The organism is Streptomyces sp. NPDC057253 (assembly GCF_042669125.1).
Lineage (GTDB): Bacteria > Actinomycetota > Actinomycetes > Streptomycetales > Streptomycetaceae > Streptomyces.
Map to the genome: position 1 here is coordinate 1 of NZ_JBHUXV010000005.1, position 173,578 is coordinate 173,578.

The window sequence follows — 173,578 nt, forward strand, 5'->3', positions numbered from 1 at the left end:
GTGAACGTACTGCTCTGATCGTCGAGGACCATCATCCCGGGGGAGTCCGCGTCCCGTCCCGCCGCACCTGGCGGGGCGGGACGCGGGCGTTCGCTCAGGTGCCCGGCTTGCGGCCGTACACGAAGACGTCGTCGCCCTTCTTCAGGAGCGACCAGTACTTCTTGGCGTCCTTCGGGGTCATGTTGGTGCAGCCGTGGGAGCCGGGCGGGTTCCACATGCTGAGGTTCACCGAGTGGAAGGCCTGGCCGCCGTCGAAGAACTGGCTGTAGGGCATCGGCACGTTGTAGATCGACGAGACGTGGTTCTTGTCGCGCCAGTAGATCTTCTTCAGGCCGGTGCGGGTCTCGTAGCCGTTGCGGCCGGTGCGGACCGGGACGGGGCCGTAGACGAGCCGGTCGCCGTCCTGGATCCAGCTCAGCTGGAGGGTGAGGTTCACGCAGGCGATGCGGCCCTTGTTCGTCGGGCACTTGCCGTCCCGGTTGGGGTGGTTGCCGACGGCCTTCTGCTTGGTCATCAGGTCCATCACGCCCCAGGTGACGGATCCGGCGTAGCCGATGTTCGGGGTGATGCCGTGCTTCGTCTGGAAGGCCTTGATCGCCTTGCAGTCGGCGGTGGACTGCCTGCCGTCGACCGGTCGGCCGAGGAACTTCTCCACCTGCTTCTGGTACGGGCCCGCCTGCGTGGTGCAGCTCGCCGCCTGCGCGGGCGCGGCGCCCAGCGCGATCGTCAGCGGTGCGACGAGTCCGGTGATCCCGAGTGCGACGGCACCGCGTCTGCGTATGTCCCCCATGGCCTGTCCCCTGTCCCCTGCCCTTGTGTACGTGTGTGCGATCTCTACCAGGTAGACGGGTCCGAGCACCAGCCCGTTGTACGGCCGGGCTGCCTGCGACGAAACGGTGACAAAGCCCGGGATCGGTCAGGCGCCCCGGTCGGGATGGACCGTCGCGTGGAAGCCGGTGTTGACCGCGGTGAGGCCGCCGTCGACGACCAGGGTGGTGCCGGTGATCCAGGCCGCGTCGCGGGAGGCGAGGAAGGCGACGGCGGCGGCGATGTCCTCGGGCGCTCCGACCCGGCCGAGGGGGTACAGGCCTCGCATCTCGGCGAGCTCGTCCTCGCGCCCCTCCCAGGCGGAGGTGCGGACCGTGCCCGGGGCGACCAGGTTGACGCGGACCCCGCGGGCGGCCGCGTGCCCGGCGAGGGTGCGGGTCAGGGAGCCGAGGCCTGCCTTCGCCGCGCTGTAGGCGTGGTTGCCGAAGTCCTGGAGGCCGTTGACGGAACCGATGGTGACGATCGCGCCGCGCCCGGAGGCGACCAGGTGCGGGAGGGCGGCGCGCGAGCAGCGGTAGGGGCCGCCCAGGGTGATGTCGAGGTCCCGGGCCCACTCGTCGTCGGAGTCGTCCTCGAAGAGCGCGGTGTCCGGGGTGCAGCGCGCGGCGCAGTTGACGAGGACGTCGAGCGAGCCGAACGTGTCGACGGCGTGGGCGACGGCCGCCTCGACCGCCGAGCGGTCGGCCACGTCGCACGCCAGGGCCCGTGCGTCCAGGCCCTGTTCCCGCAGTCCGGCGGCCGTCTCCGCCACGACCGTCCCGTCCCGGTCGGTCAGCAGGACCTGTGCGCCCTCCTGGGCCAGCCGACGGGCCGTGGCCGCGCCGATGCCGCGGGCGGCGCCCGTGACGAGAACTCCGTGTCCTTCGAAGCGCTGTGTGTGGGTCATGGGGCGACGGTAGTCCCTCGGTGATCAACTGGGCGGATACCGTTCCTCCATGTCCGCGTTCGTGCAGCAACTCCCCGCGCTCATAGGCGTCGTCATCGGCGCGCTCGGTTCCTATGCGGCGGTCGTGCGCAGCGACCGCGCGCGCTTCCGGCGGGAGCAGGTGGCCCGTTGGGAGGAGCGGCGGCTGGCCGTGTACTCCGACTACGCGCGGACGCTGAAGAAGACGATCACGCTGGCGTGCCGGGTGGCCGCCCACTTCGGCAACGACCCCCATCCGCATCCGCTCTCCCCGCAGGAGGCCGCCCCGCTGCTGGCGGAGTCCACGCTGGCCCGGGATCCGGACGGGGAGGCGCTGCTTCTGCTGGGGAGCCCCGAGGTGGTGGAGAAGGCGCGGGTCTGGGTCATGGTGGTGCTGGAGATGGAGCGGTTCCTGCGCGCCGGGACACGTGATCCGCAGGCTTGGCAAGCGCTGCTGGAGCGCCATCGCAACGGCCGGGACGGCTACTACGCCGCCGTACGCGACGATCTGGCGCTGCCACCGGGCCTTGCGGTGCGGTGGCAGCTGCCGCCCGTGGGGCCCTCCTGATCTAGCGGTAACCCGACACGTCCGCCGGCTTGCCCGCGTCCTGCACCTCGACCAGGTACCGCCAGGCGTCCGGGCGGCTGCCGTCCAGGTCGGTGAAGCCGTAGGTCCGGGCGAGCGAGCCGCTGTCCAGGGACTGGCCGTTCCAGCGGGACACGTCGGGGTCGGCGGCGAGCGCGGCCACGGCGCGGCCCACGTAGCGCGGGGTCTCCGAGATGGCGAAGTGGGGCACCTGGTCGAGGGCGTCGCGCCAGTTCTCCTCCCGCACCCCGAAGTGGTCGAGCATCATCTCGGAGCGCAGCCAGCCCGGGGTGAGCGCGAGGGCGGTGGCGCCGCGCGGACCCAGTTCGTGGCCGAGGGCGAAGGCCATGCGGATGACGGAGGTCTTGGCGAGGTCGTAGAAGAAGGTGTTGCGGTAGTTCTCGCGGTTGTAGGCGTCGGTGCCGTCGGTCATCTCGACGACCAGGCCGCCGGGCCGGCGCAGCAGCAGGGGCAGGGCGTGGTGGCTGGTGATCGCATGGGGGTCGATCGCGAGCCGGAGCAGCCTCAGGCCGTTGTCGAGGTCGTGCTCCCAGAGCGGGCTGTCCCATGCGAAGAGCTTCTCGCCGCCCCAGATGTCGTTGACGAGGACGTCGAGGCGGTCCTGTTCGTCGGCGATGCGGTCGACGAGCGCGCGGACCCGCACCGGGTCCAGGTGGTCGGTGGGGACCGCGATGCCGTGGCCGCCGGCCGCGGTGACGAGGTCGGCGGTGTCCTCGACGGTCTCGGGGCGGTCGTACTCGGAGCGGTGGTTCCTGGTGCTGCGTCCGGTGACGTAGACGGTGGCGCCCGCCGCTCCGAGTTCCACGGCGATCCCGCGCCCGGCTCCCCGGGTCGCTCCGGCGACCAGTGCGACCTTGCCCCGCAACGGCTGTGACATGTCCGACCTCCCGTTGTGCCCGATGTCTCTTCGAGCATGGCGGGGAAGCCGGACAACCTCTGTCGTGATTTACGGGCGGGTCACCCGGTCACCCCGTCACCCGGCCGCGCGGAGTTTCTCGTCCAGGGTGGCCAGATCCGGCAGGAACCAGATGTGGCCGCCCTGGTTCGTCTCGTGGACGAAGTCGCGCAGGGCGGTGCTGTCGTCGGTGTGGCGGGTGACGTCGCCGACGACCGCGAGCCGGACCTGGTAGGTCACGAACTTCTGTATGACCGCGCCGGCGACGCCCGACCGCAGCCGGAAGAAGTCCTCGGCGACCCGTGCCACGGGTACGGCGACCACCTGGGCGTCGCGGCCCATCGCGTCGCCGATCAGGTCGAGGGCGGCCCGCTCGCCGTCCAGCGGCGGTCCGTCGGGGGCGCAGTGCAGGACGTTCACTCCGCTCAGGGGAACGACGTCGTCAGTGGCCACGGTCGATCCACTCCTGCAGGTGCGGGGCCTCGGCGCCGATCGTCGTCGAGTCGCCGTGGCCGGTGAGGACCTTCGTCTCGGGCGGCAGGGCCAGCAGGCGGTCGCGGATCGAGTCGATGATGGTCGGGAAGTGGGAGAAGGAGCGGCCGGTGGCGCCCGGGCCGCCCTGGAAGAGGGTGTCCCCGGTGAAGACGGTGCCGAGGCCGGGGTCGTAGAGGCAGACCGCGCCGGGCGCGTGTCCCGGGGTGTGCAGGACCTGGAGGTCGGCACCCGCGGCCTCGATGACCTGGCCGTCGCGCAGATGGGCGTCGGGGTCGCGGTCGGGGTGGGTCTGCTTCCACAGCGGCAGGTCGTCGGGGTGCAGCCAGATCGTGGCGCCGGTGCGCTCGGCGAGGGCGGGCGCGGCGTCGATGTGGTCGTTGTGGGCGTGGGTGCAGACGATCGCGGTCAGCCTGCGGTCCCCCACGGCCGTGAGGATGGCGTCGGCGTCGTGGGCGGCGTCGATGACGATCACCTCGTGGTCGTCGCCGACGATCCAGACGTTGTTGTCGACGTCCCAGGTGCCGCCGTCCAGGCTGAACTGCCCGGAGGTGACGAGGCGTTCGATGCGGGCGGCCATCAGAGCACCACCACCGAGCGCAGGACGTCGCCGTGGTGCATGCGCTCGAACGCCTTCTCCACCTCGTCGAGTTGGATGGTCTCCGTCACGAACGCCTCCAGGTCCAGGCGGCCTTGCAGATGCAGGTCGATCAGCATGGGGAAGTCACGGGAGGGCAGGCAGTCGCCGTACCAGGAGGACTTGAGCGCGCCGCCGCGCCCGAAGACGTCCAGCAGCGGCAGCTCCAGCTTCATCTCGGGGGTGGGCACGCCGACGAGGACGACGGTGCCGGCGAGGTCGCGGGCGTAGAAGGCCTGCTTGTACGTCTCCGGGCGGCCGACCGCCTCGATGACGACGTCGGCGCCGAAGCCGCCGGTCAGGTCGCGGATCGCCTCGACGGGGTCGCTCTCGCGGGAGTTGACGGTGTGGGTGGCGCCCATGGTGCGGGCCTTCTCCAGCTTCCGGTCGTCGATGTCCACGGCGATGATCCGCGCCGCGCCCGCGAGGTTCGACCCGGCGATCGCCGCGTCGCCGACGCCACCGCAGCCGATGACGGCGACGGTGTCGCCCCGCCCGACGTTGCCCGTGTTGATCGCGGCGCCGATGCCGGCCATCACCCCGCAGCCCAGCAGTCCGGCGACCGCGGCGGAGACCGAGGGGTCGACCTTGGTGCACTGTCCGGCGGCCACCAGGGTCTTCTCGGCGAACGCGCCGATGCCGAGGGCGGGCGAGAGCTCGGTGCCGTCGGTGAGGGTCATCTTCTGCCGGGCGTTGTGGGTGTTGAAGCAGTACCAGGGCCGTCCACGCAGACAGGCCCGGCAATTGCCGCACACGGCACGCCAGTTGAGGATCACGAAGTCGCCGGGCGCGACGTCGGTCACCCCCTCGCCGACCGACTCGACGACGCCGGCCGCCTCATGGCCGAGCAGGAAGGGGAAGTCGTCGTTGATCCCGCCCTGCTTGTAGTGCAGGTCGGTGTGACAGACCCCGCAGGCCTGCACCTGTACGACGGCCTCCCCGGGTCCCGGATCCGGCACCACGATCGTCTCCACCCGCACCGGCTCGTCCTTGCCGGGTGCGATCACTCCGCGTACCTCCTGCGCCATGGCCTGACCCCTTCCGTCGCCCGGTGTACGTCCCTCCGACCCTACGCGTGACTGATCAGTAACGGCACCGATTCCCGCAGGCCGGGGGCTTGGGGCAGGAGGCGAGGCGGTCGGCGGGGACGATCGGTGGACGGGGTCGGGCACCGCTGGAGCACCGAGGTGCGCGCCCAGGAACGGTCAGGGATGGCCGAGCTTCGCGGACACCGCGTCCAGGACCCAGTCCAGGCCGGTCGTGAAGGAGGTCTCGGCGTCCACGTGGGTGCCGTCGTACACGGCCTTGCTCAGCGCCGGGAAGCGGCCTGTGGCCAGCATCTTCGTCAGGTGGGGGCCGGAGGCGCGCTGCCAGTCGCTCTTGGTCAGGCCCGTGGCCCGCTCGGCCCGCAGGTTGGCGATCTCGCGCCTGATCGCGCCGGTGAAGTAGGAACTGACCGTCTCGACAGCGCGCATGACGGTGTCGATGTCGGCGAGTCCGTCGAGGGAGGCCAGGGTGGACTCGGCCACGGCGAGGCCGTTCGGGCCCAGGCTCGGGCGGCCGCCGAGCAGGTCGGCCAGCCATTCGTGACGGAGTGCGGCTCGCCTCGTGCGGTGGGCGAGACCGCTCAGCGCCGCACGCCAGTCGGCGGGCTCCTCCACGGGGAGGATCTCGGCCTGGACCTCGTCCACCATCAGGTCGAACAGCTCTTCCTTGGTGGAGATGAAGCCGTACAGCCGCATCGGGCCGGCGTTCAGCCGGGCGGCGACCTTGCGCAGCGACACCGCCTCCAGGCCGCCCTCGTCGGCGAGCGCCACGGCGGCGGCGACGATCCGCTCCCGGTCGAGCGGCACGGGGCGAGTCGGCGGCTCCGGTCGGTCCCAGACAGTCATGGCCACATCGTACTGTTGCGATACAGCGTAGAGCTTCAATACAGTGTATCGACATGAGACATCGCATCGCCGTGGTCGGGAGCGGTCCCGGCGGCCTCACCTTCGCCCGTGTCCTGCACCGCCACGGTCACTCCGTGGCCCTCTTCGAACGCGACCCCTCCCCCGACGCACGCCCCCCGGGCGGCTCCCTGGACCTGCACGAAGGGATGGGCCAACTCGCCCTGGACAAGGCCGGGTTGCTGGCGGAGTTCCGGCAGCTGTCCCGCCCCGAGGGACAGGCCATGCGCATCCTGGACACCGACGGGACCGTCCTGCGCGACTGGCGGCCCCGTCCGGACGAGCGGGCCCATCCCGAGATCGACCGGCGGCAGCTCCGTGACCTGCTGCTCGGCCCGGTCGAGGTCCAGTGGGGGCGGGCCGTGACAAAGGTGGTGCCGGGGACGGGGGACGGCGTACTCGTCGAGTGCACGGACGGTCGGCAGGACACGTTCGATCTCGTGGTCGGCGCGGACGGCGCCTGGTCCCGGGTCCGCCCGGCCGTCTCACCGGCGACGCCGCACTACACCGGCGTCACGACGGTCGAGACCTCCCTCGACGACATCGACACCCGCCACCCCGACCTCGCCCGGCTGATCGGCGACGGTTCGGTGGCGGTGTACGGCGTGAACCGAAGCCTCACCGCCCAGCGCAACAGCGGCGGCCATGTGAAGGTGTACGCCAAGTTCCGCGCGCCGCTGGACTGGCACGCCCACCTGGACCTGGCCGACGTCGAGGCCGTGCGCGCGAGCCTGCTCGCTCTGTTCGACGGCTGGGCCGCGCCGGTCCTGGACCTCCTCCGCCGCGGCACGGCTTTCGTCCACCGCCCGCTCCACACCCTGCCGGTGTCCCACACCTGGCCCCATGTCCCCGGGGTGACGCTGCTGGGCGACGCCGCCCATCTGATGCCTCCGCTGGGAGCGGGCGCCAACCTCGCGATGCTGGAGGGCGCCGAACTCGCCGAGTCCGTCGCCGCCGCCCCCGAGGACCTGGACGCCGCCGTCCGCGCCTTCGAGGAACGGATGTGGGAGCGGGCCGGCACATGGGCGAAGAGGACCACCGCCGGTCTGGAACGCCTCGTGAGCCAGGACCCCGCCGAGGCCCTCGCCCTCTTCGACCGACTCCAGCCCTCCTGACCGCCGGCACGAGAACACCCGCAACGGCGGCCGAAGGGCGGCCGGCCCAACGGCAGCCGAAGGGAACCCGGCCCGCCGACGTAGCCTTGAGGCCTTGGCCGCCGAGCCTCAAGGAGCGCCGTGAGCACCACCGAGACCACGCCCGGCCCACCCACCTGGCGCCTGCTCCTCGGCTACGTACGACCGCACCGCTGGACCCTGCTGGCCGGTGCCGCGCTCTCGCTTCTGACGGGGGTCACCGGTCTCCTGCTGCCCCTGGTGGCACGGGAGTTGATCGAGGACCTCTCCCACGACCGCACGATCACCTGGGCGTTGCTCGCCATGAGCGGGCTGGTGATCGCCAACGCGGCGGTCGGCGGGCTGGGTTCGTACGTGCTGCGGCGCACCGCGGAGTCCGTGGTCCTCGGCGCGCGGCGCGCCCTGTCGTCGTATCTGCTGCGGCTGCGCATCACCGCCGTGGACCGCACCGAACCCGGCGACCTCATGGCCAGGATCACCTCCGACACCACGCTGCTGCGCGAGGTCACCACCGACTCCCTCGTGGGCCTGGGCACCGGCGGGCTCACGCTGGTGGCGACCGTGGTGATGATGGCGCTGGTCGACCCGGTGCTGCTGGGGGTCACGCTGGCGGTGATCCTGGCCGCGGGCACCGTCCTCGGTGTCATCGTGCCGCGCATCAACCGGGCCAGCCGGCAGGCGCAGGACGCGGTCGGCCTGATGGGCGCCTCACTGGAGCGGATCCTCGGCGCGCTGCGCACGGTGAAGGCGTCGGGCGCCGAGCACCGCGAGGAGCAGACCCTGCACGCGGCCGCCGAGGAGTCCTGGCGGCAGAGCGTCAGGGCCGCCAAGTGGGCGGCGGCCGCGGGCAACACGGCGGGACTCGCGATGCAGATCGCGTTCATCACGGTGCTCGCGGTGGGCGGGGCGCGGGTGGCCACCGGCGCGATCGGCGTCGGCACACTGGTGGCGTTCCTGCTGTACGTCTTCTACCTGATGTCGCCGATCCAGCAGGTCGTCGGGGCGATCACGCAGTACCAGACGGGAGCCGCGGCCCTCGCCCGGATCCAGGAGGCGCTCCACCTGCCCGCCGAACCGGCCGCGCCCGCGGCGCCGTTGCCCACCGAGGGCGCGGAGCCCGCCGCGGTCGCCTTCTCGGACGTCCGGTTCCGGTACGCCGACGATCTCCCCTATGTCCACCACGGAGTCACGTTCGAGGTGCCCGCGCAGGGAATGACGGCGTTCGTCGGGCCGTCCGGAGCCGGGAAGACGACGGTGTTCTCGCTGATCGAGCGGTTCTACGATCCCGAGTCCGGGGTGGTGACGCTGGACGGGCGGGATCTCGCGGAGTGGGAACTGCCGCACCTGCGGGCCGCGATCGGGTACGTGGAGCAGGACGCGCCCGTGCTGTCGGGGTCGCTGCGGGAGAACCTGCTGCTGGGCAATCCCGACGCGGACGAGGACGCGATCGCCCGCGTGGTGAAGACGACCCGGCTGGACGGACTGGTGTCCCGGCTGCCTGCCGGACTGGAGACACTGGTCGGACATCGGGGGACCAAGCTGTCCGGCGGGGAGCGGCAACGGGTGGCGATCGCGCGGGCGTTGCTGCGCCGGCCCCGGCTGCTGTTGCTGGACGAGGCCACGTCCCAGCTGGACGCGGTGAACGAGGCGGCGCTGCGGGACACGGTGGCCGATGTCGCGCGCACGACGACCGTCCTGGTGGTCGCGCATCGGCTGTCCACGGTCACCATGGCCGACCGGATCGTCGTGATGGACGCCGGGCGGGTGCGCGCGGTGGGGACGCACCGGGAACTGGTCGCCGGGGATCCGTTGTACGCGGAGCTGGCCGCGACACAGTTCCTCGCCACGGCCGGCTGAGCCGGGTCTCCGCGGCCGGCTGAGTCAGGTCGCTGTGACAGGACGCGTCGAGGGCCGCCCGGTGATCCGGGCGGCCCTCGAACAGTGTGTGCGGGAGCGGTCACTCGATCGCGGGGACCAGCCCGGTGACGGGAGCGGCGAGGTCGGTGACCTGGTGCAGTTCGTTGAGCCGGTACAGGTCGTTGGCCTTGCTGAGCTGCTGGGAGACCTTCGGCATCTGAGCCCTGTGCTCCGCGGGGATGTCGCTCATCGCGAGCGAGTCGAGCATGGCGATCGGGCTGAGCGGGCTCGCGTCCGGGGCGGCCGCGTCGGCCGCGTTCGCGAGGGGAGCGGCGAGACCGGTGACGCCGACGGCGAGACCGACGGCGGCGACGATACGTCGAGTTGAGATCATGTTGTCAGCAACGCGCACCGGCCGCTTGCGGACACGGCCGCCCGGCGCCGCTCACCCGTCAGGCGGAGCGTCCGGACTGCGCTTGCCGTGACCGCCGGGGCGGAGGAGTCTCATAGGAAGAGGCCCCTGAGCGGTCCGTTCCTCGTCGGGCCGCGGCCCTCGAAGGAGGTCACCATGGGCACTGCCGCAAACACCGGCTTCACCAGCGAGACCCTGCGCCGTGGCGTCGAGGGGAACTCGGCGGCGAATCTGCTGTCGCTCTACGCGGACGACGCCGAGATACGCATCGTCGACCGCAACACGCAACCCAGCCACCCCAAGGTGGTGCACGGCAAGGACGAGATCGGCGCGATGCTCGACGACGTCTACAGCCGCGACATGACGCACAAGATGGAAGGGTGTGTCATGGAGGGCGATCACGTCGCCTTCAGCGAGTCCTGTCTGTACTCCGACGGGGTGCGCGTCCTGTCGGAGTCGATGCTGACCCTCAAGGACGGCAAGATCACCGAACAGACCATGATCCAGGCATGGGACGAGTAGCGAGAAAGGTGCCGGGAAGGTCCGGATCACGACCCGGCTGATCCGGACCCTCTCCGCGCGGGCGGTGCCGAGCCGCCCGGCTTCGCCTCGGCGGCCACGACGAGTTTCCGCAGCAGGTCCGCGAGCGTCCGCCGCTCCGCCGGGGTCAGCGCCGCGAGCAGCGCGAGCTCGTCCTCCTCCTCCGCGGTGACCTGCTGTGCGAAGGCGGCGTGCCCGGCGTCGGTGAGCCGGACCCGCACCCGTCGCCGGTCGGGGTCCTCGTGGGTCCGGGTGATCAGACCGGCCTCCTCCAGCGGCCCGAGCCGGGCCGAGAGGGCGCCCCGGGTCAGTCCCAGCTGCTCGGCGAGGAGCGAGGGGCTCGCGGTGTACGGCGGGCCCTGCCGGCGCAGAGTGAGCAGCACCTTGTACTGCCAGTGCCGCAGCCCGTCCGAGTCGAGGGTGGTGCGCCGGGCCTGGGAGGCGTGCCGGGCAAGGAGGGCCAGCCGGGCGAAGATCGCCTCCTTGACGGGGTCCATCCAGTCCAGTTCCCGCGCCCACACCTCGACGTGCCGGTCGACCGAGTCCCGCATTACCCGCTCCCTGCAATAGTTTTCTTGTGGATGGTTTTTTGTCTGACTACCTTCCCCTGTCATGACGCACACCGCGAGCACCACCGTGGATCTCGACCAACTCCTCGCCGCCGCACATGAGTTGGCTCTGGCCGGCCGATGGGAGCGGGCGCTGGGCCTGCTGGACACGACGGACTGCGCCATCCCCGACGACCGCGCCCGGCTCGCCCTGGCCGCCGCCGAAGTCGCCCTGCTGAGCGACTGGTTCGCCGGCACGGAGCTCACGGCCGCCCGCGCGGACCGGGCCGAGAAGGAGGCGCCGGACGCGGACTGGGACCTGGGCTTCATCCGGCTACGGCACGACTACCGCTGCCAGTCGGTCCGTGCGGGCGTGTTCCGCCCCGGCCCCGAGGGCAAGGATCCCGAGGCCCTGGCCGCGATCCGCCGTACCGCGCACCAGCTGCGGGACAGCGCCCCCGACGAGGTGCGGCGGGGCTGGGCCTCGATGTACCTCGGGCTGACCATCGAGAACCTCTTCGCCGAGCGCTCCGCCGCGTCCGCGCACTACGAGGACGCCCTGCACGCGGGCAGCGGGGGCAGCGGGGGCGATACGGGCGACGCGAACGGCGACGACCTCCTGTCCCGCGAGGCCCTGCGCCACCTCGGCGACCACGCTCACGACGCCGGCGACCACGAGCGTGCCGTGGAGTGCTGGGAGCGGGCCACCGTCCTCGGGGCGCGGGCGGGCCTGGTCCCCGGCGTCCTCTCCCAGCAGCTGCTGCTGGCGGTCCTGGCCCGGGACACCGGCGACGAGGCCGGGGCGCGGGCGCTGGCCCGGGAGGTCGCCCGCTGGGCCGGGGCGATCGGCGCGGACCGGCTGCACGCCCAGACGACGGGGTTCCTGGACGGGGTGGATCCGACGGCGGCGCCTCCCGCACAGAACGGCGCCTGACCGCCGTACGCCCCCCTCGGTTACCCTGGTGGCGGGCCGTGACTGGCGCTGAGGTGGAGCACCACCGGGGAGCGGTCCGCACTCCTGATGCCGTGCGCCTGGGCGATTCCCACGATCGACCCAGGAGTGGATCATGTCTCAGGCCCGCATCATGGACGGCACCGCGCTCGCCCGGCGCATCGTCGAGGACACCGCCAAGAAGGCGGCCGACCTCACCGAGCGCACGGGACAGGCACCCTGTCTCGCGACGGTTCTGGTCGGCGCGGACCCGGCCTCCGTCACCTACGTCCGGATGAAGCAGAACCGCTGCCGCACGGCCGGTATCGCATCCCGCCACGTGGAGCTGCCCGCGGCGACCACCACCGAGGAACTCGTCGGCACCCTGCGGGAGTTGTCGGCCGACCCGAGCGTGCACGGCATCCTGCTCCAGCATCCGATGGGCGCGCACATCGACGAGCGGGCCGCGTTCGAGGCGATCGCTCCGGAGAAGGACGTCGACGGGGTCACCTTCGCCTCCTTCGCGACGATGAGCTTCGGCCTGCCGGGCTTCGTGTCGTGCACGCCCGGCGGGATCATGCGGCTGCTCGACGAGTACGACGTCGACCCGGCCGGCAAGCGGGCCGTGGTCGTGGGCCGCAGCGCCATCCTCGGCAAGCCGGCCGGCATGCTGCTGCTGGCCCGGGACGCCACGGTGACCTACTGCCACTCCCGCACGGCCGATCTGTCGGCGGCCGTGCGGGAGGCGGACATCGTGGTCGCCGCGGTGGGCCGGCCCCGGCTGATCCGGGGCCAGGACATCAAGCCGGGCGCGGTGGTGATCGACGCCGGGTACAACGCGGGGAACGTGGGTGACGTCGACTTCGACTCCGCGGTGGAGCGGGCCTCGCTGATCACGCCGGTGCCGGGCGGCGTCGGTCCGATGACCATCGCCACGCTGCTGGAGCAGACCGTCCGAGCCGCCGCCCGGCAGGGCTAGTTCAGTTCAGCGTCCACTTCTGGTTGGACTGGCCGTTGCACGTCCACAGCACCGTCCTGGTGCCGTTGGACGTGCCCGCGCCGTAGGCGTCCAGGCAGAGACCGGCGTTGACGTTGGTCAGGCTGCCGTCGCTGTTCACGTTCCACTTCTGGTTGTTCTGGCCGTTGCAGTCCCAGATGACGACCTTGGTGCCGTTGGTGGTGCCGAGGTTGTAGGCGTCCAGGCACTTGTTGCCGTACACCACGAGTTCCTTGCGGGAGGTGTACGTCCACTGCTGGTTCTGGCCGCCGTTGCAGTCCCAGAGTTCGGCTTGGGTGCCGTTGGTGATCGTGTTGTCGTAGAGGTCGAGGCAGCGGCCGGAGCCGGTGCCGACGGCGAGGGTGCTGTTGGCGCCGGGCAGCGGGCGGACCGTGATGTCGGCGAGCGTGGGCGCGTTCGTGAAGGTCAGCGTGTTCGCGGAGCCCTTGGACAGGCCGACCTGGACCGAGACGGTGCCCTGGGAGGAGCCGGTCGGCGGGAAGGAGACCGCCGTGGAGTTCTGGCCGTTGACCCTCAGCGTCCCGGTGACCGCGCCGGTGGTGTTGTTGGTGTACGCCACGTCGATGGTCTTGATGCCGGTGCTTGCGGCGGCCACTCCCGAGAAGGCCGCCGTGCCGGTGTAGGTCGTGGCCGACTGCTCGGTCCCGCCGGTCACCGTGAGCAGCACCGAACCGCCCGCCGGGACACTGGTGGTGTAACCCGTGCCGTAGGAGCCGAGGTCGGAGCGCGCCCACATGTCGCGGACGGTCGCGCCGGCGTTGGTCAGGCCCAGGTCGGACCAGCGGACGGTGATGTTCTGGGCGGCGGAGGTGCGGTTGAGGAGGACGACGGCACGGTTGCCGCTGCCGGACAGGACCTTGCCGTAGACCTGGAGTCCTGTGATGTCCTCGGCGACCTTGACGCCCTGGAGGCCGCGCGGGTCCTGGTCGACGGCGATGACCTCGGGGTTCTTGAGGATGTTCGCCGTCTCGGTGCTCATGCCGGCCAGGTTGTTCCCGGCCAGCAGCGGGGCGCCGGAGATCGCCCAGAGGTTCATGTGGGTGCGGTTCTGGGCGGCGGTGAAGCCGGTCATGCCTACCATCAGCATGTCGGGGTCGTTGTGGAAGCCGGTGTGCTGGGCGAGCGGGTGCAGGCCCTGGTCGAAGTTGGACAGCATGTTCGCCGTCGAGGGGTTGTTGCCCCAGTAGATGATGTCGGTGCTGGTCCGGTACATCGGCGCGAGGCCGGGAGCCCAGTTCCAGGTGTTCTGGTAGCCCCAGTTGCAGATCGACAGGGTCAGCGGACGCCCGGTGGTGGCCGTCGCCCTGGCCACCGCGTCGCTGATCGACCTGTACGTCGTCGCCGCGTCGAGTCCCTCCGCGTCACCGCCGCACCAGTCGACCTTCACGAAGTCGAAGCCCCACTGGGAGAACTGGAGCATGTCCTGGTCGTAGTGGCCCTCGCTGCCGGAGCCGGGGGCGGCGGGGCGGCCCGTCGGGTAGTAGTAGCCGCAGCCGTCCTTGCCCGCGTCGGTGTAGATGCCGGCCTTGAGGCCCTTGCTGTGGATGTAGTCCGCGATGGCCTTCATCCCGCCGGGCCACTCGGACTCGTCGACGGTGATGTTCCCCGCGCTGTCCCGGGTGCCCTGCCACCAGCCCTCGTCGATGTTGATGTACTGGTAGCCGGCCGCCGGCAGACCCGCCGCCACGAACGCGTCGACCTGCGCCTTGATGACGTCGTAGTCGATCGCGGCGGCGAAGCTGTTCCAGGACGCCCAGCCCATGGGGGCGGCGGGCACCGGTATCTGACGGCTCGTCGCGGCCTCGGCCGGGGTCGGCCGGACGAAGAGCAGCGCGGCGGCGGCGGCCAGCGCGAGGACGAGGGCGCGGACGGCGCCGGCCCGGAGACGTCTGCGGGCACTGCGGGGCGGGGGGATCATGCGGCTCCTTCCAGTGGTGGGGGAACACCAGAATCCGACCGGTATATCGAACGCAGACCGGTTTCTCGAACGTGGTGCGCGCCGAAGCTAGAGCCACGGGAGGGTGAAGTCAACGGCTGCGACAGGGGTGAACTGGCTTGTATGCACGCGTCGTTCGGGCCCGGAGCCGGGGTGCGGCGCCATACTGTCCGGCGTGCGGGTAGCGATCATGACAGCGGGTTCCCGGGGTGACGTGGCCCCCTTCACCGGCCTGGGGCACGGTCTGGCGCGGGCCGGACACGAGGTCACCCTGGTCACCCACAGCCGCTTCGAGCCACTGGCGGCCCGGGCCGGTCTGAGGTTCCACGCCCTGCCGGTCGACCCGCGGGCGGAGCTGGAGTCCTCGCGAGGACGGGCCCTGCACCGCAGTACGACCGGCGTGGGCAAGCTGGTGCGGGTGGTCGCGATGGCCCGGACGCTGGCCGTGGAGATGACCGACGATCTGGTGGCCGCCGCCCGGTCGAGCGACGCGCTGCTGCTGTCCGGGTCGGTGACCCCGCTGGGGCACGCCGTCGCCGAGGGCCTCGGACTGCCCAGCCTGGGTCTCAATCTCCAACCCCTCGCCGCCCCCCGGGAGTTCGCGCCGCCCATGCTGGGCATCGGCTCCTGGGGCGCGCTCGGCAACCGGGTCGCCGGGCTGGGCCTGAACCTCGCCGTGGAGCAGGTCTTCTCCGCGGCCCTCCCCCCGGTGCGCAGCCGCCTGGGCCTGCCGGCGGTGGGCACGGCCGCGGCACTGCGGGCCCGGGACCGGCAGGGCTGGCCGGTCCTGCACGGATTCAGCCCACGCGTGGTCGCCCGGCCCCGGGACTGGCGGCGCGGGCTCGATGTGGCGGGCTACTGGTGGCCGTACGACGGAGAAGTGCCGCTCCCCGACGCGCTGCGGGAGTTCCTCGACGCCGGGCCGCCGCCGGTGTTCGTCGGGCTCGGCAGCGCGACGGTGCCCGATCCCGCGAGGGTCAGCGCGGAGATCGTGCGGGCGCTGCGGCTGGCCGGGCTGCGCGGAGTCGTCCAGCGCGGGTGGGCGGGGCTGGCGGCGACGGGGGACGACATGCTGACGATCGACGAGGTGCCGCACTCGGCACTCTTCCCGCGGATGGCGGCGGTGGTCCACCACGCGGGCGCGGGCACGACGGCGGCGGGCCTGCGCGCCGGGGTACCGGCCGTACCGGTCCCGATCCAGTTCGACGAGAGCTTCTGGGCGGCGAGGCTGGTCGAACTGGGCGTGGCACCGCGCGCGGTGCCCCTGCGGCGCCTGACCGGCGACACCCTGGGGGCGGCCCTGACCGAGGCGACTCGAGACCCCGCCCGTCGGGAGCGGGCACGGTCACTGGGGGCGCACATCCGGGAGGAGGACGGGGTGACACCTGTGGTCAAGGCGGTGAACAGCCTGAGGCGGTGAAGGAGGCCCGCGCCCCGCCGACTGCCGCGCTCACCGCTCACCACCGGCCGCCCCGCTCACCAGCGACGGCTGCTCCTGCCGCCCACCGCCGACGGGCCGCGCCCACCACCAAAGCCGCGCTCACCCCCGCCCCGTATCCCACCCCGGCGGCTGAAGGATCCCCACCAGCTGCCGGACCAGTTCCTCCACCACCTCGTCCAGCGTCGCGCCCACCCACCCCGCGTTCCAGTCGTGCAGGAGGCCGTTCACGCTGCCGATGAACGCCGTCGCCGCGAGGCGGAAGTCACGCGGCGCCGCCTCACCCCGGGCCACCGCCCGCTCCGCCTCGGCGCACACCAGGTCGACCCAGTGCGCCCGGCGGGCCAGCCGCTGCTCCTCCATGCGCTCGCTGACCCCGATGATCTCCACGAACGTGATCCGCACCCGCCGCGGGTCGGAGGTGACGTTGGCGGCGTAGGCGCGGAAGATGGCCGCCGCCCGCTCGGCCAGCGGCAGCTGGTCCGCGTCGGCCACCGCGGCCAGCACGGCCGCCGTCGCCCAGTCGTTGACCTCCAGGTGGAGCGCGGCCAGGACGTCCTCAAGGGTGTGGAACTCCTCGTAGAACTGGCGGGTGGACAGGCCCGCGGCCTCGCTGAGGGCGGCGACGGTCGTGGCGCGGTAGCCCGGAGCGTCCCCGAAGAGCTGGAGCGCCGCGTCCAGGAAACGGCGGCGACGCTCGGCCTGCCGCTCCGCGGCGGTCTTGCCGCCGTAGCGACCGGTCGGGGCCCTGAGCCTGCCCGTCACCGCACCTCCCGTTCGGGCCGGAACGTCCGGCCTCCAGTATGAGCGCCAATTTTGTCGTGTACGCAGTCTTGTGGAGAAGGCCGCCCCTTCCTTACTTTGCAGTAAGTTCACTCTGAATCCGCACATCTTCAGATTCATCACATTGGCATGCCCACGTCACGAGCCGCCCAGAGGGAGACCCGTCATGCCCGCAATCCGCCCCAGGCACCTGTGTGCCCTGGCCGCCGCCGTCGTCCTGACCGTCACCGCCCCCGCGACCGCCGCCTCCGCCGCGGACACCGCCGCCCTGCGCGAGGTGCTCTTCGTGGGCAACAACTGGGACGGCACGGCCGACGTCATCAAGTCCTCCGGCGACCTGGCGAAGATCGGCCGGATCAACGTCATCCCCGACAAGGCCGCCCGGATGGCGGAGATCAACGCCGACCCGATCAAGTGGATCTACTTCATGGCGATCCGCAACAGCGTCGGCGAGGGCCACGACCAGTTCGTCGACGACATGTACTCCACCCCGGACGGCAAGTCGGTGGTCGTCTCGCGGCCCAGCTTCGCGGACGTGGTCTCCATCGACCTGGCCACCGGGAACATCAACTGGCGCTTCAAGGTCTCGGGTTACCGCGCGGACCACATGGCGGTCTCCCCCGACGGCACCCGGGTCGCGGTGTCGGCCTCGACCGCGAACACCGTGCACGTGCTGAACATCAACACCGGCCAGCAGCTCGGCTCCTTCGCCACCGGCGACAAGCCGCACGAGAACATCTTCACCAAGGACGGCAAGTACATCTGGAACATGGCGATCGGTGACGTCAACACCGACTCCGACGCCCCCTGGTTGGACTGGACGAAGGGCGACCGGCACATCACGGTGGTGGACGCGACCACCTACAAGCAGGTCAAGATCATCGACATGCGGGACAAGCTGAACGCGATCGGTCTCACGGACTACTCGGACGCGGTCCGGCCCGCCGTGTTCTCGCCCGACGAGTCCAAGCTGTACTTCCAGGTGTCGTTCTTCAACGGCTTCTTCGAGTACGACGTGGCCACCGACAGGATCACCCGTACCAAGACCCTGCCCAAGAACCCGGCGACCAGCGACGACCGCACCACCATGGTCAACGACTCGCGCCACCACGGCATTTCCATGAGCCCGGACGGCAGCAAGCTGTGTGTCGCGGGCACGATGGACGACTACGCGACGGTGGTCAACCGCACGACCCTCCAGGAGGGCCCGCTCGTCCCGGCGTCGAAGCCCTACTGGGCCACCGTCAGCGGGGACGGCAAGAGCTGTGTGGTCTCCGAGAGCGGCGCCGACCAGGTCACCGCGATCGACTTCGCCACCGGACAGAAGACCGCGTCGGTGGCGGTGGGCGACCACCCGCAGCGGGTACGGCTCGGACACGTGGCCGCGGACTGGACGAGCCCGGCGTCCTGAGTTCCGCCGCTCGCCCGGACGCCTTCGACCGCTCCGTTCCCGTTCGCCGGGGCGGAGCGGTCAGTCGTGGTCGAGGCGTTGGAGGATGCACTCGAAGTCGCCGGTGTCGAGCAGGCCGACGAGCACGCGGGTCATGCTGTCGACACCGGGATCGCGGACGATCAGGCCGTCGGAGCACCAGAAGAAGCGGCCGTCCAGGTCCTCGCCGGTTCGTGCCCCCTTCTCCATGATCCGCTCGACCTCGGCGAGCGTGAACACCGTCGCGCTCCAGCGGGAGCCGTCCGCCGTCAGCCGTACCTCCACATCGACGTTGCAGACGTCCTCCAGGGCCTCGTCCACGTTCGGCAGGAACGAGGCCACGAACCGATCCGTCCGCACGCGATACCAGGGCTCGTCCCAACTTCCTTCCATCACAGCGGAGTCGGTCACCCGGCGAGTATGCCGACCCGTCTCGGCACACTCAACCGGGTTCCTCCAAGCGCGGCCGGGGTCAGCCGATCTTCGACGCCGCCCAGGACGCCAGCTCGGACTTGGCCGCGTTGAGCGCGGACGCGGACGGTGAGGTCGCCCCGTTGGTCACCAGCGCGTAGTGCAGGACGCCCGAGTCCGCGTCGGTGAGCAGGAGCCGTCGGCTGCCCGTGCCGCCCGGTTCGACAGCCGCCCCGATCGGGGTCGAGGAGGTGTACGCCGGAGGGCCGTAGACCGTGCCCAGGTCGGAGACGACCGTGGTCGACGCGGTCGGGAAGGAGGCGGGGAGATGGAGTTCGGTGGGTGCCGAAGCGCTGCCCGAGCGCCACACCAGCAGCGCGTACTGGCCGGAGCCGACCAGCGACGACACGTTGGGCAGACTGCTCGGCACCGGATTCCAGGTCAGGGTCGTGGAGCCGTCGCGTGAGCGGTCCTCGTAGGTGAAGGCGACCGTGGAGCCGGAGGTGGCGCTCGGGTAGATCCGGTCCAGCAGCCGGGCGTCCTGGCGGAGCACCGCCGTACCGGAGTCGTCGAGTTTCACGGCCGACAGGTCCTCGTCGTTCCAGGCGTCGCCCGAGGTCATGACCTTGTCGGGGTTGTCGTTCATCAGCTCGTGGTGACGGCCGTTGTAGATGTCCCACTGCCATTGCGTCCCGGACAGGACCGGGCCCGAACTCGCGGGCGTGGACCACCAGTTGGCGCCCTTCACCCGGGAGTCGAGGGCCTGGTACATGGCCTTGAGGACGGTCGGCGCCTTGCCTGCGGTGGCGCCGTTCAGCGGGTGCCCGAACTCGCTGACGATCGCCGTGGTCCCGGTCGCCGAGGCGCGGTCCCGGACGGTGCCGAAGTCGCTCACGTACTGGCCGTCGGAGGCGTTGCCCCACATCAGGATGCCGGAGATGGCCTTCTGGTCGTAGAAGTGGGTGTTGAAGACGTACCGGGAGCCGAGCGTGCCGACGTCGAGGAGCCCGCCCTCCTCCTTGCTGACGTTGCCGTTCCAGAAGAGGTTCGGCTCGACCATGGCGGGCTTGTCCGTCCAGCCGGCCGCGTCCATCCGGGCCCGGAACTTCACGTAGAAGGGCCACAGCACGTCCCGTTCCCAGGTGCGGCTGTTCTGACCGGAGTCGTAGGTGCCGGCGTAGGGCTCGTTGTACGGGTCGAAGCCGACCACGCCCGCGAACTCCTCGGCGGAGAGGTTGGCCTTGATGTACGCCATCGTCTTCTGGGCGGTGGCCAGGAAGTAGTCCTGGAGGCCGTACCGGTTGTGCCAGAAGTCGTACTGGCCGGCCTTCACCGCGCCGTTCTGGGTGATGTTCTGGCCCCATGTGAAGCAGATCCCGCAGGACTCGGCCGAGTAGGTGCCGAGTGCCACCGCCCAGGCGGGGGCGCCGTCGCCGGTGTACCAGCTGCCCGAGTTGAACAGCCAGCGCGAGTACAGGTCCTGGTGGAAGTCGGGGTAGACCCGGATGCCGGCGTCGAGGAACGCGCGCATCTGTGCGGTGGCGTCGGCAAGGTACGTGGTGTCGACCTGGCCCTTCACCGGTTCCGCGTAGGCCCAGGACAGCAGGAAGCGGACGGAGTTGCCGCCGCCGAGGGCTCTGAGGGCACTCGCCGACTTCTTGGCGTCGGCGACCGAGGCGAAGGGCAGGCCCTTGTTCTCGGCGAGCTTGGTCTCGCCGGAGACGTTGTAGCCGCGCAGCACGACCTCGCGGCCGGCTGCGTCGACGAAGCGGCCGTTCGCCACGGTGAGGGCGGTGCCGTCGAAGGACAGGGAGTCGGCGATGGTGGCGGCGGAGGCGGACGGGGTTCCCGCGACCGTCAGGAATCCACAGAGGACAACCAGAACAACGAGCAGACGCGCACGCATATTCGGCATGTCCATAACAGTCCGACTCATCCGGCACACCGTCAACACTTATGACTGATGAGTAAGTTTCAGCTTTTTCGGGTAGGGGTCGCCCGATACGGGACCGGCCCGTGGGTGACCGCCGCGTAGTGCCCGAAGGCGCTCTCCATCTCGCCCTCGCCGCGGGTCAGTCCGGGCAGCCGCTGCTCCAGCTCGTGCAGCCGGGCCGCCGGAATCAACCCCTCCACACAGCAGGTGTCGCCACGGATCCCGGTGCTCTCCGGTACGGCCCGCAGCGCGGCCAGCACCGGGAGCAGGGCCCCCAGGGTGTCGGCCGGGGCCTCGACGCGGAACCGGTCGAGGGGCTCGTGGACCCGGGTCCCCGCCCTGCGCAGCGCCTGGTCGAGGACCAGCGGGGTGACGCCCCGGAAGTCGGCGCCGGTGCTGGACATGCTCTTGTTGAAGCCCTGGTGGGCGTGGCTCTGCCGGGGCGAGTACCCGCAGTGGGTCATGGTGACCGTGCAGTCGGGCACGGGCCAGCCGTACAGGCCGTGTCCGAGGGTCTCGCGCACGGTGTCCTCGACGGCCCGGAAGAAGGCGTACGGCATGGCACCGAGCTCCACCTCAAGGCGGAACTCGACTCCGGAGCCCACCGGGGCCGGCTCGACGCGCAGGCCGACGGTGGCGAGGAAGGGGTTGCCGCCCTGCTTGTTGAACTCGACCGCCGAGCCGGTGCCGACCAGCCGCTCGACGCACAGCGGGGTGGTCTCGCGGAAGGTGACGTCGAGCCCGAACTCCTCGGCGAGGGTGGCCTGGACGACCTCCTTCTGGACCTCGCCGTACAGCGAGACGGAGGTCTCCTGGCGGACCTCGTCGTGCCGCAGGTCGATCAGCGGGTCCTGCTCGGCGAGCTGGGTGAGGGCGAGGTGGAGGGACCTGGTGTCGGTGTCCGGACCCGGTACGACGACCGTCTCGAGGGTGGGCGGCGCGAAGAAGTGGCCGTGCGCCTTGCGGGGTTCGCCGAGGGCGTCGCCGATACGGACGCCGGTCAGCCCCCACAGCTTGGCGATCCGGCCCGCGGGGACGGTGTCCCGGCGCTGCTCGGTGCCGCCGTCGAAGACGCCGATCGCGGTGACGAGGCCTTCGGTGCGGGCCTCGCCGAACGGCACCCGGTCTCGGGTGCGGAGCGTGCCGGAGAACATCCGCGTGTACGCGACCTTCTCCCCCGCCGGTCCCCGCTCGACCTTGAACACCGTGCCGCTGACGGGCCCCTCGGGGTCCCCGCCGGCGGCGGGCAGCAACTCCTTGATGCCGGTGATCAGTTCGGGCACGCCCGCGCCGGTGACCGCGGACCCGAAGTACACCGGGTGCACCAGGGCCTGCCGGGTCTGTGCCACGAGTGCCCGGCGCAGCCGACCCGCGTCGACCCGCTCCTCCACCCAGGCCGACAGCAGGTCGTCGTCATGGTCCGCGAGGACGTCACAGGGTCCGATCCCGGGGTGGAAACGGGCCTCGCGGGTGCCGAGTGCGGACACCGTGCCCATCGGGACGATCGCCGGGGTGAGCCGCTCGGTGAGGGACCGCAGGAGGCCGTCCTGGCGCGCTCCCCGTCGGTCGATCTTGTTGACGAACACGAGGGTGGGGATGCGCAGTCGCTGGAGGGTCCGCATCAGGACCCGGGTCTGCGCCTGGACGCCCTCGACGGCCGAGACCACCAGGACCACTCCGTCGAGGACCCCGAGGACGCGCTCCACTTCGGCGATGAAGTCGGGGTGGCCGGGGGTGTCGATGAGGTTGACGGTGACGTCGTCGACCGTGAAGGAGACGACGGCGGACTTGATGGTGATGCCGCGCCGGCGCTCCAGCGCGAGGGTGTCGGTCCGGGTGCTGCCGGCGTCGACACTGCCGAGCTCGTCGATGACTCCGACCGAGTGCAGCAGCCGCTCGGTCAGGCTGGTCTTACCGGCGTCGACATGGGCGAGGATCCCGAGGTTGAGCAGGTGCACGAAGCGTCATGTCCTTTGGAGAGAGGGAGATTCCTTCCGGGCTGGACATGGACGCAGTGCGCATTGCGGCTCCTGGATCGTGCGACGGCTTGGACACCCCGAAGTGCAGCAGGCAACGGTCCGCGGCGGCAACGGATTAACGCTCAACCATTCGCGTCCCGGCTCTCGCCCCCTCCCCGCGACAGTCCTAGAGTGACGCACATCACGTCCGTGGTCCTGGGAGGGCACATGACCCGTATCTCGGTGAAGGTGGACGGCACGGTGTATCAGGACGAGGTGGAGCCTCGTCTTCTGCTGATCCACTACCTGCGTGACCGGCTCGGTCTGACCGGCACCCCGATCGGCTGCGACACCTCCAACTGCGGGGCGTGCACGGTCGATCTGGACGGGGTGAGCGTCAAGAGCTGCTCGGTGCTCGCCGTCCAGGCCGACGGCAGCGAAGTGACCACGGTCGAGGGGCTGGCCACCGACGGCGAGTGGACGGGCCTCCAACGCGCCTTCCACGAGCGGCACGCGCTCCAGTGCGGCTACTGCACCCCCGGCATGCTCATGGCCGCGCGCGACCTGCTGCGCGAGCACCCGCATCCGACCCCGGACGAGGTGCGCCACGCCCTGGAGGGCAACCTGTGCCGCTGCACGGGCTACCAGAACATCGTGCGGGCCGTGCTGGCCGCGGCCGACGAGGGGGTGACGACATGAGCGAGGTCGGCACCGCCCGGCTCCGCAAGGAGGACGCCCGGCTCGTCACCGGGCAGACCCGCTGGACCGACAACATCGACACCGCCGGCCTGCTCCACCTGGCCGTCCTGCGCAGCCCGATGGCTCACGCGCGCGTGGACCGCGTCGACGTCTCCCCCGCGCTCGAACGACCCGGTGTGGTCGCCGCGTTCAGCGGCGCCGACCTCGCGGACGGCATGGGCTCGCTGCCCTGCGCCTGGCCGGTGACCGAGGACATCGTGCTGCCGGACCATCCGCCCGTCGCGGTGGACGAGGTGCGCTACGCCGGTGACCCGGTGGCCGTGGTGGTGGCCCGCGACCGGTACGCGGCCGCCGACGCCCTGGAGGCGATCGAGGTCGACTACACCCCACTGCCCCCGGTCCTGGACCTGGAGGCCGCGCTGGCCGAGGGCGCCGCGCTGGTCCACTCCGACAAGGGCACCAACCGCTGCTACGACTGGCCGCTGCGCACCGGCGAGGACTTCGAGGCGGTACGGCGGCGCGCCGAGGTCACCCTCAAGCGCCGCTACCACCAGCAGCGGCTCATCCCCAACGCGATGGAGCCGCGCGCGGTCGTCGTCACCCCGGTCGCCGCCGCGGACGAGTACACCGTGTACTCCTCCACCCAGATCCCGCACGTCCTCAGGGTCATGCTCGCCGTCGTCACCGGCGTCCCCGAGCACAAGCTGCGGGTGGTCGCCCCCGACGTGGGCGGCGGCTTCGGCTCCAAGCTCCAGGTGTACGGCGAGGAGGCGATCGCCCTCACGGTCGCGCGCCGCCTCGGACGAGCCGTGAAGTGGACCGAGTCCCGCTCGGAGGGCTACCTGGCGACCCATCACGGCCGGGGCATGATCCAGGACATCGAGATCGCCGCGAACCGCGACGGCCGGCTGCTGGGCCTCAAGGTGGACCTGCTCGCCGACATGGGCGCCTACCTGATGCTGGTCACCCCGGGCATCCCGGTCCTGGGCGCCTTCATGTACCCGGGCATCTACAAGATGGACTCCTACGAGCTGAACATCACCGGCGTCTTCACGACCAGGACACCGACCGACGCCTACCGCGGCGCCGGGCGCCCGGAGGCGACGTACGCCATCGAGCGGATCATGGACGAGCTCGCGGTCGAACTCGGCCTGGACCCGGTGGAGTTGCGGCGCCGGAACTGGATACGGCACGAGGAGTTCCCGTACACCACGATCGCCGGGCTGACCTACGACAGCGGCAACTACGAGGCGGCGACCGACAAGGCGCTCGCGCTGTTCGACTACGACAAGCTCCGTGCCGAGCAGGCGGACCGGAGCCGGCGGGGCGACACCGTGCGGCTCGGGATCGGGGTGTCGACGTACACCGAGATGTGCGGGCTGGCCCCGAGCCGGGTGCTGAGGGACCTCAGGTACGCGGCCGGCGGCTGGGAGGCGGCGAGCGTGCGCATGCTGCCGACCGGGAAGGTCGAGGTGGTCACCGGGACCAGTCCGCACGGGCAGGGGCATGTGACCAGCTGGAGCCAGATCGCGGCCGATGTGCTCGGGGTGCCCTTCGAGGACGTGCAGGTCGTGCACGGGGACACCAGGTCGGCCCCGCAGGGCATGGACACCTACGGCTCGCGCTCGCTGGTGGTCGGCGGCACGGCCGTGCATCGGGCGGCCACGAAGGTGGTGGACAAGGCCCGCAGGGTCGCGGCCCATCTGCTCGAAGCCAGCGAGCGGGACCTGGAGTTCGCGGACGGCGTCTTCTCCGTGAAGGGCTCGCCCGACGCGCGCAGGACGATCCAGGAGGTCGCCTTCGAGACGTTCACCTCGCACGACCTGCCCGACGGGGTGGAACCGACCATCAACGCGGGCCAGGTGACCGACCCGGACAACTTCTCCTACCCGCACGGCACCCACCTGTGCGCGGTGGAGGTCGACACCGAGACCGGGCAGACCCGGATCAGGTCGTACGTCGCCGTCGACGACGTCGGCCGGGTCGTCAACCCGATGATCGTCGAGGGCCAGGTGCACGGCGGACTCGCGCAGGGCATCGCGCAGGCCCTGTACGAGGAGGCGGTCTACGACGACGAGGGCAACCTGGTCTCCGGCACGATGGCCGACTACCTGGTGCCGTCGGCCCCGGACCTGCCCGAGTTCGTGACGGACCGGACGGAGACGCCCGCGACCTCGAATCCCCTGGGCGTCAAGGGAGTCGGCGAGGCCGGCACCATCGCGTCCACCCCGGCCGTCGTCGGCGCGATCGTGGACGCGCTGCGTCCGCTCGGCGTACGGGACGTGCGGATGCCCTGCACGCCCGAACGGGTCTGGCAGGCACTGAAGGAGGCCTCGGCATGATTCCCCCGACCTTCGACTACGCCCGCCCGAGCAGCGTCGAGGACGCGGTCCGGGTCCTCGCGGAGGGCGGCGAGGACGCCAAGGTGCTGGCCGGCGGACAGAGCCTGCTGCCGTTGCTGAGGCTGCGGCTGGCCTTTCCCGAACTGGTCGTGGACGTGGGCCGGGTCCCCGGGCTGACCGGGGTCCGCGAGGAGGGCGACACGCTGGTCGTCGGCGCGCTCACCACCCACCACGACGTGGTCCGCGACCCGCTGGTCCGCCGCCACGCGGGCCTCCTCGCCGCCGCCACGGCCGGCGTCGGCGATCCCGCCGTACGGCACCGGGGCACCCTCGGCGGTTCGCTGGCGCACGCCGACCCGGCCGGTGACCTGCCCGCCGTCGCGCTCGCCCTGGACGCCGAGCTGGTGGCCGTGGGTCCGGGCGGCCGGCGCGCGATCCCCGCGCGGGAGTTCTTCGTCGACTATCTGCAGACCGCGCTGGATCCGGACGAGCTGCTGGTGGAGATCCGGATCCCGAAGGCCGACGGCTGGGGCTTCCACTACGAGAAGTTCCATCGCGTGGCGCAGGCCTGGGCGGTCGTCGGGGTCGCCGTGCTGGTGCGGCGGGACGACGGGCACATCGCCGAGGCCCGGATCGGGCTCACCAACATGGGCTCCACTCCCCTGCGGGCCACGGCCACCGAGGAGGCGCTGACCGGCGGCGGGGACGCCCCGGCCGTGGCCCGGGCCGCGGAGTCGGCGGCGGAGGGGACCCGGCCGCCGCGGGACCTGTCGGGGTCGCCCGAGTACCGGGCGCAGCTCGCGCGGGTGCTGACCCGGCGGGCGGTGCTGGCCGCCGCCGGGATGGGGTGAGCGAGGGCGTGGACGGCCCGGAGGAGGTGCGGGCCCGCCTGGCGGAGACGGGGTACCTCGTCGACGACGGGCTGGCCGTCGCCTGCTTCCTGGCCCTCAGGCTGCACCGGCCGCTGTTCTGCGAGGGCGACGCGGGCGTGGGCAAGACCGCGCTCGCCGCCGCCCTCGCCGAGGCGCTCGGCGCTCCGCTGATCCGGCTCCAGTGCCACGAGGGCATCGACGCCTCGCAGGCCCTGTACGACTGGGACTTCCCCCGTCAGCTGCTGCATCTGCGGGCCGCCGAGGCGGCCGGTGCCGTGGACGCCGAGCGGATGGAGCGCGAGCTGTACGACCGCCGGTTCCTGGTGGCCCGGCCGCTGCTGCGGGCCCTGGAGACCGGGCCGTCGGTCCTGCTGATCGACGAGATCGACCGCGCCGACGACGAGTTCGAGGCGTTTCTGCTGGAGCTGCTGTCGGAGTTCTCGGTGACTGTTCCGGAGCTGGGAACCCTGCGGGCCGAGGTGCCGCCGGTGGTCGTGCTGACGTCGAACCGGACGCGTGAGGTGCACGACGCGCTGAAGCGGCGGTGCCTGTACCACTGGTTCGAGCATCCCGGCTTCGACCGTGAACTCGCCATCGTGCGGCGGCGGTTGCCTGGTGTGTCGAAGCGGCTGGCCGAGCAGGTGACGGGACTGGTGCAGACCCTGCGGGCCGAGGACCTGCTCAAGCCGCCGGGCGTGGCCGAGACGATCGACTGGGCCGAGGCGCTGGACGCGCTGGGGGCGAGCGAGGTGGACGCGGAGCTGGCGCTGGCGACCCTGGGGTCGGTGCTGAAGTACCGGGAGGACGCGGAGCGGGCGCGGGGCCCGCTGCTGACGGCCCTGCGGGACGGGTGATCGCGGTGACCGGGCGGGCCGACGCCGTCTTCCTCGCCTTCGTGCGCGCCCTGCGCCGGGCGGGTGTCGACGCGAGTGCCGAGCGGGTGCACGCCTTCCTGCGCGCGGTGGCGGAACTGGGACCGGCGCGGGTGTACTGGGCGGGGCGGCTGACCCTGTGCGCGAGCCACGAGGACCTGGAGCGCTACGACCAGGTGTTCGCGGACTGCTTCCGGGGCGCTCCGGCCGAGCGCCGGGTGGCCGCTCCCGCGCTGCGGCTCACGGTACGGGACGCCGGGGCCGGCCCCCGTCGCCGTACGGGCGAAGGACCCGAGGGACCGCGGGCCGCGGCGCTCGCCGGCTCCGCCGAGGTGCTCCGGCACCGCGACATCGCCGGCCTCGACCCCGCCGAACGGGCCGCCCTGCGCCGCCTCCTCGCCGCGTTCGCGCTGCCGGGGCAGACCCGGCGGACGGCGCGTCGGCGCCCGGCGGGGCGCGGGGCCGTCGATCCGCACCGGAGTGTGCGGGAGCTGCTGCGGCACGGCGGGGAGCCGGCCCGGCTGCGGCACCACGAGCGGTCGAAGCGGCCCCGCCGGGTCGTCCTGCTCGTCGACGTCAGCGGCTCGATGGCGCCGTACGCCGACGCGCTGCTGCGCTTCGCGCACGCGGCCGCCCGGGGCGGCCCCACGGAGGTGTTCACGATCGCCACCCGCCTCACCCGTGTCACCCGCGAGCTCTCGCACCGCGATCCGGACCTGGCGATGGCCGCGCTCGCCGCCGCGGTGCCGGACTGGCGCGGGGGTACCCGGCTGGGTGAGCTGGTGCGGGAGTTCCTCGACCGGTGGGGGCAGCGGGGCATGGCCCGGGGCGCGGTCCTCGTGCTGCTCTCGGACGGCTGGGAGCGTGGCGATCCGGAGCTGCTCGCCGCCCAGATGCGACGCTTGCGGCGGCTGGCGCACCGGGTGATCTGGGCCAATCCGCTGAAGGCGCGCCCGGGTTACGCACCCCTGGCCGCCGGGATGGCGGCGGCCCTGCCGAGCGTGGACGCGTTCGTCGAGGGGCACAGCCTGGCCGCGCTGGAGCGTCTGGCGGCGGTGGTGAAAGGAGCCGACGATGCGTGACATCCTCCCGGTGCTGAACCGCTGGTACACGGCAGGGGTGCCGTTCGGACTGGCCACGGTCGTCGCGACCAGCCGCAGCGCGCCGCGCGATCCCGGCGCGGCCATGGCCGTGGGCCCGGACGACGAGGTCGTCGGCAGCGTGTCCGGCGGCTGTGTCGAGGGGGCCGTCTTCGAGCTGGCCCAGGAGGTCGTGGCGAGCGGCGAGGCCCGTCTGGAGACCTTCGGGTACAGCGACGAGGACGCGTTCGCGGTGGGGCTGACCTGCGGCGGGGAGATCACCCTGCTGGTACGGCCCGTGACGGCCGCCCTCGACCCCGTGTTCGGCGAGGTCGCGGAGTCCGTCGCGGCAGGGCGCCCGGTGACCCTGGCGACGGTGACCGAGGGCCCCGCACCGCGCGGTGCCACGCTCGCTGTGTGGCCGGACCGGGTCGCGGGCACCCTGGGCACGACCGGTCTGGACGTGGCGGTCACCGCCGACGCGCGCGGTGAACTCGCCCAGGGGGCGACGGGGTCGCGGCACTACGGCCCGCGCGGCGAGCGGCGCGAGGACGCGGTCGGCGTCTTCCTGCACTCCTTCGCCCCGCCGCCGCGCATGCTGGTCTTCGGCGCGATCGACTACGCGGCCGCCGTCGCCCGGATCGGCGCCTTCCTCGGCTACCGGGTCACCGTGTGCGACGCCCGCCCGGTCTTCGCCACGCCGAAGCGCTTCCCGGAGGGCGTCGAGGTCGTCGTGGACTGGCCGCACCGCTATCTGCGGAGCACCGACACCGACGAGCGGACCGTGATCTGCGTGCTGACCCACGACCCGAAGTTCGACGTGCCGCTGCTGGAGGAGGCGCTGCGCCGGCCGGCGGCGTACATCGGGGCGATGGGCAGCCGCCGCACCCACGACGACCGGATGAAGCGGCTCACCGAATCGGGGCTGGCCGAGGCCGAGCTGTCCCGGCTGCGCTCGCCGGTCGGCCTGGACCTCGGGGCCCGTACGCCGGAGGAGGTCGCGGTGTCCGTGGCCGCCGAGATCGTCGCGCTGCGCTGGGGCGGCAGCGGTGCCCCGCTGACGGCGACGGCGGGGGCGATCCATCCGCCCTCATGAGGCTCAGCTGGAGGAGTCATGGAACTGCACCACGCGTTCACCGTGCCCGTGCCGGTCGACGAGGCCTGGCGGGCGCTGCTGGACATCGAGCGGGTCGCGCCCTGCATGCCCGGGGCCAGCGTCGAGGACTACGACGGCAAGACCGTGACCGGCTCGGTGAAGGTCAAGGTCGGGCCGGTCACGGTGACGTACAGGGGGACCGCCGTCTTCGAGGAGCAGGACGAGGGCGCGCACCGCATGGTGCTGATCGCGAGCGGCCGGGAGACCCGCGGCCAGGGCACCGCACGGGCCACCGTGACCGGCACGCTCACCGGGGCGGACGGCGGCGGTACGGCCGTCTCGGTGCGCACGGACCTCGCGGTGACCGGTCGCCCCGCGCAGTTCGGGCGGGGCGTGCTGGCGGAGGTCGGAGACCGGCTGGTCGGCCAGTTCGCCGGGTGTCTGGCAGAGCGGCTCGCCGAGCCGGAGACGGCGCCGGAGACCTCGCCGGAGGCGGGCCCGGTGGCCGCGGAGCCCGCCGACGAGCCGCTCGACCTGCTGCGCGCGATCGGCGTGCCGGTCGCGAAACGGGCGGGGGCCGCGGTGGCGGCGGCGGTCGTCGTGGGACTGGCGATCACCCGGCTGCGACGCCAGGGGAAACGGAGGGTGTGAGGCGCGTCCGCAGGGGTACGCGCCGAGCTACGGGTGAGGAGTCCGAAGCCCTCACCGCACCTCCGATCGGGAAGGAGGTCCGTGACAGAGTCCCAAGACAGCACCCGGGCCGCTCCCCTGCATGCGGAGCGGCCCGGACCTCGTGAGGGCGGGCGGCGCGCGTTCTCAGCGTGAGACCGGCCGGGGCGGCAGGCGGTGCAGCCGTACGTCCGTGAGGCGGCCGTCGGCCGCGGTCGCCGTCATGTAGGTGCAGTGCGGCTGGCGGCGGCGGTCGGTCGGTGAGCCGGGGTTGAGCAGCCGCAGTCCGCCGGGGGCGGTGGTGTCCCAGGGAATGTGGCTGTGGCCGAAGACCAGGACGTCGGTGTCGGGGTAGCGGACGGCACAGCGGGCCTCGCGGCCCTGGGCGGCACCGGTCTCGTGGACGACGGCGAAACGCAGGCCCCCGAGCTCGACGTACGCCACCTCGGGCAGCCGTGCGCGCAGTTCGGGCCCGTCGTTGTTGCCGTACACCCCGACGAGCCGGGCGCTGCGGCTCTCCAGCAGGTCGAGGGTGGCGGTGTCGACCCAGTCACCGGCGTGGAACACCACGTCGGCGCGCGGGAGTTCGTCGAGCAGCGGCGCCGGGAGCTCCTTGGCGCGCTTGGGCAGGTGGGTGTCGGACATCAGCAGCAGGCGCACGGCATCACCCTAGAGCGGTGGGAGGCCGGCCCCCGTCATATGAGGGGCGCGCCCGTGCCTGCCTCGAAGTACATGTCCCTGGCGCGGAACCGGCGAGGCCCCTCTGCCATCTATATCCACGCGGTACCACGATCGCGGCGTCCGCGCCCCGTGTGCCGCCGGTCAAAGCGGCCTGCTGCCACGGCACTTGCTCGGCGGCGTTAACATCGGCGCACAACGCGTCAATCCGTGACGCAAGCCACAAGCCACCCAAGGAGTCCGGACACCGATGCCGGTCAAGGTCAGCGTCGTCATCCCCGTCTACAACCCGGGGAACTACATCGAGGACTGCATCGCCTCGCTGCGCAGGCAGTCCCTGCCCCCGGACGAGTTCGAGGCGATCTTCGTCGACGACGGTTCGACCGACGACACGCCGGCCCGGCTGGACGCGGTGGCCGCCGAGGTCGAGAACATCAAGGTCATCCACCAGGAGGCCTCGGGCTGGTCCGGCAAGCCCCGCAACGTCGGGATCGCCGCCTCCGAGGGCGAGTTCGTCATGTTCGTCGACAACGACGACTACCTCGGCGACGAGGCCCTGGAGCGGATGTACGACTACGCGGTCGCCAACGGCGCCGACGTGGTCGTGGGCAAGATGGCGGGCAAGGGCCGGGGCGTGCCGGTGGAGCTGTTCCGCCGCAACCACCCGCGCGCCACCGTCGACAACGCCCCGCTGATCGACAGTCTCACGCCCCACAAGATGTTCCGCCGGGCCTTCCTCGACCGGATCGGTCTGCGCTTCCCGGAGGGGCGGCGCCGGCTGGAGGACCACGTTTTCGTCACGGAGGCGTATCTGCGCGCGGACAACGTCTCCGTGCTCAGCGACTACGTCTGCTACTACCACCTCAAGCGCGACGACGCCTCCAACGCGGGCTTCCAGCGCTTCGACCCGGTGGGCTACTTCGCGAACCTGCGCGAGGCGCTCGACGTCGTCGAGAAGTACACCGAGCCGGGGAAGACCCGCGACCGGCTGTTCCGCCGCTGGCTGCGCAACGAGATGGTCGAGCGGATGCGCGGCCGGCGGTTGCTCGCCGCTCCCGAGGACTACCGCCAGGAGCTCTTCCAGGAGATCCGCTCCGTGGTCGTCGAGCGCTTCGGGCCCGGTGTCGCGGCCGGCCTCCAGCCCACCCAGCAGGTCGTCGCCGCGCTGATCGCCGACGGCCGGCTCGACGACCTGGTCGCGTTCGCCGAGTGGGAGGTGTCCGTCACCGCGACGACCACCCCGGACGGCGTCGAGTGGGACGGCGGGCTGCTGCGGATCGGGCTGGCCGCCGAGCTCGCGTCGGGCGGCACGCCGATGACGTTCCCCGCGAAGGGCAGCAAGGAGCCGCTGGCCGGACCGCCGGCCTCCGTGCGGGAGGCGGTCGACTGGGTCGGCGCCCACAGCGTCGCCGGGTTCGGCCGGGCCACCGTCGAACTGCTGCTGACCGAGCGCACCAGCTCCGCCCAGTTCTTCCAGCCGGTGGAGTTCACCCGGGAGACGGTGCCGGCGGAGGGGGACGACCGGGTGCGTCTCGTCCTGCGCGGCACCGCGACCCTGGACCCGGCCACCGCGGCGGACGGCGGTCCGCTCGACGCCGGGCTGTACGACCTGTTCGTGCGGGTCAAGCTCGGCGGCTGGACCAAGCAGAGCCGGCTGGGGCCGGTCGCGCTCAAGGGACGTACGGCCGCGGACGCCGGGGTCGCCGGCGGCCGGGTGGTACTGCCGTACTGGACCGCGAAGCAGGGCACGCTCGCCCTGGACGTGGACACCGCGGGCAAGCGTCTGGAGCTCGGCCGTCTGACGCCCGGCGAGGTCACCGTCGCCGGCGACCGGGTCGAGGTGCCGGTGCCGTTCCACGTGCCCGGTGACACGCCGGTGCTGCTCAAGCTCACCGGGGGCTCCGGCACCGCGCCCCGGCAGGTGCCCGGCACGCTGCGTCCGCAGGGGGCCGCGGCCGTCCTGGAGGCCGTGCTGCCGCTCGGCGAGCTGGGAGGTGCGCCCTGGCAGGTCGCGCTGAGCCCGGCGCCCGAGGCCTCCGAACCGCGCTTCCACCCGCTGCCGTTCACCCTGCGGGTGAAGGCGGGCCGGGTCCAGGTCGCGGCCGTGCGTCCGCCCCGGCCCGGGGTCGGACAGCGCCTTGCGCGCCGGGCGAGACCGCTCGCCCGCAAGGTGCTCACCCGGATCCGGGCACGCGGCAAGTAGCGGCTGCGGGCAGGACACAGCGGTACGGGCAGGACAGCAGTACGAGCAGGACAGCAGTACGGGGAGGACGCCGGACGCGTCCTCCCCGTACTCACGTCGTGGGGTTCAGCCCGCGTTGTTGAGCTGCTCCAGGCTCTTGCGCAGATGCTCCCAGCTGCGGTCCCGCTTGCTGCCCCGGTTGCGGGCGTTGACCAGCGCCTTCCAGAAGGCACCCTCGATCAGCGCCTCCGGCTTGATCGCCGAGGTCCGCTCCAGGACCGTCTCGGGCACCTTCTGCGGGTCGGGAACCACGTACTCCGCGATGATCTCGTCGTACTTGTCCTTGAGGACGGTGTTCGTCGGGTCCGCGCCGAAGACCACCAGCTGGCCGGTGGGCTCGGTGTCGACCAGGACCGTCACCAGGTCGGGCCGGTAGCGGTTCAGGACCTCGATCACCTTGTAGACGTCGCCGGTCCAGGCGTTGGTGTGGCGGTCGCGGGCCGCCTCGTCCACGTTGCGCGGCAGCATGTCGTCGAAGACGATCACGCTGGCCCAGTCCGCGTACTTCTCCACGTTGATGAAGTCGCGCAGCGCGTACTCGAACAGGTGCATGCCGTCGATGAACGCCAGGTCGAGCGTGACGTCCTTCCAGTAGCCGAAGGGGCTGCGGTTGCGGACGATGTTGCGCAGCGGGTGGCGGCCGCCCTTGAGGTGCTGGAGCGGGTTCTCGCGCGCGAAGAAGTCGTCGCTGGTGGCCTTCGCCAGGTGGACGTCGCAGCGGATCTCGGAGACCACCTTGAACGCCGGGTCGATCGCGATGCTCGGTACCCGGGAGAACGTCAGGCTGCGGCCGTCGTTGACGCCGATCTCCAGGTAGTTGCGGTTCGCGCTGGCTTTGTGGAGCCCCCGCAGGAACTCGTGACGTTTCACTGGGAAATCTCCTTGCGGATGTGTGGCAGTGCTTCGTGCAGGGCGGACCACCGGTCCCGGTGCGAGTCCGGCGCGGCCCCCGCCCACCGGTCGCGCCCGGGGGCGCCGGCGGCGGGGCGTGGTGCGGGCCCGATGAGGGCTTCGCTGCTGGTGGGGCGGGCCCGCGACGGGCCGGCCGAGGTTCCGGAACGCTCCCCGCACCGGTCCGTACCGGCTGCCCCGGCCAAAACCGGTTCCGTGGAACATACCTGCTGTGAGCTTCCCATGACAGGACTTCGCGGCGAGGAGCGTGATCCGGTGGGAAAGGGCTTGCAAAGTGCGGGAAGCCGGAAGGTGGCCCTCCGGGGGCAGAACGCGGCGCCGGGTCCGCCGGAGCAGGCGCCGGCTGCGGCGGGAGAGCTCATGAACCGATCCGCACCTTGCCGTGATCGGCGATGGCCGTGCGACGGACGTCGGCGTGGACGTCGGCGTCGAGCAGGTGCGGGAGGGCACGCGGCGCGGGCGGAGAGCCTCGGGTGATCGTCGGCTCGTCGGGCCGGGCGCGGGTGATCGTCGGCTCCTCGCGCCGGGAAGGCCCCACGGTGCGGGAAACGGCCTTGTCGGCGACGGACAGCGAGGGGTCGGCCGACGTGGGCATGCTCGGACGTGACCGGATGCCGGCCCCGCCGGACGGCACGAGAGCCTTCATCTGCGTCACCCTAGCCCGGATCCGGGGGAACCCGCCGGGGTGGGGTGGGTGAAGCTGCCGCGTCAGCTGAAGCGGGGCCAGGATGCCTCGGGGGCGTTCAGTCCTCGCCGCGGAAGATGTTGTCCTCCGCGGTGTGCGCGGTGGTGGGTCCGACCCGTTCCTCGACCGCGGGCAGGCAGGTCCGCAGGTCTCCCTTGCCGCGCAGACGGCGGGACCTGGACCAGCCCGTCTCGGGCCGGCGGACGACGGGTTTCTGGGCGGTCTGGGGGGTCACGGCGGTTCACCGTCCTTCCATGCTGCTCCTCCGGGTCCCCGGTGCCGGCCGGGCCAAACGGGCCGGGCCGGCCGGCAAACCATGGGTGCCGCACATCCGTTCACCGGTGAGCCGCCACCCCGCCGCTTGACGGCGGGGTCGAACTCCGTTTCCCGGCTCAGGTGTTGGGGCGGGCCACGCTGATGTCGCCCAGGGCCGACTCCGGGTCGCGTTCCATGGCGGCGTCGCCGAGGGCGACGATGCCGACGGGGTGGCCGTCCTCGACCACCGGGATCCGGCGTACGGCGTGCTCGCGCATGAGCCTGATGGCGTGGTCCAGGTCGTCCTCGGGGGCGACGGTCACCAGGTCGTCGCTGCACGCGCCGGCCACGGTGGTCCGCTCCGGGTCGCCGCCCTCGGCGAGGGAGCCCACGACGAGGTCTCGGTCGGTGACCAGGCCGCGCAGTTCGTCGCCGTCGGCGACGAGGACGGCGCCGAGGTCCTGGTCGCGCATGATCCGGGCGACGGCGGTCACGGAGGTCTGCGGTTCCACGGTGACCGGGGCGCTGGTCATGATGTCGCTGACGTGCTGGGTCATGGCGTACCTCTCTGCTCGCAGGATGCTGCGCCCCGGGTACCCCGCCTCAGACGTCCACCGCGATCTCGCTCCACACCTGTTTGCCGCCGCTGACCGGGACCGTGCCCCAGGAGGCCGACACGGCCTCGACGAGCAGGATGCCGCGGCCTCCGGTGGCCTCCCAGCCGATGCTGGTGGGCTTGGCGGGCGTGCGGGGCGAGGCGTCGGCCACGGAGACGCGCAGCCGGTGGCCGAGCAGGGTGAGGTCGAGGCGGACCCGGCCGTCGGTGTGCACAAGAGCGTTGGTGACGAGCTCGGAGACGACGAGCAGGGCGGTGTCCAGGGCGTCGCCGCGCACCCCCCAGCCGCGCAGGACGCGCCGGGTGAAGCGGCGGGCGTGTCCGGCGGCCTGCGGGACCCGCCACACCGTCCAGCCGTCCCGGAGCGGGTGGGTGGCCATGCCGTCGTAGCGCAGCAGGAGCAGGGCGACGTCGTCGCTGCGGCGGGCACCGCCGAGCAGGGCGTCGGCGACCAGGCCGAGGTGGGCGGGGTCGGCGAGGGCCAGCTCGCGGGCGAGGCGGTCCATGCCCTCGTCGATGTCGGCCTCGGTGGACTCCACCAGGCCGTCGGTGGCCAACGCGACCAGGGTGCCCGGCCGCAGCCTCAGCGGCGTCATCGGGAAGTCGGCCTGGGGCGTCACGCCGAGCGGGGGGCCACCGTCGGACTCCGCGATGTCGGTGGTGGCGTCGGGGTGGCGCAGGACCGGCGGGAGGTGGCCGGCGCGGACGCACCAGGCGGTGCCCTCCTCCATGTCGAGGTCGACGTAGGTGCAGGTGACGAAGAGCTCGCTCTCCAGGTCCATCAGGAGCCGGTTGGCGTGGGCGACCACGACGTCCGGCGGGTGGCCCTCGACGGCGTAGGCGCGCAGGGCCGTGCGCATCTGGCCCATGAGGGTGGCCGCGGCGGCGCTGTGGCCCTGGACGTCCCCGATGACCAGGGCGACGTGGTTGTCGGGCAGCGGGATCACGTCGTACCAGTCGCCGCCCAGCTCCAGGCCCGCGGTGCTGGGCAGGTAGCGGGCGACGGCGGTCGCGCCGGGCAGTTTCGGCAGCCGGCGGGGCAGCAGCTGGCGCTGGAGCGTGCCGACCAGTTCGTGCTCGGCGTCCAGGGCGTGGGCGCGCATCAGGGCCTGTCCGGCGAGGCCGGCGGAGGCGGTCAGCAGGGCGCGCTCGTCGGGGCCGAAGTGGTGGGGGGTGTCCCAGCCGATGAGGCAGGCGCCGGCCATGCGGCCCGCGGCGGGCAGCGGCAGGACGGCGAGGCCGCCGGGGCCGACGTCGGCGAGGGCGGGTTCGAGGACGGTGCCGGCGGGCCAGATCTGCGCGCGGCCCTCGCGCAGGGCGCCGGCCAGGGTGGGCATGGCCCGCACGGGCGCCTCGGGCCATTCGCTGCGCCACTCCAGGCGCCACAGCTCGGGCCAGGACTCCGGTTCGGGCGGGTCGAGGACGGTGACGACGAGCCGGTCGTTCTCCAGCTCGGCCAGGGCGATGCGGTCGGCCCTGAGCGGGGCCCGCAGGGCGGAGACGACGGCCTGGCTGACGTCCCGCACGGTGCCCGCGGTGGCGAGGGTGGCGGCCAGCCGCTGGACCCGGGCCACGTCGGTGACGTCGGAGCGCAGCGTGGAGGCGTCGGCGACGGTGCCCACGAGCAGGGCGGGCCGGCCCTCGCCGCCGGGCAGCATGCGGCCGCGCAGCCTGAGCCACTTGGGTGGTCCGGAGGGCTGGAGGACGCGGAACTCCAGCTCGCGGTCGCCGAGGGACATGTGGCCGGCCTCGAACAGGGACATCAGGGACGGCAGGTCCTCGGGGACGGTCCGCCCGAGCAGGGTCTCGACCTTGCCGTCGAAGTCGGCCCGGCTCATGCCGAAGAGGTCCAGGATGGCGTCGCCGACCTCGACGCGGCCGGTGTCCATGGCGAGGCTGAACGTGTCGGAGGGCAGTTCCCCGCCCTCGGGGACCGCGGCGGTGGGCGGGCAGACGATGGCGTCGGCGATCAGTTCGAGGCACTTGCGGTCCTCGTCGTCGAAGCCGCGCGGGTTCTCGCTGACGGCGAGCAGACAGGCCCGGCCGTCGTCGCCGTGCGCGGGCAGCACGGCCAGATGGCAGTCGCGTGGCGGGACCCTGCGGGACTCGGCGCGGGCGGCGAGCTCCCGGGGGCCGAGGAAGACCGGCCGCCCCGACCGGTACGCCTCGGCGGGCGGGGAGCCGCCCGAGCCGGGATAGCTGTCGCGCAGCCCGTAGACCGTCCGGGGGACGCCCGCCGACTCGACGAGGCACAGCAGGTCCCCGTCGTCGCCGGGCGTGTAGACGGCGGCCAGGGTCGCCCCGGCGAAGACCAGCGCCTGTTCGAGGACCTGGCGCAGGCGTTCGGGACCCTCCGTGAGCGCGGCCAGGGCCGTCTCGGCACGCAGCGTTCTCGCTCCGCGTCCCGCAGCGCCCTGACTCACCACGTTCGCCATTACAGCGCTTAAACGGCACCTGCGCAGCCCCTGTGAGCGTTCCGTGGAGCATCCGCAGGGGTCCGAGGCCATACCCCACAGGCCACTTCCAAACCCATGCGTTCCGCACGGTGGTCTCGTGACAGCCGTGACTGTCCGTGGCCACCGCCCGGCTGGAAGGCTCTGTGGCGGGCCAAGGAGGGGGACGCATGGACAAGCGCTACGAGGTGTACGCGCTCGCCGACAGACACTTCTACGAGACGCCCGACCGGATCTCGGCGGGCGAGGCGCCCGTCTACGGGACGGCGCGCCGGGCGGTGCCGGACGGCTGGGACGCGGCGCGCATCGGCGACTGGCTGACGCTGACGCCGCTCGGTCCGGACGGGAGGCCGGAGCCGGGTCCCGCACAGGGCTGGAAGATCCACGCCTCGGCGACCCGGGAGAACGCGGACCGGATCGCCGCGATCGTGTGGGACTACTGCGTGCCCCGGCGCATCTCGTTCAAGTTCGTCCCCGCCCCGCACCTGCTGCACCTGCGCAACACCAAGTACGCGGCCCGCGACACCAGCGGCAAGTTCGTGACGATCTACCCGGCCGACGAGGAGCAGCTGCACGAGGTGCTCCGTGAGCTGGGCACGCTCCTGGAGGGCTTCGAGGGGCCGTACATCCTCACCGATCTGCGCTGGCACGAGGGCCCGCTCTACGTCCGCTACGGCGCGTTCGCGCGCACCTTCGTCGTCGACGAGCGGGGCTCGCTGGTGCCGGCGGTGCGGGACGGCGCGGGCACGCTGGTGCCGGACCGGCGGGCGCCGTCCTTCCAGGTGCCGGACTGGGTGACGCTCCCGGACTTCCTCGCGCCCCATCTGGAGGCCCGCAACACCACGACGGTCGGCGAGCTGCCGTACCGGATCGAGAAGGCGCTGCACTTCTCCAACGGCGGCGGGGTCTACACCGGCACCGACACCCGTGACGGCCGCAAGGTCGTCCTCAAGGAGGGCCGGCCGCACGCCGGGCTCGCCGCGGACGGGGCGGACGCAATCGCCCGGCTGGAGCGGGAGAAGGACGCCCTGGAGCGGGTGGCGGGCACCGGCGTAGTGCCCGAGGTGCGGGACTGGTTCACTCTCGGCGACCACCGCTTCCTCGTCATGGACTTCCTGGAGGGGCGCCCGCTGAACTCGTTCTTCGCCGAGCGGCACCCGCTGCTCGGCCCGGACCCGGACCCGAAGGCCGTGGCCGACTACACGGAGTGGGCGGTGCGCGTCCACGGGGCGGTGGAGCGGGCCGTGGAGGCGGTGCACGCGCGCGGGATCGTCTTCAACGACCTGCACGTCTTCAACATCATGGTCGGCCCCGACGAGGAGTCGGTGTCCCTGCTCGACTTCGAGGCGGCGGCGCCGGTCGAGGAGAACGGCCGCCAGGTCGTCGCCCACCCCGGCTTCTTCGCCCCGCCGGACCGCAAGGGCGTGGACGTGGACCGCTACGCCCTGGCCTGTCTCAGGATCGCCCTGTTCCTGCCGGTCACCACACTGTTCGTGGTGGACCGGGGCAAGGCGGCCCATCTGGCCGAGGTGATCCTGCGTCAGTTCCCGGACGTGCCGAAGGAGTTCCTCGACGAGGCGGTCGCGGAGATCACCCGGGACACCGGGCCGGCGGACGGGCCCACGGCCCACCGGGCGGCCACGCCTGCCTTCGTCGAACCGGGCGACTGGCCCCACGGCCGCGACTCCATGGTCAAGGCGATCCTCGCCTCGGCCACCCCGGAGCGCCGGGACCGGCTCTTCCCCGGCGACATCACCCAGTTCAACGACGGCGGCGGCCTCGGCCTCGCGCACGGCGCGGCCGGTGTGCTGTACACGCTGGACGCGATCGGTGCCGAACGGTACGAGGAGGGCGAGCGCTGGCTCCTGGAGCGCACCGCACCCCCGCCGACGGGCACACCGCTCGGGCTCTACGACGGTCTCGCGGGCGTCGCCCATGTCCTGGACCGGCTCGGCCACCGGCAGCGCGCCCTCGATCTCGTCGGGCGTGTCCTCGCGGAGCGCTGGCAGAACCTCTCCGCCGACCTGCACGGCGGCCTCGCCGGACTCGGCCTGGTCCTCGGTGAACTGGCCGACAGGACCGGCGAGTCGGAGCTTCGGGACCGTGCCGCCGAGGCCGCCGACGTCCTCGTACGACGACTCGCGCAGCCCCTGCCGGAGTCCTCCACGAAGCGCCGGGCCGGGCTGCTGCGCGGGTGGACCGGGCCCGCGCTGTTCCTGCTGCGGCAGTACGAACGCACCGGTGAGCCGCTGCTGCTCAGGGCGGCCGAGGTGGCGCTGCGCAGGGACCTGGAGTGCTGTGTGACGCATCCGAGCGGCTCGCTGGAGGTCGACGAGGGCTGGCGCACGCTGCCCTACCTCGGTGAGGGAAGCGCGGGCATCGGGATGGTGCTGGACGACTTCCTCGCTCACGGCGCCGACACCGAGGGGGAGTTCGAGCGGGCGCGGGCCGGGATCCTGACCGCCGCCACCAGCCGCTTCTACGTACAGCCCGGTCTCTTCCAGGGCCGCGCCGGGATGATCCTGCACCTCGCGCGCACGGACACGCCGGGCGCGGGCCGGGAGCGGCTCGCCGAACAGATCGACGGTCTCGGCTGGCTCGCCATGGACTACCAGGGCCAACTGGCCTTCCCCGGCCACCAGATGATGCGTCTGTCGATGGACCTGGGCACCGGAACGGCAGGGTGCCTGCTCGCGCTCGGCGCGGCCCACACGGCCCCCGGCGAACCGGTCACCGCGCACCTGCCGTTCCTGCCGCCGCTCCGGCGGCCCCCGATACGCGGTTCCGCGACCTGACGGAGCCGTGACCCAACCCCGTCCCCACGGGTGGACGACACCGAAGGAAGGAAAACGAGATGGCACTTCTCGACCTGCAGACGATGGAGTCCGACGAGCACACCGGCGGCGGCGCCAACAGCACGCTGAGCCTGCTGTCCTGCGTCAGCGCCGCGAGCGTCACGCTCTGTCTCTGACAGACGTCGTGCGCCCATGACTCCGGGCGGTCACTCCCGCGAGGGAGGGGCCGCCCGGGGTCCTGCCCCCCTCGGGAAGGCCGCCGTATGACGACTCGCACCGCGCCACCGGCCGCTTTCGGCCCGCTGGGTCCGGCCCCCGCCCGCTGCCTCGTCCTGTGCCTGGTGAGCACCGCCTCGACCGGCGCCGCGCTGCTGCTGCCCGCCGCCCTCGGCCGCGCCCTGGACCTGCTGCTCGCACGGGAACCCGCGGCCCGCTGGGTGCTGTACTGCGCCGCACTGGTCCTGCTGCTCGCCCTGCTCGACGCCACGGAGACCGTCCTCGGCGGCACCGTCGACGCCCGCACCACCGCCTGGCTGCGCCGCCGGCTCACCGGCCACGTCCTGGCCGTCGGCCCGCGCGCCACCGCCCGTTTCGGGCCCGGGGACCTCGTCGCGCGGCTCGTCGGCAACGCCGCCCAGGCCGGCACGGCGCCGACCGCGCGCGCCGCCCTGTTCGCCGCGCTCGCCGGTCCGGTCGGTGCCGTGGTGGCCCTCGGCCTCATCTCCCCCTGGCTCGCGGCCGTGTTCCTGGCCGGCGCGCCGGTCCTCGCCCTGCTGCTGCGCGCCTTCGCCCGGGACACCCGGGAGTGCGTTTCCCGCTACCAGGAGGTGCAGGGACGGATCGCGCAGGCCCTCTCCGAGGCCGTCGGCGGCCACCGCACCATCCGGGCCGCGGGGACCCAGGACCGCGAGACGGCCCGGATCCTGCGCCCGCTGCCCGAGCTGTCCGCGGCCGGTCACCGCATGTGGCGGATCCAGGGCCGGGCCTCGGGCCGGTCCGTGGCGATCGCCCCGCTGCTCCAGCTCGCTGTGGTGGCCGTCGCCGGGGTCCTGCTCACCCGGCACCGGGTCACGGTGGGAGAGGTGCTGGCCGCGTCCCGGTACGCGGTGCTCGCCACCGGCGTCGGCGTCCTGGTGGGACAGCTCGCGGGCCTCGCCCGGGCCCGGGCGGCGACCGGGCGCCTGGAGGAGGTCCTCGCGCAGCCCGCCGTCGAGTACGGCACGCGCCGGCTGCCGCCCGGGCCGGGGTGCCTCGAACTGCGGGGCGTCACCGCCGGGCGCGGCGGACGGGCCGTGCTGGACGGCGTCGACCTCGTGGTGCCGGGCGGCACGACACTCGCGGTGGTGGGCCGGTCCGGGGCGGGCAAGTCCCTGCTCGCCGCGGTCGCCGGGCGGCTCACCGAACCGGATGCCGGCGAGGTCCTGCTCGACGGCGTGCCGTTGCGCGAGCTGACCCATGACAACCTGCGCCGTTCGATCGGCTACGCCTTCGAGCGGCCCGCCCTGCTCGGCGGCACCCTGGAGGAGGAGATCGGGCTCGGTCTGCCGTCCCCCTCCCCCACCCGGGTCCGGCGGGCGGCCCGCACGGCCCACGCGGACGACTTCGTCCGCCGCCTGCCCGACGGCTACGACACCCTCGTCGCCGACGCCCCGCGCTCCGGCGGCGAGTCCCAGCGGCTCGGTCTCGCCCGGGCGTTCGCCCACGGCGGGCGCCTCCTCGTCCTCGACGACGCCCTCTCCAGCCTCGACACGGTCACCGAGGCCCGGATCACCGAGGCCCTGGTGAACGGCGGCGCCCCCGGCACCCGCCTCCTGGTCGCCCACCGCCCCACGACGGCGGCCGGCGCGGACGCGGTGGCCTGGCTGGACGGGGGGCGGGTGCGGGCGGTGGGGCGACACAAGGAGTTGTGGCGGGTGGCGGAGTACCGGGAGGTGTTCGCGGAGGGGGTGGGCGGGGGCCCTGCGGACACCCTGGTGCCGTGCACCGGGGCTCCGGACGGGGGCCCTGCGGACACCCGGGTTGCCGGCACCGGGGCTCCCGACAGCTCCCGTGCCGACACGGACGCTCGGGGCGCGGGCGCGTCGGACGGGAGGCCCGCGGAGACGGGCACTTCGGACGAGGGCGCGTCGGGCAGGGGCGCTCCGGACGCGGACGCTCCGGGCCGTGGCGCACCTGGCGGGGGGCCGTGATGGCCCCGGGCCGGCGTGGTGCCGGGTCCGGCGGGGTCTACGCCCGCGGGCTGCGGTACCTGCGGGCCCGGTGGCGGGTTCTCGGGCGGCTCGGTGGGTGGTCGGTGCTGGAGACCGCGCAGACCTTCCTCACCGGGTACGCGCCCGCCCACGCCCTGGACGAGGGGTTCCTCGCCGGTCGGCCCGGCACGGGACTGGTGTGGCTCGGGGTGGCCGGGCTCGGCGTGCTCGTCGGGGCGTACGGGACGGTCCGGGTGTACGCCGCCGTCGCCGCCTTGGTCGAGCCGCTGCGGGACGCCCTGGTCAGGCGGGTCGTCGGACGCGGGGTGCGGGAGGCGGACGCGGGGGCGCTGTCCGGGCTGACCCAGCAGGTCGAGATCGCGCGGGACACCTTCGCCGGGCTGGTCATGGTCTCGCGTTCGTTCGTGTTCACCGCGGTCGGGGCCGTCGTCGGACTGGCCTCGCTCGACCCGCTGCTCCTGCTGGTGGTGGGACCGCCGCTGGCCGCCGGACTGGGCCTGTTCGCGGCCACGCTGCGGCCGCTGGCCCGGCGCCAGGGGGAGTTCCTGGTCGCCGACGAGGCGCTGGCCGACGGTCTCGGCAGGGTCTGCCCGGGGCTGCGGGACATCACGGCGGCCGGTGCGGAGGAGCGGGTCGCCGCCGACGCGGGCCGACTTGTCGACAGGGAACAGCGGGCCGCGTACGCCCTCGCCCACTGGTCCGTCCTGCGCGTGGCCTCCCTCGCCCTCGGCGGCCAGCTCCCGATCGTGCTCCTCCTGGTCTGCGCGCCCTGGCTCCTGTCCCGCGGCGTCACCGCGGGCGCCCTGGTCGGCGCCCTCGCCTACGTCACCCAGTCCCTGCTCCCCGCCCTGCACAACCTGGTCCACGGCCTGGGCACCAGCGGGTCACGCCTGGTGGTGGTACTGCGCCGACTGGTCCGCGAGCCGACGCCGGAAAGCGAGCCGAGCCCGGTCGCCCACGCCGACACCGACGAGCCGAACGCTCACCCGGAGCACGCCTCAAGCACCCCGCCGTCCCGCGGCACGGACGGCTGCCGCCCCGCGGAACCCCCCGCCGTCCCCGCCCTCCGCCTCACCTCCCTCACCTTCGCCTACGGCCCCGCCGCCACCCCCGTCGTCGACCAGCTGGACCTCACCCTCGCGGACGGGGCCCACCTGGCCGTCGTAGGTCCCAGTGGGATCGGGAAGTCCACGCTCACCGCACTGGTCGCCGGGCTGCTGCGGCCCACCGCAGGGGAGATCCGGCTGTGCGGGTACCCCGTGCCCTCGCCCGGGGCCGCCGCGCGGCGGGTGCTGATTCCGCAGGAGGCGTACGTCCACACCGGCACCCTCGCCGAGAACCTCGCCCATCTGCGGTCCGGGCCGGTGCCCGAGAAGGAGCTGCTCGCGGCGGCCGAGGCGGTCGGGCTGACCCCGCTGCTCGAAGCGCTCGGCGGACCGGAGGCGAGCGTGGACCCGGCCGCCCTGTCCGCGGGTGAGCGGCAGCTCGTCGCGCTGGCCAGGGCCTATCTGTCCCCCGCTCCCCTGGTCCTGCTCGACGAGGCGACCTGCCATCTCGACCCACGGGCCGAGGAGCGTGCCGAGCGGGCCTTCGCCGAGCGGCCGGGGACGACGCTGGTCGTCGTCGCCCACCGCATCAGCTCGGCCCGCCGCGCCGGGCACGTGCTGCTGATGGACGGCCCGCGCACGGCGTACGGCACACATGACGAGCTGGTGCGCGAGTCACCGGCGTACCAACAACTCGTGGGCGGCTGGACGGCCGTACCGCCGAAAACCCTCGTGAGCGGGTCAGAGCCAGCCCTGCCCCTGCGAGATCCGGATCGCGTCGATGCGGTTGCGGGCCCCGGTCTTGCGGGTGATCGCGGCCATGTAGTTGCGCACGGTCCCGTGGGACAGGTGCAGGCTTCCCGCGATCTCCGCGATGGAGGCCCCCTCGGCCGCGAGGGATAACACGCTCAGCTCCCGTCGGGTCAGCGGCATCTCGGCGGCCTGGAGGAATCCGAAGCCGAGCGAGTCATCGACGAAACGTTGCCCCTCTGCGACCCGGCGGATCCCCCGCACCAGCCGTTCCGGCGCCGCCCCCTCCTTGTCCACGTATCCGAGCGCCCCCGCGTCGACGGCCCGCTTGAGCAGCCCCGGCCGGTTGGCGCTGGCCATCACGAGCAGGCGCGGCGGACTCCGGTCCGGCTCGCGCAGGGATAACTCCCCCAGAGGCGGGATGCCGTACGCGTCGGAGCATTCGAGGTCGGCCGCGCAGACGTCCGGCCGCACGGATCGCAGGCGGCTCGGCGCGGTGTGCCACGGGGTGTCGAACACCCCGAGGTCCGGCTCCCGGCGGAGCCACTCCGCCAGCACCGATCTCTCCAGACACGCGTCGTGCACCAGAAGCACCCGGATCACTGCTAGTCCCCCTCGACTCGCCGGCTCGGTTCCGTGGCCATGAACGCGTGCCCCATTGTTCGGGTCCCGGACCGCCGTCGGGCGCGAAGAATTGGCCATCAGGGTGCGCGGGGGCGCACACAGGGCGCCCGTGTGCCGTCGCGCGCTTCGACTGTGGGGGCATGGCCGGGGGCGAAACGGGTACCCGCGGGTCCTCGCCGTCGCCGGGGCACCCGTGTGCCCGCACAGGTGAGGGTTCGCCGTGCGGGACGTGGCGGGAGGGTGGAGATTTGATCCTTGGGGGACCCGGCCCGCGACAGCGGCCCGCGTCCCCTCGGGACGCGCCCGTGCGAGGAGGTGGTCGGCGTGTCCGACGGGCATACGTCCGCCCCGGCGCCGGCGAGCGCCCGGACCCGCGTGGGACGCCCCCTGCTCTCCCTGGCGCTCGCGTCGATGATGGACGAGGTCCACGCCCACTCCGGCGCGGTCTATCTGCTGGCCGCCGAGGAACCGGTGCTGGAGATGGCGGTGATGGCGGGCCTGCCCCGGGCGTTCGCGGCGCCCTGGGAGCGGGTGGGGCTGAGCGCGCCGATCCCGGTGGCGGAGGCGGTGCGGGAGCGGCGGCTGGTGTGGGTCGGCGGCGAGCAGGAGATGGCCCGCCGCTACCCGCGGATCGCGGTGGTGCTGCCGTACCCGTTCGCGCTGGCCGCGGTGCCGGTGGCGACCTCCTCCAAGGTGTACGGCGCGGTCTTCGTGACCTGGCCCGGCGCGCACCCGCCGGATCTCTCCGACCGGGAGCGGGATCATCTGGTCGCGGCCTGCGGGCGGCTCGCGGTGCGGCTGGAGCGGGCGGTGGAGGACAGTGTGCCGCCGCACGCCGAGCCGGATCTGCTGGGCGCGGCCCCGGTCGGCGGCGCGGCCGGGACGCTGGGCACGGTGGAGGCCGCGCGGATGGTGTCCCGGCTGCCGTACGGGCTGTGCTCGCTCGATCTGCACGGGCGGATCTCCTTCGCCAACGCCGCGGCGGCCGAGCTGATCGGGGTCCCGGTCTCCCAGCTGCTGGGCTCGCAGCTGTGGGCGGCGGTGCCCTGGCTCAACGACCCGGTCTACGAGGACCGTTACCGGGCCGCGCTGCTCAGCCAGGACAGCACGTCCTTCGTGGCGCTGCGGCCGCCCGGCGACTGGCTGTCGTTCCGGCTGTACCCGAGCACCACCGGGCTGAGCGTCCGGGTCAGCCGGGCCCGGGCGGTGGCGGAGATGAACCGGGCCGGTCCGCGTCCCGGGCACTCGCCGTCCCGGCTGGTGACGATCTCCCAGGTGCTGAGTCTGGCCGGGGCGCTGACCGAGGCGGTGGGCGTGCAGGACGTGGTGCAGCTGGTGGCGGACGAGATCGCCCCGGCGGTGGGCAGCCGGGCGCTGGTGGTGCTCGGCTCCCGGGGCGGGCGCCTGCATGTGCTCGGCCACCGCGGCTACCCCGACGCGCGGATCGTGGAGCGCTTCGACGGGCTGCCGCTGACCGAACCGACGCCGGGCACCCATGCCCTGACCACCGGCGTGCCCGCGTTCTTCGACTCCCGTGAGCAGTTGGAGCACCTGTACCCCGGGCGGCTGGCCACCCCGGACGGGTTCGCCGCCTGGGCCTATCTGCCGCTGATCGCCTCCGGACGCCCCGTCGGCACCTGTGTGCTGGCGTACGCCGAGCGGCATCCCTTCCCCGCGGACGAGCGGGCGGTGCTGACCAGTCTGGGCGGGCTGATCGCCCAGGCCCTGGAGCGGGCCGTGCTGTACGACGCCAAGCACCAGTTGGCGCACGGCCTCCAGGCGGCCCTGCTGCCGCACACGCTGCCCGTGCTGCCCGGCATCGAGGCGGCGGCCCGCTATCTGCCGGCCACTCAGGGCATGGACATCGGAGGCGACTTCTACGACCTGGTGCCGGTGGACGGCATGGCGGCCGCGGTGATCGGGGACGTGCAGGGGCACAACGTGACGGCGGCCGGGCTGATGGGGCAGATCCGGACGGCGGTACGGGCGTACACGACCGTCGGCCAGTCGCCGGAGGAGGTCATGCGCTCCACCAACCGGCTGCTGATCGACCTCGGCGCGGAGCTGTTCGCCAGCTGCCTTTACCTGGGGCTCGACCCGGGGCGGGGGCGGGCGGTCATGGCGCGGGCCGGACATCCGCCGCCGCTGCTGAGGCGGCCGGACGGCCGGGTGCGGGTCCTGGACCTGGCCGGCGGACCGCTGCTGGGCATCGACAGCTCGGCCGGCTATCCGACGACGGAGGTGGAGCTGACGCCGGGCTGCGTCCTCGCGCTCTACACCGACGGTCTGATCGAGTCCCCCGGCGTCGACATCGAGGACGCGCTGGCGGAGTTGGGGCGGCAGCTGGCCGAGACCGGTGACCGCCCGCTCGACGAGCTCGCCGACGAACTGGTCCGCCGCAGCGCGGCCGCGCGGGAGCGGATCGACGACGTGGCGCTGCTGTTGCTGCGGGCGGAGGGCTGACGAGCCGTTCCCGGGGAGCCGCCCTCTGATTGGCGCCCCCGCGGAGGCACGCCCGAGTTGGCGCCCCCGGGGAGCCGCGCCCGGCTTGACGGCCCCGCGAACACGCCGGTCCGGCCCTCCCGCCGGAGGGCCGGACCGTTGCACCTCCCGGGCCGGAACCGCGGTGTGGCCGGGAGGTGGTCGTGCGGGCCGGCGTCGGCAGCGGGGGGCGGGGGTGGGGGGCCGCTGCCGACGCGGCCGGTTCGTGGTGCGGTGCCGAACCGAGGGGGTGTCAGTTGTGCGACTGGTCAGCGGCGTCGCCCGCCGCGTCGCCCGCACCGTTGCCGGCGTCCTGGCCGTTGCCGGCCTCCTCGCCGCCGATCACGTCACCGCCGGCCTCCTCGCCGCCGACTTCCTGACCCGCGCCGGCCTCGTCACCGGGGCTCGCACTGGCGTCGCCACCGGCACCGGCCTCCTGGCCCGCGCCCGCCTCGTCGCCCGCACCGGCCCCGGCGTCGCCACCGGCGCCCGCCTCGTCACCGGCGCCGGCCTCCTCGCCGCCCGCCTGGTCGCCGCCGGCCGCGTCACCCGCGCCGAGCGTGGCGCCGACCGCCTGGAGGGCGGTGGTCACCGGCTGGAAGAAGGTCTCGCCGCCGACCGTGCAGTCACCGCTGCCGCCGGAGGTCAGACCGATCGCGGAGCCGTCCTGGGTGAACAGCGAGCCGCCGCTGTCGCCGGGCTCGGCGCAGACGTCGGTCTGGATCAGGCCGGTGACGGTGCCCTCGGGGTAGTTGACGGTGGCGTCGAGTCCGAGGACCTGGCCGTCGGCGAGCCCCGTGGTGGAGCCCATCCGGAAGACCTGGGCGCCCACCTCGGCGTCCGCGGCCTGGTTGATCGCGACGGTCTGGCCGCCACCGACGTTGACCTCGCTGGGCGCCTGGGTCGCCGGGTCGTCGTACTTGACGAGCGCGAAGTCGCCGTCGCCGGGGAAGGTCGCCTGGTCGACCGTGGCGATGGGCTGGCCGCCGTCGGTGTCCGCCCACTGTTCGGCCGCGACCCCGCAGTGACCGGCCGTCAGGAAGGCCGGGCTGCCGTCGGCCGCGGTGACGTTGAAGCCGAGCGAGCACCGGGCGCCGCCGGCGAAGATGGCGTCACCGCCGGACACGAAGGTCTTGAAGGTGCCGGCCGACTTCTTCACGGTCGCCATGTCGGAGCCGAGGCTCTTCACGGTCGACTCGAGGGTGTTCCACTTGGCGCCGGTGACCGTGCTGTCCGCGGTCACGAGGATCTTGTTGGTGCGCGGGTCGACGGCCCAGGCGGTGCCCGGGATGGTCGCCTCCTCCTTCAGCGTCTTCGCGCCGGCCGCCAGTTCGGTGAGGCTGTTCTCGACCTCGCGGACCTTGGCCCCGGCCTTCTTCGCCTGCACGATGACGTTGTTGTTGTCACCGGATATGACGTTCACGACGAGTTGCTGGCTGTCGGAGTCGTAGTAGGACCCGGCGAAGGCGTCGCCCAGCAGTTGCTCGAGTTGCGAGGCGAGGTCCGAGGCGTCCGTCGCCTTCAGAGTCTTCGGCGCGATGGCCGCCGCGTCGTTCGACGAGCCGTCCTGGGACGCGTTGGCGTTGGGCAGCAGAATCGCGGCCGCTCCGAGCGCGACGACGGTGCCTGCCGCGAACGCGGCCTTGCGCTTCGGAATTCGCTTGTGACTCAAACTTCTCGACCTCCTGGGGGACCGGAGTGTGTACCGCCGTACGGCAGTTGTTCTGTTCGGGGCGCCTGGATGGCCATGGGTACGGGCGGTGCGCTCGGTGCGTTCAATGCCGTTTCTTTGCACCTGGATTGCCATGCCGATTCGGCCACGGGCGGTGCCGGGCCGACCGTGGGCGGGAAGAATCCCCCATATGACGATGACGCCCGCCGAAGCCGACAAGATCCTCGCCGACAACTTCGCCCCTTGGGTGCTCGATCTCGGCCTGACGGTCGAGTCGCTCGGCGACGACCACGCGTTGCTGCGACTTCCCTGGTCACAGCGGCTGGCCAGGGAGGGCGGCGCGCTCTCGGGGCAGGCGCTGATGGCCGCCGCCGACACCGCGACCGTGATCGCCGTCTCCGCGGCCCGGGGCGCCTTCGTGCCGATGACGACGGTCCAGCAGTCCACGAGCTTCCAGCGGGCGGTGACCGGTTCGGATGTCCTGATCAGGGCGGTCCTCACCAAACTGGGCCGCCGCATGGCGTTCGCCGACATCACGATGACGGACTCCGCGTCCGGTGATCTCGCGGCCCGGGCGAGCACGGTCTACGCACTTCTGGGCTGACACGCTCAGCAAGCGTTCGGCGACGGTCGGTTGTGAACACCGACCCGAATCCTCTCTTCAGCGAATCTGCACAGCGAATGCGCAACCGGGTCACCGGAAGCGAAAGTTCTGCACAAGCACGGACCGGCGGCCATGACATTGGCGAGGAGTGTCGCATTCGCCTCGGAGGCGACAAGGACCCACCGGCTCCGCCGTGACATCACCTGTGAAGAAGTCGGCACCAAGGCGTGCGCAATTCTGCACGGATGAAGGTTTCTGTGACTCAAGTTCCCTGCTGAGGCGGGTGGTTGATTGGAAGGGCGGAGCGGCGGCGTGCTTTGATCCATCGCACCGCAGGGCCGTCGGGTCTCCCGGAAACGGAATCCGGTGCCATGCGATTGCGGCCGTCATCTGTCCCCCAGAGGGGGCCGCTCCCCCCTTGTGAAATACCCATACGAAGGGAAGTTCCATCATGAACTCCACCCCCCAGGTTGAGACCGTCGAGATCTCGGACGCCGACCTCGACACCGTCTCCGGCGGTCTGCAGCTGAACGCCCTCGGCACCGTCACCGACCTGGTGGACGGCGTCGCCCCGGTTTCCGGCCTGGTCAACACGGCCGTCGGTACCGTCGAGGGTGTGACCGGCCTGAACACCGCCCCGGTCACCGGCCTGGTCGCCGGCCTCTGATCGCCTCCTTTGCGATCTGATCACCTACGTGTGGTCGACCCGTCCCGGACCGCAAACCGGCGGTTCCGGGACTTTCGGGTCCCCTGATTTCATCTCCAGGTGAGGGAAAAGTCCCGTGCAGTTCCGCCAACAGGCCCTCGCCAAGCTCCAGTCGCCGGAGGAACTCGACCTTCCGGTGCGCTTCGCCCGTCCGCAGGGCTGGCTCGTGATGTCCGTGACGGTCGTGGTGATGGCCGCAGCCTCCGTGTGGGCGGTGACCGGCTCGGTCGCCTCCACGGTGAGCGCGCCCGCCATCCTCACGCACGGGCAGGGCAGTTACATCCTCCAGAGCCCGGTCGCGGGCCAGGTCACCCAGGTGATCGCCAAGGAGGGCACGCAGCTGCCGGCCGACTCGCCCGTGCTGAAGGTCCGTACGGCCGACGGCGACACCGTCGTCCGTACCGTCGCCGCCGGCCGGGTCACCGCACTCGCGGCCACCATCGGGCAGATCATCTCGACCGGCGCGAACGTCGCCGCCGTGGAGAAGGTCGCCCACGCCTCCGACCCGCTGTACGCCACGGTCTACGTGCCCGCCGGGAACGCGGCCTCCATACCCGAGGACGCCCCCGTGGACCTCACCGTCTCCTCGGTGCCGACCCAGGAGTACGGCGTGCTGCGCGGCCATGTGAAGTCGGTGGACCGCTCGGCCCAGTCGGCGCAGCAGATCGCCGCGTTCCTCGGGGACAGCCAGCTCGGTGAGCAGTTCACCAAGGACGGCCGTCCGGTCGCCGTCCTGGTGAAGCTGGACAGGTCGAAGGGCACGAAGAGCGGTTTCAAGTGGTCGTCCGCGGAGGGACCGCCCTTCGCCCTCACCTCGATGACCGTGGCCTCGGGCTCGATCCGGCTGGCCGACCAGCGCCCCGTCGATTGGCTGCTGCCGTGAGCACCGCACAGGACACCCGCGGCAGACGCCGCTCCGCCCCGCCCAAGCGCCCGGTCCCGAAGGGGAAGGCGAAGACGGTCCGCACGCCCACCGTCCTCCAGATGGAGGCCGTGGAGTGCGGCGCCGCGTCCCTCGCGATGGTTCTCGGCCACTACGGCAAGCACGTCCCGCTGGAGGAGCTGCGGATCGCCTGCGGTGTCTCCCGGGACGGCTCGCGGGCCAGCAACCTGCTGAAGGCGGCCCGCAGTTACGGTCTGACGGCCAAGGGCATGCAGATGGACACGGCCGCCCTCGCCGAGGTGAGGGCCCCGGCCGTGCTGTTCTGGGAGTTCAACCACTACGTCGTCTACGACGGCATGGGCCGCCGCCTCGGCCGCCGCGGGGTGTACATCAACGACCCGGGCAAGGGCCGCCGTTTCGTCCCGATGGAGGACTTCGACGGCAGCTTCACCGGTGTCGTGCTGGTGATGGAGCCCGGCGAGGGATTCACCAAGGGGGGCCGCAAGCCCGGTGTGCTGGGCGCGATGCCGGCCCGGCTGCGCGGCACCGCGGGCACCATGCCGACGGCGGTCCTGGCCAGCCTTCTCCTGGTGCTGGTGGGCGCGGCCACCCCCGCGCTCTCCCGCACCTACATCGACATGTTCCTGATCGGCGGCCAGACCTCCCTGCTCGGCGTGCTGTTCGCGTCGATGGGCGCCTGCGTGGCCCTCACCCTCGCCCTGACCTGGCTCCAGCAGGCCAACCTCCTGCACGGCCGGATCATCTCCTCGACCCTGTCCAGCGCCCGCTTCCTGCGCCATCTGCTGCGCCTGCCGGTGACGTTCTTCTCGCAGCGCAGCCCGGCCGACCTCGTGCAGCGCCTCCAGTCCAACGACCAGGTCGCCGAGACCCTGGCCCGCGACCTCGCGGCGGCGGGCGTGGACGCGGTGGTCGTCGTCCTCTACGCGATCCTCCTCTACACCTACGACCCGCAGCTCACCTACGTCGGCATCGGCGTGGCCCTGCTGAACGTGGTCGCCATGCGGATCGTGATCAGGCTGCGCGCCACCCGTACCGCGAAGCTGCGCGCCGACAGCGCCCGGCTCACCAACACCGCCTACACCGGCCTCCAGTTGATCGAGACGATGAAGGCGACCGGCGGCGAGGACGGCTACTTCCGCAAGTGGGCCGGACAGCACGCCACCACCCTGGAGGAGCAGCAGAAGCTCGGGGTGCCGAGCGCCTGGCTGGGCGTGGTCGCCCCGATGCTCGCCACCTTCAACAGCGCGCTCATCCTGTGGATCGGCGGCATGCGGGCCATCGAGGGCGGTATCTCGGTGGGCCTCCTGGTCGCCTTCCAGGCCCTGGTGACCCGCTTCACCGCGCCGATCACCCGCCTCAACGGCGTGGCCGGGCGGATCCAGGACTTCGCGGCGGACGTGGCCCGTCTGAAGGACGTGGAGAACTTCAAGGCCGACCCGCTCTACGGCCGCCCCGGCGCCGGTGACTCGACGCGCCGCCTGCACGGCCATGTCGAGCTCCAGAACATCACCTTCGGCTACAACCCGCTCGACAAGCCCCTGCTCACCGGCTTCGACCTGACCGTCGGACCGGGCCAGCAGGTGGCGCTGGTCGGCGGATCGGGCAGCGGCAAGTCGACCGTCTCCCGGCTGATCTCGGGCCTGTACACGCCCTGGGAGGGAGTGATCCGCATCGACGGCCGGCGCCTGGACGACATCCCGCGCGGCGCGCTCGCCTCCTCGGTGTCCTTCGTCGACCAGGACGTCTTCCTCTTCGAGGGCTCGGTCCGGGACAACGTGGCGCTGTGGGACCCGTCGATCCCGGACGACGCCGTGGTGGACGCGCTGAGGGACGCGGCCCTGTACGACGTCGTCGTGCGCCGGCCCGGCGGCATCCACAGCAGGGTCGAGCAGGACGGCCGCAACTTCTCCGGAGGCCAGCGCCAACGCCTGGAGATCGCACGGGCGTTGGTGCGCAGGCCGAGCATCCTGGTCCTGGACGAGGTGACCAGCGCGCTGGACGCGGAGACCGAGCTGGTCGTCATGGACAACCTGCGCAAGCGCGGCTGCGCCTGTGTGGTGATCGCGCACCGGCTCAGCACCGTGCGCGACAGCGACGAGATCGTCGTCCTGCAACACGGCACCATCGTGGAGCGCGGGCGGCACGAGGAGCTGGTGGCGCGCGGCGGCGCGTACGCGGCGCTGGTCAAGGAACGGTGAGATGACGACCGCACACGAAGGAGACGTGGTCCTCCAAGCCCTCGGCCCGATGGGCACGCGCGTCGACTGCGCCGGGTTCAGCCGCATCGACCTCGAGGGCCCCCAGGTGCTGTGGCTGGTCGTGTCGGGCGCGGTGGACCTGTTCGCGGTGGACGCCGGACAGCAGGGCCACTGGCACCACCTGGGCCGCCTGGAGCCGGGCGCGCTGCTGCTGGGACCCGTGGCCGGTCCTCAACACACCCTGGTCGCACGCCCCTTGAGGGACTGCGTGGTCCACCGCATCGGCCTGCGCGAGCTGTACGAGCCCGCGAACACCCAGACGTGGTCGTACGACGCGTACGGCAACCCCCAGTACGTGCCGCCGACGACGAGCCCGCTGGAGTACGCCCTCGCGCTGGGCGTCGGCCGCAGCCTCTCCATCCTCTTCCAGGCGCCGATGGCCGACGAGCGGGCCGCCGCACCGACCGACGACGACGTGTTCTGGATGCAGGTGCCGCCGGGCAGCGTCCAGTACGGCTCGCTCTACGGCGCGGAGGCGGCCGCCGACCTGCTGATGGACCCGGCGGTCTGGCAGTCCATGGTCGACCAGCAGTACCGGCTGCTGACCACGCTCGACCGCTGGATCGAGCAGCTGGAGCGCACCCACGAGACCCGGACGGCCGCCGGTATCAAGGCCGGTGAGGCGGTCAGGGCGCAGGCCGACCGCACGCTGCTCGCGTCGATCGGCAAGTCCAAGCAGCGGGCGACGGCCGCCGACGCGGACGCGAGTTACGCGGCCTGCCGGCTGGTCGCCGACGTGGCCGGGATCCAGCTCGCCGAGAACGCGCAGGGCGGCACCGAGAGCGACCGCCTCGACCCGGTCGAGCGGATCGCCCTCGCCTCCCGTGTCCGCATCAGATCCGTTCGCCTGGACGGCAGTTGGTGGCGGGACAACGTCGGTCCGATGGTGGGGCACCGGGCTCTGTCGGGGGCACCGGTCGCGCTGCTGTGGCGGCGCGGCGGCTATGTGGCCGTGCATCCGGCGACCGGCCGTGAGACGCCGATCGAGAAGGACAACGCGGAGGAGTTCGAGCCGCGCGCGGTGATGTTCTACCGCCCGCTGCCCGACCGGAAGCTGAGTCCGCTCGGGCTGGTGCGGTTCAGCATGCGCGGCACCGGCGGCGATGTGACGAACCTGCTGCTCAGCGGTCTGGTCACGGTGGCGATCGGCGCGCTGGTGCCCATCGCCACCGGCAAGGTGCTGGGCGAGTTCGTGCCGAAGGCGCAGACCGGTCCGATCGTGCAGGTCTGTCTGGCCGTGATGGTCAGCGGTGTGGTGACGGCGGCCTTCATGCTGCTCCAGAACCTCACGATGCTCCGCCTGGAGGGCCGTATCGAGGCGACTCTCCAGCCGGCGGTGTGGGACCGGCTGCTCCGGCTGCCCACGAAGTTCTTCACCGAGCGTTCGACCGGTGAGCTGGCCAGTCAGGCCATGGGCATCTCCTCGATTCGCCGGATGATGGCGGGCATCGGCCCGACGGTCGCCCAGTCGGTGACGATCGGCGCGATGAACCTGGGCCTGCTGTTCTGGTACAGCGTCCCGATGGCGATGGCGGCGATCGGCATGCTCGTCGTCATCGCCGCCGGATTCCTCGGTCTCGGGCTGTGGCAGGTGCGCTGGCAGCGGCGGCTGGTGGTGCTGAGCAACCGGCTGAACAACCAGGCCTTCCAGACCCTGCGGGGTCTGCCCAAGCTCCGGGTCGCGGCGGCCGAGAACTACGCCTACGCCGCCTGGGCCTCGGAGTTCGCCCGCAGCCGTGAGCTCCAGCAGAAGGTCGGCCGGATCAAGAACCTCACCACGGTGCTGGGTTCGGTCTATCTTCCGCTGTGCACCCTGCTGATGTTCATGCTGCTGGCGGGTCCGGCGCGCGGCTCGATGTCGGCGGCCGCGTTCCTCACCTTCAACACCTCGGTGACCATGCTGCTGACCGCGGTGACCTCGCTCACCGGTGCCTTCGTCTCGGCGGTCGCCGCGCTCCCCCTGTTCGAGGAGATCAAGCCGGTCCTGGAGGCGCAGCCGGAGGTGCGTACCGCGAGCACCCGGCCGGGTCCGCTCACCGGCGCGATCGAGGCCCGCAGACTCTCCTTCCGCTACTCCGACGACGGCCCCCTGATCCTCGACGACGTGTCCTTCGAGATCCGCCCCGGGGAGTTCGTGGCGATCGTCGGCCCGAGCGGCTGCGGCAAGTCCACCCTGCTGAGGCTGCTGATCGGCTTCGACCGCCCGGTCTCCGGGAGTGTCCTCTACGACGGCCAGGACCTCGCCGCCCTCGACCAGTCGGCGGTGCGCAGGCAGTGCGGTGTGGTGCTCCAGCACGCCCAGCCGTTCACCGGCTCCATCCTGGACGTCATCTGCGGCACCGAGCCTTACACGCCCGAGGAGGCGATGGCGGCGGCCGCGATGGCGGGGCTTGCGGAGGACATCCAGCGGATGCCGATGGGGCTGCACACCATCGTCTCGGGCAGCGGGGCGATCTCCGGCGGCCAGCGTCAACGGCTGATGATCGCCCAGGCGTTGATCCGGCGGCCGCGGATCCTCTTCTTCGACGAGGCGACCAGCGCGCTGGACAACGACACCCAGCGCACGGTCATCGAGTCCACCAAGGCCCTCAACGCCACCCGGATCGTCATCGCCCACCGCCTGTCGACGGTCCTGGACGCCGACCGCGTGATCGTGATGGAGAACGGCAAGGTCGCCCAGCAGGGGCCGCCCGCCCAACTCCTCGCGGACACGGGCGGGCGGCTGCACGAGCTGGTGCGGCGCCAGATGGCCTGAGCGCTCAGTCCGTCCCCGGGACCGGCGCTCCGGAGGGGACCCCGGCGTCGACGTAGGCCTGGTAGAGCTCCTTCCAGTGCGGACCTTCGAGGTGCTCGCCGCGGGCTCGTGCGTCGAGGGAGGTCAGGCACACCTCCCAGCCGGCGCCGTTGCGGGCCGCGGTGTCGGCCGCGGTCAGCACATTGGTGAGCGTGAAGCGGGTCCGCTTCCCGTCCAGTGCCTCCAGGTCGAAGTGCACCTCGTCGCCGCCCCACTCGAAGGACAGGTGGCGGGGTTCGTCCACGGCGATGACACGGCCCGTGGAGTCCTCCATGTGGGGGTCGCCGCTGAACCTGATCGCGCCGCCGGGGCGCAGCTCGATCTCGGCGCGGGACGGGAACCAGTGGGCGAGTTCGTCGGTGTCGGTGACGAAGTGCCAGACGCGCTCGACGGGGTGGTCGTAGGTGCGGGTGAAGCGGACCGCGGGGCGGCCGTCGTCCAGGGTCAGATAGGTGCCGGTGAGGTCTGCGGCCATGTGGATCAGTCCTTCGGGACAGGTTCCTCTGGGGTGTCGTCGGGGGGCGGTGCCGCCGTCTCGTCGAGGCGGCTGCCGAGTGCGTCCAGGCCGGTGTTCCAGAGCTTGCGGTACGGGGCCAGCCAGGCGTCCAGCTCGGCGATCGGTGCCGGGTCCAGGGCGTGGAGACGCCGCTGCGCGTCCTGCCGCACCCGGACCAGACCGGCTTCCCTGAGCACCTTCAGATGCTTCGAGGCGCTCGGCTGACTCAGCCCGCACGCCCGCGCGACCTCTCCGACGGACCGCGGCCGCTCCAGGAGCAGCGCGACGATGGCCCGGCGGTGGGGGTCGGCGAGGGCGGCCCAGAGCGCGGAGTCGGACATGAACCCAATATGCCTCGGCGGTTATATTCCAGTCAAGGAATACACGGGTCCACCCTCTCCCCCATCGAAACGTTGCCGTTTCGCTGGAAGTGGTCTAGCCTCGACGTGTACGAAACCGTTTCGTTTATGAGCGGGTCCCCAGTCCACTTTCCCTGGAGTGCTGAGCCATGTCCGAGAAGACCCTGACCGAGAGCGACCGGGACAGCGCCGTCGCAGCGCAGCCCGAGGCCTCGGCCAAGCGGTGGTGGATTCTCGCCGTCGTCGCCCTCGCCCAGCTGATGGTGGTGCTGGACGCCACCATCGTGAACATCGCACTGCCCTCGGCCCAGGCCGACCTCGGCTTCTCCGACGGGAACCGGCAGTGGATCGTCACCGCCTACGCCCTGGCCTTTGCCTCCCTCCTGCTGCTCGGCGGCCGGATCGCCGACCTGTTCGGCCGCAAGACGGCCTTCCTCATAGGTGTCGTCGGCTTCGCCGCCGTCTCCGCGCTCGGCGGTGCCGCCACCAACTTCGAGATGCTCGTCACCGCCCGTGCCCTCCAGGGCGCCTTCGGCGCACTCCTCGCGCCCGCCGCGCTCTCCCTGCTCAACACGACGTTCACCGACGCCCGCGAGAAGGCCAGGGCCTTCAGCGTCTACGGCGCCATCGCCGGCGCCGGCGGTGCGGTCGGCCTGCTGCTCGGCGGCGTCCTGACCGACGCCCTGGACTGGCGCTGGACGCTCTACGTCAACGTCGTCATCGCCGTCGTCGCCTTCGCGGGCGGCTGGCTCCTGCTCCACAACCACCGTGACGCCGCGAACTCCAAGCTGGACGTCCCCGGCACCGTGCTCGTCGCCGCCGGTCTGTTCTCCCTGGTCTACGGCTTCTCCAACGCCGAGACCCACGACTGGGGCTCCCCCGAGACCTGGGGCTTCCTGATCGTCGGCGGATTGCTGCTGGTCGCCTTCACCTGGTGGCAGACCCGCGCCGCGCACCCGCTGCTGCCGCTGCGCATCCTGCTGGACCGCAACCGCGCCGCCTCCTTCCTGGCCGTGCTGATCTCCGGCGGCGGCATGTTCGGTGTCTTCCTCTTCCTCACCTACTACCTCCAGCTGAACCTGGGCTTCAGCCCGACCAAGACGGGTGTGGCCTTCCTGCCGATGGTCGCCGCGCTGATGGTCGCGGCCCAGGTCAGCACCACGACACTGGTCCCCCGGATCGGCCCCAAGGTGGTCATCCCGGTGGGCTTCGCGGTCGCCGCGGTCGGCATGGCCTGGCTCACCGGCATCGGCGTCGGCTCCAGCTACCTGTCCGCCGTACTGCCGCAGCTGATCGTGACCGGCTTCGGCCTCGGACTGGTCATGCCCCCGGCCATGCAGCTGGCCACCGGCGGGGTCGCGGCCGAGGACGCGGGAGTCGCCTCCGCCACCGTCAACGCCATGCAGCAGGTGGGCGGTTCGATCGGTACGGCGCTGCTGAACACGCTGGCCGCGAGCGCCGCCACCGACTACCTGGCCGGCAAGGACCCGACGAACAAGCTGGTCCAGGCCCGGGCGACGATCGAGAGCTACACCACCGCCTTCTGGTGGTCGGCGGGTCTGTTCGCCGTCGGCGCGCTGATCGCCTTCCTGCTCTTCCGGCGCGGGGTGCCGGAGCAGGACGCGAACGCCGCTCCCGTCGTACACATGTAAGCGCCCCCGCGGGAGAGTCGTGCGCACGTAGACGCCCCGAAGAGAGCCGCAGGTCCCGAGGGCCGCCGTCAGCAGGGAGACGGCGGCCCTTCTCGCTGCCGTAGGGGCTGACCGGCCACTGCTGTACGGACAGTACGGTAGATGTGGCTCAGAGCGACGCCCCGAAGTCACGCCCCGCGTTGGAGCGGGCCTGACGTGGGTACCCACAGGTCCATGCGAATAAGCGTGGTGGATGTGGGCTCGAACACGGTCCGTCTGGTGGTGGCGGACGCGCAGGACGGGGTGCCGCTGCCGGTGCACACGGCGAAGTGGCGGCTGCGGCTGTCCGACGACGTGCGGCCGGGCGGGCCGGTGCCCGAGGAGGCCGTGGAGCGGCTGGTGGAGGCGGTCGAGGGGGCGAACCGGACCGCGGCGAGGTGGGGCGCGGCCGGACCGCTGGCCTTCGCGACCGCCGTCGTGCGGGCGGCACCCAACCGTCAGGAGGTGCTGCGTACCGTCCGGCAGCGGACCGGCGTCGGGCTGTACACCCTGCCCGGCGAGGTGGAGGCCGAGCTCACGTTCCTCGGGGCGCGCCGCTGGATGGGCTGGCGGTCCGGGCCGCTCGCCCTGATGGACATCGGCGGCGGCTCGTTCGAGGTCGCCTTCGGTCGCGGGCGGCTGCCGGACTTCGTGGCCTCACTGCCGCTCGGCGCGGGCCGGCTGACCCATGAGTTCTTCGAGGGCCAGGACCCGCCGCCCGCGGAGCTGGTCCGGGAACTGCGCCGCAAGGTCCGCCACCAACTGCGGGACGTGGCGGCCCGGATCCGCTGGGAGGGCCCGCGCACCGCGGTGGCCACCTCGCGCACCTTCCAGCAGCTGGGACGGCTGTGCGGGGCGCCGGCGGGACGCCACGGTCCCTTCATGGAACGGCAGTTGCGCCGCGCCGACCTGCGTGAGGCCATCTCCTGCCTGGCCGCGCTGCCGTCCGCACAGCGGGCCGAACTGCCCGGCATCTCCGCCCCGCGCGCCCTGCAGAGCCTGGCGGGAGCGGTGATCGGGCACACGGCGATGAAGCTCACCGGCCTGGAGACCGTCACGATCTGCCCCTGGGCGATCCGTGAGGGAGTGCTGCTGCGGCACATCGAGGACGGCCCCGCCTGGTGGGCGGAGATCGCCCGCCGCAACGAGGAGACCACCGCCCCGGACCCGGTGCCGCTGCGCCTCGCGGCCGCCACCCGCTGAACGGGACGAACAGGAAGGAGACGTCCGTGTCCGAGAAGAGGCAGCACAAGGACAGCGCCCTGGACGAGGTCGTGGGCGAGGTCGAGAAGGCCGAGAAGCGCACCCGCGAGACCGACGAGGAGCGTGCGCACCGGGGTGAGGCCGGCGACGCCGTCACCCCCAACACCCGCGCCCAGGAGGAGTCCGAGGGCGAGTGATCTACTCGGGCGGCGCGCCCAGCGGCCGCGCCGCCAGCGCGCTCGCCACTCCGTGCAGGTTGGCGGCCATGGCCCGGCCCGTCCGGTGCGACCAGGCGCGGCCGCGTTCGTCGTCCAGGTAGTCGGGGCCGGGCCCCGGACCCAGGTGCCAGTACGTCCATGCCTGGCCGGGCACGGTGTAGCCGATGTCGGCGAGCGCCCCCGAGATCTCGCTGATCACGTGGTGCGCGCCGTCCTCGTTGCCGGTGACGACCACGCCCGCGACCCGGTTGTAGGCGACCGGCCGGCCGTCGTCGTCCGTCTCCGAGAGCATCGCGTCCATCCGCTCCAGCACCCGCTGGGCCACGGAGGAGGGCCGGCCGAGCCAGGTCGGCGAGGCGACGACCAGGATCTCGGCGTCCAGCAGCTTGGCGTGCACGTCCGGCCAGGCGTCGCCCTCCCGCACGGGTTCGCTGACCACGCCCGGCTCGATGGCAAGGTCGACGGCGCGTACGACCTCCACGTCCACGCCGTCCTTCTCCAGCTGTTCCACGACCACGCCCGCCAGCGCCTCGGTGTTGGACGGGTCGGGCGACCTCTTCAGGGTGCAGTTGAGCACGAGTGCCTTCATGCCGCCCCGGAGTACCCCTCGGGGGCGGATCCAGGCGCGCGGGTGACCCACCCCGCCCCGGGTACTCGGGGCCCATGCCACACGAACGTCATCAGGAACCGTCGCTGCCGTCCGCCCGGGGACCCGTCTCCGCGGCCGTGCGGGAGTACCTGCTCGGCACCGGAGCGCTGCCCCGCCACGAGTCCGTCGCGGGCGCGGACGTGTACGGCGTCGACCTCCAGCTCGCCCTGTATCTCTGCTACGAACTGCACTACCGCGGTTTCGCGGACGTGCCCGCCGACCGGGAGTGGGACCCCGGCCTGCTGCGCACCCGCGCGGCGCTGGAGCACCGCTTCCTGTCCGCCCTGCGCACGGACACCCAGGCCCACGACAGCGTGGAGGACGCGCTCGCCGACCTGCTCGTGGAGCCCGTCGACGGCACCGGAGTAAGTCACTTCCTGAGCAAGGAGGGCGAGCTGTGGCAGGTCCGCGAGTACGCGGCCCAGCGCTCGCTGTACCACCTCAAGGAGGCCGACCCGCACGCGTGGGTGCTGCCCCGGCTGTGGGGCCGGGCCAAGGCGGGGATGGCCGCGGTGGAGTTCGACGAGTTCGGCGGCGGCCGCCCCGAGCGGGTCCACGCCCGGCTCTTCGCCGAGCTGATGACCGACCTGGGCCTGGACACGACGTACGGCCACTACCTGGAGGCGGCCTGCGCGGAGATGCTCGCCACGGTGAACCTCATGTCGCTGCTGGGTCTGCACCGCAGCCTGCGCGGGGCGCTGGTGGGGCACTTCGCGGCGGTCGAGATCACCTCCTCGCCCGGCTCCCGGCGGCTCGCCGACGCGATGCGCCGCACCGGCGCGGGACCGGCCGCCGAGCACTTCTACGACGAGCATGTCGAGGCGGACGCCGTCCACGAGCAGGTCGTACGGCATGACGTCATCGGCGGCCTGCTGGCCGAGGAGCCGCATCTCGCCCCGGACGTCGCCTTCGGCATCGACGCCACCGGATTCGTCGAGGACCGCCTCGCCGACCGTCTGCTCGGCGACTGGCGTGCGGGGCGCTCGTCCCTGCGGTCACTCCAGCCATCCGAAACCTCCCATATTTCCTGAATGCCGGGGTACTTGGCGGGCGTGAGATCACTGATACCGCCTCTGTCCCTCCCCGGCGTCTACGCCCCGCAGGAGGACACCGCGCTCCTGGCCGGAGCCCTGTCCGAAGAACCGCTGCCCCCGGGTGCCCATGTCCTGGACGTGGGCACCGGCACCGGTGCGCTGGCACTCCAGGCGGCCCGCCGGGGCAGCCGGGTGACCGCGGTGGACGTGTCCTGGCGTGCCGTGTGCACGGCCCGGGCGAACGCCTGGCTGACCGGTGCGTCGGTCCGGGTCCACCGCGGGAACCTCTTCACGCCCGTGCGGGACCAGTCGTTCGACCTCATCCTGACCAACCCGCCCTACGTCCCCGCTCCCACCCGGAACGGCCGGCCACCGCGCGGACGGGCGCGGGCCTGGGACGCGGGGCACGACGGGCGGGCCGTGCTGGACCGGGTCTGCCGGGAGGCTCCCGGTCTGCTGCGGCCGGGGGGTGTGCTGCTGATCGTGCACTCCGCGCTGAGCGATCCCGGGCGGACCGTGGGGCATCTGCGCGGGGCGGGACTCAAGGCGGCCGTGACGCGCCGTCACAGGATCCCTTTCGGACCGGTGCTGCAGGGGCGGGTGGACTGGCTGCGTCAGCGCGGCCTGCTGTCCGCCGACGCCTGTGACGCCTCCGATGCCGCCGACGAGAAGGAAGAGCTGGTGGTCGTCCGTGCCGAACTCCCCGTCTGACGCCGACCGTCCGTGCCGCGTCCGGATCCAGCACCGGGGCCCGCTGCTGGTGGAGGGCCCCGTGGAAGTGGAGCTGGAGGACGGCAGCACGGTCGCCTCCGACCGCTTCCGGGTGGCCCTGTGCACCTGCCGGCGCAGTCGCCGCTATCCCTGGTGCGACACCAGCCACCGCGAGCGGACACGCTCCTAGACAAGCGGTCGGAGACCGAATGGGTCCGACCTGCGGACGGGCCGGTGGCCCCCGCTCCCCCCGCTGTCGGCGCTCCCCCGGCAGGGGTGAGCCGAGGGGCCGGCGGACGGCCCCACTCCGTCCGCCGGCCCTCGGTACGGGATCGCCGGGTGCCGTGAGAGGGGCGGCACTCCCCAACTGCGGGCCCCTGGGCAGGTCACGGCACCACACGATCCCGGTCCCTCAGAACGTGAAGACGCTGGTCCCGTAGGAGTTCTTCACGCACTCGTTGGCGAAGGTCCGCTCGTAGGAGACGCGCTTGCCCCGCCAGACGCCGTCGACCGTGACCACCACGGGGTCGTACTCCCGGGTGCACCGGACGTCGCTTCTGCCCGCCAGGGCGTCGAAGTCCCCGTCGACGGCGCGCAGTTCGGCGCAGGCCGGGCTCGCGGCCGGATGGGTACCCGAGGGCCTCGGGGCACAGGTCAGGGTGACGGCGCGTTCCGGGGTGACGGTGGCGGCGCTGTCGCCGTGGCCGAGGGTGAGCACGAGAGCCGAGGGGGCGTAGAGGCTCTGGGGGGCGGCGGCCGGCTCGGCGAGCGCGGCCCCGGTCAGAGGTCCGCAGACGGCGGTGGCCGTGAGGCCGAGGGTCGCTGCCCAGCGCGCGGTGTTCCGCATTGTGTGCATCCTTCCGCTGGATTCGAGGGTGTCGCCGTCCGACTCGGTCGGTGCCGGAGCGGCGAGCGCGAGTCTGCCGAGTCCTGGCCCGAACTTCACATCGACCCCACAGCTTTCAGTAACCTTGCGTGTTGAATCAGTGGCTCGAAGTCACATCATCCGAACAGTAGAGCCCCTCAACTGCACGGTTCTCGATCATCCGTTCCGGCCGGATGGCCTGTTTACCCCGCCTCTGCAATAGGCCTGAAACATTCCGCTTCAGCTCTCGGCGCACCCCGCCGCGACCCCTTGTGTTCATGAAGCAGTGGAGTAATCGTCATTACATGATTACTCAGGAGCAGAGAGACAAGCTGCGCGGCTGGTTCACCGGCCGGCTGCCCGACGACCTCTTCGAGTCGCTGGTGGAGGTGGTCGTCGACCGCGAGGAGATCACCGTGATCGGCCGCATCCCCGGGCCGCGGCTCGCCGAGGGCGTCTCGGCCGCCGAGCGGGGGGCCGCCGTGAAGGGGCGCATCCAGGAGTTCCGGGAGCGCACCCGCGAGGAGCGGATGGAGGTCGCCCGCGAGGCCGAGCACACCTTCCGCCGCAAGGTGTCGTGGGGGGTGGAGTGCGACGGCGAGCGCGCCCTGTTCACACATGTGGCGGCGCCCGTCATGACCCGGCTGCGGCAGCCCGAACGCCAGGTCCTGGACACCCTCATCGCCGGCGGGGTGGCCCGCAGCCGCAGCGACGCGCTCGCCTGGTGCGTCCGGCTGGTCCAGCGGCACACCGACGACTGGCTCGCCGAGCTGCGGGAGTCCCTGGAGCACGTGCAGCGGGTGCGGGCCCAGGGGCCGGACACCGAGGAGGTGGCCGATTCCTCCACCGAGGACGCCGAAGATGGATGAAACGTCCACTGGCCGGGGTGCCGCGACGGGCCGTAGCGTCGGCACACCCCAGCAGGACGGCAGCCGCGTGCGCCGCACACCCCGTGGCGGACGCGGGCCGTCCTCCGCCGCCGCGCCACCCCGCGCTCCACCGCCGTTCTCCCCGCTGGAGCCCCCTTGTCCCCGCAGCCCGACACCGCCAGGCAGTCCCTCACCGAGGTCGAGACCCACGGAGTGGACCGCATTCCCGACGCGGACCGCACCGCGCGTCCGCTGGACCTGTTCCGGCTGGCCTTCGGCGGCGCGAACACCTTCTCCACGTGTGTCCTCGGCGCCTTCCCGATCCTCTTCGGCCTCTCCTTCTGGCAGGGCCTCGCCGCCACCCTCCTCGGCGTCCTGGTCGGCGCGCTGATCCTGTCTCCGATGGCCGTGTTCGGCCCGGTCAACGGCACCAACAACGCCGTCTCCTCGTCCGCGCACCTCGGCGTGCACGGCCGCGTGGTCGGCTCCTTCCTGTCCCTGCTGACGGCGATCGCGTTCTTCTCCATCTCGGTGTGGAGCTCCGGCGACGCTCTGGTCGGCGGCGCGCACCGGCTGTTCGGGCTGGGGCGCGGCGATCTGACGTACGCCGTCGCGTACGCGCTGTTCGCCGGGCTCGTCCTCGCGGTGTGCGTGTACGGCTTCCGGTTCATGCTGTTCGTCAACAAGGTCGCGGTGGCCTCGGCGACCGCGCTCTTCCTGCTCGGCGCGATCGCCTTCGCCGGCGACTTCGACGCCTCCTACGCGGGTGTCTTCACGGATACGGCGGACGCGGCGACCAAGGACCTGTTCTGGCCGTCGTTCATCGGCGCGGCGCTCATCGTACTGTCGAACCCGGTGTCGTTCGGCGCGTTCCTCGGCGACTGGTCGCGTTACATCCCGGCGAGCACCCCGCGCCGCCGGGTGATGGGCGCCGCGTTCCTGTCCCAGCTCGCGACCCTGGTGCCGTTCGTCTTCGGTCTGGCCACCGCGAGCATCATCGCGGCGAAGGCGCCGGACTACGTCGACCCGGCCGCCCCGGACTTCGTGGGCGGACTGCTCGCCATCTCGCCCGGCTGGTACTTCCTGCCGGTGTGCCTGCTGGCCCTGATCGGCGGCATGTCGACGGGCACGACGGCCCTGTACGGCACCGGCCTGGACTTCTCCTCGGTGTTCCCGCGGCTGTCGCGGGTGCAGGCGACCGTGCTCGTCGGCGTGCTGTCGACCGTGTTCATCTTCGTCGGGCGCTTCGCGCTGGACCTCGTGCAGTCCATCTCCACCTTCGCCACGATGATCATCACCTGCACCACGCCGTGGATGGTCGTGATGATGCTGGGCTTCTGGACCCGGCGCGGCTGGTACGACCCGGAGGCCCTCCAGGTGTTCAACCGCCGTCAGCGCGGCGGCCGTTACTGGTTCGCGCACGGCTGGAACTGGCGGGGCATGACCGCCTGGTGGGTGGCCGCGGTGACCGGCGTGCTGTTCACCAACATCCCCGGCCAGTTCGTGGGGCCGCTGGGCGACCTCGCGAACGGCGTCGACATCAGCCTGCCGCTCTCGCTCGTGGTGGCCGCGGTGCTGTTCCTGACACTGCTGCGCGTCTTCCCCGAACCGCGAGCCGTGTACGGGCCCGAGGGGGCGCGGCTGGCCCGGACCGTCGAGGTGGCGGTGGAGCCGGTCACCGGACCGGGGGCGGTGACCGTGGCGTCGGCTACGTTGCGGGCATGACTGATTTCGTACTCGTGGCAGGTGCACGCCTCGGCGCGTCGGCGTGGGACGAGGTCGCGGCGGAGCTGCGCGCGGCCGGACACGAACCCCGTCCGCTGACGCTGTCCGGCCTCGCGGAGAAGCAGGGCCTCCCGGCGGGGCAGCGGACGCATGTGCGGGACGTCGTCGAGGAGGTCGAGCGGCTGGATCCGCGCGAGGTGGTGCTGGTCGGGCACAGCTACTCGGGCGTCCCGGTGGGGCAGGCGGCCCAGCTGATCGGGGACAGGCTGCGGCGCGTGGTGTTCGTCGACGCGAGCGTCCCCGTCGACGGGGAGTCCTTCCTGGACGGCTGGCCCAGCGACGACGTCCGCAGGACGATCGAGGAGAGCGGCGGGTTCTGGCTCCCGGTGGGCCCGGAGCACTACGCCGACCAGGATCTGACAGACGAGCAGATATCCCGGCTCATCGACCGCTCGTCCCCGCATCCGGGCGCCACGCTCACCGAGCCCGCCGTCCTCACCGGCCCCCTCGACGAGCTCCCGGCCACCTACGTCAAGTGCCTCCTCGACGGCGAGGAGCCGATGCCGGTGGTGGCCGAGCTGCTGAAGAACGAGAGCTGGGAGCTGGTCGAGATGGACACCGGGCACTGGCCGATGTTCTCCCGGCCGCGCGAACTGGCCCGCGTGCTCGCCGACATCGCGGTGGCCCCGCCCGCCTGACCAGCGCCCGGCCGTCGATATCGTCGACGCACTCGACGACGAGAGGCGGTTCGCACGGATGGCCAAGCACTGGGCTGACTTCCAGTACGAGATCTACCTGAACGGCATGTCCGGCGCCGTGCCCCGGCTGCCCACCGACCTCACCCGGCTGGAAGAACTCACCGAGCAGCGGCTCGGCCCCGGCCCGGTGGGCTATGTGGCGGGCAGCGCGGGCGACGGCAGCACGGCGCGGGCGAACCGGGCGGCCCTCGAACGCCGCCGGATCGTGCCGCGCATGCTGCGGGACGTGCACGAACGCGACCTGTCCGTCGAGGTGTTGGGCCGTGCCCTGCCCGCCCCGCTGGCGCTGGCGCCGGTCGGCGTGCTGTCGATCATGCACCCGGACGCCGAGTCCGCCGCCGCCCGGGCCGCTGCGGCACAGGGCGTGCCGTACATCCTCTCCTCGGCCTCCAGCACGCCGATGGAGCAGGTCGCCGAGGCGATGGGGGACGCCGAGCGCTGGTTCCAGCTGTACTGGCCGAAGGACCCGCAGGTGGCGCTGAGCTTCCTGGAGCGGGCGAAGGCGGCCGGGTTCACCGCCCTGGTGGTCACCCTGGACACCCCGCTGCTGTCCTGGCGGCCCCGCGACCTCGACCAGGCGTACCTGCCGTTCCTGCACGGCGTGGGCACCGCCAACTACTTCTCCGACCCGGCCTTCCAGGCGGGCCTGGCCAAGCCGGTGCACGAGGACCCGAACGCGGCCGTGCTGCACTTCGTGGGCATGTTCGCGGACCCCGGCAAGACCTGGCCCGACCTCGCGCTGCTCCGCGAGCACTGGGACGGCCCGATCGTCCTCAAGGGCATCCTGCATCCGGACGACGCCCGCCTCGCCGCCGACGCCGGGATGGACGGGGTCGTGGTCTCCAACCACGGCGGCCGGCAGGTGGCCGGGTCCGTCGCCGCGGCCGACGCGCTGCCCCGGGTGGTGGCGGCGGTCGGCGACCGGCTGACCGTGCTCTTCGACAGCGGCATCCGCACCGGCGACGACGTCTTCAAGGCGCTCGCCCTCGGCGCCCGCGCCGTGCTGCTCGGACGGCCGTACGTGTACGGTCTCGGGCTCGACGGGCAGCCCGGCGTGGAGCACGTGATCCGCTGCCTGCTCGCCGAGCTGGACCTCACGCTCGCCCTGTCGGGCCACGCCACACCGGCGACGATCAGCGCGGACGACCTCGTGGAGGACCGTGTGTGAGGGGAGGCCTCCGCGTGCGGAGGCCTCCCTGTCATGGCCGGGCTCGCGGCGGGGCCGTCGCTAGACCTGGTCCCTGAGTTCCGCGGGGCGGGCCTGCGGAGCCTCGCTCCCGTTGACCGACAGCGACCCGGGGCTCGCGCCGCCGACCGGGTCGGTCAGCCAGCGCTGCTGCTCCGAGCGGTCGCGGACCTTGACCACGATGTCGGCGCCCGGATCATCGGTGGTGGCGGCGAGGGCGAGCTGCTCGTCCCAGCGCGGGATCAACTCTCCCTGCACGGTGAGGTCGTAGCGCACGTCCTCGGCCCGCTTCGCCTTGTCGTCGGCGCACTTGCCGAGGATGACCACGCCCGCGTCCACGTGCGAGTCCAGGCACAGCTCCGGGTTCGCCTCGCTGCGCAGCAGACCGTCGGCCTCGTACGACCACTGCTGGGTCACGTCGGTCGAGCAGGCGGCCAGTTCGGTGCCGGCACCCTCCTTCACCGTGCCCCGGATGTCGAGGCAGAGGTCGGCGGCGGCGTTGCGCAGCCGGGTCACCGCCGGTGCGGTGGGCAGCTGGGCGGGGCCCGGGGTCCGGGTGCCCGCGCTCGGGGCGGTGTCGGTGCCGGTGGCGCTGGTCGAGGCGGCCGGGTCGGCGCCGTCGTCGTGCGACCACAGGCCGGTGGCGAGCATCGCCGCGAGGATCCCCGCGGAGGTCAGGCCCACTCCGGTGAGGACCGTGCGCGAGGAGCGCAGGCCGCCGCCCGCGTCGGGGCCCCGGCGGCCGGGGGTCGGGATGCGCGCCAGGATGCGGCGGCGTTGCGCGCCGTGCCGACCGCTCCCCCGGCCGCGCGCGGAGTCCTGGGGCGTACGCCCGGCGCGCAGTTCGAGATAGCGCCGGGCACCCCAGCCCAGTACCGCCTCGGCGACGAGGACACCCAGACCGCCCTCGAAATGGCTCAGTTGTTCCGCGGCGGAACGGCAGTAGCGGCACTCCGCCAGATGCTCCTGGACATCCGGCAGCAGGGCGCCGCCGCGCCGAATCGGAACATCGAGGAGGCGGTTGTAGAAGCGGCAATCCTTGGTCGGCGCGAGTTCCCGATGGGCATGTACACATCCTTCTCGGAATTTTTCACGCGCCTGTTCGAGCGCTGCCGACGCGGTGTCGGTATCCATGCCGAGGAGCGCGGCGGGCACGGCAATCGACTCGCCCTCCACCTCGGTGTGCCACAGCAGACAGCGGGCGAGTCCGGGAAGGGACTGGAATGACCGCTCGGCGAGCTTGCGGTTTTCGGGCGTCATGGACTTCGCGGCGCGCATCCCGCGACCGCCGTTGGGTTTCACCAAGTCCGGCAGAACACCTGTTATTCGGTCCTCGGCCGTCCACTCCCTGACCGTGTCCCGCACGGCCACAAGGGTTCTGGGGCGCAGCGCGAGGGCCGGTTCGCCGAGCGCGAGCCGGTCCAGGACCTGGTGGAAGGCGGCGGCGGCCACCATGGAGGCGGTCTCGGACGGGGAGGCGAGACAGATCACCGCGTATTCGTGGGCCGGTTTCCAGTGGCGGGCCATGAGCAGGGCGACGGCCTGGGCGGCCTCACCGTCGGGACGCCCCCTGAGCCGGGCGGCGAGATCCTCGTCGGATTCTCCGGACGCGCCGCCCGGTGGTGGGTAAGGCGGGAGCGGGGGATGGGGGGTGGGCACTGAGCGGATTCCTTCCCAGGGGCATGGGACTCACAGAAGTTCTCCTTGCCGAAAAGAAGTGCCGGACGGGGCATCCCTTTTGGGCGCGGCGGGGGAAGCACGAATTCGCCGACGCCTCTCCGACCCGGTTCCCCACGGGACGAATGCGACCCGGCCCTTGCCCCCCACACAGGTGCATCACCCTTGCACAAGTCACTCACGGCCAACAAGGCACCCGAGCAACATCCACACCAATTGAAAGATAGTCAGAAGGCCTCGCAACTGCGTGCCCTCGCACCGGCTTTCGACATTCCATGCGCCCCGTGTGAAACCCGCGCACGCGCCGGAGCGCCGCGCACGCTCCCTCGGTGCGGCGCCCGGTAGTCCACTGGTACCGGCCCTTCTCGGAGGCCCCGCGCGGGACGGCGGCTCTCCCGCGCGAAACCCCGGCCGCCGACCCCGTTCCTCCCGCCCTCGGTCGGCGGCCCCGGGGCGGGACGGTCGGCGTCCGGCCGGGGCGGCTCGACCCGGGTCACCTTCCCCACGCACCCGGAACCCGGGTCGGCTTCCCCACACACCCGGAACCCGGGTCGGCTTCCCCACCACCCCACTGCCTCGACTCCGGGTCACCCGCCAGGCATCCGCCCCCGCCTCGCCCCGTCGCCTCAGATCTGCCAGGACCGCAGCCGGTCCGCCGCGCCGTACACGTCGGTCTTGCCGGAGATCAGATCGCGGGCGAGGTCGACCAGGGCGCCGTAGGGCGGGTCGATGCCGACGCCGCTGACGAACATGTAGGCCACGGCGGTGGCGCAGGCGAAGCGGGCGTTGGCCGACGGTAAGGGCTTGAGCAGGGCCAGGGTGTGCAGCAGCGCGGCGGCCCGCCAGGCCGGGTCGGAGTCGACGCCGAGGCGCGGCGGATCGACCCGGTGCCGGGCGACGGCGGCGACGAGGGCCGAGAAGTCGTTGATCGTGGGCTGCTCGGGCAGGACCTCTTCGTGCCGCTGGAGCAGCCAGGGCACGTCGATGTGGACGACGGAAGCCATCGTCAGGCGACCCGCCCCGCGCCCTTGCCCGCCGGTTCGTCCTCGGGGAAGGCGGCGGCGAACTCGTCGGCGTGGGCGGAGAAGAACCTCCGGAACGCCTCCGCGCCTTCCTGCAGGGCCCGGTGCCGGGCGATGTCGGCCGCGGCGGCCTCCCGTACGAGGGCCTTCATCGACGTACCGCGCTCCTTGGCGATCTGCCGCAGGTCCTCTAGCTCGCGATCGCTGAACTCCACGTTGAGAGCTGGCATGCCACCACGGTACCGCGCGGGTACTTGACCGTAAATACCCGCAGGTCAAGACGGGTTCGATGCGGTACCTGACGAACGGGAGCACGGTGTCTGGTTCCCGCCGGACGAACGGCGGACGGCGTCCCACACTCGAAGGCGGGCCCGTGGAACCGAGAGCGAGGAGCACACCATGACCGTCACCCCCGAGCGGGCACGCGCCCGTGTCGCCGAGACCGACTGGGCCGCGCTCGCCGCGGAGCTGGACACGCACGGCTGTGCTCCGACGGCCCCGCTGCTGACGCCCGCCGAGTGCCGCGACCTCAGGGCCCGCTACGAGAAGCCGGAGCTGTACAGGACCACCGTGGACATGGCACGGCACCGCTTCGGCTCGGGCGAGTACCGCTACTTCACCCACGACCTGCCCGCCCCGGTCGCCGCCCTGCGCGCCGCGCTCTACCCCCGTCTGCTGCCCGTCGCCCGCGACTGGGCGGCCCGCCTCGGCCGCCCGGCGCCCTGGCCGGATTCCCTGGAGGAGTGGCTGGAGCGCTGCCACGCGGCCGGTCAGGACCGCTCGGCGCAGATCCTGCTGCGCTACGCGGAGGGCGACTGGAACGCGCTGCACCGGGACGTCTTCGGCGACCTGGTCTTCCCGCTCCAGGTCGTGATCGGTCTCGACGAGTACGGCACCGACTACACCGGCGGCGAGTTCCTGATGGTCGAGCAGCGCCCCCGGGCCCAGTCCCGGGGCACGGCGACCGTGCTGCCCCGCGGCCACGGCATGGTCTTCACGACCCGCGACCGCCCGGTGCGCACCCGGCGCGGCTGGTCGGCCGGGGCGATGCGGCACGGGGTGAGCGTGGTGCGCTCGGGACACCGGCACGCCCTGGGGATCGTCTTCCATGATGCCTCCTGAATGAGGCGTGGGTCACATTCCGGCGGCTCGATGTCACAAACACGCCCCCTGAAGGCCTCGCAGTAGTGAGCGCGCCGCTGGGAGGCCCACCCGATGTCCGAGATCCCCGTACCCGGCACCGATGACCCGACCGGTGTCTTCGTCGAGCACCGAGAGCTGTTGTTCGGCGTCGTCTACAACATCCTGGGCAGCGTCACCGACACCGAGGACGTGCTCCAGGACACCTGGCTGTCATGGTCGCGCCGGGGCGCCGGCGGAGTCGACAACCCGCGCGCCTACCTGGTCCGGATCGCCGTCAACCACGCCCTGACGCGGCGGGCCGCGGTCAACCGCCGCCGCGAGACGTACGTCGGCCCCTGGCTGCCCGAACCCCTGGTCGCGGAGGAGACGAGCGCCGACGACCCGGCGCTGCGGACGGAGTCGGTGTCGCTCGCGCTGCTGGTGGTTCTGGAGTCGCTGTCCCCGCTGGAACGCGCGGTGTTCGTGCTGCACGAGGTGTTCGGGTACACGCACACCGAGATCGCGGAGATCATCGACCGCAGACCGGCCGCCGTACGGCAGTTGGCGCACCGCGCGCGGGAGCATGTGCACGCCCGCCGGCCGCTGTACGAGGCGCATCCGCGGGTGCGCCGGGAGGCGACCGAGCGGTTCGTGCGGGCCGCGGTCGGCGGGGACATCGCGGAGCTGATGGAGATCCTCGCGCCGGACGTGACGGTGTGGACGGACGGCGGCGGCATGCGCAAGCAGGCCCTGCGGCCGGTGCACGGCCGGGACAAGGCCGCCCGGCTGCTCAACGGGTACGCCAAGCGGGGCGCTGCCGACCTGGATCTGGAGCTGCGCTACCGGCGGGTCAACGGCGACGACGCGGCCGTGCTGTTCGCGCACGACTCCCCGTACGCGGTGATCGTCCTGGACCTCACCCCGGAGGGCGACCGGGTCTCGAACCTCTTCGTCGTCACCAACCCCGACAAGCTCACGCACGTCAAGAAGGAGGAGGCGTGACCACCACGCGGCGCCCGGCACCGGCGGGCAGAGGCGAGCGGCTGTCCGGCTGGCTCGACGGCCGGCTCGGCACCCGCACCCTCGGTGCGAAGTACCTGCGCAAGGTCTTCCCGGACCACTGGTCCTTCCTGCTCGGCGAGATCTGCCTGTACAGCTTCGTCGTGCTGATCCTGACCGGCGTGTGGCTCACCCTGTTCTTCCATCCGTCGATGAACGAGGTGACGTACCACGGCAGTTACACCCCGCTGAACGGGGTGCGCATGTCGGAGGCGTACGCCTCGACGCTGGACATCAGCTTCGACGTGCGCGGCGGACTGCTGATCCGCCAGCTCCACCACTGGTCGGCGCTGATCTTCGTGGCCGCGATGCTCACGCACATGATGCGGCACTTCTTCACCGGCTCGTTCCGCAAGCCGCGCGAGGTCAACTGGCTGTTCGGCTGGGCCCTGTTGTTCCTGGGGCTCTTCGAGGGCCTGTTCGGCTACTCGCTGCCGGACGACCTGCTGTCGGGCACGGGCCTCAGGTTCGTCTACGGCGCCACCCTGTCGGTGCCGATCGTCGGGACGTATCTCGCGCTGTTCCTGTTCGGCGGCGAGTTCCCCGGCCATGACATCGTGGCCCGCTTCTACTCGCTGCACATCCTGGTGATCCCCGGCATCATGGCGGCGCTGGTGGTGGCCCATCTGATCCTGGTCGTGTACCACAAGCACACCCAGTTCGCGGGCCCCGGCAAGACCGAACGGAACGTCGTCGGGACCCCGTTCTTCCCGGTGTACCTGGCGAAGGCGGGCGGCTTCTTCTTCCTGGTCTTCGGGGCGCTCACCCTCATCGCGGCCGTGGCGTCCATCAACCCCGTGTGGTCCTACGGCCCTTACCGCGCCGACCAGGTCTCCACGGGCGCCCAACCGGACTGGTACCTGGGCTTCGCGGAGGGCCTGGTGCGGGTGATGCCGGGGTGGGAGGTGACCCTCGGGGGCCACACACTGATCCTCGGGGTGCTGATCCCGGTCGTGATCTTCCCGCTGCTGCTGGTCTTCATCGGCGTCTACCCGTTCCTGGAGGCCCGGTTCACCAAGGACAGGCGGGAGCACCACCTCCTGGACCGCCCGCGCAACAAGCCCCTGCGCACCGCGATCGGCGCGTCCTGGATCAGCCTGTACCTGATCCTGCTGGCGGGCGGCGGCAACGACATCGTGGCGACCCGGCTGCACCTGTCGATCAACACGGTCACCTGGGCCGTACGGATCGGGATGTTCGTCGTCCCCGCGGTGGTCTTCGTCCTCACCCGGCGGATCTGCCTGGGGCTCCAGCTCCGCGACCGGGAACTGGTGGTGCACGGCCGGGAGACCGGGGTGATCAAGCGGCTGCCGCACGGTGAGTACGTCGAGGTGCACCAGCCGCTCGACCAGGCCCGGCTCCACACGCTCACCGCGCACGAACGGCCCGGTGAGCTGGTGGAGCACGCGCAGGTCAGCCTTGATCCGCCACGAAGGACGCCATCCGGGTCAGGGCCGAGTTCCAGTTGATGGTGTGCTCGTTGGTCGACCAGGACTGGATGTCGTCGATGTAGCAGAACTGGCCGACACAGCCCTGGAGTTTGCTCTGTGCGTAGGGGTCCTGGATGCCCGAGTTCGGCCCGCCGGCGAGGGTGCCCTTCGGCGGGTTCGGCTGGTTCGGGTCGAGCTGGTGGGCGTACCAACGCGCGTGCTGGTTGTGGGAGTTGACCTCGCCGTAGCCGGTGACGTACGAGATGTTCAGAGCGTTGCGGCCGAAGAGGTAGTCGATGCCCTTGAGCGCGCCGTCCCGGTACTTGGAGGCGCCGGTGATGTCGTAGGCGGTGGCGATGACGATCCCGTTGTGCAGGATCTGGTGGTTGGAGCCCCAGTCGTAGAGGTTGCCCTCCGGGGCGTACGGCATGCCGTAGGGGTGGGCCGTCAGGGTGGCCAGGTAGCGGTCGGCGCCCTTGACGACCGACTGCCGCACCTTGTCGCGGCCGGGGAGCTTGCTCGGCACGGTCGCCAGGTCCAGCCGGGCGGCCGCGGCCGTGCGGGCCCAGTCGTAGCCGACGGGGACGAAGATGTCGGCGGTGTGGACAGGTGAGGTGAGGACGTAGTCCTGGAACGCCTTCTCGCCCGTGGTGAGGTACAGCTCGGCCGCCGCCCAGTAGAACTCGTCGGTGACGTTGTTGTCGGCGTAGGTGCCGCCGCCGGTGCCGTCGCTCTCCGAGGCGTACAGGTCGGGGTGGGCGAGGGCAGCGGTCCAGGCCGTGCGGGCGGCCGCCAGGGCCTTGGCCGCGAACGCCTTGTCGTAGGGCCGGTACAGGCGGGCGGCCTGCGCGGCCGTCGCGGCGAGGTTCAGGGTCGCCGCGGTGGACGCCGGGTGCAGTTCACGCTTCTGCGGGTCGTCGCTCGGCAGCAGCGGCAGACCGGTCCACTGCTCGTCGTGGATCTTGTGGTGGGCCATCCCGGCCAGCGGCTGCCCGGCCGGCACCTGCATCTTCAGCAGGAACTCCAGCTCCCAGCGGGCCTCGTCGAGGATGTCCGGCACCTTGTTGCCGCTCTCCGGGATGGCGAGGGTGCGGTCGCCGAGCTTGCCGGGCTCCCCGGTGCGGGCCAGCAGTTCGCGTTCGTAGGTGCTGAGCAGCTCCCAGGTGGAGATGCCGCCGTTGACGACGTACTTGCCGTGGTCGCCGGCGTCGTACCAGCCGCCGGTGACGTCGAGGGTGTAGTCGCACACGCCGGGCTGGCAGGGCACGTTCCGGTCGCCCTGGTTGGGGGCCACGTTCACGTGCCCGGCGGCACGGCCGTAGCCCGGGCGCAGGTCGTCGCGGATCGCGATACCGCTGCGCTGGGTGTAGTAGTACTTCGCCGCGTCGAGACGGAGCTGCTCGTAGGCCGAGACGTCGATGTCGAAGGGCCGGCTGGTCTCGCCGTCGGCGACGAGGGTGAACCCGCTGCCCTTCCTCTTGTAGGCGCCGAAGTCGATCGAGTGGACGTTCTGCCCGGAGGAGGCGTCGACGCCCCGGGGCACGGTCGAGCCGTGGGCGACGACGGCGCCGGAGGCGTTCTTCAGCTGCCAGGGCAGCTTGATGGTGGCGTCGGTGACCAGGGTGGCGTTCTTCGGCCCCGCGGGCAGGTAGGCGACCTGGTTGACCCGCACCCGCGGTCCGGTGTCGGGCTCGTAGACCTCGGGCGGGACCCCGCCCAGCAGGGACGCGTCGTCCATGCAGAAGCGGAACGGGTCGGCGCTGCCGCCGAGTTGGAAGCCGACCTGGGCCTGCGCGGTGTCGACGGGCGAGGTGAAGGTGTACGCGTAGGAGTTCCCGGAGACGCTCAGCTGCGGGCTCACCTCGAACCAGGTGTCGTAGGGCGCCACTTGCAGCCCCACGATCGCCCGCAGGACGTGTCCCTCGGGCGACCCCTTCGCGGTGAAGGAGAACTTGTACGACTCGCCCTTCACCAGGGTCACGTCGTTCTGGCCGACGGCCGCGTCCCAGCGGTTGGCGGTGCCGCCCGGCACGTCCGCGCAGAGCTGTCCGTCGGACAGGCCGGCGGTGACGTTGCTGGTCGTCCACCAGGGCTCGGTGCCGGTGTCGAAGGTGCCGTTCTTGAGCTGCTCGACCTCGTCGGCGACGGCCCCGGACGCGGGGAGGCCCACGAGTGCCGTCCCCACGAGAGCCGCCAGGGCCAGCAGAGTGGTTCTGTGTCGTTTCACGTCTGGGCTCCTCTGGAGAGGTGCGGGTGACGCTCGCGATGGGAGCGCTCCCAGATGCGGACGCACGCCATGGTTGTTGCAGGCATGACACTGCGTCAACCAGTGGGGAGCTCCAAGTTGCGGACGGAGCCGAGGTGAACACCGTGGGTTCGTCGGGCCGTTGCGCTGATGGCCGCCGGGGTGGCACCACTACGGCCGGATTTCCCTCTTGACCGGCGTCCGGCGGCCGACAGGGGTTCGCCGACCGCGGGCGAGCGCGACGCACTAGTCTTGGAGCCCAAGTGACAGGTTTGTTCACTGAGAGTGCGCGCAATGGAGTGGCGACGATGACCCTCGTGTACCCGTTCGACGACGCCGCGACGGCGCGGGCAGTCGTCGGCGAGGACGGCACGCTGGTCGCGTGGAACGCCGGCGCACAACGCCTGCTGGGCTGGTCGCCCGCCGAAGTGGTGGGCAGACCGGCGGTGAACCTGCTGGTCAGCGGAGGCGAGGAGGCGCCCGCCGGGCCCGTCGGCACCCGCTGGGACGGCGTCCTCACCCTGTGCCACCGCGACGGCACCGCCGTGTCGGCCTGGCTGCTCGCCCATCACCGGAACTCCTCCGACGGCGGCCCCGGGCACTGGCTCGTGGTGACCCCGCTGGACCCCGGCGGCCCCCGCTCCCTGGACGACCCGCTGGGCACCGCCGTGCTGACCCAGTCCCCCTGCGCGGTCGCCGTCTACGACGAGCAGCTTCGGCTGCGCCGGGTCAACGACGCCATGGCCGAGGTGATCGGGCTCCCGGAGAAGCGCATCCAGGGGCTCAGGCTGTCCGAGATCGGCGGCAAGCAGCAGAGCGAGGAGCTGGAGGAGCAGCTGCTGCACGTGCTCAGCACCGGCCGGGCCAAGGACGTGCAGACGTACATGCGGACCGGCGGCGAGGACAGCGCGCACGCCTGGCTGGCCCGGATGGCGCCGATCACCGACCCCTCGGGCCGGGTGCGGGGCGTGTGTCTGGCCGCCCACGACTTCACCGACAACTTCCTCGCCCGGGAGCGGCTCCAGCTGGTCAACGAGGCGAGTGTGCGCATCGGCAGCACCCTCGACGTCACCCGCACGGCCCAGGAGCTGGCGGACGTCTGCATTCCGGCGCTCGCCGACTTCGTCAGCGTCGACCTGCTGGACTCCCAGGAGCACGGCGAGGTCCCGGTGCCGCTCACCGCACCGGTCGAGCTGCGCCGGGCCGCCCACCAGTCGGTGGAGCCCGGCAACCCGATGGCGGTGGTCAAGCCGGGGCACAGTGAGCTGTATCCGGCCACCTCTCCGCAGGCCGACTCGCTGGTGGCGGGCCGCACCATCGTGGCCACCGTGGCGTCCGGGCAACTGGACCAGTGGCTCAACTGGCACAAGACCCGCGCCGAGCGGGTCAAGGAATACGGCGTCCACTCCACGATGTCCGTGCCGATCCAGGCCCGCGGCCAGACCCTCGGGGTCGCGGTCCTCACCCGGTTCCGGCGGCCCGACCCCTTCACCCCGGACGACGTCCTGCTGGCCGAGGAGATCACCGCACGGGCCGCGGTCTGCATCGACAACGCCCGCCGCTTCTCCCGCGAGCGCGAGACCGCGCTCGCCCTCCAGCGCAGTCTGCTGCCCCGCTCACTGCCGCGCACGGCCGCCGTGGAGGCCGCCTCCCGCTATCTTCCGGCCGCGCGGGCCGGGGTGGGCGGTGACTGGTTCGACGTGATCCCGCTGTCGGGGATGCGGGTGGCGATGGTCGTCGGGGACGTGGTCGGACACGGCATCCAGGCCTCGGCGACGATGGGACGGCTGCGCACCGCCGTCCGCACCCTCGCCGACATCGACCTGGCCCCGGACGAACTGCTCACCCACCTCGACGACCTCGTCGTACGGCTGTCCGCGGAGGCCGGCGGCGAGGGCAGCCCCGGCGAGGTCGGGGCCACCTGTCTCTACGCGGTCTACGACCCGGTGTCGCGGCGCTGCACGCTGGCCCGGGCCGGGCATCCGGCACCCGTGCAGCTGACGCCGGGCGGCGTGGCCCACGAGGTGGACCTGCCCGCGGGGCCGCCGCTGGGACTCGGCGGACTGCCGTTCGAGTCCGCCGAGCTGGACCTGCCCGAGGGAAGCGTGCTGGCCCTGTTCACGGACGGGCTGATCGAGTCCCGGGAGCGGGACGTGGACGCCAGTCACGCGCTGCTGTGCGAGGCCCTGGCCGTCCCCGCCGGCTCCCTGGACGAGACCTGCGACCGGATGCTGCACACCCTCCTCCCGTCCCGCGGCTCCACCGACGACGTGGCGCTGCTGCTTGCCCGCACCCAGGGGCTGCCCGCCTCCCAGGTGGCGACCTGGGACATCCCTGCCGACCCGGCGCTGGTCGGGCCCATCCGCAAGCAGGTCGTGGAGCAACTGGCCCGCTGGGACCTCAGCGAGGTGTCGTTCACGGCCGAGCTGGTCACGAGCGAGCTGGTGACGAACGCGATCCGGTACGGCGCCCGTCCCATCCGGCTGCGGCTCATCCATGACGCGACCACCCTGATCTGCGAGGTCTCGGACACCAACCACACCGCCCCGCACCTCAGGCGCGCCAAGACCTGGGACGAGGGCGGCCGGGGCCTGCTCCTGGTCGCGCAGCTCACCCAGCGCTGGGGCAGCCGGCACACGGCCGACGGCAAGACGATCTGGGCGGAGATCGGCCTCCTCGACGAGGAGTGAGCGAACCTTTCCGGCCGCGCCCCGCTCGGCGAGGAATGCGTGAACTTTTCCCGCCCGCGCCGCGTCGGACCCTGATGACGGGGCACAAGGCGCCGTACGAGCGCGTGCGTGGGATCTCCGGGAGTGTGGAGACATGACGAACAGGTTCCTCGGTGTACGGCGGGCCGCGCTGGCCGCGAGTTCGGTCGCGCTGCTCGGGCTGGTGACGGGCTGCGGCAGCGGCGACGACTCGGCGAGCGCCCCGCGCACGGAGTCCGGTACGGCGACGCCCGAGACCTCGGCGAGCAGCGCGCCGAGCGGGGTCCCCACCGACGCGGTGAGCAACTCCCTCACCCCGTCCGCGCCCCGGACCACGGCCTCGGGCACCCGCTGCCACACCTCCGAGCTCAGCGCCTCCGTCGGCCGCAACAACCCCGGCGCCGGACAGGAGAACTTCCCCGTCGTGCTGACCAACGAGTCGAGCCGCACCTGCACGCTCTACGGCTACCCCGGCACCGCCTTCGTCGACGCGTCCGGCAAGCAGCTGGGCCCGGACCCCCAGCGGTCCTCGGGTGACGCGGAAACCGTGCGGCTGGCGCCCGGCAGCAGTGCCTGGGCCGGTCTGTCCTTCGCGAACCCCGAGGTCAGCGGAGCGGCGACGGCCACCCCGGCCGCGCTGGTGGTGACCCCGCCGGACGAGGAGGATCCGCTGAAGGTGACCTGGAAGGGCGGCGAGGTCCCGGTGTCCGGCAACGAGTCGTCGGTGCGGCTCATCCCGTTCAGTCCGGGCACCGGGGCCTGAGCGGTCCTCGCCCGGCGTATCCGGCTCGGGGCATCGCGGGCGAGGTCGGGGGTATCGGAGGGTTCTTACCCTGGCCTGGTTTCATGTCCGGGCACGATCAGCACGCCCTCCGAAGGAACAGCCCTGAACACCCCGCTCGCCGAAACCCTGTCCGTCGCCCTGCTCGTCGCCGTCCTCGCGTGGGCGGTCCTGCGTCCCTTCGGATGGCCGGAGGCGGTGGTCGCCGTCCCGGCGGCCGGCCTGGTGGTCGTGACCGGGGCGATCTCCCCCGAGCACGCGTGGGCGGAGGCCGAGCGGCTCGGGCCCGTCGTCGGGTTCCTGGCCGCGGTGCTGGTGCTCGCCCACTTCTGTGACGTCGAGGGGCTGTTCCACGCCTGCGGGGCCTGGCTGGCACGCCGGGCGGCCGGCTCGCCCGGGCGGCTGCTGACCGGGGTGTTCCTGCTGGCGTCGGCGATCACGGCGGTGCTCAGCCTGGACGCCACCGTCGTCCTGCTCACCCCGGTGGTGCTGGCCACCGCCTCCCGGATGGGGGCCCGCGCCAAGCCGCACGTCTACGCCTGCGCCCACCTGTCGAACACGGCCTCGCTGCTGCTGCCGGTGTCCAACCTCACCAACCTGTTGGCCTTCGAGGCGAGCGGGGTGAGCTTCACCCGGTTCGCCCTGCTGATGACGCTGCCCTGGCTGGTCGCGATCGGCGTCGAGTACGTGGTCTTCCGGCGCTTCTTCGCCACCGACCTCACCGTCGTCGACCACTCCCCCGAGTCCGCCGACGAGCCCGCGCTGCCGCTGTTCGCCCTGGTCACCGTCGGCTGCACGCTGGCCGGGTTCGTGGTGGCGTCGGCCTTCGGCGTCGACCCCGCCTGGGTCGCGTGCGCCGGGGCGCTGGTGCTGGCGGGCCGGGCACTCGTCCGGCGCCGGGCCACCCCGGTCACCGTGGTGCGGGCCGCGGCACCGGCCTTCCTGGCGTTCGTGCTCGCGCTCGGCGTCGTGGTGCGCGCTGTCGTGGACAACGGGCTCTCGGACGCCCTGGACCGTGTGCTGCCCGACGGGACCGGGATCGTCGCGCTGCTGGGGATCGCCGCGCTGGCCGCCGTCCTGGCGAACCTGATCAACAACCTGCCCGCGGTCCTGGTGCTGCTGCCGCTCACGGCCGCGGCCGGCCCCGGCGCGGTCCTCGCGGTGCTGCTCGGCGTGAACATCGGACCGAACCTCACCTACGCCGGGTCCCTGGCCACGCTGCTGTGGCGCCGCATCCTCCACCGGCAGGACCACGAGGTGGGCCTCGGCGAGTTCACCCGGCTCGGCCTGCTGACCGCGCCGACCGCGCTCGCCGCGGCCGTGGTGGCGTTGTGGGGCTCACTCCAGCTCGTCGGAGCCTGAGCTCGTCCGGGCTTGAGGCCGTCCGAGCTTGAGAGGCCGTGCCCGTTGCCGGCCGCGCCTCGCCGGGCTCGATGAGCTGTGGCGCTGGTCAGCGCCTGCCGCCGTACCCACCGCCGTAGCCGCCTCCCGGGTAGCCGCCACCCCAGCCACCGCCGTACCCGCCGCCGTAGCCACCCCCGTAGGGGCCGCCTCCGTACGGGCTGCCCCCGTACGGGCCGCAGGCATACGGGTTGGAGTAGCAGTCCTGGCCCGTGCCGGAGCTGCTCGACGGTGTCGGCGTGGGCTCGGTGGACGGCGTCGGGCTCGCCGTGGGCGTCTTCGAGGGCGCCGGGGCGGACTTCGGGGTCGGGGTGGGACTGCTCTCCGCGTCCCAGTTGACCGCCTGCATCTGGGGCTCGGTCTTGGAGGTGTCGAACACCCAGCGCTGGGCGGAGCCGTCGTCGCGGTTCTTCAGGACCAGCGCGCCGGACCCGTCGGTCGCCGCGGGCGTGAGGGCGAGGTCCTGGTCCCAGCGCGGTACGAGGGTCCCCTGGAGCGTGAAGTCGTAGCGGACGTTCTTGGCGTCGGGCTTGGTGGCGCCCGTGCACAGCGCGAGCCGCACCGAGTAGCCGAGGTGGGAGTCCAGGCACAGGTCGGGCTCGGCCGCGCTGCGCAGCAGTCCGTCGGTCTCGTACGTCCACTGCTGGTCCGCGCCGGCGGAGCACTCGGCGAGTTCGGTCTCGGCGCCCTGGACGATCTTCTTGCCGACGACACCGACGCACAGCCCGGAGTCGACGTTGTGCAGACGCCCGCTCAGGTCGCCCTTGCGCGCCTCGCTCGCCCCGGCCCATGACGGGTCGCCGGTGGCGGAGGCCGAGTCGGAGCCGGGTGCCTCAGAGGGACCGGCGGCGGACGTGTTGTCGCCGTCGGACGAGCTGAAGGAGGACCACAGGACGAGTGGCAGAACCACTAGTCCGCTCACCGTGAGCACCGCGGCGGTGAGATTGCGGCGGGAGGTGCGCCGGGCGGCCTTGTGGGCCGAGCGGCGGGAGGCGGAGCGGGCCCGGGAACGCGGTCCGGGAACGGCGGGTCCAGCGGGGGCCGCCCCCGCGGGCGGAACGGTGGGCGGCAGCGGAACACCGAAGCCCTCCCCCGCGCCGAAGGCCTGGGCAGCACCGAAGCCCTCCCCCGCGCCGAAGGCCTGGGCAGCACCGAAGGCCTCGCCCGCACCGAAGGCCTCTCCGGCGCCGAACGCCTCCCCGCCGCTGAAGGACCGCCCTCCGAAGGCCTCCCCCACGAACGGCCGCACCGGTACGTGCTGTTGGGCCTCCTGAGCCGCTCCCGCGTCGTCGACGCGCATCCGGGACGCGACGTAGGCGTCGGCACCCCAGCCGAGCACCGCCTCGGCGAGGGCCAGGCCGAGCCCCCCGTTGAACTGGTGCAGCTGGTCCGCGGTGTGCATGCAGTGCCTGCACCGCTCCAGGTGCTCGCGCAGATCGGGATCGAGGTCGACGCCACCGCGCCGGTAGGTCACGTCGAGCAGCCGCAGGTAGTGCCGGCACTCCTGCTCGGGGGCGAGTTCGCGGTGCACCTGGAGGCACTCCTCGCGCAGCCGCTCGCGGGCCCTGCGGAGTTCGACCCCGGCGTCCTCCTCGTCGAGGCCGAGGAGCGCGGCGGGGACGCCGAGGGGTTCGGCCTCGACCTCGGTGTGCCACAGCAGGCAGCGGGCGGACTGCTGGAGCCGCTGGAAGGCGCCGGACAGCAGACGGCGGTCGGCGGGCGGCAGCAGACGGGCCGCGGCACGTTCGCCGTCCGTCTCGGTTCTCAGGGCCGGGTGGAGCATCTCGCGTCGGCCGTCGGCATCCCACTCGGCGGCGATCCGGCGGACCGTGACGAGCAGATGGGGCCGCCAGGCGGAGGTCGGCCCGGTCTGGCGCAGCGACTCCCCGAACAGGCGGGTGAACGCGGCCGTGGTGAGCATGCCCGCGGGGCGGGGGCCGTCGGTGCACAGGCGCGCGTAGGCGAACGCTGCTTCCCAGTGCCGGTCCAGGAGTTCGCCGACGGGTTGCAGGGCGGGTGTCGTACCGCTCCACTTCTTGAGCTCGGCGCTCAGCTGTTCGTCCGTGACGTCGTGCGGACGAACCGGAGACGGTGAATTCGACAGGCCTGCGTCCTTCACGGCGGCATTTCCTCCCGAGGGCATGCTGCGTTGCATAAAGTCCATACCAATGGGTACGTCCGCCTTGGGCTGCTCTCTTGAAGCGTGAGGGGCGTACGGAGGGGGGTCATGAGCACACAGGGGGAAATGTGCATTGTCTGTGTGCTGACAACGCATACCTTTGCACAGGTCAGGGACGCCCAACAAGTGATCCCACGGATTTTCAGATTCCGCCCGCCCGGCACAGATAGACGTTTCGTCAGCACCGGGGATTTCGTCATTGGAAACAGGATTCAGTTAACTCCGCGAAGAGATCCAGGCAACCATTGAAGGTCCACTCCACAGCGCGTCCGGGTGCCCCGGCGAGGTCAGGCCCGAACCATTGAGCCGGCGGTCCGGTAGGCGCCGGGAGGTGTTCCGTAGCGCTCGCGGAAGACGCGGTTGAAGTGGAAGGGGCTGGCGAAGCCGGAGGCGGCGGCGACGCGTTCCACCGAAAGGTCGGTGCTCTCCAGCAGCCGGGCGGCATGGTGCAGCCGGGCCTCGCGCAGCGCCCGCATCGGTGAACGGCCCAGCTGCCGGGCGAAGAGGTGGGCGAACCGGGACGGCGAGAGCGAGACCTCGGCGGCGAGCGAGCCGACGGTGTGCGGGGCGCCGGGGTCGGCCGCGATCAGCTCCTGGGCGCGCCGCACCCGGGGGTCCACATCGGTCCCGGGCCGGCTGCGTCGGACCGCGCCCGCGGTGAGCAGGACGACCTCCTCCAGGGCGTTCAGGGCGAGTTCGCGGGCGGTGGTGCCGTGGGCGACGGCCACGGCGACGCGGTCGTCGGCCGGGGCGGTGGGGGGCGGGGTGCCGGTGCCGGGCCGGCGGGCGTCGGCCAGCATCCGGTGGAAGGCCGCCTCGATGCGGGCGTGCGGGCCGTCGTCCGAGGGGTCCGCGGCGACGACGTACAGGCCGTCCCCTGTGCCGTACGGCCCCAGCCAGGCGGCCCAGGAGGGTCGGGCTCCGCAGTGCGCCCACCAGAACTCCCAGTGGTCGGCGCCCTGTTGGACGCCGTAGCCGTGCCGGACGCCCGGGGCGAGCACCACCAGGTCCCCGGCGCCCGCCCCGGTCTCGGTCCGTCCCTGGCGCAGCGAGCCCCGGCCGCTCACCGTCCAGGTGAACAGCCAGCTGTCGGCGCCGCGCGGCCGCTGGACGGTGTAGCCGGGGAGTTCGTCGTAGTGGCCGACGACCACGAGGCCCGGCGGCGGGCCGGGATCGCCGGGCGCGGCAGTCTCGGGCAATCCGTCGGTGGTCATGGGCATCCTCCTCACCTGTGCTGCGGCCTAGCGTGACGAGTGGAACACATCGGACGAGGGAGTGGACGCATGACCGTCACAGGCAACGAGAGTGGGATCCGGCAGTTCGAGGAGGCCGGTTTCACGGTCGTCCGGGGGCTGTTCGCCCGCGAGGAGATCGACCGGCTGTGCGGCGAGTTCTCGGCACTGCACGCGAGCGGCCCGGTGCCGGGGCACTTCGAGCCGAGCGAGTCCGCGGACCCGCTGCGCAGGTACCCGCGGGTGATGCAGCCGCACGAGATCAACCACCTCGCGCGCGAGGTCCTGCTGGACGCGCGGCTGCGGGAGGTGCTGGAGTCGCTGCTCGGCGAAGAGGTGCTGGCCGCGCAGAGCATGTTCTACTTCAAGCCGCCGGGGGGCCGGGGGCAGGCACTGCACCAGGACAACTTCTATCTGCGGGTCGAGCCGGGCACCTGTGTCGCCGCCTGGGTGGCCTGCGACGAGATCGACCGGGACAACGGCGGTCTCGAAGTGGTCCCTGGCACCCACCGCATGGACCTGTTCTGTCCCGAACTGGCCGACTCCGAGGTGTCGTTCGCGAAGGAGTACGTGGCGCCGCCGCCGGGGCTCGCCGCGGTTCCCGTCGACATGGCGCCGGGGGACGTGCTGTTCTTCAACGGCAGCCTGGTGCACGGCTCGCAGCCGAACCGTACGGCCGACCGGTTCCGGCGCTCGTTCATCGGGCACTACGTGGGCGCTTCGACGCAGCGGATCGGGCACTACTACCGGACGCTGTCGATGAGCGGTGCGCGGGTGCCGCTGCCGGAGAGCGAGGGGGCCGGTCCGTGCGGTACGGAGTTCGCACCGCAGGGACCGCACTAGAGGGCACCGGTGGGTGCCGGCGTCAGCTGTGACCGACGATGGGCCGGGCCGTGTACGGCGCCTCCAGCTCCTCGATCTCCTTGTCGCTGAGCTCGAGTTCGACGGCCGCCACGGCGTCCTCGATGTGGTGCGGCCTGCCCGCGCCGACGATCGGGGCCGCCACGGTGTCCTGGGCGAGGAGCCAGGCGAGGGCGACCTGGGCGCGCGGGACGCCCCGGTCGCCGGCGATGCGGGTGACGGCCTCGACGATGGAGCGGTCGCCCTCCTGGTAGAGACGGCTGCCGAAGTTGTCGGTGGAGCTGCGGTCGGTGACCGTGCCCCAGTCGCGGGTCAGCCGGCCGCGGGCCAGCGGGCTCCACGGCAGGGCGCTGACCTTCTGGTCGGCGCACAGCGGCAGCATCTCGCGTTCCTCCTCGCGGTAGAGGAGGTTGTAGTGGTTCTGCATGGAGACGAACTTGGTCCAGCCGTGCCGCTCGGCCGTGTACTGCATCTTCGAGAACTGCCAGGCGAACATCGAACTGGCCCCGATGTAGCGGACCTTGCCCGCCTTCACCAGGTCGTGCAGGGCCTCCATGGTCTCCTCGACCGGGGTGTGCGGGTCGAAGCGGTGGATCTGGTAGAGGTCGACGTAGTCGGTGCCCAGGCGCCGGAGGCTGTGGTCGATCTCCGTCATGATGGCCTTGCGGGACAGCCCCGCCGCGTTCTGCCCGGACCGCATCCGGCCGTTCACCTTCGTCGCCAGCACGATCTCGTCGCGGTCGGCGAAGTCCGCGAGGGCCTTGCCGACGATCTCCTCGCTGGTGCCGTCGGAGTAGACGTTCGCGGTGTCGAAGAAGTTGATGCCCGCGTCCAGGGCCTGCCGGATCAGTGGCCGCGACGCCTCCTCGTCGAGGGTCCACTCGTGCACGCCGCGGTCCGGCAGGCCGTAGGACATGCAACCCAGACAGATCCGCGACACGTCCAGGCCCGTCGAACCGAGCTTCACGTACTGCATCGTTGCTGCTCCTGCCTTCGAGAGGGGTCCGAAGGGGAGCCTACGGCTTCGGGTGCGCCCGGTGTCCCCGAGTCGCGGACCCGCGCTCAGCGTCCTTGCGGCTCGACCAGGTCCAGCGCCCGTTCCCACCCGAACTCCTCGCCCTCCGCGCCCTGAAAGGGGTGTCCGAACCGTACGCCCATCCCCCGCAGCCGGGTCAGGCTGTCCTGGTAGGCGGGGTGGGCGGCGAGGTCGTCGGAGACGCAGGGGAGGACGCCGGTCGGGACGCCCTGGCCGGCCACCTCGCACAGGGTGCCCACGGCGAGGGTGTCGGCGATGCCCGCCGCCCACTTGTTGACGGTGTTGAAGGTGGCCGGGGCGACCACGACCGCGTCGGGCGCCGGGAAGGGCCGCGGCTCTCCGGGGCGGCGCCAGGCGGAGCGGATCGGACGGCCGGTCTGCGCCTCGACGGCGACCGTGTCGAAGAAGCCGTTCATGGCGGTGGGCGTGGCGATGACCCCGACCCGCCACCGGCGCTCCTGCGCGGCGGTGATCAGCTTGCCGACGCCGGCGGCGATGCCGGCGGCGCAGACGACGACGTACAAGAAGGGCGGTATCTCGTCCTGTTCGCTCACGCCGGAACCCTACTCAAGCGGGAAGGACAGCCCCCGCTCCGTCTCGGGCCGCGGGCCGTGGATCCGGCGCTCCTGCTCCTCGATCGGCACGTCGTCGATGCTCGCCTCGCGCCGGGTCATCAGCCCGTGCTCGTCGAACTCCCACAGCTCGTTGCCGTACGACCGCCACCACTGCCCTCCGGCGTCCCGGCACTCGTACTGGAAGCGGACCGCGATGCGGTTGCCGTCGTACGCCCACAGGTCCTTGCGCAGCGCGTACTCCCGCTCGCGGGCCCACTTCGCGGTGAGGAACTCGACGATCCGGGCGCGGCCGGTGAGGAAGGTGTCGCGGTTGCGCCACACGGAGTCCTCGGAGTAGGCGAGCGCCACCCGCCGCGGTTCCCGGGTGTTCCAGGCGTCCTCGGCGGCCTGCACCTTCTGGGCGGCGGTCTCGCGGGTGAAGGGCGGCAGCGGCGGGCGGTCGGTCATGTGATCCTCCGGGACGGCCATGCGAGAACGTGCGTTCTCCGGGTGGCTGCTACCGTAGGAGAACGCACGTTCTCACGTCAAGGAGTGGTCGTCCATGGACAGCGCAGTGGCCCGAGAGCGGGTGCTGGACGCCGCGGAGGAGCTGTTCTACGGACGGGGCATCCAGTCCGTCGGCATGGACGACATCCGCGGCACCTCCGGCGTCTCGCTCAAGCGGCTCTACCAGCTCTTCCCGGCCAAGGAGCAGCTGGTGGAGGCCTATCTGGAGCGCCGGGACGGGCGCTGGCGGGGGCGGCTCGCGCAGTTCGTGGAGCGCCGGGCGGACCCGGACGCACGGATCCTCGCCGTCTTCGAGTGGCTGGAGCGGTGGTTCGGCGAGGAGGGCTTCCGCGGGTGCGCCTGGATCAACTCCTACGGCGAGCTGGGCGCCACCTCGGATCGGGTGGCGCACCAGGTCCGGGCGCACAAGAGGGCGTTCGGGGACTACCTCGACGCACTGGTGGCCGACGCCGGGCGCCCCGCCGAACTGGCCGCGCCACTGTTCCTGCTCGCCGAGGGGGCGATGGTGACGGCGGGCATCACCCGGAGCACACAGCCCGCCGTCCAGGCGCGGGAGGCGGCCCGGCTGCTGCTGGACCGCTGAGGCCGGAACCGGGTCAGGCGACCGTCTCCGACACCGTGATGGCGGCGACGGGGCAGGCCCGGGCGGCCTCCCGGACCATGGGGTCGCCGCCGCCGTCCTGTCTGCCGGGCAGAAGCGCGCTGTAGCCGTCGTCGTCCTGGGTGAAGACGCCCGGGGCGGCCAGGGCGCACTGGCCCGCCCCGATACAGACGTCCCTGTCGATGTCGATGTGCATGAGCGGGGCCTCTCACCAGGTCACGGGGAGCTCCAGCATCCCCTGGATGGTGTCGCCGGGTTTGAAGGGGATCTCCTCGGCGGGGGCGGCGAGGCGCAGGGTGGGCAACCGGTCGAAGAGGGTGCGCAGGGCGATCTCCAGTTCGGCGCGGGCGAGGTTCTGGCCGAGGCACTGGTGGATGCCGAAGCCGAACCCGATGTGGTGCCGGGCGGGCCGGTGCCAGTCCAGGGTGTCCGGGTCGGTGTAGACGTCCTCGTCGCGGTTGACGACCGAGGTCGAGAAGACGACTCCCTCGCCCGCCCGGATCGTCGTCCCGGCCACCTCGATGTCCTCCAGGGCCAGCCGCAGCAGTCCGTCGGCGATCGACAGCATCCGCATGAGCTCCTCGACCGCTGCCGGGACCAGCGCCGGGTCGGTGCGCAGCTCGGCGAGCCGGTCCGGGTGCCGGAGGAGGGTGAAGGTGCCGAGGGAGATCATGTTGGCGGTGGTCTCGTGGCCGGCGACCAGCAGGATGATCGCCAGCGCGATCACGTCCTCGCGGGTCAGCTCGCCGTCCCGCAGCTGCCCGTGGACGAGTTCGTCGAGCACGCCGTCGCCCGGCTCCGGCTGCTTCTGCTTGTGGTCGATCAACTCGTCGACGTACTCCTCGAGTCGGTCGCGCGCGTCCATGACGTCGTCGGCCGTGGGACCGCGCAGCAGCCGCCGGGACTGCCCCTCGAAGAAGTCGTGGTCGGCGTAGGGCACGCCGAGCAGGGCGCAGATCACGGTCGAGGGGACGGGCAGCGCGAAGGCGCTCACCAGCTCGGCGGGCGGCCCCTGCGCGATCATCGCGTCGATGCGTTCGTCGACGATCTCCTGGATGCGGGGGCGGAGCGCGGTGGCCCGGCGGAGCGTGAAACTGGGGACCATCATGCGCCGCTGGATCCGGTGCTCGGGGTCGTCGACGCCCAGCAGCGCGGTCCTCCGCTTCCTGAGCCCGGCGAAGCGTTCCGTGGGCGCCGGGAAGCCGTCGCGGGTGCGGTCGGTGGACAGCCGGGGGTCGGCGAGCAGGGCGCGCGCGGTGTCATGGCCGGTGACCAGCCAGGCCGGACGGCCGTCGAAGAGGGCGATCCGGGACAGCGGGCGGGCGGCGCGCAGGGGGTCGTAGGCGGTCGGCGGGTGGTAGGGGCAGGTCCGGTCCTGGGGGAACGCGACAGGTTCCGTTTCCGTCATGGAAGACCTCGCAGACGAAGGGTGCGTCGTGCAGATCCTCATTAGATGCCCGGGGCATCTATAGGGCGACGGGAAGTTCGGCCAGATCGGTGACGCGGGGAATCTGGCCGGGGATCGCCGCCGTGGAGCGGGAATCGGCGGACGGTCCGCCCGGCGCACGGGGTCCACCTCGGAAATGCGCTTGCCGTGGCCGGTTCCCAGCCCCCATGATCTGGCCATGCTGACGACCGAAGCCTTCCTGCCGCCGACCGCCACCGCCGTTCTTCCGGTGCGCGTCCAGCAGCAGCCCGGCCGACCGTGGGGGCCCACGCTTCCGCGCTCGTGACCGCCGCGCTCGTCGCGGGGCTGCTCGCGGGGTACGGCATCGCCGTTCCCGTCGGCGCGGTCGCGACCTATCTCGTCTCCCTCACCGCCCGTACGTCCCTGCGCACCGGTGTCTGCGCCGCGCTCGGTGTGGCCACGGCCGACGGGCTGTACGCCCTGGTGGCCACGGTGGCCGGCTCGGCCGTCGCCGCGCTGCTGCGGCCGGTGCTCGACCCGCTGCGCTGGGCGGCCGCCCTGGTCCTGGTGGTGCTGGCGGTCCGCGGCGCGGTGACGGCCGTGCGCCAGTACCGCGCCCATCGCCTCGCCACCCGCACCACCCCGCCGCCCCCGAGCCCGGCCCGGGCCTATCTGGGCCTGCTCGGCATCACCCTCCTCAACCCGACCACCGTGATCTACTTCGCGGCCCTGGTCCTCGGCACCCGGGCCGAGGACGCCGTACGGCCCCTGGAACAGGGCGTGTTCGTCCTCGCGGCGTTCGTCGCCTCGGCGAGCTGGCAACTCCTGCTGGCCGGCGGCGGCGCCCTGCTGGGACGCACGCTGACGGGACACCGGGGTCGCCTGGTGACGGCCCTGGTGTCGAGTGCCGTGATCACGGGGCTGGCCGTGCGGATGATTCTGCCGTGAGAAGGGCCCGCCGCTGGGTAACCCGGTGGGGATGAATCCCGCGCGGGACGGTGTTGACGTCCCGTGCGGGAACCCGGTAGCGGACGACTAGGAGACGGTGACGATGCCTCTTGAGGGCGAGTACCAGCCCAGCCCGACCCAATGGGTGCGTGATCAGGTGGAGTTGTACGAGAGCTCCGGTGGTACCAAGGGGACCACCCTCATGGACACCGGGAGGCCGGTCATCGTGCTGACGACGCGGGGTGCGAAGAGCGGCAGCATCCGCAAGACCCCGCTGATGCGCGTCGAGCACGACGGCCGGTACGCGGCGGTCGCCTCGCTGGGCGGGGCGCCCAAGCACCCGGTCTGGTACCACAACGTCAAGGCCGATCCGCTGGTCGAGGTCCAGGACGGGCCGGTCAAGCGGGACTTCAGGGCCCGTGAGATCACCGGCGCGGAGAAGGACGAGTGGTGGGAGCGGGCCGTCGCGGCCTATCCGTCGTACGCCGACTACCAGAAGAAGACGGACCGGGTCATACCGGTCTTCGTCCTGGAGCCCGTCGACGAGGACTGACGGCCCTCGAGAAAATTTCTCCGCTGAAGACGCATGACCCGGTTTCGGCCGGGCACCCGTCCGTCAGGCCCCGCCGCGTTCCCCCGTCGCGGCGGGGCTTTCTCGTGCTTCCTCGGTGGGCCGGTCGGTGACGTCGAGGAAGATCTGGTCCGCTTCGGCGACGGTCGTGGCGACCGACCGCTTGATCCGTACGGCGACCTCCTCGACCCGCTCGCTGTCCAGGCCCGGCACCAGGTCGACCCGGGCGGCGACCAGCAGCGAGTCCAGCCCCATCTTCATGGTGAACAGGGCCTCCACGCTGTCGATCTCGGGCTGCGCGTCCAGCAGTGCCCGGATCCGGGCGCTGGCCTCCGGGTCGGCGGCCTCGCCGATCAGCTGCCCCATGGCCTCGCGGCCCAGCCGGTAGGCCACGTAGACCAGCAGCACGCCGATGGCCAGGGACGCGGACGCCTCCCAGACGACCTGCCCGGTGACCATGTGCAGTGCCATGCCGATCATCGCCAGGGTCACGCCGAGCACCGCCGTGCCGTCCTCGGCGACCACCGTGCGCAGGGCGGGGTCCCGCATGCCCTGGGCCGCGCCGCCCTGCTTGTGCACCTGGTGCAGCGCCCGCACCAGCGAGATCCCCTCGGCGAGGAAGGCCACGCCCAGCACGATCAGGCCCGCCACATAGCCGCTGAGCTTCTCCTCGGCCCCGTTGCGAAGTGCTTCCACGCCCTGGAAGACGGAGAAGCAGCCGCCCATCACGAAGATCCCCACGGCCGCGAGCAGCGACCAGAAGAACCTCTCCTTGCCGTAGCCGAAGGGATGGCGCCGGTCGGCGGGGCGGCGGCTGCGGTGCAGTGCGGCCAGCAGGAAGACCTCGTTGAGGCTGTCCGCGACGGAGTGCGCCGCCTCCGACAGCAGGGCGGGCGAGCCCGCCAGGAGGCCTCCCACGGCCTTGGCGACCGCGATCACCAGGTTCGCCGCGAGCGCCACCAGCACGGTGACGCGTGTCTTCCGGTCCGCTTTTTCGTTCGTCGATGTCCCGCTCACCCTCGCCGGTTGCCCGCCGCCAGGGCACTCACACCGTGCCGACTCCCGAAAACGGGGAACGCGTCCACCAGGACAGGTCACACGGGAGGAAGCATGGACAGCGCCGGCGACGGCAACAGCGCGTACGGCCAGAAGGCGTTCAAGCGGTCCAAGAGCCATTTCGCGGACCGGGTCACGGCCGACGCGCGGGACGGCTGGCCGGTGGAGGCCGGCCGCTACCGCCTCGTGGTGAGCCGTGCGTGTCCCTGGGCGAGCCGGGCCGTGATCTCGCGGCGGCTGCTCGGTCTGGAGGACGCCCTGTCGATGGGGATCACGGACCCGATCCAGGACGACCGGAGCTGGCGTTTCACGCTGGATCCGGACGGCCGCGACCCGGTGCTCGGCATCCGCTACCTCAGCGAGGCCTACGACAAGCGGGAGAGCGACTATCCGGGCGGGGTGAGCGTGCCCGCGCTGGTGGACATACCGAGCGGGAAGCTCGTCACCAACGACTACCAGCAGCTCACCCTGGACCTGGCCACCGAGTGGACGGCCCTGCACCGCGAGGGCGCTCCGGACCTGTATCCGAGGGCGCTGCGGGACGAGATCGACACGGTGATGGCGGACGTCTACGAGGACGTCAACAACGGGGTGTACCGGGCGGGGTTCGCCACCGGGCAGGAGGAGTACGAGGAGGCCTGTGCGGGCGTGTTCCGCCGGCTCGACCTGCTGACCCCTCGGCTGGCCCGGCAGCGGTACCTCGTCGGGGACACCATCACCGAGGCGGACATCCGGCTGTTCACCACGCTGGTGCGTTTCGACGCCGTCTACCACGGTCACTTCAAGTGCAACCGCTGGAAGCTGACGGAGAACGAGGTGCTGTGGGCGTACGTCCGTGATCTCTACCAGACGCCGGGCTTCGGTGACACGGTCGACTTCGACCACATCAAGCGGCACTACTACCAGGTGCACAGCGGCATCAACCCGACCGGCATCGTTCCGCTCGGACCCGATCTGTCGGGCTGGCTGACCCCGCATCACCGGGAGGAGCTGGGCGGCCGACCGTTCGGCGACGGCACGCCGCCGGGGCCGCCGCCGGCCGCTGAGCAGGTGCCCGCGCGCGGACGTCCCTGACCGGCGGCTCACCTCGACGCACTCGACTCACTCGACTCACTCGAACGAGGAGATCCACATGGCCAAGAAGAAGAAGCTGAAGCTGCCCCTCGCCTACCAGCCCCTCGGGTTCGCGCTCGGCTGGTCGAGCGGCTGGCTCGCGGGACTCGCCTTCCGCAAGACCTGGATGGCGATCCGCCACGAGGAGGACGCGCCGGACGCCCTGGACCGCGACCGCGGCTGGGGCGAGATCCTCCTGGCGGCCGCGATCCAGGGCGCCATCTTCGCCGCGGTACGCAGCGCGGTGGACCGCACCGGCGCAAAGGCCATCGAACGCTCCACGGGCGTCTGGCCGGCCTCGGAAAAGGGCGGCCGCGACTGACCCGCCGGGGGTCTGAGCAGGTGGGCCCGACATAGCCGTGCTCTGAGCGGGAGGGCTAGAAGCAGCCGTGGGCTCAAGTGGGTGGGCTCGACACAGCCGTGGGCGGGGGCCGGGGAAGACCGGCAGCCCGCCCCGGCGAGTCGGGCCGACTCAGCCGCACATGGGCGAGCCGGACCGGCTCGCCCTTCCGCGGGCGGCCCGGACCGGTGGCCCCGCCACGCCGGGTCAGACCGACAGGGCGTGAGTGCGCGCTCACCGACAGCGCTGCCCTGGCGGGTCCGACCGGCTCAGCAAGCGCATGGGTGTGCAGGACGGGCCCAGCCTCCCATCGGCGGAGCAGACCGGCAGGCCCCGACCCTGTGGGTTCGCATCAGCCGCGCGTGGACGGGCCCACCCGGCAGCCTTGCTCTGGCGCGTCGAACCGGCTCAGCAGACGGATGGGCGCGCAGGCCCGGCTCGGCCTCCCGTCGGCGCAGCAGACGGGCAGGCCTCGACCCGCCGGATCGACTCAGCCCCGCCCTCGCGGATCGAAGACGCCGGATCCGGCCTGGCCTCGGCGAGGTCGGGGACGGGTCAGCCCTGCTTAGGAGCCGTAGGGGTGACCAGGCGTACGGTGAAGGAGTGGCCGGCTGGGTCGGCGTAGCCGCGTTCCTCGAAAGGGCCCGCTGCGTCCTTCGTGTCCAGGGGGCGGCCGCCGAGTTCCACCACCTTGCGCTCCACCGCGTCCAGGTCCTCGACCACGAAGTCGATGTGGGCCTGGAGGGAGTTCTCGGGGCGGGGCCAGCTGGGCGGTGTGGCGTTCACGTCGCGGCGGAAGGCCAGCCGGAAGCCGTCCGTCCCCCTGATCTCCACGCGGTTGGCGGTGGCGTCCGTCTCCTCGGCCTCCAGCAGCTCCTTGTAGAACACGGCGAGCTTCTCGGGCTCGGCACAGTCGAGCACGACGACCCCCGCTTTCACCAGTGCCATGTCTCCTCCGAAGGGTCCGGCCACGGGGCGTAGGCGCCCCGCGGCCCTGTACCTTGCGGATATCCCGGCACGGCCGATTCAGTCGGCGACCAGCCACTGACCGTCCCTCATGAGCTCACGCCCGGCGAGCTCGTTGGCCTCCCGCCAGGCCTGGACGCGCTGCGGTGTGACACGGAAGTACAGGTAGGGCGTGGTGAGCCCGCGGGGGTCGAAGCCGGTACGGGACGCGAACCGGTCGCCCTCCTCCTCGCCCAACTCGGCCTGGGTGACGGTCTCGACGCTTCCCTCGATCATCACGACATCCCGGGTGGGCCCCAGACCGAGCCGCACCCTCCCGGTCGCCTTCAGGTTCCTCCCGGTGGGACTGGCGGCCGGGGTCGCCAGAAGAAGCGCGGACCCGTCCCACAGGAACGAGAGCGGAACGAGATACGGCACCCCCGAGCCGTCGTCCGGGGCCGTCGCGACCCAGACGTCCTCATCGTGTTCCAGTCGGTGCAGGGTGTCCTTCTTGCGCTGCTCGGCGGAGCGGGCGGGCTGTGGCGCCATCGGCACGGGTCCTTCTGCTGGATCATCTGGATCATCAATTGACGGCATCAGTCTGGCCGTTCGCACCGCTCTGCACCTCCGACTTTCGGCCGAGTGCGGACCGCAGCGTCACCGCGTGGGCGGCGAATCCCTGCCGCTCGTAGAAGCGGATAGCGTCCGGGTTGGCCGCATACGCGGCGACCTCCGCCTGTGTGGCCCCCCGCGCCTCGGCCCAGGCGAGGAACTCCGCCACCAGCCGCCCACCGACCCGCGAGCGCCGATGAGCCGGCCGGACGTACAGGGCGTTGAGCGTCGCCGACCTGACGGGCCGTACGGCCGAGGGCTCGGTCAGCGTGCCCGTCAGATGACCGACCACCTCGCCCTCGTGATCCACCACCAGCACGAGCCGCCCCCCGTCCGCCAGGACCGTCGCGAACGACTCGGCCCCGTGCCGGAGCGGCCAGTCCACGTCGACGCTCGGGTCCCTGGTCCCGGCGTCCTCGGCGAACAGGCCCGCGCTGGAGGCGACCAGGCCCGGGATGTCGTCGGGGCGGGCCGGACGGACGGTCAGCTCGTGGTCAGTCATGGTCCGCACGGTAGTGGCCGACACTGACAGTGGACTTCCTGGACGGATGTCCAGCTATAGTGGACACACGTCCAAGAAGTAGAGGAAGCGCTGATGGAGATCCTGGCGAACGTGCTGGTCGGCCTGGTGGCCGCGCTGCACGCGTACATCCTGGTGATGGAGATGTTCCTGTGGCAGAAGAAGCCGGGAATGTCGTTCCACGGGTTCGACCGGGACATGGCCCGGGCCACCGCCGCCATGGCCGCCAACCAGGGGCTGTACAACGGCTTCCTCGCGGCCGGCCTGGTGTGGGGGCTGGTCGCCGGTGACCCGACCGGGTTCCGCGCGCAGGTGTTCTTCCTGGTGTGCGTGATCGTGGCCGGTGTGTACGGCGCCGTCACCGCCAACGTCCGCATCCTCTTCGCGCAGGCGTTGCCCGGCGCCCTCGCCCTGGCTGCCGTCCTCGCCGCGCAGTGACCCGCCCCGCGCCCGAGGACCCGCGGGCGGCCCGCACCCGGGCACGGCTGCGGGAGGCGCTCCTCGCGGAGTGCGCCGAGCGCCCGCTGGAGGAGGTCGGCGTGGCCGCGCTGGTGCGGCGGGCCGGGGTCGGCCGGGCCACCTTCTACGTCCACTACGACGGCCTGGAGGCGCTCGCGGTCGACGCGTGCGCGGACGTCGTACGGGACGCCGTGGAGGCGCTGCACGCCTGGCGCGGGCGCCCCGACCCGGTGCACGCGCCGCCCGCGCTCGGGGAGTTCTTCGCCGGGCTCGCCCCGCACACCGCCCTGTACCGGGCGCTGCTCGCACCGGGCGGCGGCGGTCCGCTGGGCAGGGTCCTGCACCGGGACCTGAGGGCCTACAGCCTGCGGGAGCGGGAGCTCGCGGGCGCCGCCGACGCCCCGCTGGTCGCCTCCGCGGTCGCGGCGACCTTCGCGGGCGTCCTGGCCGACTGGCTGCACGGCCTGCTCGACGCCACCGCCGCCGAGATCGCCGACCAGGTCTGGCAGTTGCTGGTCGCACTCCACGCGAGCCGCTGAGGCGGGCTCACTTGCAGGCCACCCGGTCGGGCAGCCGGGGCCAGGCCTCGACGCCGTCCGGGGTGCGGACGTAGGCCGTCCGCCGGTCGTCCGCCAGCCACAACTCCCTTTTCCCGTACCGGTATCCGGTGTCCCTCGCGTCGGCCGGCAGGCGGACGTCGTCGGCGTATCCGCCCGTGAGGACACCCTCGGGGTCGCGGGCGTACATGCCGTCCAGTTCGAGGAAGTGCACCCGCTGCCAGCCGCAGTGGTCGTCCCCGGCGTGGCTGCTGACCTCGGCGCTCGGCACCCGGCGGCCGGCGCGGTCGGTCCAGATCTCGATGCCGTGGGAGTCGGTGAACGAGGCCGGGAGTTCCGAGGGGTCGCAGGACGCGCTGGTCTCCGGACCCCAACCGGGCCTGTCCTTCTGGTCCTTGGCCACCACGACCGCCACCTTGGTGCGTCCGTCCACGTCGTAGGAGTACAGGACCCGGTCCCTCTCCCGGCGCTCGACGCGGTAGCCGGAGCCGGGGGCCTGCGGTGAGAAGAGGTCGACGTACAGCCTCAGCCCCTGCTCGGGGTCGGCTCCGCCGTCCGCCTCGCTCCAGCCCTCGGGTCCGTTGCCGACCGAGATCTCGCCGTCGCACTCCAGGGCCCGGCCCGCCGCTCCGGACGCCAGGCGGGAGGCGTACGCGCCGTGCTCGTCCAGTTCCCTCGTGGGCACGTCCAGCGGGCCGGCGTACGGCGAGCTCGGCGCCGTACCGTCGACGACCAGGTCGTCCCCGGTGTCGCACCCCGCGACCACCATGACCAGCGCCGCCCCCAGCACCGCCGTAACCCCTGTGCGCACCCCGGCCCCCAGCACTCCGCCCGTCCTCATGATCCTTCGACGCCGTGGGGCCGCGGAACGTTCAGCGTGCCGCGGCCGTCTGGAAGGTCCGCCGGTACACCTGCGGGGACACGCCGATCGCCGCGTGCAGGTGCTGGCGCAGGGAGGCACCCGTGGCGAAGCCGACGCGGCCGGCGATCTGGTCGACCGACAGGTCGCTGGACTCCAGGAGGTGCCGGGCGCGGGCCACGCGCTGCTGGATCAGCCAGCGGCCGGGGCTCAGACCGACCTCGTCGTTGAAGCGGCGGGCGAAGGTGCGCAGGCTCATCCGGGCATGGGCGGCCAGCTCGGTCAGGGTCAGGGGCTCGTCGAGGCGCTCCAGGGCCCAGGCGCGGGTCTCCGCGGTGCTCGCGGCGCCCTGTTCCGGCACCGGCTGCTCGATGTACTGGGCCTGGCCGCCGTCCCGGAAGGGCGGCACCACACAGCGGCGGGCGACGGTGTTGGCGAGCTCGCTGCCGTGGTCCTTGCGGACCAGGTGCAGACAGATGTCCACGCCGGAGGCGGCCCCGGCGGAGGTGAGGATGCGGCCGTCGTCGACGAAGAGCACGTCGGGGTCGAGGTCGATGTGCGGGTAGCGGCGCCGGAAGTGATCGGCGAGCTGCCAGTGGGTCGTCGCCCGGCGGCCGTCCAGGAGGCCGGCCGCGGCGAGGACGAAGGCACCGGTGCAGATGGACACGATCCGGGCCTCGGGGCGGACGAGGGCGAGGGCCGCGCGCACCTGCTCCGGCAGCTCGGCCGGTATCCGGTCCGAGGAGACCGGCGTGATCACCACGGTGTCGGCGGTGGCGAGGATCTCCGGCCCGTGCTCGACGCCGATGGTGAAGTCGGCGTTGCTGCGCACCGGTCGGCCGTCGACCGAACAGGTCAGGATCTCGTACCGGCCGTCGGCCGCGCCGAGGATCCGGCTGGGGATGCCCAGCTCGAAGGGGTACACGCCGTCCAGGGCCAGCACCACGACCCGATGGGTCCGCTCCACATGTCGCATGGCACGATCCTATCGAAGCTTGGCAATCGTGCCATTTCCTGGGCGGGCGGGGCCGGGCAGGCTGGTCGACCATGAGCACTGTGAACACGATGCGAGCCATCAGCCAGGACACCCTCGGCGGTCCCGAGGTCCTCAAGGAGATCGAGATCGAGCGCCCCGCGCCGGGGCCCAACCAGGTGCTGGTCCGGGTGCGGGCGGCCGGCCTCAACCCGACCGACTGGAAGCACCGCGCCACCGGCGGCTTCCTCGGCAAGCCGCCGTTCGTCCTCGGCTGGGACGTGTCCGGCGAGGTCGAGGCGGTCGGCATCGGCGTGGCGACCTTCCAGCCCGGCGACGAGGTGTTCGGCCTGCTGCCGTACCCCTACGGCCACGGGTCGCACGCCGAGTACGTCATCGCGCCCGTGCGGGCGCTCACCCACAAGCCGTCGTCGATCGACCACACGCAGGCCGGTGCGCTGCCGCTGGTGTCCCTGACCGCCTGGCAGGCCCTGGTGGAGAACGCGGACCTGCGGCCGGGACAGCGGGTGCTGATCCACGCGGCGGCCGGCGGGGTGGGCCATGTGGCCGTGCAGATCGCCAAGGCGCGGGGCGCGTACGTGATCGGCACGGCGAGCGCGGGCAAGCACGACTTCCTGCGCGGCCTCGGCGTGGACGAGACGATCGACTACCGGGAGACGGACTTCGCCGAGGCCGTCAAGGACGTCGACGTGGTGCTGGACACCCTCGGCGGTGAGACGTCGGTGCGGTCGCTGAAGGTGCTGCGGCCGGGCGGCATCGTGGTGTCGATCCTGCCGGTCGGCTCGGACGAGTTCGGCAAGGAGGCCGAGCGGCTCGGGGTGCGGGCCGTGCGGATGCTCGTGGACGCCGACCGGGCCGGGATGAACGCGATCGTGGACCTGGTGGAGAAGGGCGAGCTGCGGGCCACGATCGAGAGGACCTTCCCGTTGGCCGATGCCGCCGAGGCGCATGCGCTGGGCGACACCGGCCGTACGACGGGGAAGCTGGTGCTGGTGGTCGACTGACCGCCGGGACAGCGGGTCAGGTGGTCGGCCGACCGCTCAGAACGTCAGCACGGGCTTGATCGCCTTGCCCGCGCCCATGTCCCGCACCGCCTGGTCGATGTCCGCGAACGGATAGGTGCTGATCAGGCGGTGCAGCGGGAGCCGCCCCTCCTTGACCAGGCGGACCAGGGCGGGGATGAAGCTCTGGGTCTCGGCGTCGCCGAGGGTGAGGCCGACGACCTGCTTGCCGCCCAGCAGCCCGTTGACGTCCAGGGCGACCTCGCTGCCGAAGGGCGGGGCGCCGACGACGACCACGGTGCCGCGGGCGGCGAGCGCGTCGACGCCCTGGCGCAGGACGCCCACGTTGCCCGTGGTCTCCACGATGCCGTCCGCGCCCCGTCCGCCGGTGATCCCGGCGAGTGCGTCGCCGAGGTCCTCGTCGGCCGCGTTGACGGTGTGGGTGGCGCCCAACTCCCTTGCGAGGGAGAGTCGTTCACCGACCCGGTCGACGGCGACGATCGTCGTGGCCGGGGTGAGGGCGGCGGCCATGACCGCGGACAGGCCCACGGCTCCGGCGCCGAGGACGACGATCGTGGAGCCCGTGCCGGGCTTGAGGACGTTCCACACCGCGCCGACGCCGGTCTGCACCCCGCAGCCGAGCGGGGCGATGGACTCCAGCGGCACGTCCTGGTCGACCTTGACCAGGCTGCGCTCGTCGACCAGGGCGCGCTCGGCGAACGAGGACTGGCCGAAGAAGTGCCCGCCGAGCGCTTCGCCGTCCCGGCTGATGGTGCTGGAGCCGTCGGCCCGGCGGCCGCCGAGGAGGTTCAGCGGCAGCCACGTGGCGCAGTAGGCGGGGTGTCCGCCGTCGCAGTTGCGGCAGTCGCCGCAGGAGGTGAAGGACAGCACCACGTGGTCGCCGGGGGCCACGCCGGTGACGGCGGAGCCGACCGCCTCGACGACCCCGGCACCCTCGTGCCCGAGGACCCCGGGCAGCGGGAAGGGCAGTCCGCCGCTCGCCACGCCCAGGTCGGTGTGGCACAGACCGGTGGCGACCAGGCGGACCACGGCCTCACGGGGCCCGGGATCGTCGAGGGTGACGTCGGAGAGGCTGAAGGGTGCGCCGCCGGACTCGACCACGGCGGCACGGGTGGTGATGGGCATCGTACGGACTCCTTGAGGGTGCTCAGCCGAGCGAGACGACGACGGACTTGACCTTGGTGTAGGCGTCGAGTGCCTCGGGGCCGTACTCGCGGCCGTAGCCGGAGTCCTTGACCCCGCCGAAGGGCACCGCGGGATCGAGCATCGCCCAGTCGTTGACCCAGACGATGCCCGCCTGGAGGCGGTCGGCGACCCGGTGGGCGCGGGCCAGGTTCGTCGTCTGGACGCCCGAAGCCAGGCCGTACGGCGTCGAGTTGGCGAGTTCGACCGCCTCGTCCTCGGTGTCGAAGGGCTGCACGGTGAGGACCGGTCCGAAGATCTCCTCCTGCACGACCCGGGAGTCGTTGGAGAGGTCGGCGATCACCGTGGGCCGGTAGTAGAAGCCACCGTCGAGGTCGAGGCGTTCACCGCCGCAGACGATCCGGCCGCCCTCCTTGCGGGCCAGGTCGACGTACTCCTCGACCTTCTTCAGGTGCTTCTCCCCCGCCATCGGGCCCACGACGGTCCCGGGGTCGCGCGGGTCGCCGACCGGCACGCCGGGCACGGCGTCGGCGAGGATGCCGAGGAGGGTGCTGTAGACGGGCCGGGCCACCAGGAGGCGCGGGCCGCCCATGCAGAACTGGCCGGTGTTGAAGACGAACGCCTTGATGATCGCGCCGACCGCCTTCTCCAGGTCGGCGTCCTCGAAGACGAGGTTGGCGGCGTTGCCGCCGAGCTCCATGGTGACCGGCTTGAGCGCCTCGCCCGCGGTGGCGGCCACATGCCGGCCGATCGCGGTGGAGCCGGTGAAGGCGACCTTGTCGACGCCGCGGTGGCGCAGCAGGGCCTCGCCGGCCACCGGTCCGGTGCCGGTGACGACGTTGACCACGCCGTCGGGCACGCCCGCCCGCTGGAGCAGGCCGGCCATGTAGAGGGCGCTGAGCGGGGTCTCGTCGGCGGGCTTGTGCACGACCGTGTTGCCGGCGGCGAGGGCGGGGCCGATCTTCGAACCGGCGAGGATGAGCGGGAAGTTGAAGGGGGTGATCGCGGCGACCACCCCGAGCGGCTCGCGCTTGGTGTAGGCGAGGGCGTTCATGGGGGTGTCGCGGACCGCGCCGTCCAGGGAGTGGGCGAGGGCGGCGAAGTGCTCGTAGTCGTTGGCCGCGTTGGTGATGTCCACGGCGTGGCACAGCGAGATCGGCTTGCCGACGTCGAGGCTCTCCAACTGGGCGAGTTCGTCGGCGTTCTCGCGGATCAGTTCGGCGACCCGGTACAGGATCCGGCCCCGCTCCCGGCCGCTGAGGCCGGACCAGGTCCCGGCGTCGAAGGCCTCGCGGGCGGAGCGCACGGCCGCGTCCACGTCGGCGGCACCGGCCTCCGCGACGGTGGTGACCACCGCGCCCCGGGAGGGGTCGACCACCTCGGTGCGGGCGCCGTCGGCGGCCTCGCGCCACTGGCCGCCCACGAACAGCCGTCCGGGTTCGATCTCGATGGGGGACATCACCGCTCCTCAGCATCGTTGCCAAGATTTCAACAAACAGGATTCCTGTTGGTTCGCAGTCTCTTTACAGACAGGTTTCCTGTCAATGCTCTAGCCTGAACCCATGCTCGACACACAGGCGACCAAGGCGCCCCCGTCGCTCCTCTACATGGTGAAACAGGTGGAGCTCGTCGTCCGTTCCCACCTGGACGACCTGGTCAGACCCTCCGGGATCACCGCGCTCCAGTACACGGCCCTGACCGTCCTGCAGCGGCACGACGGCCTGTCGGCGGCCCAGCTGGCCCGGGACTCCTTCGTCACCGCACAGTCGATCGCCGACCTGGTGCGCTCGCTGGAGACACGCGGCCTGGTGCGCCGGGAGCGCAATCCGAGCAACCGCCGGGAGCTGCTGATCCTGCTGACCGACGAGGCCCGCGCCCTGCTCGCACAGCACGAGGGCCCGGTCAGGGAGCTGGAGGAGCGGATGGTGCGGGACCTCACCGCACACCAGACCGAGCAGTTCCGCCAGGCCCTCACCACGGCCTGGCACGCCCTTTCCTGAGCCCGGCGCGAGCCCCGCGTGAACCGGGCGCGAACTGGCGGTCGCAATTCGAAGACATATGTCAATCGAACATGCTCAAATTCATTCCATCGGGGGTAACTTGCAGGGCGGGGAACGCGTTTGCGCGGAACGGTGGGAGGCGATGTCGTCGTGCAGCAGGAACCGGCACCGCACTCCCGGCATCTGCGCGTCCACGAGGACCGGGGTCACACCGTGCTGGAGTTCCGCGGGGAGATCGACATCGCCGCGGCCACCGAGATCCTGCCGCACCTGGACCGGGCCACGGCCCAGCCCGACGCCCGTGTGGTCATCGACCTGAGCCTCGTCGAGTTCCTCGACTGCTCCGGGCTGCGGCTGCTGTACCGCGCCCGGTCCCGGGTCCTCGACCGCGACGGCCGGCTCCTCCTGGTCTGCACGCACCCGCTCACCCTGCGGATCATGCGGGTGACCGGTCTGACCCGGCTGCTGCCTCCGCTGCCGTCCCTGGACGCGGCCCTGGGGCAGCCCGAGGCCACGTCCGGCTCGTTATGACGGCGGATCGCCGCACGCACCCCGCGGTCGGCCCGCAAACGCTTCCCGTCATTCGCTCCGGGGCGCGTCGAACAGGGCGCTGACGGACTCGCCGTTGTGAATGCGCCGCACGGCCTCGGCGAGGGCGGGGGCGATGGACAGGATCCGCAGCTTGTCGGTGCGCTCCTCCTCGGGGACCGGCACGGTGTTGGTGCAGACGATCTCCAGCACGTCGGGCTGCTCACCGATCCTCTTGAGGGCACCGTCCGCGAACAGCCCGTGGGTACAGGCCACTCGGATCGATCGCGGCCCCAACTCACGCAACTTGCCGAGGAGTTCGAGGACCGTCGAACCCTTGGCGATCTCGTCGTCCAGCACGATGACGTCCCGCCCCGCCACCTCGCCGATGACATCGCTGATGCTGACCCGGTCGTCGGCGAACCGCTGCTTGGCGCCGGCGGCCACCTGGGCCCCGATCAGCCGGGCGAAGGCGGCGGCCTCCTTGGCGTTGCCGAGGTCCGGGGAGACCACGGTGGTGCGGGAGAGGTCGTACCGCTGGAAGTGCGCGGCGAGCTCCCGCAGGGCGTGCAGATGGTCGACGGGCACCGAGAAGAAGCCGTGGACCTGCGGGGAGTGCAGGGTCATGGCGAGGACGCGGCTCGCGCCGGCCGAGACCATCAGGTCGGCGACGAGCCGTCCGCCCAGCGAGATCCGGGGCGCGTCCTTCTTGTCGGAGCGCGCGTAGGAGTAGTGCGGCATCACGACGGTGATCCGGCGCGCGGAGGCGCCGCGGGCCGCGTCGCACATCAGCAGCAGCTCCACCAGGTGCTCCTGCACCGGCCGGACCAGCGGCTGGATCAGGAAGACGTCCCGCTCCCGGCAGTTGGCCTGGAGCTGCACCTCGAGGCAGTCGTTGGCGAACCGGCTGACCCGGGTGGGGCTCAGCGGCACCCCGAGATGCGCACAGACCTCGGCCGCCAGCTCGGGGTGGGCGCTACCGCTGAACACGGCGATGTCTCGCACGGATCCGCTCCTCGGATGATCATTTCGGGCTGCCGGGCTCATGCTACTGGCCACCGGAATTCGGTTGCGGAACCCCACCGGGCGCCCGCCATCATGGCCCTGCCCGGTTCCCCTCACGTCAGGACCCCTCGCATGCGCCGTCTCCTCGACACGACCCAGCGCCCCCTTCGGCCCACGGTTCTCGAGGACTCGACCCCGTATGCACACCCTGAACATCGGCATTCTGGCCCACGTCGACGCCGGTAAGACCAGCCTCACCGAGCGGCTGCTGTTCGACCACGGCGCGATCGGCCGGCTCGGCAGCGTCGACGCCGGTGACACCCGCACGGACGACGGCGCGATCGAGCGGCAGCGCGGCATCACCATCCGCTCCGCGGTCGCCTCCTTCACCGCCCACGGCACCCGGATCAACCTCATCGACACCCCCGGGCACTCCGACTTCATCGCCGAGGTCGAGCGCGCCCTGGAGGTCCTCGACGGCGCGGTCCTGCTGCTGTCCGCCGTGGAGGGCGTACAGGCGCAGACCCGCGTCCTGATGCGGACCCTGCGCAGGCTGCGGCTGCCCACACTGATCTTCGTCAACAAGATCGACCGCCCCGGCGCCCGCGACGAGGGCCTGCTCGCCGACATCCGGCGCGGGCTGACGCCGTACGTCGCCCCGCTGGCCCGGGTGACGGGCCTCGGCTCGGCCGGCGCGCGCGTGCGGCCGCTGGGCGTCGGCGCCGCGGCCGAAGCGCTCGCCGAGGTCGACCCGGACATCCTCGCGGCCCTCGTGGACGGCCCCGAGCCCACCCGGGACGACCTCCTGACGGCCCTCGCCGCCCGTACCGCCGACGGCTCCTTCCACCCGGTGTACTTCGGGTCCGCCCTCGGCGGCCAGGGCGTGCCGGACCTGGTCGAGGCCGTGACCCGGCTGATCCCGCCCGCACCCGCGACGCCGGGCGGCGAACCGCGCGGCACGGTGTTCGCCGTACGGCCGGGACCCGGCGGTGAGCGCATCGCCTGTCTGCGGCTGTACGGCGGTGAGGTGACGGAGCGTCAGCGGCTGACGTTCCTCAGGCGCGGCGCCGACGGTGTGACGAGCCGGATCCGTGGGCGGGTGACCCGTCTGAGCGGACAGCTGGCGGCCGGGGACATCGCCGCGCTGACGTTCTCCCCGGGCCTCCGCGTGGGCGACCACCTCGGTGAACCGACCGACCGTGCACCGCAGTTCGCGCCCCCGACCCTGGAGACCCTGGTCACCGCCCGCCACCCCGCCGACGCGGCCCGGCTGCGCTCGGCGCTGCTGACCCTTGCCGACCAGGACCCCCTCATCCACGCCCGTCCCGCGGCCGACGGCGCCACCGCCCTGCTCCTGTACGGCGAGGTCCAGATGGAGGTGCTCGCGGCGACCCTCGCCCAGGACTTCGGCGTCGAGGCGGACTTCGCGCCGGGCCGGGTCCGGTACCTGGAGCGTCCGCGCGGCACGGGGGAAGCCGGTGCCGAGACGCCCTGGCATCTGGGGACCCGGTACTGGGCGACGATCGGCCTGCGGGTCGAGCCGGGTGAGCGCGGCTCCGGCGGGGTCTTCACGTACGAGACCGAACTCGGCGCCCTCCCCCGGGCGTTCCACCAGGCCGTCGAGGAGTCGGTGCACGCGGGCATGGGAACCGGGCTGACGGGTGCCGCCGTGACGGACTACCGGGTCACCCTGATCCGGTCCGGCTTCGTCGCGCCGCTCAGCACCGCCGCCGACTTCCGCGGGCTCACGCCGGTCGTGCTGCGGCGGGCGCTGGAGCGGGCCGGGACCCGGCTGTTCGAGCCGTGTCACGCGTTCGAGGTGGAGGTGCCGTCTGCTGCGCTGGCGGCGGTGACGTCCCTGCTCGCCTCGCGGGAAGCGGAGTTCACCGGCACGTCGGGCGGGGAGACGGCGTGGGTGATCACCGGGGAGCTTCCGGCGCGGCACGTGCGGACGGTGGAACTCCGGTTGCCGGAACTCACGCACGGAGAAGGGGTGTGGTGGTCCCGATTGCACGGTGACCGGCCGGTGGGGGCCGGTCGCGCCCACGCGGCGGAGCCCCATATCGATACCGACCGCGCCCCTGAAGGGGCGGCGTAGGCGACCCTTCCCTACCAGGACACCGGCAATCGTCGCGGCCCCCGGGTCATCTGGCCCTCACGCCACTCGATCGTCTCCGCCGTGAACTCGGCCCGCAGTCGCGGGAACCGGACCGCGAGGCGGTGCAGGGCCAGCCCCAGTTCCAGGCGGGCCAGCCATGCTCCCAGGCAGTGATGGGGGCCCGCGCCGAACACCACGCTGGGGGTGGTCAGTGGGGCGAACAGGTCGGTCTCGGCCGGCGGGGGAAAGACCTCGGGGTCGCGGTTGGCCGCGTTCGTCTGCACCGCGACCACCGCCCCCGCCGGAATCGTCACGCCACCGACCTCGACCTCCCGCACGGCACGGCGGATCAGTCCGGGCAGCACCCTGCCCTCGCTGAGCGGGATCGTCCGCAGCAGCTGCTCGACGGCCGTCTCGGCCGCGTCCTGGCTCACGGCGAGGCCCGGCCAGGCCTCCCGCCCGTCGGTGAGGAGGTGGACGACGATGTTGCCGAGGGCCGTCATGGTCGTCTCGTGTCCGGCGACGACCAGCCCGAGGACGAGGACGACCAGCCGCGGCTCCTCGATCCCGAGACCGTCGCCCGCCCCGACCAGCGCGCTGACCAGGTCGTCGCCCGGCTCCTTGCGCCGCTTGGCGACGAGTTCCGCGCAGAACAGGCCGAACTCCCGCATCGCCGCGCCCACTTCCCCGGCGGAGTGCGCGCCGCCGGACAGGGCGTGGTCGGCCCAGCCGCGGATGCGTTCCCAGTCGGCGTCCTCCAGGCCCATCAGCCGGGAGATCACCGAGACCGGCAGCCGGCGCGTGAACGCCTCGACGATGTCGGCGGGCTGCGGCTGCCGCGCCAGGTCGTCGAGGAGCGACTCCACCACGGAGGCGGTCCAGGGCCGCCAGCGGGCGATCGCGCGGGGGGTGAAGGCCCGCTGGACCGTGCCCCGGAGCAGCTGGTGGGGTGGGCCGTCCTGGTTGAGGAGCCCGTCCGGGGAGTCCAGCAGGTTCGGTACGACGAGCAGCGGCGGGGCGTCCTCGTCCTTGAGGGACTTCCGGTCGAAGCGGGGGTCCATGAGCACCTGGCGCACATCGGCGTAGCGGGTCACGAGCCATACCGGGGTGCCGGTGGCCAGGGTGGTGAGCCGGGGCGGACCGGACTCGGGCAGGGGGATGCGGTGCATGGGACGCAGGGTCCGGGACGTGCTGTCCGTGCTCATCCGGGTCTCCAGACACGCCGTACGCGGAGTTCTCCACGCTAGTGCGCCCCCGAGTGTCCCGGCAGTGTCCCAATCAGCCAACAAGACGGTGCCGCCGGGCTTTTGGGGGTCATCCCTGGGCATCCGTTGCAGTGGAAAGGAGGGCCGTCGCATGACGACTCCCATCAGGCGAGTGTCCAGGCGCATGCCCGGCTGGGCGAAGGTGGTCACCGCCGTCGTGGTGGTGCTCGTGGTGTTCTTCGCCGGTATCCGGCTCAGTGTGATCCCTGGCCTCAAGGACCTGTTCGGCACCGAGACCCACGACCGTTCGGGTCCCGCACTTCTGGAGTCCATCCAGGACATCAGCCGTTACGACGCCGCCTCCGGCAACTTCCAGGTCGTCGTGGACCTGGAGAAGGACACCAAGTTCCTGCCCGACGCGATCCGCGGCTCGCGCACCCTGTACGTGGGGGCGGGCGCCGTCGACGCCTATGTCGACCTCGGCAAGGTCGCCAAGAACGACGTGACGGTCAACGACGACCGCACCGCCGCCACCCTGCATCTGCCGCACGCCCAGCTGGGCAAGGCCACGCTGGACGCGGACCGCTCCTACGCGGTCTCCAAGCAGCGCGGTCTGCTCGACCGGCTCGGCGACTTCTTCTCCGACAACCCCAACAGCGAACAGGCCGTGCAGAAACTCGCCGTCAAGCACATCACCGAGGCGGCCAAGGAGAGCGAGCTGACCAAGCGGGCCGAGACCAACACCACCAACATGCTCAAGGGTCTGCTGAACTCGCTCGGCTTCAAGAAGGTCGAGGTCACCTACGGCAGCTGATCAACCACCGAGCATGCCCGGCAGGGTGAGGGCGCCGAGCACGGTGGCGCCCACCAGCACCCAGGCCACGTAGTCGCCGACGTGCCCGGACTGAAGGCGCCGTAGCCACAGCGCCCGGTCCGGTGCGGCGCCCACCTCCGGACGGGTGACGGCGAGGTGAGCGAGGCCCCCGGCCAGCAGGGTGGAGAGCACACCCAGCAGGACGCCGGCCGGGGTCCAGTGCACGGAGGCGGCGACCCCCGCGGAGCCGGTCTCGTTGACGGAGTGCGCGACCACCTTCGCGAAGCCGGGGGCCAGCCCCACGGCGAGGGACCCGGCGAGCAGCACCGCGGGCACCGCCGTCATCGTGTCCGGGATCCGGCCGAGCCGGTGCCGGGTCTCGGGCCGCTCACCGGACCCGGTCGTCTCGTACCCGGAACCGGCCCCGTCGGCGGGCCTGGGGCCGAGGCCCAGGAACACCCGGCCGGCCACCCTCAGCACCGCCGCCGCGGTCACCGCGCTCGCCGCCACGTACAGCACGGTGAGCGGGCCGCCCACGGCCTCCTCTGTGACGGACTTGCCGAGCGCCGTACCGAAGGGCGGCAGCCCCGCGAGGCCGAGGCCGCCCAGCGTGAACAGCACGGCGACGCCCTTCAGTTCGCGTGCCCTGCCGTGCAGCGCGTGCTCGTCGACGCTGCCGTAGCGGTCGAGGAGGATGCCGGTGCAGGCGAAGAGGGCCGCCTTCACCCCGGCGTGGCCGAGAAGGTACAGGGCGATCCCGTCGTCGGCCTCGGGCTTCAGCACGCCGATGCCGATGAGGAAGAGCCCGGTGTGGGCGACCGTGGAGTAGGCGAGCAGCCGTTTGATGTGCCGCTGGTACCAGCACATCACCGCGCCGATCACGGCGGTCAGCACGCCCAGCACCACCAGGGTCCGCTCGAACTCCGGGGCCGGGACCCCGCCGGGCCCGGCGAAGACGGTGCCGTACACGCGCCAGACGCCGAAGGTGCCGAGTTCGACCATGACGCCCGACAGCAGCATGCACACCGGCGTGGGGGCGACGGCGTGCGCGTCGGGGAGCCAGAAGTGGAAGGGGACGGCGGCCGCCTTGACCAGGAGCCCGGTCATCACCAGGACGAACGAGGCGAGGACCAGGGCGTCGGGCCGCCCGTGCGCGTCCAGGCCCCGGCCGATCGCGTGCATCCCCAGCTCGCCGGTGCGCGCGTACAGCAGTCCGATGCCCATGAGCAGGGCGTACGCGCCGAGCGAGGTGACCACGGCGAAGGTCAGCGCCCCCTGCACGGCCCTGGCCTCCTCGATCCGGTGGCCGGTGAGGGCGTAGGCGGAAACGCCCATCAGCTCGAACCACACGAACGCGTTGAACAGGTCGCCGGCGATCGCGAAGCCGCACATGCCGGCCTGGAAGAGCAGCAGCAGCGCGGGGAAGGACCCGGCGCTGCCACGGGGCGATTCGTCGAAGTAGCGCCAGGAGTACGCGAGCGCCGCCAGCGTGAGCAGCGAGGCGAGGGCAGCCATGCCGAGCCCCGGGCCGTCCCCGATCAGGACGATCCCGACGCTCTGTCCGTTCACGGGCGTCCAGCCGCCGGCCCACTCCAGGAAGGGCGGCGAGGAGTTCAGCAGGAGCACGAGCGCCAGGGCAGCGGTGCCGGCGGAGACCGCGCAGCCCACGGTCTCGGCGACGGGCCGGGGCACCAGGCGGCCGCCGGCGACGAGCAGGGCGGCACCTAGCAGAGGTACGGCCACCAGCAGGGGCAGCAGGTCGTCCATCAGCCGCGCAGCTCGGAGAGTTCGTCGGGGTCGACGGTGCCGTGGCGTTTGGAGATCTGGACGACGAGGGCGAGCAGCAGGGCGGTGACGGTGGCGCCGACCACGACGTCGGTCAGCGTCAGGGCCTGCACGAGCGGGTCGACGACCGGGCGGGAGCCGGGTTCGAGGTCGGAGAAGACGGGGGCGGTGGCGTCGTGGCGGTAGCCGACGGCCAGCAGCAGGACGTAGGTGCCGGCCTGGCACACCGACAGACAGCCGACGGCGTGGATCAGGTTGCGGCTGGTGGCGAGCCCGTAGCAGCCGGTCAGGAAGACCCAGCCGGCCACCAGGTACGGAAGGACGTCCATCATGTCCCGGTCCCCTCCTCGATCTCGACGGCCTGGTCCAGGAAGCGGGCGAGCAGCACGACGACCGCGCAGGCGACCTCCATGCCGACGGCCGCGTTCAGCAGCGGGACGGTGCCGCCGGAGGACAGCGTGTTGAAGGTGCCGTACGGCAGCAGGGTGTTGGCGAGGAAGGCGGAGCCGCCGATCAGGCCCGCGAGGCCGGTGACGACGTAGGCGGAGGTGGCGATCGCGTCGCCCGTCTCGTACAGGTCGACCGGCCGGACGCGTTCCAGGGCGCGGTAGTCGGCGCCCAGGTAGAGCAGGTGCAGGGAGGTCGCGGCGACGACTCCGCCCTGGAAGCCGCCGCCGGGGCTGAGCTGGCCGTGGGCGATCACGTACAGGCCGGTGAGCAGGGCGACGGGGAGCACGAGGAGGGCGTAGCGGCGGACGGGGCGGGCCACTGCCGCGGGGGCGAGACTCGCGCGGTGTTCGTCGGGGGTCCGGCGCAGCAGGATGCCGCAGCCGATGACCGCCGCGAAGAGGATGGTCATCTCGCCGAGGGTGTCGAAGGCGCGCTGGTCGAAGTTGACGGAGGCGATGACGTTGGCGGTGTGCCGGGCCAGGGAGGCGTGGACGGCCCGGTCGCCGTAGGGGTGGTGCGCGCCGCCGAAGGCGGGCAGGTCGAGGGCGGCGGCCGTGAGGAGGGCGGCCAGGCCCGCGCCGCCCACCGCCACGAGCCACAGCCGGACGCGTCGGCTCACCTGCGGGGTCCTTCCCCACGGCCGCGCCGCTTGACCTTGTGGACCGTGAGCAGCAGCAACAGCGGGGTGAGCGCGGAGCCCACGGCGAGCTGCGACAGGGCCACGTCGGGCGCCTGGAGCACGGTGAACAGGACGGCGAGGACCACGCCGAGCACGGACAGGACCAGGGCCTGGCGGACGGGGTCGCGGGCGGCCACGGCCGCCGTCGCGGAGCCGGCGACCAGGAGCAGCGCGACGACGATCACCGCGTCAGCCATGGCGGACCTCCGGGAATCCACCGGACAGGGCGCGCGAGGCCACGATGTTCCCGCCGATCAGCAGGGCGCCCACGACCAGCAGTTTGGCCATCGCCCGGCTCGGTCCTGCGGCCACGCACAGGGCCGGTACGACCAGCGCGCCGACGGCGGCGGCCGCGTAGGTCAGTCCCCAGGCGCTCGGCGGGTCGTCGGCCAGTTCGTCGGCGAGCAGCCGGGCGAAGACGAGGGTGCCGACCGGGCCCAGCAGGGCGAGGACCAGGGCGAGATCGACGTAGGAGGGACGGCCGTAGCCCTGGGAGAGCAGCAGCAGGGCGGGGCAGGCGAACGCGGTGCACAGGTTCTGTGCCACGACCCGGCGCCTGAGCGGTCCGGTGGCGACGCCCCACACGGTGGCTCCCACTCCCCCGCCGAGGACGACGGCCGCGGCGAGGATCCAGCCGTTCACCGCTCGCTCACCGCCCGCCGGGCGGCGCGGGCGGCCAGGGCGCCGAGGCCGGCGACGGCCGCGCCGACCGCGAGTTCCAGGGGGTCCACGGTGCTGATGAGCACGAGCCAGAGCACGGCGAGCGCGGCCCACCAGGCGAGGAGTTCGGCCGCGGCGAGAAGCGTGGTCCGCCCGGTCGTCATGCGCCACCTCCTCGGAACACGGCCTGGGAAACGGCCGTCGCGCGCCATCCAAACACCGCGTCAAGGGCGTGCGGGGGCGACGCGCGCGGTACTCAGGCCCCAGTGCCCCGACCGTACGAAGGGAAACCGAGGGCGGCCGGGCCGGGACGGCATCTCCGGGCCGTTCGCGGGTAAGCGGCCTTCCACAGACGGAAGTTGGACAGTGGAGGAAGCAATGGCCTGGGTGCTCTCACGTTCGCGAGCGGCGTCGGACGCCGGCACCACCAAGACCGAGCCCGCGGCGAAGCCCGCCCGCCCCAGGCGGAATCCGCTCTCCCTCGTGGTCCGTTTCGTGGCGATGGTGTTCGCCTTCGCGTTCATGGTGGCGTTCGCCGTCGTGCTGGCCCGGCTGACCCTGGAGCCCTCGCCCGCGTCGGTGGATCTGACCCACACCAACCTGCATCCGGGCGCCTCGCTCAAGCTCTATCTGGACCAGCCCGAGATGCGGGACGCCGTCAAGCAGATCGGCGGGAACATCCTGCTGGGCATACCGTTCGGGATCCTGGTGCCGATCATCGCCCCCAAGACCCGCGGGCTGCTGCGGATCGCGCTGCTGACGGCCGTGGTGATGCTGCTGGTCGAGTTCGCGCAGGGCGCGCTGGTGGAGGGCCGGGCCTTCGACATCGACGACGTCATCCTGAACACGTCCGGCGCCCTGATCGGCTATCTGCTGCTGGGACGGCGGCTGAGCCGCGCGGTGCACAAGAAGCCGACGGCGAAGAAGGCGGCGGCCAAGAAGGCGTAACGGATTCCCGATCCGCTCTACTTCTGGTCCGTACCAAAGTCTTGACGACCCCTTACCTCACTCCTTAAATCAAGAGGCGACCCCTCCCCCCCCACCTCGAAGGATGTGCCGTGGCCGCCTCACGCCTGCTGCGCAGATGTCTCCTCGCCGCCCTGTCCGCCGTGCTGATCGCGGCGGGCACCGCTCAGGCGGACCCGCCCGCCGTCCCCGCGTCCGCCGCCGCGGTGACCTTCTCCGACACCTTCGACGGGCCCGCCGGAGCGGCGGTCGACTCCTCGAAGTGGCAGATCGAGACCGGCGACAACGTCAACAACCACGAGCGGCAGTACTACACGGCGGGCAACAGGAACGCCGCGCTGGACGGCCAGGGCCATCTGGTGATCACGGCCCGGCGCGAGAACCCGGCCAACTACCAGTGCTGGTACGGCACCTGCCAGTACACCTCGGCCCGGCTGAACACCTCCGGGAAGTTCACCGCGCAGTACGGGCACGTCGAGGCGCGCATGAAGATCCCGCGCGGACAGGGCATGTGGCCGGCGTTCTGGATGCTGGGCACTCCGGTGAACTGGCCGGACTCGGGCGAGATCGACATCATGGAGAACGTCGGCTTCGAGCCCTCGACCGTGCACGGCACGATCCACGGCCCCGGCTACTCCGGCTCGGGCGGCATCGGCGCCGGCTACTCCCTGCCGAACGGACAGGCCTTCGCGGACGCCTTCCACACCTTCGCCGTCGACTGGGCGCCGGACTCGATCACCTGGTCGGTGGACGGGAACGTCTACCAGCGGCGCACCCCGGCCGACCTGGGCGGCCGCACCTGGGTGTTCAACAAGCCGTTCTTCCTGATCCTGAACCTCGCGGTCGGCGGCTACTGGCCCGGCGACCCGGACGGCTCCACGGCCTTCCCGCAGCAACTCGTGGTGGACCACGTGTCGGTGACCACCGGCGACACGGCCGGCGGGACGGCGATCCGGGGCCTCGCCGGCAAGTGCGTCGACGTCGCCGGGGCGAACCCCGCGAACGGGACCGCCGTACAGCTCTACGACTGCAACGGCACCGCCGCCCAGCAGTGGACCGTCGGCTCCGACGGCACGATCCGCGCGCTCGGCAAGTGCCTGGACGTCACCGGCGGCGCGACCGCCGACGGCACACCGGTCCAGCTCTACGACTGCAACGGCTCCGGGGCCCAGCGGTGGACCGTCACGGGCGCGCGCGACATCGTCAACCCGCAGGCCAACAAGTGCCTGGACGTGACCGGCAACAACTCGGCCAACGGCACCCGTCTCCAGCTGTGGACCTGCACCGGGGCCGCCAACCAGAAGTGGACGGTCGGCTGAGCCCGAGGGTCAGTGCCGGGTCCAGGTGAACTTGTCGCCACCCACCCAGCGGACCACGTCCGGGTCGTCCAGGTCATGGACGATGATGCCGAAGGCGGCGGCCGCCTCCAGGACGTCGGTGACGGTCCGCGCCTCACCGACCACCTCCCCGTCGATCTCCACGATCCGGAAGGGCGGTGTCGTCGGCTGGACCCCGAGCACCAGGATCCGCGGGTTCGCGATGTGTGGGCTGCCGATTTCGGTCATGAATAGAGCGTAGAACGCAATGCGCGGGAGGGAGAGGCGGACATCACCCGCCCAGCAGGGCGAGGACGGCCGCCTCGACCGCGCCCTGGGTGGCCGGGCGCCCGAAGTCCCCGTGTTCGCCCAGCCGGGTGAGCGCGGGGGCCACCGTCCTGCCCTGCTCGAACAGTTCGAAGACCCGTGGGTCGATGTACGAGGCCCGGCACACCGCGGGCGTGTTGCCCAGGTAGTGGCTGACCTCGCGCACGGTCCGGGCCAATTGACGCCGGCGGCCCGTCGGGGTGGCCCGGGCCTCCTCGGCGGCGACGGAGAGCGCGACGGCGGCCAGGACCGTGGCGTGCCAGGTGCGGAAGTCCTTGGCGGTGATGTCGGTGCCGGACAGCCTGCGCAGCGCCTCGTTCAGATCGCCGCCGTGCAGATCGTGCCAGCGCTTTCGCTCCCAGTACACGAGCAGCCGGTCCCCGCCCTGCCTGCGGCGCTTGAGCGCCCTTACGACGGCCAGGGCGTCGTCGTCGACCAGCGCGCGGACCAGTTCGGTGCCGCCCTTGGCCGGATAGTCGAAGGTGAGCTCCTCGCGGCCGCAGGTGACGTGGTCGCGGAGCATGGTCGTCAGACCGTAGGTCTCCGACTGGCGGGTGTGCCGGTCACTGCCGATCCGGAAGAAGCCGAGGTCGAGCAGGCGCACCGCGCAGGCCGTGACGCGGGTGCGGCTCAGGCCGCGCCCGGTGAGGTCCTCGGCGACCCGTTCGCGCAGCTCCGGCAGAGCGCGGGCGACCTCCCGCACGTGCTCGTGCTTGGCCTGCTCCTGCTGGGCGCGGAACCGCTCGTGGTACAGGTACTGGCGGCGCCCCGCGTCGTCGGTGCCCACGGCCTGGAGATGGCCGTTGGGCCAGGGACAGATCCACACGTCGCGCCAGGCGGGCGGGATGGTCAGGGCGCGGATGCGGGCGAGCGCGTCCGGGTCGGTGACCGGCCGGCCCTCGGGGTCCCGGTAGCGAAAGCCCCGGCCGCGGCGCACGCGGGTGAGGCCGGGGCGGTCGCAGGAACTGGTGCGCAGTCTCAAGGACGCCGCCACTCGTCGTCGCCGAGGTGCGAGCCGGCCTGCGGGCCCATGCGGAGCATGCCGCCGTCCACGCTCCAGGACGCGCCGGTGACGTAACTGGCCTCGGGACCGGCGAGGAAGGCGATCACCGCGGCGACCTCGCGGGCGTCACCGGGGCGGCCGAGCGGTACGCCGGGCCGGTCCTCGGTGTGCACGTCGGTGTCCTCCTGGCCGGTCATCGGGGTGGCGATCTCGCCGGGCGCGACCGCGTTGACGGTGATGCCGTGCTCGGCGAGCTCCAGGGCCATGACCTGGGTGAGCAGACCGAGACCGCCCTTGGCCGCGCAGTAGGGGGCCGCGCCGACCCGCGGCTGGTGCTCGTGGACGGAGGTCACGTTGACGATCCGGCCGCCGGAGCCCTGGCTGATCATGTGCCGGGCGGCCTTCTGACCGCACAGGAACGGACCGAGCAGATCGACGTCCAGCACCTCGCGGACGGTGTCCAGCTCCAGGTCGAGGAAGGGCGTCCTGGTGCCGGTGCCCGCGTTGTTGACCAGAACGTCGAGGCGGCCGAGCCGGTCGCACAGTTCGTCGACGGTTCCGGCGGCGACGGGCAGCCGGGTGAGGTCCATCTGGGCCACGGCGGCCCGCCGCCCGAGGGCACGCACCTCGTCGGCGGTCTCCTCCGCGCCCTTGAGGTCGCTGTGCCAGGTGATGCCGACGTCCATCCCCGCCCGGGCCAGCCGGACGGCGGTGGCCCTGCCGATGCCGGAGTCGGCTCCGGTGATCACGGCCACCTTGGTGCGGGGTGCGCTGGGGGCGGACATCGCTGCCTCCTCGGGGACGGGGTGTCGTCGGGGTGCGGAATCCGACGACGCATCGCAGTACCCGGGGGCGTACCCGACAAACCGCTCGCCCGCCGTGCGGCCCCCGGGTGCCTGGGGAACTCTGGGGTGGAGGAGGTGGCCATGGATCCCGTCGAGGCGCTGGAGCGGATCGCCTTCCTGCTGGAGCGCTCACTGGCACCGACGTACCGCGTCCGGGCCTTCCGTACCGCGGCCCGGGTGCTGAGGGGGCTGCCCGCGGACGAGGTGCGCGAGCGGGCCGAGGCAGGCTCGCTGGAGTCGCTCAAGGGCATCGGCCCGAAGACGGCCCAGGTGGTGCGGGAGGCCCTGGCCGGAGGTGTGCCGGGCTATCTGGAGAAGCTGGAGGGCGAGTCCGGCGCGCCGCGCACGGGCGGCGGAGAGAAGCTGCGGGCGCTGCTGCGCGGCGACTGCCATCTGCACTCCGACTGGTCGGACGGGGGCAGCCCGATCGAGGAGATGGGCCGGACCGCGGCGGAACTGGGCCACGAGTGGGCCGTGCTCACCGACCACTCCCCCCGGCTCACCGTGGCCCGGGGGCTGTCCCCGGACCGGCTGCGGGAGCAGCTGGACGTGGTGGCGGCACTGAACGAGACCTGGGCCCCCTTCCGGCTGCTCACCGGCATCGAGTGCGACATCCTCGACGACGGCTCGCTGGACCAGGAGCCCGAACTCCTGGACCGCCTGGACGTGGTGGTGGTGTCCGTGCACTCCAAACTGCGCATGGACGCCCGCGCGATGACCCGGCGCATGGTGGCGGCCGTACGGAATCCGCACGCCGACGTCCTCGGGCACTGCACGGGACGCCTGGTGACCGGACGGGGGCGGCCCGAGTCGGCATTCGACGCGGACGAGGTGTTCGCCGCCTGCGCCGAGTCGGGCACGGCGGTGGAGATCAACAGCCGCCCGGAGCGCCTCGACCCGCCCCGCCGACTGCTGCGCAAGGCGGTCGAGGCGGGCGTGCTGTTCTCGGTCGACACCGACGCGCACGCGCCCGGCCAGCTCGACTGGCAGATCCTCGGGTGCGCACGGGCCGAGGAGTGCGGGGTGCCGGCCGAACGGATCGTGACCACCTGGAGCCTTCCGGAACTGCTCGGCTGGTCCCGGGACGGCCGGGTGCCGTCCCGAGTGGCGACCGCCTGACGTGGTACTCGTGCGGCTCGATCGGATAAGGAGCGGTTCATGGAACGGGCGGCAGTGTTCGACGTCGACGGGACTCTCGTGGACACCAATCACCTGCATGTGACGACCTGGTGGGAGGCATTCAGGCAGGCGGGCCACCAGGTGCCGATGCACGCCGTGCACCGGGCCATCGGGCTGGGCTCCGAGGACCTCGTCGCCCACCTGCTCGGTGACGACCGCGACAAGGACCAGGACGCCGAGCTGAGCGCCGCCCACAAGGCCCTGTACGGGCAGTACTTCGACCGGCTGCCACCTCTCCGGGACGCGGGCCGGCTGCTGCGGCGGCTCGATCGGGAGGGCTGGCGGGTGGTGCTCGCGACCTCGGCGGGCGGCGCCGAGCTGTCGGCGCTGCGCCGGGCGATCTCCGCGGACGACGCGATCACGGCCACCGCGAGCGCCGACGACGTCGAGGAGGGCAAGCCGGCCCCCGAACCCGTCGAGCACGCCCTGGAGCTGGCCGGGGTGCCGGCCGAACGGGCGGTCTTCGTGGGCGACACCGTCTGGGACATGCAGGCCGGCTCCCGGGCCGGGGTGCGCTGCGTCGGCGTGCTGTGCGGCGGCATCCCGCGCGCCGACCTGGAAGAGGCGGGCGCGCAGGCGATCTACGACGACCCGGCGCACCTGCTGGCGGATCTGGGGGACAGTTTCCTGGCATGACCTGCGGGTTCCCGCGGAACTCACAGCGGATGACTCGTGTGACCGAAGTGGTGAGGCGGCCGTTCCGGCCCGCGCACGCGCTCCAGCGGGAGGCCGGTGCCGTGGGCCGGGCGGCCCGTGCCGCCTGGCGTGGGCCCGGGCGGGAGCGCGACCTGGTGGTGCAGTCCCTGAAGGCCTCGGGCGCCGCGATCCTGGCCTGGCTCGTGGCGGGCGAGTGGATGGGCGACCCGATGGCCCTGATGGCCCCGTGGGTGGCCCTCGTGCTGGTGCAGGCCACCGTGTACAGCTCCCTCATGCAGGCCGTGCGGCAGCTCGCGGCGATCTGCTGCGGGACCGTGCTCGCGGCGGTGGCCCTGGCCGTCACCGGGAGCACCCTGGGCGCGGTGGCGCTGTCCGTGCCGCCGCTGGTGCTGCTGGCGAACTGGCCGCGCTTCGGCGACCAGGGGATCTACGGCGCCACCACCGCGCTGTTCACCCTCGCCACCGGTGCCGCCGGGGCGTCCTCCGTCGGGCACCGGGTGGGACAGGCCGCGCTCGGCGCGGTCATCGGCCTCGCCGTGAACGCGTTCGTGCTGCCGCCGATCCATCTGCGGGACGTCCGGGAGAACCTCGCGGCGCTGGCCCGGGAGGCGGGTGACGTCCTGCGCACCGTGGCCGGTGACCTGCGCGAGGGCGAGTGGGACACCCGGCGCTGGTCCCGTGCCTCGGCCCATCTGGAGCACCGCTTGCGGGCGCTGCGCTCGGCCCGGGGCTGGAGCCGGGAGAGCCTGCGGCTGACCGCCGCGCCACTGCGAGCCGTACGGCGGCCTCCCGCGCCGGTCCCGCCGGAGGAGGACGACGACCGCTGGAGCCGGGTCACCGGGCACATCCGCGCGCTCACCAGAAGCCTGGCCGTCGCCGCCGACGACGACCGCGCCCCCACCTCGCCCTCGGGGCCGGTCCTTCAGGCCTACGCCGGGCTCCTTGAGCTGATCGCCGACGCCTGCCACGCCGAGAGCCAACGACTGCTCGGGGCCGGTGACGACGTCCGTCCGGACGACGGAGCGGAGGAGACGATGCGGGAGTTGCTCGGGCAACTCCAGGACGGGCTGCGGGAGCACGCCGGGCAGGGGGCCGATGGGACGACCGTGCTGGGGACGCTGCTCCTCCAGGCCGAGAACCTCTGGAGCGAGACCGTTCCGACCGGCAAGAAGGGGTGACGCAGTTCACCTCGAATCGGCCTCTGCCGAGGAACACCACAGGGTCGTGGCCCGTTGAACAGACCGTGGGTGCGGATGGGACAGTGTCCCCGGGCCTCACCTTTTGCCCACAGGGACGATCGTTCGGCTGAAGCCCTGTGGAGCCTTTCGCCGAGAGGCGACCGCCATCCGTGCCCACCACTTGACCGCCCCGACCGTGATTCCCCCGTCCGGTCGGGGCTTCCCCTTTTTCCGGCGCTGTTCCCCGGGTCGGACTCCTGACGGGCCGGGCTTGACTTCGAGCGCGCTCCAATTCGTAGCGTTCCGGTCATGAGCACTGCACAGCACAAGATCGGTTCGGGGTTCGACGCCCACAGCACGGCAGACGACGTCCTGGCGGGCACGGACCTGTCCGGAAAGCTCGCGATCGTCACCGGCGGCTACTCGGGGCTCGGCCTCGAGACCACCCGGGCACTCACGAAGTCGGGCGCCCGGGTGGTCGTCCCGGCCCGGCGTCCCGACAACGCCTGGAAGGCCGTGGCGGGGCTGGAGGGCGTGGAGCTGGACGAGCTCGACCTCGGTGACCTGGAGAGCGTGCGCGCCTTCGCCGAGCGGTTCCTCGACTCGGGCCGCACGGTCGACTTCGTCATCGACAGCGCCGGGATCATGGCCTGCCCGGAGACCCGGGTCGGACCCGGCTGGGAGGCCCAGTTCGCGACCAACCACCTCGGGCACTTCGCGCTGGTCAACCGGCTTTGGCCGGCCATCGAGCCGGGTGGCGCCCGGGTGGTCTCGGTGTCCTCGCGCGCCCACCACTTCTCCGGTATGCGCTGGGACGACGTCCACTGGCGGACCGGCTACGACAAGTGGCAGGCGTACGGCCAGGCCAAGACGGCGAATGTCCTGTTCGCCGTCCACCTCGACCGGCTCGGCGCCGAGCGCGGGGTGCGGGCCTTCTCGCTCCACCCGGGCGGCATCCTCACCCCGTTGCAGCGCCACCTCCCCACCGCGGAGATGGTGGAGCGCGGCTGGATCGACGAGCAGGGCAACCCGCTCAACCCCTCCGGCTTCAAGAGCCCCGAGCAGGGCGCGGCCACCCAGGTGTGGGCGGCGACCTCGCCCCAGCTGGCGGGGATGGGCGGCGTCTACCTGGAGGACTGCGACATCGCCGAGCCCGCCGTCGACGGCGACCAGAGCGGCGGGGTCAAGGCGTGGGCGACCGACCCGGAGCAGGCGGAGCGCCTGTGGACGCTGTCGGCGGAGCTGACGGGCGTGAACGCGTTCGCCTGATCCGGCACCGACGGCCCGACGGTCCCTGTCGGGTTCCCTGGGGCTGCCGTGCGCCGGCGTCCCTAAAGACTGCCGAGTTCCTTCGGCCCGTACAGCGCGGCCGCCGCCCCGGTCTCCAGCGCCCAGTAGCGGTCGCCGTACGACCAGTGCCACCACTCGGTCGGGTAGTTGACCAGTCCCGCCGCGCCCAGCGCCTCGCCCAGCACGGCCCGGTTCGCCTTCGCCTCCTCGGTGATGTTGCCGGCCCCCGTGTAGCAGGCGCCCTCGCTCTCCTCCGGGTTGGCGTTCATGGCGGTGCCCAGATCGAGTTCGCGGCCGTCCGCGTCGACGAGGGTGAGGTCGACGGCCGCGCCGGCGCTGTGCGGGGCTATCTCGGGCGGGGAGACGTAACGGCTGGCCGCGGTCCTGATCCGGTCCGCGGACCAGTCGGGGTGCGCGGCGCGCAGTTCACCGGCGTACTGCTCGAAGTACTGCCGTTGCAGGGCGGGCGGCCGGTAGCCCTCCACGAAGAGCAGCCGCAGACCGCCCGGCAGCAGGGCCTGGGCGGCGAGCAGCCGGTCGAGGACGCCCTGGCGCAGATGAACCTCGGCGCCGTGGGAGTCCTCGTGCTTGCGGTCGTCGACGAGGAGGTGGTCGCGGACGTCCACCAGGGGTTCGCCGTTCTCCTCGACGGGCACGGCGGCGACCCGCGCGTCGGACATCAGGATGATCTCACTCATGGGCCGATCATCTCGCGGCCGCCGGCCGGGCCGTGCACCGCGTGCATCGCCGGAGCGCGGGTACTCGGGCGGCTTCCCGCCCCAGCGGCCCGAAGGAGCCGAAAGTGAGCACTTCAAGCGGCAGCAGGATCGTGGTCACGGGCGCCACCGGCAACGTGGGAACCAGCGTGGTGCGCCTTCTCTCGCAGGATCCGCGGGTGGGCTCCCTACGGGGCCTGGCCCGGCGGATCCCGGACTGGTCGCCCGCCAGGACCGAGTGGTCGGCGGTCGATCTCGCGTCCGCGCAGGCGGATCTGGCCGAGGAGTTCGCGGGCGCCGACGCCGTCGTCCATCTGGCGTGGGCGTTCCAGCCGACGCACGACCCGGCGGCGACCTGGCGCACCAACGTCCTGGGTTCCATCCGGGTGTTCGAGGCGGTGGCGGCGGCGGGGGTGCCGGCGCTGGTGCACGCCTCGTCCGTGGGCGCGTACTCCCCCGGTCCCAAGGAGCACGCGGTGGACGAGTCATGGCCGACACACGGCTGGCCGGACGCCGCGTACTGCCGGGAGAAGGCGTATCTGGAGCGGGCCCTGGACACCTTCGAGCGCGACCACCCGGCGGTCCGGGTCGTCCGGATGCGGCCGGCGTTCCTCTTCAAGCGGGAGTCGGCGAGCGAGCAGCGCCGGATCTTCGGCGGGCGTTTCCTGCCCGGTCAGCTGGCCCGGCCCGAGCTGCTGCCCTTCCTGCCCGACATCCCCGGACTGCGGGTGCAGGCCCTGCACACCGACGACGCGGCGCGGGCCTACGCGCTCGCGGTGCACTCCGAGGTCCGGGGTGCCTTCAACCTGGCGGGCGAGCCGACGGTGGACGCGGAGCTGCTGGCCGGAATGCTCGACGCCCGTCCGGTCCGGCTGCCGCGCACCGCCGCCCGCTCGGCGATCGCGGCCGCGTGGGGCCTGCACCTGCTGCCCGCCTCCCCGCACCTGTTCGACGCGGTCCTGCGACTGCCGCTGATGGACTGCACACGCGCACGTACGGAACTGGGCTGGCACCCGGAGCACACGGCGACCGAGGTCCTGGAGGAGTTCCTGCACGGAATGCGGGAGGGCGCGGGGGCGCGAACGGAGCCGATGAAGGGGCGCAAGGTGGGCTGAGGCCTGGGCGGGTCGGCTGGTGGTGGGCGGGGGCGAGCGGGCCGGTGGTCGCCGAGGCCGCGCGGTCCGGTGTCAGCCGAGCCCGGGCACTCCGGTGGTCAACCGGGCCGGGCGGGCCGGTGGTCGGCTGGGTGCCGAGCGGGCCGGTGGCCGGCGGGGCCCATGGTCGGCGGGGCCGGGCGGGCCGGTGTCGGCCGAGCCCGGGCACTCCGGTGGTCAGCCGGGCCGGGCGGGCCGGTGGTCGGCTGGGCGCCGAGCGGGCCGGTGGCCGGCGGGGCCCATGGTCGGCGGGGCCGGGCGGGCCGGTGTCGGCCGAGCCCGGGCAATCCGGTGGTCAGCCGGGCCGAGTGGTCCCCGGGTTGCCCGGCCGGGTGGGCCCGTGGTCAGCCGGAGGACTCCTGCGCTCCCGGGTGTTCGGGGTGCACGGTGTCCGAGCGCTCTGCGCCCTGCCGGCCGGTGCCTGCCTCGTCGGTGTCGGGGACGTCCTCGGGCTGGTCGGTGCCGGGCTCGTCCCCGCTCGGGACGGTCGCGACCTCCCAGGGGTCCTCGCCCTCGCCGGCCTGCTGGTCCGGCAGGTCCCGCGGGATCGGGTCGCCGTTCTCGCCGGGCCCTTCGTTGCGGTGGTCCACGACGTCCTCCCTTTCGTTCACGGCGTCGCCGGGAGCGCGAGTACCTCCGCGCAGGTCGGCGAAACGTCAGCGCGGGGCACGCTCTTCCAGGGCGGCCCGCCAGGCGGGCGCGGGCCCCTCGGGGACGGGCTCGGGGCGTCTGCCGCCGCGGCCGAAGAAGTCGGCGAGCGGAAGGATGGCCGCGCCGACGGTGACCGCGTCGGGGCCGAGCCGGCCGAGCTCGACGGTGACCTTCTCCGCCGGGTACCGCAGCGCGTACGCCGTCGCGTGCCGCCGTACGGCGGGCAGGAACCGTGCGCCCAGCTGGAGCCCGGCCCAGCCGCCGATGAGGATGCGCTCGGGCTGGAAGAGGTTGATCAGGTCGGACAGCCCGGCGCCCAGGTACTCGGCGGTCTCCTCCACGACGGCGAGCGCCACCGGGTCGGCCGCGGTCCCGTCCACCGGGTGCGCGGCGGCGAGCAGCGCGCTCAGCGCGGTCTCCTCGTCGGCGCCCTCGGGCGGCCGGCCTCCCGCCTCGCGCCAGCGTTCCAGCAGCGACTCGGCGCCGGCGTAGGCCTCCAGGCAGCCGAGGGCCCCGCAGCGGCAGCGGCGCCCCCTGACCCGTACGGTCAGATGGCCCCATTCGACCGCCCGGCCGTGCTCCACCTCGGGCGTCACCAGGCAGGCGCCGACGCCCGACCCGAAGAGCACCACCACGGCGCTGTGGGCCCCGCGGCCGCCGCCGAACCACATCTCGGCCTGGCCGAGGGTCTTGGCGCCGTTGTCGATGAAGTAGCGGACGCCGGCGGGCAGCGGAGAGCCGGTGCGCAGCAGCGCCTCCAGCGGGACGGCGTCCCAGCCGATGGTCTGTCCGTGCACGACGGCCCCGCTCTCCGGGGTGTGCGCGACGATCCCGGGCACCCCGATGCCTACGCCGAGCAGCCGCTCGGGCTCGACGGCGGCCTCCGCGAGCACCTGCGCGATCCCGTCGCGGATGTGGCCTACGACGACCTCGACGTCGTAGCCATCCCCGGTCAACGGGTGTTCGGCGCGGGCGAGCTCGGTCAGCGTCAGGTCGAACAGCTCGACGCGCACCCGGGTCTCGCCGACGTCGACGCCGATCATGTACCCGCTGTCGGGGGCCACCCGCAGCAGGGTGCGGGGGCGGCCGCCGTCGGAGTCGACGCTGCCGGCCTCCTCGACCAGCCCGTCGCTCACCAGGTCGGCGACGACGTTGCTGACCGAGCCCGAGCTGAGCCCGGTGGCCGGGCCGAGTTCGAAGCGGCTGAGGGGTCCGTCGAACCAGAGGCGCTGGAGCACGGCCGTGCGGTTGGCGCGTCTGAGGTCGCGTACGGTACGTCCGTTCAAGGGATTCGCACTCCCGTGACCTGGGCGAGGGCCTCGATCTCGTCGAGGGCGGCGACGAGTTCCGGGGCCACCGCCGACTGGACCCAGCGCTCCTGCTCCACATCGACCGCCCGGGGGACCGTCTCGGTGAGCATGATCAGGTAGAGGTAGGTCCGGTAGAGGGCCAGCCGGACCCGGGCCAGGATGTCGAACTCGGCCCGGCCGCCCGCCTCCCGGTAGCCGGCGAGGAACGCCTCGTCCTTCTTGATGTCCCCCAGCAGCGCCAGGGAGACGAAGTCGGCCAGGGGGTCGCCCCAGAACATCCGCTCGCCGTCGATGAGCCCGCCGATGCGCGGCTCCCCGTCGGTGGGGCGGTCGACGAGGATGTTGCCGTCCCACAGGTCGAAGTGGACCAGCGCGGGGACGGTGACCTCGTCGAGGGCCGGGTAACCGGCCCGGACCGCGGCCGCCACCTGCTCGACGGACCGGGGCAGCCGCGCCCCGTAGTCCCGGGCGTCGTCGAGGATCGCCTCGATCATGGTGGTGAACGCGGTCCGCCAGTCGGCGGCGAGCGGCCCGAGGGCGCGGGAGGGATAGCCGAAGCCCGGCCCGGTCACCGTGTGCAGCAGGGCCACCTGGCGGCCCAGCTCCCTGCGCAGCGGCGGACGCTCGGACTCACCGACCGACGCGTCCCAGGGCTCGCCGGGGCACGCCGTCATCAGCAGATGCGCTACGGCGACGCCGGCGCCGAAGGCCACCACGTGCGGGGCCGTGACCTCGGCCTCGGCGGCCCTGCGGTAGAACTCCGCCTCGGCGACGAGGAGTCCGCGTTCGTAACGCAGGCCGGGGACGGTGGCGGCGGGCGGGACCTTGACCACATAGCGGGTGCCGTCGGTGAGACGGAGCTCCTCGACGGTGTTGTACGTGCCGCCGCTCAGGGGCCGGACCCCGGCGAGCCGATCGGGGTCGAGGCCCGCGCCCTCCAGGACCTGCCGAGCCCACTCCCAGGAGTCCACCAAGGTCTCGCCCCTTCCGTCACCCCGCGGCGTACACGTCCTCGACGTAACGCCCCTCTCGCACCAGCCTGTCGAGCCACCGAACGGCGGCCGACTCGTCGGCGTCCGGGGTGTGCTCCCGGAACAGGGTACGCAGCGCGTCCCGCACGCCGGGAGCCATTCGTGATCCGTCCCCGCACACGTACACACGGGCACCGGCCTGCAGAAGTTCCCAGACCTCGGCGGCCTCGGCAGCGATGCGGTGCTGCACGAAGCCGCTGCCCGGGACCGCGCTGAAGGCCGGGCGCAGCCGTACGGCCCCGACGGCCTCGGCGGAGCGCAGCTCGTCGGCGTGCAGGAAGTCGGCGTCCGGGGCGTCACACCCGAAGTAGCACAGCGCGGGCGGGAGTTGCTCGCCCCGGCCGAGGGCGGCGACACGGTCGGCGACCGCTCCACGGAAGGGCGCGAGGCCGGTGCCCGCCGAGATCATGACGACCGGGCCGGAGTGGTCGACGCGGAAGGCGTCCCGGCAGGGCTGGATCCGGGCCAGGACGGTGTCACCGGGCTGGACGTCGGCGAGGTACCCGGAGCCGGTGCCCCGGTGGGTGCCCTTGCCCGACCGGGCGGGGGCTTCCAGCAGGGAGACCATGAGGTCGATGTGGCCGGGGTCGGTCTGCGGCGACGAGGACACCGAGTACGGGCGCGGGCGCAGCGGCGTCAGCAGGTCGAGCAGGGCCGGCCAGTCGAGGGCGCCGCGCAGGGCGGGGTGGGTCTCGAAGAGCTCCACGAGGGTGCGCGGGTCGTCGGTGAGGGCCGCCAGCTGTGCCCGCTCGGGCGGGCAGGGGTTGGCGGCGGCCAGATCGGCGATCTGGTCGGCGGTCGGCCGTTGCCGCAACTCGACGTGGTGGGTGAGCAGTTGGCGCACGGTGAGGGGCCGGTCGACGGCGAGCCCGGCACGGCGCGGGCGGGTGGCGCGGATGTCGAGGACGGTGTCCGGGTCGACGCCGAACGCGTCGGCGGCCCGCTCGACCAGTGCCTTGTCGTGGACCGGGAGCACGGTGACGTGGTCGCCGGTGCGGTAGGTGGTGCCGGCGGGCAGGGCGAGCCGTACGAACCGCTTGAGGCGGGGGTGCCCCGGGGCGGTGAGGGCGTGGGCCGCGGTGACGGTCATCGGGACCAGGCCGTGGCGTTCGGCGAGGGCGTCGAGGGGGCCGCCGGTCAGGGTGCGGACCTCGTAGGCGGCGGTCGGCTCGGCGTCAGGGGCGGTGGCGGCGTCGGTGACGGTGGCGTCAGGGTCGCCGTAGGACGCGAGGAGTGCGGTGCGCAGGTCGGCGGTGAAGGTGCGGGCCGTGCCGGTGAGGTCGCCGGAGGCGTCACCCGCGGCGCGGTCCAGGATCCGTTCGGCGCCCAGGGCGGCGAGCCGCTCGTCGATCCGGGTCGGGACGTGCTGGTAGGTGGCGGCCCAGTTGCGGTCGCCGACGCCGAGGACGGCGTACGAGACGCCCGTCAGGTCGTGGGTGTCCGCCAGCCAGGTCGCGAACTGCCGTGCGTCGTCGGTCGGTCGGCCGTTGTAGGAGGCGGCGGTGATGACGACCGGGCGATCGGTGGGCAGGGCGTGCGCGTAGGCGTCCAGGGGTGCCACCTCGGTGTCGCAACCCAGGGCGGCGGCCTCGTCGGCGAGTCCGGCGGCGAGCTCGCGGCAGGTGCCGTAGTTGCTGCCGTGCAGGAAGAGGGCGCGGGTGCCGGGCAGGACCCGGGAGGGCAGCGCGGTGGCGGCGGCCGTGGTGGCGGCGGTCGCGGTGGCGGTGGGCTGCGGCACCGCGCCGGGCAGGGGCGCGTGGGTGCGGTCGGCCGGGGTGCGGGAGGTGAGCTTGAGGGTGAAGCCGTCCGGCTTGAGGGTGAGGGTCTCCTTCACCGTCAGGCGGTAGTCGGCGTGGTCGTGCAGGCGGTAGCGGTGGACTAGGAGGGCCAGCAGCATGGTCGCCTCGTGGAGCGCGAACTGCCGCCCGATGCAGGCGCGTTCGCCGGTGCCGAAGGGCTTGAAGGCGTGCGGGGAGCGGGCCGCCTCGGCCTCCAGGGTGAAGCGGGAGGGGTCGAACAGCTCGGGGTTGTCGCCCCACACGGGCTGCCGGTGCAGCATCGGCGCGATGACGGTGAGGGACTGCCCGGCGCGCAGCGGGATCCGGCCGCCGAGCAGGGTGTCCTCGCGGGCCTGCCGGCTGAAGGCGGCGGCCGTCGGCCACAGCCGCAGCGCCTCGTTGAGGACCTGCCGGGTATAGGTGAGCCGTCCGACCTCGTCGAAGGTCGGCTCCGGGTCGGAGGTGTCGCCCCACAACTCGTCGACCTCGCGCCGCACGAGGTCGAGCACGGCCGGGTGCTTGGTCAGGTAGTACAGGGCGAAGGACATCGCGCCGGAGGTCGTCTCGTGCCCGGCGATCAGGAAGGTGATCACCTGGTTGCGGATGTTGGTGGTGTCGAGCGTGGTGCCGTCGGCGGGGTGCGGGGCGCTCAGCATGAGGCCGAGGAGGTCGTCGGTGCCGCTCTCGCCGGAGGCCCGGCGGGCGCTGATCACGTCGTCCACGACCTGTGCGAGGTGGTCGGCGTTCTTCCGGAAGGCCTCGTCGGCGGCCGTGTGGTCGCCGCCCGGGGTGCGGGCGAGCCGGGTCATGGCCCACTCCAGGCAGCGCACCATCGACTCGACGAAGGGATGCGGTTCGTGCCGCTCGAAGGAGCCGAAGTCGTAGCCGAACCCGGCCAGGCCGATGGTGTCGAGGGTCATCCGGGTCATGTCGTCGGCGATGTCGACCGCCCGGCCGCCCCGGGCGGCGCGGTCCCAGGCGTCGATCATCCGCCGGGCGACCCGCAGCATCACCGGGTGGTAGGTGCGCATCGAGCCCAGCGCGAAGGCGGGCATCAGGATGTCGTGCGCCTTGGTCCAGTTCGGCTCGTCGTTGTAGGCGGTGAACAGCCCGTCGGCGGCGAACTCACGGACGTTCTCCAGCGCGGGACCGACGGCCTTGGCGAACCGGGTCTCGTCGGCGAGTTCGGTGACGAGGCCGAGATCGGCGACGAAGGTGACGTCCCGGCCGTGCAACCGCCGTACGAGCAGCGGGCCGTGCTCGCGCATCAGCGCCATGGCCTGCTGGAGCGGGATGCGGCCGGGGCCGGTGGCGGAGATGTCGACGACGGGGAGGCCGGTGGGGGTGGGGTGCGCGGTGGGGGGCATGGCGCGACAACTGCCTTTCGCGGTACGGGAGTACTGCGATCCAGGCTGGTCGACAGGCCACGGCCGCCCGGTCCGGCGCCCTACATGATCGTGTAGTCGAAAGCGTCCGAGAGGGCTTGCGTTGGTCCGCGGGACCACTCGACGTCCAGGTCCGGGACGAGAGTTGAGGTCGAGTGAGGACGCGGGGAGCCCCGTCGGGGCAGAGCGACCGGATGGCCCCTGCCCCGACGGCGCTGCCGTGCGTTGCGGCTCAGCCGAAGTTCACGTCGCTGCACCACATGTAGGCCTGGTCGAGGTGCGAGGCCTGCCAGATCACGAACAGGATGTGGTGTCCGGTGTAGCCGGAGGTCTGGACGGGGAACGTGATGTTCTGTGCCGGGGCGAAGCGGCCGGTCTGCGTGATGAAGTCGAGGTTGCCCCAGCCCAGGGTCTGGGTCTTGGGGTCGAAGCCCTGCTTGCTCACGTAGACCTTGAAGTAGTCGGCACCGTGGGACGCCTGGTCGTACAGGTTAACCGAGAAGTTCTTGCCGATGGTGGTGGTCTTCCACGGTCCGGGCTTGTCCAGGCTGCCGTTCCTGGAGAGGTTGTTGCTGCAGAGCGTCCCGTCGGGGGTCCGCGCCTGGAACTGACCTCCGAGGCCGTCGCGGAGCGCGCTCATCCAGTTCCACATGGTGTCGGGGTTGGCCTGGAAGGCCTGCCAGCACATGGGGTCCTGGGTCTGCATGGCCGGGTTCATGTGGTCGCTGCCCCACGTCTTCCAGCACTGGTAGGCGCGGGTGGCGGGACCGACGACGGTGCCGTGGGCGTGGGCGGGGGACGACCAGGTGAGGGCGCCGACGACCACGGCGAACAGCATGACGAGCGCCTGGAGAGGCCGGCGGAGGGACGCCCTTGAACGCCTGGCTAACGGACTCTTCTTGCGCATGTGGGGGGACTCCTTCCAGTTGCAAGGCTGCCATGGGAGCGCTCCCACCGTGCGGTCTTCCGAGTGAGATGTCAATGGAGCGGACGGAGTCGATTACAGGGGTGGGTGGCTAGCGGGGCGTCTGGCGGGAGAGGGGAGCAGAGTCGTTGGTCAGCGCGCGAATGCCGAGCAGTTCCTGCAATCGCCCATGGTTGAGTAGTACACGTACGTACGGGGCGTTTGTGCGGAGCGGATGGAGCTGCTGGTGGACCGGTCTCATCCAGAACGGTCCCATCCGGACGCCGTGGTCTGGCGCAACCGTGCCCTGACACTTTTCGACCGGGTCTCCGTGCCGGTCGCGGTGTGCGATGTCTACGGCGCCGTGCTGCTGGCCAATCCGGCGATGGCGACGGAGTGCGGTACGTCGCCGGGGCGGCTGCGCGGGCGGGACGTGCTGGAGCTGTTCCGGCCGCAGGAGGCGACTCAGGTGGAGCGGATCGCCGAGGCACTGCGGCTGCGGCACCGTTCGCGCTACCAGGTGTCGGTGTGCTGGCGGGCGCCGGGAGGCGGCGAGCGGTTCGGCGAGCTCACGGCGGACCCGGTGAGCGACAGCGTGGAGGAGACGCCCTCGCTGCTGGTGATGCTGCGGGTCGAGGGCGAGCGGGAGCACTCCCCCACCGCCGAGCCGGTCCGCGTCGCACCGGTCGAGGCCCGCATCCTGGCCCTGCTCGCGGCCGGTGCCACCACGGCCCACGCGGCCCGGGAGACGGGCCTGACGGTGGACGGGGTCAACTACCACCTGCGGCGGCTGTCGGCGCGGTGGGGCGCGGGGAACCGTACGGAACTGGTCGCGCGGGCCTACGCGTTCGGGGTGCTCACGACCGGCGTGTGGCCTCCGTCGGTCTCGGGCGAGTAGGCCGCGCCGGCGGATCCGGTCCGGTCCAGGCGCGGTGGCTGCGCTGGCGGCGGTGGCGGGCTGACCATCACCGCACCTTTGGAGGCGAAGGGCCGGCATGCCGCGCGCACGCCACCCGTATCTCTCTCCGTCGGGTGCGGCGCCCACCCGGGATCGACGCACACGAGTGCACGTCAGATCCGATCCTGCCCGGCCGAGTCAGGCGCCCACCCGGGCACGAGGCCGAGGCACCGCCTGCAAGGCGATGTCCACGGTGGCGTGAAGGGCCGCACGGGTCGCGCCCGCGGCCGCGTGCACGGCGTTGCCCTCGCTGACGACCATGACGTAGCGGGCGAGTGCGTGCGGGTCGGTGCCCGCGGGCAGGTCGCCCTCCTCGACGGCGCGGGCCAGACGCTGGGCGAGGGCGTGTTCGCCGGCGAGGCGGCTGTCGGCCAAAAACCGGGCGATGCGGCCGCTGTCGCCGCCCTCGGCGAGGCCGCCCTGCACCGACAGGCATCCCGAGGGGCGGTCGGGGCGGGTGAGGGCGTCGGCGTTGGCGCGGAGGAAGGACTCGATGACCGCGTAGGCCGTCGGCTCGGCGAGAGCCTCGCGGGCGTAGGCCATGTCGGCCTCGGCGTAGCGGGCGACGGCACGGTGGAAGAGCTGCTCCTTGTTGCCGAACGCCGCGTACATGCTCGTGCGGTTGATGCCCATCGCCTCGGTGAGGTCGGCGAGCGAGGCACCGTCGTAACCCTGGCGCCAGAAGACCTCCACCGCACGGTCCAACGCGGCTTCCGCGTCGAAGCCCCGGGGCCTGCCGCGTACCGCCATGACGCCCTCCTGTGTCGGTCCCCGAAATTTTAACCGAGCGGTACGGAATAGCTCTCCCGACCCTGCGGTTCTCTCCGGTGAACGACTTGAGTACCGAACGGTACAGAATAGGAGAGCCCCTCATGCGACAGCTCGACGGCAAGACCGCCCTCGTCACCGGTGCCACCTCCGGCATCGGCCTGGCCGCCGCACGACGGCTCGCGGCGGAAGGCGCCCACGTCTTCCTCACCGGCCGCCGCAAGGAGGCGCTCGACGAGGCGGTGGCCTCCATCGGCGACCGCGCCACGGGAGTACGAGCGGATGTCGCCGACCTCGGCGACCTCGACCGCCTCTTCGACCGGATCCAGCGGCACGGCAGCCTCGACATCGTCTTCGCCAACGCGGGCGGCGGAGAGTTCGCGGCCCTGCCCGACATCACCTGGGACCACTACGCCGACACCTTCAACACCAACGTCGGGGGCACCCTGTTCACCGTGCAGAAGGCACTCCCGCTGCTCAACCCGGGCGCCTCGATCATCGTGACCGGCTCCAACATCGACACCAAGGGCGCCGCCTCCTTCAGCGTCTACGCCGCGACCAAGGCCGCGCTGCGCTCCCTGACCCGCAGTTGGGCGGCAGAACTCGTCACCCGTGGCATCCGCGTCAACAGCATCGCGCCCGGCCCGATCGAGACGCCCGGTCTCAGCGGTCTCGCGGGCGGCCCCGAGGCGGCCGAACAGCTGCTGAAGGGCCTGGCCGCCGAAGTCCCCATGCAGCGTCTCGGCCGCCCGGAGGAGATCGCCGAGACGGTCCTCTTCCTCGCCGGTGAGGCCAGCAGCTACATGACCGGTGCCGAGATATACGTTGACGGCGGCGCCAGCCAGATCTGACCACCACCACAACCGACCATCCCGATCCACGCACCTGGCACGGGCGCGCCGGGGCGGCCTGCCGAGCTCTTGCAGAACCGGCCGGTCGCCCCGGACGCCCCCGACCCCCTTGAAGGAATCATGCCCACCGTGACCGACCTGCTCGCAGCCAACCTGCACGAAGTCTTCGGGAACCGCGACGCCGCAACCCGCCGTGCGGCCGTCGACCGCATCTACACCGAGGACGTCGTCTTCACCGACCCCGAGGAGACCACCACCGGCCGCGACGCCCTCGCGGACAAGGCCGCCGCCCTCCTCGCCGACGCCCCGGCCGACTTCGAGCTCACCGAGGACGGCAGGCGCTACGCCGGTCCCGACACCGGTGCAGTCGCCTGGGCCTTCGGTCCGCCCGGCGCGCCCGCCGTCCGCGGGATCGACGTCATCACCGTCCGCGACGGAAGGATCGCCGCCGTCATGACGATGTTCACCGCCTGACCCTCGTCACGGTGTGACGAGACCGAGCGCCGAGTCGCAACTCGACGCCGTCCCCGCCCCCTCCGGCGCCCCGAAGCGGGCCAGCGTGTGCCACACCATCTTGAGATGCTGGAGTTCGTACCGTCCCGTCCGTGCGGCGTCGCCGATGATCCGGGGGTCGATCAGCCCGTCCTCGGCGATGCGCGCGCCGAGGTCGGCGTACTGCCGACCGCGGTAGTCGGCGTGGTCGTACAGCGCGGCGACGGTGATGCGGTAGCCGGGGTGCCACTCGACGGGGACGGGGAGCAGGCGGGCCGCGGCCTCGACGGGGGTGTCGCGGTAGCTCGCGTCCAGGACGAGGGCCTCCACATGGCGGGCCAGCTCGACGCCGCCGTGCACCTGGGCCTCGATGTAGTCGTCGAGGGCGTCCTGCTCGTCGGCCTCCGCTCGGGCGATCAGGGACATGCCGGCGGCGACGCCGAAGTGGACCGGCTCGGCGGCACTGTCGGGGTAGCAGAAGGTGGCGCGGGCGAGGGGCTCGCCGGTGAGCCGGAAGTGCGAGGAGCCGAACCGCGGTGCCGCGCCGACCACTTGACGGCGGAAGTTCAGCGCGCCGTACACGGGCCGTTCGTGCGGGGCCGCGTCGTCGTAGGCGCCGCCGAAGATCCGGCTCTCCCAGCGCCAGCGGTCGCCGCCGGGGTGCGCGGTCAGCCCGCCGTTGCTGGTGCCGGTGACGAACTGCGAGTGGTAGACGCCGTCCTGGGCCAGCGCCTCCAGCAGGGGCAGGCCGCGCGCCAGGCGGTCCGGGTGGAAGTTCAGCGTGATGCGCATGTCCGGGGCGACGGCCGGCCCCTGCGACCCGGCCGCCACATGGTTCAGCGCCGCCCGTACCCGGGCCGACTCGACTGGACTCACCGGCTTCCCTCCTCCTCGGCGATCTACTGGATGATCACGCGAAGAGGCGGAAGCCGCACCTCATTTGCCGGTAGCCGCACATCATTTACCGGACGCCGCACCTCATTTGCCGGACGCCGCACATCATTTACCGGACGCCACACCTCATTTACCGGACGCCACACCTCATTTGCCGAGTTCCGGCCCGACCGAGAGCACGATCTTGCCCCGGTTGTCACGCCGTTCCAGCCGCTCGTGGGCGGCCCGCGCCTCCTGGAGCGGTACGACCGTCTCGACCGGCACGCGATAGTCGCCCGCCGCGACCCGCTCCGCGAGTTCCCGCAGGTCGGGACGGGGATCGTAGCCGTGGATCTGAAGGTTGGTGAGCTGGAAGCCGAGGATCGAGGCGTTCTTGGGATAGAAGTCGCGGGTGTCGACGGCGCTCGGCTCCAGGGCCACGTTGGCGAGGGCGACGACCCGGCCGCCGTGCCCCACCTCGCGCAGACTGCGCCCGAAGGCCTGGCCCCCGACCGTGTCGAGGACGACGTCGGCGCCGCGCCCGTCGGTGAGCCGGAGGATCTCCTCGACCTCGGCGTCGCCGGGGTGGGCGGAGGTGTCCACGGTGACGTCGGCGCCGAACTCCCCCGCCCAGGCTGCCTTCTCGGCCGAGCCGGCCAGGGCGAGGACCCGCGCCCCGGCCTCGGCGGCGATCTGCACGGCCGCGGTACCGACACCGCTGGCCGCCGCCTTCACCACCACGGTGTCCCCCTTGGAGACGCGGGCGAGATGGCGCACGCAGTACCAGGCGCTGAGCCAGGCGATCGGCAGGGTGGCGGCCCGGGTGAAGTCGACGCCGTCGGGGAGCACCACCATGTTGTCGGCGGACACCGTGGCCAACTCCGCGTAGAACCCGGATGACTTGCCGCCGTCCAGGGCCATGACCCGCTGCCCCGGCGCCAGGTCCGTCACGCCCTCCCCCACTTCGACGACGACACCCGCCGCCTCGGCGCCCGGGATCAGCGGCGGCTTTCCGGCGCGGTGGTAGCGGCCGGAGCGGAGCAGGGCGTCCGCCCGGTTCACCCCGGCCGCGGCGATCCGCACCAGCACCTCGTCGGGGCCCGGCACCGGATCGGGCACCTCCACCGGCACCAGTACCTCCGGTCCGCCGAACCTGTCGATCCGCACCGCACGCATACCGCACCCGCTCTCTGCCGCAGCCGCACCGAGGCGACTGACACCGGTTGAACTGGTGTCAGCCTCCGACACCGGTTCAACCGGTGTCAAGAGGGGGCGGCAGCACAGCCGACACCGTGTGAACCGGTGTACGCTCGACGCCATGACCGGCAGCCCCGCCCCCGCCGACCCGGCGCTCGCGTTCCCGTTCATCGGCGGGCGCCCCTGCCTGGACTTCGTCGCGACCCTCGGCAGGCGGCACGCCACCCCGCTGGAGCGGCTCCCGGACACCGCCGCCCTCGCCCGCTGGTTCACCGAGGCGCAGCTGGCCGCCGGAGCGGAGCCGGTGCGGGTGAGCGCGCGGGACCTGGCGGACGCCCGTCTGCTGCGGGAAGCCGTGTACGCCCTGGTCCGCACTGCGATGACGGGAGCGGAGCCGGATCCGGCCGACGTGGCCCGGGTCAACGCGGTCGCCGCCCAGCCGGACCTCGCGCCCCAGTTGGGCGCGGCCCGCTGGACGGCACGCGGTCCGGCCCGCGCCGCCCTCGCGACGGTGGCCCGGGACGCCGTACTCCTGGTGCGCGGGCCGCTTCTGGAGCGGGTCAAGGAGTGCGAGAACCCGGACTGCTCCCTGCTGTTCCTGGACGACTCCCAGGCCCGCCGCCGCCGTTGGTGTTCGATGGACCGCTGCGGGAACCTGGCGAAGATCGCCGGATACCGTTCGCGGAGCCGGACCGCCGCCACGCGCTGAGCATCCGCCGACGGGGTGTGGTGGCCGCCGTCACCGCCCCGGCCCCTTGCCGCCGACCGGCCCGAGCCACCAAGGTGGGGCAGCCTTGCGGACCCTGCCGTCCGCAAGGGATGTGTGGACGATTCTGTGAAACGGGAACAGACCAAAGCATGCAAGTTGTACGTGAGTGGACGGCGCCCCTCGTGCGGTACGCGAAGCGGCACCGGGACCCGGTGGCCGTGCAGACCCTGCGATCGGCGGCCGCGGCCACGATCTCGTACGTCATCGCGCTGCGTCTCAGTCCCGAGGCGGCGCCCCTCACCGCGCCGCTGACCGCGCTGCTGGTCGTGCAGGTCACCCTGTACTCCACGCTCACCACCGGTGTGCGCCGGGTGAACTCGGTGGTGGCCGGCGTCCTCGTCGCCATCGCCTTCAGTCTGCTGGTGGGTCTGACCTGGTGGAGCCTGGGTCTGCTGATCGTGGCCTCACTGGTGGTGGGACGGCTGGTGCGGGTCGAGGAGTTCGTGCCCGAGGTGGCGATCAGCGCGATGCTGGTCCTCGGCGTGACGACCGTCGGGGACACCGCCTGGGCGCGGGTCCTGGAGACCCTGATCGGCGCGGTCGTGGGGCTGGCCTGCAATCTGCTGCTCGCTCCCCCGGTGTGGGTGGACGAGGCCGGAGAGTCGATCGAAGGGCTGGCCCGCCGGGTGCGGAGGCTGATGCTGCGGATGGGCGAGGAGGCCGCGGGCCGTCCACCGGTGGAGCTGGCGACCGCCCGGCTGTACGAGGCGCGCGAGCTCGACCACGACATCGTCGAGGTGGACGCGGCGCTCCGGCAGGCCGAGGACAGCCTGAAGCTCAACCCCAGGGTGAAAGAGGGCCTGCTGCACCGGGTGGTGCTGCGCACCGGTCTGGACACCCTGGAGATCTGCACGGTCGTGCTGCGGGTGCTCGCCCGCACCCTCACCGACCTCGCCAAGGAACGCGACCCCTTCGCCGAGGAACCGGGCCTGCTGGAGAAGAGCCAGGATCCCGAACCGCTGTTCGGTCCGGAGACCGGTCGCACGGTGGAGCAGCTGCTGTCCGAGATCGGCGACGCCGTGGTCAGCTTCGCCGTCCTGGTCACCACGCACGTCAGCGTGAGTGCCGAGTCCGCGGAGGCGCGGCTCACCGCCGAACTGCGCCAGGCCTCGGCGACCCGGGACAAGCTCGCCCAGCTGCTGCTTGAGGAGGTCCAGCGCGACACCCGCCACTGGCAGCTGCACGGCGCGGTGCTCACCGAGGTCAACCGCATCCTCGACGAGCTGGACACCGAGCACCGCTCCCGCCGGCTGCTGGAGGAACTGGACCGGGCCGCCCGCGAGCAGCGGGAGCGGATGCCCCATCTGACCCGGCTCCAGGAACGCTGGCGCAGGAACCGCCCGGCACTCACCCGTCGTTCTAGGTGAGGCAGGCACAGCGATCCAGGGGGGCGGACCCATGACGGACACGAGCGTGCGGATCGACGGGAACACACTGCGGCTGCCGGGCGGTGCCGCGGTGCGGTTCATCCGCACCCTGCGCCTGCCCGAGACGGGCACGCATCCGCTGCCGCCGGGGCTCGGCGAGTTCCCCGTGCGGCGCGTCTCCGACTACCCCGACACCGTGCCCGAGCAGTGGCGGGCCCGCGGCGGGGTGATGCTTCCGGTGTATCTGCGGGAGGCGATGTGGCTGAGCTTCGGCGCCACCACCGAGCCCGTCGCCCTCCAGGTCGGGGTGGGCAAGGTGTGCGCGGTCTCCGGCAATCCCTGGAGCGACCGGCTCGCCCGTGACCCGCAGAACTACCTGGTCCTGCCCCGCCAGCCCTGGCTGGACGGCATCAACTCCGGCAAGGGCACGGTCCGCCAGTTCGTGGCGGTGCCGCTCGGCCTCGGCGCGACCGTCGAGGGGCAGGTCACCGGCGAGGAGGTCTGGGGCGGCGTACAGCTCCAGTCGTTCCCGCTGGTCGAGGAGCGGCTGGCCGAGTGGCGGGAGACCCAGCGGCGGATGCGGTCGGCGAGCGGGCCTGGCATGGCTTACGGCGCCGCCGTCCCCATGGCCATGTCGGCGCCCGCGGCTCCGGCGGCGGCGCCCCGCAGCGCTCCCGCGATGGGGCTCGGCGTCGGCGGCTCGATGCGCCAGGAGGTCTACCGCGACGAACGGCCCCTGTCCGACTGGGTGAGCGCTCCGGCCGGGCGGGTGTTCGTGCACCTGGTGACCCCGCCCGAGTGGCGCCGCATCACCGGCGAGGCGCCCCCGCCGTCCCCGGTGGACCGCGCCGCGTACACCAGCGCGGGACTGCCCTGGTTCGACTACTACGACCAGGACGCGGAGGATCTCGCCCCGACGGACACCCTGGAAGGCGTGAAGCCGGTCGGGGACTGGCTGGGGGACGATCACGAGCCCTGGCAGCCGCCGTCGCCCTCGCAGGTCAAGCCGCTGGGGGACGCGCCGGGCAAGCCGGTGCAGGACGGCGACTGGTAGCGGACGGCCGGTCCCGGGTTGCACCGGCCGGGTGATCCGGGCGAAGGTGGCTGTTCAGGCCAGGGACGTCGATCACCCGGGGTGCGCAGGGATGGAGAGTGCGAACGGCGGCTGGAGCAGGCGCCGGTTCGTCGGTGTCCTCGCCGGAGCGGGCTCGGCACTCCTGGGCTGCTCGACGTCGTCCGGGGTGTCACCGGAGTCGGCGTCCGGGGCCTCTTCGGGGGCACCCTCGAAGACCGCCGGCTCCCCCGTGCGCCCCTCGCCGAGCCCGACCGGCACGCCGTCACGCCGGGCCGCGACCGGCCCCCGCGCCCTCTACCTCGGCACCTACACCACCGGGGAGGGCGGCGGCCGCGGTATCGGTGTGGCCCGCTACGACGCCGGCAACGGCCGGATCACCGGCACCGGCACGGTCACCGGCGTCACCAACCCCTCCTATCTCGCCGTGCACCCCGACGGCCGCACGCTGTACGCGGTCGCCGAGCAGGACGCCGGCGCCGTCACCGCCGTACGGCTGGCCGACCGCGAGGTCCTGGGGAGCCGGAGCACGGGCGGGGCGGGGCCGTGCCATCTGTCGGTGCATCCGGGCGGGCGCTGGCTGCTCAGCGCCAACTACGGCTCCGGCAGTGTGGCGGTGCACCCGATCGACGCGTCGGGAGCGCTCGGCGAGCGCAGGGAGACGGTCACGCACTCCCGTCCCGCGCCGGGTCCCGGTCAGGACGGTCCGCACGCCCACCAGTTCCTCACCAGTCCCGACGGCGGTCATGTGCTCGCGGTCGACCTCGGCACCGACACCGTCTACAGCTACCGCCTCGACGAACGCTCCGGCGCGCTCACCGAGGTCGCGCAGGCGCACACCCGGCCCGGTGCCGGGCCGCGGCACCTGACCTTCCATCCCGGGGGCCGGTACGCCTATCTGGCCAACGAGAGCGACAACACCGTGGCGGTCTGCGCCTACGACCGCGGGAGTGGCCGTCTGACCGTCGGGGCGGCGCAGTCCACGGGCACGGGGCCGGGCACCAGCTATCCGGCGCAGCTCCTGGTCACGGCGAACGGCTCGTTCGCCTATCTCGCCAACCGCGGCGACAACAGCCTCACCCGCTACGCGGTGGAGGCGGACGGCGCCCGGCTGCGGCTGCTGGACACCGTGCAGGTGCACGGGGACTTCCCGCGGCACATCGCGTTCTCGCCGGACGGGACACTGCTCTTCGCGGCGAACCAGAGGTCCGGCACCGTCAGCGTCTTCCATGTGAACGCCGAGAGCGGTGCACTGCGGCTCGCCGGTGAGCCGTTCGCCTCACCCGTCGCCGTCTGTGCGCTGCCGCTGTAGGGCGCGCGGGCAGGACGCGGCGCTCGCCTGGGTCAGCAGGACGTGCATGCGCTCCGTCAGCCGCGCCACGTCGTCGGCGGGCGCGTGGAAGGGCAGGCGTACGTCGCCGTGGGCGCGGGCGCGCTCGATGCGCAGGGTCAGTCCGTGCCGGTCCACGGCGAGGGGCTGGACGCGGACCGCGCCGTGCAGGCTGTCGGAGTCGACGAGCCGGGTGAGCCGCTCGACGGCGTCGGGGTGGCAGTCGGCGAGGTGGGTGAGCAGCCGGGCCTCGGCCGTGGCGAGCGGGTCGGGCGCGGCGGCGACGAACTCGTCCAGGTCGACGACGACCGCCCCGGACGGCCTGCGCAGCACCACGCGCGCGGCCTTGAACTCCAGCCTGCCGTCGGCGGGGACGAACCAGCCGGCGATCCACAGCCGGGCGCGGATCCGGCTGCGCACGGGGACGGGGGCCACGTCGGCGAACTCCAGGACGGCGGACGGCTCGCCGCGGGGCGCGCAGATCGCGGCCGCCATGAGGGTGCTGTCCTCGGGCACGTCCAGCGTCACCCGTCCGTCCTCGGCGACGGTGTGCGCGCCGACGAACTCCTCGCGGCCGCCCTCCGCGGTCACCGCGCAGGACCACGAGGCGGCGAGCACCGACCGGGCGTGTTCCGCCGCGGACGGCGCGGCCGTCCAGGGTTGGCTGTCACCCATCCGTTCCTCCTTAGGTAAGGCTTGCCTAACCTATCGAAGATCGGCGATGAAGCCAACCTCCGACGGATGACGGATGTGCGGGTTCCGGTCAGGGCGTGAGAACGCCGAGCAGGGCCCGTGCGCACAGATCGCGCACCTGCTCACGGGTGAGGTCCGGGCCCCTCAGCCACTCCAGGCAGACGGCCGTGGTGAAGGCCAGCCAGCCCCGGACGGCCAGTTGCAGGTCGGGGCGCCCCTGCGCCGCCGGGCCGAACTCCGGGTCGGCGGCCAGCGCGGCGAGGATCTGCCGCTCCTGCGCGGCCAGCGCCCGCTGGTAGACCCGGCGCACCGCCTGGTCCCCGGCCGCGTCAGCACGGTGGAAGGCACGGAAGCCGTGCGCGTGGGCGTGGACGTACTCCAGATACGTGTCCAGCCCCGCCGTGAGCTGCTCGCGCACCGGGACTCCGGGGACGGCGGCCGTCATGGCCAGCATCCGCTCGCTCTCCCGCTCGACGACCGCCGCGAAGAAGTCCCGCTTGGTCGGGAAGTAGTGGTAGAGCAGCCCGCGCGAGACCCCGGCGATCTCGGCGACCTGCTCGATCCACACGTCGTCGTACGGGCTCTCGGAGAACAGTCGCGCCCCCACCGACAGGAGCTGCTCGCGGCGCTCCCCGGTGCTGAGCCTGCGGCGCGTGCGCTCGCCCTGCTTCCCGGCCATGCCCGCACTTTACTTGACGCCGGTTCAACAACGAGATCAGACTGAACCCGCGTTATTGAACCCACGTACAACGTGCGCACCTGCCGCTGGATCAAGGGAGATCGCGTCATGGCGGAGACGACGACGGCCGTCCGGACGAAGGGATTCCGCAGTGCCGAGCTGGGCTGGCCCGAACTGCACCGCATTCCGCGTCCGCCGCACCGGCTCCCCCTGCTCGGTGACGTCCTCGGCGCCAACCGCCGCACTCCGCTCCAGGACTCGCTGCGCTACGCCCGCCAGTTGGGCCCGATCTACCGGCGCAAGGCCTTCAACCGCGAGTTCGTCTTCACCTGGGGCGCCGATCTGGTGGCCGACCTCGCGGACGAGACGCGGTTCGCCAAGCATGTGGGCCTCGGGGTCGCCAATCTGCGCCCGGTCGCCGGGGACGGGCTCTTCACGGCCTACAACCACGAGCCCAACTGGCAGCTGGCGCACGACGTGCTGGCCCCGGGCTTCAGCCGCGAGGCCATGGAGGCCTACCACCCGATGATGCTGGCCGTGGCCGGGCGGCTCACGGACGCCTGGGACCGCGAGCTGGCGGCGGGCCGCTCGGTCGACGTCCCCGGCGACATGACCAAGCTGACCCTGGAGACCATCGCGCGGACCGGGTTCGGCCATGACTTCGGCTCCTTCGAGCGGGACCGGCCGCACCCCTTCGTGACGGCGATGGTGGGCACCCTGACCTACGCGCAGCGGCTCAACTCGGTTCCCTTTCCAGCCCTGCTACGACGTGCCGCCCAGCGCAACGCGGACGACATCGCCTACCTCAACCGCATGGTCGACGACCTGGTCCGGGCCCGGCGCGCCGCGAGCGGGGACGGCGACCTGCTGGACCGGATGCTGGAGACGGCCCACCCCGAGACCGGCGAGCGGCTGTCCCCGGAGAACGTCCGCCGCCAGGTCATCACCTTCCTGGTGGCCGGCCACGAGACCACCTCGGGCGCCCTCTCCTTCGCCCTGCACTACCTCTCCCGCCACCCCGAGGTCGCGGCACGCGCGCGTGCCGAGGTGGACCGGGTCTGGGGCGACGCCGCGATGCCGGGCTACGACCAGGTGGCGAAGCTGCGGTACGTGCGCCGGGTGCTGGACGAGTCGCTGCGGCTGTGGCCGACCGCGCCCGCCTTCGCCCGGGAGGCCGTCGAGGACACCGTGCTGGCCGGGAAGCACCCCATGCGCCGGGGAGCCTGGACGCTGGTGCTCACGCCGATGCTCCAGCGCGATCCCGAGGTGTGGGGCGCCGACGCCGACCGCTTCGACCCGGACCGCTTCGACCCCAAGGCCGTACGGTCGCGTCCGGCGCATGTCTTCAAGCCGTTCGGCACGGGGGCGCGGGCGTGCATCGGACGCCAGTTCGCGCTGCACGAGGCCACGCTGGTGCTCGGTCTGCTGCTGCGCCGCTACGAGCTGCGGGCCGATCCCGGCTACCGGCTCAGCGTGACCGAGCGGCTGACGCTGATGCCGGAGGGGCTGCGGCTGCACCTGGAGCGGCGGACCACGGCCGCCACGGCGACGGCCGCCGAGGAACCCGCAGCGGTCCCGGAGTCACGCTGCCCAGTGCGCGGGGCGGGTGACTGAGTCCGGCAGCCGGGTGCCGGCGCTGCCCCGGGCCGCGTTCAGCTGGGGCTGGGTCAGGAAGAACGCGCCGGTCAGGTCCGCGTCCGTGAGGTCGGTGTCCCGCAGGTCGGCACCGATCAGATCCGCGCCGCGCAGATCGGCGCCGGTGAGGTCGGCCGCGATGAGGTAGGCGCCCCGGAGGGTGGCCCCGCGCAGGTCGGCGCCCTTGAGGCGGGCGCCCATCAGGTCGGCGCCCCGGCGGTTCTTCTTCCTGCCCTTGCCGACCCCCGCTCGTGCCAGCTCGCTGGTCCTGAGCAGGAGGGTGTTGACCTCCTGCCGGTGCGCGGGGACGTCCAGTGCCGTGAGTTCCTCGGCGGTCCCCCGGGTGAGCGCCTCGGTCCGCTCCCGCATCCGGCGCAGGTCGGCGTGGAGCGGGCGGGCCGCGGCCAGGGTGAGCGCCTCGGTGAGGTACCAGAGCAGTTCGTGGAGCTGGCGCACCACGGGGAAGACGTCGAACATCCGGCGGGCGTCCTCGCGCGGGCCGGTGCGCCAGTCCTGGCCGCCGAAGGTGACCTGCGAGACCTTCTGTCCGGCACCGAAGCAGTCGTAGACCGTGCATCCGGTGAAGCCCTCGGTGCGCAGCCTCGCGTGGATCCCGCACCGGTGGTCGCCCTGGAGGTTCGGACAGGGCGTGCCGGCGGGCTTGTCGAGAGCGAAGTCCGCGGAGCGGGCGAAGGGCAGCGCGACACAGCACAGCCCGAAGCACCGCGCGCAGTCACCGCTGAGGTCGATCATCTGTTCTGGCATCGCGGCCAGCCTAACCGGCCCGCCGACCGGCCGAGCTGACGGGAACTCACCGATGAGATTCCGGCGATGTGGGGGTCTCCACATACAACGGAAAACAAGCTCGGCTACCACGGAGAGACCGGCCGAACGAGGCAGGAGCCGACCGCATCGAGGAGACGCCATGTGCAGCCACCAGCCCCCGTGCCCCACCGCCGACAGCCCCGGCCATCCCGGCGCGGCGATCGTCTGCGCCCACCCCGAACAGGGCTGGAGCCTGCTGTGCAACGGCACCATCGTCTTCGACGACACCGGTGAGCTGCTGCCCGACGGGCGGGTCGTGCGCCCGCACCGGCCGCTCGGCCCCCTCGCCGTGGCCGCCTGAGGCGGCGGGCCGGGGTCAGTAGCGTTGCGCCTTGGCCAGCTTGGGGGTCAGTACCGGCTCGGCCGGTTTGCGGCTGACGGCGACGGGCTGGGCCTTCTCCCCCGGCTTCAGGTCCTCGGCGCCGACGTAGCGGGTCTCCACCGTCTTGCCCGCCGAGTCGAGGAAGTCGACCTGGACGGCGTACGAGGCCGTCCGGTCGGTCTTGTTGGTGATGGTGACGACGACGGCGAGCAGCCCGCCGGTCCCGGAGCGCGGCTTGCCGGTCAGGGTGACGTCGGACATCGCGTTGCCCTGGCCGTCGACCTTGGCGAGCTCGGCCTGCGCGGCCTTGTTGGCGCGGAGCGTCTCCGCCGAGACGGAGGCCTCGAAGGAGGAGGCGGCCGCCGAGGCGGAGGCGGCCCGCTCGGAGACCTCGGCCCGTACCGATGCCTTCAGGGACGCGAGCGCCGAGGCCGCGTCGCCGGAGAAGGACGCCGTGTCCGGCGCGGTGGGCGTCGCCGAGGAGACCGACGAGTCGCCGGAGTCGTCGCCGCACGCCGCGAGCGCGAACGTGCTCGCGGCGGCCAGGGTCACGGCGAGGGCTGCGATCCGGGACCGTCCGCGGGGTGACGGTGTGCTCATCGGGTGACGTCCTCTCGGCTCCTGCGTCGACACATGGCCGAAATGAACCTTATGCCGGAATCAGGGCTGAGGCATGTCGTCCGCGACCCCGGGACCGCTCCTCAGACCTCGTCGCGCGCGAGGGCGAGGAGCCGGTCCAGGACCCGGGGGCCGCCCGTCCGGACACCGTCGTGCTCGAACTCGTCCGTCACCCAGGTGCGCAGACCGCGGATCGCCCGGGCGGTCTCGAGGGAGTGGGCCGTGTCGACGTACATGTCGTCGTGGTAGACGGCCGCGGCGACCGGGACCTCGTTGACGGCGAGCCGGGCCGGGTCGTAGAGGGGCTGCCAGTCGGTGCGGGCGGCGAGGAGTTCGGCGGTCTCGCGCAGCGGGCGCAGCGCCGGGTCGCAGTCGAACATCCAGGGGTGGATGGACTCGCCGGTGAACAGCAGCGGTTCGTCCCCGGCGAGCGACTTGGCCGCGTCGAACTGCGGGAACTCGGCGCGCACCCGCTCGGCCGACCAGGCGGTGGGGCGCTCGTCCTGGCCGTAGATCGCCTCGTGGATGAGGGCGTAGAGCGGGTGGGACGCGTACGACAGCAGGCCCTGGACCTCCTCCTGGAAGGCGTCGGAGAGCTCGTGGCCGCCAGGGGTGCGCACGAAGGCGTGCTCCAGCACGAAGTGCAGGCGGTGGCTGCCCTCGCCGCCGCCCAGGAGGATGCCGAGGGACTGGAAGGCCTCGACGGTCAGCCGGTAGCCGATCGGCAGGATCACGTCGTGGGTGAGCAGGTGGTCGGCGATCCGGCGGGCCCGCTCGACGTCCTGCGGGTAGCGGGCGTAGTGCGCGGCGACCTTGCGCTCGATGCGCGGGTAGGCGGCCCGGTAGATGTCGTCGGCGTGGGCGTCGAGGGAGGGCAGACCGCCGGTGACGAGGGCCGCGGCCAGGCCCTCGGGGGCGATGGACAGGTAGGTCGTCGTGCAGAAGCCGCCGAAGCTCTGGCCGAGGACGGTCCAGGGGGCGCCACCGGTGACCTGGGCGCGGATGGCCTCGCAGTCGCGGACGATCGAGTCGCCGCGGAAGTGGGTCAGGTAGTCGGCCTGGGCCGCGGGGCCGCCGCGCAGCGGGAGCGTCTGGCGGTTGGCGGGGCTGGAGTGGCCGGTGCCCCGCTGGTCGAGCAGGAGGACCCGGTACTCCTTCAGGGCCCGGCCGAACCAGGCGCCCTTGCCGACGAAGCGGTTCGCGCCGAAGCCCGGTCCGCCCTGGAGGTACACCAGCCAGGGCAGGTTCTGGCCCGCCCTGTCGCTCGCGACGGCCTCGCGGGCGTAGAGCTCGATCGTCTCCCCGGCCGGGTCGTCGTGGTCGAGGGGGACGGTGAACCGGCGGTCGGTGAGGACGAGGCCGGGCTGGCGGTAGGTCGCGGTCAACAGGGCTCCCGGGACGGACGGACATAGGGACGGACGTTCTGTGGGCGCGTCCCAGTTCAACACATGTTCGTCCGCCGTCCGACCCCTTCGATCATGAAATCTTACTGACTCCTGGGTCAGCGGGCCGCGAGGCTGGAGCGGCGCACCACCAGTTCGGGCTGGAGCACCACCCGGCGGTGCTCGTGCCGCTTGCCGGTGGTCTCCACCTCCGTCTCCTCCAGGAGCAGCTCGGCGGCGAGCGCGCCCATGGTGACGGCGGGCTGGCGCACCGAGGTGAGCGGGACGGCCGCGGCGGCCGCGAACTCGATGTCGTCGTAGCCGACGATGGCGAGGTCGTCGGGGACCGTCACCCCGGCCGCGTACATGGCCTGGAGGACACCGAGGGCGAGCAGGTCGTTGGCGCAGAACACGGCGGTCGGGCGGTCCGCGAGACCGAGGAGGCGGGCGCCGGCGTCCCGGCCCGCGGCCACGTCGAGGCGCTCGGTGGGCAGCTCGCGCAGGTGCTCCGGGCCCAGGCCCGCCTCGGCCAGCGCGTTCAGGGCGCCGGTACGGCGGTCACGGACCTGGTTGAGGCCGGGCGGGCCGCTGACGTACGCGATGGAGCGGTGCCCGGCGTCCACGAGGTGGCGCACCGCGAGCGCGCCGCCGGCCACGTCGTCGACGGAGACCGAGCACTCGGTGGTGCCCTCGGCGACCCGGTCGACCAGGACGAAGGGGATGCCGTGCCGGCGGAAGGAGGCGATGTTGCGGCCGGAGGCGTCGGTCGGGGTGAGCAGCACTCCCCGGACCCGCTGTTCGGCGAAGAGGGAGAGGTACTCGGCCTCCTCGCTCGCGCTCTGGGCGCTGTTGCAGACCATCACGCCGAGGCCGTCCTCGCGGGCGGCCCGCTCGGCGCCGCGGGCCACGTCCACGAAGAAGGGGTTGCCCATGTCGAGGACGAGCAGGCCCATGATCCGGCTGCGGCCCGCGCGCAGCTGGCGCGCGGACTCGCTGCGGACGTAGCCGAGCCGGTCTATCGCGGACAGCACGCGCGCCCGGGTCTCGGTGGCGACGGAGTCCGGGCGGTTGATGACGTTCGAGACCGTGCCGACGGAGACTCCGGCGGCGCGGGCGACGTCCTTGATACCCACCGACTGGGCCATCGGGCAGGGACCTCCAGGGGAACAAGGGGCGGCGGGGGCCTTCACAGTACCCGCAGGCCGCCCCCACACAGGGTGCGATCAGGCGGGCAGGGCGAAGTCCACGACGTGGAGCGCCGAGGGGGTCGTACCGCTCGACTTCTCCTGGTACATGAACGACAGCACGTTGTCCCGGGCGATCCGCGTCTCGTCGATCACGACCTCGCCGAAGGCGTTCAGGCCGCTGCCGTCGAAAAGGATCGTCCAGTCGGTGTGTCCGGAGGCCTTGGAGGCGCCGGCGATCCGGCCGAACGGGAAGATCGCGTAGGCGTTGTCGTACTTGTCCAGGACCAGCTTGGTGCGCTGGCTGGAGCCGAGCACGACCGGGATCTCGGTCTTCTGCCAGGTGCCCGTGGAGGTCTTGCGGACGTGGAAGGCGCGGCCGTTCGCGGTGCGGTCGGCGACGTAGTTGGTGGTGCACTGGCCGAAGCGGCCGGGGACGTAGCTGATGATCGCGTGCGGGAGGCCCGCGGAGTCCGTGAACTGGCTCTCCTGGTTCATCAGGGAGTGGTCCGGGTTGAGCGCGTCGATCACCAGGCCGGCGTCGGTGACGGCGACCTTGTCGGAGCCGCCGGTGGTGCCGACGACGGTCCCGGCGTTGTTGCGCCAGGTGCGGCCGCGGTCGTCGGAGTAGACGTAGCCGGTGTCGTGGTTGGTGATGCCGCCGGAGGAGCACATCACGGCGCCGTTCTGCTCGCGCCAGGTGAAGAAGGAGTGCAGCCGGCCGTTCCGGTCGTAGTCGATGCCGTGCAGGTACATGTTGCGGGCCGTGGAGGAGCCGTGCTCGCTGGTGTAGGTGCCGGTGGCGCTGGACCACTCCCCGAGGTCGGTCCAGGTCGAACCGTCGTACTCGGCGAGGGCGTTGCGGCCGTTGCCGGATATCGCGACGCGGTAGCTGAGCTGGAGCCTGCCGTCGGGGGTGGAGACGAACTGCGGGTAGGTGAACTGCGAGGTGAGGGCGAGGCCGTCCAGGGTGGACCGGGGTGCGCCGAAGCGGGCGGCGGTCCAGCTCAGTGCGGACGGGTTGTCCATGAGTCCGGCGACCGACTTGACGTAGGTGAAGCCGTCGCTGTGCGAGTCCATGTTGAGGTGGAGGCGGCCGTCCACTGTGGAGACGCCCATGGAGATGACGTTGTGGGAGTCGCTGGTCTTGAGGGTGTGACCGACCTGGACGGTGGACCAGGTGCCGGAGCCCAGGACGCGACGGCCGACGACGGCGTTCCTGTCGGCGGTGTACCAGACCGCGTACTGGTAGCCCTTGTAGGTCAACAGGCCGTTCTTCTGGAACGAGTTGTTGTTCACCAGGCCGTCGTAGGAGACGAAGAAGATCGCCTGGGTGTCGAGCGTGGTGGTGCCGGTGCGGGTGACGGAGGGACCCGGGTCGGCGGCGCGGGCGGTTCCTGAGGCAAGGGCGGGGGTCATGACGGCTCCGGTCAGGGCGGCGCCCAGCAGCGTACGTCTCTTCATCCGTGCGGCTCCTGATGGGGGGTCAGGCGAGGTGGAACACCTCGGTGAGCGGTTTCATCGCCTCGTCGGGGCGGGCTCCGTCGAGGGACTCGAAGAACTCGCCCATCTCGGCCTGCCAGCGGGCGTTGACGTCGGTGGCTTCCATACCGGCCTTGGCGGCCTCGAAGTCCTCGGTCTCCAGGTAGCCGACGAGCAGGCCGTCGTCGCGCAGGAAGAGCGAGTAGTTGTGCCAGCCGGTGGCCGAGAGTGCCTGAAGCATCTCCGGCCACACGGCGGCGTGACGTTCGCGGTACTCGGCGATCCGGTCCTCACGGACCTTGAGGAGGAAACAGACGCGCTGCATGCAGTACCGCTCCTTCAGGGGGAGATCAGAAGTTGAACTGGTCGATGTTCTTGGCGTCGAACACGGTCGGCTTGCCGAGGTTGATCACGCCGTCCTTGCCGATGGTGTACGTCGTCTCGCCGGCCTTGAAGGTCTCGCCCTCCTTGCCGGTGATCTGGCCGGAGACCAGGGCCACGGCGGTCTGGGCGGCCAGCGCGCCGAGCTTCGCCGGGTCCCACAGCTCGAACGCCTCGACGGTGCCGTTCTTGACGTACTTGCGCATGTCGTTGGGGGTGCCGAGGCCGGTCAGCTTGACCTTGCCCTTGTACTTGGAGCCGGAGAGGTACTGGGCGGCGGCCTTGATGCCCACCGTGGTCGGGGAGATGATCCCCTTCAGGTTCGGGTACTCCTGGAGCAGGCCCTGGGTCTGCTGGAAGGACTGCTGGGCGTCGTCGTTGCCGTACGCGACCTTGACGAGCTTGATGTTCTTGTACTTGTCCTGCTTCAGCTCGTCCTTCATGAAGTCGATCCAGGTGTTCTGGTTCGTCGCGGTCTGCGCGGCGGACAGGATCGCGATCTCGCCCTTGTAGCCGATCTGCTCGGCGAGCAGCTGCACCTCGGTGCGGCCGAGGTCCTCGGCGGAGGCCTGCGAGACGAAGGCGTTGCGGCAGTCCGGCTTGGTGTCGGAGTCGTACGTGACGACCTTGATGTCGTTCTTCATGGCCTGCTTGAGCGCGGTGCACAGGGCGCCCGGGTCCTGCGCGGACACGGCCATCGCGTTCACCTGCTGCTGGGTGAGCGTGTTGACGTAGGAGACCTGGCCCGCGGTGTCGGTGGCGCTGGAGGGACCGACCTCCTTGTACTTCGAGCCAAGCTCGGTCAGGGCCGTCTCGCCGCCCTTGTCGGCGGAGGTGAAGTACGGGTTGTTGACCTGCTTGGGCAGGAAGCCGACGGTCAGGCCCTTCTTGGTGGCCGCGTTCGGGTCGGCCTTGGCGGTGGTGGCCGCGGAGGCGCCCTCGTTCTCCACGTCCTTCTTGGTGGTGCCGCCACAGGCGGTCAGGGCGAGGGCGAGCGAGGTACCGGCGGCGAGGGCTGCGCAGGCACGGCGGAGCGAAGACTTACGCATGGCGGGGTTCCTTTGGAAGAAGGGTGAGTTGAAGTACTTCGGGGCGCGGGGCTGTGTCGGTATGCGGCTCCGCCGCGTGGGCGCGACCAGCCACGGCGGACCGGCAGCCGAGATACGGCCTATCCGGTGGAGCGTGCCGCCCTCGCCACCGCGATCTGGCGCGCGACCCTGGGGCCTAGTACGGACAGGACGAGAAGTACACCGGTGACGACGATCTGCGACTGCGCCGAGACGTCCTGGAGGCTCATCACGTTCTGGAGCGTGCCGAGGAGGAAGACTCCCGCGATGGCGCCGCCGAGCGTCCCCTTGCCGCCGTCGAAGTCGATACCACCGAGCAACACCGCCGCGATGACGGACAGTTCGAGCCCGGTCGCGTTGTCATACCGAGCGGACGCGTAGTGCAGCGCCCAGAAGACGCCGGTGAGCGAGGCCATGAGGCCCGTCACCGTGAACAGGATCAGCTTCTGGCGCTTGACCCGGACGCCGGCGAACCGGGCGGCCTCCTCGCTGGCACCGGTCGCGAACGTGGACCGGCCGAACGGCGTCGCGTGCAGGACGACCACGGCGATCGCGAACAGGACCAGGAAGGGGATGAAGGCCTGCGGCAGGAAGGTGTCCCCGATCCGCCCGGCCGCGAAGTCCAGGTACTGCGTAGGGAAGTCGGTCACCGCGTCGGAGCCGAGCACGATCTGCGCGATGCCCCGGTAGGCGGCGAGGGTGCCGATGGTGACGGCGAGGGAGGGCAGGCCGAGCCGGGTGACGAGCAGGCCGTTGACCAGGCCGCACACCACGCCGAGGACCAGGCAGATCGGGATGATCATCTCGATCGTCAGGCCCTGGTTCCACAGGGCGCCCATCACCGCGCCGGACAGGCCGGCGGTGGAGGCGACCGAGAGGTCGATCTCGCCGGAGACCACGAGCAGGGTCATCGGCAGGGCCATCAGAGCGATCGGCAGGGTGTTGCCGATCAGGAACGACAGGTTCAGCGCGTTGCCGAAGCCGTCGACCGTGCCGAAGGACAGCAGCAGGACGACGATCAGGAGCGCGCCGACGACCGTATCCCACCGGATCGCGCGGCTGAGGGACTCAGGCATGGCGGGCGTTCCTCTTCTTCAGGGCGGAGGCCACGCGCAGCGCGACGACCCGGTCGACCGCGATGGCGAGGATGAGCAGGATGCCGTTGATGGCGAGCACCCAGACCGAGCTGACGCCGAGGGCGGGCAGCACACTGTTGATCGAGGTCAGCAGCAGAGCACCGAGGGCCGCGCCGTAGACGCTGCCGGAGCCGCCGGTGAAGACGACACCGCCGACCACGACCGCGCTGACGACGGTCAGTTCGTAGCCGGTGCCGGTCCCGGAGTCGACGTTGCCGAACCGGGCCAGGTACATCGCCCCGGCGAGGCCGGCGAGGGCGCCGCAGAAGGTGTACGCGGCCAGGATCCGCTTGCGCACCGGGATGCCGGCGAGCCGGGCGGCCTCGGGGTTGGAGCCGAGCGCGTAGAGCTCGCGTCCGCTGCCGAAGTGCTTGAGGTAGTAGGCGGTGGCGACCAGCACCGCGAGCGCGATCAGGGCCAGCCAGGGCACCGCGGAGACGCCGCCGGAGCCGAAGTTCACGAACCCGTCCGGGAGGTCGGCCGCCGTGATCTGGCGGGAGCCGACCCAGATGGAGTCGATGCCCCGGATGATGTAGAGCGTGCCCAGGGTCACCACCAGCGCGGGGACCTGACCGAGGCTCACGAGGAGGCCGTTGAGCAGGCCGAAGCCGATGCCCATCAGGACCGCCAGGACCACGGCCACGACGGGGTTTCCGCCGCCCTGGAGGTAGGTGCCGGCGGCGAAGGCGCTGATGCCGAGGGTGGAGCCGACCGAGAGGTCGACGTTCCTGGTGATGACGACCAGCGACTGTCCGGTGGCGACCAGGACCAGGATCGTGGCGTTCAGCAGCAGGTCCTTGATGCCCTGCTCGGTGAGGAAGTCGCTGTTCCCGATCTGGGTGACGACGATCATCGCCAGGAAGACGACCAGGATGGCGAGTTCGCGCATCCTGAAGACGCGGTCGACCAGACGGGTGCCGCTGGACTTGGGCACGTCGGTCACGGGCGCCGGGTTGGGAGTCGTCACCGTCATGCGGCGGCCCTCCGGGGGGCAGGGGGCGTCTGGGCGGGCTTCATGCGGCGGCCCTCCCGGTGGCTGCGGCCATCACGGTTTCCTCGGTGGCGTCGGAGCGCAAGATCTCGGCGGTCAGCCGGCCCTCGTGCATCACCAGCACGCGGTCGGCCATGCCGAGGATCTCGGGCAGGTCGGAGGAGATCATCAAGATGGCCACCCCGTCGGCGGCCAGCTCGCTGAGCAGCCGGTGCACCTCGGCCTTGGTGCCGACGTCGATGCCCCGGGTCGGCTCGTCGACGATGAGCACCTTGGGGCCGGTGGCCAGCCACTTGGCGAGGACGACCTTCTGCTGGTTGCCGCCCGACAGCGTGTTCACGGTGTCGGCGATCCGGGCGTACTTCACCTGGAGCTTGACGGCCCAGTCGAGGGAGCGGCTGCGCTCGGCGCCGCGGTCCATCAGGCCGGCCTTCACGGTGGTGCGCAGGCCGGTGAGGCCGATGTTGCGCTCGATGGACATGTCCATCACCAGGCCCTGGGCGCGCCGGTCCTCGGGGACCAGGGCGAGCCCGGCGGCCATCGCGGTGGAGGGGGCGCCGTTGACCAGCGCCCTGCCGCCCACGGAGACCTCTCCGGCGTCCCAGCGGTCGATGCCGAACACCGCCCGGGCGACTTCGGTACGGCCCGCTCCGACGAGTCCCGCAAGTCCTACGATCTCGCCGCGCCTGACCTCGAACGAGACATCGGTGAAGACGCCCTCCCGGGTCAGCCGGCTCACGGTGAGCGCGACCTCTCCGGGCCGTACGTCCTGCTTGGGGTAGAGCTCCTCCAGGTCGCGGCCGACCATGCGGCGGACGAGGTCGTCCTCGGTCATGCCCTCGATCGGCTCGCTGGAGATCCAGGCGCCGTCGCGCAGGGTGGTGACCCGCCGGCAGATCTGGAAGATCTCCTCCAGTCGGTGGGAGATGAACAGCACCGCGGCGCCCTGCTCGCGCAGCGTCTTGACCACGCCGAAGAGGCGGGCCACCTCACTGCCGGTCAGAGCCGCCGTGGGCTCGTCCATGATCAGGACGCGGGCCTCGAAGGACAGCGCCTTGGCGATCTCGACGATCTGCTGGTCGGCGATGGACAGGCCGCGTGCCGGGCGGTCGGGGTCGAGGTCGACGCCGAGGCGCTGCATCAGCGCGAGGGTCGCGGCGTGCGTGGCCTTGTGGTCGATCCGGCCGAGGGCACGCCGGGGCTGACGGCCCATGAAGATGTTCTCGGCGATCGAGAGGTCGGGAAAGAGCGTGGGCTCCTGGTAGATCACGGCGATACCGGCGTCGCGGGCGTCACCGGGGCCGTGGAAGACGACCGGCTCGCCGTCGAGCAGTACCTGGCCGGTGTCCGGTCGGTGCACTCCTGCGAGGGTCTTGATGAGGGTCGACTTGCCCGCGCCGTTCTCGCCGGCGAGAGCGTGTACCTCCCCGGGAAACAGCTCCAGGGAGACGTCCCGCAGGGCGCGGACCGCGCCGAAGGACTTCGAGATGTCCTTGAGCGCGAGTACCGGGGCCGGACCCGTGGTGGACGGGTGGGTCATGGGGGCTCCTCGACGACGCCGGCGGGAGGCCCTCACAGCGTCGTGAAAGGTTTCAACTTGGTTGCCGGGACGTTAGACATGGAGCGCATGTCACGTCAATGGGTTCGTGTCGAAAAAGTTTCGATGGACTCAGGTCACGGCAGGGTCACGGGCAACAGCCTTGGTCGCAGGGGTTGACACCTCCCCGAGGGCCTCATACTTTCCCGTCTTGAATCGTTTCATAGGGAAGCAGTTCACACAGCCCTTCGGACCCGACGTCACAGGAGCCCTCAAGTGACCGAGCTCGCCGCGGTGAAGGCCGCGCTCAGGACCCAGGCCGTCGAGACGCCGTCGTGGGCGTACGGGAACTCGGGGACCCGCTTCAAGGTGTTCGCCCAGCAGGGCGTGCCGCGTACCCCGCAGGAGAAACTGGAGGACGCGGCCCAGGTGCACGCGTTCACCGGGGTGGCCCCGACCGTCGCGCTGCACATCCCGTGGGACAAGGTCGAGGACTACGCCGCGCTGGCTAAGTTCGCCGAGGAGCGGGGCGTGAAGCTGGGCGCCATCAACTCCAACACCTTCCAGGACGACGACTACAAGCTGGGCAGCATCTGCCATCCGGAGGCGGCCGTACGGCGGAAGGCTCTCGACCATCTGCTGGAGTGCGTCGACATCATGGACGCCACGGGCTCCACGGACCTCAAGCTGTGGTTCGCCGACGGCACGAACTATCCCGGTCAGGACGACATCCGCGCGCGGCAGGACCGGCTCGCGGAGGGGCTCGCCGAGGTGTACGACCGTCTGGGCGACGGGCAGCGCATGCTGCTGGAGTACAAGTTCTTCGAGCCGGCCTTCTACTCGACCGACGTGCCGGACTGGGGGACGGCGTACGCGCACTGTCTGAAGCTCGGGCCCAAGGCGCAGGTGGTCGTGGACACCGGGCACCACGCGCCCGGCACCAACATCGAGTTCATCGTCGCCACGCTGCTGCGGGAGGGGAAGCTCGGCGGGTTCGACTTCAACTCGCGGTTCTACGCGGACGACGACCTCATGGTGGGCGCGGCTGATCCGTTCCAGCTGTTCCGGATCATGTACGAGGTCATCCGGGGCGGTGGCTTCACGCCGGACGTCGCCTTCATGCTCGACCAGTGCCACAACATCGAGGCGAAGATTCCGGCGATCATTCGGTCCGTGATGAACGTGCAGGAAGCCACCGCGAAGGCTCTGCTGGTCGACCGCGTCGCTCTGGCCGACGCGCAGGCTTCCGGCGACGTTCTCGAGGCGAACGCGGTGCTGATGGACGCGTACAACACCGATGTGCGGCCTCTTCTTTCCGAGGTGCGGGAAGAGATGGGGTTGGACGCCGATCCGATCGCTGCGTACAAGCGGTCCGGGTGGGCCGAGAAGATCGTGGCCTCGCGGGTTGGTGGGGAACAGGCTGGGTGGGGGGCGTGAGCGTCTGCCTGGATCTGTCGTCTGCGGGGTGCGGGCCGTGTGTGGCTGGTCGCGCAGTTCCCCGCGCCCCTAGGTAGGAAATCTCCCCCCTCTTTCAAGAAGGACTGACGTTCATGGCACTCCACCCCGAAGCCGCCGCCCTCTTGGCCCGCTCGCATCGGCTGGGCTCCGACCCCCGCAACACCAACTACGCCGGTGGCAACGCGTCCGCCAAGGGCACTGATGTCGATCCCGTCACCGGGGGTGATGTGGAGCTGATGTGGGTCAAGGGGTCCGGGGGTGATCTCGGGACGCTCACCGAGGCGGGGCTGGCCGTGTTGCGGCTGGATCGGATGCGGGCGCTCGTCGACGTGTATCCGGGTGTCGAGCGCGAGGACGAGATGGTCGCCGCGTTCGATTACTGCCTGCACGGGAAGGGCGGGGCGGCTCCCTCCATCGACACCGCCATGCACGGGCTCGTCGAGGCCGCTCATGTCGATCATCTGCATCCTGATTCCGGTATCGCTCTCGCCTGTGCGGCCGACGGGGAGAAGCTGACCGCCGAGTGTTTCGGGGACACCGTGGCCTGGGTGCCGTGGCGGCGGCCCGGGTTCCAGCTGGGGCTGGACATCGCCGCCATCAAGGCCGCCAACCCGCAGGCCATCGGCGTGGTCCTGGGCGGACACGGGATCACCGCCTGGGGTGACACCGCCGAGGAGTGCGAGAAGAACTCGCTGCACATCATCCGGACCGCCGAGAGGTTCCTCGAGGAGCGCGGCGAGGCCGAGCCCTTCGGGCCCGTCATCGAGGGGTACGGCGCGCTCGGCGAGGCCGAGCGGAAGGAGCGGGCCGCCGCGCTCGCGCCGTACGTCCGCGCGCTCGCCTCCCAGGACAAGCCGCAGGTCGGGCACTTCAACGACTCCGCGCCGGTGCTGGAGTTCCTGGCCCGGGCCGAGCACCCGCGGCTCGCCGCGCTCGGCACCTCCTGCCCCGACCACTTCCTGCGCACCAAGGTCCGGCCCCTGGTCCTCGACCTGCCGCCGACGGCTCCGCTGGAGGAGGCCGTCGCGCGGCTCGGCGAACTGCACGCCGAGTACCGCGAGGAGTACGCCGCCTACTACCGGCGGCATGCCCTGCCCGACTCCCCCGCCATGCGCGGCGCCGATCCGGCGATCGCGCTGATCCCGGGGGTCGGGATGTTCTCCTTCGGCAAGGACAAGCAGACCGCCCGGGTCGCCGGTGAGTTCTACGTCAACGCGATCAACGTGATGCGGGGCGCCGAGGCCGTCTCGTCGTACGCGCCGATCGAGGAGTCCGAGAAGTTCCGCATCGAGTACTGGGCGCTGGAGGAGGCCAAGCTCCAGCGGATGCCGAAGCCCAAGCCGCTCGCGACGCGGGTCGCGCTGGTCACCGGTGCCGGCAGCGGTATCGGCAAGGCCATCGCCGAGCGGCTGGTCGCCGAGGGCGCGTGTGTCGTGGTCGCCGATCTCAACGGCGAGAACGCCGCCGCCGTGGCCGAGGAGCTCGGCGGGTCCGACAAGGCCGTCGCCGTGACCGTGGACGTGACCGACGAGGAGCAGATCGCCGGTGCCTTCAAGGCCGCCGTGCTGGCATTCGGCGGGGTGGACCTGGTGGTCAACAACGCCGGTATCTCCATCTCCAAGCCGCTCCTGGAGACCTCCGCCAAGGACTGGGACCTCCAGCACGACATCATGGCGCGCGGTTCCTTCCTGGTCTCCCGTGAGGCGGCCCGGGTGATGATCGCGCAGAAGCTGGGCGGCGACATCGTCTACATCGCCTCCAAGAACGCCGTGTTCGCCGGCCCCAACAACATCGCCTACTCCGCCACCAAGGCCGACCAGGCCCATCAAGTCCGGTTGCTCGCGGCCGAGTTGGGCGAGCACGGCATTCGCGTCAACGGCGTCAACCCCGACGGTGTGGTGCGCGGCTCCGGCATCTTCGCCGGTGGCTGGGGTGCCCAGCGGGCGGCCGTGTACGGCGTGGAGGAGGAGAAGCTCGGCGAGTTCTACGCCCAGCGGACCATCCTCAAGCGCGAGGTGCTCCCCGAGCACGTGGCGAACGCCGTGTTCGCGCTGACGGGCGGGGAGTTGACCCACACCACCGGCCTGCACGTCCCGGTCGACGCCGGTGTCGCGGCCGCCTTCCTGCGATGAGCGCGTCCGTGAAGTCGTACGCCGCGGTCGACCTCGGCGCGTCCAGCGGACGTGTCATGGTCGGCCGCGTCGGCCCCGACAGCCTGGAGCTGACCGAGGCCCACCGGTTCGCGAACCGGCCCGTGCGGCTGCCCGAGGGGCTGCGCTGGGACATCCTCTCCCTCTACGGCGGTGTCCTGGACGGGCTCAGAGCCGCCGGTGCCCACTGCGGTGGAGGACTCGACTCCGTCGGGATCGACAGCTGGGCCGTGGACTACGGACTGCTCGACGCGGACGGCAAACTGCTGGGCAACCCCGTGCATTACCGCGACTCCCGGACCGAAGGCGTCGCGGAGAAGGTATGGGCGACCGTGCCCGCGTCCGAGCTGTACGCGGCGACCGGGCTCCAGTACGCGCCCTTCAACACCCTGTACCAGCTCGTCGCCGACCGACTCTCCGGTGCCGAACGGCTGTTGCTCATCCCCGACCTGCTCACCTACTGGCTCACCGGCGAGCAGGGCACCGAGCTGACCAACGCCTCGACGACCCAGCTGATCGATCCCCGGACGCGCGCATGGTCGTACGACATCGCGCAACGGCTGGGCATCGACCTGGAGTTGTTCGCGCCGCTGCGGCAACCCGGCGATCCGGCCGGTCTGCTGCGGCCCGAGGTGCTGGAGGAGACCGGGCTGGCAGGGCCCGTGCCGGTCACCGCCGTCGGCTCGCACGACACCGCCTCCGCGGTGGCCGCCGTGCCCGCGTCCGGTGAGCGGTTCGCCTACATCTGCACCGGCACCTGGTCCCTGGCGGGCCTCGAACTGGACGCGCCGGTGCTGACCGAGGAGAGCCGGGCGGCCAACTTCACCAACGAGCTGGGGCTGGACGGCACGGTCCGCTATCTGCGGAACATCATGGGGCTGTGGCTGCTCCAGGAGTGCGTGCGGGCCTGGGGCGACCCGGATCTGGGCGAGCTGCTGCGGGAGGCGGCGAAGGTGCCGGCGCTGCGGTCGGTGGTGGACGCCTCCGATCCGGTCTTCCTCCCTCCGGGGCGGATGCCGGAGCGGATCGCCGAGGCGTGCCGTGCCTCGGGGCAGCCGGTGCCCGTCTCGCCCGGCGAGATCACGCGCTGCATCCTCGACTCCCTGGCCCTTGCCCACCGCAAGGCCGTCGAGGACGCGCAGCGGTTGGCCGACCATCCCGTGGACGTCGTGCACGTCGTCGGGGGCGGTACCCGCAACGCCCTGCTGTGCCAGCTGACCGCCGACGCCTGCGGGCTGCCCGTGGTGGCGGGACCGACCGAGGCGGCCGCGCTCGGCAACGTCCTGGTCCAGTCGCGGGCCCACGGGCTCGTGGGCGACCTCGCGGGCGGGCGCGCGCTGCTCACCCGGACCCAGCCGCTGACCCGGTACGAGCCCCGGGGCGACCCCGCGCGCTGGCGCGAGGCGCAGGCCCGGCTCGCCCGGGACTGACCCCAGGTCTCCCCTGCGCCTCGCCCCCGGACTACGCTGCACCCATCCGATGATCGACCCCCAAGGAGCCGCGATGCGTGTCGCCCTGTTCCTGACCTGTGTCAACGACACGCTGTATCCGGATACCGGGCGCGCCGTGGTGAAACTGCTGACCAGGCTGGGCGTCGACGTCGACTTCCCGATGGCGCAGACCTGCTGCGGTCAGGCCCACTACAACACCGGCTACCGCCATGAGGCGGAGCCGCTGGCCCGGCATTTCTCCGATGTCTTCCGGGACTACGAGGCGATCGTCACGCCGTCCGGCTCGTGCGGGGCGATGGTGCGGGAGCTGTATCCGCGGATGGGTGAGCGGGCCCGGGCCGAGGGGCGCGGGGAGAGCCTCGCGGCCACCCTGGCACCGGTGGTGCCGAAGACGTACGAGCTCACGGAGTTCCTGGTGGACGTGCTGGGAGTGACCGACGTCGGGGCGTACTACCCGCACCCGGTGACCTACCACCCGACCTGTCACGGGCTGCGCGGCCTCGGGCTCGGGGACCGGCCCCGGCGGCTGCTCCAGGCGGTCAAGGGGCTGGAGCTGAAGGAGCTGCCGGGAGCCGACGAGTGCTGTGGCTTCGGTGGCACCTTCGCGCTCAAGAACTCCGATGTCTCGGCGGCGATGGGCGTGGACAAGGTGCGCAACGCCGAGTCGACGGGCGCGGAGGTGCTGTGCGCGGCCGACAACTCCTGTCTGATGCACATCGGGGGCACGATGGGCCGGCTGGAGTCGGACATGCGGCCCGTGCACATCGCGGAGATCCTGGCGAGCACGGAGGAGGAACCGGCCGTATGAGCGGGACGTTCGTAGGAATGCCGGCCTTCCCCGAGGCGGCGCACGAGGCCGTGGCCAACAAGACGCTGCGCGGCAATCTGCGGCACGCCACGCACACCATCCGTGCCAAGCGGGCGAAGGCCGTCACCGAGGTCTCCGACTGGGCGGAGCTGCGCGAGGCGGGCAAGCGGATCAAGGACCACACGCTGCGCCATCTCGACCGCTACCTCGTGCAGTTGGAGGAGTCGGTCGTGGCGGCGGGCGGCACCGTCCACTGGGCCGCCGACGCCGACGAGGCCAACGACATCGTGACCCAACTCGTCAGGATGACCGGCGAGTCGGAGGTCGTGAAGGTCAAGTCGATGGCCACGCAGGAGATCGGGCTCAACGAAGCCCTGGAGGCCGCGGGCATCCGGGCCTACGAGACCGATCTCGCCGAGCTGATCGTGCAGTTGGGCAAGGACCGCCCCTCGCACATTCTCGTCCCGGCCATCCACCGCAACCGGGGCGAGATCCGGGACATCTTCGAGCGCGAGATGAGCGAGTGGGGCCGCCCGGCGCCCGAGGGGCTCACCGACACGCCCGCCGAGCTGGCGGAGGCGGCACGGCTGCACCTGCGGGAGAAGTTCCTGCGGGCCAAGGTCGGCATCTCCGGCGCCAACTTCATGGTCGCCGACACCGGCACCCTGGTGGTCGTGGAGTCCGAGGGCAACGGGCGGATGTGTCTGACCCTGCCGGAGACGCTGATCTCGGTCGTCGGCATCGAGAAGATCGTGCCGACCTGGCAGGACCTGGAGGTCTTCCTCCAGACCCTCCCGCGCTCCTCGACCGCCGAGCGCATGAACCCGTACACGTCCACGTGGACCGGCACCACCGACGAGGACGGCCCTCAGACCTTCCACCTCGTCCTGCTCGACAACGGCCGCTCCGACACCCTCGCCGACGAGGTCGGCCGCCAGGCGCTGCGCTGCATCCGCTGCTCGGCCTGTCTGAACGTCTGCCCGGTGTACGAGCGGGCCGGCGGGCACGCCTACGGCTCGGTCTACCCGGGTCCTATCGGCGCGATCCTCAGCCCCCAACTCCGGGGCACGCAGAGCGAGATCGACGCCTCGCTGCCGTACGCCTCCTCGCTGTGCGGGGCCTGCTACGAGGTCTGCCCGGTCGCCATCGACATCCCGGAGGTCCTGGTGCACCTGCGGGAGCGGGTCGTCCAGGGCGGTCCCGTGGTCCGCGAGGGCAACAAGGTGGTCCTCAAGCCCGCCAAGGGGCACGCGGCCGAGCGGGCGGCGATGCGGGCGGCCCGCTGGGCGTTCGCCCACCCCGGTGTCCTGCGCACCGGCCAGCGGGCGGCCTCCCGCACCCGGCGGCTGCATCCGCGGAGCCTGCCGGGTCCCGGCAAGGCGTGGAGCGGCACGCGGGAGCTGCCGGCCGTACCCGCGGAGCCGTTCCGCGACTGGTGGCAGCGGACCGGCGGCGGCACGTCCGAGAAGGGGGGCTCGAAGTGAGCAGCAGGGAGCGGATCCTGGGCCGGGTGCGGCGCGCGCTGGCCGACGTCTCGGGTGAGGACGCCCCGATCGAGCGGGCCTATCTGCGCGAACACGGCTCCCGGAGCGTCGAGGAGACCGTGGAGCTGCTGGCCGAGAACCTTGCCGACTACCGGGCGATCGTGCACCGCTGCACGACGGCCGACCTCCCGGCCACCCTCGCCGGGGTGCTTGGCGCCAGGGGCGCGAAGACGGTGCTCGTGCCGCCGGGACTGGAGCCGTCCTGGCTCGCGGAGACCGCGGCCGAGCAGGTGCCGGACCGGGTGGAGAGCACCCCCGACGAGCTGGACCGCGTCGACAGCGTGGTCACGGCGTGCGCGGTGGCCATCGCGGAGACCGGCACGATCGTGCTGGACGGCTCGCCCGACCAGGGCCGCCGCCGCATCACACTCGTGCCCGACCATCACATCTGTGTCGTACGGGCCCCGGACCAGGTCGTCTCCTCGGTGCCGCAGGGACTCGAACGCCTCGACCCGGTACGCCCGTTGACCTGGATCTCCGGTCCTTCGGCGACCAGTGACATCGAGCTGGACCGGGTCGAGGGGGTGCACGGTCCGCGCACCCTGGAGGTGGTCCTGGTGGCGGATCAGACGAGCGCCGAGGTCACCTCGTAGCGCCCGGAGGGCAGTTCATAGGAGGCTACGCCGTCCTCGAAGCCGAGGTGCCGGACTCCCCTGACGTGTGACAGGGGGGTGCGGCCCTCGCACACGGAGTCGGGGTCGGCCGTGGGGATGCGCAGGGTCGCGGTGCTGTTGGCGGGCACGGCGATCCGGTGCGTGAAGCGGCTCCCGCTCACCGTCCAGGCGCTGACGATCTCGCCGTAGGGCGACAGGTGCGAGCCGTCGACCCGGGTGATCCTGCCGGTCGGGTCGAGGTGGGGCCGCAGGAAGAAGTGCTTGAAGCCGGGGTGCGCCGGGTCCTTGGCGATGCCGGCCATGCTCTCGTACATCCACTCCATGATCGCGCCGTAGGAGTAGTGGTTGAACGAGTTCATCTCGACCGGCCCGAAGCCCTCCTCCCTCGCGTACGAGTTCCAGCGCTCCCAGACCGTCGTCGCGCCGTTGCGCACCGAGTACAGCCAGGACGGCATGGCGTCCTGGTGCAGCACCTTGTAGGCCAGCTCCACCTGGCCCTCCTGGGTGAGGACGGGCGCGAGGACGTTGACGCCGAGGAAGCCGACGGACAGGGTGTTCTCGGCGTGGCCGACGCGGGTGCTGTCGGGGTGGGCCGCCTTGTAGTCGGCGGAGTTGCCGATGTTCTGGGCGAGGAGCTCGACCAGCCGGCGACGCTGCTCGTCGGTGTCGTACAGGCCGAGTTCCAGGGTCCACAGCAGGGCGGTCTGGGTGTCGTCCTCGGTCTGCGTGGGGCTGTCCCCGGGGGTGTACGGCGGCGGGTCGCCGAGGCTGGACCGCAGCGTGAGCCGACCGTCCTCGGTGCTCAGGTACTTGGCGACGAAGGCCTGCTTGATCCGCGCGAAGAGCTCCTCGTAGGCGTGGGTCTCGGCGGTGCGGCCGGTGGCGCGGGCCATGTCCGCCATGAGCCGGGCGCTGTAGGCGTAGTAGGCATCACTGACGAGCTGGGTGCTGGTGACCTGGAAGGCCAGCCAATCGCCGAAGATCGCTCCCTGGCCGGCACAGGTGTCGCCGGTGCGTGCGTGGATCCAGTCCATGTAGGCCGTCATCGCGTCCCAACTGCGGTCGACGATGGTGGAGTCGCCGCTCATCTGCCACACCGTCCAGGGCACGACGACCCCGCAGTCCGCCCAACCGCTCGCCGGGACCGCCTCGTTGTAGCGGGCGCCGGGCGCAATCCAGGGGAACTGGGCGCCGTCGGCGCCGTAGGTGCGCTGGGAGTCGATCAGGATGTCCTGGAAGTGGCTCAGGAAGGCGACCGCATCGGCGTTGTAGAGGCCGGTGCCCGCGAAGACCTGGGTGTCTCCGGTCCAGCCGCAGCGCTCGTCGCGCTGCGGGCAGTCGGTGGGGACCCAGAGGTAGTTGCCCCGCTGGCCCCACCGCACGTTGCTGATCAGCTGGTTGATGTCGGGGTCGTCCGTGGTGACGTCGCCGATGTCCCGGAGGGCGGAGGTGGCGACCCTGGCGGTCACCTCGGTGAGGGTGACGGTGGCGGTCGTGGTGACGGACAGGTAGCGGAAGCCGTAGAAGGTCAGGGAGTCCTGGTGGGTCTCGCCCTGCGGGTCGCCCTTGAGGATGTAGGTGCTGGTGGCCTTCGCGGTGCGGAGGTTCGCCCGGTAGACGGAGCCCTCGGGACCGTCGGCGCCCGCGCTGCCGTCGTTGAGCATCTCCCCCGGCGCGAAGGAGACCTGGGCCCCGGCCGGGCCGCGCAGGGTGTAGCGGGGGACGCCGACGAGGTTCTGGCCGAAGTCGAGGACGGCGGTGTCGCCGGGGTGCAGGGTGACGGGGACGAGGGCGGTGGCGGTGGCGGCCTGCGTGGGGTCGGTGACCGTGCGGGCGGGGCCGGGGACCGTGCGGGCGGGGCCGGGGACCGTTCGGGCGGGGTCGGGGACCGTGCGGGCTGGGTCGGGGACCGTGCGGGCTGGGTCGGGGACGAAGTCGCTTCCGCCCGTGTGGACGGTGATCGACCGCGGCCCGCGGTCCCACCGCGGCACCAGCCGGGCCGACTCGCCCGGGTAGGCGACGAGTCGGGAGCCGGGGAACCTGGTGGTGAAGTCGTGCTCCTCGACGCCGGACCAGGCGGAGGCGTCGAAGCCGTTCGCGGTCCAGCCGGGCAGTTCCCGGCGGGCGTCGTAGGTCTGGCCGTCGTAGAGGTCGTCCGCGCGGTAGGGGCCGGTGTCGGTGGCCCGCCAGTCGTCCCCGGGCGCGGTCACCACAGTCTGGGTCGAGCCGTCGTCGTAGCGGATCAGGAGCTTGGCCTTGAGGGCGAGGCGGTTGCCGTCCGCGGAGTAGTAGACGCTGTTCTCGGAGACCCGGCCGTTGTACCAGCCGTTGCCGAGCACGGCCGCGAGGGTGACCTGCCGTTCGTCCGCCAGCAGGCCCGTCACCTCGTACGTGAAGTAGCTGACGGTGGTGTCGTAGTTGGTCCAGCCGGGCGTGAGGAGTTCGTGGGTGGCGCGGCCGTCCTGGGGGACGGTGACGCGGCGACCGTTGACGTAGGCGTCGTACACGCCGAGCGCGGAGATGTAGAGCCGGGCTTCGTGCACGCGGCCGCCGTGCAGGGCCGTCTGCTTCCTCAGGAGCGGCGCGCCCGGGCTGTTCGGGGCCTTGCCCGCCATGCTGATCCACCGCGCGCCGTCCCAGCCGGTGACGCCGTCGGTGCTGAGCAGACCGGTCTCGAAGCGGGCGGTGGGGGCCTCGGGGAGCCGACGGCCGTTCTCGTCCCAGACCTCGACCGTCCAGTGGTAGCGCGTCGAGGCCTTCAGCGGGGGCCCCGCGTAGCGCACGGCCACCGAGTCCGCCGAGTCGACCCGGCCGCTGTCCCAGACGTCCACGCGGCCGGCGGTCAGACGGTCGGGGCTGGTCGCGACCAGGACGCGGTAGGCCGTCTGGCGGCGGCCGCGCACCCGGGAGGCGGTACGCCAGCCGAATCTGGGGCGGGCCGCGTCCACGCCGAGCGGTGTGGTGCGGTGTTCCACGGTGAGGCCCTCGACGGCGGTGCGGTCGACTCCGTCGGTCATGCGGGTGTCCCTTCGGCGGCTGGGAGTTGTGTCGATTCAGCCCAGTCTGCGGTCGGAGTTGGCTGCTGTGCCCCCATGTGTCTACTGGCCGGGCGGGCGAATGTTCGTCAGGCGCGCATGGGAGCCGTGCAAAAGCCGGGTCCCGCGGTGGACGACCCGAGGTTCGGGGCCGCGTGGCCGGCACGTCCCGCCGGTCGGCCGTCATCTGCCTGGCGAGAGCAAGCCCTCCAGAGGCCGTGGCAGGAGATGCACCCGCTCAGCTGGGAACGGCCGCCGGACACGACAGCTCACGTGTAGACGATCGGGCAGCCCCGGCGCAGGGAGTGCTGGGCGGCGCGGAGATACACCGCCACGTAGAACGCCGTGTCCAGGTCGGCGGCCCACGGTCCGGGTCTGGCGGCTGCCACCCGCTCCGCGTCGCCTTCGAGGAACCACAGGGTGAGGTCCAGGTTGTCGCAGGCTTCCGGTATCTCGTCCAGGGGCAGTCGCACCGCCTCGGCCAGCCGACGCGTCAGGCCGAGGACCTGGGGGGCTCCGGCGATCACCGTGGTGTCCGAGTAGGCGGACTCGATGGGCAGTTCGATCTCCTCATCGAGCGAGACCGGCACCAGCACCGTCCAGTCGAGCAGGGTCTGAGGCTCGGAGGGCGCCAGCTGGGCCTGCGCCAGCTGGACGAAGCCGTGCATGGACGGCACCAGCTTCTCCTCGAACCGCGTCCCCGATCCGCGGACGAGCTCCGCGGCCTCGGGCACGGACTCGTACGGCGGCAGCCCCCGGCGGCGCAGCTGTTCGTTCAACCCCGTGGAGACGGCCCCCCGGCCCTCCTCCTCGTCCGCGTCGAACCACTCCCGCGCGCCCACACTCACCAGATAGATCCCCATGCCCGGAAACGTACAGCCCCCCACTGACAACGCCGGGGGCTGCCGCCGTACGAGGGTCAGGGGCCGGTCAGCAGGAGCGTCGGCAGGGTGTCCTCCAGGATCCGCTCGCGGGGCAGGGTGAGGCCGAACTGGCGCTGGAGCACCTCCAGACAGGCCCGGTGCACGACCCGGTGCTCCAGGTCGTCGTCGGGGAGTCCGGCGGCCGCCAGCCGCTCCTGGACCGCGGCGACCACCTCGGGATCGCCCTCAGGGCTGCCGTGCCCCCAGGAGCCGTCCAGGTGCAGGTTGAACACGCACATCGCGTTCCCGTCGTGGCGGTAGGCGAAGGTCGGGGGCACCGGCTTGCCGTTCTCCTCCTCGTACTCCAGCTGGAAGACATGCAGCCCACCCCGGTCGACCGGCCGGTCGCCGCTGCCGAACTCGCCCTGCCAGCCGCCGTACTTGATGACGTACGACCACTCGTCGAGCTCGCCGTGCCGCAGGGCGATGCCGTCCAGGACGTCGCCGTGGAGACCCTCCATCAGGTCCTGCACCTGACGGCCGGTCAGTTCACCGATGGCACGGGGTCGGTACGGTCGGTGCGTGGTCTCGGCGATCCGTCGCGCCAGTGACTCGGACGCCAGGTCGGGGGCGATCACCACGCTGTAGCCGCCCCAGGCGATGGACTGCGGTTCGGCGAGCCAGGTTATTCCGTCGGTCATGGCGACCACCCTGCCGCATGGCGCCGAGGGGTGTCCGTGAGTACACCCCCGAAGACGGGTTCTGCCCCCCATGTGCCCGCGCCGCCGTCTCCGTAGCTTCGTGAGCGAGGCACACGGGGTGCCGTACGAAGGGGGACGACGACGATGCGCACCGGCTCACGACGCAGGCACGACCCGGGACCCGCCGCCGAGGCACTGCGGCTGGTCAAGGTCCGCAAGACGTACGGCAACGACGACAGTGCCGTGACCGCCCTGGACGGGATCACGCTGAGCCTCGGCCGGGGCACCTTCACCGCGGTGATGGGCCCTTCGGGGTCGGGCAAGTCCACGCTGCTCCAGTGCGCGGCCGGTCTGGACCGGCCGGACAGCGGGATCGTACGGGTGGACGGCACGGAGTTGACGGGCGGCGGCGAGGCGGAGCTGACGCGGTTCCGGCGCGGCCGGGTGGGCTTCGTGTTCCAGCAGTACAACCTGCTGGAGACGCTGACGGTCGCGCAGAACACCGTGCTGCCGCTGAAACTCGCGGGCCGCCGGATCGACCGGCGCCGGGCCGAGGACGTCCTCGCCTCCGTCGGGCTCGGGGACCGTCTCGGTCACCGCCCCGACCAGCTCTCCGGCGGCCAGCGCCAGCGGGTCGCGATCGCCCGCGCGCTGGTCACCGATCCTCGCGTGATCTTCGCGGACGAGCCCACGGGCGCCCTGGACACCCGCAGCGCGCGGGAGGTGCTGCGGCTGCTGCGGGAGGCGGTGCGGGTGCACGGCAGGACCGTGGTGATGGTGACCCACGACCCGGTCGCCGCCTCGTACGCCGACGCGGTGCTGTTCCTGGCGGACGGCAGGCTCGCGGGCCGGATGGAGGCGCCGACGCCGGACGCGGTCGCCGAGCGGCTCGCGCATCTCGGGGACGAGGCCGAGCGCCGCGCACAGCTGGGCGACGACCTGACGGCGGGGGTGTGAGCGATGTTCATGCTGGCGATGCGGTCGATACGGCAGCGGCCCGGACGGTTCCTCGCGACCCTGCTGGCCGCGTTCCTGGGCGCGGGGATCATCATGACGTTCAACTCGCTGTACGACACGGCGAGTCGGCCCGGCGTCGACGCGGTGAGCTCGCAGACGCTGACGACGTCGGCGAGCGTGGTCGGCGGCTACGGCACCCTCCTGGTGTTCTTCGCCGTGGCCTCGACGATGACGGTCAACGTCCGTCAGCGGGCGGGTGAGTTGGAGCTGCTGCGCAGTTCCGGGGCGACGCCGGGGCAGATCGGTCGGATGGTCGTGGGCGAGGCCGTGGCGGTCGCCCTGCTGGGTGCCGTGGCGGCGATCGGTCCCGCGGTCCTCGGCGGGCGGGCGCTGCTGGACGCCTTCCAGGACAGCGGACAGGTCGCGGAGAGCGTCCAGCCCTCCTTCGGTCCCGTGGCGCTGTTGTCGGGCGTCGACATCACGCTGGTCGCGGCGGCGGGCGCGGCCTTTCTCGCCGTACGGCGGGCCACCCGCGGGGTGCGGCGGCGGGGACGGGCGCGGACGGTCCTCGCGTACGGCGCTCTCGGTCTCGGGGCCCTGTCGGCGACCTCCACCTTCGCGTTCTCGGCGACGGACGAGGCGCTCATGGCGACGCCGGCGTACGGGGCGATCCTGCTGTCCGTCGGGTTCGCGCTGCTGGCGCCCCGGCTGCTGACGGGCGTGCTGGACCGGTTGCCGCTGACCGGTGCGAGCGGCTGGCTGGCCGTGCGGAACCTGCGGCGGCGGGCGGACCACCTCTCCGGGATCCTGATGTCGCTGATCCTCTTCACCGCGGTGTCCGTCGCCACGCTGTACATGCAGGGCGTGGAGAGCGACGCCATGGCGGCCTCGGGCGCGGTCAAGAGCGTGGACGCGAAGAACCTGGAGACGCTGAACCTCACGGTCGTCGGGATCATCGTGGTGTTCGTCTGCGTGATGCTGGTCAACTCGCTGTACGCGGCGACGACTTACCGCGTTCGCGAGTTCGGGCAGCAGCGGCTCGCCGGAGCGACGCCGGGACAGGTGCTGGGCACGGTGGGCACGGAGGCGCTGATCCTCACGGCCTTCGGGCTGTTCTTCGGCACGGTGGCGGCGGTGGCCGGAATCGTCCCCTTCACCGTGGTCCGCGCCGACTCGCTGCTGCCCCACCAGGGCCCGGGCATCTGGCTGGCGGTCGCCGCGGTCGCGGCGACGGCGACGCTGGGCACGACCCTGGCGACGGCCCACAGGGTGCTGCGCGCGCCGGCGGTGGCGGCGGCGGTGGGGAGTGCTGTTTAGAAGGGGCTCCTGGTGAGGCCCGCCCGTCCCGGGTGGCACCCGAGGGGCGGGGGCGCAGGCCCCCGGGGCGGAGTGCGAAGGCCCCCCAGGACGGGCCGCGGGTGGAACCCCGGACGGGCCGCGGGTGGAGCCCCCAGGCGGGTCACGGGTGGATCCCCGGACGGGCCGCGGGTGGCCCTTCGGGCCGTCGCGGGTGGCCCCCCGGACGGGCCGCAGGCGGGACCCCGGACGGACCGCGGGCGGGACCCCGGACGGGTCACGGGTGGAACCCCGGACGGACCGCGGGCGGAGCCCCCGGGCGGGTCACGGGTGGATCCCCGGACGGGCCGCGGGTGGAGCCCCCGGGCCGTCGCGGGTGGCCCCCCGGCGGGAGCCGCGGTCATCGGACCACGTGACAGAAGCGGTGAACAAGCGCTTAGATAGTTGGCGGAAACGAGTTCGCGCCGCTGGAGGCCCCGTGCTGTTCACATCCGTCGACGACGTCTCCGCACGCCTCGCCGAGACCGGCTACCTCGCCTCACCCGCCGTCGCCACCACCGTCTTCCTCGCCGACCGGCTCGGCAAGCCGCTCCTGGTCGAGGGCCCCGCCGGGGTCGGCAAGACGGAGCTGGCCAAGGCGGTGGCCGAGGTCGCGGACGCGCGGCTGGTCCGGCTCCAGTGCTATGAGGGCGTGGACGAGTCCCGCGCGCTGTACGAGTGGAACCACGCGAAACAGCTGCTGCGGATCAGCGCCGGCCGGGACGAGACCTGGGACGAGACGCGCACCGACATCTTCAGCGAGGACTTCCTGCTCTCCCGGCCCCTGCTGACGGCGATCCGCGGCGACGAGCCCAAGGTCCTGCTGATCGACGAGACCGACAAGGCGGACGTGGAGGTCGAGGGGCTCCTGCTGGAGGTGCTCAGCGACTTCCAGGTGACGGTCCCGGAGCTCGGCACGATCACCGCGTCCCGCCGCCCCTTCGTCGTGCTCACCTCCAACGCCAGCCGCGAGCTGTCCGAGGCCCTGCGCCGCCGTTGCCTGTTCCTGCACATCGGGTTCCCCGAGGAGGAGCTGGAGCGGCGGATCGTACGGCTGAAGGTGCCGGGCCTGGACGAGACGCTCGCGAAGTCCGTGGTGCGGGTCGTGGGGGCGCTCAGGGCCATGGACCTGCGCAAGGTGCCGTCGGTCGCCGAGACCATCGACTGGGCGCGCACCCTCCTCGCGCTCGGCGCGGACCACCTCGACGAGACGGTCGTACGGGACAGTCTGGGCGTGCTCCTCAAGCACCAGGACGACATCCTCAAGGCCGGGGCCAAGCTCGACCTGGACGCGGTGTGAGCACCGCCGAGCGGCTCACCTCCCTGGTCGGTGCCCTGCGCGCGCACGGCGTGCGGATCGGGACCGGCGAGACGGTGGACGCGGCCCAGGCGGTCGAGGCGCTCGGGTTCACCGACCGCGAGCGGCTCCGGGAGGGCCTGGCGGCGACCCTGCTGCACGGCACGGCACAACGGCCGGTGTTCGACCCGATTTTCGACCTGTACTTCCCGCGGGGCGTGGGCGCGCCCGACACCGGCCCCGCGGACCGGGAGAACCTGCGCGAGCGTCTCGCGGGGGCCCTGGCCGCGAACGACGAGTCCCTGCTGACCCGCCTCGCGGCGGAGGCCGTCGACGGCTTCGGGGGATACGGCAACTCCCCGCAGTCGGACGGCTGGTCGTCGTACCAGACCCTCGACCGGCTGCGTCCGCAGACCCTCCTCGCTCGCGTCCGGGACGACGTGCGGGGCCGGCAGGGCATGTCCGGGTTCACGGACCGGCTGCTGGAGGACGAGATCCGGCGGCGCATCGAGGCGTTCCGCGCCCTGGTCGCCGCGGAGGCCCGGCGGCGGGTGGCGGAGCGGCGGGACCGGGACGAGATCGCGCGCCGCGCGGTCGCCCCGACCACCGACCGGGTCGACTTCCTGTTCGCCGGGAAGGACCGGCTGGCCGAACTCCGGCGCACGGTCCAGCCGTTGGCCCGCAAGCTCGCCACCCGGCTGGCGGCCCGCCGCCGTCGTGCCGCGCGGGGCAGTATCGATCTACGGCGGACTCTGCGCGGTTCGCTGTCGACGGGCGGGGTGCCGATGAAGCCGGTCCTGCGCAGGCGCCGGCCGGCCCGGCCCGAACTGGTGCTGCTGTGCGATGTGTCGGGCTCGGTGTCGGGGTTCTCGGACTTCACGATGCTGCTGGTGCAGGCGCTGCACGACCAGTTCAGCAAGGTGCGGGTGTTCGCCTTCGTCAACCGGCTCGACGAGGTCACCGGGCTTCTGCGGCACGGCGCGGCCGACCCGGAGGGGCTCGGCGCCCGCATCCGGGCCGAGGCCACGCTCACCGGCTGGCACGGCAGCAGCGACTACGGCGTCGCGCTGGGAGAGTTCGCGTCGCGGTACGGGGACGCACTGAGCCCGCGCACCACGGTGTTCGTCCTCGGCGACGCCCGCACCAACATGAGCGACCCGAACCTGCCCGCCGTGCGCGAGCTCACCGAACGGGCCCGCCGCGTCTACTGGTTGAACCCGGAGGCGCGTCCGCAGTGGGGCACCGGCGACTCGGCCGCCCACGAGTACGCCGAGTTGGTGGAGATGCACGAGTGCCGCAACGTCCGCCAGCTCAGCGCGCTGGTGGGGCGGCTGCTCCCGATCTGACCCACCGGTCCCACGGTCCGCGCGTCGAGACACCGACCGGTTTGTCTACGTCCCCCCGGGTAACCAGATCGGTTTCCGATGTCAGGGCAAGGCCTCTTCCCTACGCTCCGCAGTGACGGAGGGGGTCCCATGAAGGCAGTCGTCCAGGACCGCTACGGCTCGGTGGACACACTGGAGTTGAGGGAGGTCGAGCAGCCGGTGCCGGGGGCCGGCGAGGTGCTGGTGCGGGTGCACGCGGCGTCGGTGAACGCCTACGACTGGCACTACCTGCACGGCGACCCCAAGATCGCCCGGCTGTTCTTCGGGGCGCGCTCACCGAAGGTGCGGATCCGGGGCCGCGACTTCGCGGGCCGCGTGGAGGCGGTCGGCGCCGAGGTCAAGGGCCTGCACCCCGGTGACGAGGTGTACGGCGAGGCGGACGGCACCTTCGCGGAGTTCGTGTGCGCCAAGGACACCGAGACCGCTCTCAAGCCCGCCGGCCTCACTTTCGAGCAGGCGGCCGCGATGCCGCTGGCCGCGAACACCGCGCTCATCGGGCTGCGGGACGTGGCCGGGCTGAGGTCCGGCCAGTCGGTGCTGGTGAACGGCGCCTCGGGCGGGGTGGGCACCTTCGCCGTGCAACTCGCCAAGGCGTACGGCGCCGAGGTGACCGGTGTGTGCGGCGCCCGCAACGTCGAACTCGTCGGATCGCTCGGCGCCGACGACGTGGTCGACTACTCGCGGGAGGACTTCGCCCGCGCCGGCCGCCGCTACGACGTCGTGCTGGATCTGGTGGGCAACCGCTCACTGGCCGACCTGCGGCGCGCCACGACTCCCTCGGGCACCGTCGTCCTCTCCGGCGGAGGCGTGTTCGAGGGCGGCAGTCTCCTCGGCCCGGTGTGGCTCACGGCGCGCGCACGGCTGCTCTCCCCCTTCGTGCGGCAACGCGTGCTCTCGCTCCCGGCGAAGGCCAGCAAGGAGAACCTCGCGGTGCTGCGGGAACTGACCGACGCCGGGAAGATCGCCCCGGCCGTCGAGCGGACGTATCCGCTGAGCGAGGCGGCCGAGGCCATCCGGCATCTTGAGGTGGAGCACGCGCGCGCGAAGATCGTGGTCACGGTGCGGGAGACGGGCGGTCCCTGACGGTCCGGGCAGCGGGCCGGGCAGCGGTCCCAGGCAGCGGTCCGGGACGGAAGGCTCACTTCTCCTTCGCGTAGTCCCTCGCCATTGCGCCCGCGAAGTCGTAGACCACGCACTGCTCGTCGCCGACGACCCAGGCGTCATGTCCGGGCGACACCACGAAGACGTCCCCGGGGCCCACTTCCTGCTCGCCGCCGCCCTCGTCCATCAGGATGTGCATGCGGCCCTGGACCACATAGCCGTTGTGGTGGACCTCGCAGCTCTTCGTCCCGGCGATCGGAGCCACGGACTCCGACCAGCGCCAGCCGGGCTCGAAGGTGCCCACGGCGAAGTCCAGCCCGCTCATGTGGACCGCCTCCAGGTGACCGCGCGGGAAATCGCGGCGCTCGTCCGGCTTGTCGAGCGTCTTCACCTCGATCATGACGGCTCTCCCTTCCGGCCGCGTCGGTACGGCCGGGGCCGGTCTCCGTCTCCCACCCGTCCCGGGCGGCACCGGCGGGGGCCGGTCCCACGCCTCCATGGTCCGCCTGTCAAGCCGGGGCCGCCAATCGGCTGCGCCGGGCTGTGCCGGGTGGGGGTGGCGGGTCGGGTTCGTGGTGGGGTGCGGGTTCGGTGGGGGCGGGCGTTTTGCGCAGTTCCCCGCGCCCCTGAGATGCCTGCGGCGGCCCGCTCGGCTTCGGTGGGGGCTTGTGTAGCGC

The 173,578-nt window shown here is 72.2% G+C and carries 162 protein-coding genes, 1 pseudogene and 1 riboswitch; of the genes and pseudogenes, 82 read left to right on the plus strand and 81 right to left on the minus strand.

Features of this window, described 5'->3' with window-relative positions; genetic code table 11:
* Positions 1 to 94 precede the first annotated feature (94 nt).
* Together ACFULQ_RS03910 and ACFULQ_RS03915 are read right to left on the minus strand one after the other, a co-directional pair.
* Positions 95 to 790, minus strand: a complete 696-nt coding sequence (locus ACFULQ_RS03910; protein ID WP_383537735.1) for a L,D-transpeptidase family protein — start codon at positions 788 to 790, stop codon at positions 95 to 97.
* 126 nt (positions 791 to 916) lie between these two features.
* Entirely contained in the window at positions 917 to 1,714 is a 798-nt protein-coding gene (locus tag ACFULQ_RS03915) for an SDR family NAD(P)-dependent oxidoreductase (protein WP_383537737.1), read from the minus strand.
* 49 nt (positions 1,715 to 1,763) lie between these two features.
* Between ACFULQ_RS03915 and ACFULQ_RS03920 the strand changes: the two genes are divergently transcribed.
* Positions 1,764 to 2,300: a hypothetical protein gene (locus ACFULQ_RS03920; RefSeq protein WP_383537739.1), complete on the plus strand. Its 537-nt coding sequence runs from the start codon at positions 1,764 to 1,766 to the stop codon at positions 2,298 to 2,300.
* 1 nt (position 2,301) lies between these two features.
* Here ACFULQ_RS03920 and ACFULQ_RS03925 read toward each other — a convergent pair whose 3' ends face one another.
* The 5 genes from ACFULQ_RS03925 to ACFULQ_RS03945 all read right to left on the minus strand — a co-directional run bounded on the left by ACFULQ_RS03925 (position 2,302) and on the right by ACFULQ_RS03945 (position 6,255).
* A complete protein-coding gene (locus tag ACFULQ_RS03925; protein WP_383537742.1) occupies positions 2,302 to 3,216 on the minus strand; it encodes an SDR family oxidoreductase in 915 nt (304 codons plus the stop codon).
* Positions 3,217 to 3,312: 96 nt separating this feature from the next.
* Positions 3,313 to 3,687, minus strand: a complete 375-nt coding sequence (locus ACFULQ_RS03930; protein WP_383537745.1) for a DUF4180 domain-containing protein — start codon at positions 3,685 to 3,687, stop codon at positions 3,313 to 3,315.
* A complete protein-coding gene (locus ACFULQ_RS03935) occupies positions 3,677 to 4,306 on the minus strand; it encodes an MBL fold metallo-hydrolase (RefSeq protein WP_383537748.1) in 630 nt (209 codons plus the stop codon). The genes ACFULQ_RS03930 and ACFULQ_RS03935 overlap by 11 nt, the downstream gene beginning before the upstream one ends.
* A complete protein-coding gene (locus ACFULQ_RS03940) occupies positions 4,306 to 5,391 on the minus strand; it encodes an S-(hydroxymethyl)mycothiol dehydrogenase (RefSeq protein WP_383537751.1) in 1,086 nt (361 codons plus the stop codon). The genes ACFULQ_RS03935 and ACFULQ_RS03940 overlap by 1 nt, the downstream gene beginning before the upstream one ends.
* A gap of 177 nt (positions 5,392 to 5,568) precedes the next feature.
* On the minus strand, positions 5,569 to 6,255 hold the full coding sequence (locus ACFULQ_RS03945; RefSeq protein WP_383537753.1) for a TetR/AcrR family transcriptional regulator: 687 nt from the start codon (positions 6,253 to 6,255) through the stop codon (positions 5,569 to 5,571).
* A gap of 53 nt (positions 6,256 to 6,308) precedes the next feature.
* Between ACFULQ_RS03945 and ACFULQ_RS03950 the strand changes: the two genes are divergently transcribed.
* A complete protein-coding gene (locus ACFULQ_RS03950; protein WP_383537755.1) occupies positions 6,309 to 7,427 on the plus strand; it encodes an FAD-dependent oxidoreductase in 1,119 nt (372 codons plus the stop codon).
* A 120-nt stretch (positions 7,428 to 7,547) separates the two neighbouring features.
* Entirely contained in the window at positions 7,548 to 9,302 is a 1,755-nt protein-coding gene (locus ACFULQ_RS03955) for an ABC transporter ATP-binding protein (protein ID WP_383537758.1), read from the plus strand.
* A 100-nt stretch (positions 9,303 to 9,402) separates the two neighbouring features.
* On the opposite strand, the gene ACFULQ_RS03960 is transcribed toward ACFULQ_RS03955, so the two are convergent.
* The gene (locus tag ACFULQ_RS03960; RefSeq protein ID WP_383537761.1) at positions 9,403 to 9,696 is read right to left on the minus strand and encodes a hypothetical protein; all 294 of its coding nucleotides are present in this window, start codon (positions 9,694 to 9,696) and stop codon (positions 9,403 to 9,405) included.
* A gap of 174 nt (positions 9,697 to 9,870) precedes the next feature.
* Here ACFULQ_RS03960 and ACFULQ_RS03965 point away from each other — a divergent pair, with 174 nt between their 5' ends.
* On the plus strand, positions 9,871 to 10,236 hold the full coding sequence (locus ACFULQ_RS03965) for a nuclear transport factor 2 family protein (protein ID WP_383537764.1): 366 nt from the start codon (positions 9,871 to 9,873) through the stop codon (positions 10,234 to 10,236).
* A 26-nt stretch (positions 10,237 to 10,262) separates the two neighbouring features.
* Here ACFULQ_RS03965 and ACFULQ_RS03970 read toward each other — a convergent pair whose 3' ends face one another.
* Positions 10,263 to 10,805, minus strand: coding sequence for a MarR family winged helix-turn-helix transcriptional regulator (locus ACFULQ_RS03970; protein ID WP_383537767.1), 543 nt, complete (start codon positions 10,803 to 10,805; stop codon positions 10,263 to 10,265).
* Between the two features lie 61 nt (positions 10,806 to 10,866).
* Between ACFULQ_RS03970 and ACFULQ_RS03975 the strand changes: the two genes are divergently transcribed.
* Positions 10,867 to 11,736, plus strand: coding sequence for a hypothetical protein (locus tag ACFULQ_RS03975; RefSeq protein WP_383537770.1), 870 nt, complete (start codon positions 10,867 to 10,869; stop codon positions 11,734 to 11,736).
* A 28-nt stretch (positions 11,737 to 11,764) separates the two neighbouring features.
* A riboswitch (ZMP/ZTP riboswitch) is annotated at positions 11,765 to 11,847 on the plus strand.
* A gap of 22 nt (positions 11,848 to 11,869) precedes the next feature.
* The gene (locus ACFULQ_RS03980) at positions 11,870 to 12,712 is read left to right on the plus strand and encodes a bifunctional 5,10-methylenetetrahydrofolate dehydrogenase/5,10-methenyltetrahydrofolate cyclohydrolase (protein WP_383537773.1); all 843 of its coding nucleotides are present in this window, start codon (positions 11,870 to 11,872) and stop codon (positions 12,710 to 12,712) included.
* Between the two features lies 1 nt (position 12,713).
* Here ACFULQ_RS03980 and ACFULQ_RS03985 read toward each other — a convergent pair whose 3' ends face one another.
* On the minus strand, positions 12,714 to 14,669 hold the full coding sequence (locus ACFULQ_RS03985) for a ricin-type beta-trefoil lectin domain protein (RefSeq protein ID WP_383537776.1): 1,956 nt from the start codon (positions 14,667 to 14,669) through the stop codon (positions 12,714 to 12,716).
* Between the two features lie 208 nt (positions 14,670 to 14,877).
* On the opposite strand from ACFULQ_RS03985, the gene ACFULQ_RS03990 reads away from it, so the two are divergent.
* The gene (locus ACFULQ_RS03990) at positions 14,878 to 16,107 is read left to right on the plus strand and encodes a glycosyltransferase (RefSeq protein WP_383537779.1); all 1,230 of its coding nucleotides are present in this window, start codon (positions 14,878 to 14,880) and stop codon (positions 16,105 to 16,107) included.
* Positions 16,108 to 16,227: 120 nt separating this feature from the next.
* Here the strand turns inward: ACFULQ_RS03990 and ACFULQ_RS03995 are convergent, their stop codons facing one another.
* Positions 16,228 to 16,890, minus strand: coding sequence for a TetR/AcrR family transcriptional regulator (locus ACFULQ_RS03995; RefSeq protein ID WP_383537782.1), 663 nt, complete (start codon positions 16,888 to 16,890; stop codon positions 16,228 to 16,230).
* Positions 16,891 to 17,074: 184 nt separating this feature from the next.
* On the opposite strand from ACFULQ_RS03995, the gene ACFULQ_RS04000 reads away from it, so the two are divergent.
* Complete coding sequence (locus ACFULQ_RS04000; RefSeq protein WP_383537785.1) at positions 17,075 to 18,319, plus strand: YncE family protein; 1,245 nt, start codon at positions 17,075 to 17,077, stop codon at positions 18,317 to 18,319.
* Between the two features lie 60 nt (positions 18,320 to 18,379).
* Here ACFULQ_RS04000 and ACFULQ_RS04005 read toward each other — a convergent pair whose 3' ends face one another.
* The 3 genes from ACFULQ_RS04005 to ACFULQ_RS04015 all read right to left on the minus strand — a co-directional run bounded on the left by ACFULQ_RS04005 (position 18,380) and on the right by ACFULQ_RS04015 (position 22,639).
* Positions 18,380 to 18,730: a hypothetical protein gene (locus tag ACFULQ_RS04005; protein WP_383538123.1), complete on the minus strand. Its 351-nt coding sequence runs from the start codon at positions 18,728 to 18,730 to the stop codon at positions 18,380 to 18,382.
* A 79-nt stretch (positions 18,731 to 18,809) separates the two neighbouring features.
* A complete protein-coding gene (locus tag ACFULQ_RS04010; protein WP_383538125.1) occupies positions 18,810 to 20,669 on the minus strand; it encodes an endoglycosylceramidase in 1,860 nt (619 codons plus the stop codon).
* A gap of 53 nt (positions 20,670 to 20,722) precedes the next feature.
* Positions 20,723 to 22,639 carry a GTP-binding protein gene (locus tag ACFULQ_RS04015; protein WP_383537788.1) on the minus strand — a complete coding sequence of 639 codons (1,917 nt, stop codon included), beginning with the start codon at positions 22,637 to 22,639 and terminating at the stop codon, positions 20,723 to 20,725.
* 228 nt (positions 22,640 to 22,867) lie between these two features.
* Here ACFULQ_RS04015 and ACFULQ_RS04020 point away from each other — a divergent pair, with 228 nt between their 5' ends.
* Genes ACFULQ_RS04020 through ACFULQ_RS04050 form a run of 7 tightly spaced genes read left to right on the plus strand, consistent with a single transcriptional unit; the run spans position 22,868 to position 30,250 of the window.
* Positions 22,868 to 23,338, plus strand: coding sequence for a (2Fe-2S)-binding protein (locus ACFULQ_RS04020; protein ID WP_383538127.1), 471 nt, complete (start codon positions 22,868 to 22,870; stop codon positions 23,336 to 23,338).
* A complete protein-coding gene (locus tag ACFULQ_RS04025; RefSeq protein WP_383537791.1) occupies positions 23,335 to 25,680 on the plus strand; it encodes a xanthine dehydrogenase family protein molybdopterin-binding subunit in 2,346 nt (781 codons plus the stop codon). Before ACFULQ_RS04020 ends, ACFULQ_RS04025 begins: the two co-directional genes overlap by 4 nt.
* The gene (locus ACFULQ_RS04030) at positions 25,677 to 26,531 is read left to right on the plus strand and encodes an FAD binding domain-containing protein (protein WP_383537794.1); all 855 of its coding nucleotides are present in this window, start codon (positions 25,677 to 25,679) and stop codon (positions 26,529 to 26,531) included. The genes ACFULQ_RS04025 and ACFULQ_RS04030 overlap by 4 nt, the downstream gene beginning before the upstream one ends.
* A gap of 8 nt (positions 26,532 to 26,539) precedes the next feature.
* A complete protein-coding gene (locus ACFULQ_RS04035) occupies positions 26,540 to 27,406 on the plus strand; it encodes an AAA family ATPase (protein WP_383537796.1) in 867 nt (288 codons plus the stop codon).
* Positions 27,406 to 28,506: a VWA domain-containing protein gene (locus ACFULQ_RS04040; protein WP_383538130.1), complete on the plus strand. Its 1,101-nt coding sequence runs from the start codon at positions 27,406 to 27,408 to the stop codon at positions 28,504 to 28,506. Before ACFULQ_RS04035 ends, ACFULQ_RS04040 begins: the two co-directional genes overlap by 1 nt.
* Entirely contained in the window at positions 28,499 to 29,599 is a 1,101-nt protein-coding gene (locus tag ACFULQ_RS04045) for an XdhC family protein (protein WP_383537799.1), read from the plus strand. The genes ACFULQ_RS04040 and ACFULQ_RS04045 overlap by 8 nt, the downstream gene beginning before the upstream one ends.
* An 18-nt stretch (positions 29,600 to 29,617) precedes the next feature.
* On the plus strand, positions 29,618 to 30,250 hold the full coding sequence (locus ACFULQ_RS04050) for an SRPBCC family protein (RefSeq protein WP_383537802.1): 633 nt from the start codon (positions 29,618 to 29,620) through the stop codon (positions 30,248 to 30,250).
* Positions 30,251 to 30,415: 165 nt separating this feature from the next.
* Here the strand turns inward: ACFULQ_RS04050 and ACFULQ_RS04055 are convergent, their stop codons facing one another.
* Entirely contained in the window at positions 30,416 to 30,928 is a 513-nt protein-coding gene (locus ACFULQ_RS04055) for a metallophosphoesterase family protein (protein ID WP_383537805.1), read from the minus strand.
* Between the two features lie 268 nt (positions 30,929 to 31,196).
* Here ACFULQ_RS04055 and ACFULQ_RS04060 point away from each other — a divergent pair, with 268 nt between their 5' ends.
* Positions 31,197 to 33,149, plus strand: coding sequence for a glycosyltransferase family 2 protein (locus ACFULQ_RS04060; RefSeq protein WP_383537808.1), 1,953 nt, complete (start codon positions 31,197 to 31,199; stop codon positions 33,147 to 33,149).
* Positions 33,150 to 33,254: 105 nt separating this feature from the next.
* On the opposite strand, the gene ACFULQ_RS04065 is transcribed toward ACFULQ_RS04060, so the two are convergent.
* The 5 genes from ACFULQ_RS04065 to ACFULQ_RS04085 all read right to left on the minus strand — a co-directional run bounded on the left by ACFULQ_RS04065 (position 33,255) and on the right by ACFULQ_RS04085 (position 38,091).
* Positions 33,255 to 34,058, minus strand: coding sequence for a class I SAM-dependent methyltransferase (locus ACFULQ_RS04065; protein ID WP_383537811.1), 804 nt, complete (start codon positions 34,056 to 34,058; stop codon positions 33,255 to 33,257).
* Positions 34,059 to 34,458: 400 nt separating this feature from the next.
* Positions 34,459 to 34,746 carry a hypothetical protein gene (locus ACFULQ_RS04070; protein WP_383537813.1) on the minus strand — a complete coding sequence of 96 codons (288 nt, stop codon included), beginning with the start codon at positions 34,744 to 34,746 and terminating at the stop codon, positions 34,459 to 34,461.
* 97 nt (positions 34,747 to 34,843) lie between these two features.
* A complete protein-coding gene (locus ACFULQ_RS04075; protein ID WP_383537816.1) occupies positions 34,844 to 35,020 on the minus strand; it encodes a hypothetical protein in 177 nt (58 codons plus the stop codon).
* A 157-nt stretch (positions 35,021 to 35,177) separates the two neighbouring features.
* A complete protein-coding gene (locus ACFULQ_RS04080) occupies positions 35,178 to 35,597 on the minus strand; it encodes a CBS domain-containing protein (protein ID WP_383537819.1) in 420 nt (139 codons plus the stop codon).
* A gap of 46 nt (positions 35,598 to 35,643) precedes the next feature.
* Positions 35,644 to 38,091 carry a SpoIIE family protein phosphatase gene (locus ACFULQ_RS04085; RefSeq protein ID WP_383537821.1) on the minus strand — a complete coding sequence of 816 codons (2,448 nt, stop codon included), beginning with the start codon at positions 38,089 to 38,091 and terminating at the stop codon, positions 35,644 to 35,646.
* 188 nt (positions 38,092 to 38,279) lie between these two features.
* Between ACFULQ_RS04085 and lanKC the strand changes: the two genes are divergently transcribed.
* From lanKC to ACFULQ_RS04105, 4 genes are all read left to right on the plus strand, one after another.
* Positions 38,280 to 40,904 carry a class III lanthionine synthetase LanKC gene (gene lanKC, locus ACFULQ_RS04090; protein WP_383537824.1) on the plus strand — a complete coding sequence of 875 codons (2,625 nt, stop codon included), beginning with the start codon at positions 38,280 to 38,282 and terminating at the stop codon, positions 40,902 to 40,904.
* Positions 40,905 to 40,963: 59 nt separating this feature from the next.
* Complete coding sequence (locus ACFULQ_RS04095) at positions 40,964 to 41,080, plus strand: SapB/AmfS family lanthipeptide (protein WP_020134771.1); 117 nt, start codon at positions 40,964 to 40,966, stop codon at positions 41,078 to 41,080.
* Positions 41,081 to 41,167: 87 nt separating this feature from the next.
* Entirely contained in the window at positions 41,168 to 43,093 is a 1,926-nt protein-coding gene (locus ACFULQ_RS04100; protein ID WP_383537827.1) for an ABC transporter ATP-binding protein, read from the plus strand.
* Entirely contained in the window at positions 43,093 to 45,063 is a 1,971-nt protein-coding gene (locus ACFULQ_RS04105; RefSeq protein WP_383537830.1) for an ATP-binding cassette domain-containing protein, read from the plus strand. The genes ACFULQ_RS04100 and ACFULQ_RS04105 overlap by 1 nt, the downstream gene beginning before the upstream one ends.
* Here ACFULQ_RS04105 and ACFULQ_RS04110 read toward each other — a convergent pair.
* A pseudogene (locus ACFULQ_RS04110) lies at positions 44,986 to 45,873 on the minus strand (LuxR C-terminal-related transcriptional regulator); the annotation flags it as partial. The gene ACFULQ_RS04105 and the pseudogene ACFULQ_RS04110 overlap by 78 nt on opposite strands.
* On the opposite strand from ACFULQ_RS04110, the gene ACFULQ_RS04115 reads away from it, so the two are divergent.
* The gene (locus ACFULQ_RS04115) at positions 45,850 to 47,997 is read left to right on the plus strand and encodes a SpoIIE family protein phosphatase (RefSeq protein WP_383537833.1); all 2,148 of its coding nucleotides are present in this window, start codon (positions 45,850 to 45,852) and stop codon (positions 47,995 to 47,997) included. The pseudogene ACFULQ_RS04110 and the gene ACFULQ_RS04115 overlap by 24 nt on opposite strands.
* A gap of 271 nt (positions 47,998 to 48,268) precedes the next feature.
* Here the strand turns inward: ACFULQ_RS04115 and ACFULQ_RS04120 are convergent, their stop codons facing one another.
* Positions 48,269 to 49,687, minus strand: coding sequence for a S1 family peptidase (locus tag ACFULQ_RS04120; protein ID WP_383537836.1), 1,419 nt, complete (start codon positions 49,685 to 49,687; stop codon positions 48,269 to 48,271).
* 190 nt (positions 49,688 to 49,877) lie between these two features.
* Between ACFULQ_RS04120 and ACFULQ_RS04125 the strand changes: the two genes are divergently transcribed.
* The 5 genes from ACFULQ_RS04125 to ACFULQ_RS04145 all read left to right on the plus strand — a co-directional run bounded on the left by ACFULQ_RS04125 (position 49,878) and on the right by ACFULQ_RS04145 (position 56,914).
* Entirely contained in the window at positions 49,878 to 50,291 is a 414-nt protein-coding gene (locus tag ACFULQ_RS04125) for a PaaI family thioesterase (protein WP_383537839.1), read from the plus strand.
* A 451-nt stretch (positions 50,292 to 50,742) separates the two neighbouring features.
* Positions 50,743 to 50,958: a type A2 lantipeptide gene (locus ACFULQ_RS04130; protein ID WP_123765787.1), complete on the plus strand. Its 216-nt coding sequence runs from the start codon at positions 50,743 to 50,745 to the stop codon at positions 50,956 to 50,958.
* A gap of 115 nt (positions 50,959 to 51,073) precedes the next feature.
* Positions 51,074 to 51,880, plus strand: coding sequence for an HlyD family efflux transporter periplasmic adaptor subunit (locus tag ACFULQ_RS04135; protein ID WP_383537842.1), 807 nt, complete (start codon positions 51,074 to 51,076; stop codon positions 51,878 to 51,880).
* Positions 51,877 to 54,099, plus strand: coding sequence for an NHLP family bacteriocin export ABC transporter peptidase/permease/ATPase subunit (locus ACFULQ_RS04140; protein WP_383537844.1), 2,223 nt, complete (start codon positions 51,877 to 51,879; stop codon positions 54,097 to 54,099). Before ACFULQ_RS04135 ends, ACFULQ_RS04140 begins: the two co-directional genes overlap by 4 nt.
* Before the next feature lies 1 nt (position 54,100).
* On the plus strand, positions 54,101 to 56,914 hold the full coding sequence (locus ACFULQ_RS04145) for an NHLP bacteriocin export ABC transporter permease/ATPase subunit (RefSeq protein ID WP_383537847.1): 2,814 nt from the start codon (positions 54,101 to 54,103) through the stop codon (positions 56,912 to 56,914).
* A gap of 4 nt (positions 56,915 to 56,918) precedes the next feature.
* Here the strand turns inward: ACFULQ_RS04145 and ACFULQ_RS04150 are convergent, their stop codons facing one another.
* Entirely contained in the window at positions 56,919 to 57,428 is a 510-nt protein-coding gene (locus ACFULQ_RS04150) for an SRPBCC family protein (protein WP_383537849.1), read from the minus strand.
* Between the two features lie 5 nt (positions 57,429 to 57,433).
* The gene (locus ACFULQ_RS04155) at positions 57,434 to 57,790 is read right to left on the minus strand and encodes an ArsR/SmtB family transcription factor (protein ID WP_383537851.1); all 357 of its coding nucleotides are present in this window, start codon (positions 57,788 to 57,790) and stop codon (positions 57,434 to 57,436) included.
* A gap of 167 nt (positions 57,791 to 57,957) precedes the next feature.
* Here ACFULQ_RS04155 and ACFULQ_RS04160 point away from each other — a divergent pair, with 167 nt between their 5' ends.
* The 3 genes from ACFULQ_RS04160 to ACFULQ_RS04170 all read left to right on the plus strand — a co-directional run bounded on the left by ACFULQ_RS04160 (position 57,958) and on the right by ACFULQ_RS04170 (position 60,878).
* The gene (locus ACFULQ_RS04160; protein ID WP_383537853.1) at positions 57,958 to 59,460 is read left to right on the plus strand and encodes an MFS transporter; all 1,503 of its coding nucleotides are present in this window, start codon (positions 57,958 to 57,960) and stop codon (positions 59,458 to 59,460) included.
* A gap of 213 nt (positions 59,461 to 59,673) precedes the next feature.
* Positions 59,674 to 60,681: a Ppx/GppA family phosphatase gene (locus ACFULQ_RS04165; RefSeq protein ID WP_383537855.1), complete on the plus strand. Its 1,008-nt coding sequence runs from the start codon at positions 59,674 to 59,676 to the stop codon at positions 60,679 to 60,681.
* Between the two features lie 26 nt (positions 60,682 to 60,707).
* Positions 60,708 to 60,878, plus strand: a complete 171-nt coding sequence (locus ACFULQ_RS04170) for a hypothetical protein (protein WP_383537858.1) — start codon at positions 60,708 to 60,710, stop codon at positions 60,876 to 60,878.
* Position 60,879: 1 nt separating this feature from the next.
* Here the strand turns inward: ACFULQ_RS04170 and ACFULQ_RS04175 are convergent, their stop codons facing one another.
* Positions 60,880 to 61,488 (minus strand): flavodoxin family protein, encoded by a 609-nt coding sequence (locus ACFULQ_RS04175; RefSeq protein WP_383537860.1) that lies wholly within the window; start codon positions 61,486 to 61,488, stop codon positions 60,880 to 60,882.
* 74 nt (positions 61,489 to 61,562) lie between these two features.
* On the opposite strand from ACFULQ_RS04175, the gene ACFULQ_RS04180 reads away from it, so the two are divergent.
* From ACFULQ_RS04180 to ACFULQ_RS04190, 3 genes are read left to right on the plus strand one after another with little or no spacing between them, the layout of a single operon-like run.
* Positions 61,563 to 62,579, plus strand: a complete 1,017-nt coding sequence (locus tag ACFULQ_RS04180; protein ID WP_383537862.1) for an iron-containing redox enzyme family protein — start codon at positions 61,563 to 61,565, stop codon at positions 62,577 to 62,579.
* Positions 62,580 to 63,293, plus strand: a complete 714-nt coding sequence (locus ACFULQ_RS04185) for a HemK2/MTQ2 family protein methyltransferase (RefSeq protein ID WP_383537865.1) — start codon at positions 62,580 to 62,582, stop codon at positions 63,291 to 63,293.
* Entirely contained in the window at positions 63,274 to 63,483 is a 210-nt protein-coding gene (locus tag ACFULQ_RS04190; RefSeq protein WP_383537867.1) for a CDGSH iron-sulfur domain-containing protein, read from the plus strand. Before ACFULQ_RS04185 ends, ACFULQ_RS04190 begins: the two co-directional genes overlap by 20 nt.
* Positions 63,484 to 63,705: 222 nt before the next feature.
* Here the strand turns inward: ACFULQ_RS04190 and ACFULQ_RS04195 are convergent, their stop codons facing one another.
* Complete coding sequence (locus tag ACFULQ_RS04195; RefSeq protein ID WP_383537870.1) at positions 63,706 to 64,140, minus strand: protease inhibitor; 435 nt, start codon at positions 64,138 to 64,140, stop codon at positions 63,706 to 63,708.
* A gap of 323 nt (positions 64,141 to 64,463) precedes the next feature.
* Between ACFULQ_RS04195 and ACFULQ_RS04200 the strand changes: the two genes are divergently transcribed.
* The 4 genes from ACFULQ_RS04200 to ACFULQ_RS04215 all read left to right on the plus strand — a co-directional run bounded on the left by ACFULQ_RS04200 (position 64,464) and on the right by ACFULQ_RS04215 (position 68,678).
* On the plus strand, positions 64,464 to 65,027 hold the full coding sequence (locus ACFULQ_RS04200) for a hypothetical protein (protein ID WP_383537872.1): 564 nt from the start codon (positions 64,464 to 64,466) through the stop codon (positions 65,025 to 65,027).
* 156 nt (positions 65,028 to 65,183) lie between these two features.
* Complete coding sequence (locus ACFULQ_RS04205) at positions 65,184 to 66,752, plus strand: purine-cytosine permease family protein (protein WP_383537875.1); 1,569 nt, start codon at positions 65,184 to 65,186, stop codon at positions 66,750 to 66,752.
* Positions 66,749 to 67,450 carry an alpha/beta fold hydrolase gene (locus ACFULQ_RS04210; RefSeq protein ID WP_383537878.1) on the plus strand — a complete coding sequence of 234 codons (702 nt, stop codon included), beginning with the start codon at positions 66,749 to 66,751 and terminating at the stop codon, positions 67,448 to 67,450. The genes ACFULQ_RS04205 and ACFULQ_RS04210 overlap by 4 nt, the downstream gene beginning before the upstream one ends.
* A 58-nt stretch (positions 67,451 to 67,508) precedes the next feature.
* Positions 67,509 to 68,678, plus strand: coding sequence for a lactate 2-monooxygenase (locus ACFULQ_RS04215; RefSeq protein WP_383537881.1), 1,170 nt, complete (start codon positions 67,509 to 67,511; stop codon positions 68,676 to 68,678).
* 60 nt (positions 68,679 to 68,738) lie between these two features.
* On the opposite strand, the gene ACFULQ_RS04220 is transcribed toward ACFULQ_RS04215, so the two are convergent.
* The 3 genes from ACFULQ_RS04220 to ACFULQ_RS04230 all read right to left on the minus strand — a co-directional run bounded on the left by ACFULQ_RS04220 (position 68,739) and on the right by ACFULQ_RS04230 (position 71,625).
* Complete coding sequence (locus tag ACFULQ_RS04220; RefSeq protein WP_383537883.1) at positions 68,739 to 70,355, minus strand: RICIN domain-containing protein; 1,617 nt, start codon at positions 70,353 to 70,355, stop codon at positions 68,739 to 68,741.
* A 644-nt stretch (positions 70,356 to 70,999) separates the two neighbouring features.
* Positions 71,000 to 71,377 (minus strand): hypothetical protein, encoded by a 378-nt coding sequence (locus ACFULQ_RS04225; RefSeq protein WP_020134791.1) that lies wholly within the window; start codon positions 71,375 to 71,377, stop codon positions 71,000 to 71,002.
* A gap of 2 nt (positions 71,378 to 71,379) precedes the next feature.
* Entirely contained in the window at positions 71,380 to 71,625 is a 246-nt protein-coding gene (locus ACFULQ_RS04230; protein WP_030323130.1) for a hypothetical protein, read from the minus strand.
* Positions 71,626 to 71,794: 169 nt separating this feature from the next.
* On the opposite strand from ACFULQ_RS04230, the gene ACFULQ_RS04235 reads away from it, so the two are divergent.
* The 3 genes from ACFULQ_RS04235 to ACFULQ_RS04245 all read left to right on the plus strand — a co-directional run bounded on the left by ACFULQ_RS04235 (position 71,795) and on the right by ACFULQ_RS04245 (position 75,045).
* Positions 71,795 to 72,517, plus strand: coding sequence for a 2OG-Fe(II) oxygenase (locus ACFULQ_RS04235; RefSeq protein WP_383537887.1), 723 nt, complete (start codon positions 71,795 to 71,797; stop codon positions 72,515 to 72,517).
* A gap of 93 nt (positions 72,518 to 72,610) precedes the next feature.
* Positions 72,611 to 73,519 (plus strand): RNA polymerase sigma factor SigJ, encoded by a 909-nt coding sequence (gene sigJ, locus ACFULQ_RS04240; RefSeq protein ID WP_383537890.1) that lies wholly within the window; start codon positions 72,611 to 72,613, stop codon positions 73,517 to 73,519.
* Positions 73,516 to 75,045 carry a cytochrome bc complex cytochrome b subunit gene (locus ACFULQ_RS04245; protein ID WP_383537892.1) on the plus strand — a complete coding sequence of 510 codons (1,530 nt, stop codon included), beginning with the start codon at positions 73,516 to 73,518 and terminating at the stop codon, positions 75,043 to 75,045. The genes sigJ and ACFULQ_RS04245 overlap by 4 nt, the downstream gene beginning before the upstream one ends.
* Here ACFULQ_RS04245 and ACFULQ_RS04250 read toward each other — a convergent pair.
* The gene (locus ACFULQ_RS04250; RefSeq protein ID WP_383537893.1) at positions 74,990 to 77,233 is read right to left on the minus strand and encodes a glycoside hydrolase family 9 protein; all 2,244 of its coding nucleotides are present in this window, start codon (positions 77,231 to 77,233) and stop codon (positions 74,990 to 74,992) included. The two genes, ACFULQ_RS04245 and ACFULQ_RS04250, sit on opposite strands and share 56 nt — an antisense overlap.
* A gap of 326 nt (positions 77,234 to 77,559) precedes the next feature.
* Here ACFULQ_RS04250 and ACFULQ_RS04255 point away from each other — a divergent pair, with 326 nt between their 5' ends.
* The 3 genes from ACFULQ_RS04255 (at position 77,560) to ACFULQ_RS04265 (ending at position 82,102) form a co-directional block, all read left to right on the plus strand.
* Positions 77,560 to 79,941, plus strand: a complete 2,382-nt coding sequence (locus ACFULQ_RS04255; protein WP_383537896.1) for a SpoIIE family protein phosphatase — start codon at positions 77,560 to 77,562, stop codon at positions 79,939 to 79,941.
* A gap of 133 nt (positions 79,942 to 80,074) precedes the next feature.
* On the plus strand, positions 80,075 to 80,722 hold the full coding sequence (locus ACFULQ_RS04260; RefSeq protein WP_383537899.1) for a DUF4232 domain-containing protein: 648 nt from the start codon (positions 80,075 to 80,077) through the stop codon (positions 80,720 to 80,722).
* A gap of 123 nt (positions 80,723 to 80,845) precedes the next feature.
* Complete coding sequence (locus tag ACFULQ_RS04265) at positions 80,846 to 82,102, plus strand: arsenic transporter (protein ID WP_383538133.1); 1,257 nt, start codon at positions 80,846 to 80,848, stop codon at positions 82,100 to 82,102.
* A gap of 88 nt (positions 82,103 to 82,190) precedes the next feature.
* Here the strand turns inward: ACFULQ_RS04265 and ACFULQ_RS04270 are convergent, their stop codons facing one another.
* Entirely contained in the window at positions 82,191 to 84,260 is a 2,070-nt protein-coding gene (locus tag ACFULQ_RS04270; protein ID WP_383537902.1) for an RICIN domain-containing protein, read from the minus strand.
* Positions 84,261 to 84,607: 347 nt separating this feature from the next.
* Positions 84,608 to 85,534: a helix-turn-helix domain-containing protein gene (locus ACFULQ_RS04275; RefSeq protein ID WP_383537904.1), complete on the minus strand. Its 927-nt coding sequence runs from the start codon at positions 85,532 to 85,534 to the stop codon at positions 84,608 to 84,610.
* 69 nt (positions 85,535 to 85,603) lie between these two features.
* On the opposite strand from ACFULQ_RS04275, the gene ACFULQ_RS04280 reads away from it, so the two are divergent.
* Positions 85,604 to 86,395 carry a phytanoyl-CoA dioxygenase family protein gene (locus ACFULQ_RS04280; protein WP_383537907.1) on the plus strand — a complete coding sequence of 264 codons (792 nt, stop codon included), beginning with the start codon at positions 85,604 to 85,606 and terminating at the stop codon, positions 86,393 to 86,395.
* Between the two features lie 22 nt (positions 86,396 to 86,417).
* Here ACFULQ_RS04280 and ACFULQ_RS04285 read toward each other — a convergent pair whose 3' ends face one another.
* The 3 genes from ACFULQ_RS04285 to ACFULQ_RS04295 all read right to left on the minus strand — a co-directional run bounded on the left by ACFULQ_RS04285 (position 86,418) and on the right by ACFULQ_RS04295 (position 88,471).
* A complete protein-coding gene (locus ACFULQ_RS04285; protein ID WP_383537909.1) occupies positions 86,418 to 87,389 on the minus strand; it encodes an aldo/keto reductase in 972 nt (323 codons plus the stop codon).
* 86 nt (positions 87,390 to 87,475) lie between these two features.
* Positions 87,476 to 88,003: a flavoprotein gene (locus tag ACFULQ_RS04290; protein ID WP_383537912.1), complete on the minus strand. Its 528-nt coding sequence runs from the start codon at positions 88,001 to 88,003 to the stop codon at positions 87,476 to 87,478.
* A gap of 9 nt (positions 88,004 to 88,012) precedes the next feature.
* Positions 88,013 to 88,471, minus strand: coding sequence for a nuclear transport factor 2 family protein (locus ACFULQ_RS04295; RefSeq protein ID WP_383537915.1), 459 nt, complete (start codon positions 88,469 to 88,471; stop codon positions 88,013 to 88,015).
* A gap of 94 nt (positions 88,472 to 88,565) precedes the next feature.
* On the opposite strand from ACFULQ_RS04295, the gene ACFULQ_RS04300 reads away from it, so the two are divergent.
* Positions 88,566 to 89,114, plus strand: coding sequence for a TetR/AcrR family transcriptional regulator (locus ACFULQ_RS04300; protein ID WP_383537917.1), 549 nt, complete (start codon positions 88,566 to 88,568; stop codon positions 89,112 to 89,114).
* Between the two features lie 13 nt (positions 89,115 to 89,127).
* On the opposite strand, the gene ACFULQ_RS04305 is transcribed toward ACFULQ_RS04300, so the two are convergent.
* Complete coding sequence (locus ACFULQ_RS04305) at positions 89,128 to 89,328, minus strand: ferredoxin (protein ID WP_383537920.1); 201 nt, start codon at positions 89,326 to 89,328, stop codon at positions 89,128 to 89,130.
* A gap of 12 nt (positions 89,329 to 89,340) precedes the next feature.
* The gene (locus ACFULQ_RS04310) at positions 89,341 to 90,540 is read right to left on the minus strand and encodes a cytochrome P450 (RefSeq protein ID WP_383537923.1); all 1,200 of its coding nucleotides are present in this window, start codon (positions 90,538 to 90,540) and stop codon (positions 89,341 to 89,343) included.
* 321 nt (positions 90,541 to 90,861) lie between these two features.
* On the opposite strand from ACFULQ_RS04310, the gene ACFULQ_RS04315 reads away from it, so the two are divergent.
* Complete coding sequence (locus tag ACFULQ_RS04315; protein WP_383537926.1) at positions 90,862 to 91,488, plus strand: LysE family transporter; 627 nt, start codon at positions 90,862 to 90,864, stop codon at positions 91,486 to 91,488.
* Between the two features lie 103 nt (positions 91,489 to 91,591).
* The gene (locus ACFULQ_RS04320) at positions 91,592 to 92,041 is read left to right on the plus strand and encodes a nitroreductase family deazaflavin-dependent oxidoreductase (RefSeq protein WP_383538135.1); all 450 of its coding nucleotides are present in this window, start codon (positions 91,592 to 91,594) and stop codon (positions 92,039 to 92,041) included.
* Positions 92,042 to 92,104: 63 nt separating this feature from the next.
* Here ACFULQ_RS04320 and ACFULQ_RS04325 read toward each other — a convergent pair whose 3' ends face one another.
* Entirely contained in the window at positions 92,105 to 93,157 is a 1,053-nt protein-coding gene (locus ACFULQ_RS04325) for a cation diffusion facilitator family transporter (RefSeq protein ID WP_383537928.1), read from the minus strand.
* Between the two features lie 12 nt (positions 93,158 to 93,169).
* On the opposite strand from ACFULQ_RS04325, the gene ACFULQ_RS04330 reads away from it, so the two are divergent.
* Positions 93,170 to 94,189 carry a glutathione S-transferase family protein gene (locus tag ACFULQ_RS04330; protein ID WP_383537930.1) on the plus strand — a complete coding sequence of 340 codons (1,020 nt, stop codon included), beginning with the start codon at positions 93,170 to 93,172 and terminating at the stop codon, positions 94,187 to 94,189.
* Between the two features lie 58 nt (positions 94,190 to 94,247).
* The gene (locus ACFULQ_RS04335) at positions 94,248 to 94,550 is read left to right on the plus strand and encodes a DUF4235 domain-containing protein (RefSeq protein ID WP_020134811.1); all 303 of its coding nucleotides are present in this window, start codon (positions 94,248 to 94,250) and stop codon (positions 94,548 to 94,550) included.
* Between the two features lie 573 nt (positions 94,551 to 95,123).
* Here the strand turns inward: ACFULQ_RS04335 and ACFULQ_RS04340 are convergent.
* The 3 genes from ACFULQ_RS04340 to ACFULQ_RS04350 all read right to left on the minus strand — a co-directional run bounded on the left by ACFULQ_RS04340 (position 95,124) and on the right by ACFULQ_RS04350 (position 96,627).
* On the minus strand, positions 95,124 to 95,516 hold the full coding sequence (locus tag ACFULQ_RS04340; RefSeq protein ID WP_383537932.1) for a VOC family protein: 393 nt from the start codon (positions 95,514 to 95,516) through the stop codon (positions 95,124 to 95,126).
* Between the two features lie 78 nt (positions 95,517 to 95,594).
* On the minus strand, positions 95,595 to 96,062 hold the full coding sequence (locus ACFULQ_RS04345; RefSeq protein WP_383537934.1) for a pyridoxamine 5'-phosphate oxidase family protein: 468 nt from the start codon (positions 96,060 to 96,062) through the stop codon (positions 95,595 to 95,597).
* Between the two features lie 34 nt (positions 96,063 to 96,096).
* Positions 96,097 to 96,627 (minus strand): GNAT family N-acetyltransferase, encoded by a 531-nt coding sequence (locus tag ACFULQ_RS04350; RefSeq protein WP_383537937.1) that lies wholly within the window; start codon positions 96,625 to 96,627, stop codon positions 96,097 to 96,099.
* Positions 96,628 to 96,720: 93 nt separating this feature from the next.
* On the opposite strand from ACFULQ_RS04350, the gene ACFULQ_RS04355 reads away from it, so the two are divergent.
* Both ACFULQ_RS04355 and ACFULQ_RS04360 read left to right on the plus strand, forming a co-directional pair.
* A complete protein-coding gene (locus tag ACFULQ_RS04355; protein WP_383537939.1) occupies positions 96,721 to 97,083 on the plus strand; it encodes a DUF1304 domain-containing protein in 363 nt (120 codons plus the stop codon).
* Positions 97,080 to 97,643, plus strand: coding sequence for a TetR/AcrR family transcriptional regulator (locus ACFULQ_RS04360; RefSeq protein ID WP_383537941.1), 564 nt, complete (start codon positions 97,080 to 97,082; stop codon positions 97,641 to 97,643). Before ACFULQ_RS04355 ends, ACFULQ_RS04360 begins: the two co-directional genes overlap by 4 nt.
* Before the next feature lie 7 nt (positions 97,644 to 97,650).
* On the opposite strand, the gene ACFULQ_RS04365 is transcribed toward ACFULQ_RS04360, so the two are convergent.
* Together ACFULQ_RS04365 and ACFULQ_RS04370 are read right to left on the minus strand one after the other, a co-directional pair.
* Complete coding sequence (locus tag ACFULQ_RS04365) at positions 97,651 to 98,502, minus strand: hypothetical protein (RefSeq protein WP_383537943.1); 852 nt, start codon at positions 98,500 to 98,502, stop codon at positions 97,651 to 97,653.
* A gap of 31 nt (positions 98,503 to 98,533) precedes the next feature.
* A complete protein-coding gene (locus ACFULQ_RS04370; RefSeq protein WP_383537945.1) occupies positions 98,534 to 99,496 on the minus strand; it encodes a GlxA family transcriptional regulator in 963 nt (320 codons plus the stop codon).
* A gap of 71 nt (positions 99,497 to 99,567) precedes the next feature.
* Here ACFULQ_RS04370 and ACFULQ_RS04375 point away from each other — a divergent pair, with 71 nt between their 5' ends.
* Positions 99,568 to 100,518, plus strand: coding sequence for an NADP-dependent oxidoreductase (locus tag ACFULQ_RS04375; RefSeq protein WP_383537948.1), 951 nt, complete (start codon positions 99,568 to 99,570; stop codon positions 100,516 to 100,518).
* A gap of 36 nt (positions 100,519 to 100,554) precedes the next feature.
* On the opposite strand, the gene ACFULQ_RS04380 is transcribed toward ACFULQ_RS04375, so the two are convergent.
* Positions 100,555 to 101,661, minus strand: a complete 1,107-nt coding sequence (locus ACFULQ_RS04380) for an NAD(P)-dependent alcohol dehydrogenase (protein ID WP_383537951.1) — start codon at positions 101,659 to 101,661, stop codon at positions 100,555 to 100,557.
* Positions 101,662 to 101,683: 22 nt separating this feature from the next.
* A complete protein-coding gene (locus ACFULQ_RS04385) occupies positions 101,684 to 103,138 on the minus strand; it encodes an aldehyde dehydrogenase family protein (RefSeq protein WP_383537953.1) in 1,455 nt (484 codons plus the stop codon).
* A gap of 103 nt (positions 103,139 to 103,241) precedes the next feature.
* Between ACFULQ_RS04385 and ACFULQ_RS04390 the strand changes: the two genes are divergently transcribed.
* Positions 103,242 to 103,679 (plus strand): MarR family winged helix-turn-helix transcriptional regulator, encoded by a 438-nt coding sequence (locus tag ACFULQ_RS04390; protein WP_383537955.1) that lies wholly within the window; start codon positions 103,242 to 103,244, stop codon positions 103,677 to 103,679.
* A gap of 150 nt (positions 103,680 to 103,829) precedes the next feature.
* The gene (locus ACFULQ_RS04395; RefSeq protein WP_383537958.1) at positions 103,830 to 104,210 is read left to right on the plus strand and encodes an anti-sigma factor antagonist; all 381 of its coding nucleotides are present in this window, start codon (positions 103,830 to 103,832) and stop codon (positions 104,208 to 104,210) included.
* Between the two features lie 48 nt (positions 104,211 to 104,258).
* Here the strand turns inward: ACFULQ_RS04395 and ACFULQ_RS04400 are convergent, their stop codons facing one another.
* Positions 104,259 to 105,212 (minus strand): ribose-phosphate diphosphokinase, encoded by a 954-nt coding sequence (locus ACFULQ_RS04400; RefSeq protein WP_383537961.1) that lies wholly within the window; start codon positions 105,210 to 105,212, stop codon positions 104,259 to 104,261.
* 199 nt (positions 105,213 to 105,411) lie between these two features.
* Between ACFULQ_RS04400 and otr(A) the strand changes: the two genes are divergently transcribed.
* Positions 105,412 to 107,310 carry a tetracycline resistance ribosomal protection protein Otr(A) gene (gene otr(A) / locus ACFULQ_RS04405; RefSeq protein WP_383537963.1) on the plus strand — a complete coding sequence of 633 codons (1,899 nt, stop codon included), beginning with the start codon at positions 105,412 to 105,414 and terminating at the stop codon, positions 107,308 to 107,310.
* Between the two features lie 11 nt (positions 107,311 to 107,321).
* On the opposite strand, the gene ACFULQ_RS04410 is transcribed toward otr(A), so the two are convergent.
* Positions 107,322 to 108,515, minus strand: a complete 1,194-nt coding sequence (locus ACFULQ_RS04410) for a cytochrome P450 (protein WP_383537967.1) — start codon at positions 108,513 to 108,515, stop codon at positions 107,322 to 107,324.
* Between the two features lie 151 nt (positions 108,516 to 108,666).
* Here ACFULQ_RS04410 and ACFULQ_RS04415 point away from each other — a divergent pair, with 151 nt between their 5' ends.
* Positions 108,667 to 109,329 carry a DUF4230 domain-containing protein gene (locus ACFULQ_RS04415; RefSeq protein WP_383537970.1) on the plus strand — a complete coding sequence of 221 codons (663 nt, stop codon included), beginning with the start codon at positions 108,667 to 108,669 and terminating at the stop codon, positions 109,327 to 109,329.
* Here the strand turns inward: ACFULQ_RS04415 and ACFULQ_RS04420 are convergent, their stop codons facing one another.
* From ACFULQ_RS04420 to ACFULQ_RS04445, 6 genes are read right to left on the minus strand one after another with little or no spacing between them, the layout of a single operon-like run.
* Positions 109,330 to 111,096, minus strand: a complete 1,767-nt coding sequence (locus tag ACFULQ_RS04420; RefSeq protein ID WP_383537972.1) for a complex I subunit 5 family protein — start codon at positions 111,094 to 111,096, stop codon at positions 109,330 to 109,332.
* Entirely contained in the window at positions 111,096 to 111,446 is a 351-nt protein-coding gene (locus ACFULQ_RS04425; protein WP_383537974.1) for a sodium:proton antiporter, read from the minus strand. The genes ACFULQ_RS04420 and ACFULQ_RS04425 overlap by 1 nt, the downstream gene beginning before the upstream one ends.
* Entirely contained in the window at positions 111,443 to 112,183 is a 741-nt protein-coding gene (gene mbhE, locus ACFULQ_RS04430) for a hydrogen gas-evolving membrane-bound hydrogenase subunit E (protein ID WP_383537976.1), read from the minus strand. Before mbhE ends, ACFULQ_RS04425 begins: the two co-directional genes overlap by 4 nt.
* Positions 112,180 to 112,440 carry a hydrogenase subunit MbhD domain-containing protein gene (locus ACFULQ_RS04435; RefSeq protein WP_383537979.1) on the minus strand — a complete coding sequence of 87 codons (261 nt, stop codon included), beginning with the start codon at positions 112,438 to 112,440 and terminating at the stop codon, positions 112,180 to 112,182. The genes mbhE and ACFULQ_RS04435 overlap by 4 nt, the downstream gene beginning before the upstream one ends.
* Entirely contained in the window at positions 112,433 to 112,885 is a 453-nt protein-coding gene (locus ACFULQ_RS04440; protein ID WP_383537982.1) for a monovalent cation/H+ antiporter complex subunit F, read from the minus strand. The genes ACFULQ_RS04435 and ACFULQ_RS04440 overlap by 8 nt, the downstream gene beginning before the upstream one ends.
* Entirely contained in the window at positions 112,882 to 113,067 is a 186-nt protein-coding gene (locus ACFULQ_RS04445; RefSeq protein WP_383537984.1) for a hypothetical protein, read from the minus strand. Before ACFULQ_RS04445 ends, ACFULQ_RS04440 begins: the two co-directional genes overlap by 4 nt.
* A gap of 214 nt (positions 113,068 to 113,281) precedes the next feature.
* Here ACFULQ_RS04445 and ACFULQ_RS04450 point away from each other — a divergent pair, with 214 nt between their 5' ends.
* Positions 113,282 to 113,851, plus strand: coding sequence for a VanZ family protein (locus ACFULQ_RS04450; protein ID WP_383537987.1), 570 nt, complete (start codon positions 113,282 to 113,284; stop codon positions 113,849 to 113,851).
* A 110-nt stretch (positions 113,852 to 113,961) separates the two neighbouring features.
* The gene (locus tag ACFULQ_RS04455) at positions 113,962 to 115,188 is read left to right on the plus strand and encodes an RICIN domain-containing protein (RefSeq protein WP_383537989.1); all 1,227 of its coding nucleotides are present in this window, start codon (positions 113,962 to 113,964) and stop codon (positions 115,186 to 115,188) included.
* A gap of 9 nt (positions 115,189 to 115,197) precedes the next feature.
* Here the strand turns inward: ACFULQ_RS04455 and ACFULQ_RS04460 are convergent, their stop codons facing one another.
* From ACFULQ_RS04460 to ACFULQ_RS04470, 3 genes are read right to left on the minus strand one after another with little or no spacing between them, the layout of a single operon-like run.
* Complete coding sequence (locus ACFULQ_RS04460; RefSeq protein WP_383537991.1) at positions 115,198 to 115,434, minus strand: hypothetical protein; 237 nt, start codon at positions 115,432 to 115,434, stop codon at positions 115,198 to 115,200.
* Between the two features lie 43 nt (positions 115,435 to 115,477).
* On the minus strand, positions 115,478 to 116,494 hold the full coding sequence (locus ACFULQ_RS04465) for a DNA topoisomerase IB (protein ID WP_383537993.1): 1,017 nt from the start codon (positions 116,492 to 116,494) through the stop codon (positions 115,478 to 115,480).
* Positions 116,491 to 117,300: an SDR family oxidoreductase gene (locus tag ACFULQ_RS04470; RefSeq protein ID WP_383537996.1), complete on the minus strand. Its 810-nt coding sequence runs from the start codon at positions 117,298 to 117,300 to the stop codon at positions 116,491 to 116,493. The genes ACFULQ_RS04465 and ACFULQ_RS04470 overlap by 4 nt, the downstream gene beginning before the upstream one ends.
* Positions 117,301 to 117,441: 141 nt before the next feature.
* On the opposite strand from ACFULQ_RS04470, the gene ACFULQ_RS04475 reads away from it, so the two are divergent.
* The 4 genes from ACFULQ_RS04475 (at position 117,442) to ACFULQ_RS04490 (ending at position 121,643) form a co-directional block, all read left to right on the plus strand.
* Positions 117,442 to 118,479, plus strand: a complete 1,038-nt coding sequence (locus ACFULQ_RS04475) for a PHP domain-containing protein (RefSeq protein WP_383537999.1) — start codon at positions 117,442 to 117,444, stop codon at positions 118,477 to 118,479.
* A gap of 39 nt (positions 118,480 to 118,518) precedes the next feature.
* A complete protein-coding gene (locus ACFULQ_RS04480) occupies positions 118,519 to 119,175 on the plus strand; it encodes an HAD family hydrolase (RefSeq protein WP_383538002.1) in 657 nt (218 codons plus the stop codon).
* A gap of 29 nt (positions 119,176 to 119,204) precedes the next feature.
* Positions 119,205 to 120,374: an aromatic acid exporter family protein gene (locus ACFULQ_RS04485; protein ID WP_383538004.1), complete on the plus strand. Its 1,170-nt coding sequence runs from the start codon at positions 119,205 to 119,207 to the stop codon at positions 120,372 to 120,374.
* A 309-nt stretch (positions 120,375 to 120,683) separates the two neighbouring features.
* A complete protein-coding gene (locus ACFULQ_RS04490) occupies positions 120,684 to 121,643 on the plus strand; it encodes an SDR family NAD(P)-dependent oxidoreductase (protein WP_383538007.1) in 960 nt (319 codons plus the stop codon).
* A gap of 62 nt (positions 121,644 to 121,705) precedes the next feature.
* Here ACFULQ_RS04490 and ACFULQ_RS04495 read toward each other — a convergent pair whose 3' ends face one another.
* The gene (locus ACFULQ_RS04495) at positions 121,706 to 122,362 is read right to left on the minus strand and encodes a M15 family metallopeptidase (protein WP_383538010.1); all 657 of its coding nucleotides are present in this window, start codon (positions 122,360 to 122,362) and stop codon (positions 121,706 to 121,708) included.
* 104 nt (positions 122,363 to 122,466) lie between these two features.
* Between ACFULQ_RS04495 and ACFULQ_RS04500 the strand changes: the two genes are divergently transcribed.
* Positions 122,467 to 123,495: an SDR family oxidoreductase gene (locus ACFULQ_RS04500; protein WP_383538013.1), complete on the plus strand. Its 1,029-nt coding sequence runs from the start codon at positions 122,467 to 122,469 to the stop codon at positions 123,493 to 123,495.
* Positions 123,496 to 123,878: 383 nt separating this feature from the next.
* On the opposite strand, the gene ACFULQ_RS04505 is transcribed toward ACFULQ_RS04500, so the two are convergent.
* The 5 genes from ACFULQ_RS04505 to ACFULQ_RS04525 form a co-directional block, all read right to left on the minus strand.
* Positions 123,879 to 124,124, minus strand: coding sequence for a hypothetical protein (locus ACFULQ_RS04505; protein ID WP_383538015.1), 246 nt, complete (start codon positions 124,122 to 124,124; stop codon positions 123,879 to 123,881).
* Between the two features lie 66 nt (positions 124,125 to 124,190).
* Positions 124,191 to 125,471: an ROK family protein gene (locus ACFULQ_RS04510; protein ID WP_383538018.1), complete on the minus strand. Its 1,281-nt coding sequence runs from the start codon at positions 125,469 to 125,471 to the stop codon at positions 124,191 to 124,193.
* On the minus strand, positions 125,468 to 126,469 hold the full coding sequence (locus ACFULQ_RS04515; RefSeq protein ID WP_383538021.1) for a phosphotransferase family protein: 1,002 nt from the start codon (positions 126,467 to 126,469) through the stop codon (positions 125,468 to 125,470). Before ACFULQ_RS04515 ends, ACFULQ_RS04510 begins: the two co-directional genes overlap by 4 nt.
* Before the next feature lie 16 nt (positions 126,470 to 126,485).
* Complete coding sequence (locus ACFULQ_RS04520; protein WP_383538024.1) at positions 126,486 to 129,671, minus strand: cytochrome P450; 3,186 nt, start codon at positions 129,669 to 129,671, stop codon at positions 126,486 to 126,488.
* A gap of 250 nt (positions 129,672 to 129,921) precedes the next feature.
* On the minus strand, positions 129,922 to 130,527 hold the full coding sequence (locus ACFULQ_RS04525; RefSeq protein ID WP_383538027.1) for a lytic polysaccharide monooxygenase: 606 nt from the start codon (positions 130,525 to 130,527) through the stop codon (positions 129,922 to 129,924).
* A 301-nt stretch (positions 130,528 to 130,828) separates the two neighbouring features.
* Here ACFULQ_RS04525 and ACFULQ_RS04530 point away from each other — a divergent pair, with 301 nt between their 5' ends.
* Entirely contained in the window at positions 130,829 to 131,491 is a 663-nt protein-coding gene (locus ACFULQ_RS04530) for a PAS domain S-box protein (RefSeq protein ID WP_383538030.1), read from the plus strand.
* Positions 131,492 to 131,689: 198 nt separating this feature from the next.
* On the opposite strand, the gene ACFULQ_RS04535 is transcribed toward ACFULQ_RS04530, so the two are convergent.
* Positions 131,690 to 132,301, minus strand: a complete 612-nt coding sequence (locus ACFULQ_RS04535) for a TetR/AcrR family transcriptional regulator (protein WP_383538032.1) — start codon at positions 132,299 to 132,301, stop codon at positions 131,690 to 131,692.
* A 122-nt stretch (positions 132,302 to 132,423) separates the two neighbouring features.
* On the opposite strand from ACFULQ_RS04535, the gene ACFULQ_RS04540 reads away from it, so the two are divergent.
* Together ACFULQ_RS04540 and ACFULQ_RS04545 are read left to right on the plus strand one after the other, a co-directional pair.
* Positions 132,424 to 133,170 (plus strand): SDR family NAD(P)-dependent oxidoreductase, encoded by a 747-nt coding sequence (locus tag ACFULQ_RS04540; protein WP_383538035.1) that lies wholly within the window; start codon positions 132,424 to 132,426, stop codon positions 133,168 to 133,170.
* A 120-nt stretch (positions 133,171 to 133,290) separates the two neighbouring features.
* Positions 133,291 to 133,644 carry a nuclear transport factor 2 family protein gene (locus tag ACFULQ_RS04545; RefSeq protein WP_383538037.1) on the plus strand — a complete coding sequence of 118 codons (354 nt, stop codon included), beginning with the start codon at positions 133,291 to 133,293 and terminating at the stop codon, positions 133,642 to 133,644.
* Positions 133,645 to 133,650: 6 nt separating this feature from the next.
* Here ACFULQ_RS04545 and ACFULQ_RS04550 read toward each other — a convergent pair whose 3' ends face one another.
* On the minus strand, positions 133,651 to 134,493 hold the full coding sequence (locus tag ACFULQ_RS04550; RefSeq protein WP_383538138.1) for a DUF3626 domain-containing protein: 843 nt from the start codon (positions 134,491 to 134,493) through the stop codon (positions 133,651 to 133,653).
* A 210-nt stretch (positions 134,494 to 134,703) separates the two neighbouring features.
* Positions 134,704 to 135,711, minus strand: a complete 1,008-nt coding sequence (locus ACFULQ_RS04555; protein WP_383538039.1) for a zinc-binding alcohol dehydrogenase family protein — start codon at positions 135,709 to 135,711, stop codon at positions 134,704 to 134,706.
* A 142-nt stretch (positions 135,712 to 135,853) separates the two neighbouring features.
* On the opposite strand from ACFULQ_RS04555, the gene ACFULQ_RS04560 reads away from it, so the two are divergent.
* From ACFULQ_RS04560 to ACFULQ_RS04575, 4 genes are all read left to right on the plus strand, one after another.
* Positions 135,854 to 136,441, plus strand: a complete 588-nt coding sequence (locus ACFULQ_RS04560; protein WP_383538041.1) for a CGNR zinc finger domain-containing protein — start codon at positions 135,854 to 135,856, stop codon at positions 136,439 to 136,441.
* Between the two features lie 149 nt (positions 136,442 to 136,590).
* Positions 136,591 to 137,868, plus strand: coding sequence for an aromatic acid exporter family protein (locus tag ACFULQ_RS04565; protein WP_383538044.1), 1,278 nt, complete (start codon positions 136,591 to 136,593; stop codon positions 137,866 to 137,868).
* A gap of 31 nt (positions 137,869 to 137,899) precedes the next feature.
* The gene (locus ACFULQ_RS04570; RefSeq protein WP_383538046.1) at positions 137,900 to 138,922 is read left to right on the plus strand and encodes a hypothetical protein; all 1,023 of its coding nucleotides are present in this window, start codon (positions 137,900 to 137,902) and stop codon (positions 138,920 to 138,922) included.
* Between the two features lie 91 nt (positions 138,923 to 139,013).
* Complete coding sequence (locus ACFULQ_RS04575) at positions 139,014 to 140,252, plus strand: lactonase family protein (protein WP_383538049.1); 1,239 nt, start codon at positions 139,014 to 139,016, stop codon at positions 140,250 to 140,252.
* Here the strand turns inward: ACFULQ_RS04575 and ACFULQ_RS04580 are convergent.
* Positions 140,220 to 140,945 (minus strand): DUF2470 domain-containing protein, encoded by a 726-nt coding sequence (locus ACFULQ_RS04580; RefSeq protein WP_383538051.1) that lies wholly within the window; start codon positions 140,943 to 140,945, stop codon positions 140,220 to 140,222. The two genes, ACFULQ_RS04575 and ACFULQ_RS04580, sit on opposite strands and share 33 nt — an antisense overlap.
* Positions 140,946 to 141,033: 88 nt before the next feature.
* On the minus strand, positions 141,034 to 141,642 hold the full coding sequence (locus ACFULQ_RS04585) for a TetR/AcrR family transcriptional regulator (RefSeq protein ID WP_383538054.1): 609 nt from the start codon (positions 141,640 to 141,642) through the stop codon (positions 141,034 to 141,036).
* 108 nt (positions 141,643 to 141,750) lie between these two features.
* Between ACFULQ_RS04585 and ACFULQ_RS04590 the strand changes: the two genes are divergently transcribed.
* Positions 141,751 to 143,256, plus strand: coding sequence for a cytochrome P450 (locus ACFULQ_RS04590; RefSeq protein ID WP_383538057.1), 1,506 nt, complete (start codon positions 141,751 to 141,753; stop codon positions 143,254 to 143,256).
* On the opposite strand, the gene ACFULQ_RS04595 is transcribed toward ACFULQ_RS04590, so the two are convergent.
* Positions 143,224 to 144,042 (minus strand): pentapeptide repeat-containing protein, encoded by an 819-nt coding sequence (locus tag ACFULQ_RS04595; RefSeq protein ID WP_383538059.1) that lies wholly within the window; start codon positions 144,040 to 144,042, stop codon positions 143,224 to 143,226. The two genes, ACFULQ_RS04590 and ACFULQ_RS04595, sit on opposite strands and share 33 nt — an antisense overlap.
* 160 nt (positions 144,043 to 144,202) lie before the next feature.
* Between ACFULQ_RS04595 and ACFULQ_RS04600 the strand changes: the two genes are divergently transcribed.
* Positions 144,203 to 144,403, plus strand: a complete 201-nt coding sequence (locus ACFULQ_RS04600) for a DUF5999 family protein (RefSeq protein ID WP_383538062.1) — start codon at positions 144,203 to 144,205, stop codon at positions 144,401 to 144,403.
* Positions 144,404 to 144,418: 15 nt separating this feature from the next.
* On the opposite strand, the gene ACFULQ_RS04605 is transcribed toward ACFULQ_RS04600, so the two are convergent.
* The 9 genes from ACFULQ_RS04605 to ACFULQ_RS04645 all read right to left on the minus strand — a co-directional run bounded on the left by ACFULQ_RS04605 (position 144,419) and on the right by ACFULQ_RS04645 (position 154,205).
* Positions 144,419 to 145,024, minus strand: coding sequence for an FxLYD domain-containing protein (locus ACFULQ_RS04605; protein WP_383538065.1), 606 nt, complete (start codon positions 145,022 to 145,024; stop codon positions 144,419 to 144,421).
* A gap of 101 nt (positions 145,025 to 145,125) precedes the next feature.
* The gene (locus tag ACFULQ_RS04610) at positions 145,126 to 146,427 is read right to left on the minus strand and encodes an alpha/beta fold hydrolase (protein WP_383538067.1); all 1,302 of its coding nucleotides are present in this window, start codon (positions 146,425 to 146,427) and stop codon (positions 145,126 to 145,128) included.
* A 116-nt stretch (positions 146,428 to 146,543) separates the two neighbouring features.
* Positions 146,544 to 147,569: a LacI family DNA-binding transcriptional regulator gene (locus tag ACFULQ_RS04615; protein WP_383538069.1), complete on the minus strand. Its 1,026-nt coding sequence runs from the start codon at positions 147,567 to 147,569 to the stop codon at positions 146,544 to 146,546.
* 78 nt (positions 147,570 to 147,647) lie between these two features.
* On the minus strand, positions 147,648 to 149,072 hold the full coding sequence (locus ACFULQ_RS04620; RefSeq protein WP_383538072.1) for a BNR repeat-containing protein: 1,425 nt from the start codon (positions 149,070 to 149,072) through the stop codon (positions 147,648 to 147,650).
* A gap of 22 nt (positions 149,073 to 149,094) precedes the next feature.
* Positions 149,095 to 149,415 carry an L-rhamnose mutarotase gene (locus ACFULQ_RS04625; protein ID WP_383538075.1) on the minus strand — a complete coding sequence of 107 codons (321 nt, stop codon included), beginning with the start codon at positions 149,413 to 149,415 and terminating at the stop codon, positions 149,095 to 149,097.
* A gap of 25 nt (positions 149,416 to 149,440) precedes the next feature.
* Positions 149,441 to 150,520: a rhamnose ABC transporter substrate-binding protein gene (rhaS, locus tag ACFULQ_RS04630; protein ID WP_383538078.1), complete on the minus strand. Its 1,080-nt coding sequence runs from the start codon at positions 150,518 to 150,520 to the stop codon at positions 149,441 to 149,443.
* A gap of 119 nt (positions 150,521 to 150,639) precedes the next feature.
* On the minus strand, positions 150,640 to 151,614 hold the full coding sequence (locus ACFULQ_RS04635) for an ABC transporter permease (protein WP_383538080.1): 975 nt from the start codon (positions 151,612 to 151,614) through the stop codon (positions 150,640 to 150,642).
* Entirely contained in the window at positions 151,607 to 152,647 is a 1,041-nt protein-coding gene (locus ACFULQ_RS04640) for an ABC transporter permease (RefSeq protein ID WP_383538083.1), read from the minus strand. The genes ACFULQ_RS04635 and ACFULQ_RS04640 overlap by 8 nt, the downstream gene beginning before the upstream one ends.
* A 40-nt stretch (positions 152,648 to 152,687) precedes the next feature.
* Positions 152,688 to 154,205, minus strand: coding sequence for a sugar ABC transporter ATP-binding protein (locus tag ACFULQ_RS04645; RefSeq protein ID WP_383538086.1), 1,518 nt, complete (start codon positions 154,203 to 154,205; stop codon positions 152,688 to 152,690).
* 273 nt (positions 154,206 to 154,478) lie between these two features.
* Here ACFULQ_RS04645 and rhaI point away from each other — a divergent pair, with 273 nt between their 5' ends.
* The 6 genes from rhaI to ACFULQ_RS04675 all read left to right on the plus strand — a co-directional run bounded on the left by rhaI (position 154,479) and on the right by ACFULQ_RS04675 (position 162,206).
* On the plus strand, positions 154,479 to 155,639 hold the full coding sequence (gene rhaI, locus ACFULQ_RS04650; protein ID WP_383538088.1) for an L-rhamnose isomerase: 1,161 nt from the start codon (positions 154,479 to 154,481) through the stop codon (positions 155,637 to 155,639).
* 113 nt (positions 155,640 to 155,752) lie between these two features.
* Positions 155,753 to 157,792: a bifunctional aldolase/short-chain dehydrogenase gene (locus ACFULQ_RS04655; protein WP_383538091.1), complete on the plus strand. Its 2,040-nt coding sequence runs from the start codon at positions 155,753 to 155,755 to the stop codon at positions 157,790 to 157,792.
* Positions 157,789 to 159,240, plus strand: coding sequence for a rhamnulokinase family protein (locus ACFULQ_RS04660; protein ID WP_383538094.1), 1,452 nt, complete (start codon positions 157,789 to 157,791; stop codon positions 159,238 to 159,240). Before ACFULQ_RS04655 ends, ACFULQ_RS04660 begins: the two co-directional genes overlap by 4 nt.
* A 73-nt stretch (positions 159,241 to 159,313) precedes the next feature.
* A complete protein-coding gene (locus ACFULQ_RS04665) occupies positions 159,314 to 160,069 on the plus strand; it encodes a (Fe-S)-binding protein (protein WP_383538096.1) in 756 nt (251 codons plus the stop codon).
* Complete coding sequence (locus tag ACFULQ_RS04670; RefSeq protein WP_383538098.1) at positions 160,066 to 161,553, plus strand: LutB/LldF family L-lactate oxidation iron-sulfur protein; 1,488 nt, start codon at positions 160,066 to 160,068, stop codon at positions 161,551 to 161,553. The genes ACFULQ_RS04665 and ACFULQ_RS04670 overlap by 4 nt, the downstream gene beginning before the upstream one ends.
* Positions 161,550 to 162,206, plus strand: coding sequence for a lactate utilization protein C (locus tag ACFULQ_RS04675; RefSeq protein WP_383538101.1), 657 nt, complete (start codon positions 161,550 to 161,552; stop codon positions 162,204 to 162,206). The genes ACFULQ_RS04670 and ACFULQ_RS04675 overlap by 4 nt, the downstream gene beginning before the upstream one ends.
* Here the strand turns inward: ACFULQ_RS04675 and ACFULQ_RS04680 are convergent.
* From ACFULQ_RS04680 to ACFULQ_RS04690, 3 genes are all read right to left on the minus strand, one after another.
* On the minus strand, positions 162,179 to 165,244 hold the full coding sequence (locus tag ACFULQ_RS04680) for a family 78 glycoside hydrolase catalytic domain (RefSeq protein ID WP_383538103.1): 3,066 nt from the start codon (positions 165,242 to 165,244) through the stop codon (positions 162,179 to 162,181). The two genes, ACFULQ_RS04675 and ACFULQ_RS04680, sit on opposite strands and share 28 nt — an antisense overlap.
* Before the next feature lie 287 nt (positions 165,245 to 165,531).
* Complete coding sequence (locus ACFULQ_RS04685; protein WP_383538106.1) at positions 165,532 to 166,125, minus strand: hypothetical protein; 594 nt, start codon at positions 166,123 to 166,125, stop codon at positions 165,532 to 165,534.
* A gap of 56 nt (positions 166,126 to 166,181) precedes the next feature.
* Positions 166,182 to 166,826, minus strand: coding sequence for a hypothetical protein (locus ACFULQ_RS04690; protein ID WP_383538109.1), 645 nt, complete (start codon positions 166,824 to 166,826; stop codon positions 166,182 to 166,184).
* A 144-nt stretch (positions 166,827 to 166,970) separates the two neighbouring features.
* On the opposite strand from ACFULQ_RS04690, the gene ACFULQ_RS04695 reads away from it, so the two are divergent.
* The 5 genes from ACFULQ_RS04695 (at position 166,971) to ACFULQ_RS04715 (ending at position 172,883) form a co-directional block, all read left to right on the plus strand.
* Positions 166,971 to 167,783: an ABC transporter ATP-binding protein gene (locus ACFULQ_RS04695; protein ID WP_383538112.1), complete on the plus strand. Its 813-nt coding sequence runs from the start codon at positions 166,971 to 166,973 to the stop codon at positions 167,781 to 167,783.
* Positions 167,784 to 167,786: 3 nt separating this feature from the next.
* Positions 167,787 to 169,100 carry an FtsX-like permease family protein gene (locus ACFULQ_RS04700; protein ID WP_383538114.1) on the plus strand — a complete coding sequence of 438 codons (1,314 nt, stop codon included), beginning with the start codon at positions 167,787 to 167,789 and terminating at the stop codon, positions 169,098 to 169,100.
* A 460-nt stretch (positions 169,101 to 169,560) separates the two neighbouring features.
* The gene (locus tag ACFULQ_RS04705; protein WP_383538141.1) at positions 169,561 to 170,418 is read left to right on the plus strand and encodes an AAA family ATPase; all 858 of its coding nucleotides are present in this window, start codon (positions 169,561 to 169,563) and stop codon (positions 170,416 to 170,418) included.
* Positions 170,415 to 171,761, plus strand: coding sequence for a VWA domain-containing protein (locus ACFULQ_RS04710; protein WP_383538116.1), 1,347 nt, complete (start codon positions 170,415 to 170,417; stop codon positions 171,759 to 171,761). Before ACFULQ_RS04705 ends, ACFULQ_RS04710 begins: the two co-directional genes overlap by 4 nt.
* A gap of 129 nt (positions 171,762 to 171,890) precedes the next feature.
* Positions 171,891 to 172,883 carry an NAD(P)-dependent alcohol dehydrogenase gene (locus ACFULQ_RS04715; protein ID WP_383538118.1) on the plus strand — a complete coding sequence of 331 codons (993 nt, stop codon included), beginning with the start codon at positions 171,891 to 171,893 and terminating at the stop codon, positions 172,881 to 172,883.
* Between the two features lie 55 nt (positions 172,884 to 172,938).
* Here ACFULQ_RS04715 and ACFULQ_RS04720 read toward each other — a convergent pair whose 3' ends face one another.
* Positions 172,939 to 173,301: a cupin domain-containing protein gene (locus tag ACFULQ_RS04720; RefSeq protein ID WP_383538121.1), complete on the minus strand. Its 363-nt coding sequence runs from the start codon at positions 173,299 to 173,301 to the stop codon at positions 172,939 to 172,941.
* Positions 173,302 to 173,578 lie beyond the last annotated feature (277 nt).

Bases quoted from the DNA above. Each gene is read 5' to 3' on its own strand.
- ACFULQ_RS04585 (WP_383538054.1), bottom strand. From the start codon at position 141,642: ATGGCCGGGAAGCAGGGCGAGCGCACGCGCCGCAGGCTCAGCACCGGG.
- ACFULQ_RS04470 (WP_383537996.1), bottom strand. From the start codon at position 117,300: ATGTCCGCCCCCAGCGCACCCCGCACCAAGGTGGCCGTGATCACCGGA.
- ACFULQ_RS04180 (WP_383537862.1), top strand. From the start codon at position 61,563: ATGCCACACGAACGTCATCAGGAACCGTCGCTGCCGTCCGCCCGGGGA.
- ACFULQ_RS04665 (WP_383538096.1), top strand. From the start codon at position 159,314: ATGCGTGTCGCCCTGTTCCTGACCTGTGTCAACGACACGCTGTATCCG.
- ACFULQ_RS04125 (WP_383537839.1), top strand. From the start codon at position 49,878: ATGACGATGACGCCCGCCGAAGCCGACAAGATCCTCGCCGACAACTTC.
- ACFULQ_RS04160 (WP_383537853.1), top strand. From the start codon at position 57,958: ATGTCCGAGAAGACCCTGACCGAGAGCGACCGGGACAGCGCCGTCGCA.
- ACFULQ_RS04235 (WP_383537887.1), top strand. From the start codon at position 71,795: ATGACCGTCACCCCCGAGCGGGCACGCGCCCGTGTCGCCGAGACCGAC.
- ACFULQ_RS04375 (WP_383537948.1), top strand. From the start codon at position 99,568: ATGAGCACTGTGAACACGATGCGAGCCATCAGCCAGGACACCCTCGGC.
- ACFULQ_RS04670 (WP_383538098.1), top strand. From the start codon at position 160,066: ATGAGCGGGACGTTCGTAGGAATGCCGGCCTTCCCCGAGGCGGCGCAC.
- ACFULQ_RS04700 (WP_383538114.1), top strand. From the start codon at position 167,787: ATGTTCATGCTGGCGATGCGGTCGATACGGCAGCGGCCCGGACGGTTC.
- ACFULQ_RS04210 (WP_383537878.1), top strand. From the start codon at position 66,749: ATGACTGATTTCGTACTCGTGGCAGGTGCACGCCTCGGCGCGTCGGCG.
- ACFULQ_RS04460 (WP_383537991.1), bottom strand. From the start codon at position 115,434: ATGACCGAAATCGGCAGCCCACACATCGCGAACCCGCGGATCCTGGTG.
- ACFULQ_RS04195 (WP_383537870.1), bottom strand. From the start codon at position 64,140: ATGCGGAACACCGCGCGCTGGGCAGCGACCCTCGGCCTCACGGCCACC.
- ACFULQ_RS03910 (WP_383537735.1), bottom strand. From the start codon at position 790: ATGGGGGACATACGCAGACGCGGTGCCGTCGCACTCGGGATCACCGGA.
- ACFULQ_RS04620 (WP_383538072.1), bottom strand. From the start codon at position 149,072: ATGAAGAGACGTACGCTGCTGGGCGCCGCCCTGACCGGAGCCGTCATG.
- ACFULQ_RS03950 (WP_383537755.1), top strand. From the start codon at position 6,309: ATGAGACATCGCATCGCCGTGGTCGGGAGCGGTCCCGGCGGCCTCACC.
- ACFULQ_RS04215 (WP_383537881.1), top strand. From the start codon at position 67,509: ATGGCCAAGCACTGGGCTGACTTCCAGTACGAGATCTACCTGAACGGC.
- ACFULQ_RS04285 (WP_383537909.1), bottom strand. From the start codon at position 87,389: ATGCAGTACGTGAAGCTCGGTTCGACGGGCCTGGACGTGTCGCGGATC.
- ACFULQ_RS04385 (WP_383537953.1), bottom strand. From the start codon at position 103,138: ATGTCCCCCATCGAGATCGAACCCGGACGGCTGTTCGTGGGCGGCCAG.
- sigJ (WP_383537890.1), top strand. From the start codon at position 72,611: ATGTCCGAGATCCCCGTACCCGGCACCGATGACCCGACCGGTGTCTTC.
- ACFULQ_RS04260 (WP_383537899.1), top strand. From the start codon at position 80,075: ATGACGAACAGGTTCCTCGGTGTACGGCGGGCCGCGCTGGCCGCGAGT.
- ACFULQ_RS03945 (WP_383537753.1), bottom strand. From the start codon at position 6,255: ATGACTGTCTGGGACCGACCGGAGCCGCCGACTCGCCCCGTGCCGCTC.
- ACFULQ_RS04150 (WP_383537849.1), bottom strand. From the start codon at position 57,428: ATGGCCGCAGACCTCACCGGCACCTATCTGACCCTGGACGACGGCCGC.
- ACFULQ_RS04320 (WP_383538135.1), top strand. From the start codon at position 91,592: ATGCCTCTTGAGGGCGAGTACCAGCCCAGCCCGACCCAATGGGTGCGT.
- ACFULQ_RS04595 (WP_383538059.1), bottom strand. From the start codon at position 144,042: ATGCCAGAACAGATGATCGACCTCAGCGGTGACTGCGCGCGGTGCTTC.
- ACFULQ_RS04145 (WP_383537847.1), top strand. From the start codon at position 54,101: ATGACGACCGCACACGAAGGAGACGTGGTCCTCCAAGCCCTCGGCCCG.
- ACFULQ_RS04600 (WP_383538062.1), top strand. From the start codon at position 144,203: ATGTGCAGCCACCAGCCCCCGTGCCCCACCGCCGACAGCCCCGGCCAT.
- ACFULQ_RS04350 (WP_383537937.1), bottom strand. From the start codon at position 96,627: ATGACTGACCACGAGCTGACCGTCCGTCCGGCCCGCCCCGACGACATC.
- ACFULQ_RS03965 (WP_383537764.1), top strand. From the start codon at position 9,871: ATGGGCACTGCCGCAAACACCGGCTTCACCAGCGAGACCCTGCGCCGT.
- ACFULQ_RS03975 (WP_383537770.1), top strand. From the start codon at position 10,867: ATGACGCACACCGCGAGCACCACCGTGGATCTCGACCAACTCCTCGCC.
- ACFULQ_RS04095 (WP_020134771.1), top strand. From the start codon at position 40,964: ATGGCACTTCTCGACCTGCAGACGATGGAGTCCGACGAGCACACCGGC.
- ACFULQ_RS04525 (WP_383538027.1), bottom strand. From the start codon at position 130,527: ATGCTGTTCGCCGTGGTCGTCGGCGCCCTCACCTGGTCGTCCCCCGCC.
- ACFULQ_RS04640 (WP_383538083.1), bottom strand. From the start codon at position 152,647: ATGACGGTGACGACTCCCAACCCGGCGCCCGTGACCGACGTGCCCAAG.
- ACFULQ_RS04480 (WP_383538002.1), top strand. From the start codon at position 118,519: ATGGAACGGGCGGCAGTGTTCGACGTCGACGGGACTCTCGTGGACACC.
- ACFULQ_RS04355 (WP_383537939.1), top strand. From the start codon at position 96,721: ATGGAGATCCTGGCGAACGTGCTGGTCGGCCTGGTGGCCGCGCTGCAC.
- ACFULQ_RS04660 (WP_383538094.1), top strand. From the start codon at position 157,789: ATGAGCGCGTCCGTGAAGTCGTACGCCGCGGTCGACCTCGGCGCGTCC.
- ACFULQ_RS04545 (WP_383538037.1), top strand. From the start codon at position 133,291: ATGCCCACCGTGACCGACCTGCTCGCAGCCAACCTGCACGAAGTCTTC.
- ACFULQ_RS04560 (WP_383538041.1), top strand. From the start codon at position 135,854: ATGACCGGCAGCCCCGCCCCCGCCGACCCGGCGCTCGCGTTCCCGTTC.
- ACFULQ_RS04615 (WP_383538069.1), bottom strand. From the start codon at position 147,569: ATGGCCCAGTCGGTGGGTATCAAGGACGTCGCCCGCGCCGCCGGAGTC.
- ACFULQ_RS04565 (WP_383538044.1), top strand. From the start codon at position 136,591: ATGCAAGTTGTACGTGAGTGGACGGCGCCCCTCGTGCGGTACGCGAAG.
- ACFULQ_RS04100 (WP_383537827.1), top strand. From the start codon at position 41,168: ATGACGACTCGCACCGCGCCACCGGCCGCTTTCGGCCCGCTGGGTCCG.
- ACFULQ_RS04530 (WP_383538030.1), top strand. From the start codon at position 130,829: ATGGAGCTGCTGGTGGACCGGTCTCATCCAGAACGGTCCCATCCGGAC.
- ACFULQ_RS04695 (WP_383538112.1), top strand. From the start codon at position 166,971: ATGCGCACCGGCTCACGACGCAGGCACGACCCGGGACCCGCCGCCGAG.
- ACFULQ_RS04490 (WP_383538007.1), top strand. From the start codon at position 120,684: ATGAGCACTGCACAGCACAAGATCGGTTCGGGGTTCGACGCCCACAGC.
- ACFULQ_RS04295 (WP_383537915.1), bottom strand. From the start codon at position 88,471: ATGACCGACCGCCCGCCGCTGCCGCCCTTCACCCGCGAGACCGCCGCC.
- ACFULQ_RS04570 (WP_383538046.1), top strand. From the start codon at position 137,900: ATGACGGACACGAGCGTGCGGATCGACGGGAACACACTGCGGCTGCCG.
- ACFULQ_RS04225 (WP_020134791.1), bottom strand. From the start codon at position 71,377: ATGGCTTCCGTCGTCCACATCGACGTGCCCTGGCTGCTCCAGCGGCAC.
- ACFULQ_RS03970 (WP_383537767.1), bottom strand. From the start codon at position 10,805: ATGCGGGACTCGGTCGACCGGCACGTCGAGGTGTGGGCGCGGGAACTG.
- ACFULQ_RS04310 (WP_383537923.1), bottom strand. From the start codon at position 90,540: ATGACGGAAACGGAACCTGTCGCGTTCCCCCAGGACCGGACCTGCCCC.
- ACFULQ_RS04175 (WP_383537860.1), bottom strand. From the start codon at position 61,488: ATGAAGGCACTCGTGCTCAACTGCACCCTGAAGAGGTCGCCCGACCCG.
- ACFULQ_RS04680 (WP_383538103.1), bottom strand. From the start codon at position 165,244: ATGACCGACGGAGTCGACCGCACCGCCGTCGAGGGCCTCACCGTGGAA.
- ACFULQ_RS04590 (WP_383538057.1), top strand. From the start codon at position 141,751: ATGGCGGAGACGACGACGGCCGTCCGGACGAAGGGATTCCGCAGTGCC.
- ACFULQ_RS04300 (WP_383537917.1), top strand. From the start codon at position 88,566: ATGGACAGCGCAGTGGCCCGAGAGCGGGTGCTGGACGCCGCGGAGGAG.
- ACFULQ_RS04645 (WP_383538086.1), bottom strand. From the start codon at position 154,205: ATGACCCACCCGTCCACCACGGGTCCGGCCCCGGTACTCGCGCTCAAG.
- ACFULQ_RS03935 (WP_383537748.1), bottom strand. From the start codon at position 4,306: ATGGCCGCCCGCATCGAACGCCTCGTCACCTCCGGGCAGTTCAGCCTG.
- ACFULQ_RS04715 (WP_383538118.1), top strand. From the start codon at position 171,891: ATGAAGGCAGTCGTCCAGGACCGCTACGGCTCGGTGGACACACTGGAG.
- ACFULQ_RS04275 (WP_383537904.1), bottom strand. From the start codon at position 85,534: ATGACCACCGACGGATTGCCCGAGACTGCCGCGCCCGGCGATCCCGGC.
- ACFULQ_RS04020 (WP_383538127.1), top strand. From the start codon at position 22,868: ATGACCCGTATCTCGGTGAAGGTGGACGGCACGGTGTATCAGGACGAG.
- ACFULQ_RS04520 (WP_383538024.1), bottom strand. From the start codon at position 129,671: ATGCCCCCCACCGCGCACCCCACCCCCACCGGCCTCCCCGTCGTCGAC.
- ACFULQ_RS04280 (WP_383537907.1), top strand. From the start codon at position 85,604: ATGACCGTCACAGGCAACGAGAGTGGGATCCGGCAGTTCGAGGAGGCC.
- ACFULQ_RS04345 (WP_383537934.1), bottom strand. From the start codon at position 96,062: ATGGCGCCACAGCCCGCCCGCTCCGCCGAGCAGCGCAAGAAGGACACC.
- ACFULQ_RS04330 (WP_383537930.1), top strand. From the start codon at position 93,170: ATGGACAGCGCCGGCGACGGCAACAGCGCGTACGGCCAGAAGGCGTTC.
- ACFULQ_RS04010 (WP_383538125.1), bottom strand. From the start codon at position 20,669: ATGGACATGCCGAATATGCGTGCGCGTCTGCTCGTTGTTCTGGTTGTC.
- ACFULQ_RS04655 (WP_383538091.1), top strand. From the start codon at position 155,753: ATGGCACTCCACCCCGAAGCCGCCGCCCTCTTGGCCCGCTCGCATCGG.
- ACFULQ_RS04255 (WP_383537896.1), top strand. From the start codon at position 77,560: ATGACCCTCGTGTACCCGTTCGACGACGCCGCGACGGCGCGGGCAGTC.
- ACFULQ_RS04415 (WP_383537970.1), top strand. From the start codon at position 108,667: ATGACGACTCCCATCAGGCGAGTGTCCAGGCGCATGCCCGGCTGGGCG.
- ACFULQ_RS04435 (WP_383537979.1), bottom strand. From the start codon at position 112,440: ATGGCTGACGCGGTGATCGTCGTCGCGCTGCTCCTGGTCGCCGGCTCC.
- ACFULQ_RS04105 (WP_383537830.1), top strand. From the start codon at position 43,093: ATGGCCCCGGGCCGGCGTGGTGCCGGGTCCGGCGGGGTCTACGCCCGC.
- ACFULQ_RS04410 (WP_383537967.1), bottom strand. From the start codon at position 108,515: ATGAGCACGGACAGCACGTCCCGGACCCTGCGTCCCATGCACCGCATC.
- ACFULQ_RS04450 (WP_383537987.1), top strand. From the start codon at position 113,282: ATGGCCTGGGTGCTCTCACGTTCGCGAGCGGCGTCGGACGCCGGCACC.
- ACFULQ_RS04030 (WP_383537794.1), top strand. From the start codon at position 25,677: ATGATTCCCCCGACCTTCGACTACGCCCGCCCGAGCAGCGTCGAGGAC.
- ACFULQ_RS03915 (WP_383537737.1), bottom strand. From the start codon at position 1,714: ATGACCCACACACAGCGCTTCGAAGGACACGGAGTTCTCGTCACGGGC.
- ACFULQ_RS04380 (WP_383537951.1), bottom strand. From the start codon at position 101,661: ATGCCCATCACCACCCGTGCCGCCGTGGTCGAGTCCGGCGGCGCACCC.
- ACFULQ_RS04045 (WP_383537799.1), top strand. From the start codon at position 28,499: ATGCGTGACATCCTCCCGGTGCTGAACCGCTGGTACACGGCAGGGGTG.
- ACFULQ_RS03920 (WP_383537739.1), top strand. From the start codon at position 1,764: ATGTCCGCGTTCGTGCAGCAACTCCCCGCGCTCATAGGCGTCGTCATC.
- ACFULQ_RS04335 (WP_020134811.1), top strand. From the start codon at position 94,248: ATGGCCAAGAAGAAGAAGCTGAAGCTGCCCCTCGCCTACCAGCCCCTC.
- ACFULQ_RS03960 (WP_383537761.1), bottom strand. From the start codon at position 9,696: ATGATCTCAACTCGACGTATCGTCGCCGCCGTCGGTCTCGCCGTCGGC.
- ACFULQ_RS04690 (WP_383538109.1), bottom strand. From the start codon at position 166,826: ATGACCGACGGAATAACCTGGCTCGCCGAACCGCAGTCCATCGCCTGG.
- ACFULQ_RS04625 (WP_383538075.1), bottom strand. From the start codon at position 149,415: ATGCAGCGCGTCTGTTTCCTCCTCAAGGTCCGTGAGGACCGGATCGCC.
- ACFULQ_RS04540 (WP_383538035.1), top strand. From the start codon at position 132,424: ATGCGACAGCTCGACGGCAAGACCGCCCTCGTCACCGGTGCCACCTCC.
- ACFULQ_RS04555 (WP_383538039.1), bottom strand. From the start codon at position 135,711: ATGCGTGCGGTGCGGATCGACAGGTTCGGCGGACCGGAGGTACTGGTG.
- ACFULQ_RS04185 (WP_383537865.1), top strand. From the start codon at position 62,580: ATGCCGGGGTACTTGGCGGGCGTGAGATCACTGATACCGCCTCTGTCC.
- ACFULQ_RS04420 (WP_383537972.1), bottom strand. From the start codon at position 111,096: ATGGACGACCTGCTGCCCCTGCTGGTGGCCGTACCTCTGCTAGGTGCC.
- ACFULQ_RS04475 (WP_383537999.1), top strand. From the start codon at position 117,442: ATGGATCCCGTCGAGGCGCTGGAGCGGATCGCCTTCCTGCTGGAGCGC.
- ACFULQ_RS04445 (WP_383537984.1), bottom strand. From the start codon at position 113,067: ATGACGACCGGGCGGACCACGCTTCTCGCCGCGGCCGAACTCCTCGCC.
- ACFULQ_RS04495 (WP_383538010.1), bottom strand. From the start codon at position 122,362: ATGAGTGAGATCATCCTGATGTCCGACGCGCGGGTCGCCGCCGTGCCC.
- ACFULQ_RS04370 (WP_383537945.1), bottom strand. From the start codon at position 99,496: ATGCGACATGTGGAGCGGACCCATCGGGTCGTGGTGCTGGCCCTGGAC.
- ACFULQ_RS04000 (WP_383537785.1), top strand. From the start codon at position 17,075: ATGCCCGCAATCCGCCCCAGGCACCTGTGTGCCCTGGCCGCCGCCGTC.
- ACFULQ_RS04060 (WP_383537808.1), top strand. From the start codon at position 31,197: ATGCCGGTCAAGGTCAGCGTCGTCATCCCCGTCTACAACCCGGGGAAC.
- ACFULQ_RS04025 (WP_383537791.1), top strand. From the start codon at position 23,335: ATGAGCGAGGTCGGCACCGCCCGGCTCCGCAAGGAGGACGCCCGGCTC.
- ACFULQ_RS04535 (WP_383538032.1), bottom strand. From the start codon at position 132,301: ATGGCGGTACGCGGCAGGCCCCGGGGCTTCGACGCGGAAGCCGCGTTG.
- ACFULQ_RS04155 (WP_383537851.1), bottom strand. From the start codon at position 57,790: ATGTCCGACTCCGCGCTCTGGGCCGCCCTCGCCGACCCCCACCGCCGG.
- ACFULQ_RS04050 (WP_383537802.1), top strand. From the start codon at position 29,618: ATGGAACTGCACCACGCGTTCACCGTGCCCGTGCCGGTCGACGAGGCC.
- ACFULQ_RS04605 (WP_383538065.1), bottom strand. From the start codon at position 145,024: ATGAGCACACCGTCACCCCGCGGACGGTCCCGGATCGCAGCCCTCGCC.
- ACFULQ_RS04685 (WP_383538106.1), bottom strand. From the start codon at position 166,125: ATGGGGATCTATCTGGTGAGTGTGGGCGCGCGGGAGTGGTTCGACGCG.
- ACFULQ_RS03985 (WP_383537776.1), bottom strand. From the start codon at position 14,669: ATGATCCCCCCGCCCCGCAGTGCCCGCAGACGTCTCCGGGCCGGCGCC.
- ACFULQ_RS03940 (WP_383537751.1), bottom strand. From the start codon at position 5,391: ATGGCGCAGGAGGTACGCGGAGTGATCGCACCCGGCAAGGACGAGCCG.
- ACFULQ_RS04390 (WP_383537955.1), top strand. From the start codon at position 103,242: ATGCTCGACACACAGGCGACCAAGGCGCCCCCGTCGCTCCTCTACATG.
- lanKC (WP_383537824.1), top strand. From the start codon at position 38,280: ATGGACAAGCGCTACGAGGTGTACGCGCTCGCCGACAGACACTTCTAC.
- ACFULQ_RS04580 (WP_383538051.1), bottom strand. From the start codon at position 140,945: ATGGGTGACAGCCAACCCTGGACGGCCGCGCCGTCCGCGGCGGAACAC.
- ACFULQ_RS04200 (WP_383537872.1), top strand. From the start codon at position 64,464: ATGATTACTCAGGAGCAGAGAGACAAGCTGCGCGGCTGGTTCACCGGC.
- ACFULQ_RS04165 (WP_383537855.1), top strand. From the start codon at position 59,674: ATGCGAATAAGCGTGGTGGATGTGGGCTCGAACACGGTCCGTCTGGTG.
- ACFULQ_RS04365 (WP_383537943.1), bottom strand. From the start codon at position 98,502: ATGAGGACGGGCGGAGTGCTGGGGGCCGGGGTGCGCACAGGGGTTACG.
- ACFULQ_RS04070 (WP_383537813.1), bottom strand. From the start codon at position 34,746: ATGAAGGCTCTCGTGCCGTCCGGCGGGGCCGGCATCCGGTCACGTCCG.
- ACFULQ_RS04425 (WP_383537974.1), bottom strand. From the start codon at position 111,446: ATGATGGACGTCCTTCCGTACCTGGTGGCCGGCTGGGTCTTCCTGACC.
- ACFULQ_RS04575 (WP_383538049.1), top strand. From the start codon at position 139,014: ATGGAGAGTGCGAACGGCGGCTGGAGCAGGCGCCGGTTCGTCGGTGTC.
- ACFULQ_RS04130 (WP_123765787.1), top strand. From the start codon at position 50,743: ATGAACTCCACCCCCCAGGTTGAGACCGTCGAGATCTCGGACGCCGAC.
- ACFULQ_RS04720 (WP_383538121.1), bottom strand. From the start codon at position 173,301: ATGATCGAGGTGAAGACGCTCGACAAGCCGGACGAGCGCCGCGATTTC.
- ACFULQ_RS04080 (WP_383537819.1), bottom strand. From the start codon at position 35,597: ATGACCCAGCACGTCAGCGACATCATGACCAGCGCCCCGGTCACCGTG.
- ACFULQ_RS04085 (WP_383537821.1), bottom strand. From the start codon at position 38,091: ATGGCGAACGTGGTGAGTCAGGGCGCTGCGGGACGCGGAGCGAGAACG.
- ACFULQ_RS04305 (WP_383537920.1), bottom strand. From the start codon at position 89,328: ATGCACATCGACATCGACAGGGACGTCTGTATCGGGGCGGGCCAGTGC.
- ACFULQ_RS04485 (WP_383538004.1), top strand. From the start codon at position 119,205: ATGACTCGTGTGACCGAAGTGGTGAGGCGGCCGTTCCGGCCCGCGCAC.
- ACFULQ_RS04005 (WP_383538123.1), bottom strand. From the start codon at position 18,730: ATGGAAGGAAGTTGGGACGAGCCCTGGTATCGCGTGCGGACGGATCGG.
- ACFULQ_RS04635 (WP_383538080.1), bottom strand. From the start codon at position 151,614: ATGCCTGAGTCCCTCAGCCGCGCGATCCGGTGGGATACGGTCGTCGGC.
- ACFULQ_RS03925 (WP_383537742.1), bottom strand. From the start codon at position 3,216: ATGTCACAGCCGTTGCGGGGCAAGGTCGCACTGGTCGCCGGAGCGACC.
- ACFULQ_RS04230 (WP_030323130.1), bottom strand. From the start codon at position 71,625: ATGCCAGCTCTCAACGTGGAGTTCAGCGATCGCGAGCTAGAGGACCTG.
- ACFULQ_RS03990 (WP_383537779.1), top strand. From the start codon at position 14,878: ATGACAGCGGGTTCCCGGGGTGACGTGGCCCCCTTCACCGGCCTGGGG.
- rhaS (WP_383538078.1), bottom strand. From the start codon at position 150,520: ATGCGTAAGTCTTCGCTCCGCCGTGCCTGCGCAGCCCTCGCCGCCGGT.
- ACFULQ_RS04340 (WP_383537932.1), bottom strand. From the start codon at position 95,516: ATGGCACTGGTGAAAGCGGGGGTCGTCGTGCTCGACTGTGCCGAGCCC.
- ACFULQ_RS03980 (WP_383537773.1), top strand. From the start codon at position 11,870: ATGTCTCAGGCCCGCATCATGGACGGCACCGCGCTCGCCCGGCGCATC.